The organism is Paenibacillus sp. FSL R7-0272 (assembly GCF_037969905.1).
Lineage (GTDB): Bacteria > Bacillota > Bacilli > Paenibacillales > Paenibacillaceae > Paenibacillus > Paenibacillus polysaccharolyticus.
Map to the genome: position 1 here is coordinate 4669145 of NZ_CP150221.1, position 230686 is coordinate 4899830.

The 230686-nt window shown below is 45.2% G+C and carries 196 protein-coding genes, 2 pseudogenes and 1 riboswitch (2 of these 199 cut by a window edge); of the genes and pseudogenes, 51 read left to right on the forward strand and 147 right to left on the reverse strand.

Annotation, left to right across the window (positions count from 1 at the left end; translation table 11 throughout):
* Positions 1–48 carry the final stretch of a cation-translocating P-type ATPase gene (locus MKY23_RS20675; RefSeq protein ID WP_154983272.1) on the forward strand. Its footprint begins 2604 nt before the window's first position, so 48 of the gene's 2652 nt are visible here — the last part of the coding sequence; the start codon falls outside the window, past its left edge; the stop codon is at positions 46–48.
* Between the two features lie 189 nt (positions 49–237).
* Here the strand turns inward: MKY23_RS20675 and MKY23_RS20680 are convergent, their stop codons facing one another.
* Positions 238–621 carry a VOC family protein gene (locus MKY23_RS20680; protein ID WP_090915109.1) on the reverse strand — a complete coding sequence of 128 codons (384 nt, stop codon included), beginning with the start codon at positions 619–621 and terminating at the stop codon, positions 238–240.
* 198 nt (positions 622–819) lie between these two features.
* Between MKY23_RS20680 and MKY23_RS20685 the strand changes: the two genes are divergently transcribed.
* Positions 820–2169, forward strand: coding sequence for an MFS transporter (locus tag MKY23_RS20685; RefSeq protein ID WP_339831872.1), 1350 nt, complete (start codon positions 820–822; stop codon positions 2167–2169).
* Positions 2170–2294: 125 nt separating this feature from the next.
* Here the strand turns inward: MKY23_RS20685 and MKY23_RS20690 are convergent, their stop codons facing one another.
* Together MKY23_RS20690 and MKY23_RS20695 are read right to left on the reverse strand one after the other, a co-directional pair.
* Positions 2295–2765 (reverse strand): SMI1/KNR4 family protein, encoded by a 471-nt coding sequence (locus MKY23_RS20690; RefSeq protein ID WP_339831874.1) that lies wholly within the window; start codon positions 2763–2765, stop codon positions 2295–2297.
* A gap of 25 nt (positions 2766–2790) precedes the next feature.
* Positions 2791–3450 (reverse strand): DUF2625 family protein, encoded by a 660-nt coding sequence (locus tag MKY23_RS20695; RefSeq protein ID WP_154888596.1) that lies wholly within the window; start codon positions 3448–3450, stop codon positions 2791–2793.
* A 111-nt stretch (positions 3451–3561) separates the two neighbouring features.
* Between MKY23_RS20695 and MKY23_RS20700 the strand changes: the two genes are divergently transcribed.
* Positions 3562–5055, forward strand: coding sequence for a right-handed parallel beta-helix repeat-containing protein (locus tag MKY23_RS20700; protein WP_261769227.1), 1494 nt, complete (start codon positions 3562–3564; stop codon positions 5053–5055).
* Between the two features lie 104 nt (positions 5056–5159).
* On the opposite strand, the gene MKY23_RS20705 is transcribed toward MKY23_RS20700, so the two are convergent.
* A complete protein-coding gene (locus tag MKY23_RS20705; RefSeq protein ID WP_339831878.1) occupies positions 5160–6143 on the reverse strand; it encodes a sensor domain-containing diguanylate cyclase in 984 nt (327 codons plus the stop codon).
* A 23-nt stretch (positions 6144–6166) separates the two neighbouring features.
* Entirely contained in the window at positions 6167–6973 is an 807-nt protein-coding gene (locus tag MKY23_RS20710) for an alpha/beta hydrolase (RefSeq protein WP_339831880.1), read from the reverse strand.
* 211 nt (positions 6974–7184) lie between these two features.
* On the opposite strand from MKY23_RS20710, the gene MKY23_RS20715 reads away from it, so the two are divergent.
* The 3 genes from MKY23_RS20715 to MKY23_RS20725 all read left to right on the forward strand — a co-directional run bounded on the left by MKY23_RS20715 (position 7185) and on the right by MKY23_RS20725 (position 9668).
* On the forward strand, positions 7185–8399 hold the full coding sequence (locus tag MKY23_RS20715; protein WP_339831882.1) for an MFS transporter: 1215 nt from the start codon (positions 7185–7187) through the stop codon (positions 8397–8399).
* Positions 8392–8958 (forward strand): TetR/AcrR family transcriptional regulator, encoded by a 567-nt coding sequence (locus MKY23_RS20720; protein ID WP_154887848.1) that lies wholly within the window; start codon positions 8392–8394, stop codon positions 8956–8958. The genes MKY23_RS20715 and MKY23_RS20720 overlap by 8 nt, the downstream gene beginning before the upstream one ends.
* Before the next feature lie 62 nt (positions 8959–9020).
* Positions 9021–9668, forward strand: a complete 648-nt coding sequence (locus tag MKY23_RS20725; protein ID WP_339831885.1) for a hypothetical protein — start codon at positions 9021–9023, stop codon at positions 9666–9668.
* A gap of 118 nt (positions 9669–9786) precedes the next feature.
* Here MKY23_RS20725 and MKY23_RS20730 read toward each other — a convergent pair whose 3' ends face one another.
* Positions 9787–10155: a VOC family protein gene (locus MKY23_RS20730; protein WP_339831887.1), complete on the reverse strand. Its 369-nt coding sequence runs from the start codon at positions 10153–10155 to the stop codon at positions 9787–9789.
* Positions 10156–10320: 165 nt separating this feature from the next.
* Between MKY23_RS20730 and MKY23_RS20735 the strand changes: the two genes are divergently transcribed.
* A complete protein-coding gene (locus tag MKY23_RS20735; protein ID WP_339831889.1) occupies positions 10321–10878 on the forward strand; it encodes a DUF1697 domain-containing protein in 558 nt (185 codons plus the stop codon).
* 214 nt (positions 10879–11092) lie between these two features.
* On the opposite strand, the gene MKY23_RS20740 is transcribed toward MKY23_RS20735, so the two are convergent.
* The 3 genes from MKY23_RS20740 to MKY23_RS20750 all read right to left on the reverse strand — a co-directional run bounded on the left by MKY23_RS20740 (position 11093) and on the right by MKY23_RS20750 (position 13809).
* Positions 11093–11536, reverse strand: a complete 444-nt coding sequence (locus tag MKY23_RS20740) for an Hsp20/alpha crystallin family protein (RefSeq protein ID WP_154887840.1) — start codon at positions 11534–11536, stop codon at positions 11093–11095.
* A 214-nt stretch (positions 11537–11750) separates the two neighbouring features.
* The gene (locus tag MKY23_RS20745; protein ID WP_339831891.1) at positions 11751–12941 is read right to left on the reverse strand and encodes an MFS transporter; all 1191 of its coding nucleotides are present in this window, start codon (positions 12939–12941) and stop codon (positions 11751–11753) included.
* Positions 12942–12990: 49 nt separating this feature from the next.
* Entirely contained in the window at positions 12991–13809 is an 819-nt protein-coding gene (locus MKY23_RS20750; protein ID WP_339831893.1) for a MerR family transcriptional regulator, read from the reverse strand.
* Between the two features lie 234 nt (positions 13810–14043).
* Between MKY23_RS20750 and MKY23_RS20755 the strand changes: the two genes are divergently transcribed.
* A protein-coding gene (locus MKY23_RS20755; RefSeq protein ID WP_260511209.1) for an IS3 family transposase occupies positions 14044–15371 on the forward strand; the annotation gives its coding sequence in 2 pieces (ribosomal slippage) (positions 14044–14413 and positions 14413–15371; 1329 coding nt in all).
* Positions 15372–15483: 112 nt separating this feature from the next.
* Here MKY23_RS20755 and MKY23_RS20760 read toward each other — a convergent pair.
* Positions 15484–17727 carry a carboxylesterase family protein gene (locus MKY23_RS20760; RefSeq protein ID WP_339831895.1) on the reverse strand — a complete coding sequence of 748 codons (2244 nt, stop codon included), beginning with the start codon at positions 17725–17727 and terminating at the stop codon, positions 15484–15486.
* Positions 17728–18333: 606 nt separating this feature from the next.
* Entirely contained in the window at positions 18334–20250 is a 1917-nt protein-coding gene (locus tag MKY23_RS20765) for a helix-turn-helix domain-containing protein (RefSeq protein WP_339831897.1), read from the reverse strand.
* A 224-nt stretch (positions 20251–20474) separates the two neighbouring features.
* Between MKY23_RS20765 and MKY23_RS20770 the strand changes: the two genes are divergently transcribed.
* On the forward strand, positions 20475–22127 hold the full coding sequence (locus MKY23_RS20770) for an alkaline phosphatase (protein WP_339831899.1): 1653 nt from the start codon (positions 20475–20477) through the stop codon (positions 22125–22127).
* A 145-nt stretch (positions 22128–22272) separates the two neighbouring features.
* Here the strand turns inward: MKY23_RS20770 and MKY23_RS20775 are convergent, their stop codons facing one another.
* Complete coding sequence (locus MKY23_RS20775) at positions 22273–24966, reverse strand: endo-1,4-beta-xylanase (RefSeq protein ID WP_339831902.1); 2694 nt, start codon at positions 24964–24966, stop codon at positions 22273–22275.
* 158 nt (positions 24967–25124) lie between these two features.
* Between MKY23_RS20775 and MKY23_RS20780 the strand changes: the two genes are divergently transcribed.
* Positions 25125–25499 (forward strand): VOC family protein, encoded by a 375-nt coding sequence (locus MKY23_RS20780; protein ID WP_339831904.1) that lies wholly within the window; start codon positions 25125–25127, stop codon positions 25497–25499.
* A gap of 46 nt (positions 25500–25545) precedes the next feature.
* Here the strand turns inward: MKY23_RS20780 and MKY23_RS20785 are convergent, their stop codons facing one another.
* The 11 genes from MKY23_RS20785 to MKY23_RS20835 all read right to left on the reverse strand — a co-directional run bounded on the left by MKY23_RS20785 (position 25546) and on the right by MKY23_RS20835 (position 35034).
* Complete coding sequence (locus MKY23_RS20785; RefSeq protein ID WP_339831906.1) at positions 25546–26715, reverse strand: GNAT family N-acetyltransferase; 1170 nt, start codon at positions 26713–26715, stop codon at positions 25546–25548.
* A complete protein-coding gene (locus MKY23_RS20790) occupies positions 26708–27169 on the reverse strand; it encodes a hypothetical protein (protein ID WP_339831908.1) in 462 nt (153 codons plus the stop codon). The genes MKY23_RS20785 and MKY23_RS20790 overlap by 8 nt, the downstream gene beginning before the upstream one ends.
* 7 nt (positions 27170–27176) lie before the next feature.
* Complete coding sequence (locus MKY23_RS20795) at positions 27177–27875, reverse strand: DUF4274 domain-containing protein (RefSeq protein WP_339831910.1); 699 nt, start codon at positions 27873–27875, stop codon at positions 27177–27179.
* A 180-nt stretch (positions 27876–28055) separates the two neighbouring features.
* Positions 28056–29588: a methyl-accepting chemotaxis protein gene (locus MKY23_RS20800; RefSeq protein WP_339831912.1), complete on the reverse strand. Its 1533-nt coding sequence runs from the start codon at positions 29586–29588 to the stop codon at positions 28056–28058.
* Between the two features lie 322 nt (positions 29589–29910).
* Positions 29911–30939, reverse strand: a complete 1029-nt coding sequence (locus tag MKY23_RS20805) for a pectate lyase (RefSeq protein WP_253499955.1) — start codon at positions 30937–30939, stop codon at positions 29911–29913.
* Positions 30940–31150: 211 nt separating this feature from the next.
* Positions 31151–32329, reverse strand: coding sequence for a DUF4179 domain-containing protein (locus MKY23_RS20810; protein WP_339831914.1), 1179 nt, complete (start codon positions 32327–32329; stop codon positions 31151–31153).
* Complete coding sequence (locus tag MKY23_RS20815; RefSeq protein WP_339831917.1) at positions 32319–32867, reverse strand: sigma-70 family RNA polymerase sigma factor; 549 nt, start codon at positions 32865–32867, stop codon at positions 32319–32321. The genes MKY23_RS20810 and MKY23_RS20815 overlap by 11 nt, the downstream gene beginning before the upstream one ends.
* A 143-nt stretch (positions 32868–33010) precedes the next feature.
* Positions 33011–33415 (reverse strand): hypothetical protein, encoded by a 405-nt coding sequence (locus MKY23_RS20820; protein WP_154957881.1) that lies wholly within the window; start codon positions 33413–33415, stop codon positions 33011–33013.
* Between the two features lie 37 nt (positions 33416–33452).
* Positions 33453–33785, reverse strand: a complete 333-nt coding sequence (locus MKY23_RS20825; RefSeq protein WP_154957882.1) for a hypothetical protein — start codon at positions 33783–33785, stop codon at positions 33453–33455.
* 26 nt (positions 33786–33811) lie between these two features.
* Positions 33812–34504, reverse strand: coding sequence for a hypothetical protein (locus MKY23_RS20830; RefSeq protein ID WP_154957883.1), 693 nt, complete (start codon positions 34502–34504; stop codon positions 33812–33814).
* Between the two features lie 68 nt (positions 34505–34572).
* Positions 34573–35034: a DUF6386 family protein gene (locus MKY23_RS20835; protein WP_154957884.1), complete on the reverse strand. Its 462-nt coding sequence runs from the start codon at positions 35032–35034 to the stop codon at positions 34573–34575.
* A gap of 153 nt (positions 35035–35187) precedes the next feature.
* Here MKY23_RS20835 and MKY23_RS20840 point away from each other — a divergent pair, with 153 nt between their 5' ends.
* Positions 35188–35565, forward strand: coding sequence for a PilZ domain-containing protein (locus MKY23_RS20840; RefSeq protein ID WP_090915162.1), 378 nt, complete (start codon positions 35188–35190; stop codon positions 35563–35565).
* A gap of 150 nt (positions 35566–35715) precedes the next feature.
* Here MKY23_RS20840 and MKY23_RS20845 read toward each other — a convergent pair whose 3' ends face one another.
* The 6 genes from MKY23_RS20845 to MKY23_RS20870 all read right to left on the reverse strand — a co-directional run bounded on the left by MKY23_RS20845 (position 35716) and on the right by MKY23_RS20870 (position 44468).
* Positions 35716–37620 (reverse strand): beta-glucoside-specific PTS transporter subunit IIABC, encoded by a 1905-nt coding sequence (locus tag MKY23_RS20845; protein WP_339831924.1) that lies wholly within the window; start codon positions 37618–37620, stop codon positions 35716–35718.
* 127 nt (positions 37621–37747) lie between these two features.
* The gene (locus MKY23_RS20850) at positions 37748–38599 is read right to left on the reverse strand and encodes a PRD domain-containing protein (protein ID WP_090915167.1); all 852 of its coding nucleotides are present in this window, start codon (positions 38597–38599) and stop codon (positions 37748–37750) included.
* A 224-nt stretch (positions 38600–38823) separates the two neighbouring features.
* Positions 38824–40254 carry a glycoside hydrolase family 1 protein gene (locus MKY23_RS20855; RefSeq protein ID WP_090915169.1) on the reverse strand — a complete coding sequence of 477 codons (1431 nt, stop codon included), beginning with the start codon at positions 40252–40254 and terminating at the stop codon, positions 38824–38826.
* Between the two features lie 248 nt (positions 40255–40502).
* Positions 40503–42182 carry an S-layer homology domain-containing protein gene (locus MKY23_RS20860; protein ID WP_154983287.1) on the reverse strand — a complete coding sequence of 560 codons (1680 nt, stop codon included), beginning with the start codon at positions 42180–42182 and terminating at the stop codon, positions 40503–40505.
* Between the two features lie 179 nt (positions 42183–42361).
* Complete coding sequence (locus tag MKY23_RS20865; RefSeq protein WP_090915671.1) at positions 42362–43819, reverse strand: 6-phospho-beta-glucosidase; 1458 nt, start codon at positions 43817–43819, stop codon at positions 42362–42364.
* Positions 43820–44174: 355 nt separating this feature from the next.
* Positions 44175–44468, reverse strand: coding sequence for an antitoxin Xre/MbcA/ParS toxin-binding domain-containing protein (locus MKY23_RS20870; protein WP_339831929.1), 294 nt, complete (start codon positions 44466–44468; stop codon positions 44175–44177).
* A gap of 147 nt (positions 44469–44615) precedes the next feature.
* On the opposite strand from MKY23_RS20870, the gene MKY23_RS20875 reads away from it, so the two are divergent.
* From MKY23_RS20875 to MKY23_RS20885, 3 genes are all read left to right on the forward strand, one after another.
* The gene (locus MKY23_RS20875; RefSeq protein WP_339831931.1) at positions 44616–45680 is read left to right on the forward strand and encodes a suppressor of fused domain protein; all 1065 of its coding nucleotides are present in this window, start codon (positions 44616–44618) and stop codon (positions 45678–45680) included.
* A gap of 29 nt (positions 45681–45709) precedes the next feature.
* Positions 45710–46471, forward strand: coding sequence for a LuxR C-terminal-related transcriptional regulator (locus MKY23_RS20880; RefSeq protein ID WP_339831933.1), 762 nt, complete (start codon positions 45710–45712; stop codon positions 46469–46471).
* Positions 46472–46574: 103 nt separating this feature from the next.
* The gene (locus MKY23_RS20885) at positions 46575–47354 is read left to right on the forward strand and encodes a hypothetical protein (protein ID WP_154983291.1); all 780 of its coding nucleotides are present in this window, start codon (positions 46575–46577) and stop codon (positions 47352–47354) included.
* Positions 47355–47410: 56 nt separating this feature from the next.
* On the opposite strand, the gene MKY23_RS20890 is transcribed toward MKY23_RS20885, so the two are convergent.
* Positions 47411–49162, reverse strand: a complete 1752-nt coding sequence (locus MKY23_RS20890) for an ABC transporter ATP-binding protein (RefSeq protein ID WP_339839605.1) — start codon at positions 49160–49162, stop codon at positions 47411–47413.
* A gap of 213 nt (positions 49163–49375) precedes the next feature.
* On the opposite strand from MKY23_RS20890, the gene MKY23_RS20895 reads away from it, so the two are divergent.
* The 3 genes from MKY23_RS20895 to MKY23_RS20905 all read left to right on the forward strand — a co-directional run bounded on the left by MKY23_RS20895 (position 49376) and on the right by MKY23_RS20905 (position 54275).
* The gene (locus tag MKY23_RS20895; RefSeq protein WP_154888581.1) at positions 49376–50752 is read left to right on the forward strand and encodes an ABC transporter permease; all 1377 of its coding nucleotides are present in this window, start codon (positions 49376–49378) and stop codon (positions 50750–50752) included.
* Positions 50753–50764: 12 nt separating this feature from the next.
* Positions 50765–52279 (forward strand): ABC transporter permease, encoded by a 1515-nt coding sequence (locus MKY23_RS20900; RefSeq protein ID WP_339831937.1) that lies wholly within the window; start codon positions 50765–50767, stop codon positions 52277–52279.
* 175 nt (positions 52280–52454) lie between these two features.
* Entirely contained in the window at positions 52455–54275 is a 1821-nt protein-coding gene (locus MKY23_RS20905; protein WP_339831940.1) for an ABC transporter substrate-binding protein, read from the forward strand.
* Between the two features lie 69 nt (positions 54276–54344).
* Here MKY23_RS20905 and MKY23_RS20910 read toward each other — a convergent pair whose 3' ends face one another.
* The 5 genes from MKY23_RS20910 to MKY23_RS20930 form a co-directional block, all read right to left on the reverse strand.
* The gene (locus tag MKY23_RS20910) at positions 54345–54983 is read right to left on the reverse strand and encodes a sugar O-acetyltransferase (RefSeq protein ID WP_339831942.1); all 639 of its coding nucleotides are present in this window, start codon (positions 54981–54983) and stop codon (positions 54345–54347) included.
* 23 nt (positions 54984–55006) lie between these two features.
* Positions 55007–55810, reverse strand: coding sequence for an HAD-IIB family hydrolase (locus MKY23_RS20915; protein ID WP_339831944.1), 804 nt, complete (start codon positions 55808–55810; stop codon positions 55007–55009).
* A 182-nt stretch (positions 55811–55992) separates the two neighbouring features.
* The gene (locus MKY23_RS20920) at positions 55993–56979 is read right to left on the reverse strand and encodes an ROK family protein (RefSeq protein WP_339831946.1); all 987 of its coding nucleotides are present in this window, start codon (positions 56977–56979) and stop codon (positions 55993–55995) included.
* A 248-nt stretch (positions 56980–57227) separates the two neighbouring features.
* The gene (locus MKY23_RS20925; protein WP_339831948.1) at positions 57228–58430 is read right to left on the reverse strand and encodes an MFS transporter; all 1203 of its coding nucleotides are present in this window, start codon (positions 58428–58430) and stop codon (positions 57228–57230) included.
* Between the two features lie 151 nt (positions 58431–58581).
* Positions 58582–59070: a hypothetical protein gene (locus MKY23_RS20930; protein WP_339831950.1), complete on the reverse strand. Its 489-nt coding sequence runs from the start codon at positions 59068–59070 to the stop codon at positions 58582–58584.
* Positions 59071–59275: 205 nt separating this feature from the next.
* Here MKY23_RS20930 and MKY23_RS20935 point away from each other — a divergent pair, with 205 nt between their 5' ends.
* On the forward strand, positions 59276–59476 hold the full coding sequence (locus MKY23_RS20935; RefSeq protein WP_154887772.1) for a hypothetical protein: 201 nt from the start codon (positions 59276–59278) through the stop codon (positions 59474–59476).
* 102 nt (positions 59477–59578) lie between these two features.
* Here MKY23_RS20935 and MKY23_RS20940 read toward each other — a convergent pair whose 3' ends face one another.
* Positions 59579–60316, reverse strand: a complete 738-nt coding sequence (locus tag MKY23_RS20940) for a cyclase family protein (protein ID WP_154887770.1) — start codon at positions 60314–60316, stop codon at positions 59579–59581.
* A 169-nt stretch (positions 60317–60485) separates the two neighbouring features.
* Between MKY23_RS20940 and MKY23_RS20945 the strand changes: the two are divergent.
* Positions 60486–61355: pseudogene (locus MKY23_RS20945) on the forward strand (IS3 family transposase); the annotation flags it as partial.
* Positions 61356–61431: 76 nt separating this feature from the next.
* Here MKY23_RS20945 and MKY23_RS20950 read toward each other — a convergent pair.
* Complete coding sequence (locus tag MKY23_RS20950; RefSeq protein WP_090915201.1) at positions 61432–61869, reverse strand: hypothetical protein; 438 nt, start codon at positions 61867–61869, stop codon at positions 61432–61434.
* Between the two features lie 815 nt (positions 61870–62684).
* Positions 62685–63611, reverse strand: coding sequence for an NADP-dependent oxidoreductase (locus tag MKY23_RS20955; protein ID WP_339831955.1), 927 nt, complete (start codon positions 63609–63611; stop codon positions 62685–62687).
* 209 nt (positions 63612–63820) lie between these two features.
* On the opposite strand from MKY23_RS20955, the gene MKY23_RS20960 reads away from it, so the two are divergent.
* Positions 63821–64699: a PhzF family phenazine biosynthesis protein gene (locus MKY23_RS20960; protein ID WP_339831957.1), complete on the forward strand. Its 879-nt coding sequence runs from the start codon at positions 63821–63823 to the stop codon at positions 64697–64699.
* A 91-nt stretch (positions 64700–64790) separates the two neighbouring features.
* Here MKY23_RS20960 and MKY23_RS20965 read toward each other — a convergent pair whose 3' ends face one another.
* The 5 genes from MKY23_RS20965 to MKY23_RS20985 all read right to left on the reverse strand — a co-directional run bounded on the left by MKY23_RS20965 (position 64791) and on the right by MKY23_RS20985 (position 68994).
* The gene (locus MKY23_RS20965) at positions 64791–65657 is read right to left on the reverse strand and encodes an alpha/beta hydrolase (protein ID WP_339831960.1); all 867 of its coding nucleotides are present in this window, start codon (positions 65655–65657) and stop codon (positions 64791–64793) included.
* A gap of 173 nt (positions 65658–65830) precedes the next feature.
* The gene (locus MKY23_RS20970) at positions 65831–66547 is read right to left on the reverse strand and encodes an expansin EXLX1 family cellulose-binding protein (RefSeq protein WP_339831963.1); all 717 of its coding nucleotides are present in this window, start codon (positions 66545–66547) and stop codon (positions 65831–65833) included.
* Positions 66548–66761: 214 nt separating this feature from the next.
* Positions 66762–67967: a cation:proton antiporter gene (locus MKY23_RS20975; protein ID WP_154887760.1), complete on the reverse strand. Its 1206-nt coding sequence runs from the start codon at positions 67965–67967 to the stop codon at positions 66762–66764.
* Between the two features lie 3 nt (positions 67968–67970).
* Positions 67971–68477 (reverse strand): cation:proton antiporter regulatory subunit, encoded by a 507-nt coding sequence (locus MKY23_RS20980; RefSeq protein ID WP_186809605.1) that lies wholly within the window; start codon positions 68475–68477, stop codon positions 67971–67973.
* Entirely contained in the window at positions 68467–68994 is a 528-nt protein-coding gene (locus tag MKY23_RS20985) for a GreA/GreB family elongation factor (RefSeq protein ID WP_090915211.1), read from the reverse strand. Before MKY23_RS20985 ends, MKY23_RS20980 begins: the two co-directional genes overlap by 11 nt.
* A 399-nt stretch (positions 68995–69393) precedes the next feature.
* Between MKY23_RS20985 and gdhA the strand changes: the two genes are divergently transcribed.
* Complete coding sequence (gene gdhA / locus MKY23_RS20990; protein WP_090915680.1) at positions 69394–70773, forward strand: NADP-specific glutamate dehydrogenase; 1380 nt, start codon at positions 69394–69396, stop codon at positions 70771–70773.
* Between the two features lie 116 nt (positions 70774–70889).
* Here gdhA and MKY23_RS20995 read toward each other — a convergent pair whose 3' ends face one another.
* Positions 70890–71351 (reverse strand): GNAT family N-acetyltransferase, encoded by a 462-nt coding sequence (locus MKY23_RS20995; protein ID WP_154983302.1) that lies wholly within the window; start codon positions 71349–71351, stop codon positions 70890–70892.
* Between the two features lie 119 nt (positions 71352–71470).
* On the opposite strand from MKY23_RS20995, the gene MKY23_RS21000 reads away from it, so the two are divergent.
* A complete protein-coding gene (locus MKY23_RS21000) occupies positions 71471–72382 on the forward strand; it encodes a pentapeptide repeat-containing protein (protein ID WP_339831972.1) in 912 nt (303 codons plus the stop codon).
* A gap of 84 nt (positions 72383–72466) precedes the next feature.
* Here the strand turns inward: MKY23_RS21000 and MKY23_RS21005 are convergent, their stop codons facing one another.
* The 4 genes from MKY23_RS21005 to MKY23_RS21020 all read right to left on the reverse strand — a co-directional run bounded on the left by MKY23_RS21005 (position 72467) and on the right by MKY23_RS21020 (position 76041).
* Positions 72467–73444 (reverse strand): diaminopimelate dehydrogenase, encoded by a 978-nt coding sequence (locus tag MKY23_RS21005; RefSeq protein WP_090915217.1) that lies wholly within the window; start codon positions 73442–73444, stop codon positions 72467–72469.
* Between the two features lie 184 nt (positions 73445–73628).
* Positions 73629–74204 (reverse strand): hypothetical protein, encoded by a 576-nt coding sequence (locus tag MKY23_RS21010; RefSeq protein WP_336120754.1) that lies wholly within the window; start codon positions 74202–74204, stop codon positions 73629–73631.
* Positions 74205–74600: 396 nt separating this feature from the next.
* On the reverse strand, positions 74601–75356 hold the full coding sequence (locus tag MKY23_RS21015) for an exodeoxyribonuclease III (RefSeq protein ID WP_336120755.1): 756 nt from the start codon (positions 75354–75356) through the stop codon (positions 74601–74603).
* A 127-nt stretch (positions 75357–75483) separates the two neighbouring features.
* Positions 75484–76041: a GNAT family protein gene (locus MKY23_RS21020; RefSeq protein ID WP_336120756.1), complete on the reverse strand. Its 558-nt coding sequence runs from the start codon at positions 76039–76041 to the stop codon at positions 75484–75486.
* A gap of 127 nt (positions 76042–76168) precedes the next feature.
* On the opposite strand from MKY23_RS21020, the pseudogene MKY23_RS21025 reads away from it, so the two are divergent.
* A pseudogene (locus tag MKY23_RS21025) lies at positions 76169–76516 on the forward strand (HTH domain-containing protein); the annotation flags it as partial.
* Between the two features lie 225 nt (positions 76517–76741).
* Here MKY23_RS21025 and MKY23_RS21030 read toward each other — a convergent pair.
* The 7 genes from MKY23_RS21030 to MKY23_RS21060 all read right to left on the reverse strand — a co-directional run bounded on the left by MKY23_RS21030 (position 76742) and on the right by MKY23_RS21060 (position 88102).
* Positions 76742–77083 (reverse strand): hypothetical protein, encoded by a 342-nt coding sequence (locus MKY23_RS21030; RefSeq protein ID WP_339831977.1) that lies wholly within the window; start codon positions 77081–77083, stop codon positions 76742–76744.
* A 198-nt stretch (positions 77084–77281) separates the two neighbouring features.
* Complete coding sequence (locus MKY23_RS21035) at positions 77282–79126, reverse strand: RICIN domain-containing protein (RefSeq protein ID WP_339831979.1); 1845 nt, start codon at positions 79124–79126, stop codon at positions 77282–77284.
* A 33-nt stretch (positions 79127–79159) separates the two neighbouring features.
* On the reverse strand, positions 79160–80497 hold the full coding sequence (locus MKY23_RS21040; protein ID WP_339831981.1) for a glycoside hydrolase family 43 protein: 1338 nt from the start codon (positions 80495–80497) through the stop codon (positions 79160–79162).
* A 560-nt stretch (positions 80498–81057) separates the two neighbouring features.
* Positions 81058–84036 (reverse strand): beta-galactosidase, encoded by a 2979-nt coding sequence (locus tag MKY23_RS21045; protein WP_339831984.1) that lies wholly within the window; start codon positions 84034–84036, stop codon positions 81058–81060.
* A 293-nt stretch (positions 84037–84329) separates the two neighbouring features.
* The gene (locus MKY23_RS21050) at positions 84330–85922 is read right to left on the reverse strand and encodes a glycoside hydrolase (protein ID WP_339831986.1); all 1593 of its coding nucleotides are present in this window, start codon (positions 85920–85922) and stop codon (positions 84330–84332) included.
* Positions 85923–86050: 128 nt separating this feature from the next.
* Positions 86051–87079, reverse strand: a complete 1029-nt coding sequence (locus tag MKY23_RS21055) for a LacI family DNA-binding transcriptional regulator (protein ID WP_090915238.1) — start codon at positions 87077–87079, stop codon at positions 86051–86053.
* A 90-nt stretch (positions 87080–87169) separates the two neighbouring features.
* The gene (locus MKY23_RS21060) at positions 87170–88102 is read right to left on the reverse strand and encodes a metallophosphoesterase family protein (RefSeq protein WP_221790319.1); all 933 of its coding nucleotides are present in this window, start codon (positions 88100–88102) and stop codon (positions 87170–87172) included.
* 51 nt (positions 88103–88153) lie between these two features.
* On the opposite strand from MKY23_RS21060, the gene MKY23_RS21065 reads away from it, so the two are divergent.
* From MKY23_RS21065 to MKY23_RS21075, 3 genes are all read left to right on the forward strand, one after another.
* Positions 88154–88516 carry an iron-sulfur cluster biosynthesis family protein gene (locus tag MKY23_RS21065; protein ID WP_221790322.1) on the forward strand — a complete coding sequence of 121 codons (363 nt, stop codon included), beginning with the start codon at positions 88154–88156 and terminating at the stop codon, positions 88514–88516.
* A 218-nt stretch (positions 88517–88734) separates the two neighbouring features.
* On the forward strand, positions 88735–89799 hold the full coding sequence (locus tag MKY23_RS21070; protein ID WP_339831991.1) for a hypothetical protein: 1065 nt from the start codon (positions 88735–88737) through the stop codon (positions 89797–89799).
* A gap of 265 nt (positions 89800–90064) precedes the next feature.
* Positions 90065–91060 carry a hypothetical protein gene (locus MKY23_RS21075; protein WP_154983314.1) on the forward strand — a complete coding sequence of 332 codons (996 nt, stop codon included), beginning with the start codon at positions 90065–90067 and terminating at the stop codon, positions 91058–91060.
* 236 nt (positions 91061–91296) lie between these two features.
* On the opposite strand, the gene MKY23_RS21080 is transcribed toward MKY23_RS21075, so the two are convergent.
* The 4 genes from MKY23_RS21080 to MKY23_RS21095 all read right to left on the reverse strand — a co-directional run bounded on the left by MKY23_RS21080 (position 91297) and on the right by MKY23_RS21095 (position 99017).
* Positions 91297–93357 carry a methyl-accepting chemotaxis protein gene (locus MKY23_RS21080; RefSeq protein ID WP_339831996.1) on the reverse strand — a complete coding sequence of 687 codons (2061 nt, stop codon included), beginning with the start codon at positions 93355–93357 and terminating at the stop codon, positions 91297–91299.
* Between the two features lie 210 nt (positions 93358–93567).
* Entirely contained in the window at positions 93568–94611 is a 1044-nt protein-coding gene (locus MKY23_RS21085) for a BtrH N-terminal domain-containing protein (RefSeq protein ID WP_186812236.1), read from the reverse strand.
* 289 nt (positions 94612–94900) lie between these two features.
* Entirely contained in the window at positions 94901–95779 is an 879-nt protein-coding gene (locus MKY23_RS21090; protein ID WP_339832002.1) for a TatD family hydrolase, read from the reverse strand.
* Positions 95766–99017: a GNAT family N-acetyltransferase gene (locus MKY23_RS21095; RefSeq protein WP_221790325.1), complete on the reverse strand. Its 3252-nt coding sequence runs from the start codon at positions 99015–99017 to the stop codon at positions 95766–95768. Before MKY23_RS21095 ends, MKY23_RS21090 begins: the two co-directional genes overlap by 14 nt.
* Positions 99018–99405: 388 nt before the next feature.
* Between MKY23_RS21095 and MKY23_RS21100 the strand changes: the two genes are divergently transcribed.
* Entirely contained in the window at positions 99406–100002 is a 597-nt protein-coding gene (locus tag MKY23_RS21100; RefSeq protein ID WP_339832006.1) for a DedA family protein, read from the forward strand.
* Positions 100003–100071: 69 nt separating this feature from the next.
* Here MKY23_RS21100 and MKY23_RS21105 read toward each other — a convergent pair whose 3' ends face one another.
* From MKY23_RS21105 to MKY23_RS21120, 4 genes are all read right to left on the reverse strand, one after another.
* Positions 100072–101091 (reverse strand): hypothetical protein, encoded by a 1020-nt coding sequence (locus tag MKY23_RS21105; RefSeq protein WP_154983320.1) that lies wholly within the window; start codon positions 101089–101091, stop codon positions 100072–100074.
* 158 nt (positions 101092–101249) lie between these two features.
* On the reverse strand, positions 101250–102449 hold the full coding sequence (locus tag MKY23_RS21110; protein ID WP_154983428.1) for an MFS transporter: 1200 nt from the start codon (positions 102447–102449) through the stop codon (positions 101250–101252).
* 264 nt (positions 102450–102713) lie between these two features.
* Positions 102714–103751, reverse strand: coding sequence for an ROK family protein (locus MKY23_RS21115; RefSeq protein WP_339832008.1), 1038 nt, complete (start codon positions 103749–103751; stop codon positions 102714–102716).
* 223 nt (positions 103752–103974) lie between these two features.
* Positions 103975–104244, reverse strand: coding sequence for a hypothetical protein (locus MKY23_RS21120; protein ID WP_339832010.1), 270 nt, complete (start codon positions 104242–104244; stop codon positions 103975–103977).
* 109 nt (positions 104245–104353) lie between these two features.
* Here MKY23_RS21120 and MKY23_RS21125 point away from each other — a divergent pair, with 109 nt between their 5' ends.
* A complete protein-coding gene (locus MKY23_RS21125) occupies positions 104354–104569 on the forward strand; it encodes a helix-turn-helix transcriptional regulator (protein WP_339832012.1) in 216 nt (71 codons plus the stop codon).
* 31 nt (positions 104570–104600) lie between these two features.
* Here MKY23_RS21125 and MKY23_RS21130 read toward each other — a convergent pair whose 3' ends face one another.
* Entirely contained in the window at positions 104601–108707 is a 4107-nt protein-coding gene (locus MKY23_RS21130; RefSeq protein ID WP_339832014.1) for a hypothetical protein, read from the reverse strand.
* 1239 nt (positions 108708–109946) lie between these two features.
* Between MKY23_RS21130 and MKY23_RS21135 the strand changes: the two genes are divergently transcribed.
* The 3 genes from MKY23_RS21135 to MKY23_RS21145 all read left to right on the forward strand — a co-directional run bounded on the left by MKY23_RS21135 (position 109947) and on the right by MKY23_RS21145 (position 112685).
* Positions 109947–110558 (forward strand): TetR/AcrR family transcriptional regulator, encoded by a 612-nt coding sequence (locus tag MKY23_RS21135; RefSeq protein WP_145413671.1) that lies wholly within the window; start codon positions 109947–109949, stop codon positions 110556–110558.
* Between the two features lie 281 nt (positions 110559–110839).
* On the forward strand, positions 110840–112162 hold the full coding sequence (locus MKY23_RS21140) for an amidohydrolase family protein (protein WP_339832022.1): 1323 nt from the start codon (positions 110840–110842) through the stop codon (positions 112160–112162).
* A gap of 361 nt (positions 112163–112523) precedes the next feature.
* Complete coding sequence (locus MKY23_RS21145; protein ID WP_308722921.1) at positions 112524–112685, forward strand: hypothetical protein; 162 nt, start codon at positions 112524–112526, stop codon at positions 112683–112685.
* A 154-nt stretch (positions 112686–112839) separates the two neighbouring features.
* Here MKY23_RS21145 and MKY23_RS21150 read toward each other — a convergent pair whose 3' ends face one another.
* Positions 112840–113814, reverse strand: coding sequence for a hypothetical protein (locus tag MKY23_RS21150; RefSeq protein ID WP_308722922.1), 975 nt, complete (start codon positions 113812–113814; stop codon positions 112840–112842).
* A gap of 422 nt (positions 113815–114236) precedes the next feature.
* Positions 114237–114488 carry a type II toxin-antitoxin system HicB family antitoxin gene (locus MKY23_RS21155; protein WP_339832027.1) on the reverse strand — a complete coding sequence of 84 codons (252 nt, stop codon included), beginning with the start codon at positions 114486–114488 and terminating at the stop codon, positions 114237–114239.
* A 133-nt stretch (positions 114489–114621) separates the two neighbouring features.
* Here MKY23_RS21155 and MKY23_RS21160 point away from each other — a divergent pair, with 133 nt between their 5' ends.
* Entirely contained in the window at positions 114622–114843 is a 222-nt protein-coding gene (locus MKY23_RS21160) for a hypothetical protein (RefSeq protein WP_339832029.1), read from the forward strand.
* A gap of 154 nt (positions 114844–114997) precedes the next feature.
* A complete protein-coding gene (gene yidD, locus MKY23_RS21165) occupies positions 114998–115366 on the forward strand; it encodes a membrane protein insertion efficiency factor YidD (RefSeq protein WP_339832031.1) in 369 nt (122 codons plus the stop codon).
* A 334-nt stretch (positions 115367–115700) separates the two neighbouring features.
* Here the strand turns inward: yidD and MKY23_RS21170 are convergent, their stop codons facing one another.
* The 5 genes from MKY23_RS21170 to MKY23_RS21190 form a co-directional block, all read right to left on the reverse strand.
* The gene (locus MKY23_RS21170) at positions 115701–116294 is read right to left on the reverse strand and encodes a YdeI family protein (RefSeq protein WP_339832033.1); all 594 of its coding nucleotides are present in this window, start codon (positions 116292–116294) and stop codon (positions 115701–115703) included.
* Between the two features lie 402 nt (positions 116295–116696).
* Positions 116697–117239, reverse strand: coding sequence for a DinB family protein (locus tag MKY23_RS21175; protein ID WP_339832036.1), 543 nt, complete (start codon positions 117237–117239; stop codon positions 116697–116699).
* Between the two features lie 66 nt (positions 117240–117305).
* Complete coding sequence (locus tag MKY23_RS21180; RefSeq protein WP_339832038.1) at positions 117306–118253, reverse strand: YafY family protein; 948 nt, start codon at positions 118251–118253, stop codon at positions 117306–117308.
* A gap of 22 nt (positions 118254–118275) precedes the next feature.
* On the reverse strand, positions 118276–118794 hold the full coding sequence (locus MKY23_RS21185) for a hypothetical protein (RefSeq protein ID WP_154983333.1): 519 nt from the start codon (positions 118792–118794) through the stop codon (positions 118276–118278).
* A 71-nt stretch (positions 118795–118865) separates the two neighbouring features.
* Positions 118866–120446 (reverse strand): leucine-rich repeat domain-containing protein, encoded by a 1581-nt coding sequence (locus tag MKY23_RS21190; protein ID WP_154983334.1) that lies wholly within the window; start codon positions 120444–120446, stop codon positions 118866–118868.
* Between the two features lie 125 nt (positions 120447–120571).
* Between MKY23_RS21190 and MKY23_RS21195 the strand changes: the two genes are divergently transcribed.
* Positions 120572–120922: a hypothetical protein gene (locus MKY23_RS21195; protein ID WP_154983335.1), complete on the forward strand. Its 351-nt coding sequence runs from the start codon at positions 120572–120574 to the stop codon at positions 120920–120922.
* Between the two features lie 64 nt (positions 120923–120986).
* Here MKY23_RS21195 and pstB read toward each other — a convergent pair whose 3' ends face one another.
* The 6 genes from pstB to MKY23_RS21225 form a co-directional block, all read right to left on the reverse strand.
* Positions 120987–121742, reverse strand: coding sequence for a phosphate ABC transporter ATP-binding protein PstB (pstB, locus tag MKY23_RS21200; RefSeq protein WP_276326712.1), 756 nt, complete (start codon positions 121740–121742; stop codon positions 120987–120989).
* A gap of 84 nt (positions 121743–121826) precedes the next feature.
* A complete protein-coding gene (pstA, locus tag MKY23_RS21205; RefSeq protein ID WP_090915329.1) occupies positions 121827–122735 on the reverse strand; it encodes a phosphate ABC transporter permease PstA in 909 nt (302 codons plus the stop codon).
* Positions 122732–123700, reverse strand: a complete 969-nt coding sequence (gene pstC / locus MKY23_RS21210; protein ID WP_154887679.1) for a phosphate ABC transporter permease subunit PstC — start codon at positions 123698–123700, stop codon at positions 122732–122734. Before pstC ends, pstA begins: the two co-directional genes overlap by 4 nt.
* 122 nt (positions 123701–123822) lie before the next feature.
* Positions 123823–124686: a phosphate ABC transporter substrate-binding protein gene (locus MKY23_RS21215; protein ID WP_123062783.1), complete on the reverse strand. Its 864-nt coding sequence runs from the start codon at positions 124684–124686 to the stop codon at positions 123823–123825.
* A 57-nt stretch (positions 124687–124743) separates the two neighbouring features.
* Complete coding sequence (locus MKY23_RS21220; protein ID WP_260511072.1) at positions 124744–126144, reverse strand: stalk domain-containing protein; 1401 nt, start codon at positions 126142–126144, stop codon at positions 124744–124746.
* A gap of 330 nt (positions 126145–126474) precedes the next feature.
* Positions 126475–127302: a sugar phosphate isomerase/epimerase family protein gene (locus MKY23_RS21225; protein ID WP_221790357.1), complete on the reverse strand. Its 828-nt coding sequence runs from the start codon at positions 127300–127302 to the stop codon at positions 126475–126477.
* A gap of 144 nt (positions 127303–127446) precedes the next feature.
* Here MKY23_RS21225 and MKY23_RS21230 point away from each other — a divergent pair, with 144 nt between their 5' ends.
* On the forward strand, positions 127447–128148 hold the full coding sequence (locus MKY23_RS21230; protein ID WP_221790359.1) for a DUF6199 family natural product biosynthesis protein: 702 nt from the start codon (positions 127447–127449) through the stop codon (positions 128146–128148).
* 146 nt (positions 128149–128294) lie between these two features.
* On the opposite strand, the gene MKY23_RS21235 is transcribed toward MKY23_RS21230, so the two are convergent.
* The 26 genes from MKY23_RS21235 to MKY23_RS21360 all read right to left on the reverse strand — a co-directional run bounded on the left by MKY23_RS21235 (position 128295) and on the right by MKY23_RS21360 (position 150627).
* Positions 128295–129113: a purine-nucleoside phosphorylase gene (locus MKY23_RS21235; RefSeq protein WP_336120778.1), complete on the reverse strand. Its 819-nt coding sequence runs from the start codon at positions 129111–129113 to the stop codon at positions 128295–128297.
* Positions 129114–129253: 140 nt separating this feature from the next.
* Positions 129254–129598, reverse strand: coding sequence for a hypothetical protein (locus MKY23_RS21240; protein ID WP_336120779.1), 345 nt, complete (start codon positions 129596–129598; stop codon positions 129254–129256).
* Between the two features lie 74 nt (positions 129599–129672).
* Positions 129673–129843 (reverse strand): hypothetical protein, encoded by a 171-nt coding sequence (locus MKY23_RS21245; RefSeq protein WP_167375614.1) that lies wholly within the window; start codon positions 129841–129843, stop codon positions 129673–129675.
* Positions 129844–130110: 267 nt separating this feature from the next.
* Positions 130111–131013, reverse strand: a complete 903-nt coding sequence (locus MKY23_RS21250; RefSeq protein ID WP_090915344.1) for a carbohydrate ABC transporter permease — start codon at positions 131011–131013, stop codon at positions 130111–130113.
* Between the two features lie 13 nt (positions 131014–131026).
* Positions 131027–131926, reverse strand: a complete 900-nt coding sequence (locus tag MKY23_RS21255) for an ABC transporter permease subunit (protein ID WP_090915693.1) — start codon at positions 131924–131926, stop codon at positions 131027–131029.
* A gap of 185 nt (positions 131927–132111) precedes the next feature.
* On the reverse strand, positions 132112–133770 hold the full coding sequence (locus MKY23_RS21260; protein ID WP_154983343.1) for an ABC transporter substrate-binding protein: 1659 nt from the start codon (positions 133768–133770) through the stop codon (positions 132112–132114).
* A gap of 142 nt (positions 133771–133912) precedes the next feature.
* The gene (locus MKY23_RS21265; RefSeq protein WP_339832047.1) at positions 133913–135466 is read right to left on the reverse strand and encodes a response regulator; all 1554 of its coding nucleotides are present in this window, start codon (positions 135464–135466) and stop codon (positions 133913–133915) included.
* Positions 135467–135491: 25 nt separating this feature from the next.
* Positions 135492–137282, reverse strand: a complete 1791-nt coding sequence (locus MKY23_RS21270; RefSeq protein WP_339832049.1) for a sensor histidine kinase — start codon at positions 137280–137282, stop codon at positions 135492–135494.
* Positions 137242–138360, reverse strand: a complete 1119-nt coding sequence (locus tag MKY23_RS21275) for a response regulator (RefSeq protein WP_090915695.1) — start codon at positions 138358–138360, stop codon at positions 137242–137244. The genes MKY23_RS21270 and MKY23_RS21275 overlap by 41 nt, the downstream gene beginning before the upstream one ends.
* A gap of 241 nt (positions 138361–138601) precedes the next feature.
* Entirely contained in the window at positions 138602–139600 is a 999-nt protein-coding gene (locus tag MKY23_RS21280; protein ID WP_339832051.1) for an endo-1,4-beta-xylanase, read from the reverse strand.
* Between the two features lie 134 nt (positions 139601–139734).
* A complete protein-coding gene (locus MKY23_RS21285; protein ID WP_090915355.1) occupies positions 139735–140082 on the reverse strand; it encodes a hypothetical protein in 348 nt (115 codons plus the stop codon).
* Positions 140083–140226: 144 nt separating this feature from the next.
* Positions 140227–141099 (reverse strand): aminoglycoside phosphotransferase family protein, encoded by an 873-nt coding sequence (locus MKY23_RS21290; RefSeq protein WP_339832055.1) that lies wholly within the window; start codon positions 141097–141099, stop codon positions 140227–140229.
* A gap of 11 nt (positions 141100–141110) precedes the next feature.
* Positions 141111–141605: a DinB family protein gene (locus MKY23_RS21295; protein ID WP_339832057.1), complete on the reverse strand. Its 495-nt coding sequence runs from the start codon at positions 141603–141605 to the stop codon at positions 141111–141113.
* A 67-nt stretch (positions 141606–141672) separates the two neighbouring features.
* Complete coding sequence (locus MKY23_RS21300; protein ID WP_154957947.1) at positions 141673–141963, reverse strand: hypothetical protein; 291 nt, start codon at positions 141961–141963, stop codon at positions 141673–141675.
* Positions 141963–142472, reverse strand: a complete 510-nt coding sequence (locus MKY23_RS21305) for a hypothetical protein (protein ID WP_154957948.1) — start codon at positions 142470–142472, stop codon at positions 141963–141965. The genes MKY23_RS21300 and MKY23_RS21305 overlap by 1 nt, the downstream gene beginning before the upstream one ends.
* A gap of 185 nt (positions 142473–142657) precedes the next feature.
* Entirely contained in the window at positions 142658–143188 is a 531-nt protein-coding gene (locus MKY23_RS21310; RefSeq protein WP_154983347.1) for a DinB family protein, read from the reverse strand.
* Positions 143189–143427: 239 nt separating this feature from the next.
* The gene (locus MKY23_RS21315; RefSeq protein ID WP_154957950.1) at positions 143428–144159 is read right to left on the reverse strand and encodes a metallophosphoesterase family protein; all 732 of its coding nucleotides are present in this window, start codon (positions 144157–144159) and stop codon (positions 143428–143430) included.
* Positions 144156–145100 carry a GNAT family N-acetyltransferase gene (locus MKY23_RS21320; RefSeq protein ID WP_154957951.1) on the reverse strand — a complete coding sequence of 315 codons (945 nt, stop codon included), beginning with the start codon at positions 145098–145100 and terminating at the stop codon, positions 144156–144158. Before MKY23_RS21320 ends, MKY23_RS21315 begins: the two co-directional genes overlap by 4 nt.
* A gap of 12 nt (positions 145101–145112) precedes the next feature.
* Positions 145113–145736 carry a hypothetical protein gene (locus MKY23_RS21325; protein ID WP_154957952.1) on the reverse strand — a complete coding sequence of 208 codons (624 nt, stop codon included), beginning with the start codon at positions 145734–145736 and terminating at the stop codon, positions 145113–145115.
* Entirely contained in the window at positions 145733–146464 is a 732-nt protein-coding gene (locus tag MKY23_RS21330; protein ID WP_154957953.1) for a DUF1361 domain-containing protein, read from the reverse strand. The genes MKY23_RS21325 and MKY23_RS21330 overlap by 4 nt, the downstream gene beginning before the upstream one ends.
* A gap of 33 nt (positions 146465–146497) precedes the next feature.
* Positions 146498–146926 (reverse strand): GNAT family N-acetyltransferase, encoded by a 429-nt coding sequence (locus tag MKY23_RS21335; protein ID WP_154957954.1) that lies wholly within the window; start codon positions 146924–146926, stop codon positions 146498–146500.
* 12 nt (positions 146927–146938) lie between these two features.
* A complete protein-coding gene (locus tag MKY23_RS21340) occupies positions 146939–147409 on the reverse strand; it encodes a GNAT family N-acetyltransferase (protein ID WP_154957955.1) in 471 nt (156 codons plus the stop codon).
* A gap of 3 nt (positions 147410–147412) precedes the next feature.
* Positions 147413–147841, reverse strand: a complete 429-nt coding sequence (locus tag MKY23_RS21345) for a GNAT family N-acetyltransferase (RefSeq protein WP_154983433.1) — start codon at positions 147839–147841, stop codon at positions 147413–147415.
* 207 nt (positions 147842–148048) lie between these two features.
* Entirely contained in the window at positions 148049–149278 is a 1230-nt protein-coding gene (locus MKY23_RS21350) for an amidohydrolase (RefSeq protein WP_154983348.1), read from the reverse strand.
* Positions 149279–149316: 38 nt separating this feature from the next.
* A complete protein-coding gene (locus tag MKY23_RS21355) occupies positions 149317–149871 on the reverse strand; it encodes a methylated-DNA--[protein]-cysteine S-methyltransferase (RefSeq protein WP_154983349.1) in 555 nt (184 codons plus the stop codon).
* Between the two features lie 33 nt (positions 149872–149904).
* Entirely contained in the window at positions 149905–150627 is a 723-nt protein-coding gene (locus MKY23_RS21360) for a DNA alkylation repair protein (RefSeq protein ID WP_154983350.1), read from the reverse strand.
* 162 nt (positions 150628–150789) lie between these two features.
* Between MKY23_RS21360 and mgtE the strand changes: the two genes are divergently transcribed.
* The gene (mgtE, locus tag MKY23_RS21365; protein ID WP_339832065.1) at positions 150790–152160 is read left to right on the forward strand and encodes a magnesium transporter; all 1371 of its coding nucleotides are present in this window, start codon (positions 150790–150792) and stop codon (positions 152158–152160) included.
* A 108-nt stretch (positions 152161–152268) separates the two neighbouring features.
* Here the strand turns inward: mgtE and mmsB are convergent, their stop codons facing one another.
* From mmsB to MKY23_RS21395, 6 genes are all read right to left on the reverse strand, one after another.
* Complete coding sequence (mmsB, locus tag MKY23_RS21370) at positions 152269–153432, reverse strand: multiple monosaccharide ABC transporter permease (protein WP_123062814.1); 1164 nt, start codon at positions 153430–153432, stop codon at positions 152269–152271.
* On the reverse strand, positions 153416–154966 hold the full coding sequence (mmsA, locus tag MKY23_RS21375; protein ID WP_154983351.1) for a multiple monosaccharide ABC transporter ATP-binding protein: 1551 nt from the start codon (positions 154964–154966) through the stop codon (positions 153416–153418). Before mmsA ends, mmsB begins: the two co-directional genes overlap by 17 nt.
* Before the next feature lie 88 nt (positions 154967–155054).
* Positions 155055–156140 carry a multiple monosaccharide ABC transporter substrate-binding protein gene (gene chvE / locus MKY23_RS21380; protein ID WP_090915392.1) on the reverse strand — a complete coding sequence of 362 codons (1086 nt, stop codon included), beginning with the start codon at positions 156138–156140 and terminating at the stop codon, positions 155055–155057.
* A gap of 274 nt (positions 156141–156414) precedes the next feature.
* Positions 156415–157644 (reverse strand): response regulator, encoded by a 1230-nt coding sequence (locus MKY23_RS21385; RefSeq protein ID WP_339839613.1) that lies wholly within the window; start codon positions 157642–157644, stop codon positions 156415–156417.
* Positions 157645–157664: 20 nt separating this feature from the next.
* Positions 157665–159650 (reverse strand): sensor histidine kinase, encoded by a 1986-nt coding sequence (locus tag MKY23_RS21390; protein ID WP_339832073.1) that lies wholly within the window; start codon positions 159648–159650, stop codon positions 157665–157667.
* On the reverse strand, positions 159631–160644 hold the full coding sequence (locus MKY23_RS21395) for a substrate-binding domain-containing protein (RefSeq protein ID WP_154983353.1): 1014 nt from the start codon (positions 160642–160644) through the stop codon (positions 159631–159633). Before MKY23_RS21395 ends, MKY23_RS21390 begins: the two co-directional genes overlap by 20 nt.
* A 184-nt stretch (positions 160645–160828) precedes the next feature.
* On the opposite strand from MKY23_RS21395, the gene MKY23_RS21400 reads away from it, so the two are divergent.
* Together MKY23_RS21400 and MKY23_RS21405 are read left to right on the forward strand one after the other, a co-directional pair.
* Positions 160829–161413, forward strand: a complete 585-nt coding sequence (locus tag MKY23_RS21400; protein ID WP_154957962.1) for a LysE family transporter — start codon at positions 160829–160831, stop codon at positions 161411–161413.
* 30 nt (positions 161414–161443) lie between these two features.
* Positions 161444–162223, forward strand: a complete 780-nt coding sequence (locus MKY23_RS21405) for an AraC family transcriptional regulator (RefSeq protein ID WP_154957963.1) — start codon at positions 161444–161446, stop codon at positions 162221–162223.
* Between the two features lie 244 nt (positions 162224–162467).
* Here MKY23_RS21405 and MKY23_RS21410 read toward each other — a convergent pair whose 3' ends face one another.
* Positions 162468–163040: a hypothetical protein gene (locus MKY23_RS21410; protein ID WP_154983354.1), complete on the reverse strand. Its 573-nt coding sequence runs from the start codon at positions 163038–163040 to the stop codon at positions 162468–162470.
* A gap of 190 nt (positions 163041–163230) precedes the next feature.
* Between MKY23_RS21410 and MKY23_RS21415 the strand changes: the two genes are divergently transcribed.
* Positions 163231–163887, forward strand: coding sequence for a phosphatase PAP2 family protein (locus MKY23_RS21415; protein WP_339832077.1), 657 nt, complete (start codon positions 163231–163233; stop codon positions 163885–163887).
* 84 nt (positions 163888–163971) lie between these two features.
* Here MKY23_RS21415 and MKY23_RS21420 read toward each other — a convergent pair whose 3' ends face one another.
* The gene (locus MKY23_RS21420; RefSeq protein ID WP_339832079.1) at positions 163972–165405 is read right to left on the reverse strand and encodes a glycoside hydrolase family 1 protein; all 1434 of its coding nucleotides are present in this window, start codon (positions 165403–165405) and stop codon (positions 163972–163974) included.
* 143 nt (positions 165406–165548) lie between these two features.
* Between MKY23_RS21420 and MKY23_RS21425 the strand changes: the two genes are divergently transcribed.
* From MKY23_RS21425 to MKY23_RS21435, 3 genes are all read left to right on the forward strand, one after another.
* A complete protein-coding gene (locus tag MKY23_RS21425) occupies positions 165549–166562 on the forward strand; it encodes a YafY family protein (RefSeq protein ID WP_222591816.1) in 1014 nt (337 codons plus the stop codon).
* Positions 166563–166629: 67 nt separating this feature from the next.
* A complete protein-coding gene (locus MKY23_RS21430; RefSeq protein WP_339832083.1) occupies positions 166630–167448 on the forward strand; it encodes a class I SAM-dependent methyltransferase in 819 nt (272 codons plus the stop codon).
* A 68-nt stretch (positions 167449–167516) separates the two neighbouring features.
* A complete protein-coding gene (locus MKY23_RS21435; RefSeq protein WP_339832085.1) occupies positions 167517–168185 on the forward strand; it encodes a hypothetical protein in 669 nt (222 codons plus the stop codon).
* A gap of 179 nt (positions 168186–168364) precedes the next feature.
* Here the strand turns inward: MKY23_RS21435 and MKY23_RS21440 are convergent, their stop codons facing one another.
* The 3 genes from MKY23_RS21440 to MKY23_RS21450 form a co-directional block, all read right to left on the reverse strand.
* A complete protein-coding gene (locus tag MKY23_RS21440; protein WP_090915418.1) occupies positions 168365–169159 on the reverse strand; it encodes a hypothetical protein in 795 nt (264 codons plus the stop codon).
* Between the two features lie 185 nt (positions 169160–169344).
* Complete coding sequence (locus MKY23_RS21445) at positions 169345–169764, reverse strand: hypothetical protein (protein ID WP_186809599.1); 420 nt, start codon at positions 169762–169764, stop codon at positions 169345–169347.
* Positions 169765–170749: 985 nt separating this feature from the next.
* The gene (locus tag MKY23_RS21450; RefSeq protein ID WP_339832092.1) at positions 170750–172033 is read right to left on the reverse strand and encodes an XRE family transcriptional regulator; all 1284 of its coding nucleotides are present in this window, start codon (positions 172031–172033) and stop codon (positions 170750–170752) included.
* A 246-nt stretch (positions 172034–172279) separates the two neighbouring features.
* Here MKY23_RS21450 and fabV point away from each other — a divergent pair, with 246 nt between their 5' ends.
* The gene (gene fabV / locus MKY23_RS21455) at positions 172280–173476 is read left to right on the forward strand and encodes an enoyl-ACP reductase FabV (RefSeq protein ID WP_090915423.1); all 1197 of its coding nucleotides are present in this window, start codon (positions 172280–172282) and stop codon (positions 173474–173476) included.
* Between the two features lie 124 nt (positions 173477–173600).
* Here fabV and MKY23_RS21460 read toward each other — a convergent pair whose 3' ends face one another.
* Positions 173601–173840, reverse strand: a complete 240-nt coding sequence (locus MKY23_RS21460; RefSeq protein ID WP_339832094.1) for a hypothetical protein — start codon at positions 173838–173840, stop codon at positions 173601–173603.
* 448 nt (positions 173841–174288) lie between these two features.
* Here MKY23_RS21460 and MKY23_RS21465 point away from each other — a divergent pair, with 448 nt between their 5' ends.
* Positions 174289–175935, forward strand: a complete 1647-nt coding sequence (locus MKY23_RS21465) for an RNA polymerase sigma factor (protein ID WP_339832096.1) — start codon at positions 174289–174291, stop codon at positions 175933–175935.
* 124 nt (positions 175936–176059) lie between these two features.
* Here the strand turns inward: MKY23_RS21465 and MKY23_RS21470 are convergent, their stop codons facing one another.
* A complete protein-coding gene (locus tag MKY23_RS21470) occupies positions 176060–176650 on the reverse strand; it encodes a restriction endonuclease (protein WP_339832099.1) in 591 nt (196 codons plus the stop codon).
* A gap of 239 nt (positions 176651–176889) precedes the next feature.
* Here MKY23_RS21470 and MKY23_RS21475 point away from each other — a divergent pair, with 239 nt between their 5' ends.
* The gene (locus MKY23_RS21475) at positions 176890–178173 is read left to right on the forward strand and encodes a PQQ-binding-like beta-propeller repeat protein (protein WP_339832100.1); all 1284 of its coding nucleotides are present in this window, start codon (positions 176890–176892) and stop codon (positions 178171–178173) included.
* A 77-nt stretch (positions 178174–178250) separates the two neighbouring features.
* On the opposite strand, the gene msrA is transcribed toward MKY23_RS21475, so the two are convergent.
* The 6 genes from msrA to MKY23_RS21505 all read right to left on the reverse strand — a co-directional run bounded on the left by msrA (position 178251) and on the right by MKY23_RS21505 (position 184349).
* Entirely contained in the window at positions 178251–178766 is a 516-nt protein-coding gene (gene msrA, locus MKY23_RS21480; RefSeq protein ID WP_154887601.1) for a peptide-methionine (S)-S-oxide reductase MsrA, read from the reverse strand.
* Between the two features lie 224 nt (positions 178767–178990).
* On the reverse strand, positions 178991–179248 hold the full coding sequence (locus MKY23_RS21485) for a GlsB/YeaQ/YmgE family stress response membrane protein (protein ID WP_090915436.1): 258 nt from the start codon (positions 179246–179248) through the stop codon (positions 178991–178993).
* 363 nt (positions 179249–179611) lie between these two features.
* Entirely contained in the window at positions 179612–180895 is a 1284-nt protein-coding gene (locus MKY23_RS21490; protein ID WP_154888561.1) for an AAA family ATPase, read from the reverse strand.
* A gap of 29 nt (positions 180896–180924) precedes the next feature.
* Positions 180925–182376 (reverse strand): RtcB family protein, encoded by a 1452-nt coding sequence (locus MKY23_RS21495; protein ID WP_090915704.1) that lies wholly within the window; start codon positions 182374–182376, stop codon positions 180925–180927.
* Positions 182377–182936: 560 nt separating this feature from the next.
* On the reverse strand, positions 182937–183755 hold the full coding sequence (locus tag MKY23_RS21500; RefSeq protein WP_154958091.1) for a TerC family protein: 819 nt from the start codon (positions 183753–183755) through the stop codon (positions 182937–182939).
* A 276-nt stretch (positions 183756–184031) separates the two neighbouring features.
* Entirely contained in the window at positions 184032–184349 is a 318-nt protein-coding gene (locus tag MKY23_RS21505) for a DUF3817 domain-containing protein (RefSeq protein ID WP_253491859.1), read from the reverse strand.
* 206 nt (positions 184350–184555) lie between these two features.
* On the opposite strand from MKY23_RS21505, the gene MKY23_RS21510 reads away from it, so the two are divergent.
* The gene (locus MKY23_RS21510; RefSeq protein WP_339832106.1) at positions 184556–185659 is read left to right on the forward strand and encodes a glycosyltransferase family 4 protein; all 1104 of its coding nucleotides are present in this window, start codon (positions 184556–184558) and stop codon (positions 185657–185659) included.
* A gap of 14 nt (positions 185660–185673) precedes the next feature.
* Here MKY23_RS21510 and MKY23_RS21515 read toward each other — a convergent pair whose 3' ends face one another.
* The 14 genes from MKY23_RS21515 to MKY23_RS21580 all read right to left on the reverse strand — a co-directional run bounded on the left by MKY23_RS21515 (position 185674) and on the right by MKY23_RS21580 (position 208727).
* A complete protein-coding gene (locus MKY23_RS21515; RefSeq protein ID WP_154887597.1) occupies positions 185674–186036 on the reverse strand; it encodes an HIRAN domain-containing protein in 363 nt (120 codons plus the stop codon).
* Between the two features lie 38 nt (positions 186037–186074).
* A complete protein-coding gene (locus MKY23_RS21520) occupies positions 186075–187046 on the reverse strand; it encodes a transcriptional regulator (RefSeq protein ID WP_154887595.1) in 972 nt (323 codons plus the stop codon).
* 289 nt (positions 187047–187335) lie between these two features.
* Positions 187336–187881, reverse strand: coding sequence for a hypothetical protein (locus MKY23_RS21525; protein WP_339832111.1), 546 nt, complete (start codon positions 187879–187881; stop codon positions 187336–187338).
* A 119-nt stretch (positions 187882–188000) separates the two neighbouring features.
* Positions 188001–188633, reverse strand: coding sequence for a 50S ribosomal protein L25 (locus tag MKY23_RS21530; RefSeq protein ID WP_090915447.1), 633 nt, complete (start codon positions 188631–188633; stop codon positions 188001–188003).
* 289 nt (positions 188634–188922) lie between these two features.
* Positions 188923–191799 carry a type I pullulanase gene (gene pulA / locus MKY23_RS21535; protein WP_339832114.1) on the reverse strand — a complete coding sequence of 959 codons (2877 nt, stop codon included), beginning with the start codon at positions 191797–191799 and terminating at the stop codon, positions 188923–188925.
* A 324-nt stretch (positions 191800–192123) separates the two neighbouring features.
* Complete coding sequence (gene pulA, locus MKY23_RS21540) at positions 192124–194265, reverse strand: type I pullulanase (RefSeq protein WP_339832116.1); 2142 nt, start codon at positions 194263–194265, stop codon at positions 192124–192126.
* 220 nt (positions 194266–194485) lie between these two features.
* On the reverse strand, positions 194486–197563 hold the full coding sequence (locus MKY23_RS21545; protein WP_339832118.1) for a DUF5704 domain-containing protein: 3078 nt from the start codon (positions 197561–197563) through the stop codon (positions 194486–194488).
* Between the two features lie 617 nt (positions 197564–198180).
* Positions 198181–199443 (reverse strand): S-layer homology domain-containing protein, encoded by a 1263-nt coding sequence (locus MKY23_RS21550; RefSeq protein ID WP_339839616.1) that lies wholly within the window; start codon positions 199441–199443, stop codon positions 198181–198183.
* 359 nt (positions 199444–199802) lie between these two features.
* Complete coding sequence (locus MKY23_RS21555) at positions 199803–201332, reverse strand: extracellular solute-binding protein (RefSeq protein ID WP_244159182.1); 1530 nt, start codon at positions 201330–201332, stop codon at positions 199803–199805.
* A gap of 122 nt (positions 201333–201454) precedes the next feature.
* Positions 201455–202558 carry a glycoside hydrolase family 88 protein gene (locus tag MKY23_RS21560; protein WP_154887583.1) on the reverse strand — a complete coding sequence of 368 codons (1104 nt, stop codon included), beginning with the start codon at positions 202556–202558 and terminating at the stop codon, positions 201455–201457.
* A gap of 23 nt (positions 202559–202581) precedes the next feature.
* Positions 202582–204081, reverse strand: coding sequence for an extracellular solute-binding protein (locus MKY23_RS21565; RefSeq protein ID WP_090915455.1), 1500 nt, complete (start codon positions 204079–204081; stop codon positions 202582–202584).
* Positions 204082–204224: 143 nt separating this feature from the next.
* Positions 204225–205097 carry a carbohydrate ABC transporter permease gene (locus MKY23_RS21570; protein WP_090915457.1) on the reverse strand — a complete coding sequence of 291 codons (873 nt, stop codon included), beginning with the start codon at positions 205095–205097 and terminating at the stop codon, positions 204225–204227.
* Between the two features lie 45 nt (positions 205098–205142).
* Positions 205143–206096 (reverse strand): ABC transporter permease subunit, encoded by a 954-nt coding sequence (locus tag MKY23_RS21575; RefSeq protein ID WP_090915459.1) that lies wholly within the window; start codon positions 206094–206096, stop codon positions 205143–205145.
* Positions 206097–206390: 294 nt separating this feature from the next.
* Positions 206391–208727: a helix-turn-helix domain-containing protein gene (locus MKY23_RS21580; RefSeq protein ID WP_339832123.1), complete on the reverse strand. Its 2337-nt coding sequence runs from the start codon at positions 208725–208727 to the stop codon at positions 206391–206393.
* 746 nt (positions 208728–209473) lie between these two features.
* Here MKY23_RS21580 and MKY23_RS21585 point away from each other — a divergent pair.
* Both MKY23_RS21585 and MKY23_RS21590 read left to right on the forward strand, forming a co-directional pair.
* Positions 209474–211528: a DNA mismatch repair protein MutS gene (locus tag MKY23_RS21585; protein ID WP_339832126.1), complete on the forward strand. Its 2055-nt coding sequence runs from the start codon at positions 209474–209476 to the stop codon at positions 211526–211528.
* 184 nt (positions 211529–211712) lie between these two features.
* Positions 211713–211943, forward strand: coding sequence for a cysteine-rich CWC family protein (locus MKY23_RS21590; RefSeq protein ID WP_261764472.1), 231 nt, complete (start codon positions 211713–211715; stop codon positions 211941–211943).
* A gap of 291 nt (positions 211944–212234) precedes the next feature.
* Here the strand turns inward: MKY23_RS21590 and MKY23_RS21595 are convergent, their stop codons facing one another.
* The 5 genes from MKY23_RS21595 to gcvH all read right to left on the reverse strand — a co-directional run bounded on the left by MKY23_RS21595 (position 212235) and on the right by gcvH (position 218288).
* On the reverse strand, positions 212235–213380 hold the full coding sequence (locus MKY23_RS21595; protein ID WP_154983371.1) for a mannitol-1-phosphate 5-dehydrogenase: 1146 nt from the start codon (positions 213378–213380) through the stop codon (positions 212235–212237).
* Complete coding sequence (locus MKY23_RS21600) at positions 213377–213811, reverse strand: PTS sugar transporter subunit IIA (protein WP_090915471.1); 435 nt, start codon at positions 213809–213811, stop codon at positions 213377–213379. The genes MKY23_RS21595 and MKY23_RS21600 overlap by 4 nt, the downstream gene beginning before the upstream one ends.
* A gap of 1 nt (position 213812) precedes the next feature.
* Positions 213813–215921 carry a BglG family transcription antiterminator gene (locus MKY23_RS21605; protein WP_154983372.1) on the reverse strand — a complete coding sequence of 703 codons (2109 nt, stop codon included), beginning with the start codon at positions 215919–215921 and terminating at the stop codon, positions 213813–213815.
* A gap of 66 nt (positions 215922–215987) precedes the next feature.
* Positions 215988–217451 carry a PTS mannitol transporter subunit IICB gene (locus MKY23_RS21610; RefSeq protein WP_339832134.1) on the reverse strand — a complete coding sequence of 488 codons (1464 nt, stop codon included), beginning with the start codon at positions 217449–217451 and terminating at the stop codon, positions 215988–215990.
* 444 nt (positions 217452–217895) lie between these two features.
* Positions 217896–218288: a glycine cleavage system protein GcvH gene (gcvH, locus tag MKY23_RS21615; protein WP_154887570.1), complete on the reverse strand. Its 393-nt coding sequence runs from the start codon at positions 218286–218288 to the stop codon at positions 217896–217898.
* Between the two features lie 346 nt (positions 218289–218634).
* Positions 218635–218757: riboswitch (glycine riboswitch) on the forward strand.
* Positions 218758–219090: 333 nt separating this feature from the next.
* On the opposite strand from gcvH, the gene gcvT reads away from it, so the two are divergent.
* The 3 genes from gcvT to gcvPB all read left to right on the forward strand — a co-directional run bounded on the left by gcvT (position 219091) and on the right by gcvPB (position 223180).
* Complete coding sequence (gene gcvT, locus MKY23_RS21620; RefSeq protein ID WP_154957985.1) at positions 219091–220233, forward strand: glycine cleavage system aminomethyltransferase GcvT; 1143 nt, start codon at positions 219091–219093, stop codon at positions 220231–220233.
* The gene (gene gcvPA, locus MKY23_RS21625; RefSeq protein WP_339832138.1) at positions 220230–221585 is read left to right on the forward strand and encodes an aminomethyl-transferring glycine dehydrogenase subunit GcvPA; all 1356 of its coding nucleotides are present in this window, start codon (positions 220230–220232) and stop codon (positions 221583–221585) included. The genes gcvT and gcvPA overlap by 4 nt, the downstream gene beginning before the upstream one ends.
* Positions 221586–221671: 86 nt before the next feature.
* Complete coding sequence (gene gcvPB, locus MKY23_RS21630) at positions 221672–223180, forward strand: aminomethyl-transferring glycine dehydrogenase subunit GcvPB (protein ID WP_339839619.1); 1509 nt, start codon at positions 221672–221674, stop codon at positions 223178–223180.
* A gap of 248 nt (positions 223181–223428) precedes the next feature.
* Here the strand turns inward: gcvPB and ptsP are convergent, their stop codons facing one another.
* From ptsP to MKY23_RS21660, 6 genes are all read right to left on the reverse strand, one after another.
* Entirely contained in the window at positions 223429–225141 is a 1713-nt protein-coding gene (gene ptsP / locus MKY23_RS21635; protein WP_090915483.1) for a phosphoenolpyruvate--protein phosphotransferase, read from the reverse strand.
* A complete protein-coding gene (locus MKY23_RS21640) occupies positions 225134–225409 on the reverse strand; it encodes an HPr family phosphocarrier protein (protein WP_036617010.1) in 276 nt (91 codons plus the stop codon). Before MKY23_RS21640 ends, ptsP begins: the two co-directional genes overlap by 8 nt.
* Before the next feature lie 77 nt (positions 225410–225486).
* Entirely contained in the window at positions 225487–227541 is a 2055-nt protein-coding gene (gene ptsG, locus MKY23_RS21645) for a glucose-specific PTS transporter subunit IIBC (RefSeq protein ID WP_090915485.1), read from the reverse strand.
* Positions 227542–227828: 287 nt separating this feature from the next.
* Positions 227829–228683 (reverse strand): PRD domain-containing protein, encoded by an 855-nt coding sequence (locus tag MKY23_RS21650; protein ID WP_090915486.1) that lies wholly within the window; start codon positions 228681–228683, stop codon positions 227829–227831.
* Positions 228684–228850: 167 nt separating this feature from the next.
* Positions 228851–230404: a flotillin family protein gene (locus MKY23_RS21655; RefSeq protein WP_339832141.1), complete on the reverse strand. Its 1554-nt coding sequence runs from the start codon at positions 230402–230404 to the stop codon at positions 228851–228853.
* An 84-nt stretch (positions 230405–230488) separates the two neighbouring features.
* Positions 230489–230686, reverse strand: partial view of a protease gene (locus tag MKY23_RS21660; RefSeq protein ID WP_145332645.1) — the 3' portion only. 339 nt of this gene lie beyond the right edge of the window; 198 of the gene's 537 nt are visible here — the last part of the coding sequence; its start codon lies beyond the right edge, outside the window; it ends in the stop codon at positions 230489–230491.

The window sequence follows — 230686 nt, forward strand, 5'->3', positions numbered from 1 at the left end:
ATCATCAAATGGATTCGCAATCGCGGCAAACAAACCGCGGCGGCTTAGTTGATACACGATGTACCGATGTACATCGTTGTAAGCTTTTATAGATTGGATAAACAAACAGCGCCCCTTTTTGGAAGGGCGCCTGTTTGTTTATCCGGGTTATTTTTTCATACCATAGATAGATTGTTTGGTGCTTCTTGGATCTTGTTTCTTGCTACTTGCTACTTGCTACTATTCCTGTACCTTCTACTAACCCTGCTTGATGCCAAAGGCAATCCATCGTCCATCGATATCCTCGATCACAAATTCTTTGTTATTATAATCAGAATGATGGCAGGAACGAACAATCGTTACACCCGCATCGATCAACTCTTGTTCGAGCTCTTCCTGCTGTTTCGTAATGAAATAGGCATCGTATCCGTAGCCATACAGTTCTCTATTCGGAATCACCTTTTGTCCATTACTTTGGGTTAAAATAATCTCGGTAGAATCACGGTACAGACAGACATGCGGCTCTGCAACATCCAAGTATTCAACGACACGAAATTTTAATTTTTCTTCATAAAATGCAGCCGTTCTCCTCATATCAAGGGTTGGGAACACACTGTGAGACTCTAATAATTCTGGCTTCATAATACTAATCTCCTTCATCCTAATTGTTCTTAAACCTGATTACGCCTGTTATGTAGTCACTCGAATAACTATGACACTATTGCCATATTAACATTGGAGGTGTAAAATAGAATATTGTTTTGTCTCCATCGTATGTAATACTAATGTCAAAGTCTGTTCATATCATACAATAACTTCATACAAGACAGGAATGGTTACGTGAAAGAAAAAATTGTAATGCCACTCTGGACATGTTGTCTGTTCATCGTGGTCATGAACACAACCATGTTTAATGTTTCGTTGCCTGTCATTATCCGTGATCTTCAGATCACTTCTGACCTGGGCTCCTGGGTTATCTCCAGTTATTCTATCGGATATGCCTTGTCTACCGTAATTTACAGCCGCTTGTCTGACCGAATTCCGGTACGTAAGCTGGTCACCGTTGGGCTCTTGATTCTCGGTTGCTCGTCCGTACTTGGTCTGTTCGCACATAACTTTGCCTTGTTGCTCACGACGCGTATTCTGCAATCCGCAGGGGCAGGGGTTATGGCTGGCCTAGGTCTCGTCATTGCAAGCCGTTACATTCCGGTGGAACGACGCGGTGCAGCTCTGGCTCTCATCTCATCAGGTAGCGCGATGGCTTTTGGTCTTGGCCCCATTGTTGGCGGACTGATCAGCGAGTACATGGGCTGGAACGGATTGTTTGCGATTACGGTGCTAGTGCTACTGGCCCTGCCGGTATTGCTCTATTTTTTACCACGGGAGACCGTGAACAAAGAACAGCCATTTGACCTTACAGGCGCACTACTAACCATTGTTAATGCAACCACCTTGCTGGTAGCCATCACACAGCGGTCATGGATATGGCTTGGCATCGGCATAGTCTCTCTGGCTACTCATATTCTGTATATTCGCAAAGCAAGGTTGCCTTTTGTGAACCCACAGGTATTTAGAACGCCGGGTTTCACTCGGCTTATTCTCATTGGTTTCTGCATACTCGTGGTTAATCTCGGAAACCTGTTCCTTATGCCGTTAGTGCTTGCGGATCTGTACCATCGCTCTGCTCTTGCCATCGGTTTGCTCATTGCCCCCGGAGCGATCATCTCGGCATTTTGTACCCGTTATGTCGGTCGCTGGATAGATCGGTATGGCAATATGCGGTTTATGCTGATTGGGCAGTGTATGCTGGCGGCAGTTCTGGTGTTGTTTATGCTTGGACTTGACCAGTCTGCCCTGATCATTACAGGCGGTTACGTGTTCTTCTCGCCAGCACTATCAGCCTCCATGGCCTCCCTGAATAACGAAGCTTCACGTGTACTGCCTAGAAACCAGATTGGTTCTGGCATGGGCTTGTTGCAGCTGATCCAGTTCTTTGGTGGTTCGGTGTCTGTAGCCGTGTGTGGTTTGCTTCTGCACGCCATACCCGGAGTAACGCTACAAGAAGCTTATCATGTGGTATATGGCTGCCTGCTGGTCGTATGTCTCATTTCGCTTGGACTGACGTTATGGCATAGTAAAGCTACTTCAGTTTCTAATCGTGATTTAACCTCTGTACCCTCGGGTCGCTAATGAAGCGTGCTCCTGTCGTCGGAGTGTACCGCTAAAATTACAAGTTCAACTTATGTAAAAAAGGCTCGCACCTGTTTGCGAGCCTTTTGCTTATTTTGCTTATTTTGCTTTCTCTAATACAAACCCTACGCTTGTGATGACCGTACCTGGAGAAGGGCCGCAAATGACTGGAAATGAGCAGCAAGCAGCTTCACATTTTCCTCCATCAACTGCTGTGCCTCTTCCATCGTCTCGGCTTCACTCTCCGCATCTTCACGCACCATCGCCAGTTCATGTTCCATCACCAGCACGGAGGGCACCTCTTCGTTCTCACGATAATCGAGCAAATAGTTGTTGCCGCTGCTGACACTCCACGCAATCGGAATAATTCGCCGCGGATCAGGATTGACTTCATCCACCAACGCAGCATTATTGGCAATAAACTGATCATCCAGTACATGAAAACGAATGTCCCAATCTTCCGTCTCTGTGCCCTGGATCAGATCAAAGGAAGCATCGCCGTGTAGCTGAATAAAGTCCAGATAGTCCTGTGGAAAAACAATACCATAATGAGACTGAATACGCGTCACACTTGCACGATCATTCTGCTCATTCATCCCTATTCGCCCTCTCTCAGCTTGATCAGTTTTTCGCTTCAAGTGCCGCTTTCCAAGCTTCAGCAATATCAACTGGCGTTTTGCTGCTTTTCTTTCCGCTACCTTCCTTCGTCCAGAGCGGAGGAAAATAAGCAAACACTTGGCCTTTGTTCAGTTGCGCCATCTCTTCCTGCCAGCCTTTCCAGCGAAACGTTTCGTAAAATAATTGCAGATCACCCTCAGCCAGCCAAGTCATAAACTCGGAGTACGAGAGCTCTGTTGATTCCCACTCCAAGGCATCCGGTGCAAAATAATAAATCTGTCCCGAGCCATCGAACTTCCCGGTATCCAGAGCAAAAAAGCCTCCTGCCACATCATAGGCCACGACCATCATGCCCGGCAATGCCTCTACAGCAGGTTCAGCACTCAAGCCATTCCAGCTGGCCAGACTGCCATATACACTCTCACCGCCTGCGCCCAGCAACGTAATCCATCCATAATCCACCACCATGCCCTCCGTCTCATAGGCGACAGCCCCCAGATAGGAACGCGTGCTCACTTGGAGCTGGTGCAGCGTATTCTTGCCCATCTCCGGCTTTGCCGGAACATAGGTATATGTATTCTCCCCCTGATCCATAAGCGCTTTGAGCTCCGGCCAGGCGTGATTTTCCTGATCCATTAATTCATCAGCAGACAGATTATTCATCATTCCACAACTCCTCTCCATTTCATGACTTTTCCAAGCATATCATGGCTTATTCTACCATTCAAATCTGATATAATTAGCTTTCAGATTGTAATTAAAGGAGGAATATCCTTGTTTCGTTTCATCCTGCTCCCTGCTCTAATCCTCACGTTGTTCACATCTTCGGGCTGCCAGGATCGAGCCTTCTCTATTCCTCAACAACCAGATGTCCGAACCGAAACGAATGATCAGACCATCTATTATATTTCACCACAGGGAAACGATAAGAATCCCGGAACCGTCCATTCTCCATGGAAGACGATTCAGTATGCAGCGGATCATGCTTCTCCCGGTAGTACGATCTATCTGCGCCAAGGCGTCTACCCCCAGAAAGTCAAAATAACCCGTAGCGGGCTTTCTTCAGGCAAACCTACGCTAATCTCCAGTTATCCTGGAGAGAAAGCAATTCTCGATGGCAAGAAATTATCTGTACGCGGCGTCGAAGGCATGGTCGAACTGGACAATGTCAGCCATGTTACGATCTCAAATCTGGAGATTCGTGGCTTCTCCACCACTCAGACGGGACAAGTCCCTGTCGGCATTTATGTACATGGAGCAGGGGAGAACGTTCAGCTTCTCGGCAACCAAATTCATGCCATAGCTAGCCGGGCAACGCCAAAAGGCGATGAACTGCAAGGCAGAGATGCACACGGAATCGCCATCTATGGCACAGAGCATCCACAGGCCCTACGCGATATCATCATTAAAGATAACGAATTATATGACCTCGTGTTAGGTTCCAGCGAATCACTTGCGGTTAACGGCAATGTTGACACCTTCGCCATTATAAACAATACCATCCATGATACGGACAACATCGGTATTGATCTGATTGGATATGAGGGCATTTCAGAGGATGACACGTATGATCGGGCGAGAAACGGCATCGTTCGCGGCAACACCATCTACAACATCACATCAACCCGCAATCCATCTTACGGGCTTCCACTTCCGAATAAAAGTAATTCGGCCGGAGCGATCTATGTAGACGGCGGCACCCATCATATCATCGATCGCAACAAAGTATACCGGAATGATATCGGAATCGAGATAGCTTCGGAGCACGCCGGTCGTTCCACCAGCAACATCACCGTTCGTGATAACCTGATCTATGCCAATCGACTAACCGGTATTGCTATAGGAGGTTATGACGAAGAGCGGGGCGCAACGGAAAACAGCCAGATCATGTACAATACACTCGCACACAATGATACGTTAAACGCAGGCAACGGACAGCTCCTGATCCAGTCACATACCCAAAATAACACCTTCACCCGTAATATTGTTGCCGCTGGCAGCTCAGACGTGTTGATCTACAACGAGTACACAAGCAATACAGGCAATGTGTTCGACCACAACCTTTATTACGTTAACGGCGAGGCGCAGGAGGCCCTTTGGGTTTGGAAAAATAAAAGCTATTCCGGTGTTACAGCGTACCAACAAGGAACAGGCAATGACACACATTCACGCTACGTCAATCCAGCGTTTGTGAACAGCTCAAAGGGAGATTATCGCCTGCAAACAGGCTCTCCAGCCAAAGCTTACGGCTATCTGGCCCCGAGATAGACGTTGTCTTCCTTTTCTAACCATCGTCTATACTAATAAACAAACGGATCAAGTAAGCAAAGATTCTCTGCCTGCTGATCCGTTTTTATGATGCTTAGCCCGGCTTAACGCCGGACCAAACTAGCGGCATGGGTTACCCTATTTCGCCCGCCCGTCTTGGATGCATAGAGTGCATCATCTGCCTTTTGAAACACAGACAGCTCCGTATCTGCTGCCGAGATCGTTGCCGCGCCAATGCTCACCGTAACGTGATATTCCCCCCAATCCGCAGAAGCTACTTGTGACCGGTATCGTTCTGCGATGCTGATGGCTTGTTCCTCTCCGCAATTTGCCAGAATGATCACAAACTCCTCACCACCGTAACGTGCCACCACATCGACCTCACGCGAAATGGATAGTAATAGCGTAGCCAAGTTACCCAGTACCAGATCACCGATGGGATGTCCGTAGGTGTCGTTAATGCTTTTAAAGTGGTCAATGTCCATTACAAGCAGTGAAAATTCACGCTGTTCCTCTTGATAGAGCGATAGATGATGAGCCATTTTCTCCTGGAAAAACCGACGGTTTTTGAGACCTGTCAGCAAGTCCGTAGACGCCATCAATTCCAATTGTTCATTGACTTTAATCAGCGCCTGCTCTTTGATTTTGTATTCTTCATGCAGACGCTCCAGCTCTTGGTTCGCCTCTTGTGTTGCCTGATATAACTCCTGCAGCTTGGTCTTGGTATTTAAAATGTCCTTTTCATGCTCAATCCGTTTACGCATAATGACGACTACGCAGTCCACTATATGTTGCCCGTCCCGCATCTGACGCACCCCGTTGAGCAACACCGGGACGTCTTCCTGATCGCGATTGCGAAAGGAAAAGTACATCTCGTCCACATGACCATACAACTGAATATACGGATAGAAATACGTATGAAAAAACACTTTATTGGTGACGGACATCACGGATTCAATATGTTTGCCCATCAATTCATCCCGTTCACGCCCAATCATGTCCAGCAACGTATGATTTACCGACATAATGACGCCCGAATCCGATATTGAAAAATATCCACAAGGTGCAGTATCTAATTGAATGTCCATAAAAACAGCCTTTCCTCTATACGTTATGCACTAGCCAGATAATCTTTAATTAATCGAATCGTCTCGCCGGGTTCACTCAGATGAGGGTAATGTCCTCTGGCATTCATCTGAGTGAGCCTGCTGTTCTTCAGATGGGAATGCAAATAATCTCCCACTTCTACAGGAGCGATACTATCATCTGAGCACTGCAGAATCAAGGTAGGCACCGACACCAGATCCAGTTCGATCCGGCTATCAGACAGGAATGTAACTTCGGCAAATTGCCGGGCGATATGCGGATCACGGGAGCAAAAGCTCTTTTCCAACTCTTCCGTTAAATGCTTGCGTTCCGGGTTCTGCATCACAATGGGGGCCAGATAACTTGCCCAGCCGATAAAGTTTAATTGCATCATCTCCAGCAGTTCATCTATATCCCGCCGCTCAAATCCACCATAATAATGGGGCAGATCATTCAAATAACGCGGAGAAGGCCCCAGCATAACGATATTTTTGAAGAAATGTGGTGCCTGAATGGAGGCAAGCATACCAATCATACTGCTGACGGAATGCCCGACAAAGATGACATCCCGAAGTTCCAGCACTTCCATAATCTCAAGTACATCCTGGGCATAGCCATGAAGATCATTATATTTAAGCGCATCATAATAGTTAATTTGGGACTCCCCGGAGCCTACATAATCAAAGAGAACAACCCGGTACTGTTCAAAAAAAGCAGGCACAATATGTCGCCACATATCCTGATCACACCCAAAGCCGTGCGCAAACATAATCGTCTGACTGCCTGTACCAAGTACATTTACATTGTTGCGTACAAGGACATCAACCGTCATCTCACTCACCTCTCAGAGAGATTATAATTTTAATTTATCAAAGTATTATATCGGAAAATGTTGGAATTAGGGTTAAAAATGTTAATATTTTTACTCTGTTAAACATGAAATAGTTGTTTCAAATTGAAAAAACACCTTTACAACCTGACTATCGTCAGATAAAATCAACCATCATATCGCTTGATATTAGAACATATTTTGGAGGAATATCATGAACACCCTAACATCAGACATATCACCGCAGAAACTTTGGAGAAAATCGTTTATCTTTATCATGCTGGCCAATGCACTTTTGTTTATGGCCTTTGAAATGTTGCTCCCCACCTTACCTTTATTCGTTTCCAGCTTGGGAGGAAATGCTTCAAAGATCGGGCTTGTAACCGGCATTTTTATGTTTTCAGCCATACTAGTTCGACCTTTCACTTCCGTTTTGGCAACAAAGATGGACAAAAAGTACCTCTTGATTATTGGCATCGCCATCTGTGCATTAGCTACTGGCGCATACTACCTCTCGTCAGGTATAGGAATAATTCTTGTACTACGTGTAGTCCACGGATTCGGTTTTGGTCTGGCAACGACTTATTTTGCAACAATTGCTACGGAAAACATTCCGAAAAGCCGACGAGGGGAAGGCATGGGATATTTCGGAGTTGGAGAAACCGTCGCTATATCTGTTGGTCCATTGATTGGAACAAGCCTGCTCCTTCAATACAACTACCAGAGCCTGTTCTTGGGCGGAATGTGTATCTTGTTATTGGCACTTCTGATGACCGTTTTTGTATCCAGAAACTCTCAGAGGGAGTCTGAGGACAAATCTTCCGTTCATCTTGCCACTTCCGTAAAACTTATTGAGAAAAAGGTATTATTTCCTTCATTGCTCATCCTGATGGTTGGCGTTGCGGCCGGTTCGATCATGTCTTTTGTCGCTTTGTTTGCTGCGGAGAAGGGTTTCAGCAATATTGCCTGGTTTTTCTTTATTGTGGCGATTGCCAGCTTTGTCGTCAGACTATTCTCAGGAACTATGTTTGATCGCCTAGGTCCAGGGTCTGTACTTCTTCCTTCGGCACTTTTCGCGATCGCCGGGCTCCTGGTTCTGATCCTCTCACAGAACCAGATCCATTTTCTGATTGCTGGCGCACTGTACGGTTTTGGGTTTGGTGCCATTTTCCCCGCCATCCAAACATGGTGTGTCAATCTCGTGGAAGAACATGAGCATGAGAATGCGATGGCTTCATTCTTTAATTTTTTTGACCTCGGCATCGGCGGCGGCTCTTTGGTTCTGGGTCTGGTGGCATCTGCATTCTCCTACACGGTAGTGTATACTATCTCTATCGCTGTTTTAGTGATATACATCTTGTTATATTCGGTATACGCTCTAAAGCAGAAGCAGTTCGAAGACCGATCACTGGGGGTACACATTGAGTAAAAAACGAATTAAAGAGATTGCGATTCAGCATTTTAATCGTTTTGGTTATGAAGGGACCAAGATGGCACAAATTGCCGAAGAAGCCGGTATCCGTAAACAATCACTGGCTTATCATTATTCTTCCAAAAAGGACTTGTTGCTGGAAGTATATGAGGAAGTTGTGCAAGAGGAGCAACAGTTTGTACAAGATTTCTTGGGAATTTCCACTGCAGGAGATACGCTGGAGCAGCGATTATATGCCTTTTTGCTCGAACATAAAAATCGCTTCCTTACTCAGCCCAATGTAGCCTTTATGTACATTCTGTCCTTTATGGCGCCGCTAGAAGTGAATGATTTTGTTTTGGCTCAATACCGGACATATCTCGGCACCTTAAAAAAAGAAGTAACCGCTTTGTTCGCAAGTCATGAGGGGATTCGTCTGAGCCCGGAAGAAGCAACGCTAGCTTTTGTCACTCTGATGGACGGTCTTGATATACAGCTCGTGTACGAGACAAGGCAATCATACGAGCAAGCGATGGCTATTACCTGGAATGTGTTCTGGTCTGGCATCCAAAGCTAAAGCAGTCCCTCTTCGTAACTATTACATGAGTCATAACAAACTGATTAGGAGGAAGGCATATCATGCAATCACTGAATGCGGCCTTAACCCGTTTCGTAGAACAACAAGACTTATATAATGAAACCTACGGGCTTTTTCAAAATCACGATCTTCGCCCTCGGGTGCTTCCAGTTCAGCCAGAAGTGGACAAGCGTATTTCCCTTTCGCCGGAGCTTGAGTACCTCTACAGTCACTACGAGATGGTAGACGCTCAAGCCGAAGGAACATTGAAAATGAAAAGTGCAGCTGTCGAAATCGGCGATGCCGCTCTGCTCTTTTTCGTCGCTCCCGAGCATCTGCATCGCCAGCAGCTGGGATTTCGCTGGATTGGTATGCAGGAACCTTTCGAAGAATCCGATTCCTGGCCGCCACATCATATTGTCATCGCCAACGTGAACGATGATCCTATTATCGTTGACGCACAAGCTCCCGCTTCTCCTGTCTATGCTGCATTTGAGGGTGGAGAACCAAAACGAGTTGCGGATTCACTAGCCGACTTTTTCAATGCTCTTGCCATCTTGATTGAAAACGCACGTTCATTTTCAGGAGAAGTGAAGGACGAAGAAACTTACGAAACCAAACCTGAATATCTTGTCCAGGTGCAGCCAAAATTAAGGGAACTGCTCGGAGAAGTACATACAAAACACCTTATCGAGTATCTATCTTTATGAGTTATATGAGAATGAGGAAGAGAATTGGGATGGTTTTATAAACAATAAGGGACTAAAAAAACTCCCCTCACAGTAACAGCTTTACAATTTAGCTGTGTTCCACTTGGGGAGTCGTATATCAGGCTTTACTGTGAAGAGTGATTAAATAACCATCTGGGTCAGCAAATGTGAAGGTGCGCCCGAATGGTCCGTCGATTGGCGCGGATGTAATCTCTAAACCTGCTGCGAGAAGCTTGTCGTGGATGGCTTGTGTATCAGGGGCATGCAGCCACAGAGCAATACCAAGCCCAGGCTGCGTGTCTGTACCAAGTTTTACTCCTGGCATAAGATCACGAAGAGCAAACGCGATGGGCTTTGTTTCAAAAACGACTGCATGAGGCGGTCCAGCTTGTGAACGGACCAGACCAAGATGATTTTGATAAAATGTTGCCGAGCTTTCAAGATTGGTCACCTGAAGTGAAATAAAATCGGGTCCAATGACTGACATATGAATAACGTCCTCCTTTATATTGGGTTAATCAAAGATGACTAAAATCTTTTTCATAACCTCTTTCTTGATGTGTATCTTGATTATAAAGACCCTCTCTTGCCAACAGTATGTCAGTAGCGTTTTTCATTTTTTAAAATTTTCAAGTGGTTGGGGGATGTATACATGATCTACGTTGCTTTGCTACGGGGTATTAATGTGGGCGGCAATAACAAAATTGGGATGAAACAGCTGAAAGAAACGTTTGAACAGGCTGGTATGCAAGAGGTAGTGACTTACATCAATTCTGGCAATATCATCTTTGCCGATGATCAGGCGCGAAGCGATGCCCATGCCGAAATATCTGCCATTTTGGAACAGGCCATTGCTGCGGATTTTGGCTTACAGATTAAAGTGCTAGTCCGAGACATGGATGAGATCACATCGGTCATACAGGCACTGCCTTCCGGTTGGACGAATGATGATCAGGCCAAAAGTGATGTTTTCTTTTTGTGGGAGGAAATTAACGATGTTGATATTCTGGAGAAGCTGCCCCTGAAACCCGATGTAGGCGAGCTTATTTATGTACCTGGTGCACTTCTGTATTCGGTTGGTCGAGAGGAAGCAACACGGAGCGGCATGAATAAACTTGCAAGCTCGAAGATCTATTCGTACATGACGGTCAGAAACGTTAATACGACACGTAAAATTTATGCACTTATGCAAGCCGCTGCTGAAAAATAAAACCAGCATTCCTGTTCAGGAACAGACTCCTTTCATGTACTTGCTCCACCAATCGTCTCAAGGGAATTCGTTCCTGCCTGCCTGCGGAACATGAAACATGTATTACATAAAAAAGGACTTAACATCAGTTCTCTGATGTTAAGTCCTTTTGCATTTCATTTTACGTCTTAAATCCTATCTTGCATTCCTATGAATGACTATGCTTATGCCTTCATCAGTCAATCTGAATACGTCTGCGTGTCTGTTCATCATCTGGACGTTTCGGAATATCCAGCTTCAGCACTCCATTTTCCAGCCGTGCCTTGATATTCTCTTCATCAATATGATCCACATAGAAACGGCGGACAAATTCCCCGGCACGACGTTCTTGACGAATCATTCGATTATCGTCGTCCTTTTGCTCAACCAGTTCATTACGTTTGGCGCGAATGACGAGTTCATTGCCTTGCACCTGAATATCGATGTCTTCTTTGGCAAAGCCAGGCAATTCGGCTTCGACCAGATATTTGCCGTTTTCCTCGCGAATGTCGGTACGGAATGGTTGCATACTGCTTCCAAACGAAGAGAGGAATGAAGTGTCAACCATGTCATGGAAGGATTTCAGCATCTGTCCGAACGGGTCATCATTTCTTCTGCGAAATGGAATCAGATCAAACATGAACATCATCTCCTTAAATGTGGTTGGGTTTGTTGTTGCTTACATCTATTATTGTATTCATGATGCTACGATGGTTCAAAGCCGATAAAATGCGATTTAAGGCAATAATCTGCGATTTCGGTTAAATACATTAACATAGATCGTTGTATCATTTATTTTGACCAAATCTGACCTTCTGACTTTGTCTGACCAATTTTTGATACTTCACCGCAACTCACTGCGTATTGATTTCCTGTCCAGAAGTCGCTAATGTTTTCCTTTTGCTGGCACTCCTAAACTGTAGTACTGCTAATAAAACGGCTAATCCTACCGCAACAAAGCCTGCCCAATTCAATGCCAGAACCGATGAACGGCTAATCACAAGCCCGCCCACCCCGGACCCCAGTGCAAAGCCAAATTGAATAAATGACGTATTCAAACTTAGCGCAATGTCCGGACTACGAGGGGCTAACGTTACCAGATATAATTGCTGGGCAGGAGAGATGCTCCATGTAGCCAACATAAATATCATCAGAACCAGGATCAGCAAGATCAGATGTGCACCCGTCACAGCAAATAACAGAAGCGTCAGCCCTTGCAACACTAACCCAACAAAAATGGTGAACTTCGATCCTCTGGCATCTGCCAGTTGTCCGCCCAATTTGGAACCGATAAAACTACAGATCCCTGCCAAAAACAAAATCAGGCTAATTTCGGTCATGGTAAGGGACGAAGTCTTTTGCAAAAACGGCGTAATATACGTGAACAACGTTGCGTAACCGCCCACATATAACAGTGACATCATCAATGCGATTATAATCGATTTGTTTTTCAGCAACGAGAGCTGCATGTTCACGGTTACCTTCTCTTGCTCGCGGATGGAAGGAACCTTTTGATAGATAATCAGAAATGGAACAATACTGAGCAGGCCAATGACAATAAATAACATTTTCCAGCCAAACATTTCACTGAAAAATGTACCGATCGGCACACCAAGCACAAGCGAGCTGCTTAGCCCCATCAGAATAATTCCAATCGCATTACCTCGCTTTTCATTCTCCACAAGCCTTGTCGCTGCCGCCATTGCAACGACCGTTGTCATACCACCGCTTGCTCCCTGAATGATACGTATCCAGATCATCGCCTCATAAGAGAGATCCAACATCATGATGCCATTGCTGGCAATAAATACGCCAAAGGTTAGGAGCAATAGTTTCCTTCGGTCAGCATTAATGGTTACGGCAATCAGAATGGGTGCAACAATAGCTGCTGCAAGGGCAAATACCGTCACAAGCATGCCCGCTTCCGCCGTAGATACGCCAAGATCAGCCGCCATCATCTCAATGATTCCGGTAATAATGTATTCAATGGTGCCGATTAGAAACACAGCCAGTGCCAGAATATAAATCGTGCCTTTATTTTTCAACCCTTCTCACTCCATCTTCTATATGTTCATTTTCACTTAAGCCTTCTAGTTACCTGCACGTGATAGGAATCTGAATCTCGATGTACTGTGCATCCTGTTCAGGGGATAGAGGCAAATAGTATTCTCTGCCCGGCTCATTCTCTTTGATCTGGTAGTTGTTTTTCTCGATCCACCGTGCTAAACGCACACAGGCTGCCCCATCAAATGTGGAATGCGAATGAAACGCCATAGAGGCGACCATCGGTTCCGGCTGGAGATTCCTGATCTGAAACGGCTCAGCAACTGCAGGAGGCTGACCCGTTAAGAAGTAACCGACTTCGTACTCGAATTCATCCTCTTTTCCATCCACCTCTCGCCACAACACAACCTGTGGTCCCTGAATCCATTGGCGCAGGTCTTTGGTTAGCAGTGAATCCAGATGACCCAGCAGTTCCGGAATACGCTCTTCTCCCCCGTTTGCAGTAAAGAACAGGAAGGTCTGAGCAGCCTCGGCTTTAATTCGGATCTCCTGGCCTGTATCCCATTGTCCTTCGCTTTCCATAAGCTGGATGCGTTCTTCAATGCGTACAAGCCTGGCTTGTTCCATATCAATCATTTGCTGAATCTCACTTCGCTTCAGTCTCAACATGCCCTGAATCTGTTCATGCGAAATGTCCTCCTTCACTAGCTGCGTGATCTGCGGCAGCGTAAAGCCCAATTCCTTGTAGATCAGAATCCGGTTAAGTTCGAGCAACTGATCTGCAGAATAATATCGGTAACCCGTGTCCTCGTCTACTTTACGCGGCTTGAGGATACCGATCTGGTCGTAATAGCGCAGCGTTTTTAAAGAAAGCTTGCTGAGCTTGGCAAACGTACTGATTTTGAACAATGTATCATCTCCAATCCATTAACTTAACGTGAGTATACAGTCTCCCGTGCAGGGGAAAGTCAAGGGTAGCATGCTAGAGAACATAAAGTCAGAGTTAGTAATCAATTCTTAAGGCAATATAAAAAGGACAGGAGCATGGATAAAATGTACCCTATAAGATGGACACTTAAAAAAGGTCATCTTGTAGGGTCTTTTTTGTGTACAATGAATAAAAAACGAGCGGTGGTCAAGCAAATGTCAAAAAAACACTTTACAATGCAAGAGCAAGATCAGTTGAGAAGAAATCCCTATGTAAGAAATGTTAGTGCTAAAGCGATTACATACACGGATGCATTCAAAGAACGATTTATTCAACAACATAGTCAAGGTACGCTTCCCAGTGAAATCTTTCAGGAAGCTGGCTTCCCCATTGACGTTTTGGGTGCAACCCGGATTCAAAAGGCTTCCAATCGGTGGCGTACGGCATTTCAGGAACAAGGATCTGCTGGATTAACGGATGGTAGAAAACACGCTTCAGGCCGTCCTCTAAACCGTGAATTAAGTCTTGAAGAAAAATATGCCCGTTTGGAAGCAAAAATGAAATGGCTTGAAGCGGAGAATGAATTCTTAAAAAAGCTCGATCACCTCGAAAGGCAGATGAGAAGAAAAAAATCCAACTCCGTACACGACAAAAATTCGAACTGATTCAACAGATGATGCATACCTGCTCTTTCCAAGGCAAGGTGCATGTTCTTTGTGCTATTGCTGGTGTTTCACGCTCAGGCTACTACCGCTATTGTAGTGAAAGCGCCAGGCTACATCGTCAAAAGCAGGAACAGGACGACCATAAGGTGAAAGCGATCATCCTGAAAGCCTACCATTACCGTAGGAGGAACAAAGGCGCACGTCAAATTAAAATGACGCTCGCACTTGAGTATAACGTCATATACAATCTTAAGCGCATTCGTCGGATCATGCAGAAGTACAACATCGTTTGTCCCATTCGAAAAGCAAATCCAGCACGTCGTATGGCTAAAGCGACGCAAGAGCATCGAACCTGTCCCAACCTGTTAAAGCGAGCCTTTAAGCCAGGAATTGCAGGCAAGGTTCTCTTAACCGACATTACGTACTTAACTTATGGGATAAGCAAACGAGCCTATCTATCAACGATTAAAGATGCCGAGACGAATGAAATATTAGCCTATGAAGTCTCCGCTTCCCTTGGATTGGACATTGCAATGGAGTCGTTGAAACAACTCAAAAAGCATAGGCATCTGACTTCGGATGCCTTGATTCATTCGGATCAAGGATTTCACTATACAAGCCCCAAGTTCCAAAAGCTTGTGAAACAAATGGGGTTCAATCAATCCATGTCACGGCGAGGAAACTGTTGGGACAACGCTCCACAAGAATCCTTCTTTGGGCATTTTAAAGATGAAACCAATTTTAAAACATGCATGACTCTGGAGGAGGTTAAGCAAGAAGTAAAGAGCTACATGATCTACTACAATCATTATCGAGGCCAATGGAACTTAAACAAGCTGCCGCCTGCAAGATACAGACGACAGCTTGAAGCTGCCTAACCTTTTTTAATTTGTCCTTTACAAGGGGTACATTTTAGGATCCCCTGTCCTTCCTTCTCATTTTAAGTTAATTGCTGTCATTTTTCTTAACTTAATTTTTGTGGTTTTTCATTTACTCCCAGAAGAAACGGCCTGCAAGCACTTTTTCGTTCAACAGTTCGTATGTCTCTTCAGGCAACTCTTGCTTCATCTTCGCGTTCACAGCTTCTTTGCCTTGATTGTACTGGGAGGACATGCCGATCTCGGCAGTTGTGTTATTCGCATCCAGGCGCATGATCGGTGCTTTGGCATTTTTCGTCCATGGCGTCCATGCAGCAAGCGTAGACGTTCCGCCCGTACCTGGCTTACCCGTATACAGGAACTGCTTCAGGTAAGCTGCCATCGCAGCAGACAATTGCTCACGTCCCGGCTTGTTGGTATCACTGAAATAACCTTCAGGGAAGTAAGCCGCAATACCTGCTGCTTTTCCTGTATAGAAGTCCATATCGGCGCCATGCGGAGCACCTAAAAGGGTACGCAAACGTTCAGAGATGACGCCAGGCTGGGTTCCCCATGCAAAACGATATGCATATACTGGCGGCTGACTCGCCGCACTGGTTAACTTTTCAGCAACTCGCTCCGCATTAAAGCCTGCGTATGCCTCGCTGCCATATTTGATTGCAGCCGCATATTGATCTGCTTTCGTTTGATCCGTAAACAATGTACCATCATTGATCGATGGAGCAAAGTTCGGATCACCGAAGGCAAAAGCAGAGAATTCCGTTTCCAAGCTACCGAGCAATACAGGCACTTTCGTATATTTGCCACTGTTGATCGCATCAAAACCTTCTTTTGGAATGACCGTACCATCACGGAATAAATGCGGGAATGGCTGCATACGGATGGCCGTTGCGCCAAATACCGTCACTAGTTTATCCGCAGGCAATGCACGTAGGTATGTTTCCAGTTGCGCAGGTGTTTGCTTGCTGATCCAAGCTTTGGCTTCGCCTTCATTTGCAGCTTTGCCTTCTTGCACAAGCAACTTCACGATCGCATCCTCGGATTTCTGCTGTCCTTCTTCAGGTGAAGCCGTCGTCAAACCACCGCTGAACGCGATCGCTTTTTGATACAATCCCTTGCTAAGCGGTGAGATAAGCGTCGCTAGAACATCACGCGCCCCGGCAGATTGACCCGCAAGTGTCACGTTTCCTGTATCGCCGCCAAAACCTGCAATATTATCCTGCACCCAAGCTAATGCACGGAACGCATCCAACAAGCCATAGTTGCCGGAATCATCCAGAGCATTGCCTGTTTTCAGCGCAGCATTCTGGAAGAAACCTAGTGCTCCCAAACGGTAGTTCACCGATATAATGATACTGTTTGTATTGCGTGCAAGCTGTTCTCCCTGGAAGTCCTTGCCTGATCCAGTCATATTACCGCCGCCGTGCAGGAATACCATGACCGGAAGTTTTGTGCTGGTTGTATTCGGACGCCAGATGTTCAAATATAAGGAATCCTCACTACCCACTGTAGTTTTACCGGAAATTTGCAAGCTGTTTGCCGCGAACTCTTTGGCTTCTCTTGTGCCTGTCCAAGCCTTCGGTTCTTGTGGTGCTTTCCAGCGTAGTTCGCCTACCGGAGGCGCCGCATATGGAACGCCAAGCCAGCCAAGCGTGCCGTATTGATCATAGGCTTTACCATCAATGGCACCGTATTTTGTTTGTTGCAGCGTTTGAGGTTTAAACGCTCCCGCCTGTTTATGTTTGGACCAGATTTGTTCGAGCGTACCTGTACCATTTTTGAGCTGAGCCTGCAAAGCCTGTGCCGTGGCTTCAGCCATTAAACGGTTGGTCAGTTGTGTCGTTCCTTTTCCTTGAAGGGATTGGATACCATGGCTTGCCGCGAATGCGGAAGCTTCTCCTGAAGTGTAATCCGTGCCTGCTTCATAACCAAGAGCCTTGAGTAGCAAATCTGCATATTCCTCTGCTGTCAGTGGAGCATTAGGCGCAAAATGTTCCGTATCCGTGACCACACCAGCTAAATAAGGATGCTGCTTCAAGTATCCAACGACGGGTTGCAACACCTTGCCTGCCTGAGCGGCATCCGTATACGTTTCGGTTCCTTGATAGGCCAGAGCCTCTTTTTCCAGACCTGATAAACGCAAGTAAAGCACCGCGGCTTGAATACGTGTGGCATGTTTACTCAGGTAAGCCGCGTTCACGCCTTGCCCATTCCCGCGAATAAGCTCGGCTTTTACCAGTTTGTCCATAGCCGGGGACAAGGATGGAGCTGTATTCCCTGCTGCATAAGCGGGTAGACCCGATACACACATGCTCAGAATCGCTGCTACTGCAATAGAACGTTTCATTTTTTTCATTGGTTATTCTCCTCGCTGTCTAGTCGTGTATGATGGAAAAATAGTTTCGAAATATTGCACCGCTCGGTACAGTATTCCAAGGTTTGGATCATTCTATTTCTTGGTCTTGGAAGAACGGAAGATCGGCCCTCCTTTCTGCTGACATGAACTGTTGCAACCCTTCGGTTATGACATTCAGGCGGATCATATATAAAAAAAACCTGAATCAAAGGCACACAGACGTTGGATCACATCGTCTATTGCCCTCAATTCAGGTTTTGCCTGCAATACGTAACAACCCTGAGAATAATGAGGTGTGTTATTGAATTAGTTTACTATAGTAAAAACGCAATCAATCGTCTGATCAATCATCCAACGAATGAACTGGAACAGGTCTTGCCCTGAGATCGGTTACAATCCTGTTATTACCGTGATATTAGCACAGAATGAAAGCGCTAGCAATATATTTTTAAAAAAGTATCACTGCTTACATTTCTCGGCTCATGCTATAAAAAAAACCATGAACAAATCCGGATGGATACATTCATGGTGTTACGTGCATGGTACTCTGTTACGATCAGGCAGTATTAGCTAATCTCTCAGTTATTGCTAGTACAGCGATTATAGCTATTGGAGCTTTTTCACTTGTTCAATCAAACTGTCCAGACCCTTATCCGCCAGATACGGCCCATAGTTCCAGTAATTCCTGGACACGTTGATAATTCGATTATGTTTGATCGCGGGAATGCTCTGATATACCGGTTCCTCGAACAGTTCCATCATCTGATCCATCTCTTCATCTTCCATCTGAGTGAAGAAGTAGTCGGCAGGCTTGTCTGCCAGTTTTTCCAAGGACAGCACTGTGCCGCCATCCGAATAGATTTTATACTGCTCAGGCATGGAGAAACCAAAATCCTCATAGATCAGCTTGCCCAACGTACCGCCCTCGCCGCCAAGCAATACCTCTTTATTGTAGATCACAAACGACATGGCTGTTGTGCCCGGATTAATATTAATGTTCAGTTCACTGCGAATGCTCTTCAGTTTCGCTTCAAACTTCGCAATCCATTGCTCGGCTTCATCCTTACGATCCATAATATCCCCCATCGTTCTCAGGGTATTAATGACATCTGGATCACCGCCCCAGGCCACCGTAATCGTTGGTGCGATTTTGGCATACGTATCTACAATTTCCTTGCTTGTGTAGTCCGGTACAATGATCACATCCGGTTCCAGACCTGAGATCATTTCAACGTTGCCGTTGCCTGATCCGATATCCGGTACACCAGCCATTTCTTCTGGATACAGTTCAAGTGTCTCCGTATTGACTCCAGCCGGTTTCACACCCAAAGGTAATAAATATCCACCATATGTAATGACCACAGGTTTGGAAGGCTGCGCCGGAATCTCAACCTTTCTTCCTGTAGCATCTGTATACGTTCGAGTAGATTCCTGTACCGGTTCTGCACTCGTTGCAGGCTGTGACTGTTCAGTTCCCGCCCCGCATGCTGCGAGCAGCAGCGATAAACTAAATAATAAACTAACCGCCAATGTTGGCTTAAAACGAAGGTTCAACTCGTCCACGCTCCATGTGTTGTATTGATAATGATTATCGTTATTACCAATATAACTATCGATGATCCTGTCATCAATGAACGATTCAGACTTCTTATTCGTACGATTTGAACCTTTGATTCGATGACTGTGCATTTTATACTGTGCTGGCGTCTCACCTGTTATACGTTTGAAAATACGGCTAAAGTAGTACAAATCCTTGTAACCAACACTTTCAGCCACCTCCCGGATCTGTGCTTCCGTCTCGGTCAGCAAACGTTTCGCTCGCTTGATTCGAGTCTGAATGACATAGTCCATGGGACTGCATCCGTACTTGCGTTTGAATACCCTGGCCAGATAATGCGTGCTGTAATGAAAATGCGTAGCCATATTTTCCATGGAGATAGAATGAGCGTAGTGCTCCTGAATGTAGGCTTCGATCTGCTCCGCCAGCTCCAGCGATTCGACCTGCCGCTGACGCGCCATCTTCCACTGGCGAAAGTGCTCATACACCAATTGATAGAACAATCCTGTCACCTGTAACCGATCCAGTTCATCACTAGAAGTCCAAGACTCCGCCATTTTTTCCACAATCGTAAGAAGCGTTAATGGGTATGATGCTGCAAAATAATAGGGTTCTCCTCCCTGAAACGCATTCACGCCTCGTATACTTCCATCTTCCGATGATTCAAGAGGTAACGGGGCTGATTGCGGTTTATATAGCAGTAAATAATAATCTAACGGTTGCTTCATACAACGAATCCGCAATGACGTACCTTTTTCACCATGCAGAATGAGTGTTTGATCCGATGTAAATCGGTTTATCCCGAATTGAATGTCTGCTTCGCCTTTACTTAGGATCAAAAAAGCCGGAGCCGGTAAAATGGTTGTCGATAACTCTTGTTCTGAATGCAATACGTTATGGCGGATATCGATCAGTTTCACTTGATTGTTATTCCACCACCGAATGGCTTCTGACCATTCTTTCATGTTGAACCACCTCAAAATGATCATTGGACTTTGGTTCCTGCATGTCCGATTTCATCCTTACCATACTAGAGTGCTCAACGTTTTGTCCAGTTCGTCTATTATGTAAGCTTTGACTTATAATCGTAATTTTTACAATTAATTAACCTAAAGCTAACGCTCGTTTAGCAATTGCCCTATACACTGGGTTCTGGGACTAACTATACATATTTATTAGGAGGATGTTCATGTTAAATCGCTTCAATACCCGTGCAGTCAAAATGATGCTCGCGGTCACCACCATTGTTACAGCTACGCTGGGAGGCAGTAGTGCAGCTTGGGCTGCGGAAGACGGTACTGCAACAACTTCTGCATCACCTATCAAAAATGTAATCATTCTTATTCCTGACGGTATGGCTAATGATGCTACTGCACTGGCTCGTTGGTATAAAGGTTCATCTCTGACCATTGATACCATGGCAAGCGGTATGGTTCGTACACACTCTGCGGATGCGCCGATTGCGGACTCGGCTCCTGCAGGAACAGCCTTTGCAACAGGATATAAATCTCATACCGGTTTTGTCGGTGTTTTGCCGGACAAGGCTACCATGCCTGGAGAAAAACCGATTGCAAAAGGCGACGAAAGAAAACCAGTGGCTTCCGTATTAGAAGCTTCCAAACTTGCGGGTAAATCAACGGGTATTGTAGCTACCTCCGAAATTATGCATGCAACACCGGCAGACTTCTCTGCCCATTATCCTGATCGTAAAAACTACGATGCACTCAGCAAACAACAAGTCTTCAATGGCATCGATGTTGTACTGGGCGGCGGCAGTAAATATCTGGAACCGGCTGGACGCAAAGACGGTAACAATCTCGTTGCCTCCATCAAAGCACTCGGCTACGATTATGTAACTACACCTGCGGCGATGAAAGCATCAACTTCCAACAAACTGTGGGGTATGTTCTCTCCTGCAGGCATGTCATACAACATGGATCGTGATCCAGCCAAGCAACCAAGTCTGGCGCAGATGACATCCAAAGCAATTGAAGTTCTCTCCAAAAACGAGGACGGTTTCTTCCTGATGGTCGAAGGCAGTAAGGTAGACTGGGCTGCTCATGCCAATGATCCGATTGGGATTATCAGTGACGTGCTCGCTTTTGATGATGCTGTAAAAGTAGCGATGGACTTCGCCAAAGCCGATGGGCAAACTGCTGTTGTAGCCGTATCTGACCATCAGAACGGTGGACTTACGATTGGTAATGCATCTACAACAGGCACGTATGACAAAGAGCCGTTGTCCACTTTTATCGGACCTTTGAAAAAGGCTAAATTGACAGGTGAAGGTGTAGAAGCGAAACTGGATGCGAAACGCACCAACATCAAAGCAGTCATGAAACAATACTATGGCATTTCCGATCTGACTTCCGAAGAGGTTGCTGCCATTAAAGCCGCCGAGCCAGGTAGCCTGAACTATGTCGTAGGCCCAATGATCAGCAAACGTGCCGGTATCGGCTGGACAACTGGCGGACACACGGGCGGAGACGTTGTACTGTACACGTATGCTCCAAATAATGATCGTCCATTTGGTGTCATTGATAATACAGATGTAGCCAAATACATGGCACGTGTCCTCAATCTGGATCTGGACAGTGTAAGCAAGCAACTGTTCTTACCTGCCAAACAGGCGTTTACAGCCAAAGGGGCCACATACAAACTGGATCTGACGGATGTCAAAAATCCGAAGATTCTCGTAACAAAAGACAACACCAAACTGGAGTTGCAAATCTACAAAAACATTGCACTCGTGAATGGCAAAAAGACAGCTCTTGAAGGTGTGATCGTGTATAACGGTGTAGAAGCTTTTGTACCGCAGGGCGCTGTAGATCTGATCCAATAATAACGACATAGCGAATAAACAAACCCCCGAACACTGACGAGACGAACTTGTCAGGCTTGGGGGTTTGTTCTGATGATTGGATGATAGATAGAATGACTGAATGTGCGACTCTTCTTGCTTACTTATTCATAGTCAGTCAAACGATTTATTTTGAAAACGTCAGAATGCCATACTGGGAAGTGTTCTTCCAGCTGTCATTGGTGAGATCATTCCATTTTGCCGTACTTTTGTTATTGTTTCCTTGATTATCATTAATTTGAAGTTCAAATCCCATGACTTGGCCTTCCTTCGGCAGGAGGGACTGTAATCTGATCTTAGCCTCCACCTGATACCCCTTGGACGTTTTCTTCACAGCACTTTGGAGCCTTCCCGGAGAGGCACTGCCAGCAAACGTACCTACATTATCTGCACTGATCCGGAACTGGGCATCATCGTATTGATAGAACGGTGTACGCTGATGATTTTCATCCAGGAAAATCTCAACCGAATCCTGATCCCATGGATCATTAGCGTTGGTTATAATTTGTGGATCAGTGACATCAATGAACAGATATAAATCCTGACCAGACCACATCGCACGGGCCTCAGCGGATGCTCCTCCGCTCTGATTCAGTGGTGTAATATGGAATGGCGTAACCTTATTCCATTTTGCATCCTTCTCACCATCTATCGTTACTGTTCCTTGCAAGGCTTTCGCAGACTTAGGCATACTCGCAAACTGAATAACGCCATATTTGCTGGTGTCTTGATCCTGGGATAGTGTGCGGTCATTCCAGTACAGAACCTGCTGTCCTCCTGAACTGTTGTTTCCACCATCCGTCACCCGTACATCCAGGCCAACTTCACGTGCAAGTGCCCCTTGTGCATTAGTCAATGGTATGGATAATTCAACCTGATAACCGTCCGCCGCTTCACGAACGCGATACGTATTTGGCTTAGCTCCTGTCACTTTGCCTTCACGGCTTATGGTGATATGTCGATCATCTGCCTCATACACAGGAGTTTTGCCATTGTTCAGATCAACGAACAGCTCCACTTTATCTTTGGCATGTTTGGTCGTATCCTTTACGTCAACCAGAACATACATATTATTTTTATCCCACAACGTACGGAACGCCGCTGAACCCGAATTGCCTTTCAAAGCTGTGGAAACAGCCTTGTTCCAGAGTGGATCTTGTTTGGCTGCCTTCGTATTTGGTGTACCAGACAACGTAACCGCCCGGTTCGTCAAAATAGGCAGGCTTGATTCATCTGCCAACCCCCAATAGGCCGGTTTGGATTGCAAAGCACTATCGAATAAAAAGGCTTGATTGTTATACGATTTTTCATCCTGTAATCCCCATAAGGTCACCGATGAGATGACGTCACTATGTTTTTGATACAGGTCAAACAGCTCTTTATATCGGTAAGCCTGCTTCACTGCAACATCCTGAGGTAATGTCTCACCATAAGGAATTCCGCTATCGACATCCAGTTCTGTGATTTGGATATCCAGTCCAAGACCAGCAAACAGATTGATTGTTTTCTCAATCTCGTCAATCGGCGGAGATTCAAGATTATAGTGGGATTGCAGACCCACGCCATCAATCAGCCCTTTTTCTTTCAACTTTTTCACCAGTTGATACATATGCTCTCTTTTTTCAGGAATTTCGGTGAAATACTCGTTGTAGTATAATTTCGCATCCGGGTCGGCGGCACGTGCAAACTCAAACGTTTTCTCAACATAATCCGGACCAATCAGCTCGTAGAACGGGCTTTTGCGCATTCCGTTTGCATCCCCGTTACTATCTGCAATCGCTTCATTCACAACGTCCCAGGCGTAAATTTTGCCTTTATATCGTTTCATGACCGTATCTACGTAATTCTGAACCCGACTGAGTAGCAGCTCCCTGCTCGCAGGGTTGCCCTGGTCATCCTTGAACATCCACTCTGCGGCATCAATATGCCAGAGCAAGGCATGTCCACGTAAACCCATTTGATTTTTCTGTGCAAAGTCCACATATTCATCCGAGGCTTGGAAGTCATACACGCCTTTGGAAGGGGACACAAACTTCGGTTTCATCTCATACGTTGCGGTCAAACTGTTAAAGTGTTTGGTTAACAATTGACCGTAAGCTCCTTCAAGCTGCCAGCGATATACCGCGGCTCCAATCGGAAATTCAGTCTGGTACAGATCTTGCAAGGAAGGAATATCGGTCTCAATAGCGAGTGGTGCGGCTTCCTCAATTGTGAAATCATCCACATAAAATGACAATGTATCTACCGTGTCGTCGGAAACATAAGGTGTTTCAATAAAGAAATTCAACTCCTCGGGATTATCGCTGTATTGGTACGTGGCCGTAACCTTATGCCATTGCTGCCAGTCGTCTTTGGGAATCGTGACCTTGTCCAGCATGTTCCAGCTCTCTGCCCCATTCTTCTTGTACGCCGTTAGCTGAATCGTCTGATCTGAAGCTGGTTTCTCCGTAAGCCTGACATAGAATGAAATGTTATAAGTAGAATTCGGCTTCAACAGACCTTTCATTTTCAGCATCGGCCCATGAAAGGAGCGCTGACGGTTCGAGACAAGCATACTCCGAGTACCTCGATGCGCTGCCTGCTCTGAAACGGTCAAACTTTCGCTGCCAACACGCTGAAGCCAGCCTTGAAGTGTCCCATCCTCGAACTCGGTTTGAAGCACCTTTAGGTTCTGCCCAGAAACCGCCGCAGCCCCAGAACTTGCTCCCTGTTCAATCTGTTGTTCTTGCGCAAAAGCAGCCTGCTGAAAAGGAAGCGTCGTCATCACCAGCATCGTTGCCAGCAGGGTTGAACTCATTTTTTTAAACACCTTCGTCTTCATTTCATTCCTCCTCTCAATATTAACTTGTATTATACACTTTGAAATAACGCTTACATATATATTTTTGTAAATTTTTTCAATAAATTCAGATGAACTGCCTTTCTTCTTGTATAATAAACAAGAACCGACACTACGCAACTCCGAAGGAGAGAACCAACATGTTAATCAAACTCAACTGGATTACACTACGTGTGCGTAATCTGGAAGCATCGATTCACTTCTATCACAATTTACTAGGACTTACCGTTCAGCGCAGATTTGAAAGCCGTGGGCGTCAGATTGCCATGCTTGGTCTGGGTAAGACGAGTGAGACCTCACTAGAGTTAATTGAAGGTAGTGAGCAGGTATTGAAGCCGGATGCTGGCATCTCAATCGGTTACGAAGTAACGTCACTGGATGAAACCATGAAGCATCTTGAAAACATGCAAATCCCTATTCTGCGCGGACCTGTAGAGCCGAACCCACGTCTACGTTTTATCTACATTGCAGACCCGGATGGGTTCGAGGTACAGCTGGCCGAGCACCTGAAATAGGGCATACATATGAGCTCACTCAAATGACTGGAGCAGCACAGCTTGCTTATAGCTTCATGCGGCGCATCAACGGCACACCTATGCTGTTCAACAATCGGTCTAGTAATGCCCAGCACCATCGTCTGCTGAATGAGAGATGCCGGTCGTATACTGCGGAATATTCAAAATCCGCTATCGCGCCGCGATTACGTTTAAACTGCGCTGCACCAGCACTCTCATGTAGTAACACTCTGTTGTTTTGGGCTTGTCCAATGAGACAAGCGGACAACATGCGGTACAAACCGGCAGATTGGGGAATGGTGGTATCATAGCCGAACAGTGGCGTGGTCATCACACCGTTGCGGGAAAAATAACCCATCACTGCATCCAAGCGCCCTTCCTTACGCAAGCCGTGTAGACTCAATGTTCCGTTCGCTCTGGCTGTAGCAATAAAGCGCTCGTTGAACTGCGGGTTGTCATAGGAGTACTTTTCCAAATAAAGCATCCGGTATAGTTCCACAATTCGCGGGATATCTGATTCCGCAATATCTGCACCAGAAACCAATTCATAGCCATGTTTGTTCAGCAATGCCTGATCCCGTTTAAGCAACCAGCGCGACTTGGCATTGCCGAAATTCGGATCATGCGCCTGATACAGATAAATCTGCCTGCTCGGTATAGAGCGGCATCCCGCTTCCTGAAGCCCTGTTATCAGGTTCGAGTGCAGTGCGGAACTCAAAGAGCGAAAGATCACCGTATGCCCTGGATAGCGCTCCTTTACCGTCTCAAGCAAATGCGTGGCCTGCTCAGCTGTCATTGCAGGATACAGATTAGTAGATAACAGCCAGTTGTTCACATGTACAACCTTGTTGATCCGGGATTTTTTCATGCCCCAGCCTATTAAACTGAGTAGCATGGAGATTCCTTTTTCCAGCATCGGTTTCTGTAACATGATTAGTTCCTGTTTGGCGTACCGCACATAGTGAGTATACGGGGAACAGACATAAGCATTATCATATTCCTCATCATTCACGGTCACCGGCAGCACAAGATTATCTATCCGGGCAAGGAGCAACGTGGTGTTTACGTTAGTCATGTATTCTGTAGTTCCTTGCATCATCATCGGTTCTAAATACGCCCTTGCGTACCTCGCATCCTCCGTATCGGGCCAATCCATGGTATGAAGCGAATGCCGATCGTATAATCGAACGCGAGTCTCCTCATTAGCTTTACTCATGAACGTTCTCCGATTTGGTCACAAATGTAGCAATCCGTTCTCCCGGTTCCAGATTCGGCCGATCATAGTAATAAACCATGCCGAACTGATAGGTCATCTGCTTCGCCACGATATAAAATCGTTGCTCTTCAAATTCATTTTCCAGGCAGAAGACTGTACCATTCCTTTCAAAACCATACATCACCGAATTTAACTGAACGATCTCTTCTTCCGTGGCCAGTCGAAACCTTTCCACGATAAATATCGTCGCCGGACACAGAATGAACTCTACCTCATGAAAGGTGATCTCCACATTGTGATAATACGAAAAGTCAAAACTGCCTGCCAGCACCAACTGCTGGCTCTGATGCTGCATAGGCTCCGTAATGTAAAAATGCTCGATGTTACCTTCCTTCAGTTCCTGTTGCAACTGCTCTAGCTTTTGGTTCTGCTCATGGAAAGAGTCATGCCCCATTTTTGAATCAACCCTTTCTAGTCAAAAATGCCGCGAGGTGTCGATATGTAGGCCCATCTACTCTTCTGTTCACTTCTTCCAGATCCATCTCCAGCCAGTAATCTGCCTCCATCAATTCAGCCATATCAAACTTTGTGATCTCGGCACATTTGGGATGTTCAGCCGCTACAACCATCGGTCCGGGACTATCATCCCAATTAAAGCCATTCACCACGGCATGTATCAACACTTCTGAGTCCAGCATCCGAATTTTCTCACAGGCTGCATCGGAAGACTCCTCGTAAACAATGTCATCCACAATCTGTTGTTCTTCAGCCGTCAAAATCAAACGTATGGCTCCAGGTGTATCTAGCAGGATCTCCGCCATGTTTGGATTGCGCCCTCTTGCCAGGTTCCAGGCTGTAGCTAGAATGCCGTCCGGAGAATCCAGTCTCGCCCCATGTTCAAGCAATAAACGAATCGCTTCAGGCTGGTTGAACCTTACGGCTTTTTTCAAAGCGGTATCCCCGAGTTTGTCCTCCAATTCCAGTTCAGGATTGGCTTGCAGCAGACAGCGAATGCCCTCAAGAGGCGCACGATTAGTCAAGAAGAGCATAAGGGGTGTTCGTTCGCGTTCATCCCGTTCATTGACATCCAATGAGGATGAAGCTATAACTTCACAAAGATGCTCTATATCTTTGATTTTACTAATATCTGTCCAATTCAAAATGATCTCTCCTTCACTACTTTTCTATTTCTACACCTACTCTATCTAAAAATATAGATCGCTACAAGAGACCTTTGAACGCCAAAAAAGCCCGCAAAGCGAGTAATTACGCATGGACGGGCCTATTGGCATAAACCTAATATGATCGGTTAACCATCTCTTGCAAGACGAAAGTCAGACTTAGGCTGATATCGTAGGGATTGGAACAACCTTTGCCGCAAGGGATGAATCTATCTCGGATTTGTTATCTGGTCTCGAAGCATGATGATCGGACACGAGATCACCTAGATTAACAATAAGCTTCTCCAGTTCGGTGAAGCTTGCCACCATACTTTGTGTCAGATTACGTTGCTCTTCCATACTCGCCAGAATCTCTTCCGTTGCAGCACTGGATTGTTGCGTTACACTGGAAATTTCGGATACTTCATTAACCACCCGAGTCGAGGATTCCTTCATTGTTGCTGAACTTGTTTCAATTTCTGTGGCCTGAGTCAACACATTTTGTGAATTGTTGTTAATGGACTGGAATACCCGCTCCGTTGTCAGAACACTTTCTGCTCCAACTTGCAGCAACTGACGAACCCCTTCAAACCGGCTTGTCAATGCCTGCGTCTGTGTTCTCAGACCAGTGAGGATCGAAGTAATCTCACTCGCCGACTGCCCTGAGCTTTCAGCCAGCTTGCGAACTTCTTCCGAAACGACGGCAAATCCGCGTCCATGCTCACCTGCCCGTGCTGCTTCAATAGCTGCATTCAGCGCAAGCAGATTGGTTTGAGTGGCGATATCCGAGATACTGTTCAGCATTAACGTCATCGATTCACTCTGATCATTGAATTTCTTCATATCATCAGCTGTCGTGTTTATTGTCTCGTACAATTCATGCATCTGTTCGTTCAGGTGACCCATCTGAGCACTACCCGTCTGTGTACTTGAGGCCATACTTGCGGACAGCTCTTTCATCTGCTCAGAATATGACGCTACGTCCTTAATATGACGGTCAGACTGAGATAACGATTCGGAGATTTCGGCAATACTGGTCGCCTGAAACTCGACACCTCTTGCAACTTCGCTGAATCCGACCGTAACTTCGTTGGTGATGGCACCGGTCTCATCCACTTTTTGTTTCAATTGCTCCGTATAGCGGGACAACCCTGCAACAGCTTCTTTCACCCGTTGCAACATGATTTCCACGCGGGTGCGTGACTCTTCCACCTGCGCTCCCCGTGCTTCACTGTCCATGAACAATCGTTTGTTTACCCTTGACACGGTGATCATAATAATTCCGGTTACGATATACATACTGAAATTAATCAAATCGGCAAAGAGTTGCTCGATACTTGCAGATGACACAAGAACCAACTGAACCGTGAAAAAGGCAAGCATCACCGAAAAAGCAGTGTTGTAGTGCTTGCTATTCGGATACAGCAGGAGCGGTGAAACAATTAGAATGCCTTGCACGGCATTCATCGCGTCACGACTTACGTAAATTCCACTGGCGATCACCGCTACGGTCACAAACCATGGAATGATATGTATACCTTTTTTCATGAAATTGCATACAGTAACTGCTAGAGTAACTACAACGGAGAGTAGCGTGGACAGCCATAGATCGGGAACAATAATCGTAATCCCCGCGCTGATGGCCGTTATGGCCCACATCATGTAACTTACTAGTTTGTTTCTCTGCCAAGTGATCTCATCAATACGATTCATGCTTACCCCGTCCTTTATGTAAGTTAAAAAAATTAACACATGTAGGCCACTGTAAGTTTATTCTCAGTCCATAGTCCCGCTTATACGTAGTTCCGTAACTCCTGCGCCTTTAGCATAGTACATATTAACTTCATAAACGTGCAGTCAGCGCCACTTTATGTATATCGGCAATTTATGTCTAAAATTAATATGTCTTAATAACAAAATAAAATTCCCTGAATGTGCACCAAAAAAAAGAGCCTGCTCATGCGTAGGTACGCATAAAAGCAGACTCTTTACTCCATCTTTATCTTTTATAGTGATCTCATATGCCTTCCGGCTGTTACTTGCCAAATACCAATGTTGTATTTGATGATCCGGCATATTTCGTAACAAACTCACGTGCATAGGCCGCGCTTTCAACCTGATAGCTGTAGTTATTGCTTGGTCTCCAGTTGGTTTTTGGAGAAACCGGGCTGTTCAGAGCAGGGGTGCTACCTGTATCCGTAAATTCTCCTTTACCTTTGTCGTCCAGAATGCCGCCTTTTTCAGCTCCTGCACCAAAGTAGTTGTTTTCGGAATAAATACGGGCTTTTTCTCCGATCGTGATCGCTTGATTGAAGTTATTGGCGTAATTGTTTTTGATGTGGAAGAAACCATAACGCATAAGTCCAGGGCCACGTACATACAAGTTTTCGAAATAGTTATTGGACATGGTCACATGTGGCACACCATTATAACTGCTATTACCGTCATTCGGGTGTCCTAGAATGATGCCATATTTGTGATTCGCAAATTTGGAGTTACTGATCGTGATATAGTCTGCGCGGTCACCGATATACAAAAGCTTATCCAGGTCACTGCCGCCAGAACTGTAGTTATGACCCGAGAATGTAACATGGTCGATCCAATAGTTGGAGCCGGAAGTGATGTACATCTGAATATCATCGTTGGCATTGATGTTCGCAGAGTGATTAAACGTCAGATTTTGAAAGATCACATTGCTTGATCCCGAAGTGGATCTGAAGTGAATGTTCGTTAATGTATGTCTGTCAAAAGAACCTACCAATGTTTTGTTGGAACCAAATTCAACTTTTTGCAAGCTGGATGAAGAAATATTCTGTTCCACAACGACAATCTTAGCTGTAGAGCCTGCCATGTGTGTTCTCAGATCATTCAGATTACTGACATACACGACCTGACCGTTCCTGCCTCCTGTCGTCGCCGCCTTGGATACACCGTTCTCATTCTTCGCATTACCTGCAAAACCAGTCAAACCATTTGTGCCCGTGTTGGGAAAGTTAGCCGCACCATATGTAGCAGGGGCTGTTGAAACCGTTAACAACAATAAAGTGACTGCGAGTAAAAGCAATGAAAACTTCTTCAAAATATCACCATCCTTTGTAATTTGTCCCTTAAACAACTCGATTATAGCTTGTAACCTGCATTGTGACAATACCATTATTGCAAAAAGACAATTATTTTATCTTTTTTGCAACAGCAGGTCAGATATAGTGAAAAAACAGAAAGATGAGAACATGTCACATATACAACATGAACTCATCCCGTCTCTTCTAATGCATCTATTTAATTTTGATTTCGAATTGATCTTTCGCGACATCTTGTAAATTGTCATAGACCTTTCCTGGCTTTCCTTGCACCTTCAATATAATCGATTGAGGTTCATCAAGAAAATTACTGGCGAACGAATACGTCATGCCATTCCCCGTTCCTCTACCTCCATTCCTAGATAAGGTTGTTTTCTCCCCTTTTTTGGAGATCGTAACAATCTCAAACGGCTGAACGATATCGCTAATGAACGACTCCTTCTCATAGTCAAGCTTTTGTTTGGGATCATATTCAAAATGTACCCGTGTAACCAGCGGCGAAATTTCCACGTTCGAGATCAATACGTCGTACTCCCCAAACTTGAACGTTTTATTGACAGGAATAATCTCCGTTTTAGGAATAGAAAATTTCGGGTCTAATGCAACCATAACGTTCATTTTTTTAGAAAATTCGTACTTACGTTCCTGCGAATTCTCCCTCTGCTTCTCCCGTTCTATTCCATTTCCCTCGCCCTTGTCATCATCAAGGCGATCAGGAACGACAGAGGAAAGCTGAAATTCAAAATTTAATTTTTCCGGAAGCGCCGTGCTGCGACTTCGGTCAAATGTGGTACGACCTCGGAGGACATTATTCTGATCTGAGAAATGAATGCTGCTAATGCTGCCGTTATCAATCACATGTCCTGTCGAGGCATCCGTCAATTTTGTGTTCGCCATGGAATATACACCACTCGGAGTATCCGTCCTTGCTGAGTATAAGAGGATAACTCGATTCTCATCCGCCATCAACGCATCCAGCGTAAACTTGTATTTTCCCATCGTCACCGTCTGATCAACACGTTGAACATAATTATGGTTAAGAGCTGAGGTAAGGGTAGCACTCTCCTGATCTGTGCGCAGCAATCCACGAAAAGGCTCCAATCCCCCCCAATGAACTTCAGGTTCGGAAGAGGTCAACCGTTGTTGACCGAGGTCTCCAAGTGATGCGAACATAATACCCGCCACAGCAAGTGATACAGCGCATAACACTGCGATCCATTGTCCTCGTCTTCTTTTACTCGATCTACTCGTTCTGGCTTCCGCCAAGCCGCGTTGTATGGCAGCAGCCGTATTCGCCGAATCTAATTCTCTACGCTCTTTGTTAACCTCATATGCATCTGCCAGCAATGCTTTTTCCTCCGGGCTAGTGGTCATGCCAATCCCTCCTATTCTTCATCAGCTTCCGTAATTGTTCAAGACCCTTATGCTGCCATGTCTTAATCGTGCCTTCCGGTTTGCCAAGAATTGAAGCAATATCTGTAAGTGTCATATCGTTGTAGTACTTGAGCAATATTACATGCCGATACTTCGGTTTTAGTTTCAGCAAAAAGGACTGCATGGCTATACGATTATCTTGGGCACTAATCATCCACGAAGCCGGGATATTATTCTCCATGCTCTCATCCGGCTGAGGTATAGTTCGCTTGCGGCGACGTTGCTCATCAATACAGACATAAATTAAAATTCGAATGATCCATGATTTAAATGCCTTCTCGTTTTTTAGCGTACGACGTTTAATCCAGGCTCTGCAGGTCATCTCTTGTATAGCTTCCAGTGAATCCTGCCGATTCCTTAAATAGCTATAGGCAATGGATAATAACGTATCCTGATGCTCCGTAACGGAATTAATAAACGCTGATTCATCGTGCACATGTATCCAGTTCATCTGCTTCATCCCTGTCTCGCTATCCATCCTGTTCCCCTCCTTCTCTCTCTCTCTGTGGTATAAGACGGACGAACCGACCAAACCGTTTTCATTATTTTCCATACGAAAAAAAGCTCCCCATCCATAGATAGGAGCTGCTATTCCTGCACTCGTAATCGAATTACATCTACTTACAGATTACCCGTAACTTCAATCCCGTCAGCTGAAGCCAGCACGTTCCGAATCCAGGTTGTCAACGAATCCAGGAACACCCGCAGTTCCGGTTCAACAACTTCCACCTGATCCAACTCAGCTAAAATGCCCGGCCATACCTCTTTCACCATCGGATTATCCCAACAGGGATCAAACGCCTGCAGCTCTTCTCCACTTTGCGGGTCCGTTAAAGGGAAAACACGATGGATTGCCGGACGAATATGCTTGAAATCCTCATCATAGATAAACAGTCTATCCTCTTGTCTTATCTCGCGTACATCTTCGTTCAGGTATAGGGGAGATAAGGTAAACCCTATGTTCCTCTCCGGGCCTTCATACTGATAAAGGAGCACCGGAATTTTACTTTTGGCTTGTCTTTGCACAACATTCACTCCTTTCCCGGAACACCACTTCAGGCACTCACAATTCGAACCATTCAAATACTTCTGGATACTGATTCGTCACACCCTCCATCTGCTCCTTCCAGGTTTGTCCTTCCTCCCCCCAGATGTGGAACAGGCAGTAGATGTATTTTTCACCCTCCGCTACTTCATCCAAATTGTTCGCTTCCTCCAGCCATACTTCCAAAGCTTTGGGCCAGGATGCATCGTCACGCAAAAGAACAAAACCATCCATATGTTGTTCTACGCTGTACATCCTGTTATGTGTCAGCGAAGCCGCCAGTCGCGTCAAGATCTCAGTCAACCTGCCGTGCTCCTGCTCCTTCGTTCTGATCCCATACTCCCAACCCATAACGTGATTCCTCCCTCAAACATCGTTTACCGGGCTTCACTTCGCTGCACTGCGTATCCAGATTGCTGTAGTTCATCCATTGCAACGAACACATCACGCTTTGGATTCAATTCTCGGATCAGGTCAGCACTAATCGGTGCATCGTTATATATTTCAGTCACAGCAGTCAAAGACATATCCTGTATATCGTAGTAATCTTTTGCCCAATCGATGTATGATTCCGGTGTTTCCTCGATATAACCAAGCAGAAATGCTACCCCACCCTCAGCATCCGATTCGTCCTCCTGAGCCATAGCAAGTCCAATCCAACTGCCTACTTTCCACTCAGGACTGTGCCCTTCCTGCCAAATACAGAAGGTCACATCCTCTCGAGCCAGCGTTTCCTCGTGTTGATCTAACAGACGTATGAACTCCTCCGGTACCTCATCGTACATTCCCGGATAAGTTGCATCATCCTCTCGGTTATGCGGACTAAGCGGGGATTCATGATCAAACCCTTTGAGTAACGTGCCCGTATTCGTAAACAGAGCATGCAGATGGTCCCCTGCCCCGTTATCTACACTGCCCCATGCACTATCTGGCTGAAGAATGTTATGGTGATAACGATGGACACGGAGCCATTCCTCCTCTGACAGAATGATATCAAGTGCCGCAAGCGCTCTTATCCGCTGGTGCAAAATAGAAGCATTCATGATCGGTGTCCCGCTCCAATGATGCATATCCATCTCTCCTAAAAATGACTTATATAAGTATGTAGTGTAATTAAATTAATCCATGCAAGACCATGCTATAGTCGGATCAAATCCTGTACCTTGTTCTTCCCTTGGTCACTAGGTTGGATCGTAACCGATATCTGATATTCCCTTTTAAACACAGTGCAAGCATAGTTTCCAGACTTTAGTTGTAAGAAAACCCCTTGGGATAATTCATCCGGCTCCAGTTCACCGCCACTGACATCATCTGCTGCCCCTAAGTAAACTGTGCCCGAAGGAACCTGAAAATAATATACCTGTCTCGGCTCCGCTTCACTCCCGTTTTCCAAAATCGTTTCTTGCACATTCCAGTGCACTTCATACGTTCCGTCCTCACCCAGATTCAGGAACAGACAATGACCTGCGTTGACCTCCTCCAGTTCATCATCCGGGATCGACCACCAGTCAGGTGTATCCTGGAGACGATGCTCTAATGACGCCAGATCATAACAACATAATGTGGCTGTATCCGTATCCATCTGAAATGTTCCTTGCATGTTCATCCTCTCCTTCATTTTTTTATTATAACAAGCCAGCCCCACACATAAAATCGAACTCCCGAACCATCTCTGTAACGTTACTCTTCATTTCTGGTTAACAACTGACGATATATCCATAACGGAATTTTTTTGAACTTGATGGAGGAATCTATGCCAATTAATAATAGGAAAGAACCTTTTCGTTATACTCTGAAAGAACCTATGCACTTCGAAATCTATATCCTGAGCATTAATGGCATGGACGGTCCTTCCAAGCCTATTCAGGCCGAATTACGTGATATCAGTCGTTCGGGCTGTCAGCTTGCTTTTCCACTGTCCCTCCCTGTAGAAGATAACGATATTCGCATCGGCATCAACTTGAAGCTGTTTGAAGACTTATTATATATAGAGGGCACACTTCGCTGGGGGATGGAATATAACATGGTATGGCGTTACGGTGTGCAACTTGAAATCGCAGTTGAAGATCAGGATCGCCTGTCCCGGGAAATGCGCATGCTCGCAGGACAAGGTAAAATTATCGTCAAATAACCATCTAACTATGTTTCCTTTAAAATAAAACTGATTCAGATTGCACAGGCCTCTCTACAATGTACATAGAGAAATCTGCATAATTAAAATGAAAAAAGCAGTTGCTTCTCTGGATATATTCCAGGAAGCAACTGCTTTTGTTATATTGAATTATGCTTTTGCCGTGAACAACAGTTCTTGTTCCTTAACGGTTATACGACCAGCAGACTCAATAGAAGCATATTGATGCATATTGGTTATGATTACCGGTGTAATCGTTGTATAACCCGCTTTTTCAATCTCTTCCCGGTCGAATTCCATCAAGACATCACCCACAGAAACCTTGGTGCCTGCCTGAACTTTAGGAGAGAAGAACTGGCCTTTCAACTTCACCGTATCAATCCCGATGTGAATCAGCATTTCCGCACCTGTATCACTTACGAGACCAATGGCATGTCCGCTCTTCGATAATGAGAATACCGTTCCGTTGATTGGAGAAACAACGCGGCCTTCTGTCGGTTGAATTGCAAAACCTTTACCCATAATTTCTTCAGAAAACGCAGGGTCAGGAACTTCACTAAGCGGTTTCACTTCACCCGTGATCGGGCTAAATACTTGCTCATCTTGTGCTTGTGTTTCTTCCGTTACTGCTGGAGCAGTCGTTGTTGCTGACGTTACAGTTTCTGTAGAAGCTGAAGTTGCAGCTGCTTGCGGAGCATTATTTTCCTGGAATCCCAAGATGTACGTAATCAATGCTGCAGAGACAATCGCAATGACACCGCCCAGTATACCATAAATCAATGTACTGATGGACGGACTGATAAATGCTGCAAGTCCTGGCAAACCTACAAGACCTGTTAGTACAAATGCTTTTACCTTGACAATACCCATAAAGCCACCGCCAATTGCCCCACCGATGAGCGCAGCAATAAACGGTTTTTTGTATCTCATATTAACACCATACATCGCTGGTTCAGTAATCCCCATAAATGCTGTCAGACCTGTGGAATAAGCCATAGATTTCGTTTGTCCATTTTTGGAACGGAGTCCTACACCAATCGCTCCACCCGCTTGAGCCCAGTTCGCTGCAAGCATCAAAGGAATAATAAAGTCATAACCTAATGTTGTCATGGAACCAACAACGATCGGTAGCAACGCATAGTGCATTCCTGTAATAATTAGCAGTGACATTGTACCACCAATCAGAATACTTGCGAGGATAGACGCATTATCGAACAACCAAGCAATACCGCCAGACATACCATTACCGATAATGGAACCCAGTGGTCCAATCGCAATCAATGTAAGTGGAACCATGATCAGCAAGGTAACCGTTGGTACGACGATGAGTTTTACTGATGAATGGGTAATGCGGTCAACCGCTTTTTCCAAGTAAGAAGCAATCCAGATCGCAATAACAATCGGAATAACCGTTGAAGAATAGGTTGCTGCGACGACTTTAATCCCCGCGAACGATGAGTTTCCTTCTGCCAGCAAAGCTGTTATGGTTGGATGCATAATTCCGGCTGCAAGCGCTGCACCGATATACATATTACTTCCCAATTTCTTAGCAGCACTGATGGCAAGAATGATTGGCAAGAAGTAGAAAGCACCGTCACCAATCGCAGATAAGATAACATAAGTTGAACTCTTATCGGACAGCCAGCCAAACGCTACAAGGATCGCCACGATCCCTTTGATCATACCTGCGCCGGTAATCGCCGGGAGGATTGGAGTAAATACGCCTGAGATGAAGTCAAACAGGGCACTTATTGGATTTCTCTTTTGTTTCGGGCCTGTAGAAGCCGTAGAAGATCCGGCATTTGCACCTTTGGACATGTTGCCTACCAGCGCGTTGTATACCTTCGGTACATCGTTACCGATGATGACCTGGAACTGTCCGCCATTCTCCATAACACCCATAACTCCAGGTGTGTTCTTTAATGTTTCTTTGTCAGCTTTTTTGTTGTCATTCAAGTTAAATCTGAGTCTTGTCATACAGTGGGTCACTTGATCCACGTTTTCTTCGCCACCAACAAGCTTCAGAATATCTTTGGACAATTGTTGTTTATCCATTGTGTTTTGCTCCTTTTATGTGTATTGAAGGTTTAAAAAAAACCTAAACACCGATCCATGACAAAGCATAACAGCTTATCATGTTTCAACGTTTAGGTTTTGCCTTTTTTGCAGTAACAATCCCAAATTATTCGATTGTTTGTTCATTTCGGACAATACGTTCGATGTGGATCGTGAGATACAACACTTCTTCCTTCGACAAGACCCGATTATAGATTTTACGTGTATAATCGTTAATCTTGACTGCACAAGCATGTGCTTCCGGATATTGTTTACTCACCAGATCATGAAGCGGATTATCCTCTTCCTTGTCTTCAATCGCTGTACCTTGCAGTACCCGTTGAGCGAAGAACTTCAAATGGGTCAGGAATCGGTAATAACTTAGTGAATCTTCGTCGAGCTCGATCACGAAACTGCGCCGAACGATGTTGAGAATATCCTTCACGATATTCGTAATGCTGATCGTTTCTCTCATCTCACCATTCATCTGGGCGTTAACCAGATGCATCGCGATGAATGCACATTCGTCCTCGGGAAGAAGAACACCTAGCGTTTCTTCAATAATCTGCAATGCCTTGAGACCGATCGCATATTCCTTCCGGTACATACGCTTGATTTCCCAAAATAATGCATTGCGGATCTGCAATCCTTGACGATGTCGGTCAATAGCAAAATGAATATGATCCGTCAGTGAAATGTAGATGCTTTCATGAAGCTTCTCACCCAGTACCGTCTCAGCGTAACGAATAATCTCATCCGAGCATTCCACATATTCCACCGGAATATCAGACAGAAGCGTCTTCAATTTCTGAGATACTTCTTTACTTTCGAGCGAAAATATTTTTTCGACGAGACTCTCGTCGATGAATTCACCAGTATGCTTTTTGAAGGCAATTCCACGCCCCATAACGACCAGTTCGTTACCTCCCGGATCAATTACAGTGACTACATTGTTGTTGAGCACCTTCTCAATTTTCATTTCTTCACATCACCTTGCACCGTCAAAGTAGTAAAAGGCAAAACCAAAACAGGTCATGAAGTATGCCTGCCTCTGGTTTTGCCTGATTGAACAGTAACAATCCAGTATTCTTTAGCCTTGGGCCTATCTTACCATATTAAATCGCATGTGACAACGTTTTTCTGAAAGCGGTTAATGTGCGTTAATGCGACATAAAAGGCACTCATACAACAATGACTTTGGAATTATGCTTTTGCATTATTATCAACAAGACTTGCGCCATTTGTACTAATAACTTCTTTGTACCAGTGGAACGATTTTTTCTTATAACGGTCCAGTGTACCAGAACCATCATTATTACGGTCTACATAAATGAAACCATAACGTTTCTTCATCTCTGCTGTAGATGCACTTACCAAGTCAATGCAGCCCCATGACGTGTATCCCATGACTTCGACACCATCTTCAAGCGCTTCTCCAACTTGCACCAGATGATCATTCAAGTATTGAATGCGGTAGTCATCATGGACTGTTTTATTGCCGTTCTCATCCGTAATCAATTCATCGACGGCACCCAAACCATTTTCGACAATAAACAATGGTTTCTGATAACGGTCCCAGTATTTATTGAGGGTTACACGCAAGCCCTGAGGATCAATCTGCCATCCCCATTCGCTTGCTTTCAAGTAAGGGTTCTGAACTCCTGCAAACAGGTTTCCTTTGCCCTCTTTACGTTTCTCCGGATCACCGGTCTCACAGATACTTACATAATAGCTGAAGGAGATGAAATCTACGGTGTGCTTAAGAATTTCCGCATCCCCGTCTTCGAACTTAATGTTGATGTTATTCGCTTTGAAATAACGATTAATGTATTTCGGATAATAACCACGTGCATGGATATCGGCGAAAATATCATTACGTTGCTCTGCGTGCATCGCTGCAACAACGTCGTCTGGATTCGGTGTGAGCGGATATGTCGGCATGCTCAGCACCATGCACCCGATTTTCGCTTCCGGCATAATCTCATGGCCCAGTTTGACAGCAAGCGCACTGGCTACCAATTCATGATGGATCGCTTGGTACAGATCCTGCTTGGACAATTCGGATTTCGGTGTATAGATACCACCACTCATGAATGGTTCTTCCAGAATGGAGTTGATCTCATTAAACGTCAACCAGTATTTCACTTTGCCTTTGAAACGGTTAAACAGCACAGTGACATAACGTTCGTAAAACTCGATCATTTTACGGTTAACCCATCCATCATAGGTTTTAGACAAATGTAGCGGCGTCTCGTAGTGAGAGATCGTTACGAGCGGTTCAATGCCATATTTGTGACACTCATCGAACAGGTCATCATAGAATTGCAGACCTTTCTCGTTCGGCTCCAGTTCGTCCCCTTTTGGAAAAATGCGAGACCACGCAATGGATGTACGGAACACCTTAAAGCCCATCTCAGCAAACAGTTTGACATCCTCTTTGTAGCGATTGTAGAAATCAATACCGATCAATTTCAAGTTATCTTCGGTAGGGCCTTCGGTTCTTGGAGTTGTAATACCATGCGGCATAACGTCCTGTACAGACAGACCTTTGCCATCCGCATTATAAGCTCCCTCAAGCTGGTTGGCCGCTACCGCGCCGCCCCACAGAAAATCCTTCGGAAATGGTGTAGTCATTTGCGTTCATCCTCTCAACATTGAATGTCTATATAAATTGAACTAAAGATTTTACACAATCCACTCCGATGACAGAATAACCTTCTAATCGCTGTTACCCCCAGATTTTTTCGATTCCCTTTTCCAAAGGGGAAAATCCGGTGATAAAGGCGACCGCTCCGCTTTTCCAGGTTTTTTCTGTCCTCTCCGTTCAAGTGTAAATAAATAGTTCAACTTATATAAAATTTATTTTATATCCGTTCCAAACTTTATTTTGTGCCCACTTGCTCAAGTCGCTGCATGATTTGCTTAAGCTGTGCACCTGTTACGATTTGCTTCATATCAAACTTGCCTTTGCTCACACCCGTCATTACACCAGCACGAGCACTATTCTGAATCGCCGCATATGCCCAATGCTTACTGTCGACATCGCCAAACATCAGCTCCACTGAATCTGTAGCAGGCTTCCAATCCTTATTAGTCAGGATCTGGTCTACAATAACTGCCATCTGCGCTCGTGTTACTTCGCTCTCTGGAGCAAACATTTGATTGCCAATGCCTTTCATCAGTCCCGCCTTAGTCACCTTCGTAATGGCTTGAGTAGCCCAGTCCGGAGCGCTGTCCATATAAGGATAATCCTCAGTTGCTGCTGGAAGTTTTAGAGCATCAGCTAAAACGACTGCGATTTGCGCACGAGTTACAGGTTCCGTAGGTTGTACATCATGCTCTGATGAACCTCCGGTCTGCTCTCCAGCTGTACCTTTATGAAGTTTGAACAGACTCGCGATAACCTCTTTATTGTTGAAAGCAGGTACCCATGACCAATGTTTCAAACCTCCATAGAATCTGTGACTATTCATGTATGCATCATCGTATAAAGTTAAATGCACCTGTTTAGCACCCATTTCCGTCAATGCCTGATAAGCAAGTGAACTAGTACGACTATCTGTTGTTGGATCATTTTGAGCGTGCATAATCCACATCGGCACATCCACAATGCCTTTCAGTTCTTGCTTGAATGCATCAACGGAACCCGTATAGTCCGCAACGGTATCTTTGGCAGCAACGATAATTGCTCCAGCAAACAGGTCAGGATACTGCATCAGGAAGCGGAATGCACCTCCACCGCCACTGGATACACCAGACAGATAGATCCGGTCAGGGTCTACTTCACCTTCGGTAACAAGCTTTTGAATCAACTCAACCTGAGCTTCAAAATATGCCTTCATTATTGGTAGTTGCTCTGCATTGTTGTAAATTTTGAAGCTGTAATTCTCAGGATATTGCACCGCCAGTACAGAAGTATCATACCCTGATTCCGTCCAGACTACTGCACCGCGATTAGCGGTTAAATGATTGCGTCCGTCCGTTCCAACTTCACCACCGCCGTGAAGCCATACCATAAGCGGCTTCGCTTCCTTGGAAGGACTGCGTTTCAGGTTATAAGATAGCGTTACACCATTGCTAGCTGTGAATTGTGCTTTTTCAAACTCATCCACGGTACGTGTTTTCACCTGAGTAACACTTTTTTTATCAAAAGAAAGTTCTGGATACGTTTTGCTGGTTACCGCAAACTCGGATTTCAGGCCTCCAGGATATTTGAAAGGTTTCACGGTCATGTGGATCGTATGATCCTTCATGGATAACGTAATGCCATCATCTTCATAGTTGTCTTGCACAATTTCTCCTGCAGCATTTAACGGATAACCGTCATAATTCCCTGTAATATCAAAGTCCGATGCCTTCAGATTTTTGTATTTTTCCACGTCTGAAACCGTAATGTCGAAAGATTCGACCATCTCACCCGGATCACCAACAAACGTATTCGCCTGAATTTGCGTCACTTGTGCGCTTGCTGCACCTGTTGTCCCAGGCCAGATCACATTTAGACTCAGCGTTAGTGCTAACATACAGGAAACGTGTTTGATGCCTTTGTTCCACTTCTTCAAAAGAACCCCTCCAGCTCATGTGATGTTTGATTGCAAAGTAAAAAGCGGACAAGCGCCAACCAAAAGGGTTGTATGAAGCGAAAGCTCATATCACACTTTTAAGTCAGGTTTTGCCCGCCCCTGTGCGGTAACAATCCTAAGAATGTCATCGCTGAATATCAGATCTTTGTTTCAGGTGTTTACAGTTGCTCACCATTGCTGGCAATCACATTTTTGTACCAATCAAATGAATCTTTTTTGGAGCGTGCAAGTGTTCCGTTACCTTCATCATCGAGATCCACGTAGATAAAGCCATAACGTTTGGACATCTCGGATGTCGACATACTCACGAGGTCAATCGGGCCCCATGCCGTAAAACCAATCAGCTCAACGCCATCTTTGATGGCCTCTTTCATCTGTTCGATGTGCTTTTTGAGGTAGTCGACGCGGTACGAGTCATGGATAGATCCATCCTCTTCCACTTTGTCATACGCACCCAGACCATTCTCTACGATAAAGAGTGGCTTTTGATAACGATCCCAGAAGTTGTTCAACGTTACGCGCAGACCGATCGGGTCGATCTCCCAGCCCCAGTCTGATGCTTCCAGATAAGGGTTTTTCACGCCGCCTGTCAGGTTACCTGCTGTCTCAGCCGCATCCGCAGAAGCCGACTTGGTCACAGACATGTAATAACTGAAGGAGATGAAATCTACCGTGTTGTTCAGCAAAATCTCATCATCGCCTGCTTCTTTTTGAATGACAATGTTATTCTCATCAAAATAACGCGCCATGTAGTTCGGGTATTTACCACGAGCGTGCATGTCCGTGAAGAAGAGGTTAAGCTGATTCTCATGCTGAGCCAGTTGAACATCTACCGGATTACAAGTCGCTGGATAAGTTTCCATACGTGCAAGCATACAGCCCACTTGGGAGCCAGGGATAATCTCATGTGCAAGCTTCGTCACCATAGCACTTGCTACAAATTGATGATGCAATGCTTGATACGTTGTTTGCAGCTTATTGTCCACTTTATCAATTAGAATACCGCCGCCAGTGTACGGACTGAACACCATCACATTGATCTCGTTAAATGTCAGCCAGTATTTCACTTTGTTTTTATAACGGTTGAATACCGTTTCAGCGTAACGAACATAATGTCCGATCACTTCACGGCTTGCCCAGCCATTGTATTTTTGCGTCAAACCAAGCGGAGTCTCATAGTGAGACAGTGTTACGAGCGGTTCAATGCCGTATTTATGCAATTCATCAAATACTTCATCATAGAATTTCAAACCTGCTTCATTTGGCTCTTGGTCATAACCGTTCGGGAAAATACGTGCCCAGTGAATGGACAAACGGAATACTTTGAAGCCCATTTCTGCGAATAGTGCGATATCTTCTCTAAAACGGTGGTAGAAATCAATACCGAAACGTTTCGGGAAACGTTCTTCAATTTTGCCAGCAAGAATCTCTTCGATTCGGGAAGAGGAAATTTCCATGGCATGTCCACCCGTGCGCTTTTCTTTTGGCACATGAGCGATCATGTCCGCTGTGGAGAGACCTTTTCCGTCCTTATCGAATGCGCCTTCCAGTTGGTTCGCAGCTGTAGCGCCGCCCCACAGGAAGTTTTCAGGGAATCCTTTTTTTGCCGTGGTCATCATAACAACCTCTTTTCGAAATAATTTTTGGTTTTCCATACGTAAGAGCAACTCCAAAACAGAGCAGAAAACAAGAAAAACCTAAACTCAGGGTAAAATAGCACCAAAAAAAGGGGCTTTCATTTCACCATCAGTTTAGGTTTTGCCTGTCTGCACAGTTACAATCCATCAAAAGATGTTATAACGTATTCTGTTGTTTTGCTCTTGTGATGTAAGCGTAACATATTTATTTTGTAAAATCAAATTCACCAAAACTATGCGACCTTCGGCCACAATAAGATCACCTAACAACGTATTTATAATAATTTTTATCTTATTTCTAACATCATTTCTGACATCATTTCTAAAACTATTTCTAACGTGGCATTCGCAAAATTGCTGCCCGTAGGGCATTGGTTCCTTCCTCCGTTTCCAAATAACTTGCAGGACTTTGGTCCCCCAGAGCTGGAACCTTTTTATCTATCCATTTCAATGCGGAATCTTTCATTTCACATAAAAGTACCCGGCTTATATCTTCTGGAATTCCTTTTACTCTTGCCTCTACTTTCCATTCAGTGGGTAATGTAGCGTACCATTCATCAAATAGTTCAACGAAGGTATCCCAATGCTCCTGTTTAAATGCGGACAAATACATATCTTGCATACTCATGTAACATTTCTCCTTCTCATTAAGATATGTAACCCCCTGGTCCTATCTCAGAGAATTCATCCTTAAGCCGCTTGTAGTCGCTGTTATAACTAGTAGACTTAATTTTAAATGATTTTCAGGGAGAGAACAATCAAGGAGGAACACATCATGACCGAAGAAGAAAACACATCGGGCTGGGACGCCATCGACCACGCTATACAGCAATTGTACGGAGAACAGGAACCTAAACATTATGGCACAGCCATTCCATATATGCTTGGCGGACCCGACCCACTGGACGGAATAAGTGCCTATGCGGTAGATACACCGATGCCTCATTGGCATTTTGTAACTTATGGTTTCTCGGAGCTCTACGGCAAAGAGGGCGATGATGCATCGAGAAGTGGATATGGTTTTGAACTTACTTTTCGCCTTACACGCTGTGAAAATGAATCAGAACCGCCGGCCTGGGCACTCAATCTACTCCAAAATATGGGGCGATATGTCTTCAACAGCGGTAACCTGTTTCAGCCCGGAGATTATCTGGATGCCAACGGCCCGATCTGCCTGAACTCCGATACACTCTTGACTGCACTTGCATTCATAGAAGATCCAGATTTACCTGAACTGAATACACCGAATGGTTCTGTTCAATTTATCCAAATGGTCGGTATGACCTGCCGTGAACTGGAGATGATTCAGAGCTGGAATACCCACGGTTTCCTGGCTGCCTGTGAAAGCTACATGCCTAAATGTGTAACGGATCTGATGAGGAATTCCTACGCAGATATCCCTTCGGTTATCCAAGCTACGGAGCGTGGCATTGAGGAAGACGGATCAAGCACCGCCTTTTTGTTCATCCAACAATTGAGCTGGGAGTCACCACGCAAAAAACTGTTACAGAAAAACATCCCTGCCAAGCTTCAGCTAGGTGCCCAACAGGCAACTCTTCTGGGCAGCATCCTGAGGAGCCGAATCGCCAAAAAAGCAACGTTGTCCCTGATCGGGCCGGATATCAACATTGTCTTTGAAGCTGGGGATCTTCCCTCTCTGATGGAAACGGAGCGAGAGGTCAGATTGACTGTGAATCAGCAAGCACTGAACGAAATTGTAGAGCAACTTCGTCCACAAGCCAGCTCCTTTCAGGTCCCTTCACTGGACAAGCTCCTTATTGAGATTGTGCCCACGCAGATTAAAGATCAGGAAGGGAATGTGATCAAAACGATCGGCTAATCAACGCAATTGCATCAAGGAGGAATGACATGTCTGCTCATACATCGGTCTCAAGCCCATTGGAATACGGTACGGGAGTTCATACTGGAACTCCTGCTTCCTTTCACTATTTAGCTCAAAGCGGAATAGACCGACTATGCAAAATCAATCATTTTCTAATTCAAGCGTTCCGCCGCAGTATTTTGGATATCAAAGAGAATTTGACAGGTACTTATCTGTTCCTGCTAACAGATGTTAACGGCGTGCTGCTGTCCATGGATTACAGCTCTAATTTGGAACCGCACGTAAAGCAATCTCCTATTCGACCGGGACTGAGTTTTTCAGCCCAGAGCTGTGGCGTTAATGCCATCTCCAGAACGATGGAGGATAATGCGCCCGTATTTTTGCTACCAGAGCAGCATGAAAGTCCATTTTTTCAAAGCTGGCACTGTTATGCCGTTCCTCTATACATGGGGTCACAGCATTTCGGTTATCTCGATGTGTCTACAATAAACGCGGATATGCAGCGTGAACTCATGGCCATAGCCAAGTTGATCCCGGCAAATATGCAGAACCGTTACCAGAGCCAAAGCATGGCACATCAGGAGAAACAGCTCCAAGTCGAATTCACAGAGCGGCAACTAACGATTCTAGAGATGATATCCCGCGGATGGACTGTGAAGGCGATTGCATTGCAACTTAAGATCAAGGAATGTACGGTCAATTATCATAAAAAAGTCATTTTTAACAAGTTAGGCGTTCAATCCAGCACAGAAGCTGTTTCAATGGCGAGTCAATTGTCTTATTTATAGGAGACCCCTATAGTTTCCTATAGGTGGAAACAGAGAACACATGTGCTACAATTTTAGTAAGCACAACAAAGAGAGAATAACTCACACATCTCAGGAGGGTATTATGTCTATTACGAAAAAAACATCTTTATTCGCTATGCTCATCATGATGATGATCGTAGTCGCTGCTTGCGGAGACAAAGCAGATAACAATGCGAAATCAAACGATCCTGCCGCAACCAAAACAACTACAGGCGCAGATGCCGGCACAGCCAAAACAGACGATACCGACAAATCAGGAGCGTCCAGCGAAGATAACAAAGAATCTGACAACTCATCCAAAGTAGAACTGGGGACAACGCAAAAGGGTTCTTACACTAATGACTATTTTGGCGTATCCCTGAAATTCCCTGAAGCATGGGAATATCAGGATGCCGAGGGCATGAACCAACTGACGAGTGCTTCCTCTGAAGCCATTGCCGGTGACGATGAAAAGAAGAAAAAACAGATGGAACTATCTCAAACCAAGACATTGAACCTGCTCATGGCATCCCAATATCCGCTTGATGGCGGCCAGATCGGCCCTTCTGCAATGGCCATTGCCGAGAAGGTTAGCTTGCTGCAAGGCATTCGTACAGGAGAGGACTATCTGAAAGCTACCAAGAAGTTCATGGAAGACAGCAACTTCCCTTATGAATACAAGGACTTCACAAAAGAAACCATCGGTGGCAAAGAAATGGACCTAATGCAGATCACGACGGATGCAGGGGACGGAAGCAAAATCACTCAGGAATACTACAGCACGATTATTGAAGGTTATGCGTTCAACTTCATCTTCACATATCTCGATGATCAAACCAAAGCCGAGATCGACAATATTAAGAAGTCCGTTCAATTCAAATAAAACCAAAACCCCGGCAGCGATCTGAACAGATCATGCCGGGGTTCTTTGTTCTTTTTTTAACCAGACAAAGCGACCCAATGTCCTTCTTTCACTTCGACCCAGCGCGAATGCTCCAGATTATATCGGTCTCCTGTGCCACTGGTTTCCTTCTCCTGATCTACCAAAGCGATACGTGGCTTATTCCTCTCCACCGCTGGATCAGGAACAGGAATTGCCGATAGTAATGCTTTCGTATACGGGTGCTGCGGATTCGCATACAGTTCTTCACTCTCGGCCAGCTCCACAATTTTGCCGTTATACATGACAGCGACCCGATCACTTATATGTTTGACCATCGACAGATCATGTGCGATGAACAAATACGTCAGACCCAAGCGTTGTTGCAGCTCTTCAAGCAACTGCACAATTTGCGCCTGAATAGAGACATCGAGTGCCGACAACGGCTCATCACAAACGATAAACTCCGGCTCTACCGCCAGCGCTCTTGCAATACCTATTCGCTGACGTTGCCCACCCGAGAACTCATGTGGATATCGCTGTGCATGTGATGAATCAAGTCCCACCATCTCCAGCAGTTCTTCCACTCGCTTCTGTCGCTTAGCCGCATTACCTGCCAGCTGATGGATATCAAGCGCCTCGCCAATAATGTCCATAATTCTCATTTTGGGATTCAGTGAAGCATATGGATCTTGGAAAATGATCTGCATATGTCGTCGCATCGTTTTCATCTCACCAGGCGAGAGTCGTTGCAACGGAATGCCCTTGAACAGCACATCTCCTCCCGTTGGCTCGTGCAGACGCAGAATCGCTCGTCCCGTGGTAGATTTCCCGCTACCTGACTCACCCACAACGCCGAGTGTCTCCCCCTGACGGATATGAAAACTGATATCATTCACCGCTTTTAACGTATTGCCCTTGCCGAGGTTAAAATACTGTTTGAGAGATTTGACTTCCAGTAATGGCTGATCGTCCTTCAGGTCTTTGGGTACCTGAGAGAGCAATTTCGGTTTCTTCTTCTCATCCAGTCGAGGTAACGCGTTCAACAGACGGACGGTATACGGATGTTTTGGACTCTCGAAAATTTCCTCTGTAGTACCCGTCTCCACGATCTCTCCCTCTTTCATTACAACCACCCGGTCACACATGCCGGCAACCACACCCAAGTCATGTGTAATAAGAATAATCGACGTACCCATCTGCTCCTGCATATCCTTCATCAAGTTCAATATCTGTGCCTGAATCGTTACATCCAAAGCCGTAGTCGGCTCATCGGCGATTAATAGTTCAGGACGGCAAGCAAGGGCGATACCAATCATCACCCGCTGACGCATGCCACCGGAAAATTCATGTGGATACTGATTATAACGGATAGCGCTTTGTTTGATACCTACTCGTTCCATCATGGCGATGGCTTGTTTTTTCGCTTCCCTTTTCGATAACTTCTGATGTTTGATCAAACTTTCCGAGATTTGTTGGCCAATCTTGATCGTTGGATTAAGCGAGCTCATGGGATCTTGGAAGATCATCCCGATATCCCGGCCGCGAATGTGTTCCATCTCTTTTTGTGATTTCCCGGCGAGATCCACACCTTTAAATAGAAGCTCACCCGATTTCATCTGTGAAGGGGGAGAAGCAAGCAATCTCATAATGGAGCGTGCGGTTACGCTCTTACCACTGCCTGATTCTCCAACAATGCCCAGCGTTTCCCCTTTCCGCAGTTCAAAGCTAACCTGCTTGACCGCCTGAAACTCACTATCACCCGTGTAAAAAGAGACGGACAAATCATTTACTCTCAGCAAAGGTTCCACGACGTGCACCATTCCTTTCATATCTGCTCTATCTTCTCATATGTAATCAATTCCATACCTTGACAATTAAACATACCCTACATAATATATACTATATTGATCGGAATAATGCAATTTATACTTCAGTGAAAGGAGGGTTACCGTTTGACAGCTGAAGCGGAAAGTCATCACACCTCCCGTCTGGTGAATCATCTACGTTTCATTTATGGTAAAATGCTGCTTCATCCCGTCTATCGCTATGTATTGATCGTTCTCGGATTACCGATCAACCTGATCGTTTATATGGTCTGGCGTTCCAAGCGTAAACAAGATGACTGGTCAGCTGTAAAACAACAGGCTGAACAGGAGATGCATACCTCATCCTACCGTGACACCAAACGATTGGAACTGGAAGAACAACTGAGGCGCAAGCATCGCTTCTTCAAGCAAGAGGTCAGCGAGGCAGCATTCAGACAAGAGGCTGAGAGCTGGCTTGAGGAAACTTTTCAGAAGGAACTGCTGGAACGAACGTCCCACAAGTTAGAACAAAAGGGAAAACATCGTCTCGGAATTCAGGATACATTCGGTATCTTACTAGCGAAACCTTGGTTTCTAGCCTTATCGATCATCCCGGGCTGTCTAATGTATCTGACTCTTCTGGTATATGGTAATGCTTATCTAAAGTACATATTTGAAAGACTACTCATGACCATCTTTGTCATTCTGGGTGTAGCAACGCTAGTATTTACGATTTTGTACTTGTCTCCGTTCAACCCGGCGGCCAACATTCTCGGCGTAACCGCAACACAAGAACAGATTGCAGCCTTTAATCATGTGTACGGCCTGGATCAGCCTTATCTGACACAGCTTTGGAACAATATCAAGGGTGTTGCCATGTTTGATCTTGGCAAGTCGTTTGCAGGAAACGAGATCGTGACGGATACAATCGCTCGAAAGTTTCCCATTACGCTAACCCTTGCCGTGATTTCCCTGCTGTTAGCTATTGTCATTGCTTTACCTATTGGCATTATCTCGGCGCTCAAGCCTAACTCCTGGTTTGACTACACATTTATGTTCATCGCTCTCATTGGACTGTCTATTCCGAACTTCTGGCAAGGTCTGATCTTCATTCTGAATTTCTCGATCAAAATGCAGTGGCTTCCCGCTACCTTTAATCCTCAGAACTGGCTGTCCATGATTATGCCGGTCATCGTGCTGGGGACAGGACTTACGGCTGCGGTTGCACGGATGACCCGTTCATCCACACTGGAGGTCATTCACGAGGATTATGTCATGACTGCCCGGGCCAAGGGGCTAAGTGAGCGACAAGTGATGCTGAAGCACGCGGTGCGTAACGCGCTGATTCCTATCATTACTGTCGTGGGTCTTCAATTCGGAGCTATGCTTGGCGGGGCCGCTGTAACAGAGAAGGTATTTAATATCAGCGGACTGGGAAGTTACATCGTGGATAAGCAATTCATACCCGATATTCCGAGTATTATGGGCGGAGTAATCTACACAGCTATCACGATTTCCATTGTGAATGTTGTGGTTGATCTGTTTTACGCCTTTATCGATCCAAGGGTTCGCTCCAAAATGAAACAATATTAAAGCAGGTGTACTATGACAAAATCAAGCTCCCTTACACAGGAAATGCGTTTCCGGCTCAAGTCTTCACAAGAATACAGTCAAGCCAGCTTCGCATGGATCACTTCGGTTCTGCTGACTCTGTTATTGTTGTTGAACAGTTATGACTGGAGCGGGCAGGCGTTCAAGCCATTTATAGCTGGAGTGGCCGGCATTTATCTGTTCTTCACCCTCATTCAGAGTCTGCTTCTTATTCGGATCAGACAGGATTTAATACAGCGCGGGGTTATACGTGTTCTGACACGCAGACTCGCATGGGTACAGTTGCTGGCTGCTTTGACAGGTAATATTTTCATTGTAACGGCTGCTTTCCACCTGATTCGAAAACGAAAAAGTATTGAATATACATTTGCTGTATACGCACTGTTAACCCAGTTATTTGTGTTCGGTGTATCGGCTCTGAATCTGTTCAAGCCTTATGTTGCGGATACCTTTTTGCCTTCGATGGCGGCGCTGTTATGTATTCTCGTCATTGATTTGATCGTATTGATCATTGTATCAAGGTATGATGCGACCTCTCCTCTGCCTCGCTGGATGATGGTTGTAGGTGCAGTGATGATCGTTAGCGTGATTACGGGCAACGTTTTCGCGTTGCTGCTGGGGATCTCGATCCTTCGCCGGCTCCGCAGACAAGGGAAACATGGAACGAATTTCTGGAATGACCTGTGGGAGCGTCTTGCTCCCAATATGACCGCGATGTCCGGACTCTTTTTCATCATCTTCCTGTTCTCGATCTCCATCTGCAGTTTCTTCACCTTCGACTACAGCATGGCGGTAGAAAATAACTATTCGGCCCTGCTTCAGTCACCTTCTCTGGCCTATCCGCTAGGAACGGATGATTTCGGTCGATGTCTATTTTCCCGAATCGTGTTTGGTGCACGGATTTCCTTGATCGTCGGTTTGATGTCAACCCTGATTCCGGTTGTGATTGGCGGTGTGCTGGGTGCCTTCTCGGGTTTCTACGGAAGACATACGGATAACATCATCATGCGACTGCTGGATATTCTGTACGCCATTCCGGGGATCTTGCTCGCCATCGCGATTATCGCGGCTTTCGGTGCTAACACGGTAAATCTGATCATCGCATTAAGCCTGGGCTCCATTCCAACGTATGCTCGAACAATGCGGGCCAGTGTAATCTATGTATCGACCTTTGAGTTTGTTGAAGCGGCGCGTGCCTTGGGATATACCAATCGTACAATTATTTTCAAACACATCATTCCCAACTCGCTCGCACCGATGATTATCAAATCCACGCTGACGATTGGTGGAGCTGTCATTGCAACCAGCAGTTTGAGTTATCTTGGGCTGGGTGTAGAACCGCATATTCCGGAATGGGGCAACATTCTGAAGCTGGGAAGCACCTATCTGGAAACTCATTCGTATCTAGCGATTTATCCGGGACTGGCGATTATTCTACTTGTTCTTTCGTTCAACTTTCTCGGTGACGGACTGCGGGATGCGCTTGATCCCAAGCTTGAGAAGGCGTGACGATGGATTTATTAAGTTGAACTAAAAGAGGTTTACACGAAGCACTCCGATGACAGAATAACCTTGCAATCGCCGTTTTTCCAGGTTTTTTCTGTCCTCTCCGTTTTTGTGTAAATGAAATAGTTCAAAAAAAAAAATCATATATCACATCTATTAATACATTGGAGGTATTCTCATGAAAAAACGTACACTTGTCGCCTTGCTGCTGATTCTCGTGCTGGTGATCTCCGGCTGCAATGTGAAAACCAAAACCGAATCGCAGGAGCAGAACCAACCTTCCGATACAACAGAGACCGCACCAAAAGCGGTTGACATTGAATTGCTCGCCATGAGCTCTTCCGAGAATGATGTCAACATTATCCGTGATCAGCTGACCAAAAACGGCTTCAATGTGAAGCTGAACCTGCAACCGGATTACGGCAGCTTTAAGTCCCAGCAGGACGCAGGCAACTATGATATCGCATTGTCCAGCTGGACAACGGTAACGGGCAATCCCGACTATGCCGTTCGCTCTCTTTTCAAAACAGGCGGGGATTACAGTATTCTGGCGGATCAAGAGATCGATAAACTAATCGATCAGGCCGCTACGCAGACACCTGATGAGTACAAAGAAACGTATAAAAAGTTGGAAGACCGTTTGGTTACAGATCAGGCGTACATCGCTCCGCTGTATATTTCTCTGAAAAGTCAGGCGGTGAACAAGGACATTCTGAATGTCGATACCGTTCGTCTGTCCAAATCCCGTGCCATGGCGTGGGAACCGATTGAGTTCAAGGACAGCTCCAAAAACAGTAAAGATCCGTTGATTCTGACACAAGCAGCATCTGTACTGACTTCCCTCGATCCAATCAAAGGAAACGACGGTTCCATCAACCAACTCAATACCAATATGTACGTGCGTTTGGTGAATCTGACGGATGACGATCAACTGACAGCGGATGGATCGCTCTCACGTAATTTCACGATTGCAGATGGCAATTCCGAATACTATTTCGTACTTCGTGACGATATCAATTTTGCTAAAATCGAAAACAAAAAGGCTGTCGATACCGGAGAACGTGTAGGCGCAGATGACGTTATCTTCTCCCTCGACCGTGCCAAAAATAAAGATTCCGTTCCGGATCACCGCACGTACAGTCTGCATGAACATATCAAACAAGCGGAACTCGTTACAGACCTGAGCGCACTGGAGTCAGTGAAACAGTCCGGGGGTAGCGGAACCGTGCTGGAAGCTCTGAATCAAGGACTCGACAGCGATATCAAGGAACTGGTTAGCGACAAAAAACAGGCTAATAACGGTGCAGGCAAATACCAAGTAGTTAAAGTGACTACAACTGAACCGTTCCCGCAAGTGCTGAACTATCTGGCGCACCAATCGGCTGGTATCGTATCCAAGAAACAAGTCGAAAGCATCAATACGTATGATGTCGCGTCCTTCGATGTGAACAAGGATATTCCTTATGGCGATCAGAACACCGTGACCGAGGGTGCCAACTATAACAACACACTTTATACAAGCGGTCCTTATATCCTCTCTTATAAAAATGACTACGAAGGCGTGTTCCTGAAAAACCCGGGATACCGCAAAGGTTCCGACTTCGCAGGCAAGATTGATCAGGTAAACGTACGCTTCATTGCCGATGCTGACAGTGCTCTCTCTGCGCTTCGTAGCAGCGAAATCCACCTGTATTACGGTGTACCTGAGACGAAATACGACATTATCCAGAATGACAGCAAATTGCACTTGCAAAGCATTCCAAGTAATGCCGTATCCTATCTGCTGTTTAACACAGCCAATCGTGAAGTGGCCAAGAGCAGTGATCTGAGAAAAGCAGTGCTGTACTCCATCAATCAGGATGAGATTCTGCAATTCTACAAAAACAACAAACTGAAAGCTTACTCCACCGTAAGCCCACTTGTACAAACCGGGAATGAACTTAAGGCTGATCCAGCCAAAGTGAAAGAATTCGTGAGCAAGTATAACGCGTCAAAATAAACCGCCTGAACACAAAAGGCTGTCACCAGGATCATGCAGATCCATCGGTGACAGCCTTTTTCCTATCCATCATTCCGGTACTTGGCAATCTGCCAAAATGTCGGGATAATGTCTCATGCTATCCGCTTCTGTAATGCTGCGGATCACTCTACACGGTACACCTGCTGCAAGCGAATGCGGTGGAATGTCACGTGTAACCACGCTCCCTGCCCCAATGACACATCCGTCTCCAATCGTGACGCCGCCGCATACTGTCACATTCGCGGACAACCACACATCATTACCGATGGTAACTGGTTTGGCATAACAGAGTGATTTCAGCTCACCATGTTGATTCAGCATCTGCCTCCGTTCACTCGCAATCAAGGGGTGAACAGGCGTAACGATAGTAACATTGGGACCAAAGCTGGTGTAGTCTCCAATCGTCACTTGTGCATCATCCTGTATGGTCAGATTGTAATTCGCAAAAAAGTGATGGCCGATCCGGGTGTGCACCCCATAGTGAAAGAAAATCGGACCCTGCATAAATCCGCCATCCCCTATTTTCCCCAGTAACTGTTGTACGATTTGCTGTCTTTCCTCCGTTTGTTCTTCAAAGGTTTGGCTATAACGCTGACTGAGATGATGAGCTTTTCTTTTGATGTCCCTCAGTTCCGGATCAGCCGGACTGAATAACATGCCCTTCATAATTCTCTCTTCTTCACGCATCGCGATTCCCCCTCATCTATAGATTATTCCTGCAAATCCATGATCGCCTCAATCGTTCGCAATACACCATTTTCATCATTGGATTTCGTAATGAATTGCGCGGCACGTTTGGTATTCTCGCATGCATTGCTCACAGCAAAGCTGTATTCGGCAATAGCCATCAGTTCCACATCATTTTCTCCATCACCGAAGGACATCGTTTCACGTGAAGTTACGCCCAGCATCTCCTGCAATTTTTTGACCGTTTCACCTTTGTGTGTGTGCAGTGCCGTAATATCAAGCCACCTTGGCTCAGAATCAACAATATAGATTTGTCCTTCCATCGTGTGCTCCACATGTTTTCGTAATGCTGTGCAACGACCTTGGGTATCGAATACCGTAATTTTAATAAAAGAAGTGCTGATGCCTGCAAAAGAGTCCGTTTTGATGACCTGTTCATACGAGCCTTTCACAACGTCATACATCTCATCCGAAATCGAAGTATGCACATAAGCGGCATCACTTGCACAAACGATGATGGTCATTTGGGGATCAAATGATTGAATTTCCTGAATAGCTTGCAATGCTAGTGCAGGCTCCATGCTAAACTCCCGAACCACCTGCCCATCCTTCTTGATTCTGGCCGCACTGTCTCCAAGTATCCAAACTCCCTTGCCGTGCTCACCAAATAACTTTTCAACACGCTCGCACTGCTTTCCGGTACATGCTACAAAAGTAATGCCTTTACGTTTCATCCCCTCATGAACTTCGTTGAATAACTCCATATCAAATGATCCTTTACTGTTTAGAAAAGTTCCGTCTAAATCGGTTACAACCAGTTTAATCATGATGTGTCCCTCCAGTTGATTGATAAGAGATGTTTATAAACAATATTTATAAAGTGTGCAGAAAATTCTCTTTGCCGTAATTGAATCGTATCCCGTGTAACTGGTTCCATGTCAACAAGAAATTTCGGAAGAAATTCCTGGACTCATGTCAGCAAAAAAATCCACAGAACTCGTCCTGCGGATCATAACACTTCAGATAATATGGAGGATTTCAATGCTTGAAGAACCACACCTCTCAACCCCGCATCAAAGTCATCCTGGAACGAGTTCTGGTATACAATCTCAGGCAGTGTCGGCATCATATGCTCCTTTACATATTGTCTCCACGCCGCGTCGAGCACCTCTGTCTCCACTCGCTCCTGATAGATGACAATCTGATGAGGGGCAACAACCGCATTAACCGTTTGTAGAATCCGGCACACATGAGCCGTATAGTCTTCGTTGCTCATTTCCTGTTTCCAGTCGGGTGAGTACGGAAGATACTTGATCTCACCAAACATCCCGTTTTTGCCACGAATGATTTGTCCGTTCAGCACCATGCCCATACCAGGCGGGTAACGATTTGGAAAATAAATGCCCGCTACATCCTGCCCCTTAGTATGCATATGTTGTGTGTAGTAGCCGCTAACCGCTGCATTGACATCATTCTCTACAATTACAGGTAACTGGAATTCACGCTCAATCTCCCGAATCAGATGGGAATGAATAAGCTCATCATGGCTACTTACCGTGATATCCCCGTCGACAGCCTGACCCGGGATACCTATTCCGATCATATGGATGGAAGGATGTGCCGCAATGAAACGTGCTATAAGTTGCAGCACATGCTGTTTATCAAAAACAGGTAGAATGTTCTCTTCCTTCAGTACAATCTCATTCTCGAGATTGATTACCGTGGCCGAGATTAACCCCTGACCTTTCATTTCTTTCATGGACAAAACCAGCGCACGTCTATAATTATAATTGTATCGGTATGCTTGAGCAGGGCGACCACCGTTCGAGGGAACGATTTGATCTTGAATCAGCTCTCCGCCATCACATAACTCCTGAATTAGTGCGTTAATGGTAACTACACTAAGATTCGTTAATGAAGCAAGCTGCGGTTTCGTTGCGGTTTCCTGTTGCTGCATGACTTCACGCACATTATTCATATTGATGTGTTTCATCATTGTAGCGTTTGCCTTTTTCATAACCCTCTCGTTTCCACTCTGGTTCAAAAGACCAAAGCAATCGTATTCATGTTATCGTACTCCATATCATAACATTATACATTGCTTTGCACATAATGCTCATTCAAACAGATCATCTATAGATCGTACAGGTTGTACGTCCATCGACTGTTTGGACAAAGCCATATTTGCGTAAACACCTGCCCAGATGATAATAGCCATGATTAAGTAAGCCATCTCTCTCCTCCTTAATTCTTGTGTAATTGTTGTGGTCTCACGACTAATCGATTGACAATTTCTGCACAAACCAGCATAAGAACAAGTAGTACAAGCACAGCAATCGGAAAAGAAGCCGTTCCTGCTTTCGATGCCAGCAATCCAAAAAGCGGCGGAAGCAATGTGGTGCCTGTATAAGCAACTGCCATCTGATAACCCATCAGTCTCGCTGCACTTCCTTTACCGAAACGGGTGGGGGTTTCATGCAAAAGTCCAGGATAGATTGGAGCCAATCCGAGGCCGATCAGTACCAAACCGCCAGCAGCAAACCCGGAAGGCAAGGGCATCAATAGGACAATTCCACCGATAATGGTGGTCCATTGACCGTAGCGGATGAGCAGCAGGTTAGATACCTTTAAGGTAATAAAGCCTGTAATGAGCCTTCCGAATGTGATCCCCGCATAATAGAGCGAAACCCATCCTGCAGCCACTTCTGCCGAAACATTTCTTGTACCGACAAGATAACTAGCCCCCCAGAGTCCAACAGTCATTTCAACCCCACAATAGAACAGAAAAGCCAAAAGTGTAGGTTTAACCCCTTTTATATTCAGGAGCTTTGTCGTTAAGGTCTCGTCCGCTTCATCCACCGCTTTGCTGTCCAGCAGATTCGGAGTCTGGCGGGTCGCCGCCACTCGTTTCCACAATGGCAAAGTAAGTAGGAGCACAATGACCAGACTAAATTGAATAGCGGCAACGGCTGCGTACCCACCTCTCCAGGAGTGCTGACCTGCAATAGAAGCAGCCATGATGAACGGTCCCGTTGTTGCACCTACACCCCAGAAGCAATGCAGCCAGTTCATATGGTGAGCCCCGTAATGTTCTGCCACATAATGATTCAACGCCGCATCTACCGCACCCGCACCCAGTCCCAGCGGAATAGCCAGCATAATAAACCAGACCAGGGAGGGAGCCATGGAAAATCCAAGCAGAGAAACGGCAGTGAGCAAACAACTAAGTAATGTAATGTTGCCTGTACCCAGCTTGCGGATCATCCAACCGCTTGCGAGACTGGAGACGATCGTTCCAGCTGCAACAATCATGGATACAAGACCTGCTGCTCCAACCGAAGAGCCAATCTCAGGCCATACGACCGGCCACGCCGAACCGAGTAAAGAATCCGGGAGTCCCAAACTGATAAATGCCAAATAGATGATCAATAAAAACCAGGTTGCCAACGGCATTGCTCCTCTCAAGATGCGAATACTTTTCATAACTTAATAAATATACTTTATAAAGTGTATATTGTAAGTATGCAGACATCACATCTCCTTGTCAATATGAAAAATAAACCTCATCATTTAGACAAAGCACCGCCTTATCCTCTGATTATATGCTGTATCTTCGTTGTATGTCAGGCAGTAAAGTAACCATCTGAATACCCAGTCCCCAGGCAAAATAGAACAAATGAATGAGGGAAACAGTTTGAATAATGTACAGTTGCACGATGATCCAGATGAGCAGAGCATAACTCGTATACAAGGAAAACGTCCACGCCCAGTAGCGTTTAGGGTAAAGATTTAGCTTTTCCACTAATGTCCAATGAATTCTTCTCAGGAGAGCAATGCAAATAACGATAGGGAATAAACCAAGGACCAGTAACAAGATCATTCCAAGAATTAAAAAATCGGAAAAAGGAGAGCGTTCCAGTAGAGAAACAGGCATATTCAACATTTTCCCCGACGGATCTAAGATCAGCATGAACCCCCCAATCACTGCTCCAAGCCCCAGCAAGCCATGCATCGCTGCAAGAAGATATGATTTATCTGAGTTGTTTGAGTTTCCTGAATTTCCTGAGTTTTCTGATCGATCTGTCATTGCGAACCGCTCCCTTCGTATTCTCAATTTGCACAGGCCACTGAAATAAATGGACTTACTGTGCCATCTTCTCACAAATAGACGAATAAACCTGTGCTTATTTTCACGGGTAGGGTTAATGCAATTCATTATATGGTAAAACTTGATAAAAGAACGTATGTTCGGTATAATGGTTTTATACACTGAATGAGCGAGGCATAATACGATGGACGACAAATTTATCAAGGAATTACGTAAGATCAGCCGCGACGACAGACGCCGCTCCGAGTTCATGATTCAGGGCATGAAGGAAACATTACAGGAACGCAAAGAGGAAGGTTTGGTCAAGCGATGGATGCGCCGGCGAAAGACGAAGAAAAACATCTCTGAGCGATTTAGCTCTGATACCTCTTCAAGTCATAAATAGATAGAATTCAACCAAAGAAGGAGGCTTGTTAAGCCTCCTTTGATTCACTACATATTTTTCAATGTTATAGCAGCTTGCACTTACGTTTTGGTCTGTAGAACTTTAAGGCAGAATAGCAAACGAGCGCACCGGGAATCCTGATGCTTTCTCCGCTTTCGGAACGATATTGAAGATGACAGCTCCTGTAGCGGGAACCTGATCGAGGTTCGTTAACAGTTCGACCTGGTATGTATCCTGTGCAAGCACATAATACTCTGCTAATAGGGCACCATTTTTCTGATAATCTACCGCTGCATCTGTATCAAACGTCTCGTGACCGATCGCTTTAATGTTCCGTTCTTCGAACAGGAATTTCAGTGCAGCAACAGACCATCCGGGTGCGTGGCTGTTCCCATCGGCATCCTTGTTATCAAAGTCTTCATGGTTCGGCCAGCGTTTGCTCCAATCGGTTCGCAGAGCTACGAAGCTGCCGGCTTCAATCTTGCCATGCTCCCGCTCGAATTCGAGGATATGCTCCACTTCCAAGGTGAAATCGGGATTGTTCTTCACTTCAACAGACTGATCGATTACAACGAGCGGTAACACTAGTTCTTTAAGTCCTAGTTCATCCAAGTAACGTGTATCACGAACAAAATGAATCGGTGCATCCAGATGGGTGCCGTACTGGCCCGGGAACTTGAAGCTTTGAGCGAAGAAACCTTGATCGTGGTTAAATAGGGTATCAAACTCCGCAGCATCAAAGGCAGAAAAATGCGGCGATGCCGGACCGAAGGTATGGGTTAGATCTACCCATTTCTTTTCTTTCAACAGCTGAATGGCTTGAATAAGTTCGTTGGTCATCCGTTTCACCTCATATGCAGAATGGAATAAATTTCCCCTATTATATCTCAACGCTGCACATTGGTGAAGAAGCTGATTTAATTTGTTAGAAGGTACAATTGTCGCAAGATCAACGGTACAATATTGATTACATCTTTGCAGCGATTATTCAAGACAATTTCTCCTGCACAAGTTCACCAAACAAGACAAAGCTCAAGTAGTCTATGAACTAAGGAATGAATTTTCAGTGAAAGCATTTCTACAGCTAGCAGATATCCCTCGTAGCACGTATTATTACGTCATAAAAGCGTTTGGTACGGTAGACAAGGATTTAGAGCTAAAAGACATGATACAAGCGATTTATAAGGAGCATTAGGGGCGCTATGGTTATCGTCGTATTCGCGATGAGTTAACCAATCGTGGACACCGTGTGAATCATAAAAAGGTACAGCGTTTGATGAAAGTATTGGGATTAAAATGTTTGGTACGTGTGAAGAAATATCGTTCGTATAAAGGGACAATTGGCAAGATTGCCCAGAACCTATTAGAACGCAATTTCTACGCTGAGAGGCCAAACGAGAAGTGGGTTACGGACATTACAGAGTTTAAATTGTTCGGAGGAAAACTATATTTATCTCCCATACTTGATCTGTATAACGGAGAAATTATTACATATACGATGGGTTCAAGACCGGTCTACTCGCTTATTTCCACGATGTTAGATCAAGCATTTTGCAGTTTAACAAAAGAAGATAAACTCCTTATCCATTCAGATCAAGGCTGGCACTACCAGATGAGACCTTATCGTCATGCCCTTGAAAAACGTGGCATTACGCTAAGTATATCTCGTAAAGGGAACTGCTGCGATAACGCCGTCATGGAGAACTTCTTTGGCATCATGAAATCCGAGTTTTTGTATTTAAAGCCATTTGAAAATATCTCGCATTTTAAACAAGAACTATCCAAATAAATCGATTATTACAACAACAAACGCATTAAGGCAAAACTAAAAGGCATGAGTCCGGTACGGTACGGGATTCATGCCCAACAAGTTGCTTAAAAATGTAATCTGTCTAACTTTACGGGATCACTTCATTATAAAACGGTTGAATCTGAACCATGATCGTCTCAAACCTTTATCTAGGCTGAGATACTCGCTCTGAATCTTTAGCTATAACCATGACACTATAAGAATTATACGAATACATATGCTTAAGCATGGTCTGCTTCTGCGGAGGTGAGAGTGACAAATATGTAGGGCAGGCTTTAAATGAGCGGTGTTCATCAAAGTATTGAATGACAGCATTAGTTTCTTCAGTTGTAACATCACCTGTTTCTCGTCTTCTCTTCGCATCGCTTTTCGCGAATAAAGAATCAACCCACGCTCGATATTTACGCTCATTGTTAGGATTATCAAAATACTTATTGATTGGCCATAGTATAAGGCCAGCTACACCGCATAAAAGAAGCATAATAGGAATACTCAATAGGAGTAAAGAACCAAAACCATAGGCGATAAATATACCTAGAGTTGGTGCAAAAAAAAGAAATAATAGAATGACAATAACTAACATGATTCCTATCTCCTTCAAATTTGAGATTTAAACACATCATTAATCTTATTACATAGCTTCGTTGATAAGCAATATAGAAAAATTGCTGCATAAGATCTAATTGTGGGTGACATCCCTCTCACCCCTACTAATTATCTATTTACGACTAAAATATAGCACTTTATTAAAGATGATATCCCTTGGATTCATGATCTAAAGTTAGAAAACCATATCTTACAAAGAGGATTAACAAAAAAACTTCAAGCCTCAAGCTCAGTACCATTATTAAGAAGAAAGGGTTCAATTTCCGTCTCCTAATGGCATCGCCTTTTAATCACATCTCAGAACAATATTAAGGGGTTGAGCCGCTCTGGCTTAAGACAATCATTCGCCCTCTCGTCCCAATCCTCATAGATGTCGTCATATTAGCTCAATGTAACTCTCAGTTCTACGAGCAGCTCTGGTCTCGATCTCATTTTTGTGACCACATGCCGTGTGCAAATACCATTGTTACCTAACCAATTTTATCAAACAATTCATTTGGCATGATTAATACAGCCTGTTTTTTCAGAAATACTCTTATTCACAGTCCGAGTGTCCATCTTCGCTGAAGAATATTTACCCACCATATTACATTGATCTTTGTCAAACTCCGCAAACTGCATATAACCAAACAAGAAAGACAAAAAAGCCGCTCTCCTTTTTGGAGAACGGCGTTTAATTTTCTGATTGAATTTTAGGGTAGGTCAACAAAAGTCATTCATTAAATCGATTGATTTGTTCAATCAATCGGGCCCACATCCTCGACCTCTCAAGTTACAATCACCCTTTCCAGACTAATCCGCAATAATCACCAGTTTGCCCCGTGTATGGTGAGATTCACTTTTTTCGTGAGCATCACGTAAACCCTGCTCAGTGAGCGGATAGGTTTCATCAATAATCGACTTCAGTTTCCCGGAAGCCGCAAGTTCGGCCAACTGTTCCAGTTGATCTCCCTTCGGCTCCATCATGAACACGTTACCCGTCACGCCAGCTTCCTTCGCCAGTTGTTCATTCGGCTGTTGTACAAGAGATACGAGACGTCCTCCAGATTTTAACACCTTGAAGCTGTCTCGCTGGATGTCACCGCCCATCGTATCCAGGACAACATCGTAGTCTGAGAGGATCTGTGAGAAATCCTGTTCTTTATAATTAATGAAATGATCCACACCCAATGAGCGCAGCAGTTCTTCGTTTGCTGCACTCGCCGTGGAAGCCACTTCAGCGCCCAACGATTTGGCAATTTGAATGGCATATGTGCCTACTCCACCGGCACCGGCATGTATGAGCACCTTTTGTCCTTTGCCCAAACGACCATGATCAACAAGTGCTTGCCAAGCTGTCATCGCGGCAAGCGGAATCGCTGCTGCTTCCTCAAAGCTGAGTTGCTCAGGAATGCGGGCCACGATATCTGCATCTACAGCAACATATTCCGCATAGGTTCCGAATTGACGTGGGCGGGCGAATACCCGATCACCTTCTCTGAACCGCGTGACATTCGGACCTACTTCAGCCACTGTTCCTGCCACGTCACCGCCCAAAATCATCGGCAGCTGATCCGCTGCTTCCTTCAGATAACCTTGTCTGATTTTGAAATCCACCGGATTGACCGACGTGGCATGCGTTCGGATAAGCACCTGATTGACTCCACAGGATGGCTTGGCTACTTCTTGTTCCTTCAATTGTTCCGCTCCACCAAATTCCTCAATCACAATTGCTTTCATTAAAAATCCCAGCCTTTTCGTTAGATTATCATTATGCTATCTCTCCCTTCATTACCCCTTCCCATTGGTCACTTGACCTATTCATTCAAAAATTCATAACAATCCGGGATTCCTATACAGTTCAACAATCGTGATATAATGTCGATTATCGATTATGTTAAACTTTAGTCCATTACTTAATCCAAAAATTGAAGAAGCGAGGTAACCATATGGAGGTTGAAGTGAATACATTACATGCATTTTCTGACAAAGCTCTTGGTGGAAACCCCGCAGGGGTTGTTTTACAAGCAGCGCATTTGTCTGAATCCCAGATGCAGGAGGTTGCCAGACAAGTCGGATTTTCCGAGACTGCGTTTGTTATGCCATCGGATCAGGCTGATTTCAAAGTGCGTTTCTTCACTCCAAGTGACGAAGTTGATCTCTGCGGGCATGCCACGATTGCTTTATTTTATCTAATGAAGACACAGCATCTCGTTGATGTTGGTACATATACACTGGAGACACTAGCCGGAATTCTTAGAGTCGTTATTGAAGTCAATGGAGAAGTCTATCTGTCTCAGACGTTGCCGGAGTTTGGGGAGATTGTCGATCGACAGCAGATTGCCGATTCGTTACGTATTTCTACAGAAGAATTGCATTCTGAACTGCCTGTACAGATTGTGTCCACCGGACTACCAGATATCATGATAGCCGTTAAAGATATTGATGTTCTAACCAAAATTGATCCTGACTTCCAGCGTATCACAGAAATAAGCAGGGCTCATCATGCCATCGGTTATCACGTATTTACACTCGAATCAAATGTTATGGACGTTTTGACAGAATGTCGTAATTTTGCACCACTGTATGATATACCGGAAGAGAGCGCAACGGGCACATCCAATGGCGCCATGCTCTGTTATTTGTATCTTTACAACCAGCTCACAGCTCCTCTTCATCACACGTACACAATTAGACAGGGGTACACTATGAACTGTCCCTCCGAGATCCGAGCCAGATTAACTTTGGACAGCTTCAATAAAATTACTCAGATTCAGGTTGGCGGTAGCGCAATTCATATCAAAAACATTATCATTCACCTCCCTTAAAGGGAGGTGTTATCCGTAATAAGCATAGTGAACTATGTATTTCATGCAATATCATATCCTTCATTCCATAAATCAGGGCACGTTATGAAAGCTAATGAATTTTTCGCAAAAATCTTAAAACCGCTTCTTCCAATTGCCTCAAACCCGGTTGCTCTATCGGAAAATGACCTGCTCCCTCCAAAATGACACACTCCTTCTCCACGGTCAGACGATCAAAAAAAGATTGACTGAAATGTAACGGAGTCATCGGGTCTATCTCAGGATGAACCAGCAAAACCGGGCACTGACTGAATTGATCCGGGCTCACTTCTGGTGTTTTATTCAGGAAAGTTCTTAATAATTCCAAAGGAACAGACGTAGCCGCCGCCTGTGGATCATTCATAATGAGACGGGTCAGGTCCTTGTTGTTCGTAATCAGATCCATTCGAGAAACCCGTTTAACCGAGATTCGTGCAGCATCTAATACACCAGGGAAAAGATCCATCATACGTTTACCTACACGACTGACGAACTGATTCGGAGCAATCTGATCCCGCATATGTGGATCACTCGTATCTACAAATGTTGTTGCGATTAATCCCTTCACATGTTTGTTCCTTACACTGGCATGATAAGCCAACATGCCTCCAATGCTGCTGCCCAACACAACGAAAGGCTTTCCGTCTTTCTTGTATTCCATCTCCATAAGGGCATCTAGCAGTGTAATCCATAACTCATAGTTCATCCGCGTGCCGTGCATTGCGTAGCTTAGACCGTACGGCGGCAGATCAGGTGATATCACCTCGTATCCATGTTGCTGTAGCATTCGTGCATAGGGGGCGAGTAACCTGCCATTCCCCCCGGCACCATGAATAAACAGTATTTTGATAGGGGATTCTGGCACGGGTAAACGATCAATATGAAGATGGATTCCATGGCTTTCCCACCACTCCTCCTCCGGGGAGTTGTTTTCATCCAATCTTACTTCTTCAGGAAAAAATGACTGATACTGCTTCCAATATAAATGTGTTGTTCTATAAGAAGGCAAGCTTTTTCGCATATGTACGCTCCTTTTTCTACATCAAAAAAGCCGTACGATGTACGACTTTATGACTCATCCATGATCATACTTATTTTGATGCCACATTTCATTTAATCCGGGAACTGCACATTACCCGGTACGATATATGCACCGCCAGATCCATCATTCGGTAGAGCTGGAATGGTGTCATACACCACTTTACCACGAATATCGGTGATCCGAATACTTAATTGTTCCTTACCTAATCCCGTGCCAAGGAAATGGTTATAATCCTGTTTTTCGAGATTAAGCCATGAGCCGTTCTTCTGCTTCACTTCAAACTTCAGCACAGGATATTTATGATGACGAACTTGAATGGCTGCCCACCACTGACTGCTACCTTCCTTGATGCGATAAGATACGTTCCCCTCAATCGGCGCTTTGACTACCTTCCAGCTGATATTGATCTTCCCTGCTTTGGGATCTCCAATCTGATTGAACGCATTCGGTGAGAGATCCAGAGCACCACTGGCTCCTTCCGGATATAAATCGGTTACATATACCACGGTTTTCCCTTTAGGCCCCTGTACTTCCAGATAGGCTCCAGCTAAAGCAGCTTTGACACCATTATAATTAAGCTGGTATGGATTGAGCGCGGTAATCTTCATGTCTGCTGGAATCGGATCCAGCAATACAGCACCGCCCGAGTATCCCGAGCCCGTGTATGTTGCATACCCTTGATATGTATCATTCCAAGCAGCAGATGCAGGTAAAGCAAACAAAACAAGACAGAGCAGTATACCTGTGGCAGACCTTCTGAAACGCTGGAATCTACTTTTCTTGCTCATTGTGTTATTCCCTCCCTATCATTTTGACTGTGATTCTAAAATATAACTCTTCATTGTCACAGACAACGAATAACATTATTTTACATAATTTTTAAAATATTTAAATATATTTTCGAAAAATCACATCTAAAGTCCTGCTTTATATCGCATAAAAAAGCGCCGCACTTGGGAGAACATTCATTCTCCAGCAACGTGCGACGCGCTTCTCTAACCCTTATCCAGTTTCCTTGCGTTTCTCCCGATTTCGGAATCGTTCATACCTCGCATAGAGGCGAGGAGATTCTTTCGTCAGAATAGGCCCAAGGACAGCCAGAATCAACACGTATAACACAGCGAAGGATTGAATGGATGCCATCAGACCTCCAGCCTTGCCGATGTTAGCCATGATGATCGAGAACTCGCCCCGAGATACCAGGGTGAAGCCCACATTTAACGAGGCCTTGTTCGATACTCCAGCCATTTTTCCTGCAATCATACCTGCACCGAAGTTACTCAGAATCGTCAGAACGACGGCAATCAGTGTCATCCCTACAGCTCCACCGAGGGAGGATGGCTCAATGGTCAGGCCAAAGCTGAAGAAAAACAGGGCACCAAAAAAGTCTTTGAACGGCATAATCTGCTGCTCAATTCGGCTAACATGTCTGGATTCCCCAAGCACAAGGCCGATCATCAACGCACCGATAGCCTCAGCCACATGTAAGGTTTCCGAGAATCCTGCTACGAGGAAGAGCAATGTCATAATCGTAAGCAGGAATAACTCCGAGGACTTAATGTTCAATGCTTTATCGATATATTTAATACTCTTCCTGCCAATAATCAGGAATAGTACAATAAACAGCAAAGCCGATAGAGATACCAGCAGGACACTTCCGAATGAAGTAGCTCCGCTAAGCACAAGTCCAGTCAGAATGGAAATATGAATGGCAATAAACAAGTCATCAAACATAATCATGCCCATAATAATTTCTGTCTCTGGATTCGCGGTACGTTTCAAATCCACGAGCACTTTGGCAACGATAGCCGTCGATGAACTCGTCATGATCCCGCATACGACCATCGTTTCCTGTAGTGGCAGATTCATGAACCAGCCCAGTAGCAAACCTGAGACAAAATTGAGAGCCACATAGAATATGCCACCGGTGAGGATGGCTTTCCCTGATTTTAATAACCGTGAGACCGAAAATTCCAATCCCAGATAAAACAATAAAAATAAAATACCCAGCCTGCCCATAAATTCAATAAAAGACGAGCTTTCGATAAATCGTAAATCCACAATGCCAAACTGTGGTGCATGCGGTCCAACGGCCATACCGACCAGAATGTAAAATGGAATAACCGAAAATCGTAGTCGTGCAGATATTAATCCCGTAAGTGTAATCAGCGCAATGGCAACCCCCACTTCAAATATGAGCATATCCATACGCTACATCCGCCCATCGGTCAACCATTGTTTGAGCTGCTTAAGCTGGTCACGTTCACCAGCAACAACAATTGTCGCCCCACTGGTGAACACATACTCTGGCCCGGGGTTGAATTGTTTCTGTTTCTCTTTGTCAACCGCCGCCAGGATCGCCACACCGGTAACCTGACGGATGTTCATCTCTCCAATCGTCTTCCCGATGCACGCCGCATGGGGTTCGATGCGTAGCCACTCAATCAGCAGCCCTTCCAGCATAACTTCCCGTTCGTTCTGGAACTGAGGTTTATACGTCATGCCACCGACTATAGCAGCTACGGCTCTTGCCTCATCATCGTCAAGGGTTACAAGAGAGACCATATCTCCGAGATCTTCCGCTTGATCTCCAGATTCCATATGGAACAAATCACGCCGCTCATCATTATGAACCACGATGACAAGATGCTCCCCGCTGCGAGTATGCAGCCAGTATTTACGTCCAATGCCTGGCAGATCCGTTTCTTTAAAGTGCATGATTTGCACCTCCCTGAGTCAAGCCTTGCAGCGGATTTGGTTTCGCCTCATCAGCCTGCTCAAGCTCCTGCACCAGCTCTGAGCTTTGTTCAAAAGCCCATTGAATGTCTGCTATACGTATTTTCATGTCACCCGAAGGGGTAGAGATGGCTCTCATTTCGCCTTTGTTCCCTAGAAGCAGTTGACGTCCCACAGGAGAAAGGAATGAAATCTGTCCTTCGTCCGGGTCTGCTTCCTCTGGCATAACAATCGTTAACTTATCCGATGTATGAAAATCAACATATTCCAGTTCAATCTGACTACCAATCAGCACAACGGAACTTAACAGCTCATCCGGACCAGCAAGTAATCGCTCTACTCGGTCTGTGTAGGCTGTTAATTGTTTATCCAGCAGTATACGCTCGGGATTACGCACGTCAAAATAAGCGTCAAGAAAAGTTCTTTTCTCTTCGCCCAGGGTCAACAGCTGACTCACCAGCATTTCTCTGCAATTGTCAAGTGGAGTCCTACGGTTCATAGTAGATCTCACCTCCTATACATGCCTTGTTCTCCACGTTGATTCGCTTGTTGTTACCCATCATCATCCTGTTGTCCTCCTTCTTATAATAAAAGAGCCCGAATTACGAGCCCTTCTTACCATCTTACCAAAATGAAATTATTAATCCAATCAATTCCGCTAACTTGGATTTTAATTCTATACTTTGGGTATATTATCCAACATTTCACGATATTCTTTACATTTAATGATAGATCTATAGAACATTTTAATTGCCTCATAAAAAACATTTTATGGATTTTTGTCTCGTATTTTTATTTCCTTTCCTGTATATTTAACTACAAACTTTTATGCAAATTGTACAAATAGGTATCTACAGACTTTAACACGATAAAGGAGTGCATTGAAAAAGTGTCCACGATTACTAAAGAAAGTTCAACGTCATCTCAAGTTACTACTGCCGCAGCATATGTTCATTCCGTCTATGAATCAGTTATCGCAAGAAACCCGAACGAGAATGAATTCCATCAGGCTGTTAAGGAAATCCTGGATTCACTGATCCCCGTCATCGAAGCACATCCCAAATACAGAAACCACAGTCTGCTAGAGCAACTTGTTGAGCCGGAACGGGTTATCACGTTCCGTGTGCCTTGGGTCGATGATCAAGGTAAAGTTCAGGTGAATCGCGGTTTCCGTGTACAATTCAACAGCGCGATTGGCCCCTACAAAGGCGGACTTCGTTTCCACCCATCGGTATACTCGGGCATCATCAAATTTTTGGGCTTTGAGCAAATTTTCAAAAATGCACTGACTGGCCTGCCAATCGGTGGCGGTAAAGGCGGTTCTGACTTTGATCCAAAAGGAAAATCGGATCAGGAAATCATGCGTTTCACGCAAAGTTTTATGACAGAGCTGTACAAATACATCGGTCCGGACGCTGACGTACCTGCGGGTGATATTGGTGTAGGCGCTCGGGAGATCGGTTACATGTTTGGTCAGTACAAACGAATTCGTGGCGGACATGAAGCAGGTGTACTGACTGGCAAAGGTCTGTTGTACGGTGGAAGTCTCGCACGTAAAGAAGCAACGGGTTATGGCTGCGTATACTTCGTTAATGAAATGCTTGCATCCAAAGGGCTTAGCTTCAAGGACAGCACCGTTGTTGTCTCCGGTTCCGGCAATGTATCCATCTATGCTATCGAGAAGGCGCAGGAGCTTGGTGCTCGCGTTGTAGCATGCAGCGATTCCGGCGGTTACATACATGATCCGCAAGGCATTAACCTGGATACGGTAAAACGTCTGAAAGAGGTTGAGCGTCTGCGGATCAGCGAATACGTCAAAGAACACCCGCATGCGACGTACACCGAAGGTTTTGAGGGTATCTGGTCTATTCCGTGTGATATCGCGCTGCCGTGTGCAACACAGAACGAAATCGACGAGCAAGCGGCAAACCTTCTGGTTCAAGGCGGTGTCAAAGCCATTGGTGAAGGAGCGAATATGCCGTCCACTCTGGCTGCCATTGATGTATTCCTTGGTGCTAACGTGCTGTTTGGCCCTGCAAAAGCTGCGAACGCCGGCGGTGTAGCCGTGTCCGCTCTTGAAATGTCACAGAACAGCATGAGGTTGTCCTGGACATTTGAAGAAGTCGATGCCAAACTGCATGACATTATGAAAAATATTTATAAAAGCTGCGTAGAAGCAGCTGAAGAATACGGCTGCGAAGGCAACTTGCTTGCTGGAGCAAACATTGCTGGTTTCCTCAAAGTAGCCGATTCGATGATTGCCCAAGGCGTCGTGTAATTCTTTTTTTACCGCATTCTTAAATGATTCATACAAAAAGAAGCCTTACCTTCTCATGCCATGGTCGCCTAGCGCCATTGTAGAGAAGAGGCTTCTTTTTTTATCGTGCAATATACTCAACTATTAGAGATCCCGATCCCTTGATAATCTCTAGACATGAACACATCTACTTCATCTTCATCATCCACCGCAAACCCAAATCGTTCGTATAAACGCTTCGCCGGACTTCCTTGCAACACGTTTAACGTCACACGTCTGCCCTTGACTGATTCCTGTTCGAGCAACATGTTAAGCACCTTTGTGCCTAGTTTCCTGCCCTGATAGTCCGGATCAATGTAGAAGTGCTCCAGCAAAAACTCTCCATCTCCCGGTTTTAATGACACGCATCCAATTAAAGTATCTTCCAGCTCCAACACTTGTGTATGTTCCGGCTGGAACGTATTGCGGAAACGCTCCCTCACCCGAATCTCATCATAGCGCCCTAAACGCGTCAAATCATCATACAGCACCAAGGCCCGTAAATTAGCCAGCTGCTCCTGATCTTCCCGGGTAGCTTGACGTATCTTGAATTCATCCATGTTCTGCTACCTCCATTCGTGGTCAATCCCATGTTCTCTTACTCATAATACTCTTTTCATATTTTAACATAATGCATTTCATTGAAGTGACTTCCTTACAATGGTAAAGTGAAAATGACATGATTTTATCGTTACAATTGAGATCAGCAGGTTCTTATTATGATAAGGAAGTGTGTATGTTGTCTAACCATTCTTTAAACCACATTGAACATCCTCATCTGCAAGCAGACTGCGAGCAGTGTTACGGATTATGTTGCGTGGCCTTGCCTTATGGCAAATCCTCTGACTTTGCTTTTGACAAGTCCAGCGGTACACCTTGTCCCAATCTGCGGGAGGACTACCGATGTGGTATCCACACCCAGCTCCGACAGAAGGGCTTCAAAGGTTGCACCGTGTATGACTGTTTTGGTGCAGGTCAGAAGCTATCACAAGTGACGTATGCGGACAGAAGCTGGCGTACCCATCCCGAAACGGCACGTGAAATGTATGATTGCCTGCCTGTACTACGTCAAATTCATGAGCTGATCAGTTATATGAGAGAGGTTATGATGCGGCCCGATACGTCTTCGCTGCATGCCTCACTGGAAAAAGCCTATCCTGATGTAGCGCGTCTGAGTGATCTCGAACCGGCAGCTCTGCTACAGTTGGACATCACGAGCCATCGAGCAAATGTGAATACCCTGCTGATTCAGGCTAGTGAGATCGTACGTAGCAGTGCTCCAGTAACAACAAAAGCAAAAGGAAAACCCAAAGGCAAGAAACGCAGTGGAATGGATTTTCTGGGGGCTAACTTGCAAGGAACAGACCTGAGAGGTACAAGCTTCCGGGGCGCGCTTATGATTGCGGCGAACCTGCGTAACGCCGATGTACGAAACGCCGATTGGATTGGTGCAGACTTGCGGGATACAGATCTTGGGGGAGCCGATCTACGCGGCGGAATTTTCCTGACACAGTCTCAGCTGAACGCTGCTATGGGAAGTGCGGATACCTTGCTACCTGACCATTTGAGTAAACCCTCCCATTGGCGCTAAAAAACGCGCACAATGAAAAATAGCTATTCCTTCCACCGAAGGACTAGCTATTTTTCTAAGACTATTTTACCGAACTAACTAAGATTACAGCAGATCACGACGGAGATCCGCAGCGGATTTTGGAGAAAGGTGACCCAGCGGGATATCAAATACCGTCTTCGCGCCTTTGTGTCCTTCCTTGCTCAAACGCTGCGCCGCACGTGCATATGCCACAAGTACACTTGCGGTGAACTCTGGATTGCTGTCGAGCTTCAGACCAAATTCGATAATTTGTTTTTGTCCGTTACCTGTAATTCCACTGCGAATAACGAAGCCACCATGTGGCATACCTGCATGCTCGGATTTCAATTCTTCTTCACTGATGAAGGTAACTGTCGTATCGTAGTCCGAGAAATAGTTAGGCATATTCACAATTGTTTCACGAATCTCATCCTGGTTCGCACCCTCTTCTGCTACCACATAACACTGACGCAGATGTTTCTCACGTGTGGACAATTCTGGTGTTTCACCTGAACGAATGCGGTCAATCACTTCTTCTACAGGAACCGTATACTGCACGCCCGCTTTCACGCCAGGTACACGACGAATAGCATCGGAGTGACCCTGACTAACCCCTTTGCCCCAGAATGTATACTCTTTCCCTTCCGGCAGAATAGATTGCGCGAGAAGACGATTCATCGAGAACAAGCCTGGGTCCCAGCCTGTTGAGATCACGCTTACATGTCCACCTTGCTCAGCCGCCGCATTCACAGCTTCAAAGAACTCAGGAATCTTTGCGTGGGTATCAAAGCTATCTACCGTATTAAACAGCTTAGCGATTACAGGTGTCTGCTCCGGCAAATCCGTCGCAGAACCACCGCACAAGATCATGACATCGATTTTGCCTATGTACTGCTCAGCCGCAGAGATATGCTCAAAGCGAACTTCTGTACCTTCAGCCACCATTTGCTCTGGATTACGACGTGTAAATACAGCAACCAGCTCTAGATCATCATTCTGGGTAATTGCTTTCTCGACACCTTTACCCAAGTTACCGTAACCTACGATACCAACTTTAATCATGTTTAATCCTCTCCCTGTCTGAATCTTTTGTCTATAAGTCTATCTAAGGATATAACATAACATGTAACTTGTCAGGTTTCCAGATGTAAATCAAAAATACCTTGCAGAGGGACAGCTTTAACGCTGTACCACCACAAGGTGTGGGTAAATAAACAAGTTCATGTATAAAGATTCTATTTTGATTTTACGACTCAGACCAGGTTAACGTGAGTTCAACGACACCTTCCTGACTCGCCAGTGCTCCACCGATCATAGACCATTCCTGCTTCGTATCCGGATCAGTCCCTTGAATAACAATATTTTTTTCATCAATCAGCTGTCCGGAGTCTGTCAGTTTCTTCTCTGTAAAATAATCCTTGTACAGCTTCGATACCGTCTTCATGTCCTGTTCCGTAGTAAAAATCATCATTGCCGATTTCTTCCCTTCAGTCTCTCCGGAAGTCGCTGTTGTAATCTTAGCATCGTCTGGTAGTGGAAAATCTTTAGGCAAGTATTCCGGCATGCCTTCCGCCGCACTACTTTCACCTTTAATTGCGGAGGATTCCGAAGTGGCCGGTGTGGATGCGGCTTCTGTGCCTGTACCTGTTGCTGCTTCGCTTGTATTTTCTGTGACAGCTGGCTCAGCGGTTCCAGATGTTGCTTCACTATTTACCTTCTCAGATTCACCTTTGGGCTCGTCAGCAGCACTGCTACACGCACTTAAAGCCACCATCATAGCCAGCGCAGCGCAGGCCAGCAAAACTTTTTTCTTTTTCACCATTAAAAATCACTCCTTCGTTTAGTCGAACTCCATTGTCTGCTGAATAATGTGTACGCATCTACGATATGTCAATCCAGATGACTGACAACGATAACACCGTCAAAGATATCAGACAGCTTATTGCAAGGATCGATAGGAATCGGGTGATGACTTTGAACTTTTTCATACAACCCTCCTCCTTCTGTATCATTGAACAATTCAATTTATAATATATGTATGATTCAATCGTACCCAAGAAATGGCGGGATTGAAACAATCCGGAGTCCAGTCCTTTCCCCAACCAAAGTCCAGTTCCTCTCCCCTACCTCTGAGGCGCAGGATAACGTAAAAAAACCGCCTGCATCCCTTTATCGGGATACAAACGGTTGTCAGGTTCTGTTTGCTAAGTGTGTGTTCTCACAGTTTCAGCTTAACGCCTACCGGGCAATGATCACTGCCCATAACATGACAGTCGATATAGGCTTCGGCTACACTTGGTGCAAGCTGATTGGACACAAGAAAATAATCAATGCGCCAGCCCACGTTCCGCTCTCTGACCTTAGGCATATACGACCACCAGCTGTACACATCGGTTTGATCTGGATGCAGATGACGGAAACTGTCCACATATCCTGATGCAAGCAGGTCGGTCATCCTGCCGCGCTCCTCATCCGTAAATCCCGAGTTACCCATGTTTGGCTTCGGGTTCTTCAAGTCAATCTCTTGATGAGCCACGTTCAGATCCCCACAGATGATTACAGGTTTCGTCTGCTCCAGTTGCAGGACATAGGACCGGAAGCGGTCTTCCCACTCCAGACGGTAAGGCAGCCGGGTCAGATCACGTTTGGCATTGGGAGTATAGACATTAATCAGATAAAAGGCATCATACTCCAGCGTAATCATCCGGCCTTCCGGCTCGCAGTCCTCTTCCATACCGTAATACACAGACAATGGCTTGATGCGGCTGAATACAGCCGTGCCGGAGTATCCTTTTTTGATCGCATAATTCCAGTACTGATAGACGTCTTCGCCCAGATCCATCTCGATCTGTCCAGCCTGTAATTTCGTCTCCTGAAGGCAGAAAATATCGGCCTCGCTTTGTTGATAATAATGCATAAATCCTTTATTCACACACGCTCGAAGTCCATTCACATTCCAGGACACCAGCTTCATATTCTCATCCCCTCACATCTCTCCAATATAACATGAGCCTGATTCACGGGACAAGACATCACATTATGGTGACAAGGACTGAGATGGGAGTTGAGTATGTGATGGACATGGAAATGGAAGACAGGGGCTAGTTGTCACTCTGTAGCTTCGAGAAAACAGCGAGATCAACGTATCTGCCCTTCTCAAACTCATGCTGCCGCAACAGACCTTCCTGCCGGAACCCCAGCTTATGCAGTAGACGAATGGACGCCTCATTTCCCGGGTCCACCTTCGCTTCAATTTTGTTCAATTGCATCTGGTTGAATCCAAATTCCAGCACAGCTCGAGCAACCTCAGTCATCACCCCTTTGCCCCAGCACGATGAAAGCAGATCATAACCAATCTCTGCGCGATGATGTTGCTCTTCATACTCCAGATATCCGCACGTTCCAATGACTTGATGAGACTGCTTATCTTCGATCATCCAGCGTAAACCCGTCTGTTGATTGAAAATCTTCTTATACCAGCTCATCTCATCCAGCGCATCCTGTTCGGATTCGAATGGCGTGAAGGGCATATATTCGACGACAGTCTCATCTGAGTACAGTGCCAGCAGATCTCCACTGTCACGATCTGTTGCTGCTCGGAGCATAAATCGCTCTGTCTCTATTTGCGGAAACGTGTCAAATGTAAATAATGTATTCATACGTAATCTCCTTTACATGCGAAATCTCTTCCATTTATGTATGTTATAGTCCCTGTGTTATTTTACTACGTCAACTAGATCTAACCAAGTCATATAATAGAATGATCACAAATTTTAGGGAGTATATATGCACAAAGCACAAAGGCTTGTTCAGTTAATTATGTTAGTGAATGAACGCAGAACGTTTACCGTACAAGAACTAGCTGATGAATGCGGAGTATCACGTCGAACCATGATTCGAGATTTGGCGGAATTAAGCGGACTGGGCATCCCCCTTTATTCCGAAGTGGGTCCTCATGGTGGTTATCGTGTTTTAGGAGAAAAGGTGCTCCCACCCATCAGTTTTTCCGAGCATGAAGCTATGGCTTTGTTTTTTGCCGCTCAATCGTTACAGAACTATAAATCTCTACCTTTTAACAATGAAGTACAAAGTGCGTTACGCAAGTTTTTCCATTATTTATCCAGTGACCTCAAACTAAGCTACACCCCTTGGGTGGTCGGTTTCTTTCTTGGCTTGGGAACAGATGCCCATGTGACGCATCCCCCGCAGGTCCGTGATCAAATTCGCTCCAAGTTACAAGCCATGGCTGCACAGTATGGGGATTAGGGTTACATTATAGAAAAAAAGAGCAGCTTGCACGTGGTCATAGCCCGGTTAAGTAGACATCAAAAGGCAGATGTATCCACTATAACTATAACTTCATTTCACCTGATCTATTTTGGTAGCTACCCCTCGACTAGGGTAACTATCCTCATACTGACCTGTTGTCCAAACCCGCACTACGTCACCAACCTGAGCACTATAATCTACTCCTGTCGTTCCCAATATGTATTGTTGTTCCGTACTTTTAGTAGGTGATACGGTTATCGTTGATTCATTTTTCTCCAGAACTATAGCTTCGAAATTGGGTTCCTCATGTACTTTTTGTTGGACAGATTCATTTGAAATCCCTGCATCACCGGTAGTCATGACTTCACGGTCACCTTCAGTCTCACATCCGATGAGAATAAGGGTCGTTACTAACAGAGTTGTTACTAACATAACTGGCATCTTACTTAATATGAATTTATGCTTCATTTGTATCCCCCCAGTAAAAATGGTATATCCTTTGTAACGTAAGGGAGATTCATTTTGTTGCAATCCCGAATTGCTAAGCCAGTAGATCCTCTCAAATGAAAAACAGCCTGCTATAAGCAAGCTGTTCCTCGTGCATCATGCCACTACCGAAGAGATTGTACTCTAGTTCACCTTAACCAGACTCCATTGTTGATTCGCTCCGCCGTTATCCTCCCATTGAATCGTAGAAGCACCCGCACTCATCGATCCTTGATTAATATCGACAGTAAGGCCGCTGTTACGATTAGCCAAAACAATATATCCGCCTACATCAATCGGCAACCACTGCTGGTTATAACCTCCGTTAGCCTGCCACTGAATTAGCGATGCTCCGCCCTGTGTGGAACCGGAATTGACATCAAGCAACAATCCGCTGCCAACGTTCCGGATGGTGTAATATCCGTTGCCTGCCGGCTCCAACTTCCATTGCTGATTGGCTGCTCCGTTATCATTCCATTGAATAATGGTCGCGCCTCCGGCTGAGGAAGCACCATTCACATCCAGTACAAGGCCGCTGTTACGGTTAACAAGCTTGTAAATAGCCCCTGCTTCATACCCTGTGCTGCCACTGTAGGCTGCGCCAGAGATCACATAAGTAGTTACCGAATTCGCTTTAGACGTCGTTGTAAACTTTTTGTTTTGGACCGGTATGTTCGTAAGCTGTTGTAATTTCTCCGTTGCCGAAGTTCGGTACACTTGTACGGACGAACCTACACTTGAGAAGCGACTCAAATCATAGGTTACCGAAGTATCGGTAGATTCCGAGTTTGTTGTAACGAGTACCACTTTGCCGGATGCCGCATCATACGCCGCAAGCGTATTCGCATCACTCATACCAATGATCTTGTAACCTGGACGAATAAATTTGCTGTAATTCCCCATAACATAGTATTTCTGATTAACCGTATAGCTGGTCGTTTTTGTATTGTTCAGCACGTTTTTGAAAAATCCCCAGCCTTCCGCACTATCTACGGCCTGCCAGTACACCCAAGCCGTAGCCCCCATGTTACGCATATCCTTCAGAATGATACGTGACATGGTAAGGCCACTTGCATCCCCATCTCCGTATTCGGATGTCCATAAGTGTTTGCCCGCAGATGCTGCCGTATTACGCATTGCTGTCCGGTTGCTACCATTATACGTATGTGTGTTAATCTGGCTGATCGCTGATTGAACGGCAGTGCTGTAGCTTTTATAGGAGGTGTTGGTATCATCCAGATTGTTTTCTTCCGGTGCACTCAGCTTGGTGGTTAGTCCTTTGGCAATCAAAGATGCCTGAACCTGACTTAGAATCGCATTCTGCTCAGCAAGGCCGAAGTGCATGCCCTCCTGATCATTCCCTTGTTTCCACCAATTCGAGATTGGTTCATTCAGTGGGGTCACCGTATCAAATGTAATGCCCCAATGATCCCGGAAATGCTTCACAACCTCCGTCAAATAATCAGCAAAATCATCATAATAATCCGGCTTGAGGTTATTACCGCCATTCGGTGCTCCTGAGACACCGCCACTGATCGTCATCCAGTAAGGTGCCGAGTTAGCAAAAGCTTCAATGATGTTGACTCCCTGTGCCTTGGCAGCTTGCAACATGTAACGCTGATTTGCATCGGCAGTCCAATCGTACACACCTGGAGAAGGTTGAAAACCAGGAACCGCTTTACGGTATTCAAGGACATTGGATGAAGGGTCATCCCCGCCTCCGATGTTATATCTCAGAATGTTCATGCCAATTCCTGTCGCTGGATTAAACATTTTCTCCACATATTCATCCCGATTTGAATATTCACCAACGACCTTGCCCCACCAAGCCAGCGATGTTCCCCAACCTTCCACCGTCTGATATTGTTTCGATGGATCAGCCACAGCCGTATAAGCTCCAGCAGCCGATACTTCGGACCCTGAACCCAAGCTTCCAACCAGCAGTGTTCCACTTAATAGCACCGCACTCATTCTTTTCAACCACTTCATCTCATCACTCCTTAGACATTTTAGTTAAGCCATTCACTGAGCAATTTCCCGGAAAGTTGCATCGGATTTATCCAGAGCCGTGACAACAGGTTGCAAACGTAACACTTGATCATAATGTCTCAGATACAGATTCGGATTGTTAAATAAGGTATACGAAGTCCAGTTTGCATTTGCCAGCCCGTTAACCCGTTTGAACGTCGCATCATTGCGGAACGTAGCACTGCCGTCATTTTTCACCAGCACAACATTGCCATTATTATTGCGCAGGAAATAACCAGGATAATTCATCGCTTCAAACGAGATGCCCATCGCATTCGCCAAACCAGGAACGATCCGAAACTGAGCATCCTCTGCTGGACTCACGCTGGCATCAATCCGAGCTTGATAGTTATAGTGACGAATGAAACTGCCTGGTACGTTAAACGATTCAAGCTTGCGAATATCACCCGGCTGACCGGATTCTTTCAGTACGGTCATATGGCGTACCATGCCGGACAGACCCGCGATTTCCTGTTTGCCACTCCAACTCTGAAAGTTGTCCGCCGAGTCGCTGTAATAATATTTGTGATCTGCATACCCATCAAAATAAATTCGCCAAGAACCATTATCGAGTTGGATCAACGCCGGTCCTTCTACCCAGGAACCCCAGCCCGCCCAATTACCTGTGCCTTTAAACGTGTATGGCCCTTTCAGCGAGTTGGACGTGGCATATTCAATGTATTTAGTCGTTTCGTTCTTCGTAAACGCGTGATAGGTCGAGCCTGTCTTTACTACAAAAGTGTCAATATAATTGGAAGCAAGACCTGTAAGCACCGCAGGTGCAGACCACGTTGTGGATGCCAGATTGCTTCCTGATGCGGTGATGACATGTGGCTTGAAGTTCTCATAGTTGCCAGGAGAGAGAGAGACGATGATGTTCACACTACCATTCGTGTCTTTGAACCATTCCGGTGCCCAGGTATGGGCAATCGGGGTTGTAGTAGACAACGTAATATTGCGGACAAACGTCCAATTCATCTTGTCCGGGCTGGACGCGATACCAACCGTATTGCCTGACCAGTTGGTGGTGTACACCACATAATACAAACCATCGGTGTGTTTCATGATGCTGGGATCGCGAATTAAGTCCGCCGCAGGTGGGGTATATGCTGGACCTTTCAGCAAACCGTAGTGTTTCGCGTTATATGACTCATAGATATACATGTTGGACTCGCTTGTGTTCGTAAAAGCCGTCATCGTATACACACTGGTTGTTGCTTTCACCGTAATCGGGAATGTGATCGTGAATATCATCAACAATCCTAACGTGAGTAGGAGTACAGCTCTATGTTTGCCCCATCGCTGTGCCCTGCGTTTCCTTTTGGTTAACATGAACCCAGCTCCTTATCCTGCATAAGAATCATATTGGACTACCTTCTGACTGAACGAAGTGTGTGCATAAACATACTTCCTTTTGCCAAGAAGCTGTTACGGTATCTGCTCCCGTCCCATTTACATGAAACATCACCCCCTTTACAGGAATACACGCTTTATGTATACGCTTACAAAATATAATCTTTGTCTCCCTCTCTTGAACATAGAGATGAAGCACTGCTACTTTTCTTTCTTTATGAATTCGCTTAACCCCCCTCATTCTCATATAAATCAGTTTGAACCAAGAGTCGCTATCTATACCAAATTCTCCTATGATTTAGATTTATATATAAGAATGAGGGGCAATTTCCTACAGTCTAAGGCTATTGCTAACACCTAGGGCTATCGTTATCCAATATTATTTATACTTGCTCTATTGCATACATCTTAGATGCATGGCTCTTAAAAGATTTCTAATTTCTAGTTCTATTCTTACTTATATTCTTACTTCTATTTTCAATTCTATTTTAAATTCTGTATTTCCCTTCTATTTTACATGCTATTTTTAGTTGCTATTTCTATTGTCCCACTGTACTCCACGGATATCGTGACATCTCATCCAGCAGCAATCTTACCCGTTCGGGTGTTCTGCCTTCCTCGTCAAAAATGAGCAGTTCATTCTCTTCCCTCAGCCACGCAACAGGAATTTTGTAGTCCTCCTGCGGCCCAATCTGCCAGTATCGGCCCAAATGGTGTCCGTTGACATGAATCGTTCCTTTGCTCATGCCCGTCAAGCGAAGCATCAAGTTTACTTTGTGATGCCCGGCTGTGACAGGTTTGGCAAAACGCCAGCGATACCATACCGGCTGACCGTATGAAGCGCCCGGTGTAGTCACTCCTGGTGTATCCTCTGAGAGATTACATGACTCCCATGACGCAGGAAGTAACGCATCCGTACCAGCCATTCGCCAATCCTGAAGCTCACCCTCATGAAGATAAGTAATCAGCTCAAGTCGATTGAGTGGTGACCGACTATATGGCATCTCAAGCGTATTTACAACGCCAGGCTTCACGTAGCCGGATATATCCAGCGTCTGGAACGCAAACCAGTCCTGATAAGCAGGCATCGGAATTTCAATGCCGTTAATACGCAAACCTTTGCTCGGAGCACCCACAAGTACAGCCCGATCCATACCATCCAGCGTAAAACTTTGACGAAGCACCGTTCTTCCCCGAATGGAGTTCACTTCATCCAAATGTATAGTTCCTATTTCTGTTCCTGTACTCGTATCTGTCTCTGACTCCATCTGCCAATCGCGGCGAATATCCTGTACTTGCCCACCAAGGTACACCGCTCCTGTCACACCCTTGTGTTCCCCAAGATAAGGAGAAAAGTTTAGTCGGCCCATATGCTGTACAAGCATTTGCAACGTATTCTGCCCCTGAGTTACCTGAATGGGAACAGCCGCCGCACCAACCTGGCGCACTAGCGCTTGCTCAGCACCGTTAACGATAATTCTCGCGGTATCTTGTATGTTAGGCAGCACGAGATTCATCATTCCATCCACCGTACTATCAAAATCGCATTCATACAACAGATAGCCAAAGTCCTGACCGTACTTGGAAAAATCGATAGGATGCCCGCTCGCAGAGCGTTGCTTTGCCGTTAATGTAACACGGGAGAACTCAGGAGATTTGCACAACACCGGAGCCAGAGGCGCTGCAGGAATCACCCAAGCAGGCTGATGTTCAACTGCAATAGATGCTGATTCAGGCTGTGTCTCCACTTCTTGAGTAAAAAACTCACGTCCAGTCCGTGTCTGTTCGCCATCTTGCCAGTCGCCCAGCAACATCGTTGTACGCTCGGGATCAGAGATCATGCCTTTCACTTGCCCGGACGCCGTGACATCCACATCGTCAAAACCGATGGCATAACGCAAGCTTTTGCCATCAGCAGATTCCATTCGCCATGTGCGATTCATCGCGTCACGATCCAGAATGATGAACCGAATGGCGATGCCACTCGCTTCAAAACGCATTATTCCCGGCTCCTGAAAATGGAATAGGTCAAAACGATATGCATTTCTCCCCGCATCCTGTTCAATCAGTACTTGCATCGTGCTTTCTTTCAGGATCAATCCTCCTGCCATCGCGTCCTGTTTTGCACCCAGTTCCAATTCAACCACCGAGCGTTGTCCACGGTCAGCTGTGATGAACAACGTCAGTTCTCCATTAATCATCTCATTACCGGTTATTAAAGCTCCTGCGGTAAGGTACACCTGTTCAGCAATTTGCACACGATCCAGCAATGGAACAATCTGTCCCGGATGAATCGATATCGGCAACGTACGGCCTTCCTCAAGCGTAACGCTCACTGTCTCACGTTCATCCTTGTGACTCTCCACGAACCAGATTTTTTCTTCCTCCGCCTGCCTCCCTCGTACGGAAATGCCGCCCGGATGCCGAACCTGAATCTTTTCAGCTACGATCTCCTCAGATTCCATCAGCAGTGATCCAAACGCACGCACAAAATAAGACAGGTTTTTCGTCACTGCATATTTCGGCGTCACGCGTCCATATTCACTCAGCGGAGCATCGTAATCATACGATGTGATCATGAATATATCGCTGTCACCCAGCGTTCTTCCACCATATCCACCGAAATTAGTGCCCCCGTAGAACATGTAATAACTGATCCCCGTATATCCGGCTCGCAGAATTTCCATGATTCTTCGGTCCAGCAGAGAAGGCGTCTTCTGGATTGCCGAAGGTCCTCCCCAATTTTCAAACCAGCCGGTCCAGAATTCAGTAACAATCTTTGGTGTATCTGGCTGTTTCGAACGTAAATTAGCATAATGTCCATCCGCACCAGACCAGAAGTTCGCTCCCTCAATCGTTCCTTCCGCTCCGCCAACACATGTAATCAGCGGGACGTCTATCCCTCGTTCCAGTATCCCATCTCTAAGTGTGGTCATATGTGTGCTTGCCGCATCATCATCCATCAGATAACCGTACTCGTTTTCGACCTGGACGAGGATTACCGTACCTCCGGCAGACAATTGACGCTTACGAATAACAGGGATGATCTGATCAAAGTAGAGCTGCACATAATGAAGGTACGTTTCATTATTTTCACGGAATTTTACATTCTCTTTCGTTCCCAACCAGTACGGAAATCCACCAAAATCCCATTCCGCGCAAATAAACGGACCCGGTCGTGCAATAACCCACATACCTAGCTCTGCACACAGATCAAGAAATGCACCGCAGTCGTTATCGCCTTCGAAGGACCATTGTCCCTCTTCCGGTTCGTGCACGTTCCATGCGAAATAGGTATCAATGCAGTTCATTCCTGCCAGCTTGGCCTTCATTAAGACATCACGCCATTCTTCCTTAGGCATACGGAAATAATGAATGGTCGCACTGTTCAGGAAGATACGTTCACCGTTTAGATAAAAGCTGCGCGCATCATATGTCAGCTCCGTATGAACATCATTCTTGCTGCTGAGCTTGTTATTCTCTTGTTCTTGAAACAAAAGTGATGTTGGTTCTGTCAACGCGATCCCCTCCTTCTCTTTTTTATAGATAAAGAACGCTCTCAATTGAAGTACATATTTACACGGAACACTCCGATGCCAGAATAACTTGCAGATCGCTGTTATCCCCAGATTTTTTTGATTCCCTTATTCAAGGGAAAAATCCGGTGATAAATGCGAACGCTCCGCTTCCTCCAGTTATTTCTGCCCTCTCCGTTAATGTGTAAATTATTCATTCAAACCAGATCGTTCAACTTCATACGCCGCACTTCAATGACACAGAACAACTTGCAGATCGGGACTGTTCTCCGCTATTACTCTGCAGATGGCAAAACACCTTCAAGCACGACAGTAGTGATGGAGTTATCTGCGGTTGGCACTTCAATGCCGTTAGTGTACACCGGGATATCCTCCAGCTTCTGCATATTGAGCTCCGGTGATGTCTGGTACACCTGGGCGGAGCCTGTTTTGGCAACATCCCAGCCGGTCAGGTCAAATGCTTTGTTTTCCGCTGACAACTCATTCCGAATCACCAGTACAAGCCGCTGTGCCTTGGCATCATAAGCTGCAAGTGTTCTGCCTTCATCCGTCGGAATAATAACCGCGCCTGGACGAATGTACTTCGTGAACTGGGCCATACCATAATATTGTTTGGTCATCTCATATTGTTCATCTCCGTTAAAATTCGCATGAATGAAACCCCAGTTGTTATTCGCTCCTTCGTCTTCAACAGCCTGCCAGTATACCCAGGCGGAAGGCTGCATGATTTTGAGATCAAACATGATACGGTCTGCCAGCTCCTGTACCGAGGTCATGTCCTCATGGTTATGCGGCTCGGTACCGCCGGTGCCATATTCAGACATCCACAGCTTTTTGCCGAGTTTATCAGCCAGAGCACGCAGTTCTTCCATTTTGCTGCCGTTATACGAATGGGTATTCATCTGCTTCACCGCATCGATCGTATCCTGGTCATACAGGCTGAAATTAAATACGGTCTCATCGATGCTATTATCGTCCGCAGCACTGATTACCGTGCCATCCAGTCCTTTGCTTTGGAGAGAAGCGGCCGTTTTCTTAATAATCTCGGCCTGTTTCTCAGTACTGAAATGACTGCCCTCCTGCTGATTCCCCTTTTTCCACCAGTTAGCCGAAGGTTCATTCAGCGGATCAAGGGTGCGAAATGTAATGCCCCACGTATCCCGATAATGCTTCACCACTTCCGTCAAATAGTCGGCGAACGCATCATACTGATCTTCACGCAGATTATTACCGCCATCCTCGGCACCAGTGACCGAGCCACTAATCGTCATCCAATACGGTGGTGAGTTGGAGAAGGCCTCCGTGATGTTGACTCCGCGTTTGATCGCACCCTGCATTACGGAACGCTGACCCGCATCCGCTTCCCAATCCCACTTGCCCGGCTCAGGCTGAAAACCTGGAACGTCACCACCTGGACGAAGCGCGTTCATTTCCGGGTTCTCTTCACCGCCTATATTGTAACGAACGATGTTAAGTCCCAAGCCCTTGGCCGGATCAAATATCAGATCCATAACCTCATCCACCTTCGCCTGATCCTTCCAGCCACCGAGATCATTCGCCCACCAAGCCAGCGACGTACCCCAGCCTTCAAAATGATCATACGACTGCTCCAGCTTGAGACGCACCGGATCTTCCTGGAATACAAGTGCCTTGGGAGTTGAATTCATATAATGATTGATAGCCATTCCTCCTACCGCTACCAAGGCCAGCAAAGCTGTACCTGCGAATACCAAACCTCGTCTGCCCCTGAAACGCTGTTCATGATGTGCCATCGTGACTCCTTCTTTCGTGATCCATAGATCTTCTAAGTTGATGTAGTTCATTTTGTGAAGTTGCTCGTGTTGTGTACATTTTGAAACCCATTTCATGAAATCGGTTTCATTAAGTTGAAAATTAAAACCCGTTCCACAGTATGAAAAGGGTCTCATTTACGCCCTCATTATATTTCACGCTTCAAATAAATGTCAACGCTTTCTTTTTTGGAGAAGCAGACCTACTACCGGGCGGCAGGTCCTGTACTTTGGCGGATAATCAGCCTAGGTTCCAATACATTCTGTTTCTTCGGTTTGCCTTGATTGATCAGATCATGTAACATATCCACGGCCTGTTTGCCCAATTGATACGTATTCTGGGATATCGTTGTCAGTTCAGGGATCACGGCACTCGCTAGCGGTGTATCATCAAAACCGATGATCGAAATATCTTTCGGGATCGACAAACCATACTCAATGGTCGATTTAATCGCGCCAATCGCATTATTGTCGTTGACACAGATCACTGCCGTTGGCGGATTGTCCTGCTGCAGAAGTTTGGACATCTCCCGCTTGCCGTCGTCAATCGAGAAACCACCTAACAGCTGGCGTTCTTTTGGTATTTCAATCCCATGTTCACGTAGTTTCTTCTGTACCGCTTTCACCTTGACCATCGTGGTAGATAGCTCCTTCATTCCCCCGACAAAAGCAATCTCCCGATGCCCCAGCTCAAGTAGATGCTCTGCAGCCATAGCCGCACCGGCTCCCTCGTCTGTGTATACCCGGTGAAGTCCGCTCTTGGCAATGTTACCATTGACCAGCACAATAGGCATATGCCTGCTCATATCCATCAATTCCTGTGCCATGTTATCAGGGCAGACCTGTAAATTGATACGTCCACCGAGAAAGATAATGCCATCCACCCGTTTCTCACGCAAAATAGAGAGATATTCAGACTCACGATTAGAGTCCCCTGCTGTGTTACATAAGAAGAACGTATACCCGAGTCCACGTGCTTCATTCTCTGCCCCCCAGAACACTTCAGGGAAAAAGGGGTTGGTGATATCCGGCAAAATGATGGCGATGGTGCCCGTCTCTTTCTTGATCAGGCTGCGTGCCTGAGCGTTCGGTTGAAACTGATGTTTCTCGATAATCGACATTATCTTCTCTCGCGTGCTGGCACGAACCGGAGCCGTATCATTCAACACCCGGGAGACGGTCGATACAGATACGTTTGCTTCTTTCGCAATATCATATATGGTGATCGATGTCATAGGGGGGAAACCTTCCTTTTTTCTCTATTTACCTGCTTATCATACCAGATAAGATATCACGAATGAAATGCATTTCATTCTACAAGATGCCTAGCGTGTGAAAATAAACAGCTTGCTGTCGGCATTCACTACTTGTGTGCCGTTGCTCAGTTGAACCAAAGGCATATCCCAATGGGTATGCCCGCTGAACACCAGCGTCTCCGGCCCGGCCTCCAAGGCCTGCCGGATGAGCGGTTCACCCCTAAGCCCAAGCTCGGCGATGCCCGGGCTTTGGTGCAAAAGCAAGCAATCCGGTTGCTGCTTCAGCAACTTGAGCACGGATTGCAGGTACGGCTCTGCCGGCAGCCGGTTCGGCTTGTCAGGCCTGCCGATGATGCCGCCAAGGCCCGCGATGCGTAGCTGACGCGCCTTGGCGGCGTGGGGCGCAAGGCCATCCGGTGGGTGGCCAGCGCTAATGATTGCAGCTGGTCCATCCATGCAATGGATGCCCTCGCTGTGGTGTAACCGATGAGCGTCTGCATCATCGGTTATATCGTGGTTGCCGTGGACGCCGGCAACCCAGCCGAAGGCTGCCCTGAAGGCAAGCCAGACGGGAACCGGATTGCCGCTCGCTCCCCTTTTCCCGCGCAGGGCATACATATCTCCACATAACAGCACACCCGTCTTCTGCGGATCGAGCTCAGGCCACTCCACCTCCATCAGCAGACGAATATAGGCAGGCAACATCTCACCCAAAAGCTTATCCGTAGCCCATGTGTCAGAAGCGGCATCAGATTCCTTCTCCATCACAGGTTCAATTCCCTGCAAATCCGAAGTGACAATCAGTGCATCGATACCTTTAGGCAAGCCATCTAATGTACCGTGATAGATCGGAAGCTGAGCCTGAATGACCTCGCCGCCAGGAATCGCATTCAAATACGCATAATGTTCAATGGGATCATGATTCAGTTGCTGTATTTTCAACTTACCTCTCCCCCTTTCCTTATATATTATTTTACATTCTAATCGGCAATTATGGTCCATATATTAAATTGTAAGCGAATTCATTGGGAAACAAAGGAGTGTGACGACGCCATGATCATTCAAGTGAGTCCGCAGGCAGAAGAAAGACTGGTTGAACAACTGGGCGACCAGCCGGGCTTTTTCAAGTTATTTTATGATACTGATGGTTGCAGTTCTGATGGAATTGCGGTACTTCTGATCTTAAATGAACGAGACAGTGATGACGTGCCTATTGAGGCAGGTTCGCTTCCGTTTGTGATTAATAAAAAGCAAAAAATTCACTTTGAAGCCTGTTTACGTCTGCAATCCGAAAATAACTTCCCTTCCTTCCGTCTCAGCAGTGATTCAATGATTTACGGAAGTAACGTAAAGGTGCATGATCTGCGGGATGTAGCTAACGTAACGTCTGAATCTACGGATTGGTCTATTAAATAATCACTTTGCATGGATGAAGATTAGAAACAGAACCTCCCTCTCCCACAATGTTGCGGAAAGAGAGGTTTTGTTGGTATATCTACTTTATTAACCAAATTCCAGAGCAAGCAATTTCTTTATATTATTATGTTGATTGATAACCAAACCCTTCTACGACTTGTAACGTTTATTTTACAAGCGCCCTAAACACAGTAACACTCAAGAAAAGAGGACTACCGATGAGAAACTTCCATATCCTGTACCAAGCTATTCCCGTACTCATAATCTCACTCATATTTATTTCAGGATGCAGTAGCGGTGAAAGTAGCACTAAAGCCCCTCCACCAACAATTAAGCCTGGCGAAGCACAGAATCGCGAATACCTTTCCATTACGAACACCGAATACGTCAATGGGACAGATTCCGCGGATGGAATGAAAATGAATGTGTATACATACGACTTAGAGTCCAAAGCTCTCAATAAAATGACTGACTTGCCATATAACTCACAATATCCCTTGACCGTAGTTTCGTTGGCAGAAGACACCACGTATTATTCGGGTGAGGGCAAAAATAAAGGGGATGAGCTATTCGCTTATGATATGAGAACACAGCAAGTGCAGCAATTAAGTTCTAATTTATTTGCGATAAATGCAATAATCCCGGATGTCACTGAGAATACACTAATGATGGCTGCTGTGCAAAAAGGAGAACGCCCTGTAAAGGTCATGTTTCTGGATAAAGCAACACAAAAAATCTCGATATTAAATGAGCAAGATTCAGATACGACCACATGGGACATCGCATATGATCCAGAAACAGAAAAAGCATACGCCATCCAATACTCTGAGGAAGAACAATATGAGCAGATGGAGAAATCAAATCAGACCCAAAAACCGATGGTTCCACCAAGTCATACCATTATCGAAATTGATCCCGTAACGAGTCAAACTCGTGCAATCATCAAACTCAAAGATGAACAGATTCTCACTTTATCCGCAAGAGGAAACCAGCTTCTCATCGCAACGGCAAAACACATTAACAAAATGCCCATCGGATATAGTCTTGTGGATCTGAAGACAGGACAACGAAAGGAACTTCATCTTCCGATCAAGGCCAGTAGTGAATTATTTCTGGACAAAGACGGTAACGGATTTTATTTTCTTGGGGAAAAAGGAAATGGAAGTACTGAGCGAGGCATTTATTATTATGATATGAAAACGAACGAGATTAAGACTGTTTTTTTGCAAAAAGAAGGATTCATCAATAACTTCACGCTGGTATCGGAGTTTGTCGAAAAATGAGATTTGATCCCTTGGTATTCTCGCCTGAAGGCGGATTGTGTGTACCGCACCGAGAACCTCCTCCTTATCGAGTTAGTAGATTCAACTTGGGAGACAATGGCGTTCTTGGAGAAGTTCTTAACCCCTGTTTCATTCAGATCATAAAAAACACGTCTATCTTTTTCTTAATTTTGAATCATTATTCCAAATGTTGACAAATGAACGAGATTGAAATAATGTTATAATATTACATTTATTCATTATAAATCAAAGGGGAGTTTTAACGATGTCAATTAATATACTACCTCTTGGAAAACCAATTGTGGCTCCGTGGTCTTATAATGGGCATATTTTTTCAATCCTATCCGCAGGCTCTCAAAATTACATACCTTGGTTAAATTCTAATTTTTTAACTTTGGAACTAGCTCAAGGTTTGAATGGGGATGATACTATCATTACCTTTAAGTATATTTCTTGCCCATTCATCTCAGATCAGAAAATAAACAGAAAATCAATAACATACTGGCATAAAGATATTATAGAATTCTTCAAAGAATGTATAGATCTAAATTACTATATCTATTTATTTGTTGATCAGTTCTTCATTTCTTGTTATCCCAACTATAATAAAAACCATGTTGCCCATGATCCGATGATTTCTGGTTATGACGATTTGAAGGGAGTTTTTTTTCTTTCTGACTTTACCTTAGCAGAGGATAGTTCTTTGAGGTATCAAACAACTGAAATACCTTATAATGAAGTAGAGCAAGCCTATTTAAACCTGCCAACTGAATGGGATCACAGCAATGGAATTACACTTTTCCAATACTGCAATAATGTAAATGAACCATTTAATAAGGAGCTTGTAAAAGTTGAACTCAAAGATTATCTAAATTCCCGTTTCTCGTATAAACCATACCTTTCTCTATCACTTTCACACAATGTTAAATCTAAGTATGGATTAGAAATATACGATTCAATTATAAATAGTTCAATTTCAATGGAAGAGATGGACTTCAGATTTTTTCATGTTATTGAGATCCATAAATCACTAATGTTTAATAAAATTAAATTCTTGATAGAAAATGGTTATATATCCGATAAACATCACGAAAATTTTAAGAAAATAAAACTAAAGTCTGAACTTATCAGAAATATTTCATTGAAAAATTCCATAAAACCTCGTGATTCAATATCATCAAAAATAAGAAATTTATTGAGTGATATACAAGAAATAGAAAAAGAATCATTAAGGAAAGTGCTATTGGAGTTAGAACGTTAATTGGGAAAGGTAACCTCCTCGTTTGGACTGAAAAATTGCCACAACGACATATTGGTAAAACAAAAGCTGCCACCTGTAAAATACAGATAGCAGCTTCAACAAGTGGTCTAGTTTTTCATAATGTCCTATACAAAGAGTACGTCTTAAAATTGACCGGAGTTTATGTTTTCATACAAAGCATACATAGAATGTCGAGCTATGTCATCCCACAGCCTTATTCTTGAAATAAATCCTTACTAGCTCGTTTTAAACCGTGCCGATTCCTCAGCGAGCTGTTTGGTCAAAGCATCGATGGTCTGCACCAGCTCCGCCAAATGCTCGGTCATTCCGGACTGCTCCTCCATGGTGGCGGTGACTTCTTCAATGGATGCGGATACTTCCTCACCCGAAGCGGACAAGTTCTGAGCGGCGCCAAGGACTTCGTCCTTATCCCGTTCAATGGACTCGATCTCGGAGGCGATCGCCTGCACCTGATTCATCATATTTTGCATATTTCGCGTTGCAAAATTAAAGGTTTCCTTGGTTTGCATCACGCTGCTCTTATGCTGCTCGGCGATGGCCTCAATGGCCTGTACACTCTGGTTATTCTGCTCCACATGTTCAATTGTCTGCATAACGATGCGATGAATATCTTCGGATTGCGCGGTTGTCTGTTCTGCCAGCTTGCGTATTTCGGAGGCCACCACGGCAAAACCACGGCCCTGTTCTCCCGCTCGCGCTGCTTCAATGGACGCATTCAGCGCAAGCAGTTTAGTCTGATTCGCAATTTCGGCAATGGTGCTTGTAATCTGTTGAATACCGGATGAACTCTCTGCAAGTTGAACAGTAATCTTTGAAATGTTACTTACCTCTGCTTCATTCCGATCATTAACGGCGATAAGGGCATCGATCACTTCATGATTATCTCGGAATGCATCGGTAATTTCATCCGCTTTAGCCATGACAGACTGGGACATCTCGTTGACATGTACAATCTTGCCGCCCACACTCATAAATTGATCCACGATCGCCTCTGTATCGTTAGCCTGCGACTCCATTGCACGGGATATTTCAAGTGCAGTGGCTGTGGTATCGGTAATCGATGTAGATGTCTGCTGTGCAGACTGATCCAGTTCCGCCGTACTTTTATTCAAAACACCAATAGAAGCGTTCATACTGGCAATCAGTTGTCTGTTTCCTTCAGCCATCGTATTAAAGCTATCCGCGAGTTCGCCGAACTCCCCACTGTATTTCTCCTTCGCCTGTACCGTCAAGTCTCCCCCGGCAAGCTGTTTAAACAGTGTGGTAATGGATGTAACCGGTCTTGTCATCACCCGTGAGAGTAGAATACCTACAATTATTGAGAAGGCTATGGAACTGAATAGAACAATATACATTTTATTCGCCATGCTCGTTAATGGTTGATTGACGTCTATATAAGAATCCTCAACAATAATCGTCCAATCCGATTGTGGAATTTTGGAATAAAACACCACTTTCTCGTCCGTGCTTACCTCGCCCTGTTGTAATTTATCACTTGGAGCCAAATCCACAAGAGACTTGTATTCCCCGCTTTCTAACGGTTTCCCTGCCATATCTGCATCTGCCGAGTGATACATCACCTTACCCACCCGATCCAGAACAATCACTTTACCTTCGTCGTTAATCTTGACGTTCTGCAATTGGTTCACAAAAAATGAAGTGGATATCGTAGCAATAAGAACCCCGTTGACTTGCTGATTCTCATCATACATCGGGGAGGCAAAGACTGTGCCAAGTGTACCCAGCGTTTTGGAAATGATACCTTCACTGATCACTTGACGTCCTTGAATTGTTTCCTTAAAATAAACCCGATCTGCCCGATCTCCGCCCACGGCCTTAGGGTCGTTCGCTGCGACTACCGTGCCATTCTTATCAATCAGCATGAGCACAACAGCGCCCTCAATACCTTCTAAACTTTGAGCTAATATATCATTGGATTCACTAATTAAGCTCTGATTTTCCTCGAAAAAGACATTTGCCTCTTGCCCTTGATTCGCACTCCGAATCGCCAGCAATTGTTCAAAATCCTTATGTTTGGTCATTAGAAATGCGGCTTGCTTGGATAACTGAAGGGAGGTGAACAGCCCTGCTCCAATTCGATCCGAATTGGCATGAATCTCATCTTTACTCTTTTTCTGTGTAATGCCTTCAGCTACCTTATAACACAGCACAGCCGTTACGGTCAGTACGATACACACGAGAAGACTGATCATTAATGGTAATTTGACCCGAAAAGACATATTCCTTAGTCGCTGTCCTGCTTTTGCAAAAAACATAAATACTTCCACCATCCATCCCGATTTTGTATGAACCCATATAATGTTTGATATTTTAATATCGGTATGGATCAGACAATTTGTAAGTCAGTGGAGGGTTTGTATCAAGAAATTTCTTAGCTTAAATGAGCTACGAATGATTACAACGAAAACACAATAAAATGACGCTGGTAAATACCGATGTCATCTTTGATTTTAGGTGCACAACTCTTATTCGTCTAAACGACAAACGCGAGTACCTTGGTCTAATTTTATATTTTCAAGATCTAAAATTATTTTCTGTATTGCTATCCTTTCCTTCATCTCAATCTGGCTTATCAAACGAATAACATGTTGTATATCCTGCTTACTCTCTGAGAACATATATTTTAGACAGAGATTTCTTAGAATCAAGCACTGCTTCTTAATATCTCTGTATGCTTCAGAATGTAATTCATAATCGGTAATATAGTTTAGATTATTTAGATATTCTAGCCCTCTTAAGATGACTTCTTTATGGTCATATAACAAATGTACGGATCTAACAAGACTGAAAACAAACTCTTTACTCCCTCTAACGTGATTGATAAGAAAAGAATAAACGCCGATCCCCCAGCTATCTGAGTCTTTGCCTGGTTCTTCAATTAACTTATAGTCGACAGAGGATTTAGTCTTGTATAGATATTCTTTTAATTGTTTTATTAGATATTCAAGATCAAGCTTAAACTCTCTTTTATGATCTTTAAGCTTCAAAAGTTGTACACCTTTAAACCACTCTCCTTCGGAATAAGGACTAAGAAACGCCTTGTTAACGCTTTCAAAATTAGCTTCCTCGAAAGAATAAATAGTTCTGAAAAAATCAGCTATATAAAAAACTTGTCTTTGTTGGTCATATCCATAAATTAGCATATCATGTGCTCCATGCCTCTTACCAAAACTTTCATAGGATGAAATGTAGTATTGATCAATACTCAAATATACGTAATGCCCCTCATTTATTGCATCAATAATAAATTGTTCTATATTATCACACCATTTAGACAAAACCCTTTTTTCGTAATGATGCATCTTAAACAATCTATAGTACTCTCGAAAAACAGGTGTATAGAATTGTATGTATACTTCTGGAGTCTCCCATGCCACGAGTTGAATATGACTATGAATAAACCACGGGTAATAATCCTCATAATTGACCAGTATAGCGTTTGTGTTAGCGAACACGGGAAGAGACGTAATCCAAGGATACTTCATAGGCAATATTTTTTTAGATGCCACATGTTATCTTCCTTTCTTTAGCTATCATGTGTTGTAAAGAATCTATGAGAATAAAGCGGTTATATCCATCTGCCATGTGGTATATTATTCCAAAATAGATACAAGAAGTTTTACTCTATAAAAGGCTTCGTAGTTTAGTCCAGCTCGTTCCAACTAGTCTAATGTTGGAAGTCACTTAGACGTCCGAAGCCTGTCAGGAGATCAATGTGCACCCTATATTATCTTTAAGCACATCGTGAGTATCGCTTATTGGTTGCTGTCACTTAACCATTTAAGATATTTTCAAATATCACCCTAGCTCTGTAATACGCTTACTAATACGTGGAAACAGGCTGAATGCGTTCTCGTAAAACACCTTCTCATGATGCTGCTCTGGCACAAGCCTGCGGACAAATTCAGCATACAGATCGATAGGTGCAAGCGGCCAATCGGTTCCAAACAGCATCTTCTCATAATGATCCGAGTAAACCAAAGCCCTGCGGAAATGATCCATAAACAGCGGTTCGTTCATAAAGCGTTCGAAGTGAGGACGATCCCCCACCACAAGCCCAGATAAATCTGCGTACACGTTAGGGTTCTTAGCAACCACCTCAGCAGCATCCATGACCCAGGGATCACCGAGATGACAAATCATGAAGTTTACACCGCGCTGTTGCAAGGCAAGCTCGTCCACCGTTAGCGGATGCGAATATTTGAGCAGCCCGTTCATAGAGTAGGTGTCTCCAGTATGGATGACCACAGGCAGATTGTATTTTGCAGCCAGCTCATAGACCGGGGTATAGATTTTGTCATACACATAGTGGTGATAATATCCGGCGTACAGCTTGATTCCCGCAACTTCGGGCGATTGCAATCTGGCTTCGATCCGGTCCAGCTCGTCTTGAGCTTGTTTGCCGTCCAGTCGGTTAGGGTTAATGCCTACACATTCCATCAGAAACGATGGAACCTGTTCTTCCAGATCCAGCCCCATCGGGTTAGGGGAACTGGAATCCGGGAAAGCCCCCTTCGTTTGCTCGCTCACCCCCATGCCAATGCCAAGAATAACATCATTGCGATCAAATTCTGCCTTGAGACCCGCCGCGCTGTAGTCTACTTTGGACAGATCAATCGCAGTACGGTGAAAGCTGTCGATATCGGATAGATGAATGTGAATATCAATGATGGGCATCGGTGGCCTCCTCTTCGCTTGTTGATGTTACAAAGTTCAGTTTTAACAAATCATGCACATCTGCCGTATTGAGCGAGATCGGCCCCAGAACAAGATAGGTCGGCTCTGTCCAGACGGTTTCGCCATCTTGTATCGTAAGCTCATGTGCTACGTTATGTCCTGTTACCAGGTTGTTCGCAAACGCCCAGGCATTCTGGTTCGGGTAACGATTCACCGCGTGTAGCATGTTTTGACGTGAAAGGGAGCCTATTCGGAATATGTGCTTCAAAGGAAGCCCAATGTCTACTTTGCCGAGCGGAAAACGATCTTGACCCGGTTGCTCGATCCAGCCTTCTGTATATACTTCCGAAGGTTTGAAGAAACGACCTTCTGTAAGAGCATAATTTGCTCGTGTCAGACCAGACTTGTTGGTCACCGCAAGTAAGGTGCAAAGTACGGGAACGCCAGGCAGCATCAGATAATGCTGATGAACGGTCATTCCCCGGTTCGCTTCATGTTTCTCGATACGAGTGGTCACCTTCAAGCCTTTCCACACGTTACCGAATTGATCCTTCTGCTCCGACCACGATAGACTCGTTTGCTCCAATTGACGGCTAAAGCCGTTCATGCCTGGAATATCAACAGCCATCCCGCCATACCACGGATTCCACCACGAACGAGCGGCAGGTTCAGGATATGAACTGTCTAGCCATTCCTCGCCTTGAACTTTCAGAGAGTGTACAATCCCCCCGAATGCCGGATCAGCCGTAATAGATAACACACCATTGTTGACGGTATATAACGTCTCTGAACCATCTACTCCCTTTTCAATCCGTTGTAGCACTTCAGACCGTGTCTGCGGGAACCAAAGAGAGATTCGTTCCTGAATCCGATCTTCTCCACGATACACGCCCCGTACTTTCCATATATTCAGTTGCTCATATGGGTTGGTACTGTCGGGGGTGTCAGACCCTTGCAGGTCAAGGCGGTCCGCTGTCGTTACCTTCGGCGCTCCCACTACCGTTTCCTCAGGCGAAAACTCCAGCTTATCCGAGTTCAACTGCTCCGTCGCATCGAACTCGATCGTACGAGCTTTAATCTCGGGTTCCTTACCTTGCTGTACGTACAGCTCCAGCGTACCAGCAAGCTGAACAAGCTTACGCTCAACCAATTCAGCCTGTAGTACGTCCGCAGCAAATGGATTGCCATCATTCAACATCACATCCAGATGACTGTCCAGCATCGGAATAACTCCATTAGGTTGTTTACGGGCGAATGCGCGGAAATCCGTCCACTTGGCAAACGTGTTAAGCGCAAATACCGTTTCCTTCGTGGCTACCGAGGCCCCGGCCTCCAAACGTCCCAGCTCATGCTGTAATGCCAGCGTATATTCGGGTTTGATCAGCTTCAGCGAAGGGTCCCAATAGATGCCGCACGCTCCGTACTCTTCCTTGCAAAATAGCCAGTTCTCCGTAATCTGTCCCGTATCCCAATGGTTTGGATCCCCGGCATAATCATCCCCCATATCTACAAAACGACCCTGATAGGGCAGAATGAGCCGATTGCCGAAGAAACCGAAGTGATCCATCAGGAACAGTTCTTCTTCCCATGCTGTATCACGTGTATTCACAACCTCATGGGAGAACGTAGCGATTCCGTTAGCGGACAGTTTGGCAACCGTCTTCAGCAGTAATCCCGGGAAATTTTCCAATTCATAGGCCGCTTCCATAACCTGATGATTCCCTTCAGCAACAATCCGTACTTCTTTGGCTTCTTTCAGGGACAACTCCTCCGAGTACGGTTTCCCCAGCTTCGGATAATTCCACCAGAAGGAGTGACGCGACCCAGGATATTCGATCCACATGACATTATCATGTTTGTTCATATGGAGAGAGAACGCACCGTTCACTGCAATCCACTGGCCATTCGCCTCACCGCCATACCTGCCTTCAATGCCCTTCATCAGCACTGAGAGTTTTCTTCTAAAAGAAATCTCCAATCCCCCCGCCGGAACAGCGGTAATCTCTACATCCTGTGCATAGATGCCATATGAATGCAGTGTAAACGGAACGGACACGGAGCGTTTGCCCTTCGCAGGTACTGTGAATCGCAGTGTGCGCTCTGTCCAGTCTAGAAATGCTTCTTCTGGCAGTTCCATAACAAATTCTGTTTCCGCATCCACATTGTTTTCCACGTTCAGGATTAACTCTGCCGGAATACCCGGATATAGTTCCTTCACGGGGAGAACTGGTGTAATCTTCGCAGGGAATTTAGGTTGAAGGCCAATACGGAACTGAGCTTTCCTGCCGCCAATAAGCCAAGTACTGCTAATGACCGGATGCGTTTTATTCTTGTTTTGTTCTTCGGTCACCGGATCGAGGTAAAACTCCCCCTCTACCGTGATGGTTTCGTCTGGTTGCAACGTTCGCACAACATCCATAGCAAAACGGATATTTTTGTCGTCCTGTCCTTTGATCTCGAACTCAAGATCGAGGTTGGATTTATTTTGGATATGATAACGCACGGGATAACTCGAACCAAACACCAGATCATGATGATCTACTTCGGTGTGAATGCTGTAATCCGGCGTTTCGAGAGCGGCCAAGCCGCGGCCTGTTTTTTCAAAAGATGCCCGCAGGGAGAGGTCCTCTTTTTGCCACGTATAATCCAAAAAATCGAATCCACGCTCCTGCCGTCCATCCGGCTCGATCACCAGTTCACGGGTGCTGTCAGCGTACCAGTCTAATGTTTCAAAGTAAGGTGCTAGCGCCTCGGTCTGCAATACGGTCGGGATAAAGTTCATGAGATGTACGCTATCATCTTTTTTCTCCCAAAAGAAACCACATTTCTTGTACATTGGCACCGCCTTCGTATTGCCCGGCCATGTGAACAGATCCAGACGCGGCCATCCGGCCTCAACCGTTTTCTCCACTGCCTTTAAGATCAGATTGCGACCAATCTTGTACCCATGGTAGTCCGGGCGTACGTTAAGCAGCGGTACATATAGTGCATTCTCGTCAAAACGGTAATGGGCAAAGCTGCAAAAACCGACGACCTCTACATCATGAACCGCCAGAAAAACATGCAGATTGGAGGAGTTCTCCATCTCCTGACGAATCGTTTCCTCTGTCCGCTGCCTCGTGCCGCCTCCCCAGCTCTCATTACTTTGGTTCCACATATCTGCCAAGCTGGCGGCATAAGAAGCGTTGTATTCAACAATACGAATCTGATCGATGATCATTTGTGATTGTACACTCATGTTCGGTTCTCCTTCTCTATATGTATAGGATGGTCTTCGTGAACACTATACTAGCCTTCGTCTGATCGCTTCAGAACTAATTCAGGCTCTGTGTGGCAAATCTAGCGATAGTCTTATCATACTATATTTGGAAACATTTTCAGAGTGTCTTCATCACCTAGATTCATATTGGCTCTAGAACGATTATAAGTAAATAAGAAACCTTAAACCGTGAACGTTCGTATCTATATAGGGGCTGTCTTAGACTTATGTATAGGCTAACATATACGGTGGTGATAAGGATAAATTGCCTTAACTGTGAGTTTTGACAAGCGCTGTTCGCCCTTGGTACTCTGAAGAGAGCAGTGTCTACTTATATCAAAAATAGATAGATTCATGGAGGGAAAGCATGACGGAGTGGATCACGCAATTCATACTGTTCTTTAAAGATTTGTCCTATGCAGGTCTTGTTATTGCCCTATCGTTTGAATTTGTCCCCGCTGAACTTGTTCTGCCCATGGCGGGATATTGGGTATATCTCGGGGATATGAAGCTATGGTTGGCTATTCTGGCAGGAACCGTTGGCGGCACATTTGGCCCATTAACGTTATATGCACTCGGACGCTACGGTGGCAGACCGATGGTGGAGAAATACGGGAAATACTTCCTCATTCGCCCCCACCATGTCGATGCTTCCGATAAATTTTTTGAAAAATACGGCAGCGGGGTCGCTTTCTATGGCCGCTTCGTACCCGGCATTCGAACGGTCATCTCCATCCCTTGCGGTATGGCAAAGATGAACGTTTTCAAATTCAGCATCTTTACCTTTCTCGCCATGCTTCCGATCACATCCATCTACGTGTACCTCGGTTACAAACTGGGAGCACAATGGGAAAACGTCGGTGAAGTGGTTAAACCGTATGTCATCCCGGCAGGCATGATCTTCCTGATTGGTTTTGGACTGTACATGCTGTTGAAACGTTGGAAAAAAAGGAGTTCGCAATAAGCGAACTCCTTTTTCAACTGTTAAAGATATAAAGTCTTGATGGACTTTAGTTATGTGCTCATAAGGGAACTATGTAACAGCTAAATATAAATCATTCATTAAACGTTCTTCAAAAGACTGTATTTCCTTAAGTTTTGTTATTATTGATAAAAAGCTTTTATTATTAGCAGTAAAGGAATATTTAATAGATAAATTTTTCAGCAAAAGAAACTCATTGCATAAATGCATAGATTGCTTAGATAAATTCTCATAATGGTTAGCATCTAGGTATCCTTTTGATTTCAGATAATCGATTCTTCTATTCATCACGTTTTTATGCTCCCATTGTAATCTAAACAATCTAATATCCTTGCTTAGTTTTATGTCATCAGAGAATCGGAGTAATAACTCATCATATATAGCTAGTCCAAAAACAGAACTCTTAGTCCCTTTGTGTGAAAGGAATGAGTTTCTGGAATTCAGGTAGTCCTCTAGATATATTCTGAAAATATTCAAATCAAACTCTAAATCTTCATGATAAACATACCTAGTAGTATCACTTAACAATTCAGGAATAAAATTCCTAATAAATTTAATTGTTGATTCAGAATGTTTCGTAAAGGATAATACAAACTCTGTAAAAGAGACAGAATACTGCCCAAATACCATTTCTTTATTGTAACCAAGATAATACAGTACCTTTTCTTTTTTATTATAGCCATATATTAAATTATCATGATGAAAATGTTTTAACATATAACTGGATTTGGTAGACCAGTAATATTCATCTATACCAACTTCTATGTAATAATTCAAGTCAATGTTTGCTATTATGATGTCCAATATATTTTCATTAAAGGTATTCACCGTGTTCATATTCAAGTTTGAGTATTCTAAGAAAGGGATATTTGGATACTTTCCATTATGGGAGTAGAAATCTATTTTAAAGTCACCTGTTGGATTTTTTCTATTGTTAAATGTATAAAGTTGAGTATAGTTCGTAAAAAACCAACCTTGAAAGGCTTCTTCTTTCTCTAATATCGCGAGTGGGTAGGCATGATTTAAAAAAGTCTGAATTGAGGGAGTATTAATCTCTAGTTTTTTCTCCATGTGTTCACTCTCCTTTTATTTAACATACCTTATCATGCATCCCTAAATGAGTGTTTGTCAATTTTTCTATAACAAAATATACACTGCATTATTTATAAAAAATAGCCCTTCTTCTCTTTACAAAAAGAAGGACTAACCACCTGATAAACATCGGTTACCTAAATCAGTTCCCGTCTTCTTTTCAAATACACATACAACACCACGCCAGATGCCGCACAGATAACGGCACATAAGCCAATAAATCCATATCCCGCCTGAAGTCCGCGCAGCAAGCCGAGCTGCGTGGTGGCACCGTACATGTTTTTCACACCTTCAATGACCCAGCCTATTACATAGTTGCCGATGACACTGCCCACCCCCATGAGCGTTACCGTAAACGTAATTGCCGTATCACTGCCGTTCGGATATCTACGTGCGATAAAGGCCATTACTGTGGGATAGATCATCGCAATGCCTGCGCCCGATATCGCAAAGAAAATCGCCAGACTCTCTCCCCCTGCAAGCGCGACAAATGTACATACCGCTGAGAAAGCCGAGAATAAGATCAACGAAAGTACGAACCCGATGCGATCCGTCAACGGCCCAAGCAGCAAACGTCCAAGTGAGAACGTAAGGAAAAATGCCGACAATAGACCAGAGGCTTTGACCGTGTCCCACGTGTAGGCTTTCTCCAGGAAGTTAACAAGCCAGCCTCCAACCGCCAGTTCCGATACCACGCCAAAAGAAAGAATAAGCACCATCAGCCACAGGGCCGGATCACGTGTTAACGTCTTAAGCGAGGTGCGATCTTCATGGGCAAGATCATCCCCGGGGAATTTACTGCGCAGTGCCGCAATGATTGGCAGCAGGCACAGCGACAGCATAACCAGATACATGCCACGCCAGTCTAGCAGGTGCCCAAATACCGTCAGCGACATCACGCCTGTCGCCAGCAATGGCGCCACCGTCGAACTCAGTCCATAGAAGAAATGGGACAGGTTCATCATCGTGCCTGTATTTTTCACAAAAATCCGCGCCCCGAGTATCGCCAGCGCAATCTCCAGCATCCCGTTGCCGATATACATGAAGAAGTAGGATGACGCAAAGAGCGGATACGTATGCGATACATAGATGAACACACCCGACAGAATCATCGAGGCAAATGAAATGATGCTGACCGCCTTAATGCCCCATTTGCGAACCAGTATAGCCGTGAACGAGCAGGCGATCAGATATCCCAGAGCGTTCAGGGACAATAACGTCCCAAGCTGTTTCTCATCCAGATTGAAGTCAAATTGAATTCGCGGAATGGCTGGGCCTTTAATATTTTCCGAGATGCCAAATACGATAAATCCAAGAAAGATCGTTGCCAACTGCATGGCGTACAGCTTATTAAACTTTCGTTTGTTGCCTTGTGTACTTGCTTGCTGATTCAAAATAAGTTCCTCCATTGTGTCCAGAAAAATGGTTACACGCTGTACCTGCGATTGCAGTGCCATCTTCCGCCCGCTGTTATCCCTGTATTTTTTTGAATTTCTTTCTAAAGGTGAAAATACAGTGATAAAGGCGTTCTCCAGATTGGCTCTGCCCTCTCCGCTCTCGTGTGAAAATTTTGCTTAACTTCACTTCATAATAAGTCGTTCCTACCACTGCTTCTCAACTACCTGAATGCGGTAGGTCAGGCTTTCGAGTGTTACGGCTACCAGTCCGGTAACATACTCACGCCGGGTGTCGCGGCGAATCGTGAGTTCAGGCATATGCTCCTGTGGAATATGGTGATCCCGGCAGCCTTGGATCAGGCCATCCCGCATCGCTGGGTCCATCGTATCGCCCGTCACCACAATGGACGCCGGGTTGATGATGGCAATAATGGAGACCAGCGTCTGTACGACGAGTTCCTGCAATCCGTCTGTCGTTTTCAACATACGCAGCTGTTCTTCCCGTGACACGCCAAATGGCAAAAAGGACACCTCTCCCCCAAATTGCGTATTCCCGGTGAGTGGCCGACCATCGATAATAAAACCTGCCCCCGGAAAATGATTTTCAGGGAACGTCACCACCGCAAAGTTCTTCTCTTGCTCAAATTGCTGTTCATTGTACAGTCCGTACACCGTCAGATTCATATCGTTGCCAATGACCACTTCGATGTCTTCGTATTGCTCTTTGAGCCTTAAACCGAGCGGCTGATTAGCCAACTCTGGTACGTCACAGATACCGATCACACCATTGTGCGCCACCCCTGGTATCCCGATTCCGATGGACTGCACATTGTGATGCTGCTCGATCAGCCCAGCAATGAGTTTCTCCACCACCGTGACATTAATCTCATCTAAAACAAGTGTCTGTTCGTCCGCCATCTCTCCGTTCAGGTTGGCATATGTATGTGTGATCGAATGGATGCCGCCTTCGGTACGAATAATCAGACATAGCACACTCGCGTAGTTCGCATTAAACTGATACCGACTCGCCGGTCTGCCCCCACTCGACTCATCCGGGCCCAGATCAATGATCTCTCCCGTCTGGAGCAGTTCATTTAGTATTGTTCCGCATGTCGCCACGCTGAGTTTGGTCAGGTTTGCAATGGAAGCCTTCGTGCCTACACCCATCGACCGGAGTGTATTTTTTACAATTTCAACGTTAATGCGTTTGACCTGTTGGGTGTTGTGGGAAGTGGGTAACATCGTTTGTTGTGTGCCTCCTTTCGTTTGTATGTTGAAGGATGATCGCATATTCGAGAAAGTAGTGAAAGGGGTTTTTAAAAGTGTTTTAATAATTGAAGTTTAGGGGGATTGGTGTGGAAAGTCAATGCTTATTTGGAAATGGAAAGTGGTCGGATGAACAGAGAAAAAGGACAGGGCATGATCATCTTTGGAATGATCTTGTACTATCCTTTGGTTCAAACGGTTATGTAGACTGGCTCATATGATGTGCCAAGATGCTCTTCTCCAGCCTGACTTCAAATAACTTGCGGTTCAAATCCTGTTCCATCGCATGAAGGTGATACGCCGCTTGTTTCACCGTATCCATGTGCAGCACCCCTGCCCGCTTCGAGATTATGTCCATGGCATCCAGGATGAGTTTGTTACACGTGACCAGTTGATCGACGTAATCATCTTCTTGTTTTACAAGTTGTGCGTACTGCGAAGCCAGATCTTCGCCGTGGGTACTTGTCATGTCACCACTCCTAAAATTGGTACGCATAAGAGTACCAGATATACAAAAAGTATATGGTACGCTCATGCGTAACGTCAAGACCATATGGAAATTTTAGGAGTGATTTAAGATGACGAAAAAGGTAGTTATCAATATTCACAAACTCACAGAGAAACATAATATCTCACTGCGAGAACTAGCACGTTTGGCCGATATCCGCCACGCTGCCTTAAGTGAGTTACAGTCCGGGAAACGTGAGAATATTAACTTTGCTCATATTGAGCGGATTGCTGAAGCGTTGGATATTGATGATATAAGGGAAATTATTGAGATTCGGGATGAGTGATCGATAAATTTTTCTGATATTCCCTTGGTAGCTATATAATCGATGATAATGTAGATGATTCTATAACACTTCTAGCTTGATTCCCTCTAATCATGTGTTTCTGTAAAAGCATCATACTAACAATAATCGGATCAATAATTTTTTCAAAGTCTACCACCGTTTTGAGTTCAGATAAAGTTTCGTGAATTCCTCCCATTTCTTCTAAACCTTTCTGAATAATTCCAACCAGTTCAACTACTTCTGTATCTACTACTAACTCAAGAAGTTTCAAAGAAGGCTTCATATTATTTATAAATTCAGTTAACATCTGAGAAAATTGAGTACTGAAAAATATTAAATAATTCTCTATTCCTTCTCTGTACAATTTGTTTGAAGCCATTGCCGTTTCAATTACGTCATTGTATTGAGTAAGCAACATCCTAATAAGACTTATATTACCCGTGGCTAACCTCCATTGTTCTAATTCTACGAAGTCAAGATTCAAATGTGAAAAAAAATCATTTGGTAAATCAATTGGAAACAATGGTTTTGAGACTAATTCTTCTGGCACATCAAGTAGCCGATAATGCGGTATTAAAAAACCATTTGACAGTGGCGCACCTCTATAAATAGGCACAAATATCAAATTCAATAATCTTGTTTCCAATATCCATCTATAACTGTTATAGGGTATCGCTGATTTGAAGACCTCACGTAATGTAAGAACTATTTTTGAATATTCATCCTCTATAACGCTAGAATTGCTCAAATCCTCAATAGTACTAATAACATATGAATCTTGATTAATGGATACCATTTCCCCTCCAACTCTTCCAACTGCTACTTCAAAAGCTCTCTCAATCCTTTCATTCGATTTTTTATACATTTCTCTAGCTGCATATGCTATGGAAACGCCTTTAATCGGATTGTTAATAACATGTATCCACATATTTAATAAAACGAGCATTTCTTCAGTTTCCTCACTTAGAAAAACTGTGTCGATTGTGCTGTATTCTTTAAACAATAATTCATACTCTTTTTGCATTATTCTTAACGATTTCACAGAATCATACAGATTTAAAATCGCCAATCGTGAGTTCTTAATTTGATCTAAACGCTCTCCTTTTAGTCTCGCAATTATTGTTTCTGCAATTTGCTCATAAAAGTAACCTAATTTTCTGTACGTTCCAGAAAATTCTTTTTCAAACCTCATGTACTGATGAATTGTGGTTTCCAAAGATCCTGAGGCAATGCCTAATTTGTTTAAAATATCAATATTTCCAGTATTGAAATCATCGTTCATTTTCTCTCTAATGAGACAATAAGGATCGACTGCAGATTTTGGCAATAAAAATTCCCTTTTTATTGAATTTTTAAAATCTTGTTCATTCTTTATTACCCTTTCCCAACGTACACTGTCATGCCGTTTCTTTTTATAAATAAAATCAATATAGTCAATAGTACAATAAATAAGTTCCTTTGAAATTTTTCGTATATGGTCAATCCGCTCTACATATAGTGTCCATGAATCCGGTCGATCTAAATACTCGATCCGCGTCTGCTCCCAAGCATTAAGTTCCATAACCCATCGATCAGGACGATTTTTTTTGTTGATTTTTGATTCATTATCGTATACCTCAATGCCTATATCACGTAATAAATCAGTTCCTATCAACTTAACCTCTATATTCTCCTTATAAGGAAAAATTTGATCAAGTATATCTGTCATTTTTTTTCTCCAAAAGAAGTTAAAATTTGTTTCAATTGATTTAGAATGTCCTACCTGCGTATCATTAAATACAGGAGGTACAAAATAGCACTGTATATCTGATTCTAAAATATCCAGGTGTATAATACAGTAATCTTTTATCATTCTTGCAGACAACACATTCCTTGCTGAAGTATACAGTTCCTCATTAATTATCTCATAAAGTCCTCTCAAAGCATCCGCCTTTGAACTAATATCGCCATTTAACATTTCTTCGTTCATTTTATCAATTAAGAAAGGGAGACTTATCTTTCTACCACGCTTTGCCATCCAGAACAAAGAATATCCTAATAGTGACCACTCTTTATCATGTTTTGGCATTTCTGAAGGGATTTCAAAATTAAAGATTAATGAATCTGTAGCTTCATAGTCAATCTGTAGGGAACTCAGTGAGTTCTTTATTTTTTCAACCTGCTCTCTTGACTTCTCTCCATTGAGTCGTTCAATGATGAATTCGTTAGGTCGTATATATCCCGAAATATCAAAAGGTACATATGATAGCCAACCTATTCCGTATTCACTTCTAATGTCTTGAATCACTTCTATATTAGATTCTACATAGCGTTTAACATCTAGCCATAACATAGTTTTAATTAAACCTGCACATGCCATCCAATCCTTTGTGCCTTTAGAAGAAATTAGAGTAACCATCTCATGAGAATAAGAATGCTTGGTGAAGAAATCCATTAGAATGTATTGATAATACTTACTATCTATGCAATCCAAAGATGACAATAGAAGCCCACAAGAATCCTCTCCAATAGTTTCATTGAGAATATCCGAAATTATGAGTGCTCTCTGTGGGTGAAGAGGCTCCAAAAGCAATCCATCATCTGATGATTTCATCAAGTATTCATTGCTGAATCGTTGAATTGCAGAGAATACATTATCAATCCCAACAGCACCTTTAGCTTGTTCCAGAGAAAGAGAACAACCAATTTTCCCTGCAAAACTAACAAGTTGTAATAATAAAAACCATGAATCTGGATAACCTTCTTTTAAAAGATTTTCGATTTGAGCTCTCAAACGTTGTTTTAACGTTTGATTATTTGTAAGTAAGTACATAAATTCTATTAATGGACCATTACCACCAAATCTTGCCCAAGCTTCTTCAAAACTCCGAAAATAATCGTTTGGTGAAGAATCTATAATTGTCTGATAAATTGATATCGCTTCTTGCTTAGTTAAATCTAAATCAATAATTTCAATCTCAACAGAACTTAAGTCAATACGAGTCATTCTAAAGTCCTCTTCACGAATAGAGACTAATACAGGAACATTTATTCCACGCGCCTGTAACTCCTCTATTAGTATTATCCACTGTTGTTCCCCAGGATGAACATCAACGTAAATTATTAGATTTTTAGTGTGTTTAGTAATTCCTTTCAATGCAGCAGCTAAATTCTCCGCTTGCCTTACAGAAGAGATGGAACGAATGCAAAAAACTAATTGCTCGGGATAATGATCAATTAGATAACGATAACAAAGAGTCGATTTCCCTTGTCCCGACACCCCTCTTATGACTATAGCTTTGTTAGCACTAATCTTATCATTAATCTTGTCAATCCAAGCTCGTCTAGCTAAATCGAGACCATTACGAACATGGGATGGATGTGCCGATATGCCTTGGTCATATTCATTCTGAAGCTGTTTATAGCTTTTTACTGTAGCAATATCGCATAGTCTTATCAAGGAATTATTATATTCCTTATAGTAACCATCCATTGCTGAAATATCGCTTCCAATTTGATAAATTTGTTCTTCCCACAACTTGAAACTGGTGCTTCCTTTCGTATTGGAAAGATCAGAAACGTATTGTATAAGCAAAGAATATGCGAGATCAGGCGCAGCCATTATAGGTACATAGTCTTTTAACTGTACTAATATCTGTTTTTGAAGATCTTCTAAATTTACTTTTTCAAAAACTAAAGATGAGAGCAACCATTCAGCAGATTCAAGTGTAAGATCATGGTTGTGAGTTAATTTTTTCAGTACTGATTCTACACAACTTATTTCTCCATCTAATAACCCTTTCAATTCCTCTCCTAAATTATTAAAATACACGACTCTTACTTTTGAAAATGAACTGTCTTCTGAGTGTATACTACACACTCTTTTATAAAATCCTTCACCTGCCAAGGAAGATTTGGCTGTAGCTAAAGATGAGAGAGTTAAGTCTGATGAGATATTTTTAATCTGTATTGCCTCTATAATTTTCCCATCATGCTTTATTACTAAGTCTTCAATATCTTCAGGGAAAAATTCATGATTTTGGGTATCGGACATTAAACGTGAAGCAATGTATAATGTCTGTGAAGAAAATCCTTTCCAAGCCGCCTGGGCTCCCATATCTGATTTGGAAAATTTTGAGTTTAACTCATTCCCTCTCATATCACAATCTCCGTTCTAATTAGGTTTGAAAATTATCATAAACATACTTTTAAGTTCAACTTCACCAGTGAAATATTTTCTGCAAATGCTTGATCATTCTATTCTCTTTCACCATACAACTAGTCTCCTCCCCTTTATGCTAATTTAGAAAGCTGTTTTATGTAGTAATCCAAAGAGGAAATGACATTCATCAACTATTGTTTAAGAACTGAAACAGATTGGATATTTTCATTATCGCCCCCATAATAATTATCCTTTTTAAAAATTATAGAAAAAAATAAGATTAATTCTTTTCTCTCCTTAGAACCAAAGCGGATTCTTACTTCTACCTTTCTGGTAATGAGACCTCTAGCCAATACACAAATTTCTTATTTACTATTTACTATTTACTATTTAAGATATTAATCAATGACGCAAAGCTTCTAACAGCCACAAACGAATTATGAATTATCCATTTTATCCAATAAATTACTTTAGATGGTTCTGTTTTAGTTCAGAGATAGTTCTCCAGCAACAATTAAAGAAATTCCCTCTTATTTCGACTGATCAATTACCGAGTTCAAAATAATAATCTTTTTCCCTATAGATTATAGAAATGATGAAACAATTCGTTTCTATACTGACAAATATAATTGGGTAGATAATAATTATTTACCATCTTCTAACCCTATAGGTCATTTAGAAAAAGTATACTTCACTTCTGTATAATTAAAAGGCAAAAATCTAATTATTCAAACAAAAAGTTCTAGTGGCCAATCAGACATTTAGAACTGGCCGTATTGGTGACTATATGAGCCCAAAGCTAATCGATTCTATAGGCTTAATCCCAGAACGGCGTACCCAGGCTGGTCATCTAATATTTGGAACAAGATAACACAACAAAAAATATCCATTGGAATGAATACACAACAAGCTCGTTTATCATGGGGGGAACCAGAACGAATAAACACTTATAACACAAGTAACTTAAGAATTGAACAATGGGTTTATGGAAGAACATACCTATACTTCTACAATGGAAAACTAGAATCTTGGACAGATTAATTCATATTTCTATCATCTTCACTTATTTGGAAAGTATAACTTACTCTTGGTCCGCTCAAACTTTGGAGCGGACTTTCATTATCACTTTTTCAGGAAGAATTAATTTGGTTTCTATAAATCCCTCATTTGACACCCCCTCCAAAAAGGTCTATCCTAATAACGAATCATCCATTCACTATTAAGGAGTCGTTCCCGATGGTGCAGGCCAAGAAAGATGAAGTCAGGAAAGAAATTGAATATGCGGCGCTTAAGGTCTTTTTTGAGAAGGGTTATGCGGATGCCAAGATGAACGATATTGCGAATGAGATCAATATATCGGTCGGCAATATCTATACCTATTTCAAGAATAAGAAGGAGCTTTTCTACGCCGTTGTACCGCCGGATTTGGTGGATTATTTGAAAAAGGTACTGGTGGAGACGATTCATTTTGATAACCAGAACGCGTTTGAGGAAACGAACAGTGAGCAGCGATCCGTCCTCATGCAAGAACAAATAGATGTGCTGCGGAAGTATCGGAATCAGATCGTTATTATTTTTGAAAAGAACAAAGGCACCATCTACACCAACGCCAAGAACGAGCTGGTTGAGCTGATGATCGAAACGAAGAAAGCCTATCTCAAAAATCAATACAAACACTATGAGATCGGCACCGAGGAGAACCTGATTCTGCTGAACATTCTGGCACATAACGTCATTGACATGAATCTGGACTTATTGAAACGGGACATGAGCGAGGACAGCCGCAAGCAAATCTTTGAAGCGTTGTATGTATACCGACTGTACGGCATGAAAAGCTTGAACGAATAAGGAATAGTGCTTGGTCGCCAGCCAATCCAAACCCCACTTTCTATCATAGATCACTACGCGTCGCACAGCGTGCAGATCAGTTGTACTTTCCCTGATTTGCACGCAAAAAATAAGCATAAGCAAGCCAATCTATTTTTTTAACCCAAAAATGAATTATAAATTCACTTTTAGAACACCAGAATACTTTGCACAGAGAAACCAAATAACACAGAACCGTATCACTCGACTGATTCAACAAGTAACATCATGTAACACCACCCACACCCAAGGAGGAACACACCATGAACACCGCTTACGCTTTGAAAAATGTCAATCTGATCCACGGCGACGCAAGCCGCCATCTGCAGCCAAACATGACCCTTCTCGTCAACGAACAAGGGCGTATCGAGAACATCGCTCCAGATCAGGAGCTGAACATCCCCAGTCACTACACAATAATCGACCTTACCGGGAAATACGTGATGCCAGGGCTAATCAACGCACATGTGCATCTGTTTGCCGATGGTAAACCGCTCACCCTCTCCGTCAGTGAAGGATTGCTGAATTTTGCTTATCATCGGATTTTGAATACCCGATTCGGTCGAAATATTTTGAAGAAACGCATGAAACGCAACGCTCTTACCGCACTCCATGCGGGTGTAACAAGCATGCGCAGTGTGGGCGAATTCTTTTATACCGATGTGCGGCTGCGAGATGAGATTAACCGCGGGGAGTGGGTCGGTCCGAATCTGCTTGTTTCGGGATTCTTCCTGAGTGTGACAGGTGGACACGGGGCTCCCTACTTGGCACTGGAGGGTGACTCGCCTTGGGAAATGCGCAAAAATACACGGATTAATGTGAAGAACGGTGTGGACTGGATCAAAATCTGTGTGACAGGCGGTGTAACGGATGCCAAAATGGTTGGAGAAGCTGGGCGTCTGCAAATGACGGTGGAAGAGGTCGCGGCGGTCTGCGATGAAGCCCATAAGATTGGATTGAAGGTTGCCGCTCATGTGGAGAGCACGGAAGGTGTGCGCGTTGCGCTGCAAGGGGGCGTGGATACGATTGAGCATGGGGCCGAGATGGATGACGAGATTATTCATTTGTATAAAAAGAACCCCAAGGCCCTTCATGGTTACACCGCATTGATCCCTACCCTGCAAGCTGCTTATCCATCCGCTTCGCTCGATCCAAGTGTGACCAAGTTAAGTCCGACGGTAAAAGAAAACGCTAGACTGGTCTACGACTCCATGCTCAAAGGGGTGAAACAGGCGGTCGACAACGGCATCACTATTGGAATTGGAAACGATGCAGCCATGTCCTACGTCACCCACTATGATATGTGGAGAGAGATAGATCATTACATGAGACAGACCAAACTGACCAATAAAAAGGTCATCGACATGGTCACTCGCAACAATGCTAAAATCCTAGGGATTGACGACGTGACGGGTACTCTGGATATCGGCAAACAGGCCGACTTGATTGTAGTGGATCACAATCCGCTAGAGCAGATCGAAGCTTTATCCAACATATCGATGGTCATGGTCAAAGGTAATCTGATCCAGAACCCATCCGTCACACACATCAAAGAGGTAGATGAGGTTCTTAATCTCGTGTGGTGAGCAAAGAATTGAGTAAATTTTCTTCTTTAACTGCAAAACATATACTCTCACTGAATTAGTCATTTCTTTTATATTGACTATTCTTTATTGATTCTTTTAGCAGTTATTGGTAGCTTCAGACACGCTGCATCGATTAAAACATTTAACAACTTCTAAGTGGAATATTATTTATAAATATCTTCTAACACTGAAGTTTAGGTTTGCACCGATTCAATGATATCAAAGACTTATATATATAAATTTGTATTATGTTATAATTAGCTATACAAAGAGGAAATTCAAAACATTATTTTAAAGAAAGGAAAATTATATGCCATTAATTGTACGAGGTGTACCCGAGCTCTTTATTTTTCTAATAATAATGGCCGCCAACTATCTAATCATGTATCTTGTTGTTAGCTCTGTTCTTAATAATTCAGGTTTAAAATCAAAAATTGATAATTTAGAAAATGAAGTTTTGGATTTAAAAAAAACTTTGAATGAGAGCAAAAAAAACAAACCTGATGATACTAACAAAAATTAATTAGAACACAAATACTAAAATTGCTAAGTTATTACTTAATCAGCCATAGCAAAATCCCCCAAAGTACTTCAACCACTATTTATATAGATGGAGTACTTTGAGGGAAGCTACGATTCAGTCCAGTATTGTTCTTTTTAAGTTAAAACTTTATGTGTTACTTACTATCAATTGTAAAGGTAACATCCCAATCCCACTCACTCCCTATAAAATTAGAAAAATTAAGAGAAATAGGTCCCACAGTAACGCTAGGAGTTAAAAGAGTATAAGGATGAGCGTATTTTGCAATATGTTTTCCTGTTAACCCTTTATAGGAAACAGGTATAGTAACCGTTTCTTTAAGAACTAAATTTTTATAGAGATAAAGACCAGCGTGATCAAACTTTACAGATGAACCATTTATCCCCTCTATTGTGACCTGTTGTTTACTTTCATTGCCTAACTGTGGTGTTAACCATGTTGTTAATGTTGCTTCTCTACCTACACTGGTAGCAAATGATTGCCAAGAATTTGCTAATTTATCAATGTACTTATAGTAAGGGGGCTCCGCCCATGATGCCGTGTTGTAGTAGTCATATATAAACTCTTTGGCGTTCGACGTTTTTCCTCTATATATGACATAACCAGTTCCGGTAAACGGATACTCCTCACGAACATCTGACATCATTCCAATGTTTGATGATTGACCTGCAGGTTTATTAATAACCCCTGTTTCTTTTTGACTTAGCGCTTCAATTTCTTTTCTGTTTTCGTTTGTTACAAGATATTTTTTACCGTCAGATGAATTATAGTATTGCTTTATTGTAGTTTGAGTATCAACTTTTTTTCCACCATTCAAAGAGATTTCCTGAATTATTGCTGGACTCATTTTTTCAATTTCTTTCTCAGAAAACCCCATTTCTTCTAAAACTGATCTTTGTTGAGATACTGTAAGAGAATTATCTGAATTTCTCATTTGAAGATAAACCCTTCCGTCAGTTTTCTTATCCAAACTAAGATTAGAGTCTATGATAATATTATCGATCGATATATCCTCTTCGTTAACAGCATTTTCTTGTGCACTTACAGTAACCGGGACTAAGAAAAGCAAAGCAACAGAAATAGTTAGTAGGAACTTGGATAATTTTTTCATTTTATCGTTCACCTCTCATTTATAAACCTACATTCTCAGAAATACACTTACCCCCTTTATAGTTAAATTAAGGTTTTTTTAATTATACACTTATATTATATTTATGTAAATATATTGTAATAAATAGAGTATATATATTATTCTAATAAACATCTCAAGCCTCAAAGAATGTTATTTTGTAACAAAATTTTGTTATATACGAAACAGCAAATAGATTGCAATGAGTGTTTTTAAGAATGGCTTCATTTACTTCAAACTAAGCCCCTTATCTCATTTGTCCATTGTTATGGTCAAAGGTAATTCCATCCGTCACATGCATCAAAGAAGTAGACGAGATTCTTTACGCCGTGTGGTGAGGTCAGAGTTAGAGTAGAATAGGCGAAAATCATGCTCTTCCCTTGCGTCCTGTGCAGTCCATGTCTTTAATAATGAATATTTACTTCAATTAAATATGCTTTATCATTTGGGTTGGATAACTGAGGCATGGTCTGAGAAGTCGGGAGTTCTTCCACTGGTTCTCCGTCCAGATATAGTCCTAGCGCATCTTTTGCCATGATTAATGCGTCTTCAAGGGTATGACCATAGGTAAGGCAACCTGGCAGATCAGGGAACGAAACGTTTATTCCGTCGTCGGCAAAGTTAAAAATGGCGTAATATTTGTAGATCCGAATCATATGGAAATATCTCCTTTTTTCAACAGTCAGCTATGACAGGATGAATAAGTTCCAATCGACAGTTCACCTGCATTTATAGTAAAATAATGGAATGCCCAATGTTACATTTCACATTAGAAAAGGATGAATTCAGATGAGAGAGTACACTGTCGTTCCAGGCCCCAAAAATGTTCAAGTGAATCGAGGGGATACCCAAGCCGCTGTCAATTTATTGGCGGATATCATTAATCACAAAGCGGAGTCAGGATGGATCTATCAATCCATGGAGTCCCTTGCGGTTACCGAAAAACCAGGTTGTCTCCAGCAGCCCGTAACCACACACCATTACATGCTAATATTCTACAGAGAAGTATAATAAGCGTGCAAGATTCATGAAAAGCCCAGAATCTGAAGAACCTATTTACAATACCATGCCATCCGAAGAAGAACTAATAAAGCTCTTACATACCCATCATGAGAAAAATGATCCTCGAAGCCATTTTTATGTTAGAACTCATGTAATCCCGGAAGTGAATTGGTTAAATGCTATTGGCAAGGTTACCCTATCATTATGTATTTCTTTACTGGTATCGTTAATCTTTTTCTATAGCTCCAAGCCGTTCATTCCGGCGTATGCTTCAATGAGTGTCCCATTGGTTTTCGCAGCAAGCATGTTCTTCATCGTTCTGATTCGAGCTAAAGCCATTCTAGTCTGGATTATCCGCATCTATCAACGATTTGCTCCTCTAGAGTTGCGGGACAAATGTCGTTATGAGCCCAGCTGTTCGATGTATATGATTCAAGCCATTGAAAAGTATGGAGCGGTCAAGGGCCTTTCACTGGGTATTCGGCGTCTTCGGAGATGTAATATCACAGGCGGGGGATATGATTATCCTTAACAAGGTGTAGTTTGTAGAACCTGTAAAATAATCATGTGTTTCTATCAAAAGTATCCACAAAACACCAAAAGGCTATTCCTACACGTCATGCAGACGACAGGAGATAGCCTTTTGGTGTTTCAAAAATTCTAACGATCACAGAAGAGCCTATTTGCCCCGTTTCGGGCAGTTTTAAAATCTAACGATCCGTACGGACGTTATTTTGACGAAATTCAGCCTTTTTCAGGATTTGAAGCCTAGTTTGGCTTAAATAGCGTTCCTGAGGATCGTTAGAATTTTACGACGCCAGAAAACCACCAAATAAGCTCTGTGGAGATCGTTAGCGCTTGGGGCATCAGTCATTCAACCCTTTTCCCTCCATAATAGGCTGTATACATTTTTCAATGCGGGATGTCTTGGTTTTGGATTGTTTTGGCTGTGAAAAGTGATACAGATACGCCCGCTGACGACCAGGGGTTAGTGCTTCGAATGCCTCCTTGAAGGCAGGATTGGCATCGAATTGTTGTTGCAGTTCCTCGGGAACCGCGAATTGCTCTACTTCCTTTTTTTCTATTTTTAGACCCGCTTGTTCCACTTCGATCGCTTCACGAATGTAAGCTTTCAGAATCTCTTCCTGTTCGATAATCTGCTCCAGGTTAGTGAAACGAATCTGGCGACCTCCCTGCACATTATTCGTTTGCTGAATCAGGATACCATGCGGGTCTTTAAGCAGAGAGCCTTTGAGAAACATGATTGCACAGTATTCCTTGAAGCCATGAATCAGTACGACGTTTTTCCCGTTTAACGTGTAGCACGGATGCATCCATTTGTAATCTTCAGTCAGATCACAGTCCAGGATGATCTCTCTCAGCTTCACCGATTCTTCCTTCCACGTTTTGATTTTGCTTAGATATGCATCTACTTTGGGATTGGTATTGTGCGTAGTCATAGGAATCTTCCTCTCAACCAATTTAGTTATGTTTTATTCAATACAATCTAATTTATCTCATCTTGTACTGACACCTTTTATTTACCTTTATTTATCGGTTTGTTTGTGCGGTTATTCAAGAGATTATAGAGCACTACTTCAGAAGCACTTATCCAACATGTATTAGCTTCTCCCCTTCAATTTAAACCTAGAGGGTTAACCTGGACAGTCCTTCCCAAAAATAGGTTATAACTAGTGCAACCTTTTATTGTTCATACGAAAAGAAGAACCTATAAACGGTCTATAGGCTCTGTATTACGTTCATTTGTTTATTGAATTTTCAACTCTTCTTGTCTCGGAAGATTACTACGTGTTGTGTGGCATATATCTCATTCGTAGATGTGTAAGCGTCAGGTACGTTAATCACTTTCCCATATTCATTTTCAACCGATCCAGCTGTAAAAAATGATGTTTGTAGTGCATTTCGATCAAGTGGAACCACTCCTGAGCATTTAACGCTCCAAGACGAGGGTGAGGCACTTTAGAACCTGTGGCCGCTTCCTCTAGAACAAGTACAGTTGCTGTACTCCTCATCCGATCCACAACCTGCTGAAGCCCCTGGGCAATTTGTTCCTTACTTTCGGGTTGCAATGGTGTATATTGCGGAGAAGCCGGTACTTTAACCCGAACAGGAGGGAATTGTTCTGCCTCGAATACCTGACTGCCCAGCTCTGTTTTCACCTCATCTGAATGTACGGTGTGCTCATTATTAGCCAAACAATGGTCAATGTTACGCAGCTGCATGAACAGCGCCGATTGAATCAAATGCATGTACATTTGCCCGATCGACCATTCTTCTTCATTCTCTTTTTGTAGTAATTCATCCATATTCAAAAGATTTAATTCTGCTACATACCTCTCTACTGTAGTCTCGAAAGAATTTAATATTTCATTTGTGCTTTTCATCCTGCAAACATCTCCTCTTCATCTTGAATAATTCCAGTATAAAAAAGCACTACTGACAAGGGTATGTCAGTAGTGCTTCAAGATATTTGTCGCCACCTCCCGCATAAGGGCACGCAGAGACCCCGGCTCCATCACTTCGATATCTCCACCTAGACCAAGTAGATGATGCAAAATTTCCTCAGGATAGCGGACACGAAAGCGGAAATGAATCCCGTCCTCCTGTTCCTCCACTTGATCGATATAAAAATGAAGGATCTCCATCATTTTGTCAGCAACTTCTGATTTTGCTCGAACAAGAACATGTTCGTTACGATCATCCGGCGGCTGATACCGATTCAGATCAAAATCTGGCGGCAGACGAAATTTCTCTTCCAGAACAGAAAGCTCCGACATGCGGGACAAACGAAAATGACGAACATCCTGCCGCAGATCACATCTGCCGATCAACACCCAATTTTCCCGCACCAAGGTAAGCCCATATGGCGACACGATACGCTGATTCGAGCGTTTCCCGTCCGAGCCCGGCATTTTTTTCAGATACATCAAGCTGATTTTACGTTGCTCCAGAATCGCGTTACGTATATCGTTAAGGTAAGTTCTCACCATGCCAGTTGTATCAGGTCCCATCGGATGAAGCACGCGCATCGTTTCTTGTACACGCGAGGACTGCTTACGAATGGCTTCTGGTAAAATGGCTTCAATCTTGCGCTGTGCAGATTTTGCTTGAATACCATAGGCGGTATCCCATCTCTGTTCGATAAACTTCGCTCCCATGAGCAGCGACACGGCTTCCTCCGCAGTAAAACTAACCGGGGGCAGAAAGTACCCTTCCATGAGAGAATACCCATGACCCGGAGCACCTGCAATGGGCACGCCAGCCTCGCTTAAAGCTTGGATATCGCGATATATTGTACGAACACTGGTCTCAAACTGAGCGGCCAGATCCTCCGCCCTTATCAGTTTTGTTCGTTGTAGTTCCAACGTAATAGCGAGCTGTCGCTCCGTTTTATTCATGTTTCATTCAGTCCCCTATGGTTTACTTCCATGCTTGCGGTACATGTTTAATCATATCATGGATGAAACCGTCGTTGCCGTAAACAGCTACAACAAGGTGTTCCTTTTGCAAGGGAATTGGAATAATGAGTGCTTGTTTTCCATTAAAATAATAGCGGTCTTTCCTCTCAACCATGTTATCGTCTGTATAGATAATATTAACAAAATCCATCTTATGACTAAGTGCTTTGTCATGGATAGCGATGCATAGATATCCTCCCAACTGTTCCACAGAGACGCCTTCCTCATCTTCTTTCCACACATACTCATTAGGCCGCAACACAAGTGTATTCTTTGATGATTTAGTAAGTATAGAAGCCCTGGCATGTTCTCCCTTTACACTAACCAGAAGTGCTGAACGATCATTCACAATTTTAACATCTGCATATTTCAATTGATGTAATGTAAGATAGGCTTGGATATCCTCTCGGGTTATCGGCTCACCAGTAGAACCATTCGTTAACATGAGCATAGATAACATTAATTCAAATAAAAACTTCATTTCATACACTCCTTGTACAAATCTTTAAAAGAGAAAAAGAGACTCTCTAAAATCTAGCAGAAATTTCACTTCTATTTCTTCCTGTTATACCACCTGCTACCTCCACCAACTAATTCCCATACAACCTCAAACTTCTTACTTTTGATAACCGCTCTCATACTTTTACGTGAAACCTCTGACATGCCACTCTCTGTGATCCACACACTCTCCAGTTTAGGAAATTGTGTGAGCAAAAATCCCCAGTCTTCCGTAAGTACTCCCTCAATACGTAATCTGCGGAGCTCTGGTAATGCCAACAAATGAATATTTTGGATTGGGTTGTAGCCCAACATCAACTTACGTAATTTCTTGAGCTGATTAAGTGGCGTGATGTCTTCTATCTGGTTGTAATCAGCTCTAATCCAGTCCAATTGAGGAAACGTCAACAATGGGGAAAGGTCTATTAAATTATTATTCTCAATGTGAATGGTTTCCAGATTAGAAAGATGAGTTAACCTGGTCAATTCCGATATACTTTTTAATTTCATATTGTTGACACATAATGTTTCGACACTCTCAGGCAGATAACAGAGCTCTGCAAGATCAAAATCAGGATTTTCTTCCACGCTGTAACTTCGCAAATTTTTGGCATACTGAATACCATCCAGATGATACACTGGTCCTTTGAAGTAATAGCTGATGATATCTTTCAATTCCAGCAGGTTCATATCCGTCAAATCTTCTTTAAACACTTGAAGCTTCGACCGAATAGCTTGTTCCAGGTGTTCGTCCTTAAAGAAGACCTTGTTACCCCTAGGTCCGTTAACCTTGTAAGAAAGTTCTGCAAAATACTCCTGCTTCACTCTCTCCAGCTCAGTAGCCTCATACACGTACCATGGCCACACTAAATAAATCGGAGGGATATACGTTGGAATTATCCACTGAATCGATTCATTATCCAATATCTTACCATTCAGAAACTGGCCGTTCCTCTGTATTAAGATGTGATCATCATGACGACAAATGGTCCCTGTTTCAACGATGCTCCTTGCCGTTTCATAAGTCACCTGCTGTCTTGCAGCAATGTCTGCATAATATGTATCATAAACCTTTAGACGTTCTTTCCGCATCTCTTCTGTGTTTTCTGTATCCCATAGCTCAATAAATTCAAAAGTCTTTAATTTATTCTCTTCCACCACTTGTTTAAATGTATCTGTCGCAAAAAAACGAAGGTGATGATGTTGCGGTAGACAAAACAAGTGTGCATCTGTATCAATACGCTCCGGCAGAATATGTACGTATTCTGAGAAAAAACCGTATCCCGTCTTTCGCTCAACAGGATTACTCATATCAATAAAATCCTGTATCCGGTTCACCTTAACAGCGAACATCTCTTGTTCAGCGTGGATTAATGGGAGAAATTCGACATCCTTTCCGATTAACGGTGTGAGAACATCTTTTGCTTTTTTTGAGAAAACCAGAAAGGTAATCATATATTCAATGCAATCACTTTTGTTACCTTTTCGCTGCGTTACAAATATTGGCGGCTCCCAATGCTCACTCTCCCCGTCGAAATAAGCCTCCATTCTGTCACTATCTCGATCAAAAGATTCAAGTTTGATTTCCATTGCCTTATGTGAAGGCACAACCATCCAAATTTTAATGATCTTCAACCCCCAACGGAAGTATTATAATTCTTGTTTATATATCGGTTGGTTTTATCTACGAGCTAAGTGTTCAACAAGTATTTAGCTCAAACAAATTTTTAAATTCGAAAATGATACTGGAGGTCTGCAAAATGAAGAAAAAACGTTGGATTACGAGTGCAATTCTTACGATTTCCATCAGCATACTACTCTTGAGCGAATTCATGATGTTATCTTCCCAGAAAGTTGGCTTGATCAATACATCCTACCGATTCATCTCAGGTGCACCTCATATCAGCACGCAGGGGCAGACCTTGTCTTATCAAGGAAAAATGCAGGCAGAGGACTTTCAGGACAACATAGAACCATATTTAACAAGTGATGACGGAACAACTTTATACAAAGCGTTCGGCACCCCCGTCCCACCTCCATGGATTTATGTTAAACATGAGAACAACACCGTTTTTCGTTACAAATACCCTCGTCTCCCCTGGAAAATGTAAATCACAAAAGAGCCTTTCAGACCACATCTGAAAGGCTCTCGTCTACTGCTTAAGCAGCACCATCTCAACCAAATCGGCCGCTGATATAATCCTGTGTGCGCACATCGACAGGTTCGGAGAACATGCTCTTCGTAGGCGAATACTCTACAACTTCGCCGTTCAGGAAAAACACGGTCTGCTGGGAGACACGCGCGGCTTGCTGCATGTTGTGGGTGACCATCACGATGGTGTAACGTTCCTTCAGCTCATGTGTCAATTCCTCAATCTTGAAGGTGGAGACCGGATCAAGAGAGGCTGTCGCTTCATCCATGAGTAGAATATCCGGTTCCACGGCCAGAGCACGAGCGATGCACAGACGTTGCTGTTGTCCACCTGACAAACTAAGCGCTGAGCGCTTCAGGTTGTCTTTGACTTCGTCCCAGAGAGCGGCGGAACGCAGACTGCGTTCGACGATCTCATCGAGCTTTTTTTTGCCATGAATCCCGTGCTGTCTTGGTCCGAATGCAATGTTGTCATAGATGGATTTCGGAAAAGGATTCGGTGACTGGAAGACCATACCGATCTTCTTGCGCAGTGTCTCCACATGCACGTCACCACTGTAAATATCCGTTCCACCAACAGCCACCGTTCCCTCAATTCGTGTGCCAGGTATCCGGTCATTCATACGATTCAGGGTGCGTAGCAAGGTAGATTTGCCACAGCCGGATGGACCGATAAATGCCGTAATGGCGCGCTCTGGAATTTCAATGGATACTTCTTTCAGCGCCTGAAAGGTACCGTAAAATAAGTTCAGCTTATTCGTTTCAATAATCGATTGCACCATGTGCCCTCCTGGCGATGAATTGGAATATACTATTTTTATAACAGACATAACAGGTTTGCCCGCATAGACTTTGGCTCTACGTTACATTTGATTTTTACGAGAATTAAACCACAGCGGCACACGGAATAAAATATTGATAAGCAGCACGACAAAAATCAGTACGGCTGTGGATTTCTGGGCAATCTGCTCCGCATCCGGCACAATGGCTTCGGACTGGATATACCACAGATGCACCGCCAGCGTTCCGCCTGGTGATAACAGATTGAAATCCCACATCTCGCCGGACGTGGATACACCCGCGGTCAGAATAATAACGGCACTTTCGCCAAAAGCACGGCCTGCGGTCAGACAGATACCTGTCATGATTCCGTTCAGCGCAACAGGAAGAACCACTTGCCGAATCGTCTGCAGATGCGTTGCACCCAGTGCAAACGAACCGTTACGAAGTTCGGTCGGGACAGCACGAACCGCTTCCTCTGTCACCCGGGTCAACACAGGCAAGTTCAGGAAGGCAAGGCTGACCGCAGCTCCAAGAATTGTCAGACCGATCTCGAAATACTCGACAAATAGTGCAATCCCAAACAAACCAAATATAATCGATGGCACGGACGACAGCCCTTCCACGCATATACGCACAACCTCGATCAGCTTGTTGTTTGGTGCAAATTCAGCAAGATAAATACCTGCTGCAAGCCCGATCGGAATCGAGATGAGAAGAGACAGAATCAGCACATAGAAAGAGTTGAACAGCGCAGGGCCAATGCCTCCGCCTTCTTCAATCTCACTCGGTACACCGTACAGGAAATCCCAGCTGAGCATCGGCAACCCTTTTTGCAACAACAGAAACAACAATCCCACAATAAATAAAATAACGATGATACCTACGCCCCACACTGTCCCCGTAAACAGCCGATCCATCCATGCCGAGGACGATCGCCGTTTGCCGAAGGAATACGCAGTAGCCGGATTAACCTCTCTTTTCACACTCACAGGTGGCGTCCCCCTCTCTTCTGCAGCATTCTCACGGCAACGATCATCAGGATGGAAATCGCCAGCAAAATAAAGCCCATCATATACAAGCCATGATTCCAGATCGAATCGAATTCTACACTGGAGATTTGCATCACAATGTTACTGGTCAGCACGGCAGTTGGCGTAAACAGACTGGTCGGCAGCTGCGCCGTGTTACCAATAACCATAACCACTGCCATCGTCTCACCAATGGCACGTGTCATACCCAGAATGACCGCATACATAATACCGCCTCTTGCCGCCGGAAGCACGACCCGGGTAATCGTTTGAAACCGATTCGTACCGAGTGCATACGCCGCATCCCGGTATTTGTTCGGCACGGCGGAGATCGCATCATCACTAATCCGGCTAATCGTCGGCAGTACCATGATGGTCAGTACAATAGATGCTGCTAGCAGACCATCTGCCAGATCACGTCCGCTCAAGTCCCGAAGCCATGGAATTAGAACCGTCAAACCAAGATAACCGTACACGACGGACGGGATACCCACCAGCAGATCCAGCACCGGACGCAGCAGGCGACGAAGCCATTTTGGTGTCATTTCCGCCAGAAATACAGCAATGATGACGGAGAGAGGAATCGCCATCAGCATCGTCAGCCCAGTGAGAGCAAACGTGCCCAGAATAAATGTCAGTGCACCGTAGTGCTCATTTTCCGGGTCCCAGTTCGTGGAGAAAAAGAATTCTTTCAGCGAGACGTCTGCAAAAGTAAGGACACCTGTGCGAAGCATAAGCACCAGAATACAGAACAGAACGAGGCAGACAAAGGCTGCACTGCTAATGCAGAGGATGCGAAACATGCGGTTAGACCACCGGAGCCGGGCTTTACGGTCAAAACGTCGTCTCTTCTCGGGCGCTTTGCCAAGGCTTGAACCCAGCTCATTCGGAGCCGGGCTGTTCGCCGGTGGATTCATTTCCATCATAGAGGACTCTTCCTTTCACATAGAGAAGCCAGCTTGGCGACCACGCGCGGAAGCTGGCTATCCCTTTCTTATGAAATGCAGGTGCAGGATGTTGAAGTCTGATTCAGATCAGACTGAACGTTTTACTTAACGGCTGCGAGCGGAATGAATTTCAGCTTTTTCAGGGAACCGTTTTGGAATTTGTTGCTTTGGATGTACTCGATGAATGCCTTCGTTGCACCCGTTGGTTGACCTTTCGTCATGTAGTATCCGATACCCCATACTTTGTATGTTTTGTTCAGCACGTTTTTCTCTGTTGGTGCTACGCCATTGATGGATACAGCTTTCATTTTGCTTGTTACGTACGGCAGGTCGATATAACCAATTGCGTTAGGTGTCGTTTCGATCGTCGTTTTCATGTCACCGCTCGAACCTACTTCTTTGTAGTTGTCCCCTTTGCTCATGAAGTCTTTACCATCGAGTGCTTTTTGTTGGAAGTTAACACGTGTACCTGATCCGAACTTACGGTTAACCACAACGATTTTACCGTCTGAACCGCCAACTTCTTTCCAGTTGGTTACTTTGCCGGAGAAGATGTCTTGCAATTGTTTTGTAGTCAGATTCGTTACACCCACGTTTGTATTTACTACCGCAGTAAACACAGTTACAGCTACCGGATGAGCGACCTGTCCGTCGAATTTTTTGAAGCCAGGAACATCTTTGGATGCATCCCAGTCTACCGCACCGATATCTGCAATGCCTTTGCGAACAGATTGTGGGCCAGTTACGGAACCCGCAGCAGATGCGGAGATTTTAACTTTTGGATTGTCTTTCTTGAATTCACTTGCAGCTTGAAGCGTCAATGGAAGGAGTGCAGAAGAACCATTGATGACAATTTTGCCTTTCTCCGTGCTTTTGGCAGCCGATGCTGTCATTGCACCACCAAGTCCACCAACCAGGGATACTGCCATCAACATGGCCGTGAAAGGTTTGATCCATTTTTTCATTGTAAAAAGCTCCTCTCGAATTTTGCGTTAAATTTTAATTTTCAGTACATTTTAGTTTTACTTCGTTACAGCTTTCCAGCTGCCGTCCGTTTGCACCAGTACTCGTCCGTTCTCAACAACTGCGAGCTGCGAACCCTTCACAACGATGGATGATACGTCAGAGGATACCGTGTAGAGCTTGGATTGTTGACCGGTCACCGTATCGATCGACAGAATCACGCTGTTCTTTTCATCCTGCGCAGCAAGTACGTATAAGGTACCGCCTGACAAAACTGCTTGTTCTACATCATGTTCGCTATACACCGTAACTGGTTTCTGGGATGCATCTACGGACATGAGGGAGGCATTACCATCCTCAGACGGTACACTCACGTAGTAGGCTTTCTGACCATCTGCGGAATAGATAAATACTTTATCATCCGTTGAAGTGGTTAACTTCACCGCAGCTGGTTTTTCAGAAGCGTTGTTATACGAAAATAATTGCTGTTGATTCGCCGAGAAATCAATATCCACATTGTCTGCATCTACATTCGTCGAATCTGCGGTTACTTTACCCAGAGTAGTTACGGTATAGACGAATCGTTTGCCGCTCAGTGACACATTCAGGTTTTCTTTGTAATCGACTTTATCTTCCACCAGTTTCTTGATGGTACCGTCCGCCAGATTCAAGTTCGCGATCACCGATCCTTTATCTCCTTGCAGGAAATAGATCGAACTCTCGTCCGCAGCCCAGACCAGTTCCGGTTTGATGCTTGTATCATTCGTAATGAGCTTGGAAGCCTTCGTTTTCAAGTCAATAACGTATACGGCTCCTTCTGCATTCGTATAGGCTGCTTGATTGCCGCTTGGGGATACAACGAGATCTGAACCACCTTCAGTCGTTAACAACAGCTCATATTTTCCAGTAGCCGTATTGATGAGATAATCACTTCTGCCCTCATCGTCATTTTTGGAGACAATTAGCTCATTTGCTCCGGCAAAACGCGGGTTCTCTGTACCTTCAATCAGAGCAATCGTGCTGACTTCAAGCTGACCGTTCTTCAAACCAACGGTACCGCCTACGCCTGCCACGAGCGGACGAAGTGCAACGTAGCTTACTCCTCCAATGATCGTAACCGGCTGATTCAGATTCACCTTAGCCCCGTCCACGACAAGCTGCTTGGACTTGTTCTGCAAGCTAACCGTGTGACCATTCAATTGAATCACCGTCGCTCCGTTTGCAATTTCAGCTTGTGCACCGATCGCTTGGATTACATCACGAACGGCTACAAGTGTTTCTCCATTTTTCACAATGGAACGTACAATGACACTGTTACCGTTTATGGTAAACGTGGAGTTTTTCACCTGAGCTGCACTCGTACTAGCTACAGATTTTGTTGCAGGAGCAGCCGATACTGCGTGAGCCACAGAGGTTGTTAATACTGTGGCTACCATGGACACTACTAACGTCTTCTTCATTGACATTGGCTTTTGTCACCCTTCTTTTCTCCATATAATCTTGCCTGATATTGCTGTGCCCTGCTTGGTGTGTTTGCATGTATCGTCTATATGAGAGCTAGTTCGCCTCATCCCCCCAAACTATCCACGTTCATAGTAAAAATGACCTATCACGTTTGTAATTATAGGAGGGATTTGTAAACAGGAAATCTTGGAATCGTTAACGCATTGTCAATGTTTTCATATAAACACATTCATATTGTAAAATTTTCATTACAATTCGGCTCGCCCCGTGATTGCAACAACAAATAACCCATACGAATTGCATGGGTCAAAGGTTATCGCATTTTTTTAAAGGGAAGCAAACGCCCGATCAAAGCCTGCCTTTGACTTGGCAAACCGTGTCTCCACATCCAGTTCGGATGCAGGTGCCAGCACTTCCTGAGCCACAACATCGTTATAACCGATGGCCTGCAGATTTTTCAGAAAACCTGTTAGATTAATGGTACCTTCTCCCGGATAAAGCCGTTCTCCGTCCTTCAATTCCTCAATAGGCAGGTCATAAGCATCATTGATGTGTACGTGAACCACCTGCTCCTGCTTTAGCTTCAGTAGCTCATTCATCTCCATCCCATTCGTGTGCCAGTGATACGAATCGACGAGCAGACCCACATTAGGTGCATGTATCGTATCGACCCAGTCCAACGTATCCCCTACACGCCAAAGAAACGGATTCTTCCATTGCGTACGCAAGTGATGACATCCTACAAACTCCAGTCCGAGCCGGATACCATAAGCATCCAGAATATCAGCACAAAGTCTTAGTCGTTTGGTCGCTACAGCCATAAATGTCGCTGCAGGCTGATCGGTAGAGGGGAGAATGTAGGTACAGCATTTGTCTACGTTCAGTGCGGCAGATGCTTCGGCCATCGCGACGAGATTCGGCAGCCCCTCTCGGAATTGTTCATCGTCTGAGCGCCATTCTACTGGAAAATCCGCTGAGCCAATGATAACCTGATTGCTTTCCAGCAGATGCTGGGCTTGTCCTATGCCATACGTCTGTAAGAATGAGAGCGGATTCAAATCAACTGCCCCAAAACCATACCTGGCAGCATACGTGATATATTGTTCATCGGATTCCAGCTTGCCAAGTCCTGCCTTGGTCAATCCCTTAATCATCCCTTCGCCTCCTGTCAGTCCTTTTAGATGCTTATTCCATTGTATACGAAATGCCTACTCCCCAACAGAACAAACGCAACCCTTCACCACACATTGCGTATTAAAAAGAACATTCGTTTACAGGAAAGGATTGGATATTCATCTGTGAATTCTCTATTAAAAAAACATGGGCCTACCCTCATTATGCTAGCTTGTCTTGCTGTTTTATCCATCATTGTCGGGATCAGTTCGAAATCTTATTTTACACAGCCTGTATTCTATATTGATCAACATAAATATGGTTCAGACCATGAGGACGGCACAACAATCACCTATAGAAGCCAAGATGCAGTCCCCATTCAGGTACAAGTCGAACAGCACAAACGTATCGTAACGATTGGCGAGCAGAATTTCACTGTAACTCAAACCGCTTCCAAGCCTATTTCAACGTATAATGTATTTTACCCTCAAGGGAACAAATATGAAGTCGAGCAACAACACGGCACTTTATTGAGTTATGATGAAAAAGGTCATATGGCTCCTCCGCAAAGTGACGTTCTAAACGGGGAACGCATAATTGCAGAGGGCGAGGAACAATATACACCGGTTATGCTCGTAACGGCCGCCTTCCCAGAGTACCACGAGAAACCAGGTATGCCTGCTTTTCTATTCCTCGCCATTGCCGTATTCATTTACGGATGGTGCACGTTTTATTACGAATCATTTCAGCGGGCTCTCTTCTGGATTTCCTTCCAATGGGTATGGGTGAATAATCCCGAGCCAAGTGATTTTTATTATGTTATGTGCAAAATAGGAGGCGTCCTGTGCATGCTCCTTGCCATCTGGACCGCATTTCAGGCATTTTAAAAACTTATAAGTTATAAGTCACACAAGCTGATGCAGGAATATATTCTTGCATCAGCCTCCTCTCTGCAAAAAAACATTGCCCCATCAGAAGTTTCTGATGAGACAATGCCTGCGAATGGATTCTACTAGTATAGCGCGATGCTGTATTACATTTTTTGCAAAATACCTTTAACCAAGCCAATGAACGTTGTTTTCACTTTGGCTGCGACCTCAATCACTTCATCATGGCTGAGAGGTTGATCCAGAATACCACATGCCATGTTTGTCAGACAGGAGATTCCTAATACCTTCATGCCGCCATGAATGGCAACAATTGCTTCTGGTACAGTAGACATTCCTACAGCGTCCGCACCCATCGTGCGAATCATGCGAATCTCAGCAGGTGTTTCATAAGCTGGACCACTCCACCACGCATATACCCCTTGTTGCAGGCTTACATTTTGCTCTTCAGCAATCTGTAGAGCGACACTACGCAATTCACGGTTGTATACTTGAGACACATCCGGGAAGCGCACGCCCAGATCAGCATTGTTTGGTCCAATCAGGGGATTGTTGCCAACCAGATTAATATGATCCGTAATCAGCATGAGCTGGCCTGGTTCGAAACCGGTGTTGACCGCACCACAAGCGTTGGTGACGATCAGTTGTTCAACGCCCAGTGCCTTCATAATGCGAACCGGGAATGTTACTTCATCTAAGGTAAAACCTTCATAGTAGTGAAGGCGGCCTTTCATGGCTACAACGGTCTTCCCCATTAATTCTCCAATCACCAATTCATTAGCGTGTCCAATGGCTTCGGATTGAGCAAAATATGGAATCTCTGTATAAGGAATCACTGTTGCATTCTCAATCTCGTCCGCAAGTGCTCCCAGTCCTGAACCCAGAATCATACCTACCACTGGCTTGGAGTTGATCCGGTTTAATATGTAATCGCGTGCTTCCTGAATGTGTGCTGATTGATGCATAATAACGTCCTCCTGATAATCTGAATTGATATTACATATACCCTATTTATAAGCGTTACTTATCAAGTGTAATGAACAACGGCTCGGATGTAAATGGGTGTCCTCATTCTGTCCTCAATACACAATTCCGACAAGCTTTGTTAGGCTTTAACTCCAGACTGCAACGCGCCGAAGTAAGGCTCCAACATCGTTTCGAAATTTGCGTCTTGTTCTTCAATCTGCTCAACATACGTCCACAATAAACGTTCTTCTGTGTCGATGTTTATTACCTCAAACTCCATCTGCCGAGAGGCCCATATCGTGACCTGCCCCATAGCTCTCTCCGATTCATGAACATATCCAATGAAAGGATCGGGAGTACACTCCTTCTCATTTTCAGGATTTCCTTTTCTCTCTTCCGTAGAGATCTGGAGCACCTGCAGTTGTTCCTGTTTACGTTGCATCCAGCATCGGAATGAATCCAGCGAAAACGGTCGTGACAGCAATCCAGCACCTCCTCTCCAAAATTGTACACCAAATAGCCAATCCTCTGCCGGGACCGGCTCCATGGTACCATATACTAATTCAGCGTATGACTCCCTCTACGTTTATACCAGTCTATCCCCATCATCAAGATAAACATCCAGAACGCAAATATTAGAGGTTTACCGATCCGTCCCTCTCCGAAAATAAAATAGGCCATTGCGAAATTTCCGATAAACGTTAACGCATTATTACGGATACTTTCCATCTTATTCAACTCCATCTTGAATTCAATTTATAACTCTTCAAGATATGTCGTTTCGGCTCGATCTTCATTCCATTGAACCGCTGACTCACAAGACTACTCTATATTATTGAAAATTATAACATATACAGCAAATGATTAGATGTCATTTTCTTTTCATTTTGCTTATACATGCGTATACCAAAAAAAGCCGGCCTCACTCGGCCGACTTCTTTAGATCCTACTATAATTCGTTTCCTAACGATGATAACTCATCATTGCTGCTTCTTACTATTCCTTCACACTACCCAGTTGCAATCCGTGTACAAAGTACTTTTGCAAGAACGGATACACGACCAGGATTGGCAATGCTGCAACAATAGTGATCGCTGCCCGGATTGATATCGGCGTAACCATGTTACGCGCTTGCCCCATATCTGCCCCGCTGGATACCGCAGCACTGCTGTTGGTGTTCATAGAAGAGGACAGCAGTTTCATCAACTCGTACTGCAACGTGCTCAGGTTTTGCTTGGATGAAGCGTACAGGAACGTATCAAACCAAGAGTTCCATTGCCCTACCGCAATGAACAACGCGACCGTTGCAAGTACTGGCTGACACAGCGGTAAAATGATCGACATAAACGTTCTGAAATCACCCGCACCATCAATCTTGGCTGACTCAATCAGTCCTTCAGGCAACGTCTGGATATACGTCCGAATAACGATCATATTAAACGCACTGATCAGACCCGGAATGATGTATACCAGGAAGTTGTTAAGCAAATGCAAATCTTTGATCAGGAAGTATGTTGGAATGAGACCTGCACTGAAATACATGGTCAATACAACGATAATCGTGATCGGTTTGCGCAGAATATAGTCTTTTCGGCTCAGCGTATATGCCAGCATGGAAGTGAGGAACAAGCTGAGAACAGTACCTAGTACAGTTCTGGCAACCGAGACCCCAAAAGCCGCGAATATGGTGCCACCCGCAAATACAGCTTTGTAGTTTTGGGTAGTCCACTCCCTCGGCAACAGATAGATTCCGCCCCGAATCGTATCGTTACCCGCATTAAAAGAAATAGCCAGTGTGTTCAAAAATGGATATAAGGTCACTACTGCAATAAAGATCATCAGCAAGCCGTTAAATGTGTGGAAGACAATCGGCTCAACTCGAGATTTGTTTATTCCCATCGATGTGTCCTCCTCATATTAATCGGTCTTCGCCGAATCGTTTGGATATTGAGTTAGCTGCAAATATCAGGGTAATACTTACGACGGTTTTGAATATACCGGCTGCGGTAGCAAGTGAATAGTTACCGATCTGTAGCCCGTATTTCAAGACAAAGATGTCAATGGTCTGAGACCAGTCAACAACGACACCATTTCCAAGCAAGTACTGGACTTCGAATCCGGCTTCCAGAATCCATCCCATGTTCATAATCAACAAGATAATGACGATTGACTTGATGCCAGGCAACGTAACATACAACATTTTTTTATAACGGTTAGCTCCATCAATCTCAGCCGCTTCATAGAGTGAAGGGTCAATGGAAGTGATCGCAGCCAGATAGATGATTGCATTCCAGCCGACTTCTTTCCACACGTGTGATGCACCGACAATACCCCAGAAATACTCTGGAACGCTGAGCCACATAATCGGTTCTTTAATGAAACCGAGCTTCATCAGCACCACGTTCACAATCCCGCCATCAACCGATAACGAGCTGGCTACAATGCCCGTAACGATGATCCATGACAGGAAGTGAGGCAGATACGAGATCGTTTGAATCGTGCGCTTGTACAGCTTGTGTTTGATTTCATTCAGCAAAATCGCAAAAACAATGGCTGTTACAAAGCCAAGAATCATGTTAATTAAACTCATCGCGATCGTATTGCGAAGCACGTTCAGAAACGCGTCGTCCGTAAGCAGAAACTTGAAGTGCTTAAGTCCGACCCACTCCTGTTGCGAGAATTTCTTCGCTGGACTGTAATTCTGGAACGCCATAACCCAGCCCCAGATCGGATAATACGAGAAAACCAAAATATAAGCGACGATGGGCAGAGACATAAACATCAGTTGTTTTTGACTGCGCAGGCGCTTCATCAGAGGCGTCTTGGTCACAACGGTTGGAGCAGATTTTTCCTGTATGGCTCCCGGCGTATTCGCCATCTTTCACTCCTCCTATCAACGTACAGCGGATTTTAGGGATGAATTGCTCGGAAGGCACAAGGCATGATTTACATCCATGCACCTGACACCTTCCGAGCTAATCCAACAGCCGCTTTTATTTATTTCACGGTCCAGTTCTGAATCCGCCATTGTAATTGCTCATTGATTCGGTCTTCATACGCTTTCACGTTGATTTTCTTGTAAGCGTCCACATACTCGCTCCAGATCGAATCAAATTGATCTGAATTGGACATGATCGCTCTAGGCAAGTACTTCAGCGATGTATCGGTCATTTGTTTATTGGCTACCGAAGCATCTGAACCTTCTTTCAAGTCTACTTGCCATGCTGGATAATACACTGGGTTTTCAGGTGCAGGAGAGAAGAAATCACTCCATGTTTTGAAACCGTACGCATCCAGCAATTCTTTATCCTCTTTCTTCAAGCCATCATAGAATTCTTCAGGCTGATTGGTTGCACCAATCGCGTTGCCATCCGAGAAAGTACCTTCCATTTTCGGTGCTGCACCGTAGAAACCTTCTGCTTTGTTAGCCAGTTTCCATGCCGGGTCTTCCTGCTGAAGACGTTGTTCAGGTGTACGATAGAATCTGCCTTTATCGTTAACCATGTAGTCTACGCCCTCTTCACCCCAAGACAGCAACTTTTGATACTTCTCATCCATCAACTTATCCAGGAATTCCAGGATTGCAACAGGATCTTTAGCATCTTTACTGATACCAAAACCGTTGTTCAAGTTGATAACTGGACGATCCAGGTAGTGATCCTTAATGCTTGTGTCATATACAAGTGGGAAACCAACATACGTTTCACCAATTTTGTTCTGAGCTACGAGCGGATCTTCACCTTGCTGGAAGTTCCAGTGTTGGTCAAACATACCGACAACACGTCCAGATGAGATTTTAGCCAGATACTGGTCATAGTTCTGAACGAAAGCTTCTTTATCAAGCAGTCCTTCATTATAGAGACTGTTCAGCTCTTTATAATATCTTTTCGAAATATCTTTATCCGCGAATACGCTTGCAACACCTTTATCATCAACCACAACCCCGCCATCATTCGGATGACCTGTCAAATGCTCTGGCGGATTGAGCAGTGGAAAGGTTCTCCAGTCGGAAGCCAAAGTTGTGAAACCAATCGTTGGCTGTCCATCCGCTGTTGTTGGATGTTTTGCAGTATAATCACGAATCAGTTTCATATACTCATCAAGTGTTTTCGGTGTTGGATATCCGGCTTCTTTCAGTACCTGCTTTTGAATCCAGAACGCAGGACCGGAATAGTAGTTACTGATGAACTCACCCGTGTATACACCGTAGTTTGGCAACCAGTAGATATGTCCATCACTGGAATCTTTCATCCGTTCCCAGTCTTTTGCGTAATGCTTTTTGAGATTTGGAGCATGTTGCTCGATCAGATCCTCCAGTGGAATAACCGCGCCGGCCGCAACCAGTTTGGTATCTGCTGTAATCAGATCCGGGTATTCTCCACCCGCAACCATAACACCTAGCTTCTGTTGCAAGTCACCGACCAGAAACTCCATGTTTAGTTTGACACCCAGCTCATCTTCAATCTTTTTGTAGATGCGGTTATCCGCTGCCGGTGCCTGATTTGGTGTACCAATAAATGCCGAGATGTTTAATACTTCCTTACCATCGGGTGTCGTCGTTTTGGCCTCTTCTCCACTGCATCCTGCCAGTGCCAGAGTTAGTGCCAGAACAAGAGAAACGGAACCCCAAAGTTTCTTTTTCTTCAATCCCCCCATGTATTGCGCCTCCTTGGAAGTGGTTTGCCTTACTGATTTCATTATGAGGAAATGTATGCGGTTTCAAAATAAACAGATTTAAGCATCTCCCCCCCTTAATTGCAGGAGGTCTTGAACCGGATCATACCTCCTTATATGTGCTCTACTTAGCATGCTTAAGGCGATACTCAGCCGGTTTCAGCCCTGTTCTCCGCTCGAACTGTTTCAGGAAATGCTGGTAACTCTTATAACCAACCTGCTCTGCAATCGCACATGAAGCATCGTCTGAATCTCTGAGCAGTCTCATCGCTTCCTCTATCCTAAGATCATGTACCATGTCCAGAACACCCTTGCCATATTTGCGCATAAAAGATTGGCCCAGATGCACAGGATGCATGAAGAATCGCTCGGCAAGCTCCTTAATGGTAAAGGTCTCTCTAAAATGCGCTTGCAAGTATTCAGCTACCATCGCCTGTGTTCCACCAAGCTGTTTTTGACGTAGAGATGATGCCACAGCTTGACACTTCAAGCAAAACTTTTCCATCATACTCGCTGATTTTTCGATGTTCCAGTGATACCGGTCATCGGAATGAAAGGCTGTATCCAGCAACAGATCCTTCGTTTCTCCTCCAAGCTCCTTGCATAGAGAAAAACCGCGGAATAAAATATGGGTCATGAATATGTGCACAAATTCAGGTGCAGTCTTGTTCATTACAAATTGATGGAATGCTTCTCTAATCGACAGACTTAATTGTTCTGGCGAACCGTTTTCCAGATGCTCCATAATGAGATCCACTTCACGGAGAGATTCGGGATTAAATCTTAGACGTTGTTCCTGAAGATCTTCGGCGAATAGCAAATTCCCTTGGTGCAGAAACAAAAAACGCTCCGTCTCGATAGCCATACTTCTGGAAAGAGATAAGGCTTCCGGTTGCTGCACAGGCAAACCTACGGCAAACTGAACTCCGTCTGGAACAACTTCATTTAAGTCAGACAACAACCTTTCCGCAAAATCCCGATGATCTCTTCCTTGCCATGTTTCTAACTCTGAGGACACTTCACCCCAGACAATACCGCAGGTATCCTGTTCATTTTCCACCACATAACAGCACGGTTCACGGCTTACGGTCTCATGAATCATCGAGCGAATCTGACCAGAATCAGCACGCTGAAATCTCACTTTCACATACGTCCACTTCTGAGCTCGCTCATACAAATGAGCGATATCGTGAGCCATCTGTTCTGCATCCTCAACTTCCTGTCCGGTAACCAGTGTAGCCAAAACATGCCGGGTTTCCTGTACTTTGGCCTGTTCACGAACAACTTCGCGCTCTTGCTTCTCCTTCAACTCCTGCGCCAGTCGCTCCAGCATATCGTCCGCTTCCATCGTATCCACAGGTTTGGTTAAGTAATTGCTGACGCCAAGACGAATAGCCTGCCTCGCGTAATTAAAATCGCTGTAGCCACTTGTAATGACAAACATTGTGGAATCGTGCCCCAGACGGCGTGCCTCTTCAATCAATTCCAGTCCGTTCATCGCTGGCATATGAATATCCGTGACAACCAGATCAGGTTTACTCGTACGGATCGCTTCGACTGCCTCTTCTCCATTCGTGCACACACCGTTAATTTCAAAACCGAATTTTCGCCAATCAATTAACAACTGCAGGCCTTCAATCGCAAACGGCTCATCATCCACCAATAGTACTTTATACATCTTGCTGTCCCCCTTTGTTCATCAGTCACAGTCTATCTGTCGGAATATGAAATCCGGCTTCCGTACCGCTGCCCTTCTCACTGCGAATCGTGAACGTTGCATCCCCTTCATAAAATAATTCCAGGCGGCGATAGACATTACGAATGCCCACATGTGAACCGTCCTTCGCCTGATCCGAGCGTACGTCCTGTATTAATTGCCGCAGTTTATCCTGCTCCATCCCGATCCCGTTATCGATAACACGAATAACCAGTCCGGATTCACCTAGCTTTGCGGTAATATGAATTAATCGCCCATTTTTGCGTGCTTGCAATCCATGTTTGCACGCATTCTCCACCAGCGGCTGAATACTCATACGCGGAATACGTTTGCCCGCAGCCTTTGGATCAATATCCAGAGTATAATCAAACAACTCTCCGAATCTGAACTTCTCAATTTGAAGATAAAGTGTTGTGAATTGTAACTCCTCTTCGAGTGGGATCAAGTTGTCTGATCTGCTGAGCAACTGTCTCATGAGTAAAGATAAGCTTTTAATAATCTCAGATACTTCGGTATAGCCGTTTTTAGTGCTTACGACGAGTAATGCGTTCAGTGTATTAAACAGAAAATGTGGATTCATCTGGCTCTGGAGCATAGATAACTCCGTTCGGACTTGATCCAGTTCCAGATCCTTGTGCCTGATCTCCAGTTTGTACACGTCGTTAATCAGGGAATGGATTTTGCTGATCATCATATTAAACGTGCGAATTAACCCGCCAATCTCGTCCCGACCTTCCTGGATCTCGATCAGGTCAAAACGTTCATTCCGCACTTTCTCCATATGCCGTGACAATTTACGGATACGGTAGTGGTACGAACGCAAAATAAAGTAAATGAGCACCGAGGGTACGATGACACTGATAATCGCCAGCCACAAAATGGAATTACGCGCTTCGTCCAACAACTGATCCACATGCCGCGTATCCGCAACACCGATCAGCTTCCAGCCGTCCAGATAAGCCAGATTACCAAGTGACTTCTCCATGATATATTCGGACTTCGCATCGGAAGACCATCCCTCTGCCGGGAAGCGTGCACTGGAAACGACCGGACGGCTATTTCCGTCCACAAGTCTGAGCTGCAGGCTGTTTGTCTCCCGATTAAGGATGCTGTAAATGCGATTCACTTCGAGATCAATTTTGGAATACTTCGCGTAGGTAGCATATGAAGTAAATGTCTTCATTTTCCCAATAACACTAATTCGCTTCCCGCGGCTAAATCCAGACTGTTCTTCGTAATCAATAACTAAAATATCGCCGTTTGCTTGATTTAACTGCTCCATGCCCGGCAACGATGTCGTTTTGTCCTTCATGACAATGTAGTGACTACCGGTCTGAATGGTATCGTTATCCGTATAAATTCGGACTTCCAAAATATTGGCCGACATATACCGTGTCAATTTGTCACGCAGGAAAACATGATATTCGTTGTAATAATCCACAGGTGACGCGTAGGTACGATCCAGAGCTTCATATAAGGAATCATCGGCGGCAATCATACGGCTTAGCGCCACGCTCTCATCAATCATACCAACCAATTCTCCTGCGGCTCTATCAATCGATTTGCGCAGATTTTCCTGTTCCCGTACTTTGATATCTGCAGATGTTCGTTGATAGAAAAACAGATTAATCGCAATAATCGGTAGCAGAATACTGACCACATAGATCAGCAGAAATTTATATCGAAGGGGGATGTCGTTTACCGTATGAAAAGTCCTCTTCTTCTTATGCACATAATCACCCTTGGTTGTTGTTTTTATATAGAGATGGAAGTTCACCTGTAAGCGCTTTAAATTTTTCCGTAAAATACTCCGCATCATGATAGCCCAATTCAAATGCAATATCTGAGATTTTCATATTGGTTCGGCGGAGCATCCTGCGTGCCTCTTCAATACGAAGACGATGAACATATTCACTGAAGCTGACTCCCATCTCACGCTTGAACTGCTGACCTAGATAAGCCGAGTTGACATGAATGTGATTAGCGAGCTGCTGCAGTTTGATTTTGGTACGATAATGCTCCTTCAGATACTGGACAGCCTCTGCCACCAGACCACTGGAACCCGGATCAGCCTGAGCCATTGAAGCAAACGTTTCCGTAATCCGAATAAACAATTTCTTCAAGTCCCCCATGAACCAACTCTCTGTATGATGCCAGGTTCGCACTTGGAGAAGAGTCTGATCTGCTCCGATCATGCTATATCTGCGTAGTAGTTCTCCATGGATGTATCTGACTGCGCTTTGAGCCCAGATCATCGCGGCCCGAGATTCTTGTATCTCCTGTAGCATATCATCAACAATGCGAGCAACGCCTGTTACATCTCCTGCCTCGATTAACGCGATAAACTGCCGTGCCCGCGATGCCATTTTCTCCAGATCCGCCTCATCCAGCATGCCGTCGTCATCCGTAGTTGAGTCCAGCATCTCCATGGCGTGATATTGCTCTTCCGCAAGCTTGATCTCTATTTCCTGCCGTTGGGTATCCAGCGGTACGATCAGGTTCCGTAATAACTCGTGAATTTCTTCTGGCACCAAAGGTTTGAGCACATATTCATTCACCCGATATCGTATCGCCTGCTGTGCATAACCAAACTCGGAATACCCTGTTACGATCACGATCTGGGAATCATATTTTAACTCTTCACGCATGGTTCGGATCAACCCCAGTCCATCAAGCACAGGCATCTGGATATCGGTTACCACCAAATCCGGATTTACATGATTGATCAGTTCCAGCGCTTCTTCTCCATCGGTCGCAGTTCCACACAACTCATATCCGCAGCCTTGCCAATCGATCATCGTTTTCCAGCCTTCCAGCATAAACGGCTCATCATCTGCTACAATGACCTTGTACATTGGATTCACCTGCCATTTCCCCTTTTTTTCTCCAGTATGGCATCGTACCGTCCATGTGACAATGCTATTATTCGAATAAATCTGCTCTATATATAAGATACTTCAAAAAAGCCTTACAGGCTTAACCCTTTTTATGGGGTCCGCATGTAAGGCTGTAATTCCAAAACACTCAGCTGCGCGCTGTATGCTTAGCTTAAACGTATATCTAAATTGAGCCTGAAATTTTGCCTTAGCTTTCTTCTTACTTTCGTCCGAGAATGCGCCAAAATGAATCCTTCGGTTGCTGCTTGGTATCGAACACAAATGGCCAGTTTTTGCGGCCACGTACCGGGAAATGATCCAACCACGTATAATGATCAGCCGCACCCCAGAATGTTACAGAAGTAATATTGGATTGATACTCCCGGAACAGCTTGAAAATCTCCTCATACCGTTTCTCCTGAAGCTCCATCATCTCAGACGTTGGCTCTGTCAGATCAGTGCGCGTATCATCATGTTGAAACACAGATATATCCAATTCAGTGACGTGAAGCTGCACATCCAGTGAAGCATAACGTTCAATGGCTTCACGGATCTCTTCTATGGACGGTCCATGAATATTCCAGTGACCCTGCATTCCAATACCATGAACCGGAACCCCTTGATCCAGCAGTGATTTTACTAGATTGTATATTTTCTCCCGTTTGACCGGATTAGTCTCGTTGTAATCGTTGTAAAACAGCAATGCATCAGGATCAGCTTCATGAGCCATATGGAATGCCTGTGCCAGGTAATCTTCTCCCAGCAATCGCAACCATTTTGTATCTCGCATGATCACGTCAGTCTTGTCTTCGATCGCCTCGTTTACCACATCCCATGCGTAGATCTGTCCTTTGTAACGGCCAACAACGGTATCGATATGCTGCTTCAAGCGGGACAACATCAGTTCCCTCGAAGCCGGTCCGCCGGAAGCATCCTCAAACACCCATGCCGGCGTCTGGTTGTGCCATACCAACGTGTGACCACGTACACCTATCGCACGGCCCACTGCAAAATCAACGATCTCATCTGCTGCATCAAACGTATATTCATGTTCTCGCGGATGAACTTCTTCAAACTTCATCTGATTCTCCGCAGTAACACTATTGTAGTGCTTCGCAATAAATTCCCCTTCGGATTGTAGCATTCTCGTATGTACTGCTGCACCTATCTTGAACGCATTGGCATAAGCAGCATGTAGGGACGGAATTTCGGTAGACATCCTGGTTCCTCCTCGCAGATTTATTTCTTCATCATAACGGATAATGAATGCGCTTTCCCTGAACAAAATAAACCTTCTCCCCCCTGAAATTCTACCAATTTCAGCACAAAAAGAAGAAATGCAGGCAATATACGTTATAACTTGTCTATCTGTAGCAAAGTCACTTGCTTCACTGTACATGCCGGGCTGACTTGTTCTTCAGAGAGTACATTAAGCTTGATCAGGCTTTTCAGCTTATGGCTGTCCACCTTGGACAGCAGCCTCCAGATCTCTGGGTCAGGCAACGATGCGTACAGCTTCTGATCGTCATATTCCTTGCGGTGCTGGAGCACCGTTTTCACCTTATATCCGCCTACTTCGGTCTCATATACGCCTTGCTGCGCACAGTATGCCACAATCTCATCTCTCAATACAGATAACTGTTGTTCGATCTCTTTCTGCTGCTGTTTCAGTTCAAAGTAAGTCTGTACCTTCTGTTCCATTACTCATCACGCTCCTCTACTACCATAGGTATGCAGAAAATGCGAGTTTAGGACAGGCTTGTAGGCCACCTTAAAAAGATATTTCGAATACCAAATCGTATTTTTGGAACTTAAAGGAAATGCCCTATAGAGGGGATGTTTCATTTACAACAAGTCTGCTTGGAGGTAAGGGTTATGAGTAGCTATATCTGAGATGCGCCGCATGACTTCTGCATTTCTCGGAACATCGCCTTCGCGCGAGAGTAACACCCAGCGTAACCAGGCCAATGCTTCAAAACCCTCCTCCTCATCCAGCGTACCGCCGGCAACCGCTCGTAATTCGGCCTGATAAAACATTCCCAACTCTCTTCCGTTATAGATGGTGATTAGAAAAACAGACCATGCCGCATCATATCTCGGGTCTCCGTACTGTCCGTTGGTCCAGTCTATAACGGTGTATTTTCCATCCATCTCTACGATATTTCCTAGGTTGTAGTCACCATGAATGAAGTGATCCTGTCTGACCTTTATACGTTTCATCAAGTCATGAACAATGTGATGGATATCTCGGTGCTTAGCCAGCTGAGGAAAAAAATATTCGACGAATTTGTAATGAGGAATGTAATCTTGTTTTGCTTCTTTCCTTTGTGGCTCTTTAACACGGACTGGATGCTGGTGAATATCATTCAAAATCTGAGCAAGCCGTCTTAATATCCCTTGATCTAGCCGGGTAACCGGCACACCATCGTAACTTGTGAGCAGCACTTGATTCTGATGTTCATCTGTTCCCCAGCCATATGGCTTGGAAACCTGAATCCCGCTTTGTGTGAGACTATGCAACAACTGATATTGTTTTCTAATATCCGGGCGTGAGTCCTTATTCCAGATTTTCAGTACATACAGCTGATCATGAAGTTCAACACGCATAACATCCGCTTCCAATCCAGGCTTAAGCGGGATCATCCGATGCTCCTGACCTATTTCCTGCCGAATCGCTTCATCCAGTTGAACCCAGCGAATACTGCTAAGTTGTATCACTTGTACTCACCTCACGGCCCTTTACCATGGTTAGGTTCAATCAATCCTTTGCCTATAACATTAGCAGATACGGGCTCTCGGCCAAGTTCTCTTGCCCATACAGATAACTGCCCTATATGATGAATTTCATGTGCAATTACATGACGCATAACTTCGCCCCAAGCATCGATATGCACGTGTCCGTCGGTTCGGCGGTCGATGTAAGTTCTCTTTTCCATGCTCGGCTCCCACAATAAAACAAATGCTTCTACATCTTGATGTAGCTTGCGGTCCAGCTCACGAACAGTTTCGAGCGTCTGGTAGTTTGCAAAATCCTCCGCAGTATCCGGTTTTCCTTGTAGCAGTTGAAGCCAGCTCCACTCGACATCAATGATATGAAAAAAAGTCTTCAGGATACTTCCCACACCACCTGTACGCGGTCGAAGCAATTCTTCTGGCGGCAGGTCTGCACACCACACATACCACTGTTCACGGACGATCCAGTTGTATCGAAAAAAGGTTTCCATACCTTAGCCTCCTATGTTGCTGTACTTAGGTCATTATAGCTTCTTGATCAATTCAATAGATTATTATTCACTCCACTGATTTCTTAGTTAATCTTTTTTTGATATAGACAATCACATGTATTCCAGCATAAATAAATAGAACATTCACGAAATATACCAGTAAATTAATATGCATATTGGATATAAACCAGATTGATCCGTTTGAATTCGAGACATGATAATCCGTCAAAAAACGAAGCGGGAATCCATACTCGGTTCTTAAAGGTTCGTTATCATTATTCAGCGTTCCCGGAATAAAAAAGACAGCCAATACAGCAAGCCAGGCCGAAAGATTGAATATTTTTTTGTGTATCTTCATTACGTCTCCTCCTGTTCCTCCTTAGCCAGATCTCCTCCGTAATAGGTTCCCTCCAGCTTTTGATCCAGGTAACTCTCCAACGCCTGATGGTGCAGTGCGTACCTCGAAATTTTGCTAAAACGGCCAATCTTCGTAACATAAATCTGTTTGCCGTTGTATTGTATCATGACCTGATTGTTATGCTTCAATCTCAGAGCGATGCCCATATGAATGCTGCCCTCAATGCGATCTACAGCCGTCTTCGCTGAGGCTGGAGCTTCATTCAACCAATCAACAACTCTGCTTGTTTCTGCTTCATTTAAAACAGCCTCATCAAAACGGATCTGTACTCCGCTGCCACCCTTGGTATATATCGCTTTGCTCGTATCTGCATGGACAATCTCCGCGCTAGATAAAGGGGTTTCAATATCCACAAACCGGTTGTTCATAAAAAAGAAGTACAGGGCTAGCGCTGCTACCACAGTGCCCATAACCAACCAAAATCGTTTGATATTTCGTGTGTTATTCATTCTTCATCACCTCGTAATGTGTGCCATGTCCACCACATGAGCAAACATGCTCAACACCGAATTATGATTTTCAATAATCTTCTGTTCCACGTTTCCACGGGCTCCCACTATTCTTATAATAAAAACAACCTGAATTGAACTTTAGTTACAACCTATTTTATCATTTATTCATTTGCGCCCTCCCTTCATCGATCAGATGTATGAGTGTGGAACCATTTCCGCAACTGATTTATATGCGCCTGATGATAACGATTGTGGTCAGCCATGTGCCAAAGTCCCCAGCGAACAGAAGCTTGCTTTTCATTCGTATGCCCGAAAGTAACTACGATATCCATATCCGCATCCGTAAGAATTGTGCATGTTTCCTGTAGCATGTTCATGATCAACTGATGTTGAGAAATAAGTGTGTCTCTGGATATCCCCGCTATGAAAGGAAGTTTGTTATTTTCATCAATCATGGGACCGTATTGCTCCAACATATCGTAAGGTAACGTTTTTCCTTTGATGCGATACACCCAGTTCAGGTCAACGAACGTGATATGTCTCAGTAACTGAGCTGTACTGTTATATAGGTTGCCAGGTCCTCTGTAATCGACCTCATCCTGTGACATGGAATCCGTGATGGATTTCAGACGATCACTGTTCTCTTTAACCGCGGCGAAAAGCATCCCCGTGACAGAAGGCATATTTCCCTCCCCTTTTAAATCATGAATCATACCCTCACCTCTTCATTAAGCTATCGTTACTGTCTCTCTTTCAATAAAGACTTAATTTCCTTTAACTCTTCCAAAATCTCTTTCGTATACTGAGTATTTTTGGATGTATCAATGGCTGTTTTGATGACATATTGACCTAGAATTAAAAGTACAAGTAAACAAATAATCACAAAAAATATAATGATCTTCTCCTCTTTTTTCGGAAATAAAGAGGGCGATCTCGTTAGACCGCCCGCCCTCTACAACATTTCTTTTTCGAGTTGATTTCCATGGAACGCTTTCAAAATAAAATCCTTATCTGGAACGTTCAGGTGCTCATACGCTTGAAGATACTGCCTGTTGTCATAGGGAACCGCTGTAAATCTCAGATCCAGACGTTCCTTCTGAAAATCCACAATTCCGTATCTTGCCACCGCAAGATCATTGCATCCCAATGCTCCAGGATTCATGTAAACCCGCTGCTCTGTTCTGAAATAATGCAGTATGTGATAATGTCCAAAACAGATCAAGTCATAAGGTGTTCCTTTATATTTTACATCCCATTTCACGCCTGAGGGTTCCCGGTCAATCGTATCCAGCTTGTTATCATTCATATGATAATGAGTCAAAAGTATATGATGTCCTTCGACTTCTTTTTCGATTGATTGGGGCAGGTTCTGTATTCTCTTGATCGATTCCTGACTCAGCTGACCGCCAACCCACTCATGATGCTCCTTCATTCCTTTGTGTCCTTCTAGTGGCCCTCTGCCTTGAAGCAAATGAAGCACAGCGGCTTCGTGATTCCCTGCAATGGCTGTCATATGTTCGCGGCTATACAACATTTCGATGACTTCATTCGAATAAGGACCAATACCAATCATATCCCCTAAACAAAATATTTGTTCAATGTCCCCCTGTTGATCGATATCATTTAGCACAGCTTGAAGCGCAGGAATATTTCCATGAATATCGGTTAAAATGGCCGCCTTCATTCCGCTTCCTCCTCTGGTATATACATCGTCTGAATCTCCTGAACACCCTGTACAAAACCCAGATTCAGATATGCCGACTCGGCATCATTGCCTTCCATCACATACAGTCGTAAAAATGGATAGTGCCCCTTGAGCATCGTTAATGCTCTTTGTAACATTTGGGTAGCAATTCCTCTGCCTCTGTACGAGGGGATTACGCCTATACTGTATACCGCAGCCTGATTGTCCTGTAGACATAAGCGGCAGTTGGCGACCAGTTGACCTGATGCTTGATCGTATACCAATGTAGATGCCTGAGTCAGGATTTCATTGGTATAATTAGGATCTTCGTCAGGTGTAAAATCTTCAAGAGAGCTCTGCTTTCTGCGCGTTGCTTCTAGACTTCCACCGAAACTTTCCAGATCACACTGGGCGATTTCCTCTTCGTTTACATATTTGAAACCGCCTGATGCTTTTCCAATAATCTCTGGGCTCTTAACAGTCACCCTGCTGTCCCAATCCACCTCGAAATGATCCGTAGGACGCTGCATCCAGCGGCATCTGAATTCGGCCGGCCAGAATCCCGCTCTCGCAAACCAGTCCACTTGACCTGGTAGAATCTCAAATGTCAGAATTCGTTTACTCCGATCCGACCACTGCATTAATTTCTGTTTCAGCAGCTTGACGATCTCAAAGCCTTGCTGGAATGGCGGAATGAGAAACAAATGATACATCTTGTTAGGCTCCATTCGCACACCACCTATTTTACTTTCCCCGCGATAGATCCAGTACGCACTGCATCTTGAGGAACTGAATTCTTCTTCCCTAAAAAATCCGACGTATCCCATATCATAATAGATGGTACAAAATAATCCCCACTCCGTAACATCCGCAAGGCGAATCGAGTATTCATCCGACAGATCATATTGAAGTGTACCTGCAGACCATTCTGTTAAATGCATATGTCCTTCCTCCTAAGCCGGGTATCCGATTTCTGCAATGTCCTCTTCCAACTCATCTAACTCGATCTCCGGGTTTAATGCCTGTAACAGTTGTTCGTTTAACGGTTTCATGTCAAAAACATGCCAGATCGGCTCTAGATCAAGTTCAATCTCGTAGTAATTCTGGGCCCATGCATGGTAGTGCTCCGCACCGCCCACAAGAACTTGAAGTAGAGCATAGGCTTCATCCGCGAGCTGTTGACTCGAAATCCATTCATTATTTCCCTTTTCATTCCAGATGCAGAAGCTGGTCAAATCCATCATAAAAGCAGGCTCGTCCAGAAACGTTGTTTTGAAATCTGCCGGCACACCCTTCAATACATCACCAAGTTGATCTTTATGTAGGGAAGCATAAGCTTTGTCGTAACCTTTGATGATTAAACGGTTGCTCGAATCAAATAACGCGAAATAGTGATCTCCCTCCCCATCTCTCATCGAAGCCATCTGTTCGTTCGCATCCCACTGCGCATTGTACGAATAATACCTGTACTCCCATTCTGGCATTAGAATTGCATCCAGCATCGCTACTGCCTTGAAGATTCGCTGACATTCAGAAATGCTGGGCAATTGATGGATAAAATCAGAAGTATTGCTCATTTTCTTACCTCCCGAGTAATCGAACTACCTATCAATGAAATAATGACATATGCAAATGCCTGGATCACAAACATCAGCGTAACAAACGCCACCGGAAGACCGCTTTCTGAACTAAAATCATTCATCAAATCGATAACAACCTGCCGGGGTCTGGACACGATATCCCATGAATTCCAGCGATTAAATCTCCCGATATATACGCCCAGACCACTTAGAAGTAAAATGAATCCGACAATAACCCAGCAAACGAACCTGTGTACGAACAATTGCAGCACATGTTCTATTTGCCTTATAGAACATGTGGAGAGCATCAACCCTAAAATAGCTACACCAAACGTAAGGGCCAGACTGTACCAGAAATCCATCTCGAACCAAAAAGCACTCTCAGGCTGAGCAATAAAATACCGGAATGCATGCAACATTTCTGTAAACAGATAGGCCGCATTAGGCAAAAAGAACAGCCAGATCATTCCGAGCAAACCTGTCAACAACATACCCATCCATCCGGGTCTCACAGCCTTACGTCGAAAGATAAGAGCAATCATCGTTGAAATGAGAAACGGAACCCATGCCAGAAACATATCCCAGTCTAGGAAGGCATACATATTCGATCCTGACTTTGCACGCAGATACACCGCAATGCCAAGACAGCATAACGTCATAAGCAGCAATGTGAACGCTAAGGCAATAAATCTATTGTTCAAAATTCGATCATGTTTATCTATCATCTTGTTGGATTAGTCCTTCTTCTGGAAATAAATTTATAGATATTTTTTAAAGGCTTTGCTGGACTCGCCATCGTATCCTAGCTTTTGATAAAATTGATGGGCCCCTTGCCTAGAAGCCCCGCTAGCGAGGAGGATCTTGGATGCATTCATCTGCAAACATACCTGTTCCACATGTTCCATTAATTCTGTTCCGTATCCGTTGCCCTGCATCTCGCTAGACATAACGACCCTTTCAACCAAACCAAACGGCCGATTTCCTGCCAGAGCGTCTAGGCAGATATGTAAATGTGCCGTACCTACCACCTGCTCCCGGACTTCGTACACAAAAAGGAAGCTGTGTTCGTGAAGCCGGATCTCTTCAATTCGTTCAGCCAGCACCTCAGTATGCGCGTGGTTAGGCAACAGCTCCCTGTACAATTTGTCAATAGTTGCTGCATCCCTGGCTTCGGCTTCTCTGATCATTTTTTGCCACCTCTACTCTCTAACTTGATAACCTAAAATAATATCGCCGTTATCCTCCAACTCACCTGTTTCCTGGAACCCACTACGCTTGTATAGTGCATTAGCCGCAACATTATGCGGAATATGAGATACCCTGATTTGCCGACAATCCCTTCGCTCCTGCAACATGTGAATAACTTCTTGGATGGCACGTTTCCCATAACCCTGCCCCTGATGTTTCCCATCAATCATAAAACGAAGAATCCAATAATGCCCATCTGTATAGATCTCGTTATCAAATAAAATAAACCCGACCATCTCATTCCCTGCATAGATCCCGTAAGGTCTTGAAGTTACTTCCTTGGTCGCATGGATTAAGGAATCCGCATTGCTCGCTACCAGTGTGAGCTGATCTTCCCTCGGTTGCAGAAGGATACACTCACTTTCATTTTCCTGTGTAATCGGTTGCAAAGTGACTTGTTTCTCTATCATGTTATCACGCATATCTCATTCTCCTTCAACTATGACTCCTTCAATTTTCTTCATCAGTATAATTTCTAATGGCTGTGTATCTAACAGTAAAGCTCCTGCATCCACATATCCAATTCCACGATAGAAATGTTGAGCACTCTCATCAGACTGCGTAGAAGTCATAACCGTATCAAAGCCCTTCTTTTTCATTTCATTTTCCCAATACTGTACGACACGTTGTCCTGATCCACGGCCACGAAACGGCTCATCGATCCAAATCATGTTCATAAAAGGCGTGTTGTCCCAAAAGTATCCATATCTCATCCAGCCAATCCTTGCCTCGTCTTCCCAGAGGATATATATTTCCTTCTCTTTTATTTTCGTCTCAACAAGTGTGGGATGGATATGCCGATCTTTTTCAACGATATATGCATGGTCTGCCTTTGAAGCATATGTAATGTTCATAGGATTAACTCCTTCAATAGTAAAATCATAATCTATCATAACCCAGAATGTGGGTTATGCGTATAATTTCTTCCTCTATATGGGCTATATATGTTGAGCTAAAATAGTTCCACACGACTCATGCCTATTCATGCAAAAAAAGCTACGGCATCCGTAGCTTAATCTTTAACCTTCATTCTGTTTTATTACATCTTAAAGCGATGCCTGTTACGCTAGCGATCCGCTTACCAATTGTCCCTGATACCACACAGTCAGCCTTCCAGATCGCCTTGCCACCGCTTCGGCTGCACAACTCGCCTGCACCAGAACAAAGCTTGCTACATCGCCTGCCTTTGGCCATACGCTCTCCCCTGCTGCATTCAGCGAAGTCACTCCGCCCGTAATCGTAGCTATTGACTGGGACAACGATAACTCGTCGCTATATCCATACAGCTCGGCGAAGCGTCCAGCCTTTTCAAGCATATCTCCACTACCAAAAGGAGACCAGTGATCCGTCAGACTGTCTGTCGCCAGTTTCACGTTTACACCCACACGTTGCAACATCGGAAGTGGCATCATCGTTCTGCCCATCGGCACGGTTGAAGCCACACTCATTCCCAGCGATGCCATGCGGCTCGCCATCTCCTCGGCTTCCTGTTTCTCCGCTCCTGCAAACCAGAACGCGTGGCTAACCGTCACCTGACCCTGAAGCCCTGCTTCTTCAGTCAACCTTACAAGTTCCAGTAACGTTTGCTTGCCAGCTTCGCCACCATCATGCAGATGCATATCGATCCCTGCCTGATGTTTGACTGCCAGTTCCACCATGGTATGCAGCGATTTTTCGATGTTCTCATCTACAGTATACGGATCAAGTCCGCCTACATGTGTTGCACCCTCTGTCATGGCTTGTCCCATGAGTTCGACCGAGCTGGATCGTAACAGCCCATGCTGAGGGAACGCGACAATCTCTGAAGATATTTTACCCGTGTAACTCTCCAGGGCTTGCTTGGTTGCTTCCAAACGTTTTAATCCACTGACTGGCTCAATATTGCAGTGCGCGCGAACGTGTGTAGAACCGTAACCCTGTATTCGTGCAAGGATGCTTTCCGCCTGCCGTTTTGCATCGGGTAACAATTTGGGGAGTAATACCTTCTCCTCTTCAATACGATCAAAGATGCTGGAGCTGCGTCTGACCGCTTTCCATGGCCCGTCATAATAGGTTTTGTCCAGATGAATATGTGCTTCTTCAAACGAAGGCAACAATAACAAACCTTTGCCATCCACTCGCGGCAATTCTTCTGTCAATTGCGCCTTTGCGTCCACAATGGCAGCAATAACTCCGTTCTCAATCCGCAGATGAGCAAGACCCGTTTGTGTGCCCGTCACCTCTGCGCCTTCACGAATATATCCTTGTTCCAATCTTACATTGGTCAGCCAGAATGCCTGTTGCTGTTGCATTGTCTTTCCCTCATTTCTCTCTTCTCTTTTCTCTTTAATTAAAAATTAAACCGTGCATGTCCGCCATCTGTCACGCCCTCAATTTGTTCAATATCGAGTAATCTGCGCTTCATCTCGAGACCACCACGAAAACCCGTCAGCTTGCGATTGGCACCAATAATCCGGTGGCATGGCAGTAACACTGGAATGGGGTTCGCCCCGTTCGCCGCACCTACAGCCCGCACAGCCGAAGGTCGTCCGATCACGTCAGCGATATCGCCATAGGTACGTGTCTCACCGTATGGCACACGCCCGAGCGCTTTCCATACCTGTTGCTGAAATTCGGTACCGATCAGGTCCAGCGGGATGTCCTCTGTGTAAGCTGTCTTTTCCCCTGCAAAATAGGACTCCAGCCAGTCCATCATGCCCGTCTGTCTTAATGCCTGCTCATTCTCTTCAAGTTTAACACCCGGGGCAATTTTACTAATCCAGCCGTGCCAGTCTTCCAGCGTTTCGTTCGGCATAACGATCCGGCACAGTCCCTTTTCGGTCGCAAGCAGACTCCAGGGACGACCGTCCAGCAACATCGTGGCATACATCATCTTTTGTCTCATTTCATATTCGACCTTTCTTTATATATATCTGAGTCAGGAGCTTGTCTGTTTTGGGGCACTTGTCTGTTTGTTCACCTTGCGTTTCATGCTGCGGATCACTTGTTTGTCCTCCGATGTCACGCGGTACGATTCCGTAATCTTCTGGAGTGCTTTGTTGTACGTAAAATCGTCAAGCGTATTGTTTTGCAAATACGGCTTGGTCACCTCAGGTTGCTTCACATACGCGATCGAGATCGCCCAGGCCACCGCCATTTTCACATAATAGGCCTCATGTTTAATCTGATCAAGTAACGGCAACACCTGATGAATATAAGGCGGCTCCAGATAAAAGTTCAACAGCATGACCACGCCAAACCGGATTTCATATTCCTGATCCGACTTGATATAAGGCTGAATGAAGTTCCACATCGCATCCATATGCACTTTCGTATATTTCAGTCCGGCACAGAAGCTGTCACATACCGACCAGTTATCCATTTTGGGTACAAAAGCCGCAATACGTTTTAACAATTCGTCCAGATCTGCTTGAACGTGACCAATGACCATTGCTTGCAGCATCACTTCTTCAAAATAGTCATCCTGCGCCGTATCCAGGTACGTACGCCAGTCTGCAACGGCAATCTGTTTGGCTATTTTGCGGATCGTCGGCAAGCGCACACCCATCACGTTTGAAATATTCGGTATAAGGGAAGCGGCGAATTTCTGGTATTCCGGCTCAGCCAGGCTGAGCAGTTGTGTTCGAATATCGGTTTCCAAGGGCACTGGACCTCCTCGTTGATTACTGTAAAACAAGTATATCCTGAGTGCTTTCTTTTGTAAGCCCATCTCGAATGTTTGAGCAAGATTTCAATATTGTTTAACAACGAATGCATTCCGTTTAAAAATATGAAGCGCACCATTCAGGAAAGGAGTGTCATTATGAACGGTTCTCAAACCAATAAAGAGCTCTCCGTTGAGGAGATCACCCAGCAACTGACACAGTATGTACAATCCCAGAATCTGCCGGAATTCTATAAACTGGTGAAGGAACTGCGTCCCTATGATCTTTCACTCATCTATAAAAAATTCCCTGAAGACGAAAAGAATCGTTTTCTTCTTCTATTTAAACCGGATACACTTGCCGATCTGGCCGAAAACCTAAAGCTGCACGAGCAGGCTGAACTGTTTGAACGACTCGGACCAGAGCGTACGCTGGAAGTCATGCAGCAGATGGACAAAAGTGACCTCATTCGCTTCATGCACGACCTGCCCGCAAAACGCAGGGAAGAATTGTTATCCAGCATGAATCTGGATCACTCAGCCATCATTCGCTCTGTACTCAGCTATCCACCAGAAACTGCCGGGCGGATCATGACCGACCGCTATCGTACATTGTCCACCCACGACACAGCAAAGGAAGCACTGAAGCAATCACAAGGTACGCTGCACCTCTCCCCGTCCAGTTACCTTTATGTCATTGACGATGAGGGTAAGCTAGCTGGTGTCGTTAGTTACCGCTCGCTTGCTCTGGCCGATGACAAAACCAAGGTTGAACAACTGATGACCAGACGTGTCATTCATGCCACCGTAGATATGGATCAGGAAGAGGCTGCCCAGTTGCTCCAGCGTTACGAATTCATCGCCGTTCCGGTCGTCGATGAGAATAATAGGCTGTGCGGGATCATCCAGATGGATGACGTCATTGACATCATTATGGATGAGGCCAGCGAAGACCTCGCCAAAATGGGCGGTGGTGGTAAAGATATTGATTTTGATACCAAACCGCTCGTTGCGGTCAAACGCAGGTTGCCTTGGCTTATTTTGCTGTTATTGATCGGCTTGATCTCGGGAAGCATTGTGGATTTTTTTGAAGATACACTGAATCAGGTTGTGGCTCTTGCGTTTTTCATGCCTATGATTGCGGGTATGACGGGAAATACAGGGACGCAATCCCTTGCTGTCGTCGTACGCGGACTTATTGGACGCAAGCTGGACAAGTCAACGGTACTCGCTCTGATTGGACGAGAGATTAAAGTCGGTACGATGATCGGTCTTGTCTGTGGTCTGCTGATTACGGTCATTGCTTATTTCTGGCAAGGAGACTGGTTGCTCGGGATGATTATCGGTGTATCCCTGTTTCTCACGCTAATCATCGGTACACTGACAGGCACATGCATCCCGCTCCTGCTCAGCCGTTTCAAGGTTGATCCCGCAGTGGCATCCGGCCCGTTAATTACAACGCTAAATGATATCTTGTCCCTGTTTATCTACTTTGGGATTGCTACACGTTTTATAGGCGCACTGATGTAGCTTCTTGTGCAGTATAACGGACGGCATATGGTGGACGACTTATGGTTCTTATGCACCAAAAGGACCCTGATCATTAGATCAGGGTCCTTTCTTTAGCTCTCACTACTCTTAAGCAGCTCGTTTATTTTTGTTATAGATATCAAATGCCACTGCCAGCAGCAACACCAATCCTTTGATTCCTTGCTGCCAGTCAATACCCAGGCCGATCAGGGACATCCCGTTGTTCAGCACACCCATAACCAGACCACCGATGATCGCACCGAATACGGTGCCGATTCCGCCCGAAGCTGACGCTCCGCCGATGAAGCAGGCTGCAATGGCATCCAGCTCAAAGTTCGTACCCGCTCTTGGCGTAGCCGCATTCAGACGTGCGGCGAAGATCAGACCCGATACAGCCGCAAGTGTACCCATGTTCACGAATACCCAGAACGTCACTTTTTTCGTTTTGACCCCGGATAGCCCTGCCGCCTTCTCATTGCCGCCGAGTGCGTACACATGACGTCCCATCACGGTACGATTCATGACAAAGGAATACACCACGATCAGAACAAACAGAAGCACCAGAATGTTCGGAATACCCGCATAACTTGCCAGTACAAAGGTGAAGAGGTTCGTTACCGCTGCCACTACAATCAGCTTAAGCAGGAACAGCCCTTGCGATACCACCTCAAAGCCATACTTGCGCTGGGAAGCACGTTCCCGCAGTTCATTCACAATGTACCAGATCGTGAGCGCAATCCCCACAATGATAGATACCAGACCCAGACCAGAGAATTGAACATCCGGCAGGAAACCGGAGCTGATTTTCTGGAATCCAGCAGGGAAAGGAGATATCGACTGCCCTTCCAGTACAATCATCGTCAGACCACGGAAGAGCAACATGCCGGCAAGCGTAACAATGAAGGCGGGAATCCGCACATACGCAATCCAGAAGCCCTGCCATGCACCAATGAGTGCACCGACCAGCAGGGAAGCAATGACTGCGAGCCAAGCTGGCAACTGCCAATCCACCATCATAATGGCGGCTACAGCACCGACAAAGGCCGCAATGGAACCGACGGACAAGTCGATATGCCCTGTGATAATGACCAGCACCATACCAATGGCCAGGACTAGAATGTAGCTATTTTGCAAAATCAGGTTCGTAATATTAATTGGTTTGAGCAACAGCCCACTAGTTAACACCTCAAATAGAAGCATAATGACAACAAGGGCAATGATCATGCCATATTGACGTATATTATTTTTGAACAGTTTAGTTACCGTTTCCATGCTTACCGCCTCCAGACTTGGTCATATATCTCATCAGTGTTTCCTGCGATGCCTGCTCCCTGCTGACTTCACCCGTAATTTGTCCGGCATTCATCACATAGATCCGGTCACACAGACCCAGCACTTCCGGCAGCTCCGATGAAATCACCAGCACACCCTTACCTTCGGCAGCAAGCCGGTGGATAATCGTATAAATTTCAAACTTGGCACCTACGTCGATCCCGCGTGTCGGCTCATCCAGAATGAGAATATCCGGCCCGGCAAAAATCCATTTGCTCAGTACCACCTTCTGCTGGTTACCTCCGCTCAGATTCCCGGTTTTCTGCAGGATGTTTGGTGCCTTGATGTTCATGCTTTTCTTCATCTCTTCCGCAACCAGCACTTCCTCCTGCTCGTTCACAACGGCGTTACGGGTCAGTTTACCAAGTCCGGTGAGGGAAATATTGCGTTTGATATCATCCATCAAAATAAGGCCATATTCCTTGCGATCCTCCGTCACATAAGCAAAACCATTCTGAATCGCCTCGGTCACACTGTTATTCTGAATCGGCTTGCCATCCTTGATCAGCTGCCCCGAGATGTTACGGCCATATGATTTGCCGAAAATACTCATTGCAAGCTCTGTACGTCCTGCGCCCATCAGTCCCGCGATCCCTACGATCTCGCCACGTCTGATGTTCATGTTGATCTGATCCAGCACCTTGCGCTCGGCCTGATGCTCGTGGTACACCGTCCAGTCTTTCACTTCCAGCACCACGTCACCAATCGTGGCATGACGTTCAGGGTAGCGGCTCGTCAGGTCCCGTCCAACCATGCCGCTGATGATGCGATCCTCGGTGACGTTATCCTTTTTCATATCGAGCGTTTCAATCGTCTTGCCATCCCTCAGGATCGTCACCGCATCCGAGACCTTGGACACCTCGTTCAGCTTGTGAGAGATGAGGATACACGCGATGCCCTGCTTTTTGAATTCCAGCATCAGTTGCAGCAGATTTTCACTGTCATCTTCATTCAACGCTGCGGTAGGCTCATCCAGAATAAGCAGACGTACTTTTTTGGAGAGCGCTTTCGCAATTTCAACCAGTTGTTGCTTACCTACCCCGATGCTGGATACCAGCGTGTTCGGGTTTTCATTCAGACCTACTTTGCCAAGTAGTTCACGTGTCCCGATAAAGGTTTCCTTCCAATTCACGATGCCTCTGCTTGCACGCTCATTGCCCAGATATATATTTTCCGCAATGGAGAGATACGGGATCAGCGCGAGCTCCTGATGAATAATGACAATGCCCAGATCCTCGCTCTGTTTGATATCTTTGAACTCACACGTCTTACCGCGGAACAAAATGTCCCCTTCATAGCTTCCATGCGGGTATACTCCGCTAAGCACCTTCATCAGCGTAGACTTGCCTGCGCCATTCTCGCCGCAGATGGAATGAATCTCGCCTTCCCGAATTTTCAGGTTGACGTTCTCTAGCGCTTTGACGCCCGGAAACGTTTTGGTAATGTTCTTCATTTCAAGAATAATGTCCGTCATGGCATGTGCTCCTTTCCTTGGATGATGCGTTATGGCACACCGATCTTTTGCATCGCATTTATGAGCGCCCTACCTATTTCATCACACTTTACGGTAGGCCTATTTCTTCTTTGGTGTAATACTTGCTGCCTACAATATCTTTTTCCACATTGGTACGATCTACAGAGATCGGGTCGAGCAGATACGCAGGAACAACCATTAATCCGTTGTTATATGACTTTGTGTCATTCACCTCTGCTTGTTTTCCTTGCAAAATGCTGTTAGCCATCTCCACCGTTTTCTCGGCGAGCTTACGTGTATCCTTGAAGACCGTTTGGGTCTGCTCTCCGGCCACAATGGACTTGATCGATGCAAGTTCCGCATCCTGCCCTGTAATAACGGGAAGCGGTTTGTTCGGCTTGCCGTAGCCAATGCCTTTCAGAGATGAGATAATCCCGATACTGATTCCGTCATACGGAGATAATACCGCATCCAGATTATCGCCTGAATAGTAAGCACTCAGCAGGTTATCCATCCTTGATTGGGCCAAAGCCCCATCCCAGCGCAGTGTGGCAATTTGCGCCATCGTCATCTGTTTGCTGCGGACGACCAGTTTGCCAGAGTCGATATAGGGCTTGAGCACGGACATTGCACCGTCGAAGAAAAAGTATGCATTGTTGTCATCCGGTGATCCACCAAACAATTCAATGTTAAACGGCCCCTTGCCATCCTTAAGCCCCAGCTTCTGTTCAATATAGGAGGCTTGCAGCACCCCGACTTTAAAGTTGTCAAACGTAGCATAGTAAGTCAGATATGGCGTGTTACGAATAAGCCGGTCATACGAGATGACCTGAATGCCTTCATCATGTGCCTTCTTGATGACATCGGTTAGCGTGTTGCCATCAACAGATGCAATGACCATGACATCAACGCCTTTGGTAATCATGTTCTCAATCTGGGAGATTTGATTCTCAACCACGTCTTCGGCGTACTGAAGATCTGTTTTGTAACCTTGCTCCTGAAACAGACGAACCATATTCTCTCCGTCTCCCACCCAGCGTTCCGATGATTTGGTAGGCATGGATATGCCGACATATCCTTTCTCCTTGCTTCCCACATCACTTTCAGCCAGATTACAGGCTGAGAGCATGACGGACATTACCAGAAGCCAGATGAGTATTACTCCTTTTTTCATATGAAGTTCCCCTTTCCTCACGTCATCGCGTTCAGTTGGAATCTCAAGATAACGCTTACATCTCATAGAGTATCGTCTAACTTATTGTCCCTCTCTGTATCTCATGGTAGCATTTCGCAGCGAGCAAGGTCTTTGCAGGTTTTGAACCTTTTTTATAAAAATTTAACTTTTGATGGAAAAGGGCAAACGAAAAACCCACCACAGGTGGTTAACCTGTAACGGTGGGTTTGTTTGTAGCCTATTGATATCCATACTTCCGATGAAGCTTCGAAATCTACACAGAGCCTGCGCTGGAACTGTCTGTTCCGCCATTTTTACGATATTGGGCAGGCGAGATACCCATCGTTTTTTTGAACGCTGTGCTGAAATAATGCTGTGTATCATACCCTACCCGTTCAGCGATGGTATGGATCGGGAGCGACGTGGAGTCCAGTAGCTGTGCGGCTTTACGAATACGAGTATGAGTGACAAGAGTAACGAACGAGTCGTTCAACTCTTTTTTCAACACACGACTGAGATATACTGCCGACACCTGCAAACGGGATGCGAGTGATTCCAGCGTCAACTCCCGTTCTGCGTACTCCTCCTGAATCAGCTGCCTTGCCCTGCGAACGAGCGGAGAGAGCTTCACTTCTTCATATACCTGTTCACGGCAATGCCGATACGTACCCGGCACCTCTTCCAGCGTCCCCCTATGAGGTTCAACATGGGCATGAACAGCGATGTTCAGGCAAGCACTAATCTGCTGCTCCAGCAGGAGTGCAATCTCCTCAGGGGTCTCCTGCCACAGGCAGATCCCGATAACACTACTAGCATCACGAAAGAGCACGTGCGGATGATCTCCGAGCAGTTCTGCTATGATATTTTCCATGGCATACAGAAACAGCTGACGATCATTCTCCCTCAGTATGGTCTGACGCGCCTCGGCAGCAGGCCAACGCACCACTCCAACTTGTACAGGCGATACAGACGGCAGATGTAGAAAAGCAAGTTGCTCCATCAGACTATTACCATCTACCTGTCCTTTCATCCACTCCTGACAAAATCGCTGACGAAGGAGCGGAATATTGCGTTCAATCTGCTCTGCCGCCTGTCTGACATAGGCTGTCCGCTGATGCTCCTCATCCAGACGCTGACGTAACCGCTCCAGTGCAGCTCTCAATTGGTCTGCTTGTACAGGCTTCAGGATGTAATCCTCCACCCCGAGACGAACCGCTTCTTGGGCATAAGCGAATTCATCGTGCCCCGATATGATCAGATACCGAACCCCGGGGCACTGTTCCTGTAAAGCACGAATCAGTTCAATCCCATTCAGGAACGGCATATTCATATCGACTAGCACGACATGTACATTCAGCTCAACTGCCCGTTCAAGTGCTTCTTCACCGTCCTCAGCTTCACCGACAACCTCCATGCCAAGCATAGCCCAATCCATAGCCTCTCGGATTCCTTCTCGAATAATCGGTTCATCGTCGGCAATCAGCACACGATACAGGTTATCCATTGCATTGGCATTGACGGGTGTCACTGTATAATCCACAGCCTTCTCCACTCCTTCTCTTGTCGATCTTGGTTATCTTGGGGCTCAACCCGGGGAGGTATTGTTACAGGCATATCCCGCATCAGTGGATGAATAATCGTAACGCGGGTTCCCTCACCCTGCCTGCTGTCCAGCCAAATCCCATAGTCACTGCCAAATGATAATCTTAATCGTGCCTGTACATTCAGCATCCCGTAACTTTTACCCGTCCACTCCGGCGAGGTTGATTCCAGACTCTCCATGGGCATATCCAGCAGCTGCAGCATCTCCGCCAGTCGTTCTTCGCTCATTCCGGCTCCGTCGTCCTTAATTGTCAGATGTAGCCGCCCCTGCTCCACATTCCCTTCTATGACAATGTGGCCTGGGCCTCGTCTGCCCTTGATCCCATGGTATATCGCATTTTCTACCAAAGGCTGGAGTAACAGCTTAAGTACATACAAGTTCTGCAATTCTTCCGGGACATGGATGGTGTATCCAAGACGATCCCGATATCTGGTCTGCTGAATCTGCAGATAACTGCTGATATGTTCCAGCTCGGAGTGTAGGGGAATATAATCCTGTCCTTTGCTGAGTCCGATTCGGAACAAACGGGACAGTGCCCCAACCATATTAGACACACCGTCAGCGCCTTCTTTTCGAGCCATCCAGTGAATCGTATCCAGCGTATTATATAAAAAATGAGGCTTGATATGCTCCTGCAAACTGCGCATCTCGGCATCCCGTTTCTGCCGTTCCCTCAGTTCATTCAGCGTAATCAGCTGACGAATCTGGCTCAGCATTCGGTTAAAACTATTTCCCAGCATACCGATCTCATCGGCACGATCACTCCACCGGCCTGCGTTGAGATTGCCCGTTTCGGCTCTGCGCATATAAGACATCAACCGGAAGATCGGCTGCGCAATGGAGCGGGAAAACCACAAGGATGCACTCAAACCAAACAAACACACGACAAAGACAAAACTAACCACATAGAACTGAATCTGTCGCACCTCGGAGATCGACTCTTTGGTTGGAAACACCCCCACCGTTCTCCAGCCCGTAAAGGTAGATGACTGATACATGAATAATAACGCTTCGCCATCCACATCTTTCGTAAACGTTCCGCCCTCTCCCGAAGCAAACCAGCTCGCCGGAATATGTTCAATGAGCGGATGTTCGGGTCTGTATACACTTTGTCCTTCGGCATCGGTGACCATGACATACCCGGATTTGCCAAGGGTTACATTACGAGCCGCCTGTGAAACGGACCTCAGCTTGAGATCAATTAGTACAGCTCCCTTCACGAGCCCGGTCGTTTCATCCGTGACAGAGCGGGCGACCGATACAATCTCATCATCCTTATACCGGACATGGGTGGTCATGTTGCGCTCCCGCGGCTGACCCAGTACCGTGAAAATCCCTGGTTGCATTGCAGCCTTCCGATACCACTCTTCCTCGGTCAGACGTTGCTCCGTTCGAGGATACATCTCATTGCTTATATAGTCACCGTTGCCGTTCACAAGCACGATGCCCGCAATTTCCGGGTACAACGTGGTGAATCCTTGCAACGTCTGTTTGATGCCATACAAACGGTTCTGTTCAGATTCCGTATACGCTTGGCTGGCTTGTCTTTCGACGCGTTCATGTTCACGTGTGTTCCCGTCTCCACCGATCTTCTCGTCCATGAAAGCATTGACGTCTGGTTCGAATGCAATCAGGTAGGTCATATTTTGCAAATTCTCCATCTTGGTATTCAACGCTTCATTGACCTTGCCAATCAGCTGCATCGTATGTCCCTCTACCTGTCGCTCCACGACTCGTTCTACCGTCCAATTCACGAGCAGACCCAAACCGACGGATGGCACGATGGCAAAAAGCAGAAATAAAAGCATCAATTGGTATCGTAATGGCATGTTACGCAGACGCAGGCGGCGTACACCGTTCACAAGCTCAGAGCGCCATGTTCTCTGTTTATTTGGCATAATAATCATCCACATTTGAACGTGTCACGACCGAGATCCCCGTATCTACCGTTACAGGCAGCGGTGCATTTTCCCCTGAAGGCGAAGGCGCAGGCACGGTCAAGTGATGGTGCAGATGGAACAGATATTGGAGTGACCAGTACCCCATGTTCCAGGTCCCTTGTGCAATCGTAGCCGATATCGTACCATTTTGGATCAGATCAAGTGTCGCTTTATTTGTGTCAAACGAGATGATGTGCAGCTTCTGGCCATTGCCTGGATCTGTATTTTGCACCGCTTCTCCAGCTCCGGCGCCTCCCGTTGCTTCGGTGACAAATATACCCGCCAGCTTCGGATGTGCCTTCATCATCCGGATCGTTTCATCCCGGGATTTCAACGTATCTCCATGTCCATCCGCAATTTCGACGACCTGCATATTGGGGTATCGCTGCTGAATCGTTTCGCGGAATCCGTTGGTACGTTCCTCATGATTCTGCTGTCCCGGCAACGTTAATACAGCGACTTCTCCTTCACGACCGAGTAGCTCGGCCATTTTATCCGCTGCCGTTACGCCTGCCTTGTAATTATCCGTCCCCAAAAAAGAATACGCCTGACTCCCCGGTGCATCGGCATCGAACAGGATTACAGGAATATCCGCTTCCACTGCTTTATTGATCGCTGGAATTAACGATTTTGGATCAATTGCGGATATAGCAATGCCTGCAGGTTTGCGCGCAATGGCCTGCTCAATCACCGTGATCTGCTCTTTGGCATCATACCGTGTAGCCCCGCGATATTCGACGGTCACGCCCAGCGCATCCGCGGCATCCTCAAAACCTTTCAGCGGGCTCTTCCAATATTCCAGCCCGGACTGAAACGTAATCATCATGTACGTCTCACCCAGATCACCGCGAAGTCCGCGGTTTTCCCACGAGCTGTTCACCTGACTGGTATATTCAAATCTCAATACATACAATGCAAACGCCGCAATCAGCACAATATAGATCAGCAGCATTTTTTTCATTTTTGTTCACTTCCTCAAGTGGTCTATGTCAGTCTGTACACCCTCACTCCGTTATCGATTGTAAACGCAATCATTCAAAAAGGGAACCTTTCTGCAATAATGTACTATGGCTCTGGTCTGCTCCGCCGTATGATTACGACAATAAACGTGAAATTTGAATCTATCATCGAAGAAGGAGCTTAACATGAATATACTAACCTTTTTAATCTACTGCATCGTTGTCACTTTCACACCTGGTCCCAGCAATATTGTCATTCTCTCCTCCACACAAAAAGTAGGCGCACGCCGCACCATGCCTTATGTCTGGGGAGCTACCTTAGCTTTCGGTTTGTTGCTGACCGCGTCTGCTTTGTTAAATCAGCTTCTCGCTGACATCTTGCCAGGCATCTTGCAAGTCATGCAGATCATCGGCGGCATTTACATGTTATACCTCGCTTATCAGGTCTATCGAATGGGCTCTACTGAAGCCGCTCCCCAGGCTATATTAGGCTTTTGGAACGGTGTAATGATGCAATTCGTGAATCCCAAGGTGGTGCTGTTTACCTTCACCGTCATTCCAGCTTATGTACTTCCTTACGTCGCTGCAGAATCATGGTCTGCGTTCTTCTATGTTATGCTGATTACATGTATTGGTTTTCTGGCTTACTCCAGCTGGGTGGTGTTCGGCACGATCTTTCGATCCTTGCTGAATCGTTACCAGCGAACATGTAGTATGCTTATGGCTCTTTTTTTGATATACTCAGCCATTATTGTGTCAGGTCTAATCTAACGACTTACTTCATCTGAGGAGGTGTGCGGTATGGAACAGTTTAGCTACAAAAGATCAGAAGACGTGCTGGCTCTATCCGCTAGCTTCACCGATTTTACTTATAAAAAGCATTGCCATGAGGAATATGCCGTAGGTGTAACGCTGCGCGGTATTCAGCAATATCATCTGGAAGGTCACTATCAGGCCTCACATCCGAACGGCGTCATGTTGTTTAACCGCGAGCAATTACATGATGGAAGTTCCTATGATAAAGAGGGTATTGATTATGTGATGCTTTACCTGAAGCCTGAATTAGTTGAAGAAATTATGAGTAAAAAAGAACTTCGCTTCTCCACTCCCATCGTCTATGATCCGAAGCTTGCCCGAAGCATTCTCATGCTGAACGATGCCGTGCAGCACAGACAGGACGAAGCCGAGTGTAGCACCCGGTTGTTTGAACTCGTGCATATGCTCGCTCAGGAGGAACAGCCTGCAAGGCTCTGGAAACCTCAGGACAGTCTTGTTCGCAAAGCAAAAGAGATTATGTTTTGCAGCACCGCAGACGTGCTGAAACTGGAAGATCTATCAGCTGAATTCGGCCTGTCCAAGTTTCAATTTATCCGAGAATTCAAAGCCCATACTGGCTTTTCACCCTATCAATTTTTCCTGAACTGCAAGGTCGAACATGCCCGTCAATCGCTTGAGAAACATAGAGACATCTATACCGCCGTGGCTGACTGCGGCTTTGTCGATCTGACCCATCTGAACAGACATTTCAAACGGGTCTTCGGTGTGACTGCGCATGATTATATGGTACAGCTCCAGCGTTAGTATGGAGTTGCATCATCCCGAATAGGATGGTCATCACCCACCGAAATCAAAAACACAGCTGAAAAATCAACATCCCCTTACGGAGCGTATATAGGTCCATAAGGGGATGTTTAGTCAGGTAAATTCCACTGCACGCTGCGTTCACTGCAGCTCTTGTCCTTCATATGGCTGCTCTCATACAAACCTTCTATATATCACATACAACTCTTCTATGATAACAATACAGATGCTTCAACTATAAATATTATGCTCTCCGCTGTTTCTTTCTCCACAGCGAGCCACCTACCAGCGCAAGTATGACAACTGCACCCCCAGCATATAGCGAAATCATCCACGGATTGCGATATCCACTGCTGCTGTCCGTGAAATCATCAGAGCTTACAGGAGTGCCTTTGCCCAACATATTAATTGCCTCTCTAGCCTGTTCAATCTGAAGATTACCGCTACATAGGCTGCTGTATAATTTGCCATCCTTATCATCCTGATTAGCAAAAATTAGATAAGACTGATCTTTTGCCAATGTTATTCCACAGGCACCTTCGCCCATATTATTAATCAATATGGTTGTCTTTTTTGTATCTACGCCTTTCCAGGTCGTGTCTACATCCAGCGTATATTTCTTATATTCCCTACTACTGATTATGGAGTCGCCTCCGATCTCGACTACTTTCCCCGTAAATACAGCGCTATACGTTTCCAACTTCTCCTTGACACTGGATTCGACACAACTGCACGCGTATGCCCGCTCCCCTGGCCAAATCATCACATTTGCTACAAAAAACAACAGAACTAAAACGGCCGCTCCCACTCTCCTCATCCTTACATTCTCCCCCTTTGAGTTATCTTGAAGCCTCTCTTATCTTATTAACGTCTCCATTTTCGTTTTTGTTTGATTTATTGTAGAATGTTAACACTATGTTTCGAGCGAACAATACTTTCGTTCAACAACGATAACTATAATCAAAAACATCATGGATGACGGAGGAACTTAACATTTGAAGCCCAATTTGACGAAAAAAATCTCCATTCCGCTGCTCGTTGCAGCGTTATGCCTGTCCGCTTTTATGAGCATTGCGCTGTCCATTAGCGATAACCAGATTCATCGCTTTGATGCTGTACTCATCGACTTGATCCAAGGCATGGAGTCGCCTGGCATGACTCAATTTATGCAATTTTTCACCTGGATCGGCAGCGAACTTCAGGTCGTTGTCATTACGGTCATTGTCATGCTGATCCTCTATGTTTTCCTACGCCACAAACGCGAACTGCTCTTTCTTGCCATCGTGCTTGCAGGCTCTACGCTATTGAATGCCGTGATCAAACTGCTGTTTCAACGAGCTCGCCCAACTATTAACCGCATTATCGAAGTAAGCGGGTACAGCTTCCCCAGCGGACATTCCATGGCGGCGTTCAGCCTTTATGGTGGACTTGCTTTTCTGATCTGGAAGCATATCCCGACCTTTACCGGGCGTGTATGTATGATTGCAGCCAGTGCTGCCTTTATCCTGATGATCGGCATTAGCCGGATTTATCTGGGCGTACATTATCCTAGTGACGTCGTTGGCGGTTACTTTCTGAGCGGGTGCTGGTTATTCACCTGTATCTGGTTCTACAGACGTCATTTGCAGCGGCTGTCCGAATTACAAACCAGAAGCTTCGCCTAGTCGCATGTTACATGCTTCATCGTAAAAACCCCAACGACCGAAAGATCGTTGGGGTTTTGTTATCTTTTGATTACAGCTGTTGAATTACAATTTTTCTCCATTAGAAGCAATTACATCTTTGTACCAGTAGAAGCTTTTCTTCGGTGTACGGCTCAAGTCGCCATTGCCATCATTATCTTTGTTGACATGAATGAAACCATAACGTTTCTTCATCTCACCAGTCGATGCACTTACAAGGTCAATACAGCCCCACATTGTATAAGCAATGAGGTCAACACCGTCTGCAACCGCTTCTTTCATCTGCTCAATGTGACCTTTCAGATAATCAATCCGGTAGTCGTCCTGAATGGAGCCGTCTTCTTCAATTACATCAACCGCACCCAGACCATTCTCCACAACCATTAATGGCACCTGATAACGATCATAGAGGTGGTTCAGCGTATAGCGTAGTCCTTTCGGATCGATCTGCCAGCCCCAATCGGAGGCCTCAAGATATGGGTTTTTGATACCACCCAGTAGATTTCCTTCCGCTCGATCCAGCGATGGATCTGCACTCTCCACGAGAGACATGTAATAACTGAAGGAATAGAAATCTACACAGCCTTCGCGCAGCGTTTGCTCATCTTCCGGTTGCATTTGAATTTCGATGCCTTCTTCTGCGAAGAAACGTTTGGCAAATCCCGGATACGCTCCCCGAACCTGTACATCGCCACAGATCATGTTGGACAGTTGATCTTTCTTCTGTGCAAGCAAAATATCGTCAGGATTACACGTGTTCGGATACGTTGTCATGAAAGCAACCATACAGCCGATTTTGAAATCCGGGTTGATCTCGTGTCCCAGCTTCACCGCTTTGGCACTGGCCACGAATTGATGATGCAACGCCTGGAACCGAGTCTGTGGCTGATCTACGCCGTCCGTCAATGTTTCTTTACCTTCAAACAACAATCCACCTGCCATATATGCACCAAGCGGCATTGTCAGACAGTTAATTTCGTTAAAGGTTAGCCAATATTTTACCTGATCCTTATAACGATTAAAGAGGGTTGTACAATAACGGATGTAAAACTCGATCACTTCACGAGAAGCCCAGCCGTTATATTTTTGTGTCAGGCCAAAAGGTGTCTCGTAGTGGGAGATCGTCACCAATGGCTCGATATTGTGTTTTTTCAACTCGGCAAAGACGTTATCATAGAACTTCAAACCCTCTTCGTTTGGCTCCAGATCGTCACCGTTCGGGTAGATGCGAGACCAGTTGATCGACATGCGGAACATTTTGAAACCCATCTCGGCCATCATCGCAATGTCTTCTTTATAATGTCCATAAAAATCAACCGCTTCATGGCTCGGATAATAGGTGCCCTCTTCAAGAACAGGTGTAATTCGGCGCGGCGTGGTATGCGTTCCGCCTGTCATCATATCCGATGTGCTTGGCCCTTTGCCATCCTTATTCCATCCGCCTTCAAACTGATTGGCAGCCGTCGCGCCGCCCCAAAAGAATCCATCTTTCATTTTCATGATGCGTTTCCTCCTCTAAATGTTGACGGCTACTAGAGCACGTCTGTGATCTTCAACCCACTGAAATACGCTGAGAACTATAACGTTATAGTCCAAGTGTAGCACCCATACCCTGACAAGGGTTGTCATGATATAATTTGGTCATGGAACATAACCGATTATTCCGAATGTTGTTGCTGTTGCTGGAAAAAAAGAAAACGACTGCCCCGGAGCTTGCGCGCCTGTTCGAAATATCGGTTCGCACCGTATACCGGGACATTGACCGCCTGAGTGCTGCAGGCATCCCCGTCTATACAACAACGGGCAAGCACGGCGGCATTCATCTGATGGATCACTATGTCATGGACAAGTCGTTGCTGAGCGAGGATGAACAGAATGAAATTTTGCTCGGCTTGTACAGCGTCAGCGCCATTCCTCATCTGAACAGCGCCCGAATGCTGGGCAGGTTAACGACCCTTTTTGATCATAAACTGGACTGGATTGAATTTGAGTATTCTCCGTGGGGCAGTATTCCCGAGCAAGAGATGCAACTGTTTAATCAGGTGAAACAGGCGATATTCGCAAGTCAGTTGCTCGCATTTCACTATATCGATTCCAATGGAGAAGCGAGTGAGGAGACGGCGTTGCCGGTGAAGCTTATTTTTAAAAACAATACATGGTACTTCAAGGGTTTAAAACAAGCCCCCCCTGTGACATCCAATTCGCCCGACACCTTCGTCACGTACAAAATCAAACGGATCACGAAACTTCGCTTTGTGCCCGGCGCATATGAGCATACTCGGCCATCGACAGAGGAGGGAGATAGAGTCAAAGAAGAACCTTATCACGGAGAAAACCAAGACATCAAGATACAGTCTAACCAGCCGTCTGAGAAACAGACTCTGATCGAACTTCTGTTTGAACAAACAATCGCTTATCGTGTTTACGATCTGCTGGATCCCGCCATTATTCAGCAAGAAGCGGATGGGAAACTAAGGGTTTCTATTCCAATTGATGAGGGTGAACAGCTTTATTCATTCTTACTCTCCTTTGGCTCAAAAATAAAGGTGATCTCACCTTTGACGGTGCGCAAAGAGTTACTTCGCAGACATCAAGAGGCCGTCGCGCTTTTACTGGAAGATGATGGGCACAAAACCGAGGATGATGGTACAATATAGTATGCATATATACCATTTCATTTTAAATTAGGATCGACAGGAATTTAGCGATGTTGGGAGGACATACATGAATCAGCAGATCAGACACAATAACGTAGAACGCTTTAAAGGATTTGGCACACTGTATGATCAAAACAGACCCGCTGCTCCCCGCGAAGTCGTCGATATTTTGACTCATTATCTGGGCAAAAGGCCACGCTTCGTGGCTGATGTCGGTTGTGGTACAGGTTTATCCACCTGGATCTGGCTGGATTATGCCGAGCGAGTAATCGGCGTGGAACCTAGCGAGGATATGCGCTCCGTTGGCATTGCGAAATGGGAATCTGCAGGCAAACCGGATCAGCTTCGCTTTGCGGCGGGAATGTCTCATGACCTCGGCCTTCCTGATGATAGTGTAGATATTTTGACCTGCTCCCAGTCGTTTCACTGGATGGAGCCGGAATCCACCTTACGCGAGTTCGCACGGGTACTGCGTCCAGGCGGTATTTTTGCTGCCTACGACTGTGACTGGCCGCCTGTATTAGACTGGCAACTTGAAGTAGCATACCGGCAACTGGTGAGTACAGCGGATGAACTCGCCTCACGTCTATCGAGTACAGAGCAACAAGCACATAAATGGAGCAAAGAAGGCCATTTACAGCAGATCCAGCAATCCGGGCTGTTCCGTTACAGCCGGGAAATTATGTTCCATCATCAGGAGCCATTCACAGCTGAGCGTTATGCCAACCTGGCTCTTAGCCAAGGCGGACTCCAGACAGCTTTGAAGCTGGGCGCCACAGAATTGAATGACATGGCGGACGATTTCAGACGCCGGGCAGAGCTTGTTTTTGACGGAAAATCAAAAGAAGTGCTGTTCTCCTATCGCATGCGAATCGGTATCGTTTAAAATAAAAGCATACGAGGATATAAGAATAAGAAGATAAAAAATATAAGGATTATGAATCTTGAAGGGTTGTGACCACTCTGATTAACAAAGAGGTGCTGGAACGAGATCGACTTTTCATCAAAAGCTGGCTTGACACATATTTTGATTCTCCTCACCGGGATATACTCATGTCTCATCCGGCCAAAATGGAAGAAGAGGACTATGGCGTGCCTTCGGATATGCAGGATGGTGAGGTTGATGAAGAAGAATGGGTTCGCTGGAGAATGCTGGATTCGGAGGTTACAGTAGATCAGATTAACGAATTAGTTGCTAATTATGTTAATCCTGGTTCGGGTACGTATAGCTCATCTTTCTCTCTGCCGCCGCTCTATACGGCCTATCTGAGTAGCCGATATGTTCTGAATGTGTATCTTCGCTATGAAGGATTTACGATCGAATTACCGAATCTACCTTCTGACTACCCTCTGCGGGAATTACGTAACCTCTGGTCATCATCGGAATTACTGATTAAGGGGGGATATATTCCATTTGCCTCCTATGAAGATCATGCGGGGCCTGTCTGCTGGGATTCGAGTAAACCAAATGATGACAATGATTATGCTGTCGTGTGGTTCGATCACGATATATTAACAGAAGAGGGACAGCCCAGCCGGGAGCAGCTTGAACACTACGCACAGCCTCTTTTTCACTCTTTCCGGGAAATGCTGATGCACTCTTCTTCAAGCACTCGTTCTTAATTTAATTGTAAAGATATAAATAAAGAGCGCCGTTCCCGTTCATCGTCCGCTTTGACTTGGGGAGGGCGCTCGAATATTATAACTTTAATTTCCTGAAATGAACCGCGAGAATGCTACAGTTCCATTTTGTACAGCTTTTTTAAAGTGATGCTAAGGATAAGCAGATCAAGATGAGAATATTAAGACGAGAAAAGATGATTCAACTGTTGTTCCTGCACTTGAAGAGCAAGGGCCACTTTGGAAGGGTCCTGCGGCGAATAAAATACGTTAATGATATGTCCCTGCTGAACCTGTGACATGGCAGAGGGCAGGATTTCTTTTTGCGTAATCACCTCAAAGGTTTCACCATTTGGCTTCGTAATACTAAGTTTAAGCTGTAACTTGATGTTGCCATTCTGTCCACTTCCCATAGGGGTAACGTCCAGAATTTTAGCCAACCCCTTCTCTCCTGTACGTGCGATATCTACCATTTCCGGTGCTATACCTTGTTGCATCATCTTTTCATTCAACAGTTGCTGCATATGCTCTTGCGACACGGTTCCATGCTGATCCAGCCCGACTTTGCGCTCATCTTTCTCGGAAACGACAATCGGAATGATAGCTCCCGGCTGAAACTGAGACAGCGAAGTCAGAGGAACAATGGTTCTTAATTCTGTATCATATGTTTCCCGACCTTGACGAGACACCTTCAGCATCATTTTCACTTCCGGCTGCTCATTAATATAGGTACCCGTCTGCTGAATGCTTTGGATCACACCCACTGCCGGCAATCCTGATTTGATCTTGCGCTGACCCAAACTTGTACCGAATATAGACGAAATGACCAGTAAGCCAATTCCTCCAAAAAGTATCGGTTTAAACCACCACGCCTGCATGACCATAAACGGATCATCCCACAGCCACTGAGCTATGAACGGGGAAAATCCTGTCCCAAATACCATCAGTAAGCCAATTACTCTAAAAAAACGACTCATCTCTATCACCCTATCTATCTAATTTATGCTGTATAAATCTTTTTACTTTTACTATTTGATATCTTTTGTTATATCTTCGGTGCGTATGTTTCCTTTGCGTTGTTATCTGTAACACGTAAACTAACAATTCAAATTTTTTCCTATATTCGGAATAGTCGCATTAATATCTATCGCTATGAATCCACCTAAACCGAAAGAAGTCCCATATAGATCAGTTCAGAAGGATTCGCCGGATGCTGTCCCAAACCGACACGATCACCCACACGCGGAATCTGCAGCTTGGATACAAGTGTTTCCATTGTGCGTTGATACGTGTGACCACCCGTTTCAGTAACTTCAAGTACAAGCACCACAATGGGATCAAAATTAATTAATTTTCCCGTATCCGTTACACTGATCACGGTTCCAGTTGCTGTCAGAGGCAACGATCCGCTTGCAGCGAGTTGTGCCTGCTTAGCCGAGTCCAAACTCTGGTTGATGGCATCCCGATGTTCCTTTGGTACAAATCCTTTCATCATCATGCCCGTAAGCCCTTTGTTCATTACACGATCCGCTTTGGCAACCGCATCTTCCTGTTTGTTTTTACGTGTAAACCATCCCATCATATCGAACACCTCATTTGTTTTTTATTGGGTATGATTAATTATAAACACAACATAGCCCGTATGAATACCGATCTGGACACATACAAAAGAATCGAAGAAATGTCCTGCTGGAGACGACTTTCCATCAATTTATTTGTAGCTATGCTTGCTTTTTCCCAATAAAAACGTTGTTCTAACCGATTCAATGAGGATTAAGCCATTTATTTTTGTGAATTTGTCCGTTACTTGGCTCTGATTACAGTTACTCAGAGTAGTCAAATTCCTATTTTTAGACGAATGCACACTCATGATGCACTTACAGCGTACAACTCCATTTAAGACACGCTTATAGCAAACATTCAGCAATAAAGACAAACTTACAGCATACATCTACCATCTACCGCACAAAATTCACACATATATATCTTCAAGATTTAAAATATTCTACTGAGAAGTTGAAGCTTTGCAACCCATTTATTTATTCTAACGATCTCAGATAAGCTTATTTGAGCAAAATAGGCCTTTCTGAAATTGTAACGATCACCAGAGAGCTTATTTCACTGAAAAACAAAGAAAAAGTCCAATTTGGCACTGATTTTCCTAAAATAAGCTCCACTGTGATCGTTAGGATACCAAACGCCTGAAATTCGCAGAAATAGCGTCGCTGGTGATCGTTAGAAAATAAACCTCCTTGTATTGTCCTATCCTGGCTTGTCTTAATCTACTCTACTCTTAATTCACCTTTTGCTTGTCCTGTCTCATTGCCTTACCTTACCCTGCTACAATCTATATCCCTTTACATTACTGCATCTAGCCAAGCGGTCCGATACTTACGATACACAATACGTTCCAGACCTACTCTATCTGTTCTATCTTATCCCTCTACTTCCTAATTTCCCTTAACCGATCACCTTATGCCTGCACTGCTTTCCCTTCCTCCAAACTTCAATCGATTTACCTTACCTACCTTACCTTACCTGCCCCAACCGGCCTTAAAACTTAACCTTTACTTCGTTCTCCGTAGCAAATACACCAGCTTGCGATAATAACCTGCAGCCTCTTTGTACCGCCGCTGATCCTCACTCACCACAGCCAATCCTTCATATAGGGATTCCAGGCGTAGCGGTTGCTGCACAGACTCAAAATACGACAGACAAGCCAGGGCTTGAGTTATAAAGGTGTCCTGTTCCCCGTGTGCGAGCGCCAGCTGACTTTGATAAAAAACCGCGTTCATTCGCTGATCCTCTGTGACAGCACAACTTAACAGTTGATCCACACTTTGCGCCAGCATGCCCCAGCTTTTCCTAGCGGAGGCAACCTCGCAGCGATACACCAAAAGCAAAGGCTTCATCGCCTGTTGCGTCTCATTCGTTTCTCCCTGAAGCAAGCTTTCGAAACGCTCAATCTCAGCCTGTGCCTGATCTAACTCCCCTGACATCGTCAACATGACGATTCGATTGTTCGCAATGGCCGTCACCAAGTCTCCCTGATTTCCGGCGTAAACCAGATTCGCCTCAGCCATCGACAATGCGGACAAAGCTTCCTGCAACAGTCCCATCGTAAAGCAATACCCGCTGTATGCCACATACAGACCAGACAAACGATGAAACAACCGCTGGTCATACACATGTTTCATCGTCTGCTCAAATGTGCGCTTCGCATCCTCATACTGCCGGGTATGAATGTATGCCTCTATCTGAATATTTTGGATCGACAGCCATAGCTCGCTTCCTGGCTCCGTCAGGGCGCTCAGTCTTGTCACATGAGTGAGCACGTCCACATACGCATGCTTGGATCGGTAATATTGGATTTTGTAAAATAACAAAGCCTTCGTAAGCGGCCTAGGTAGCTGCACGTCATCCGGGCGGCCATACTTCTCCAAATAAAAATTCAGATACGAGGTATGTATATATTCATGCGCGGCGGCGTCATTTAACTGCTGGTAATACACTGCCTTCATTAGAGCAGTCGTCAGTTCCACCGTAAACGAATCATCCCGATCCTCCAGAGCATGTACCGTTTCCTCCGGGATCGCCGAAGCTGGCGCCGACATCTGTACAAAGATCGCTTCTGCTCGTGCCAATGTCTGTTCATCCTGCACTGCTGTCCGCAAAAGATAGGAGGAGCTTACACCCAAGCGCTCAGCAATACTCTCGGCCAAATCCTCAGGCAGTGGATAACGCTCTGCCAGGATGTTTGCAAAATGCGCCTGCGTAACCAGACCTTCTACGAGGTCCTTACGTGAGATTTGTTTTCGTTTGCTCAAAAACTCGATCCGTTCTTTCAGCATAACAGGTCTATCCTTTCATTATGACAGTCTACTCTTTCTCTATAGCGAGTCTACCATCTCATCATCCCAAAATGAAAGCCGAATTGCCACCCCCGTGCTATCCTTCCAGTAAAATTGACAAAACGGTTTCCGTTTCGAACGTAATTGTTTTACAATAGGGAGGATGTATACGTACAATGTACGAAAAAAGCATGATGAATCAATCCAATGTTACACATGAATTGAACACGAAAGGGTGCCACAACAATGATTATTAAACCAAGAACACGTGGTTTTATTTGTACAACTTCTCATCCTGTCGGCTGTGCGGCACAAGTGCAGGAGCAGATTAATTATGTAAAATCCAAGCCAGAGATTCAAGGCCCCCGCAATGTGCTCGTCATCGGCGCGTCCACAGGTTACGGACTGGCTTCGCGCATCGTCTCCGCTTTTGGAGCAGGCGCTAATACAATTGGTATTTACCGTCCCTCCAGCTCTACGGATAAACGAACAGCTTCTGCTGGATGGTATAACTCTGCGGCATTTGAGAAGGCTGCGGATGCCGCAGGTCTTAAATCCTACAGCATCACCGGTGATGCTTTTGCTAATGAAACCCGTGATAAAGCTGTTGAACTGATTCGCAGCGAATTGGGTCAAGTGGATCTGGTCGTATACAGCGTTGCTTCGGCACGCCGTACCGATCCAAATACAGGCGAAGTGTCCAACTCCGTGCTGAAGCCGATCGGACAAGCGTACACCAACAAAACCGTCAATTTCCATACAGGTGAGATCACTTCAGTGACTCTCGAAACAGCGACAGAAGAAGAGATTCGTCAGACGGTTAACGTTATGGGCGGAGAAGACTGGGAACTGTGGATGGATGCACTGAAGCAAGGCGGCGTACTCGCAGACAATGCAACAACGATTGCCTTCTCTTACATCGGCCCTGAGCTGACACAAGCCATTTATCGTGAAGGCTCCATCGGTCAAGCGAAAGATCATCTGGAAGCAACGGCGCGCAAAATGCATGAGCAACTGAGCGCAAAAGGCGGACGTGCCTACGTTACCGTAGCCAAAGCACTGGTTACACAGTCCAGCTCGGCTATTCCAGTTGTGCCACTATATATTTCCGCATTGTACAAAGTGATGAAGGAAAAAGGACTGCATGAAGGATGCATCGAACAGTTACAACGGCTGTTTGCGGATCGTCTGTACGCTGGCGGTGAAGTACCAACAGATGAGCAAGGACGCATTCGGATCGATGATTGGGAGATGAGAGCAGACGTACAGGAGGAAGTGGCGAAGATCTGGAACGATCTTACGAGCGAGAATATCTATGACCTGTCCGATCTTGAAGGTTACCGCCGCGAGTTCTTCCAGCTGTTTGGTTTCGAAACTGATGGCGTCGATTATGAGGCCGATGTGGATCCAAACGTGGAAGTACTTCATCTCGTTCAGTCATAAGTTTAATGTATATTGCATCCAGGGAGGAGCTTCCATGCTTCTCCTTTTTTTATTTCCATACGTCATCCATTCGTTCGTTCATTCATCATCTTTTATCATTATCCTTTCGTTTTCTTTTGTTCATTCATCCAGGCTTTTTTCCTGACCTACTCGGCTCGAAGATAAAATAAAAAGAAGCACCACCATCCTGGATGATTTGCTTCTTGTGTTTGACCTTTTGCAATTTTTCGTGCTTGGTAGGTGTCAAGCGAACATGTTGCGATAATGCGCCATAATCTCCATTCACTCTGCGGCTTTGCTCTGGGGTCCATTGTCCGGACCGCTCTGCTTTGCGTAGTGCCTTTTGTGTCTGTGTACGTGCCATAATGATGAACACACTCCTTCAGTTGAACTACGTTCAATATATCATGTGTAACGTTGCAAGTGAAGGTGCAACCAGCCCAAACTCATATTTATCCGTATACAATCGAGACCACTCCTCGTTAACCAAGGAACGAAGGAGTATTCAAAGTACTCAAAGAAAAACTTGGGCTCCTGCTCCTAGTTTGTAACCTCCCATAGTTGAACGGAAAAGAACTATCTTTATATACTAAAAGTGAGGCCTTTACATCTAAAGTAATCTTAAACTTGATTAACAAAAAGTCATAACGTCTCTTTAACCATTGAAGTGACCTACTTATGATGTTTGTAAATACATATGGATGAGTAATCCAGTAGGACGTCCAATTTTATAAAAAAATAATCCCAACCTTTAATTCTCCTGGCACACTATATAATTGTCAGGAATTACAGATGCAAATATGGAGGAAAAAATGGATTCAATCAGTAATAACGGAAAAGAAGCCGCGGAAGCGATTCGGAGCTATGTCAAACCGATTTTCGGTTATGCGTTAAACCGGGTCAAGCACCGGGCCGAGGCGGAGGATCTGGCTCAGGAGATTATGCTGCAGTTGTTGAAATCCTTCTCTGGGGTGCGAGACATTAGAAGCCTTGACGCTTACGTCTGGACGGTTGCTCGATACACTTGGGTGAATTGGTTGAAAAAGCGCGAGCACGCTCCCCAAGCGATTGAAATCAACGGTATGTCTGAATTGTCTGCTGCCCCTTCCCGGGAGCCGCTTGACCGGCTACTGGCAACCGAAGCTTCACGGGAGCTGCGCCGAGAAGTCGCGTTTCTGTCCGACATCCATCGCCGGATCGTGGTCATGCACTACTACGATGAGCTTAAAATCGGCGATATCGCGATTGCTCTGAACATTCCTGAAGGCACGGTGAAGTGGCATTTGAGCGAGGCTAAAAAGAAGTTACGGAAAGGGATGAAACGTATGCGTACAACAGGAACTTTAAGTGTCAATCCGGTCAGCATGGGGGAAATGGGCCATTCGGGTTCGGCCGGCAGACTGGGCGAAACCAACGATTTTCTTGGACGCGCCTTGGCGCAAAATATCATTTATGCGGCTTATCACAAGGCGCGTACCGTACATCAAATCGCGGAGGAACTGGGAATGCCGCCGTCTTTGTTGGAAGGCGAAGTACGGTACCTGGCTGATTACAATTTTCTCATCCAAACCTCTCCCGGCAAATACCAAAGCAATACCATCGTCTGGGACCTCTTCGAGTTGGCCGTAGCCGGTCATGCATTTTGGCAAGATTGCGCTGCCGAAGTGGCCGATGTTCATTTTGACGCGTTAATGGAAGTTCGCCATCAAGTCGAGGATAGCGGAGTGTACGTTCCGGACGGCGACTATAACTTCCTGCTCTGGACCTTGCTGCCCAAAAACATCGAGGAGCAATCCTGGCGGAGCATGCCAGCGGGCGAAAACTTCGATGCGGTCGCACCAATGCGAAAAGACGGAGGTCAATATATTGCCTATGCGGCGTTAGATCGAAGCCACTATCCCGATCCGGGTTTTGATATGGGTAGTTACGTCACCTTCGGTCCGTCGCTCCGCTACGTCGAAGACACTCCTTTATACTTATGGCAATTCAATACTTACTGGAGCGACCGCGAGATCGATTGGCGTTTCCTGGAATACCGGAATGTCGAGATTTGTCATGCGTTCCAACAAGGGGAACTGCCCGACAACGAAGAGAACGCCGAGCAGTATTCGTTCCTGCTGGAGAAAGGATACATCCGCAAGACGAAGGAGGGGTACAAGTTCAATGCGGTTTGGTTTGACTCTCCGCAAACGTTGGCTCGGTTGAACAAGGCAATGCCGGATTTGTCCGCTCTGTATGCGCCTGCTGTCGGCAAGCTCTATGACAAAATGCTCAACCTGTTCCTGCAAAATCAGCCGAAACATTTGGAGCCGCAGCTTGCTTACATGGTGAGAGGCAACACCGGCGGAGGCCGGCTGGTCGCTTATATTTTGAAGCATTTGATCGATAACGGGAAGCTGAAACCGCCGTTGCCGCACCAGCAGAAGACGATCTCAACCTGGATGGGACCAGTCAAGTAAGCCGGTTCGGAATGTATATGAAGAACGTATGAAAATGATTGAAAACTACCCATGACGCATGTGCGTCATGGGTAGTTTTCAATCGCAATTATATATGCCGGATTTCTCCTTTACCTTACTGACATCAGGATCGCTTGCGCCGAGACTGCCACGTCTCAATGGGTTCGTGGTCATGCTCTTCGATCAGTTCCATCGCTTCGTCCAGCCTGCGCGACTTAAACAGGGCAATTAGCTCGATCAAGTCCTCGCGATCCAGCAGTTTTACCTCATTCACCGCAGCCAGCGTGCGGCAAGCCTCCGTGTACCGGGCAGAAGTCAGTACAATGGATCGATCCGCCTCATAATAACGAATGGAGGTATAAATCTCTTGCACCGCGCTAAGACCAACAGGATGATTGGCACCGTAGCGTTTGGCCTGTACCACCGTGCGTCTGCCCAGCCTGTCCACAAACACGAGGTCTGCACCGAAATCCCGGCTGCTCGTCGTTTTGTGAACCTCTTCATAACCGAGGCGCTTGAACAGATTGAAGAGATATAATTCAAACTCTGATCCATCCTCCATTTTATCGATATCCTTTATCGTGATTTTCTGGGGATTCGCCTCACTTCTTATGCGTTGCCCACGATAAATGATCCGCCGAGTCATCCAGGTTAACAGCAACAACAGGACAATGCCTGCGATAACCCATAAGATGATGTTTTCACTCCAATTCATGCCGCTTCTCCTCGTCATCGTTACTTCGTATTTCTCTTGTTACAGCCCTAAATATATCAAACTTTAAAGGTCTTCTAAAGAAGATGAATTCCCTGTAACTGTTTCACCTCTTTTAACATTGCATTATCACATCCGTGGTGTAAAAAGGTTACAGCGTGTTCGGTTGAATTACACTAGAAATCAATGGTAGAATTCTACAATCGGTGTTATTTTACCGAAGACGAAAGGTGGTTTATCACTTGCATACTACTTATACGAATCGCAAACGCAAATCCACAACTTGGGCCGTTCTTTTGCTCAGTGGCATGCTGCTCTTGAACATGAATACAACTACAGGATACGCGGCGGCGTCCACAGAATCCTTGTCTAAACCGGCATGGACCTCCTCCTCCCTCATGTTAAATGAGGCTAATACGGAGAAAGACGTCATGATCAAGAACATTTACGCTGTACCTGCTAAAAATCTGGTATATGTACACACTTCTCAGCCCGTAACCAAAACCAGTAGCAAAACAACGCTGGACTGGCAGCTCGATTCGCTTCAGGCACTGGATGCCAAAACAGGACAGCTCAAGTGGAGCACTATTTTCCATGAGAAAAGTGGCCCTTATACAACCTACTCCAATTCTGTATATGCAAGCAACGGTACGGCCTACGTATATATGGAGTATTCGGATAAAAGCAAGAAATTATATTCGTTTAATACGTCCGGCAAGACCAACTGGGTGAAAACCGTGAATTCGTCAGCTAACATCTCGCTCATGGATAACGATAATCTACTGGTCGCTACAAGTCAGGGCGTACAATCCAATGGCTCTGTGCGTTCTACCCTTTCTCTTTATGACCAAAAAGGTAAGCTGTTGACCGAAAAAACAATTGCAGGCACTGTACTCAAAGCAGCTCAGGGCAGGATTGTTGTCGATGCGAGCAAACAGGTCAAGTCGGGAAACTTCTGGCAACCGGTTGCCAATCCCAAAATTGAAATCTATGACACCTCATTAAACCGTCTGTCCTTCTATCAATTCCCGGCTGATGCCAATACACAAGGAGATGGCGGCGGTGAAGCTCTGGCAATTCTGGATGATGGTTCCGTCCTGATGCGTGCTAACTTCGAAACCACCGGCAATCGGTTGATGGGATTTGGTTCGGATGGCAAGCTTGCATGGGGGCGTGCAATCGCCGGGGATGCGTATATTCAAACAGCGGGTAATGGGTACACCGTGCTCACTGGCTCAAAGCTTGAGCTATACACGATGAAAGGCAAAGTGACGGAGCGTATGTTCAAGGATGCTCAGCCTGTGCTCATGCATGTGGACCGAACACAAGACGGGCAATACCAGCTTGATTTTGCTAAAACAGGATATATTCTGGACCCGCAGACATTGGAAGACGTGCATGTGTACACCGTTAGCACTGCTGTTCCTTCATTAGAAAGTATCTCCACTTATATGAATGATGTGATCTATTCGATGAAGGGTGAAGCTCTTTCTAAGTATGCACTCAAGTCGTCGTCGGCTAAATAATGAATGTTGCTCTTACCTGACATAGCTTTAGTCAAGAAAAAGCCGGAACAGCTCCTCGCGGTGCTCTCCGGCTTCTCTTATTTCCAATTCTCGTTAATGAATTCGTCCCTACCGGACAGTGCCCGGTCTTCCTTGTAATGCTTCTCGTTTTTCTTGTGATAGTCCTGGTGGTAATCCTCTGCCGGGTAAAAAGTAACAGCATCCCGAATCTCGGTCACGATGGGCTGATTGAACCGCCCACTGGCCGCGAGTTCCTGTTTGGATTGCTCGGCAAGCTGCCGCTGGCGTTCATTGTGTACAAAGATGGCGGTACGATACTGCGATCCTCGATCCTGAAACTGTCCTCCATCATCCGTAGGGTCAATCTGAGGCCAGTATAATTCTAATAAGCGCTCGTAAGGGAATACATCTGGATCAAATGTAATCTCCACGACTTCCACGTGCCCTGTTTCCCCAGTCTTCACCTGCTCATAGGTCGGATTTTCGACATGGCCACCTGTATAACCTGATACGATACCGTGGATGCCTGGTTGTTCCTCAAACGGGGTAACCATACACCAGAAACATCCGCCAGCAAACGTTGCTTTTTCCATTCCATTCAACTCCTCTGGTTCAAAACAATATCATGAAAGCATTAGCTCAGACACGCATTCATATTCCTACATTGTAAAACAACAAGAGGTTGATGGAAAGCCACCGCAATGGCTCTTCATCAACCTCTTCATTCAGCTTCGCATGGAAGCATTCATATCGATATGGTTCATACAGCTTTCAGCTGCACCATAACTTCTTAATCAGGAACATCGCTCGCTCTAGTTTACCCGCGGCTGCGTCCCATCGAACGGAAGATCAAGCTGACAATCGCTACAAGCACAATCGCACCAATCAATGCCGGTACAATGTGGAATCCGCCCATCTCAGGACCCATGTCTCCAAGAATGACTCCACCTAACCATCCACCGATAAAACCAGCAACGATATTACCAATAATACCGCCTGGGATGTCACGACCAACAATCAGACCTGCGAGCCAACCAATGATACCACCGATAATTAATGACCATAACCAACCCATATCATTCACCTCTATTTTATAATTTTTGTTGCGTCTGACTACTATTAACCGCTCCGAAGGCATTTAAACAACTGGCATAAAAATTGTTGCATATTACCATTGTCCAAAATGCTTCTTTCTCTGCTAACAGGTGCTCTGCGAGGGCATGACAACAGGCCGTGTCAGTTTCCGGCATCTCATCAGCACATGGCTGCGATATGTACCTCCCGAGAGTCATTGTATGTTATCAAAGACAAGGTTAGTATACCCAGTAAAGGTGAATTTATATTTATGGCTCAGAACCATTTATACTCCAAACTTTATAGTCCATCAGAATGGCATCAGTCAACGTATTAGATCAGAAAACAAGACTCATATAACAGATCAATAAAATCCAGCCCGACCCTTGCCCGGTTGTGCAAGCCAATTATGTTTATGACTTTTGTCCAGTTCTCCCCGCATGGACTGAATGACCTGAACAATATCGGTTCGCCCGTTTTGATGCCACTCCAGCGCAACGCTGACATACAATTCGCCGAGTTGGGCAAGCGAGAACGTATCTGTCAAGCGGGCCGCTTCGATCGTCCCTTCTTCACCTGCAAACACGCTAAACCCACGCTGCCGCAAATATTGCAAGCGTAAAGCTTCATCAGGCAGTGGAATCTCATAGGCCCGGTCGAATCGTCCGGCACGGTTCATGAGACCTGGATCGATTTTTTCCGGATAGTTTGTCGTACCGATCAAGAAAATCCCTTCTTTCGACGTCGCACCATCCAGTGTATTCAGGAAAAAGGAACGAACTTCATCCGGCATCGAGTCGATATCTTCAATGATCAGCACCATCGGTGCCAGTCGTTTGGCTGCATCAAACACTTCACGCACAGACTCGCTGTTGGTGTACTCCGTAATTTGCCAATAAGCTGCCGGTCCAGGAATACTGCCTGCTATCGATTTCACCAGCGTTGTTTTTCCGTTCCCTGGATGCCCATAGAGCAGAATACCGCGTTTGTAAGGGATGTCATAGTCCCGGTAAAAGGAACGATCCGCTTCAAAAAACTGATCCAGCGAGCGGAAAATATCCTGTTTGATCTGTGCGGAGAGAACTACATCTTCTCGGCTCACCGAACGAGTTATGGACTCTACATGACGGTCACTGCCATTGCGGGCATCCGTGTAAACCGTTACTTTTTTCATATTTTGCTGACGTTCGCGTTCCCTTACACTTCCCAGGAAATGCTTCATCTCTTCATCCCCTACAGCGAACACAAAGTCTTCACTATAGATCCCGTTCTCTCGGAAAAAAGGTACCCGTACCAAAGCTACGCCCCATTTGGGATAAGCAAATACGTTGTTGCGGATGGAATAATGCACACCGTATGTTGGCACATCTCCATCATCATCGTAATGCAACGTTTGGAGCTCCAGATCCTCAAAGATACGAGCAACAAGCTCGACCTCGTCACTTCCGTTCTGCAAGTCTTCCCGCAACAGTTCCCAATATTCGTTGTTTGGATCAGAACTTGAATACAACTTGTATTCAACGCCGTAACGCTTTAGAAGTGCCTCACCAATTCCCCGAATCAGTCTCGAATAGACCGCGTATCCTTCAACCCGGATACGTGTATCATGCTGTTCGTCGTAGGAATAGATGGCTTTTGTTTCGTTCATTGGATTCATCTGTTTATCGTTATCGTTCATCATTTCGCTCCCTTTACCGCAGCAAGCGGTTTACATTTGGCTACCACTTGAGCCAGTCCGGCGCCGGTAACACTATCTATAATTTCATCAACGTTTTTATACGCCTGAGGTGATTCATCAATAATGGATTCCAAGGATCGCTGGTTCACAACGATCTCGTCCGCCGTTCCTACGCCAAGAGCTGTAGCAAAATCTTCAACCGTCACCAAACGTTTCGTTGCGGTACGCGACCGTACACGGCCCGCACCATGACATATCGAATAATAGTTGTCTGAGCCTTCTGGCTGACCGACCATGATATACGAGGCCGTCCCCATCGAGCCAGGAATCAGAGCCGGATGGCCTGTAGCCATGTAAGGTTTTGGATTATCCTGGTGGCCTGCAGGCAATGCCCGTGTTGCCCCTTTCCTGTGTACAAACACCGAACCACGCTCTGCATGGGATTCCTCCCAAGCATAGTTATGCATCAGGTCGTACAGTGTACGAAATTCGCATTTTGACCCGAATACATCCCGGAATGCTTCCCGGATTGCATAAGCGATGAGATGGCGATTCACTACGGCATAATTCAATGCAGAATACATCATGTTGACGTAATGGCGGCCTTCCGCATGCTCCAGCGGGGCAAATACCAATCGGGGATCGGAAGTTCCAAGGCCCAGCCGCTGCATGACTTTGGCAATCGCTGTCGAACTTGTCTGGCTAACATATCCGCCCCAAGCGCGGGAACCAGAGTGAATCATAACAGCAATCTGTCCATCATAAAGCCCCCAAGCCTCAGCTACTTCGCGATTTTCCTCAGCAATCTCAATCGCCTGAATCTCGGCAAAATGGTTCCCGCCCCCCAGCGTCCCCAGTTGACGATGCGAACGGTGCCAGGTCATATCCGGAACAAGATTCAGTACATTCTCGTCATACGTAAACTTACTGCTCTCCACATGCGTCAGTGAAGTCGACTTTTTCGGTGTATAGCTATCCGGAATATATTTTTTCGGCAGTCCGTGTAGTCCTTTTTTCACAATATGCTCTAATCTTATATCGGAAAAATGGCCTCGCTGGCTGGCTTCCATCGGTAACACTTTTTCGATCGCTTTAACCAATTTGCGGCGCAGCTTTACATCTTTCAGATCATCCTTATGCAGATTGGTCAGATGAACTCGCATGCCACAGCCGATATCACTACCCACGATGGAAGGTGATACATATCCACTCTGTGCCTCCCATACCGCCGTCGTCCCAATACATGTTCCTACACCGACATGCACGTCCGGAGTATAACCCATATAAGAGATATCCGGAATCTGCAAATTATTGTTAGCCATCTCGAATACTTTGTAGTCCAGAGAAGAAAATAATTGCTGTGCCGCATATACGGTAAGTTCTCCCGCTGGTAATTTCACTTGATGGCGATAACCCTCAGTCATGTTGCTAAAATTTCCAACATTGTTCATTTCGTTATTCATAAATGATTGTAATTCCTTCCTGTTCCGTTCAGCAAATGTAGTTTGCCGCGTGTTGTTTTGTAAAAAATACATAAAAAAGCCATGGACTGATCGTCCATGGCTTCTACTACATGACAATAACGGATAACAGCACAAATGAGTTTGCACCTGTTATCCATCGCTGGATACCGCGAAGAACACACATTGCCTATAGCGCTACACGCTGTATTCTATAAACAATATGCCCGTTCTTTATGTCGACCGTATGAGGCCAAAAAGACGATGAGCCGGATATACAATTGTGTCGATGCTTCTGTGTCCTAGATTCAATTCATAACCTAACGTCATGTCTCTCGGCCTCCCTTCATCATTGATATGTATATATTAATAGCACATCTTTTCAAATGTCAACCCTTTTCTTGGAAATTAATGCATTCTTATATTCTAACGAATGATGAAAAAGAGGAGGTTGTCCGGGGACATCCTCCTCTTTTTCATCAGTTTATTAGGTTATTCACCGCTGTTTCTGTCATATTCATCAGGCAAACAACATTCTCATGATCATGACCTTAGAGTTTAGCCTGTTCTTGCAATTCTTCCACAGGATTCTCATCTTCCTTCTCAGGTACTTTGGATGAAAGGAACCATCCACATACCGCAATCGTGATCAGTACAACATAAAAACCGATTTTCCATATTTTATTTTCCGGGAAATGCTCATCCAGTACGCCTAAGGAAGGGTGCGCCAATGTAATTACTGACAGCTTAACCCCTACCCAACCTACGATTACAAAAGCAGCAACTTCTAGACCCGGACGCGAATGAAGCAATTTCACGAAAAACGATGCTGCAAAACGCATGATAACGAGCCCGATAAAACCGCCGAGGAAGATGACAATGAACTGTCCACCATCCAAGCCGCCAATTGGCGGCAATCCGCTTGGTGGCAACGCAACCGCCAAAGCAACAGCTGCTAAGATTGAATCTACTGCAAAAGCAATATCTGCGACTTCAACCTTAAATACAGTCATCCAGAATCCAGATTGTTTCTTTGGTTTTTTTGGTGTATCGTCAGCTGCCTCGTCTGTTTTATTTCGACCACTCAATATCTTTTTGACGATATGGTTTATCGAAATGTACAGAAGGTATAATGCCCCAATCGCTTGAACCTGCCACACATCCACAAGGAATGAGATAAGGAATAACGACCCGAGACGGAAAACAAAAGCCCCCATCAAACCATAAAACAATGCTTTTTTACGCTTTTCCTCAGGTAAATGTTTTACCATAATTGCGAGTACCAGGGCATTATCTGCTGCCAGTAATCCTTCAAGGACAACAAGGACTAAAAGTACCCACCCATATTCTAATAACAGTGCTGCATCCAACATTGACTCCTCCTTAATATGCTTATGATGTACAAAAAAAAGGATCTTTACCATCGCTGGTAAAGATCCTTTTATAACCACAAAAAGAGACCTTTACCGAGCATAAAAACTTGGTAAAGGTCTCGCTAACAACAAAATGCTGCCAATAAAGCCGGGGATGTGATCCCGAATTGACGACTTTACTGTAAAAGCTACTCCCCTTTAACAGGAATATGTAGTTTTAGTTGAAACCGGTGAATAACCTGTATACATCATATTTCATAACATAAAATAAAGTCAAGCTTTATTTTCAGTGTTAAGGGCCAATTTTCGAAAAACAAAAAAATCATAAATCATATTGCCCAGCGGTACAAACGAAATGAAGAATAACGCAATGGGACGGCGCAAACGCCACTTCTGAGTTGTGTATAAAGATACCATAAACAAGAGATGCATCAGAAACAAAAAACCATACAAGTTTCCGAACCAAGTCACCGCTTGAGGCATAACTCCTGCATCCCGAAGGGGAAACGCAACGAACAACAGTAAAATATATGAAATCCCCTGTAACCATAACATTAGCCGGAAACGACCCAGCATTGAACGTAACATCATCTTCCTCCTGCTTCTATGCAATACACGCTAGTTGAACCCTGTACAGTATATCACAAAAGCAGTGTCGATTTGCATCCAGCCAGGCTGTATTATATTCCATGTCATTTGCATGATCCAATATACGTCTCACAGGAGCCAAATATCCACCTCTAACATACAATGCATGAAATGTGTCATGAACATGTCGGACAAGGAGGAGTGGATTCATGAAGATCGTTCTGGTTGCACCAGAGAAGTTACCACTGCCTGGCAATGGTTCCGTGGAAATCTGTATATTAGGTATCGCACACGAACTTGCCCGCCGTCATCAGGTAACCGTTGTAAGCCGTCAAATTAAAGGCCTGCCGGCACTTCAACAGATCGGACAGATAACGATTCAGCGAATCTTTGCATCCAGTATTGTAGATTATACCCGGTCAGTTATTCGTTTGCTTCGTACACTCGATGTTGATGTTATTCAAGTGGATAACAGACCTCACAGTATGGCTACCATTAAACAAGCCTTTCCGCGAACACCTGTTATCCTCTATCTCCACTCACTTACATTTGTTCAACCCGGACCTCGGAAACTGTCTAGTCTGAAAAAAGCGGATTGTATTGCCGTGAACAGCCAATCATTGAAGCGTAGACTCAGCCGCCGTTTCCCTCCTGTAACGAAACGGTTAAATGTCGTTCCGCTAGGTACTGATCTTGACCGTTTCCGACCCGTTGCCAGCAATGAAGAACGGCTTCACTTGCGAGAGAAGTTTGGAATTACTGAACGTTTCACAGTCCTGTATGCAGGCAGAGTCATCCCTGGCAAAGGGGTCGATATTCTAATTCGTGCTATTGCTTTAGCACAAAAGCAAGTACCTGTCCAGCTGGTCATTGCAGGCAAGGGCCCTCCAAAGTATGTACGCTCATTACGTAAACTGACACAAAAACATAACGTTCATGCCGCCTTTTTAGGGCAGATGAATCATGAACAGATTGATCAGCTCTATCGAAGTGTAGACTGCCTGGTCTGTCCTTCACAGAACCACGAGGCCTTTGGCTTGGTGAATGTAGAAGCTATGGCCTCCGGCATTCCTGTCATCGCTTCGGATAATGGGGGTATAAGGGAGATTATCCATTCGGGAATGAACGGATACTTGATATCAGAGTATAAGCACCCTCAGCAGTTTGCTTCATCCTTGCGTCAATTGGCCACACGACCTGATCTTGTGCAATCCATGGGAAGAAGTGGACGCGAAACAGCAAGTTCTCATTTCAGTTGGTCAAGAACCGCTCTCTACTTGGAGGCAGCTTACACAAGGCTCATCCGTTCATGAGCCTTTTTTCTTGATCAGGCTTTCTCACGGAACTGCCATTCCGTAATAATAGAGTCCATCTGAGATACAGGTACATGCATGATTTCGATCAGTTCAATAATTACCATATCCTTCATCATAAATCTTACTTTTGCACAAGTTTGTTGGTAGAAGGCATCGTAGAATCCCGCACCAGTCCAGCATCCATGAGGTACCATAGCAGCATGGTTTACGATATACCCCACCTCCCCTATTGGGGGGATAACCACTTTAATGGCTTGATGATCCAAGCGATTATCCGGGTCCTTTACAAGATACAGTGTATCCCCCACATGCAGAGCTTGTGCTCCATGATAGTTTTCCATGCCCATCAAAGCGGCAAAAATTTTGTTACTCATACGAATGCTCCTTTTTACAGATATTCCTTGGCTTATGGCTATAAAGCCTCTTCATCTTTATAGTGCTCCAACCATTCCAAAAGTTGTTTGCGAATCTCTCTCCGATACTCGCGAGGTTCAAGTACCTCAGCCTCAGCACCGAACTGATATAACCATTGCAAAAATTCACGACTGCTATTCAGTGTTACTTCGAATAACAAACCACCATCCATAAGATCTGTCATTCGTGGACGAACAAACATCTCTTCTTCTTTTATGTAAGGGGCCACCTTTTCGGAGAATCTTACCTTAAAATGAATATGCTCGTCCCCTCGGTCAACAGACCAAGTATTCTTCATATACTGAGTGATATTGAAGTCACCCATATCAAATGCAGCATTGGTTCGTGTTACATCCAGGAAGCGGCTAATGCGAAACAACCGAACTTTCTGCTGTAAATGACAGTACCCAATCAGATAGAAACGTTGATCACGCGGTACGAGATAATAAGGGTCTATTTGTCTAACCGTAATCTCGTTATTCGTGAGCGTATGATATTGCGCTTGAATCGTCCGTCCATCTAAAATCGCTTCGATAATGGGAATTAACAAGTTTGGATCCTTTCCTTCTTCTCGGTAAGCAGGTATCCCCATCCGAATAATTCCTGCAATATTTTCCACAATTTCACTGTTCCTTGTTTTTTGTTTAGTATGTGCCGATATAACCTTATCATATGCTGAGTCAAATTCAGCAGGTAATTTAGATGTATCGACTAAGGCCGGAAGCATACAGAATAGCATGGCTTCCTGTTCGGTAAAATCTAAAGGATACATGGCAAACTCACCGATAAATCGATAACCCTTTCCATATCCTTCGTTCATTATGGGAGCAACCCTGTCCAAAATCCGGAGATCGCGGTAGATTGTGCGCACCGTTGTACCACATTTCAGCGCCAATTCCTTTGCAGAGATTCCGGGATTAGCTTGTATAGCCTGAAGTATACGCAGCAGACGAATTAATTTCTCTGTCATGTAGTTTCTCCCCTTCGATATTTTATCGGCAAGGAAAACTAGTTCCTTTAGTTCATATATAAATCTTTAGTCCCAAATAATTTTTCGCAATTTCACCATTTATTTATAGTCCAATTGCACTTTTCCCCTCTCTAAATATACATTCTCTTACTTGCTTGCGTAAATTAATAACCCAAAATCTGATTTTCCTAAGCCTGAAAGCCTATACAAATATCTAAAAAAAATACAAAAAAAGCCCTGATCTCCAAACGAGACAAGGCTTCAAAAAGTTCTATTTGTCATATTTTTATTAGTTTATTTCTCTCAATTTGTTCAGCACATGAACCATGCAATCACATAACAATGGGATATCATGCATTTGATCCTCATTCACATGCCTTCCGAAATATATATTGGAAGAAACGTTAAATGATACCGGAGCTTCTCCAAAAAGGTAGTGGATATGCTGAACTATCCGCTGATCGGGCCAATTTTCCTGCATAATCGACTGGACATCGTGACAACGTGGCTCCAGTTCTTTAGTTACCCACGCAAAGCGAAGCTCTAGTTCACAGCCGGGGTGGCTGCCTGGAGTCTCCAGAATCTCTGCGGCTATGGCCTGCAACGAACTTTTCAATACCACTTCCGCGGTCACAGCAGTATGATCTCTCAGGCAGAACCGCAAGGTGAATTCCCGGGACATGCTTGCCATTTCTAATTGATCCCTGCGATGGGTAATGTGAATGCTCTCATCCAGATTGTCCAGGTCATAGAGGTAATTCTCGAAGGCTACTTTTAAATTATCGTATATCGTGGGGTCAAACATAGGGCAAACCTGCTTTCTTTTCGATTTCATCTATCTTCACGTTGTACCACAAATACGCTCCTTAAATCCATATGAAAAAGCCCAGCCCACAAGAAGTGGACTGAGCTTGGACCTGATTTACGCAGAATTTTTGAAATTCCAGCGTTCGCCTATTCTTCTGCAGATTGACCTTCTTCTGCTTCTGGAGCCGCTTCATCAGCAGAAGCGGTTGGTTCCTCTTCAACAGCTTGCGGCGGCATAACCGAAGCCACGATAGAATCTGGTGATGTCACGAGCGTCAAACCTTTATCCAGTTTAATATCGCCTGCTGTCAAGCGGTCACCAATTTCCAGACCACTGACGTCGACTTCGATCGAAGTTGGCAGATCTGCTGGCAAACCTTCAACCTCCAGTTGCGTTTCTTGCGTCTGGAAGACACCGCCTGCTTTGGAACCAGCAGCAGTACCTTGGAAATCAATCGATACACTAACGCTAATCGGTTTATTTTTCGAAATTTGTAAAAAGTCAACGTGTAGCAGACGTCCATTACGCTCCTGCTGATCCTTGATCAGTACAGGAACGGTTTTTCCGCCCTCTACATTAAGGTTAAACATCTCTGAGCGGCCTGTACGAGCCATTTTCAGCATTTCTTTTTCATCCACATGTATGGCGGCACCTTCTTGTCCCGGTCCGTATACTACGGCAGGAACTCGTCCACCTTGTCTTAACAGGCGCAATGCTGCACCTTTCTTTTCAGTTCTTGGCGTTGCTGTAAGTTGAGCCATTTTTCCGTTGGATTTCATGGTTGAACATCCTCCTTCAAGGGATCCCTACTTTGGTTTTGTTGGCAAGCTCTACGGCTTCTCTCATAGACCAAAACGGTCTTTTTTCTGAGGCCATATGTTGGGCCATATCTATATTTACCCCAATGATCCGGCATCTAAAACATAAACCCGGAGTTTTTTATCCTTTTTTTGTAATTATATGTGTTTTGGAGCATAAGAAAACAGCCGGAATTCCTTCCGACTGTAAGATTAGTGCTTGGAGTGATGAAACGAATTACCTGTTCAAAACATTACAGAGAAGCACACATCATGCACTATTCAGATCATCCTTTTCAGGATTTTCTCGCACAATCTGCATTTCATCTGACCCACTTTGTACCCTAATCTGCAGATCACCATCCTCAGGCATGATATCCACATAGCGATCTCCACAAGTGTCCTTGGCCTCCCACTCATTCAGCCTGATGACAAAACCCAGATGATGCAGACCGGGAGCTACGCGGAACCGTGCTTTCGCAACATGGCCTGCCCGCTCCAAGCGAATGGCTCCATCCTCCATACCCGTTCCCCATACCCAAACATCCCAGCCGTCATAACAGCCATCAGCGCGTTCGTAACAGATGGTCACGGTTCGTGACAGGTATCTGTGAACCGTAACCGCATATGCCGCACGAACGGAGCCTATTTCTGCGATGATCATGGACTTCCCCGAAGTCAGCGCCCTCACGATTCCCGCTTGGCTTACAGCAGCTACATCCGAATGAGCAGAACTCCAGCGAATATGAGCATCTGTAAGTGGCTGCCCATATTGATCCAGCACCAACGCACGGAAACGACTAACTCGAGTTGTATATAGCACTGGTTCACCTATGATCTCGATTCGCTCAGCGTAGCGGATATCAACCTGAACGGTACAAGACGCTGTGATCGAACCGACGCTTGCCGTAATTGACACTACACCACGACTCAATGTACGAATAGTGCCATCTTTTTCTATACGAACCATGTCTGGATCAGAAGAGTTCCATACCACAGGTACATTTTCCAATACATTGCCGATATGATCCCTCACCGTTGCTCGTAGCTGAGAAGTTTCCTGCGGAGCAAATACCCTGCGCGGAAGAGCGATTTGCAGTGCAGCCGGTTCTGACTGGGGCGTGAGCTCCTTGTCGTACAGAACCATAAGCGACCAACGTTCCACCTGAACCTCCCCCGTAACCGTCTCGATCACGTCGGTTCCAGCGGTATGATGATTCACAACAACCTTCCACTCACCCTCATCCAGGTGTATGGTCTGAGATTCCTCCGAGCCGTTATAGATAATCATAATCCGATGCCATGAATCTTCGTTCGCTCCATGTTCAAGCATATAGGCAACAACGTTTCCATCCATCCGAATGAAGCGGAGATGTCTGCGAATCTGTTCTGCCTCCATCATACGGAACGCCGGATGGGTGCGCCGCAAGTGGATCAGCCCACGATAATAGTCAAATACAGGCCTGAATCGGGCTTTATTGGCCCAAGTGATCGTATTTACCGCATCACCGCTTCGATAACTGTTATGATCTCCAGCCTTGGATCTTAACATCTCATCACCGGCATGTAGAAACGGTATTCCCTGTGAAGTAAGCAGGATGCCAGATGCAAGAATGGAACGGCGAACCATTTCATTATGCAATACATCTGCTTCATCGACATATCGATACGGATCTGCCGCCTTAACCGCCGACTCGGCACTGCCTCCCTCCACAGGCTGTCCGTCTTTCCATACAGGAAAGCCCAGATCATGTCGAAGATGGAGCGAGGTAGCCATTTTATCCCAGAGATTCAGGTTATCATGGGCGGTCACATAATTAACGGTTTCGGCGGGGGATGAGGTGAAGTCATCCAGTGCTCCCGCAACACCTTTGCCTATTTCATATTCCAAGCCGCCGGCACCTGTGATGAATCCTCTACTGCTACCGTCACTGTCTCCTTTAATCGCACCGCGAAAATGATCATTGAATACAGCAAATCCTTTGCCTCTCTGTGTTCCCTTGAGGGTTTGACGCCCCAGCGGAGAGTCGCCTCCCATCCACGGCTCTCCATAGATCAGAAAGGTAGGGTCTATCTTTTCTTTTAACTGACGGGTAAGCTCACTCATCGTGTCCAGATCAATCAGTGCCATTAGATCAAACCGGAATCCGTCAATATGATATTCTTCTGCCCAATAGCGTAAGGAATCCAGAATATATTTTCGTACCATAGGACGTTCTGTTGCCAGTTCATTCCCTACACCTGAACCGTTGCTGAGTGTACCATCTTCATAATAACGATAGAAGTAACCTGGCACGATTCGCTCAAAAGGGCCTTTTTCCACACTGTACGTATGGTTGTACACGACATCAAGCACAACACGGATCCCTTGCTGGTGCAAGGACTGAATCATCGCTTTGAACTCCCGAATACGAACAGCAGGATCTCGGGGATTCGTCGAATAGGAACCCTCAGGTACATTATAGTGTTGCGGATCATAGCCCCAGTTATAGGGTACTTTGGCCGTTGGATCGGTGTTCGCTACTGCGAGTTCATTTACCGTCTGGTAATCGGCCACAGGCAGCAGATGTACATGGGTAATCCCCAGTTCAACCAAATGATCGACGCCAATTCGGCTGCCTGTCTCATCGGTAAGCCCGGTAGCCGTAAAAGCCATATACTTTCCTTTGTACGGAAGTTCGGCCTGAGGATCGGAAGAGAAGTCTCTTACGTGCAGTTCATAGATGATCGCATCAACCGAGCTTACAAAGGCGGGCTTTACATCTTGATCCCATCCCTCTGGATGAGTCATATTCAGATCAATGATCGCCGTCCGTTGCCCATTGGCTGTAACTGCTCTGGCGTAAGGGTCCGCTACTATTTCTACCCATTGATCATGATGAACGATGCGATACATATAAAAGTGTCCTGCCCAATCGCCCGAAAGAGTCCGTTGCCAGATCCCGTCCGGGTCATGTGTCATCTCAAATGCCTGACCATCCTCATGATGGGACACTTCGCCTAGATCGTTATACTCTCCCTCATTTTCGAAAACTAATATATTGACCAGCTGTGCTGTAGGCGCCCATACTTTGAACGTACTCGCAGCACTGGTATAAGTTAAGCCAAGATCGTTGCCTTCATAACAAAAAGAAGTCCATTCCGGCATCGTTCTCACCGCCTTTATATCCTTTAATTTCGTATTGTCCCGATGTTACGAAGTGGGACGCCTTTTGTCAACCCGGGGTTGTCTGTACTCAACATATCGGTTAGATCGAAACAATTGATGAGCAATCGCTTTCATCTATCATATGTAAACAAGCGCAGCGGTTGACAACGTATGTACCTATGGAATCAAAAAAACACCCTCTTTTGATATCAAAGAGAGTGTTCTACTGTGTGACTTTTAAACTGAAATACATCGTTATGACTTACTGCCCTGTTGTTAGATAAAAGCGGACATTTTGTCATCCTTGTACAAGCCTGACTCTCTTCAAGAAGACTGCGAAAACAATACGGTCATGGATAACATGTTGACCTGTACTTGATTGTTGTTAGTCTCTTGATTGTCTGAGCTGCTCTTGGTGCTCTTTTTGCTATGCTGAGTGTTCTGATCGTGGATGGTACGAAGCGTATTTACACCAGCCTGTCCTTCTTCAACAACCACTCTCCATGTGCCTGAAGGGATAGAGATCCGACGAGATTCTTTGGTCGCATTGTAGATCACGATAATCCGTTGCCATGCATCATTCACATCTGCACCCTGCAACTCGAATGCTAAAAGTCCTTTATCTTTTTGCAAAAGTCGAACATGCTTCTCAATCGCTTCGCGTGTACGCAGGCGAAAAACAGGATGCTCCCGCCGCAGGCGAATCAGGCCACGGTAATAGTCGAATACGGGCTTAAATCGTTGCTTCTGATCCCAATGAATAGCGTTGACCACGTCTCCACTCTCATGGCTGTTGGCATCTCCGTACTTACTTCGCAGCAACTCATCTCCTGCCGCAACCAGCGGAACACCTTGTGAGGTAAGTACAATACCGTTTGCAAGAAGGCAGCGTCTCACGGTTTCGTTTCCGAGCACATGCGCTGGATCGATCTGAAGATAAGGATCAGCCTGTCGCACAGCCTCTTCCACATTGTCGAACCCCCGGATACTCCCATCCTCATCATACGTCAGAAAGCCCAGCTTATCTTGTAACCCTTGCGTACGGGCCACCTTATCCCACAGATTAAGATTGTCATGTACAGTTACATAATTAATAGTCTCAGATGGACCTTCCGTAAAATCATGAATAGACCCTTGCACGCCTGTCCATAACTCCGCTTCTTTCCCGTCTTCACCCGTCGCAAAACCTTTGCCGTCCCCATCACTGTCTCCTTTAATGACACCACGGAAATTATCATTAAACACGGCAAAGCCTGATCCGCGCTGTGTTCCTTTCAAGGTCATTTCATCACCCAAAGGTGATTCCATTGCTCCCCAAGGTTCGCCGTATAACAAGATGGAGGGAGATACCTCAGTATGAAGCTCGGATGCGAGCTGTTTCATCGTCGTAACATCCATCAGCCCCATCAGATCAAAACGAAAACCGTCCACATGATATTCCTCTGCCCAGAAACGCACCGAATCGATAATAAATTTACGAACCATAGCTCGTTCTGTTGCCACTTCATTGCCTGTGCCTGAACCGTTACTGTACGTTCCGTCGGCATGCTGACGATAATAATATCCGGGAACGAGCTTCTCAAATGAACTCTCCGCTGTATCAAACGTGTGGTTGTACACGACATCCATAATGACACCTATCCCTTTACGATGAAGTGCAAGCACCATGGACTTGAATTCACGAATTCGCGTTACGGGTTCATCTGCGCGTGATGCATAAGATCCTTCCGGAACATTGTAATGCAGCGGATCGTAACCCCAATTATAGTTAGAGGCATCCTTAGGATCATCATCTACCTTCGCCTCGTCTACCGTAGCAAAATCAAATACAGGCAACAGGTGTACATGTGTAATGCCTAGTTCAACCAAATGATCGATTCCAAGCGTATTACCTGTTGTATCTTGAAGCCCAGTCTCGGTGAAAGCCAGATACTTTCCTTTGTTCGCAATCCCGGAAGAAGCATGAATGGAGAAATCCCGGACATGTAGCTCATACAGGACAGCATCCGTGGGATGACTCAATTCGGGACGTTCATCCTGTTGCCAACCCTCAGGGTGAGTCTCCTGCATGTCCACAATAACACCCATTTCACCGTTCATGGTTACGGCTCGCGCGTAAGGATCAACCGTGATCGTTGAAGTTCCATCGGCAAAAGTTGGCTTGAACATATAGCGATAACCTCGTAAATCCCCTTCCACTTCTAAAACCCACACATCCTGTTCACCGGAATGCATTGGGATGTTACTCTGCTTCAACGCGTTCGGGATGTCATCGGGACTTCCACCTGTGAGGGGTGGGTACAGAAGCAGTTCCATTTGAATTGCAATGGGAGACCAAACTTTGAAAGAACAAACAGCCGGTTGAAGGGTAACCCCCAGATCCCCCCCTTTATATGTACTCGTGATCGAAGCTATATCTGTTTTCCGGGCAATCTGCTGTTGCTGTTGTTGAACTTCGTCAATCATATCAATTCCCCTCTCGGTGAGCGTCGTATGTTATTCATGTAAAACGGAATGTAGAGCGTGGTGCCAAGTGAGTATCAGGAAAGTGCTCCTTACCCTTTATACCCGTTCAACGGATCAAGCATAATCTGTTTATACAAAAAAGAAGTAGCCGTGACGCAGACTCACATCACAGCTACTTCGTATATAAAGCTTCTACTTTTATTTCAAACCCGTCGTTTCGCTAATGAGGTACCTGCGCTTGAAAATCATCACGGCTGGATTGATCTGCATGATACCACACCACATCTCCATCTCTCGTCTGCCATCTTATCCCCTGTTCATCCGCTGGACTTCCATTAAAACCTTCCAGTTTCCATTGATTCATTAATGGGGCGTGCATATATTGCAGATGAGGCGCGAGTGTATTGCCATTTTGTAACGTTTCCAGATTAAAGTTCACTACGATGTATCCATCTTGCAGGAATACAGGAGCCTTGTCATCTAGCAAAGTTTCTCGGGCCAGACGCTCCAGATTCGTGCCTTTGGGAACAGCATATACATCGGCTGGCAGGCTATATTCTCCGTACCAGCGCTGTATGGCGGCATTCGCCCGATCTATATCCACCCCGGAAGGAAGGTCTGTTTTTGGACCTATGAGTGTACGAATCTGTGACGGGAGAATCATCCAATCGTACCTGCCTGTCCAAGTTTGACGATATGACGTCTGGGTCACAAACCGAACCATCGCCTGTTCCAGCGTATACAACTGCCGATCTTCTGATGTCCATTCATGGGTGTACTGATAGCGTGCTGTATCGCTGAGTTCCATTCCAGGCACGTTTCGTAGCCTTGCGTTCAGCACTACATAACGCTTCTCAACATCCTGTGCAGATCCAATACGGATAAGTTGCTGCTGCCCTCGATGGTAGTACAAATCCACTTCCTGCCTCTTGGTTCCGTCTTTGGGGATATAAAAGAAAGTTGGAGTTATTCGGATACCATCCTGTTTGCCAAACATGTTCCCCTTGGTCTTCACATCAAACTTAAAGTGATAACCTGTCTTCACAGCGACATTGCGGTATCCCTGCACAGGGTGGCTACCTGGGCGGATTGGCAAAACATACGGAGCCAGGTTGCCCCTCGGATCTCCATCAATTTCATTTGTTCCTGTCCAGTAGTTAACACCCGTAGGCTCGGGACTTCCTGGTCTTTGACGAAACACCCTCTCCCAATGATAGTCCGCGATATCTGTGATTCGAAAATCATACAATCGCCCAATGACCTCCACAGCTACCGTATCCGTTGCGACATGATGTGCCAGATCCGTATTAGCATCAGGTTGTGCCGTAAACTGCATGGGTGCATTCTCTGCGATGTTGCGGAACTCAATCTGATAGGCGCCTTCATCAATCCAGACAGGAAGCACAAAGGTAGTATCCATTTGATTGACGGGAATATCAACCCAGGTTTGGGCTGGGATAAAGCTACTTTTGCCATCCGTGTAAACATCGAACGGGAAACGCACCTGTTTACTGCGAAAATACTTTCCGTAATCGCGATTTCCGTAACCTGGATAACGTACTTCATCTAGATGTTGTCCTGACGTGGGGATACGAACCAGGAATGGACGCTCCAGAATTAACGCCGCCCGCACAGGATCTGGCTTTGTTTTCTGGTTATGCGGCTGGTCATCCGAAACCCAAGCATAGTTGACCACTGGTGTATGTACCGTGACCGGATTGATACCGGGAATTGAAAACCGCTGATTTTGTCCACCGTTTACGTTTTCAGGGAGTAGTCCGTAGAATATGTCACCCGTGCTCGGCTGATCTGCTCTGTTCATCAGTGTGTTCTGAATGGTTAATCTGTTCTGATATAACACATCATCCCCGATCATATGAGGCTGCGGAATCATTCCAGGTCTGGGGGCTTCCTTCTGGGCTGGGGTATTATTCATAATAGTCGTACCATTAAAGACCACTTTGTCATTGTTAACCGCATTCTCCTGAACCACCGCTTCTGCTTCTGCTTGAAAAAGTGAAGTTTCCATCGGCGTAGGCGGCTCAGTGGAACCTCCAGGGACAGTCTGGGTACCCAGATCAATCTCACGACATGGCGAAGGTTTAACATGGCTCTGCACAGCAGTATCCGTCATAGATTGTAGAGTTGGAGGTATGTAGGAATTTGGTGTCAGCGTAACTACACCTCCGTAACCACCAAGCGCATAGTTAGACACCTTGGCTTCATTTAATTTGTAGACCTCTAAGTTATCAATATGCCAATAACTATATCCCCTTGTTACTCGCATCGATCGATCACCTGGCACATCACGTTCTTTGGGCTCTGGTTGTGTGCCTGGATCCCCCTCACCGCGGGAAGGTCGGCCTGGTATTGTCCACGTTTTGTGGTACGTCTTCTTGACTTTAACATCATAGGTCACTGTGCCCGTCATGTTCACCCATCGGTGCTGAAACAAATATCCTTTGGCGAGAACATTTGCATATAAATCTTCCGACGTTGGGATTCCTCGTGTAACATCAAATTTCTCGGCACCCCGAATGTCTGCTCTGAGCACCCCTTGAACCGAAGGATCCATCACTTTAGCTTCAAGTACTGCGCCTCGACTTGGTGGACTGATGCTCACCGGACAGGCATTCGCAGGATCGTTTCCTGGATCTTCACCGCCCGTGTCTCCTCCACCTCCGCCATTAGAGCATTCCTTGACCTCAAGCTCTTGTTCAGCCTGTTCATCTATACGCTGGGCGGTATCCAGGAAATGAGCTTTGATGATCGTAGTACCCACAATACCCTTTGTTGTAATTTTGCCATCAGCACCGATTGTCGCCACAGAAGCATTCGAACTGCTCCACATCAATTTGGGATGCACCGTTAATTTATGGCTACTTCGATCTGATTTGGTAAGGACTGCTTCCGCCTGCAATGGTGTTGTCGTAGATTTACACGCATTAGGCAGGTTCACAACCAGTCCCGGTTCGGACGTCACGGTAACGGTGGCTGTATCCGAAATGAGATATGTACCATTGTTCCAAATTGCACGTACCGTAACCGTTCCAGGGCTTTCCGCTTTTAACATACCTGTCTTTAGTTCAATGCTTGCCACCGCTTCGTCCGAAGAAAACCATTTAATCTCCGCCTCCCTGCCAGATACATCGACCCCCTCACTCCACGTTGTGGAACCATAGCCTTTGGTCTTTACTTTGGCTACCATCTGTTTGGTCTGGCCAATGGTTAGGGTAGTATCAGGTGTAACGTCAATTTCTTTTTCTTCCTCCAGATCACCTTCCCAAATGATGTCCATAGGGGTGAAGTAAGCTACGTTATACTTCGGACAGCCAGCAGTTGTTCTACCACCATTATCAAATAGCTTATGTTCCGTTGGTACATGATATCCTCCAGTAATTGTCCTGATCGCTACAACAGTTGATAAGAACGGAGGTCTAATATCTCCTATACCAGTATACGAATTTTGATCTGCTCTTCCTTGATATTTAACATCATGAATACGTATGTTTTTAACTTTATTAGTATCAATTCTTGTAGAATTGTAATCAGGCCAGTCTGTTGGTGGCCAATTACTAAAATCTACACTATCGGGAACCTCTGTAGCTGCAGGAAATGGATTTGAGCAACTCCCTGCATTATTTGCATAGGTCGGTCCTCCTGAATGATCAGCTCTAAATTTCCCATTATTCTCTTGGTACCAATACACTCCCGGATTTCCCACCCTAGGGTTCGCTAGTGTGGTAACATACTGAGGGCTCTTCATTCTTTTAGGGCCATACTCACTTGTAACAGCGTTTACTATGTTTGACGTCAATATTAACTCTGTGAGTTGTAATATCAACACTCCAAATAATATAGCTACACAAGAATATATTACTTTTCTCATTACAACCTACTCACCATCCTACTGAACTACCTTTGAATTCTAAATTCACCTATTTCATCTGTTTTCAGAGAATAAGACCACGATGTGTTTCTCAGAGTTGAAGTAACCCAAAATCTTTTTTGAATACCCTTCTTTAATAATTGTCCCGAGTCCATAGGTATTGTATTAATACCTTGTTTCTTAGCCACATCCAAATTGAGACGATTAAACTGTATTAGTGAATCAGATAACCCCCTATTGAATGTGATCAAATTAGAACTTTCTAAATTAGACTTGAAGGAAATATCTACAAAAGTCCTATACGAACCACTTGCATACTTTTCAGGCATAAAAAGCTTAGCATAAATTCCTTCTGGTTTACTTTGAGTCGCATCCACAACGATAAAACGATGAATTTGTAATACTCCAGACTTGTTACTAAGGCTAATATCAGCTTCTGATAGATCTGAAATCATGACAGAACCAGAGCTATACTTATAATTACTAATCGTCGTTAAATTCGTACCTGTCGTGCCCACTTCCCGCATCTCGTTCAGGTCGCTGTACTTGGAAGCATCTGTTCCCTCCACGTCCATGTAGCGAAGCAGAATAGCAGAAACCTCTGCACGAGTCGTCGTATCTGCTGGTTTTAACGTACCATCTTGAAATCCACCGACAATGCCTGTTCCGCGCACTACAGCGAGGTACGGAATCTGCTCATCACGGATCGTTCCGCGATTTACTTCGGGTGTGGGCAGTAGAGTGTTTTTTGTATCATTAAAAGCATTCTGAAAACTTATGTCCGACTTGATCAGTCCGTTTGCAATCCACTTCATCATTTCATATCGTGTCAGTTCCGTATTGGGCTTAAAGCCGCCTGCATAATCACCAGCGTCAATAAAGCCTTGTCCCACCAACTTGCGAACAGCCGTTTCAGACCAATGTCCTTGAAGATCAGATAAAGAAGACTGCTCCTGCCCCTGAGCATTCTCGATTCTGGTCGCGCGAGCTAGTATTGCTGCATATTCCCCGCGTGTGATCTTACCATTCGGGCGGAAAGTGCCATCCTGATAGCCGGAAATCAATTTTTTCTCATATGCTTTTGCAATCGTTGCCTGAGCCCAGTGTCCTTTGATATCGCTGAACCGACTCCCTACGCTGTCGCTCACTCCCGCAGCACTAACCACTGTCGTCCACTGCCCAGACCCCATTCCAAAAGAAAAACTTGTACCTGCCATCATGACTGCTGTTAACAGTCCTATCATATAAACAAATCTTCTTTTCTTCTTCCCTTGAACCACTCGCTTCATCTTCAATCTGTTCACGCTCCTATGTACCTTAGTATGGGGATGCTTCATTTGCTCAAACGGATGACTTGCTTATCAAACAAAATCAAAAACCTAAATTTGGAATTATAATCAATATTCTACCATGTATAACTGGTATTTTGGTATCATTTTCATACCTCCCCATGATTCTAAGGTGACCATCTCCCCCTCCTTGAGACCTACTCTTTATCCTAAAAAAACAAAAAAAGGCCATGAATCCGTAGATTCATAGCCTTATGCTTTAAGGTGTGGTCTCACTTATTAAATTATGGAATTTATCCTCTTTTATAGAATAAACTTATTCCTTGCATGAAATCAACCTTTTTTTATGGCAGTCTCATTTATTTTCCGTTCAGTTCTTTATACGAAGCTTCCAGTTCTGTGATCAGCTGGTCACCGCCTGCTTTTCTCCAGTTGGCAACTTCCTGTTCCCAGCCAGCATCATCGATCTTGCCCATAATGTATTTGGTCTGCGCATCCCAGATCATCTGATCCAGTTCCTGACCGCGCTCTGTATAGATCACCGAGGAAAGCGTAAGTGCAGGATTAGCAATTGCATACTGTTCATTTTCTCGAGCCATCTTCGTGCCTTTCATACCAATAGGAACATCGACCAGTTCAGGCACATTGTATCCTTCCACACTTAGCAGATTATCACGATATGGTTTGACCTCACGCTGATATGCATCGAAGTCTTTCAGTTCCGTTTTACCGTCAGCGGTCTTGCTGTAGTGCACATCGAGTAAACCACGCAATTGCAGCGTGCTGAGTTCCTCGTCCATCAGCTGATCCAGGAAGGTGAGTACCTTTTTGAGTTGCGCTTCATCCGTTACAGATGCTTTCGGAATGACAAGCATACCGTAGTTTCCAGGCTCACCGGCAATGCGAATGCCATCTGGCCCTTGAAACGGCGCTACATCAATGACACCATCCGGTGCATTAGGCGTGAGCCGTTGCTGGGATGATTTTCCGTTCTGAGCGACTCCGTTCAGTTTCATAGCAACGAGACCTGAATCCATTTTTTTGTCCGCATCTGATGGGTCCAGTGCAGGGAAATCACTATTAATCAGCCCTTCATTAAACAATCGCTTGAACAGCTTCATCGTATCCACATATTCAGGAGTCAGGAACTCTGGTGTTAATTTACCAGCGTCGTCTACACCCCATTTGTTGACTCCACCAATACTTACAGCAATCCGGGTCAGCGGTGAAGATACACCCTCGTTATACTTTTTAAACAACAACGCACCATACGTATCTTCCTTGCCATTACCATCTGGATCATCCTTGCGGACAGAACGCATAACCTCATACCAATCATCCAGATTTTTCGGGATATCCAGTTTCAGCTTATCAAACCAGTCTTTCCGATATACGATCGCCGTTCGTCCGATATCCCGGAAATTCGGGATGCCGTAGATTTTACCTTCGATTTTGATGTTATTAAAATGAGCCTCCGACTGGGCAGACAAGTTTTTGTAATCTTTCAGGTAAGGCCCGAGTTCCCAGAACAATCCTGTCTTTGCCGCATTAAAAGTTGTAGGTACATAATTGACACGCATAATCGTTGGCATCTCCCCTGATGCCACCATGACATTGACTTTGTCGTCGAACGCTGATTGCGGAATCCACTGCACGTTTACATCGGTATTCGTGTATTCCTCAATCTTCTTCTCGATTGCATTTTCCTTAGCGGGCACATCACCCACCTGCATCAATGAAATGGAAATGGGCATTTTGCCTTCCCCGGCGGCTGGAGCTTTTTCTCCCCCACATCCAGCCAGCAAACCGGCAGACATGGCGCCAACAATAACGAAGCTTCCTACGCGAAACATTGGACTCTTTGAACGTTTTGGACTTTTTGGACTCATAAACCATCTCTCCTTTTGGATAAACCTATTGTTCAGTGGACTTGCCCTCATTCCTCAATCATAGATGCCTTCAATCTCGTAATGTATGCGCTATCATAATACTTTGGAGAAAAGAACCGGCATTACGCCAGTTCCATCTCTACTCCTGCCAAAATAAATGGAGCAACCGATTTCGGATCATTAATACGAATCGATTCAGTTACATAATACTCATAGGAGCCGTCACGATACGGAGTTCCTCCAAGACCCGCTCCCCCGTTGCACTGTGTCAGGGAAAGCACACCCTCCTGGTCTGTTTGCAACAGATGTTGCAACAGGCCTTGATATCCTTTTTCCGCAATCGCTTTGAACTTCCCGCTCAAGTATCCTTTGCGCACACCCTTGGCAAGGGCATATACAAACATCGAAGTGCCCGAAGCCTCCAGATAATTCCGCTCGCGTCCTGGCTGATCGAGCAGATGCGGCCACAATCCTGTCTCCTGATCCTGTACATGGATAAGCGCATTTGCGAGTCGCTCAAAAATACCGATAATCTGTCCACGTTGCTCATGATCAACTGGCAGATAATCTAGCGTATCTACAACCGCCATCACGTACCAGCCCACTGCCCGGCTCCAGACATGTGGCGAACATCCCGTATCTCCGGAGCTCCAGCGTTGCTCTTTGCTCTCGTCCCAAGCGTGGTAGAGCAGACCACTGCGTGGATCACGAGTTTGTGCTTCCACCAAAAGCAATTGCAAAGCAGCCTTGTCAAACCACTTCTCTTCACCAGTCACGGCTCCATATTGAGTCAGATAAGGTGTCGCCATATACAATCCATCCAGCCACATTTGGAACGGATAGATTTTCTTGTGCCAGAAACCGCCCCCACTTGTGCGCGGTTGCCCTTTCAGTTGCGTCATCAGCAACTCAGAAGCTTTGCGATACTTTTCCTGACCTGTTTTCTCCAGCAGGAAAAATAGTGATTTTCCCTGGTTGATCTGATCCAGATTATATTCCTCAATCGTATAGGACCGAATCGATCCGTCTTCCTGAATGAAGTGATCCATAAGTTCCTGAATATAGTCAAAATATCTCTGTTCACCTGTACGAGCGTAGAGTTCTTCCAGTGCTTTGAGCAGACAACCGTTCTCATAATGCCAAGTCGCATACAGCTCATGGCTGCGATAACTCTCCATAAACTGGTCGGCCATGCGCATCGGTGTATGTTGTAACGTTTCCTTCATGATCAAACCTCCGGTTTCGCTCCTTATTGAGCCTGTTTTTTGTAATCCTCGGCATATTCCTCGCGGATTTTGGTACCGCCTGCATTAGCCCAATTCTCAATTTCTTTTTCCCAGCCGCTTTGATCGATCTTGCCCATAATGTATTTGGTTTGCGCGTCGGCAATCATCTGATCCAGATCTGCTCCGCGGTCACCATATGTTGGAGAATACAACGTCAATGCAGGGTTTGGTACTGCATGTTCTGCCAGTTCCTTCACCAAAGCTGTTCCTTTTTCTCCAAGCTCGGTGTCCTTCAGTTTAGGTACATTGTAACCATCAACATAAGGGAAATTATCCCGATATGGCTTCACTTCACGTTGGAAAGCATCGAAATCACTCATTTCCACTTCGTTGTCTCCGACTTTGGTGTAATGTTTGCCTTCCAGACCACGCATTAGCAGCGTTGCCATCTCTGGATCCATCAATTTATCCAGGAAGGAGAGCAAGTTTTTCAGTTCCTCTTCCGATTTTACCGTTGCTTTCGGGAAAGCCAGAATACCCGAGTTACCTGTCTGTCCAGCTACACGGTCACCATTTGGCCCTAACAGACCGGCAATATCTACAACACCGTCCGGATTATTTTTCGACAGACGTTCCTGCTGGCTCTTACCATTCTGTGCCACACCTACACGCATGCCGACAACGCCAGAATCATACTTTTTCTCCGCTTCCGTTGAATCAAATACAGCGAAGTCCTGGTTCAACAATTTCTCTTCATACAAACGTTTCAACAAATCCATCACTTGCATATATTCCGGTGTCATGAATTCTGGTGTAAAGCTACCATCACTCTCAACCTTCCATTTGTTCGGTGCGCCAAAGCTCACACCAAGACGAGTCGTAAAAGAATACTGATCTTCGTTATACTTTTTGAACAACATCAATCCAAACGTATTCGCCTGTCCATCGCCATCCGGGTCGGAAGTAGACAACGTCTTGATCGTTTCATACCATTCATCCGGTGTTGTTGGTACTTTCAGATTCAACTTGTCGAACCAATCCTTGCGGTAAATAACAGTTGCCCGTGCAATATCGGAGAATACCGGCACACCATAAATTTTTCCTTCAACCTTGATGTTGTCAAAGAAACGTCCGTTTTGGGCAGAAAGGTTTTTGTAATCATTAAGTAAAGGTCCAACTTCCCAAAACACGTCATTTCGCATCGCATTGGTCACCGTCGGGTTATATTGCACCTTTACGATTTTCGGCATGTCGCTGGAGGCGATCATGACATTAATTTTGTCATTGTACGCAGATGCCGGAATCCACTGGATGTCCAGTTTGGTTTTGGTATATTCCTCAATTTTTTTCTGTACATCGTTGCCCTTGCTCGGCACATCACCCACCTGTGCAATAGCGATAGATACATTCTGTACGCCGCCTTCGGCAGCCTGACCTTCATCTGATCCGCATCCTGCCAGTAAACCGGTCACCAGAGCCAGTGTACTCAGAACAGCTACGGCTTTCTTTTTTGTTGCCTTCATTCATGAAAACCTCCCTTTTTGATATACAGTCACAGCCTTAAAGCTTTAAAATCTAACAACCTTATAACTTTCCAGTTCTCCAATTTCAGCCATGGACTGATTTTTACAATTCAGTAATACGCTTCACACCAAACGCGCACTAATCAGCCTTTTACCGAACCGAGCATCACTCCCTTGGCAAAATGCTTTTGCAGGAATGGGTAGACCAGCATAATCGGAATGGTCGAGAATACAATAACAGCCATGCGAATCGTAAGCGGCTGGATTTCGGTTTCCTCAATGCTCGTATCTCCGATTCGACTCTGTGCCAAAATGACAATTTCACGGAGCCAGACTTGTACAGGCCACTTCTCACTGTCGTTGATATAGATGACGGCACTGAAGAAACTGTTCCAGTGTGCCACGGCATAAAAGAGTGAAAAGGTAGCCATGGCTGGCATCGAGAGTGGAAGCACAATGCGGAACAAAACGCTGACATCGTTACAGCCATCGATTTTGGCCGCATCTTCCAGCTCATCCGGGATGGCTTGGAAGAAGTTTTTGAGTACGATCAGGTTGAACGCGCTGATAGCCGTTGGCAACATCAAAGACCAGAGTGTATCGGTAAGATGCAAGGATTTAACGACGAAATACGTTGGAATCATACCGCCACTGAACAGCATCGTGAACAGTACTCCCAGCAGAATCGGCTGGCGTCCGCGCAAATACTTTCTGGATAGCGGGTAAGCCATAAGCGATGTAAACAGCAAGTTGATTAGCGTACCCACAACGGTGATATAGATCGATACACCGAGACTTCGAATCAATGTATCCGTAGAAAAAATGTAACGGTAAGCTGCCAAGGAGAACTCTTTCGGAAAAAGAATAAATCCTCCTTTGGCCACTTCATGCGGGCTGGTAAACGACACAGCCAAAATATAAATGAACGGGATTACGGTCACAATACCAATCAAAAGCAGCAAGCCATGATTCACAAAATCGAAGATCCGGTTGCTCCATGTTTTGTCCTGTTGCATCTAATGTTCACTCCTGTCTGATGAAGAGCGTCTGCCAATATTGCATTAATAGACGCCTTCCTCCCCGAATTTTTTGGCTAACGTGTTGGCACCAAGCACTAGCGCCAGTCCGACAACCGACTTAAACAATCCGACAGCAGCACTATAACTGTACTGTGCCTGGGTAAGCCCCTTCGTGTATACGTAGGTATCAAATACCTCGCCCACGTCACGGTTAGTAGGTGTCAGCATCAGGAAGATTTGTTCAAAGCCTGTATCCAGGAAGTGACCCAGACGCAAAATGAGCAAAATGATGATGGTACTCCGAATCGCTGGCAACGTAATGTGCCAGGTCTGACGCCAGCGGTTAGCACCGTCAATCCGAGCAGCCTCATAAAGCTGCGTATCTACGCCAGAGAGTGCCGCCAGGAAGATGATTGTGCCCCAGCCTACTTCTTTCCAAATGGATTGTCCTACAATCATCGTACGGAACCATCCTGGTTCAAGCAGAAAGGCAATTTTTTGTCCCGTCAGGTTGTAGAGCAGTTCATTGATTGCACCGCCTTCAGTCGTGAACAGCATGTAGAAAACACCAACCACAACAACCCAGGAAACAAAGTGTGGAACGTAAACCAATGTCTGCACGAAGCGTTTAAACCGCTCCCGCCGAACCTCATTCATCATGAGCGCAAGCACAATAGGTAATGGAAAAAAGAAAACCAGATTATAAATCGCAAGCAAAAACGTGTTTCTAAATAAGGTCCAGAACTGCGGTTCTCCAAAAAAACGCTGGAAGTGTTTGAATCCTACCCAATCACTTCCCAGGATGCCTTTGTACGGCGTGTAATCCTGAAAAGCCATCGTAATCCCATACATCGGTATGTATTTAAAGATAACAAAGTAAAGCACTCCCGGAATCAGCATAATGTACAGCCACCGGTTTTTGATGACGTCCCTCCAGAGCAGGTTTTTGTCACTGCGGGTAGCGGGCCTTGTTCGAGCAGCCGTTTCGGCTTTCATAGTGTCTTCCTCCCCACGTTGGAAACGATTACAAAAGATCACTTCCTGAATTCATGTCTCCATTGTGGCGGATAATCGAATCACTGGCTATCATCTCGTTTTAGCCTCTTGTTTTTCCTTATGTATCAAGGGTTTCAACCACTTAAGAATGGCTGGCGATACTTGAAATGAACTGCTTTCAACCTGCATGTTCCTGGTTTAACTATGGCTTATAAGCTGCGAATGGGCTTAAAAAGAAAGTTAAATTGAACGACAAAAGCCTGCCTGCCATGGGGGCAGAGCAGGCCATGTTCTCTAGCGTTGCTGCTCCCGGTACTTGCCGGGAGTTGTTCCTGTTATTTTGCGAAATGTACGGATAAAAGCTGTCGGGTTCGTGTAATTTAATTTTTCGGCGATTTCCGATATTTTCAGATCTGTCGTCTGTAGCCACGTTTTGGCTTTTTCCATGCGGTACTCTGCTAGATATTCGGTAAAATTAACACCCGCTTCCTTCTTGAAGACCCGGCTTAGATAGACAGGATGAAAGTTCAACTCTTCGGCACAAGCCTCCAGCGATAAATCCCGATCATACCGTTCCTCGATCAGTCGAATCATCCGGCGGGCGATATTCATATATTGTGACTCCTCTTGTTCCTTCCAGTAACGAATCACAGGCAGAAATAAACGCTTACGGAACCAACCCGTCATCTCGTCCAGTGTAGATAATTTCAGCAAGTATGCCATGGAAGCTTTCTCACCAAGCACTTCTGCCACATCCCCGCCCTGCTCTTGCACAAGTTGATATACCCGTGACAATAACTGCACCATGATAACTGGATACTCGCTGAAATGCAGCTTTTTATCCGCCAGTAATCCTAAATATTGTGTAAAATACATATCTGTTTTCTCTTCGTCTCCCTGTTTGATCGCTGAAGCCAACTGATCTTCGATCATTCGTAACTGCGTATACAGTGCAGCTTCCATCTGACCTCTTGGTTGGATGTCCTCATAATGTAAAATAATACGGCTACCCAAGCTGACTCTGCCTTGCAACGCTTCTTTGCTCTCTTGATAGGCTCTAGGCGTATCTCCAATGCTGGAATAAGCCCGGCTAATACCTATGCTTACTGGCAGATTCAGATAGGTTACAACCCGTTCACGAATCCAATCGGCCTGTGTGTGCATCCATTCCTTCAGCTGCATCTCATCACTCAGTTCAGAAGCAAGCACGGTAACCTGCGCATCATCTAGCATGACAGGTGTGAACCGAATCTCGGAAGGAATCAACTCACCTACCATATTATTGACCGCAAATAGCAATAGATCCCGATCCTGCTCCTCATATCTCGTGCCTTCAAGCGTATCAATCTGAAGCATCAGTACGCCCAGATGTGACCATCCGGTCGGGAAATCATACAATTCGCCCTGATATCTGAAATCTTCTTCCGATATTTTACCTGTCAGCAGCTTGGTCATGAAAAACTCCTGAAGATGCACATGTTGCCCCTTCATCTGCTCACGCATCGTTCTCTCCGAACTGAACAGGGTAGACAAGCGTTCCTCAATATAAATAAACTCATCCTGACGGCGTCCAGCTGGAGGGAGCGGAGAATCTAACCCTTTTGTAAACTGCAACAGTCTAGAGATTGGTGAGTACATACGCCGGCTACCGTAGATGGACACAAGCCCTGTCACCAATAACATGATTAACGTCGCCACACCGGTCACCACTGCGATTTTTTGCGACTGGGCTGTAATCTGTCCAAGCGAAACAACCGATACGTATAACCAGCCGTTTAGCGGAGACTGCCTGTAGCTGACGGCTACGGGTTTGCCCTCCACTTCTGCGCTGTAAAAACCTTGTGCTTCCCCCGTTGTCTGAACCTTCTCCTGAATGTCTTGGTTGAGCAGATCGTATTTATTTCCATAATTCGTGTCATTCAGAAAGTATTTCTGGTCTTTATCCAGAACGTACAAATCACCCGAATTCGGATTCCGGCTCAAAAAGCTGCTCAGTTCTGCATCCGCAATATCAATGACAAGGAACCCTTTTGGTTTCACATTTGTGGGCACCATCGGAATTTTAAAAACCATGCTGACTACATTATCAGAAGAGATCAAGGTAGGAGCCTGTTCCGTTAAAGCCTCACCCATGCCAGCAGATACAGGCACGCTCTCTTTGGATGAACTTTTATTCTGAGTCACCCAGAACAAACTGTTGGTGTATGTAAGATAAGTACCGATTCGGTCTCGAATGCTGAAATCATTGATTTTACCAAATGAACGCATCGATACGACCCAGTCCTGTTCCAGATTTACAAGGTAAGCCTGATCAATACTTGTGACCGCCTGAAGATTGTTAAAACCGGATGTCAAATCACGAATTTCTTGGAATTCGCTACTATTCAGCGGTTGCTTCATTGCACGAAGCACCAAAGGTGAATTGACATACTGGATTGAGGACAGTTGTAAACTTCGTAATACTTGTTCCACTCGCATCTGAGTCTGATGTAGTATCTGAAGATTACTCTCGCGCACTTTCTGTTCGATATCACGCGAGGCAATCGTATACGAGACGGAACCAATCACAATGACTGGCAATGCCCCAAGAATCATCGTAAAGCAGAGCAGACGCAGTAGATATTTAGGCAAGAAGAGCATCTCCCTTTTATAAAAAATCGCTTACATTGGATTAAATTACTATTGTTATTTTAAAACCCAATCATAATCAAGTCCACATCTTTATTCAGAATTGTTGACTTGAAGTGATTTCCAGTTTATATTACATGTATATTCCTCAGGTCGAAGGAGAGATTTTGATGTCGGTGAGCGTTCTTAACTAATCAAGTTTCATATTCAGGAGTTTGGCTTTTCATGACACTTTTGCCGTCAAGGCATACGTGTGTTTCATGATGCGTCAGATCCCTGTACTTAGTTAAGAACAGCGGAAATCAACATCGCCTCCGGGATTGCCTATGTCCGGGTCTATTTCCGCGCTGTGTTCAGCGCGGATTTTTTTTGTATAGACCCTCTTTATGGACTCTGCTTTCCCATACGTTCAGGGCGGAGAATGACGTTTGTTCATTCTCCGCCCTTTTTGTGTTTTCCATGAGAAATATTTTTGACTATATAAATTGAACTAAAGATTATTCACACATGCACTCCGATGACAGAATAACCTTCCAATCGCTGTTATCCCCAGATTTTCTTGATTCCCTTTTAGAAAGGATAAAATCTGGTGCTCAGCGTATGCTTCCGATGCAGCTTTCTTGCAGAAAGCTTTTAGGCGAACGCTTCGCTTCTCCAGGTCTTTTCTGTCCTCTTCGTTTCCGTGTAAATGAATAGCTCAATTTATATAAGCACAACAAAAACATTTTACATGAAGGAGAGATTTACACATGAACAACAATACCAACAATAATGAGGCTAGCAAGACGGCAAATATCAAGAGTTCAAACGAACAAACCCTAACCACTCTTGGCTTCCATCATATTCAAAAAAACATTGCTGACTGCGCCCTTTCCTATCTGGGGAAACGTTATGCCCGTGAACTCAAACCGATGACCGATGTGCATCTGATTCAGATGCGTCTGGACGAAGCTGCGGAGGCCACAGCTCTTGTCCGTTTTGGGGCGAGCGTGCCCATCCCTTCGCTGGAGGGGATGGAAACGATTATCAACCTGCTTGGCACGGGATATCTATTCAGTGAACGCGACTTCAGTCATCTCGCGCAATTTCTACACAGCTGCACACAACTGATGAAGTATATGGAGAGTAAATCCGGCATCGCTCCCATCGTAAGTCGTTATGCATCATCTATGATGCTTATAGAACCCTTACGAAGTGAAATCGAACGCTGTATCCACAACGGTCGAATTCAGGATCAAGCGAGCAAGGAACTCTTACGGATTCGAAAGAAAATGACCGTGCATGAGGAACGCATGAAGCGCAAGCTGGATTCACTGGTTAGCAAGCACCGTTCGATCATGCAGGAGCAGGTCGTGAGCCAGCGAAATGGAAAAACCGTACTGCCCATTAAAAAAGAGTTCCGTAAACAGGTTAAAGGCAGTGTACTCGACGAATCGGGTAGCGGCCAAACCGTATATATCGAACCAGCCGAGCTGTCAGGACTGCAGATAGAACTCTCTTCACTGCAAGCCGAGGAGTCCAGGGAAGAGATGAAAATCCTTGGAGACTTGACTTCCCTGGCCGAATCGTACAACCGGGAAATTGCACTGAATACAGAAACCGTTGGCGTGCTTGACTTCCTGTTTGCCAAAGCAAAATATGCGGCGGCTATAGATGGTCGATCCGTACGCGTTAATAGCAACGGTAAAGTTAAACTGCAACGAGCGAGACACCCCTTGATGGGGCCGTCCATGGTCCCGCTTGATTTTTCCATCGGATACACTTACTCGTCCCTTATCATTACAGGCCCGAACACAGGCGGTAAAACCGTTGCTCTCAAAACATTGGGGTTGCTCACTCTCATGGTGCAATCTGGGCTGCTTGTTCCTGTGGATGAAAGAGGTGAAATGGCCGTGTATGAACAGATCGCAGTGGATATTGGCGATGGACAGAGTCTTGAGCAGGCACTCAGCACATTCTCAGCGCATATTCGGAATATGATTACCATTCTGGAGCAGGCGAATCCTTCCACACTTGTACTGATTGACGAGATGGCATCAGGTACAGATCCAGGAGAAGGTGTAGGACTTTCCATTGCTATGCTAGAGGAATTGCATTACCGCGGAGCAACCGTGGTAGCTACAACACACTTTGGGGAAATTAAGCATTTTGCCTCAGCCACATCTGGATTTGAAAATGCACGCATGGAGTTTGACACCGTATCTCTCCAACCTCTGTATCGACTTCGGATCGGAGAAGCCGGTGAAAGCTATGCATATTCTATCGCGCTGAAGCTGGGCATGCCCCAGCATATCATCGCTCGTTCCAAATCTGTTGTGGATGAAGCTCTCACGAAGAACATGATGCAAGATGTTGCAAAAGAATCGCGATCACAAACAGATAGTGAACATCACACTACCTTGCCTGTCTCTATGGAACACACTGATTCTATAGAGCAAAATGCACATACGACCGTCCCAAATAAGACTATATCTCCAAACGGTGCGCCTCCCGTCTCCGATCCGGCACCAGCACCAATACGTGCCTTTCGTAAAGGAGACCGCGTCTACGTTGCCTATCTGGATCAGGCAGGTATAGTAAGTGAAGAAGAGGATAACCGTGGGCAGATCGGGGTCATGATTCGGGGCCGCAAACTAAAAATTCATAAGAAACGTCTGCGTTTGCACATCTCTGCTGACGAGTTGTATCCAGCCGATTATGATCTCGACATTGTGCTGGAAAGCAAAGAAAACCGCAAAAAACGCAAACTTATGGGGCGTAAACATGTAGAGGGATTACAAATTGAGCTACCACCGGAAGAATGAAGGCACGCCTATGCCTTTAAAAAATTTACTGTGCATACGTTATCCTCATACGAGTACTTGCGGTGTAGATGGAGTAAGTCACGATTATAAAAGTTGGGAGCAAAACCAATGTATTTGTTATACTGAAATCAACAAAAGGTCACTGCCCGGAATGCAAAACAATGAAAAAGGAGGGAGAGAGGCCATGTCTGATCAACAGGACAGCACTCCTGGCAAAATGCTCAATGCGCTGATATGTCCACTTTGCGGGGAAAGAAATGCTTGTGCCTATGCTGAAGGTAAACCACATTCGGAATGTTGGTGCGGCCATGTTTCCTTCCCCGAAGGTGTGTTTGAACGCATTCCAGCCGAGAAACGCGGCAAGTCATGCATTTGTCAGCAATGTTTGGAGAACTATGTACGTGAGCATGAGTAACTATTTTGCTATAACCAGCTCTTATTCGCTAAAAGCGATATGAAGAGCCTATTGTTAACTAGGATCGAAAATAAAAGAAACCATTCCCTCTCAAATGGAACTGTATCATGAATTTGAAGGGATGGTTTCTTTATATTCCAGACTTAAGTTCGTTATTACGTTTGGTATCTCTATTTCATCTATATTTCTGTATAAACAGATAGATAGACTTGCTAACGTCCCAGCCTTAGTGGATCCACGCTGAGCTTTCAATACACTATGCCAGACTTCGATTACCGTTATACAAACCGATTACATCTGTTTGTACTGCTTCACTGCCTCCACCAGTACCGGATGATTCTCATCCATACCAGTATAGTGCGATAATGCGGCTTCAACGCCTTTTTCGCGGATCATGCTTTGTAGCTCCACAGCTTCGGGATCATCAGACACATCAAACTTGCAGGCAGCGGCCATTCCCATGGCGAGATGTGTCACTGGCATGTCTTCTTCATACGCCAGAAGCGCAGGGCGAACGAGACGATCATTCGGGGAAAGCTTGCGCAGTGGCGAGCGCCCTACACGTGTTACCTCGTCGGTCAGATAAGGATTAACAAACCGCCCCAAAATTTTCACAATATACTGCTCATGTTCTTCCGGGTTGAAACCAAAGCGTTTCACCAGCACCTGACCCGTTTCCTGCAATGCTCCATATACCAAAGATTTCACCTTTTCATCGGCAATAGCCTTCTGAATGGTATCATATCCGTGCACATAGCCGATATATGCCGCAACGCAATGTCCCGTATTCACAGTAAACAGCTTACGCTCAATGTATGGTTCCAGATCGTGCACATAAACGACACCATCCATTGGTTTGAATGCAGGTGCCATTTGCGAGCGATCCACTACCCACTCGTAAAAAGGCTCCACCTGAACATGCAACATGTCTTCATGATTCTGGATGGGTACAATCCGGTCTACGGCCGAATTGGGAAAGTAAACATATTCATCAGCAAACCCGCGAGCCTGCTCATCCAGCAAAGCATACACATGCTCTTTCAGCTGAGCGCTTCCACCGATGGCATTTTCACAAGCGATAATATGCAACGGCTGTTGTACAGAACCTGCACGTCTTCTTTGCTCCAGACCTTCTGCAATTCCTGGTGCAATATGCTTTAGTATGCCTACACCAACTGCGGTTGTAACCAGATCAGCTTCTGCCACGGCCTTAGCAACTGTCTGCAACTCCCGTCCATCAATGGCTGTTACTCCGGTTACGGTCTCCTGATCTTTGCTTTCATTGGCAAGCTCTACGGTGTACTCCCCGCGCCTCCGAAGAGCATTCACTAATTCCTGATTTACATCCGAGAACGTCACTTCATATCCTGCACGGGACAGAATCAAACCAATAAATCCGCGTCCGATGTTACCTGCGCCAAAGTGGAGGGCCTTCATAGCTCCATTTCACTTTCTAGAATGGTGATTACTTCCTCAGCAGTTTTCGCATAACGCAGTGCTTCCATATTCTCTTCTTCGGCACAGATTACTGCAATGCTCGTCAGAATCTCCATATGTTCGCCGCCTTGTGCAGCGATGCCAATGACCATATAAGCTTTTTCCTCTCCAAAATCAACCCCCTGCGGGAACTGAATTACCGAGATACCGGTTGAGAGAATGAACGTTTTGGATTCTTTTGTACCATGCGGAATAGCCAGTCCATTGCCGACATAAGTGGATACAATCTCTTCACGCTCAATCATTTTGTCAATGTAATCTGCAGTGATATGGCCTGCATCCTTCAAAATCTGTCCTGCCATACGAATCGCTTCATATTTATCTTGAGCCGTCGCGTTCATGATGACTTTGTCTTTTGTTAACATACTCATGTTAAATACCTCCAATTTCATTTTTACTGCGATAGAACCCAACCAGTTCACGGGAAAGGTAATGGATGATTTCATCCCTGTTTCCTTTGCCCAGCAGTGTAATCATCTCTTCTTGCAGAAGCAGTGCACTAATCTCGCTGAGCACCTCCAAACTTTCTTTGGACAACTCCTTTGGCCCCAGCATTAGTAATACATGACTGACACCTTCCGGGTCCTCCACTGTTCGAAGCAGAGGTTCCTCTAGTTGAAAAAGACTGATGGACGGCTTGTAGATACTCTCACTCCGTGTATGGAAAAGGGCCAGCTGTGTCCCGGGAATCTTCTGACTTCCCATCGACTCGCGAACCTCAAGCAACTTGGCAACCTCGCCCGGGTCTTTCAATATGCCTGAGCGATGTGCAACCTTACACATCCCAAGCACACTTTGAGCAAAATCAAGATGCGCATTATCCATTGCATGTACCTGAAACTTACCGATAATGCGTACAATTTCAAGCAGCGTTGCTTCCATTCCGTCCGCATCGGAGATCCTACGAGTGGGTGTCTCCTTGCCCATGTCGCGGGATTTGCGATGTTGCCGCTGTAACGTTGTAGTTTTGATAAAATGTCGCAAGCTCTCGCTTTCTTCGGCTGTCAATAGCGGACTGACCTTGTAATACTGATCTTCCTCCATCGGTAAATCGACTGTAGACAACACCAGATCATACTCATCGGTTGGCATTCGTGCGGCTTCGTACCAAGAGACACTGTCTATAATCTGGATCTCCGGAAATTCCTTCGACAACCGGCTGGATAACATGCGCGAGGAGCCAATGCCACTGTTGCATACAACGATGGCCCGAATTTCCTGCTTCAATGCTCGTAGCCGTTCAATGGATGCACCAAAGTGCATGACTAGAAAACCGATCTCCTCATCCGGCACTTCTGCTCCCGGCCATGCATGCAACACGGACCTTTTCACCTGTTCAAAAAGGGTGTCATAATCCTTGCGAATTTGTTGCAGCAGTGGATTACGTATCATCTGATGCCCTTCAAGTCGCTCCATTACCGGTACCATATGTGCAATTAAACCTTCACGTAGCAAGCGGTCTTCATGAAACGCATAACCTGTTCTTTGTTGCATCTGGTCCGTAAGCGAATGCACCCTGTCCATCAGAATCAGATCATCGATCGGGAGCAGTCGTGAAGAATGGATCTGTTGCTCTGTCTCCGTAAGCAATTGGTGAAAATAAGCTTGCTCTTCATCCGAGAAGCCGACTCCAAGCTGTGAGGATAGAACACTGCAAAGGCGCGAAGCCATGAAAACTGGCACTCTCTCTTCATGTTGCTCTGCCACGGTTCCAGTGCCTGCAATCGTTCTTATCCCTAAGGAAGAACGTTCTATGTTAAAACCTTTACGTATCCGAACCACAGCAGCCGATAACTGAATGAGCAATTTCATGTATTGCCGCTCAGGTATCTTTTCAAGCCATTCGATATCCGGCTGCCACAATGCATTTTCAATGGTAAGTACATCGCTGTGACCGATCATGCTGAGCAATTTTTGATTAACGATTGAGCCTCCTTGCTCAGGCTGTCTACCAAAGAGATCCGACTCATCCAGCACTTCCAAAGCAAGCGCTGCAATGGCTCTGCGATGAATCGCTTCACTTCCGGTAATTTTGACACCATAGCCCCGCCTTCGAACAAGCTTCAGACCCGCCTGCCGAATGCGTGACTCCAGATCATCCAGATCGGTGGTGACCGTCGAAACAGTCACTTTCAGATCCGAAGCGAGAGCAAGCAGTTTGACCGGCTCAGCTTCATCCAGCAGGATGCAAAGCATGAAGAGCTTACGCTCTTCCGGCGTAAACTCTACATATTCATTACCCTCCAGTTTCTGGCGTAATGCACTGAGGTCATCTGAACCGGAATCAATGCGTATTCCGGTTCCCGACTTTTTTTCGAGGCGCATACCGAGTGGTTCAAGCCACTGTTCAATCATCAGCAGCTCACGATGCACGGTACGTGTACTCACTTTTACTTCAACGGCAATTTCACCCGCCGTGACTTCATGGGGATGTTCCAACAGGAATTCCACGATTTCACGTTGTCTTTTGGTAATACTCATATCTCAGCCTCCGGCTCTGGGAAAACGGCTGCCCTTGTTTGAAGCTGGTTCGCAGTCTGCTCCCTTTTACTTCAAACGTTCAACAAGCGCATCGTATTCCGGGCTTTTTAGGAAGTTGTCAATGGATATATGCTCTGCATTAGGTGCTACCGAACGTGCACGATCCGTTAGTGTTTTTTGCGTAATAACAACGTCTGCGTCTTGCGGAATTTCACTGATCGCTGTGTTAGTTACAGCAACGTCAATTCCTTCGGTTTTCATTTTTTTGCGCAGAATCGAAGCACCCATTGCACTCGACCCCATACCTGCATCGCAGGAGAAAACAATCTTTTTCACATCTGCTTTTGCCTTGGATGCAACGGAAGTTGCGATATCCGCTGCTCTGTTCGCTTCATGGTTATCCGCTGTGATGGTTGCGTTTGCTGTATTGCCTTGGCTCTTCATATCTTTCATTCGACTGGAGGCTTCTTCCAGATCCTCTTCCTTCTGTTTACCCGTTTTGAGTAGCAGAGAGGCAATCAGGAAGGAAACTACAGCTGCCACGATAACTCCTGCAAGCATGGGGATATATCCACCTTTTGGTGTTAGCAGGAAATAGGCAATGATACTACCCGGTGACGGTGCCGAAACAAGTCCTGCGCCAGTTAGCATGAACGTTAACGTACCCGCTACACCGCCGGCAATGGCTGCCAGAATCAAAATAGGTCTCATCAGGATGTACGGGAAGTAAATCTCATGAATCCCGCCGAAGAAATGAATGACCACCGCACCAGGTGCAGAAGATCTCGCCATTCCACGACCGAAGAAACAGTAAGCGAGCAAAATACCTAGTCCTGGTCCCGGGTTAGACTCAAGCATGTAAAGAACGGATTTACCTAATTCTCTTGCCTGATCTGTTGCAATTGGTGTTAAGATCCCGTGGTTAATGGCATTGTTCAGGAACAATACTTTACCCGGTTCAATAATCAGATTGACGAGTGGTAGCAAGCCCAGGTTCATCAAACCTTGTACGCCAGCAGACAACACTTTGCTAATGGCTTCTACTGCCGGCCCAATACCGAGCAAAGCAAAGATCGCCAAAATACCGCCGATAATTCCTGCCGAGAAATTGTTGACCAGCATCTCAAAACCGGCTCTGATCTTGCCCTCAATGGATTTATCGAACTTCTTGATCACCCATGCACCGAAAGGCCCCGCAATCATGGCCCCGAGGAACATTGGAATATCCGTTCCGACAATGACACCGATGGTCATAATCGCCCCGACGACACCACCACGCGTGCCATGCACCATCGTACCCCCGGTGTAACCGATCAGTATCGGCAGCAAATAAGTAATCATCGGCCCTACAAGCTGCTCTATTGTCGCATTCGGAAACCATCCTGTTTTAATAAACATCGCTGTAATTAATCCCCAAGCAATAAATGCTCCCATATTGGGCATGACCATACCGCTCAGAAATCGTCCGAAGCGTTGCACACCAACACGTAACCCACCTTTGGAATTGGATGTTTGATCCAAATTACTCATTGGTTTATCCTCCTTGAATCAAGTCATTATTCTTATGAAAGGGGGTATCATTTATCCCCTGCTGTAATCCTAAGCGAGAAACCCTTCCTGTTCAATCAAATGAAAGCGTACTTTCGTCATGAACAATGATGACAACATTGGATTATGTAATCGCTTTTAATTAGGAATATATGCTCAATCCGTTGATACATAAGGTTTTTATTGCCTATGACTTTATTCATATACAACATGCAAAGCGATAGAATAGCTTGGTCCGTTTGAAATTTTTTTATTCATGATTTTAAGTTACTCCTACTTAAATTCCTCCAATATGTAGAAAAAAGCAGCAAAAAAACCTGCATAAGCTTCATAGCTCACGCAGGTTTAAAGAACAAGATTTTTATATTCAAGTGAGATTATATATATGTCAATAAGTACAAATCAACTCGACAATCCAGTCGAATTCTATTCCTCAGTATGTTTAAGATAAGCATCCGCCTTCAGCAATGTGGATAATGCAGCTGTTACATCTCCATCGACACGGATTTCGATCATCCAACCTTCTTCGTAAGGAGAGCTATTCACCAGTTCTGGCGAGTCTTGCAAAGCTTCATTCACTGCAACAATGGTGCCGCTGACAGGTGAGAACAGATCAGATACCGTTTTGACGGATTCAATCGTACCGATGCTGTCTTCTGCTTTTACACCGGCTTCAAGATCAGGCAATTCTACAAACACAATGTCACCCAGCTGATGCTGCGCGAACTCGGTAATGCCAATACGTACGGTATCCTCCCCTACGGTTTGCACCCATTCGTGCTCTTTACTGTACAGGAAATCATTTCTCAATTCGCTCATCGATATCCGCCTCGCTTTTCATTAATGAGTGCATGCGTTCTTTGACCTTCACCTTTTTCCCAAACAATAGCGTATGATATTTCAGATTCAAATGTCAAGTTAGCTCACAGTTTATTTAAATTTCGACACCTCACCGTGTGTAACCTCACACTACTCTTTCTGCATATAATGGTGAATATTAGAATAGTAAGCGCACTCTTTTAAAATAACCGAACATTAATATAGTATAAACATTAAATATTCGTATTTTACACAATTTCAATGATATCGTTCTTGACATCAGGACTGTATTCACGTTTTAATGAGAAGAGCAACTGAAGTAAATTGGACTACGTATGAACCGCGGATGAATGTAAAGGGAGAGATTGCCCGTACACCCGGTTTGGGGATGTGCATGAGGCGGCGCCGAAGGAGTAAACCACCGACAAGCGGGGGTGAATCTCTCAGGCAAAAGGACTTTTACAGGACGCAACTCTGGAGAGCATCTAATCGTCCTATACGGACGTTATGATCACCCAAGGGGAAACCTGTCTGAATAAACGGCGGGGTAACTCTCAGGTACAAGGGACAGAGCCTAAGAATACAGCGTGCTACTCGGCATGCCGGTTCTTTGGCCTGTCCTTTTCCTTTTTCCCAAAAAATGAATTGCAGGTTCTATAATCGTACTGAACATAACCAATGAAAAAATGTAAAACAGGCGGCTGTTAACTCTCGATTACTAAAATTACTTAAGCATTAATGATCTGGCTCACAGAACGTGTTTTCATACTTGGCCTACTACGGCCCATGACGAGGTGATTGGATGTCTGATTTATTAAGAACACCACTCTTCCCCCTATACGCGCAATATGAAGGTGTACGTTGCATTGATTTTGGCGGTTGGGAGTTGCCCGTGCAGTTTAGCGGTATTCAAAAAGAGCATGAAGCCGTGCGCGAGCGTGCCGGGCTGTTTGATGTATCCCATATGGGCGAATTCACCGTAACGGGTGAACAGGCAGAAGCCTTTTTGCAAAATATGACAACCAACGACGTGACCGCAACTGTACCAGGTCAGGCACAATACACGCTGATGTGTTATCCTGATGGCGGTGTGGTGGATGACCTGCTCATCTATAAACTCGCGGAGCAACACTACATGCTGGTCGTCAATGCCTCCAATATCGACAAAGACTGGGCATGGTTGCAGGAGCACATTATACCAGGGGTGAACATGACCAATGATTCCGAGCAAACGGCGTTGCTTGCGCTACAAGGCCCTTTAGCGGTCGATATTCTCTCGAAGGTTACAGGTTCAGAGATAGATGCAAGCTCCATCGAACCGTTCCGCTTCGTGCAGCATGCCGAGGTATGCGGAGTAAAGCTGCTGCTATCACGAACCGGTTACACCGGAGAAGATGGCTTTGAACTGTATGTTGCAGCTGATCAGGCAGCTCTTGTATGGAACGGACTGATGGAAGCCGGTGCTGATGTAGGTCTCGTTCCAGCAGGACTTGGTGCACGTGATACATTGCGATTCGAAGCCAAGTTGCCTTTGTACGGTCAGGAATTATCACCAACCATCTCTCCACTGGAGGCAGGGCTGGGCATGTTTGTGAAACTGAACGCCGGGTCTTTTATCGGACACGAAGCTTTGTTGCAACAAAAAAATGACGGCCCTGCCCGCAAGCTGATCGGTATCGAAGTGCTGGAGCGTGGCATACCGCGGCCCCATTACCCGATCTATGCGGATGGCGTTCAGATTGGTGAAGTGACAACCGGTACACAGTCGCCGACCTTGAAACGTAATCTGGGGCTTGCCCTGATTGACAGCAAATATACTGCACTGGGTACACCACTGGAGATTGAGATTCGTGGCAAAAAGCTAAAAGCCGAGGTCGTCAAGGCCCCTTTTCATAAACGGACACGTACGTCAAAGACACCTACCCAAGGAGCTGAGCAAGCATGAGCAAGCACCGCTACATCCCCATGACAGAACAAGACCAGAGCGCTATGCTGGCCACGATCGGCGTGGATACACTTGAAGATTTGTTCAAAGATATCCCGCAGGAAATTCGTTACCAAGGCGAGTTGCCTGTGTCCTCCAAACTGGATGAATATGCCTTAACTCGCCATATGTCAAAGCAAGCTGGCTCCAATGCCAACTTTGAAACACACGCCAGCTTCCTCGGCGCAGGCATCTATGACCACCACATCCCTTCAGTCATCAACCATGTCATTTCCCGTTCGGAGTTCTATACAGCCTACACTCCTTATCAGCCGGAGATCAGCCAAGGAGAATTGCAGGCTATCTTTGAATTTCAGTCGTATATTTGTGAACTGACAGGTATGGCGGTAGCCAACGCGAGTATGTATGACGGAGCAACGGCCTTTGCAGAAGCTGGTAATCTTGCCGCCGCAGCTACCCGTCGCAAACAGCTTATCGTATCTCGCACCGTGCACCCTGAAGCCCGTCAAGTATTGCAGGCATACGCACATGGCCTGAGTCTGGAGATTGTAGAGATTGGTTATAAAGATGGAGTTACCGATTGGGATGCCCTGCAAGCGACCATTTCGGAAGATACTGCGGCGGTTATGATTCAAAGCCCGAACTTCTTTGGTGCCGTGGAAAATGTAAAACAGGCTGCCGACCTTGTGCACACGCACAAAGGACTGCTCGTGGTAAGCGCCAACCCGATGTCGCTCGGTCTGCTGGAAGCCCCAGGCAAGCTGGGCGCCGACATCGTTGTAGGCGATGCGCAGCCCCTCGGAATCGCCGCTTCGCTCGGCGGACCCACTTGCGGATACTTCGCCGTGTCCCAGGCTCACATGCGCCGGATTCCTGGTCGAATCGTCGGCCAGACGACCGATCGCAACGGCAAACGCGGTTTCGTGCTTACGTTGCAAGCACGTGAACAGCACATTCGCCGCGAAAAAGCGACATCTAACATCTGCTCAAATCAGGCGTTATTAGCGCTTAGTGCTTCTGTCTATATGTCTACCATGGGAAGACAAGGCATGATTGATGTTGCTGATCTGAATTTGCAAAAGAGTCACTATGCACGAAATACGTTAACAGCTATTCCCGGAGTGAGACTTACTTTTACTGCTCCTACGTTTAACGAGTTCGTCATCCAGCTCCCTGAAAAAACCGATGTGGATGCTCTTCAGCTGAAACTGCTGGATGCAGGCTTCATCGGCGGTTATGAACTCGGACGTGAATATTCGGAACTGGCAGGACATATGCTCATTGCGGTCACCGAACGACGCAGCAAAGAAGAGATCGATGAATTCGCACGTGTATTGGAGGGATCGCTGTGACTCAGGAAACGACCACAAAAGTAACCATTGCGGGAGCTTCATCGGAAACATCTAACCTACATCAGTCAGTCAATGTGCAGACTGGAATGGACTCGCAAGCATTAGGAAATTCGACCAGTCCGCAAGTCGCACCATCCGTTGCTCCCGAACAAACTCTAATTTTTGAACTGAGCAGTCCCGGACGTGTGGCCTATTCCTTGCCGGAATGTGATGTTCCCCGTCAGGATGCTGATACGTTGATTCCCCGGGAAATGCTGCGCTCGGAAGCGGCCGCGTTGCCGGAAGTATTCGAGGTTGATGTTATTCGTCATTATACGGCATTGTCCCGCCGCAACTTCGGGGTAGATAACGGCTTTTATCCACTTGGTTCATGTACAATGAAATACAATCCAAAGATCAACGAAGATGTAGCACGTTACAACGGCTTTGCCAAGATCCATCCCTATCAGCATGAATCCAGTCTTCAAGGTGCTCTCGAACTGCTCCATACTTTACAAAATGATCTTGCAGGTCTGACCGGTATGGATGCCGTAACCCTGCAACCTGCTGCCGGTGCACACGGGGAATGGACCGGACTTATGATGATTCGAGCTTATCACGAAAGCCGTGGCGAACTGCGTACCAAGGTTATCGTACCCGATTCATCTCATGGCACGAACCCGGCCAGCGCAACCGTAGCTGGATTCGAAACGGTGACAATCCCGTCGCGTACGGACGGTTTGGTCGATCTTGATGCTCTCCGTGCAGCAGTCGGTTCAGATACCGCAGCACTCATGCTAACGAATCCGAATACGCTCGGTTTGTTTGAAAAGGATATTCAAGAGATTGCGTCCATCGTACACGAAGCTGGCGGATTATTGTATTATGACGGAGCTAACTCCAATGCCATCATGGGCATTACACGTCCGGGAGATATGGGCTTTGATGTGGTGCATCTGAATTTGCACAAAACGATGAGCACACCTCACGGTGGTGGTGGACCTGGTGCCGGACCTGTCGGTGTGAAGAGCCGCCTGATCCCGTTCTTACCTAAACCGATGGTTGTTCAAAATGATCAAGGCATGTACGCTCTGGATTACGAAGGAGATCAATCGATCGGTCGGGTCAAAGCCTATTATGGCAACTTCGGTATTCTTGTTCGTGCTTATGCTTATATCCGCACTTATGGACCAGAAGGTCTTCGCCGTGTCTCCGAATGTGCTGTGCTGAACGCCAATTATATGATGGCTCGCCTGGCACCTCATTACGAGATTCCTTATCCTGGCGTGTGCAAACATGAATTTGTCATGTCAGGCCGTGGCCTGAAGCAGTATGGTGTACGCACACTGGATGTAGCCAAACGCCTGCTGGACTTTGGCTATCACCCGCCAACCATTTACTTCCCGCTTAATGTCGAGGAGTGCATTATGATTGAGCCAACGGAAACCGAGAGCAAAGAAACGCTCGACGGATTTATCGATACAATGATCCGTATTGCGAAAGAAGCCGAAGAAACACCGGGATTGGTGCTCAACGCTCCGTACGGCACGCCGGTAACTCGTCTGGATGAAACGACCGCAGCACGCAAACCTGTATTAAACTGTGCTTGTAGCTAAATAAGTTAAACTAATTTTTTATACAGTCTATTTCGGTGACAGAATCCCCTGTGCGTGATGAGATATTCTCTCACTCCCATAAGGGGATTTTATTTTATTCACTTGTAAGAGTAGCTATCCTGTCACTACGATAAAAAAGCAAAAAAAGCCGGCCCCACTACTACGTGGAAACCGGCAATATTGCTGCACTAAGGCAGCCCTTTATCGGAAAAAGAAAGACCTCAAATCCGGAGGAAACTCCGGCAAAATTACGCTTGAATGCTTTGAACCAGTTCAACCACTTGTTCAGCGGTTTGCATTTCCAACGCTTTGGCAGCGAGTTCCTGCATGTCCGCACGGGACAATTTGGTGATTTGGCTACGCGCTGGCAGAATGGAAGTTGCGCTCATGCTGAACTCATCCAGTCCAAGACCAAGCAGCAATGGAATTGCTGTTTCGTCTCCTGCCATCTCACCGCACATGCCAGCCCATTTACCTTCACGATGCGCTGCATCGATAACCATTTTGACCAAACGCAAAATAGCTGGGTTGTATGGTTGATACAGATAAGATACACGCTCATTCATCCGGTCAGCAGCCATCGTGTACTGAATCAGATCGTTAGTACCGATACTGAAGAAGTCCACTTCTTTGGCGAATTGATCTGCCATTACAGCTGTTGATGGAATTTCGACCATGATTCCGAGTTGAATGCTGTCAGAAACAGCGATACCTTCAGCAACCAGCTTTTCCTTCTCTTCGAGCAGGACAGCTTTGGCTTCACGGAATTCACCCAGTGTTGCGATCATAGGGAACATGACACGCAAGTTTCCGTGTACACTTGCACGCAGCAACGCACGCAATTGAGTACGGAAGATATCCAGACGGTCCAGACACAGACGAACTGCGCGGAAGCCGAGGAATGGATTCATTTCTTTTGGCAGATCCAGATAAGGAAGCTCTTTGTCTCCACCGATGTCAAGTGTACGAACTACAACAGGTTTGCCTTCCATTTTTTCGAGTACCGCTTTATAAGCATTGTACTGAATGTCTTCGGAAGGAAGCTTGTCTCTGCCCATGTACAAGAACTCGGTACGATACAAGCCTACCGCCTCGCCGCCGTTTTCCAATACACCTGTTACATCGTTCGGCGTACCGATATTTGCAGCCAGTTCCACATGAACGTTGTCCACCGTAACCGTTGGTTCGTCACGCAGTTTTCTCCACTCCGCACGCTGTGCATCATACTGTTCCTGTTTGGCACGGTATTCAGCAACGACGTCATCTGTAGGGTTAACCAGAACTTGACCGTCCAGACCGTCAACAATGATCAAGTCCCCTTGTTTCGCTTGAGCCAAGATGTCTTTCGTTCCAACCACAGCCGGAATCTCAAGCGAACGAGCCATGATAGCGGAGTGAGAAGTACGTCCACCGATGTTGGTTGCAAAACCTTTTACGTATTGGCGGTTCAATTGAGCTGTATCAGAAGGTGTTAAATCCTCTGCAAGCACAATCACTTCTTCACTGATTTCAGCCGGACTCATGAAGTCGATACCGAGCAAGTGATTTAGCACACGCTTCGTAACGTCACGCATATCCGCAGCACGTTCTTGCAGGTATGCACTCTTCATGTTTTCAAACATCGAGATGAACTGGGAAGCTGTTTCATTCAGTGCAAATTCTGCATTGATCATGTCATCAGCGATCTTCGCTTTCACCGGATCAATCAGTTCCGGGTCATCCAGGATGAGCAAATGCGATGCAAAAATCTCCGCTTTTTTCTCGCCAAGCTCTTGTAAAGTACGCTCTTTGATTGCCTCAAGCTCAGCGCGGGATTTACCCAGCGCCGAGTCAAGTTTAGCAATCTCTGCGTCAACGTCGTTAATCTGGCGTTTTTCTACAGAGTAGTCAGGATGCTCCAAGATAAACGCCTTGGCGATAGCAATACCCGCCGAAGCCGCGATCCCGGAAACATTAAGCATTAATTTCGCCCAACCCTTCGTTAACCATAACGTCTGTCAGAGCTTGAAGAGCTTCAGCTTCGCCTTCACCTTCAACGATGATGCTGATGGTGTCACCTTGCTCCAGACCGAGGGAAAGAACGCCCAGAATGGATTTCAATGTTACTTTTTTGCCGTTAGCTTCTGCGAAGGATTCAGCACCTTTGAATTTGTTTGCTGTATTAACCAGGGCAGTTGCCGGACGTGCGTGGATACCATCTTCGTCTGTAATTCTGAATGTTTGTTGCATTACAATCATCTCGCTTTCAGTAGTTTAGTTTAGGCATTGCATATATTTACACTTGCTTGCCATCGTTGGAACAGTTCTTATTTTATCTCAATGATCGGCTGATCGCCAACTTTGAGCACGCCACTCTTCTTCAAAGTGACGGTAGAACCTTCTGGCAGGTTGGTGAATATCACCGGAGAAATGATCGAAGGAGCGTTCGCTTTGACATACTCCAGATCCACTTCCATAATCGGTTGTCCTGCAGATACCAGGTCACCTTCCTGTACCAGTACGTTGAAACCTTGGCCTTTCAGTTTCACCGTATTGACACCTATGTGTACAAGCACTTCCTTACCGCCGTCGGACATGATACCTACGGCATGTTTGCTTGGAAATACATTAAATACTTTACCATACACAGGAGAAGTAATCGTTCCGTCATGTGGCAAAATGGCGAACCCGTCACCTGTCATTTTCTCAGCAAAGACTGGATCAGGTACATTGGTAATATCCATCAGCTCACCATTGACTGGCATCACGATATCCTCTGTGACAATGCGTTCACCTTGTTCTCCTTGTGCTTTCTCCTCTTCAGGAGTTGGTTTAACTTCAGCAACTGGAGTTGGTGCAGGTGTACGCCCTGCAATGATATCTTGCATTTGGGACTTGATCGTATCGGAACGTGTTCCGAAGATGGCTTGAACATTATTACCCACTTCAAGCACACCAGATGCACCCAATTGTTTCAAACGATCTTTTTGTACATTGGATTTCTCATTCACTTCAATCCGCAAACGAGTAATACATGCATCCAGATGTTTAATGTTTTCCTTCCCGCCAAAGGCTTCGAGGATATTGTGAGGCAGATCGTCCGTGGAGCCTGAAGAACCGCCGGATGCAGTTTCCGCGGATGCCTCTTCACGTCCAGGTGTTTTGAGATTGAACTTGCGAATGATCAATCGGAATCCGAAGTAATAGATCACGGCAAGGATCAAACCGACGATAATAACATCCCACCATGGTGTGCGGTTTGGAATGATACCAAAGATCAGGAAGTCAATGAAACCGCCTGAGAAGGTCATCCCGATCTTGACATCGAGCAATTGCATCGTCATGAAAGACAAACCTGCAAAGATACAGTGTACTGCAAACAAAATCGGTGCTACGAACAGGAATGAGAACTCGAGTGGTTCTGTGATCCCTGTCAGGAATGATGTCAGCGCAGCTGAACCCATGATCCCTGCAACATATTTTTTATGCTCAGGTCTTGCTTCATGGTACATCGCAAGTGCCGCTGCTGGCAAACCGAACATCATGAACGGGAATTTACCAACTTGGAACGTTCCCGCAGTCAATTCAACGCCATCGCGCAACTGGCTGAAGAAAATCTTTTGGTCCCCGCGAATAACATCGCCGGCTTTGTTCACATATTCACCGAACTCAAACCAGAATGGGGAGTAGAAAATGTGATGCAGACCAAACGGAATCAGTGACCGTTCTACAACACCGAAGATAAAGGCCGACAAAGTCGGGCTGGTATCTACCATGAAGTGAGAAATGGCATTTAATCCGTTCTGGATTGGTGGCCAGATGACCACGAGCAGTAACCCTAACAACAGGGAAACTACTGAAGTGACAATAGGAACAAATCGTTTACCCGCAAAGAATCCAAGGTAAGACGGCAGTTCAATTTTGAAGAACCGATTGTAACACAGCGCTGCAGCGATACCAATAATGATACCTCCAAAAACCCCTGTGCTTAGTGTAGGAATACCCAAGATACTTGCATAACCAGGTACTTTTCCAATCATGGCAGGCGTAACACCTACTGCAGAACCCAGAGTTACATTCATCACCAGGTAACCGATGATGGCTGCAAGCCCTGCTACACCTTCACCGCCAGCGAGTCCAACAGCTACCCCGACAGCAAACAGCAATGCCAGATTATCAAATACGATCTGACCTGCGTTCATCATTATAGTTGCAATCGAGTTTACCCACGGAGTATCGAGCGCAGTCACATATTGCAGGAAATCCGGATTCACCAGCATGTTACCAATTCCGAGCAGTAAACCTGCGGCTGGCAAGATCGCTACAGGCAACATGAGAGCTTTACCTACTCTTTGCAATACACCAAAAAGCTTTTTAAACATCGCGTCGTATTCTTCCTTTCGTCTAAGTCTGTATGTCGTGATGCAAGCAATGGAACACAAAAAAGGCATGAACTAATAAAAGTGAACTGCGCCTACCTTGGGGTATAGCATACCCTTAAAAAGGTAGAACAATCACACTCTAATTAACTCATGCCTGATCGAGTCAGTAACACGTCGCTTATGTTTATTCAGTTGCTTGATTACGGTCACCATTGTAGCACCACTTCGAACGCATTGCAAGCCTTTACAGGAAAAAACGTGATTTCGCTAAAATTTCTGACATGATTTCACTTATTCTCTTCTTCTTTCCGTTGATTCAGTCGCTGTAAATGTATCGTTAGATACCCAACTTCTGCCGGATACACAGGCAATTTTAGTCGTTTCTCCATCACCTTCGTGAGTTTCCATGCAAGCGAGTACATTTCGGGGTATTCTAATTTAAGCAAGGAATCCAGCTTATGCAGTTCCTCCACCTTATCTCCACGGCGTACACGTTCCAGGGCAAACCGAAGGTGAGTTAACAGACGGGAATAATCCAAAGACTGCGTTTCAAATGAATAGTCGAGTTGGTCTGCAACCAGGTTTACTAGATCCGTAATTAATTGAGAATGCTCTCGTACTTGGGATATGTTCTGGTTCGTCATCGCGCTATAGATATGCAGAGCCACAAAACCAATCTCATCTTGGCCGAGATCCACGCCCATCTTTTCCTTAATTAAACGAACGGCATATTCCCCCATCCGATACTCATCTGGATAGATCTCTCTTGTCTCATATAAAAAAGGATTTTGGATGATTATTCCCTGCTCCTTGCGTTTAAGGGCAAAAGAAATATGATCTGTTAACGCAATATGAATATGTTCATTAAGCGGAACGTCCGTACGCTCTGCGATATACGTGATGACTTCGTTAATAATCTCAATTAAAGCCTCATCCACCTGCGGAAGAAGTTGCTTGTACTGCTCCTGCTCCTGCTGGTTTTTCAAAATAAACATCTTCTCCACAGCCGTCAGTGGGATGTCATCACTCGGCTTCCGGTTAAAGCCGATGCCCTTGCCGATGACCACAACTTCGCCGTGTTCAGGATGCTGTGCAATAATTACATTATTATTTAGTGCTTTATCTACATGCAGGCTGCTCATTTTTGCACCTCTTTTTTTCACACCATCTTGGATGTGTCTGACACATCTTCAAACCAAATCAAAAAAAACATCCGGAGCGGGCAAACCGCGCCGGACGTCTCGCTTAAAAAGTAACAAAAATTCGCCATAAGGTCAATAGACCAGCCATGTAATTAAGCTGCCATTTCTTACTCTTTACTATCGCTACGCTCTACAATGCTCTCGATAATAGGTGACGTCTGTTTTACTGATTCACTCGATTGCACAGCCACTGGTGTAGATGTTTTCGATTTGGTCAATCCTTTGATCAGTTGTTCCACGTCGATGCCTGACACACTTTTCAACATCTCAGGTGCAGTAGCCATCAGTTCCGTGACGTAGTTGCTGACACGTGCAGCACCCTCGCCCTTACCTGTATCTACTACCGTCAACTTGTCAATCGAGGAGATTGGCTCAGCGATTTTACCAGCCAGTTCAGGCAACATTTTGACAATGATATCGAGTACCGCAGCTTCGCCAAACTTCTGGAACGCCTCAGCCAATTTTTCTTTGGCTTCCGCTTCGGCAAGACCACGCAGACGAATAACTTCTGCATCGGCTGTACCTTTTGCACGCTCTGCATCCGCAATGGCCTGACCTTCAAGTCGTTTCTGCTCAGCTGTTGCTTTGGCTTGGGTTTCGATGGAGTACTGCACTGCATCAGCTTCACGCATCCGTTTTGCTTTGTCCGCTTCCGCAGCCTGCTCAACAGCATAACGATCTGCTTCCGCTTTTTTCTTCACTTCCGCATCGTATTGTTTCTCACGCACCGTAATTTCTTTTTCCTGTAGATCAATCTCACGTTCTTTACGTACGAGTTCTACTTTCATCTGCTCTTCAACAACCGTCTGTCTTGCACGCGCTTCATGGATATGATAAGCCTGATCCGCTTCCGCCTTGGCTGTATCCTGATCACGTTTAAAGGCTGCTACTTTCAATTCTTTCTCTTTGGCTGCCTCAGCAATGTTGGTATCACGCAGCAACTCGGCCTTCTGCCCTTGTTCTTCAGCATTTGCCTTCTGAATCCTTGCATCCCGCATCGCTTCCGCTTCGGCAATTTCTGCATCCCGTTTTACGGCTGCAATTCTTGGTTTACCGAGTGCGTCCAAATATCCCTGTTTATCGCGGACATCCTTAATGGTAAAGGAAACGATCTGCAGCCCCATCTTTTTCAGATCCCGTGCGGCCACGCCTTGAACCTCTTGAGCAAAACGATCTCTGTTCCGATATACCTCTTCCACCGTCATCGTACCGAGAATGGCCCGTAAATGCCCCTCCAGCACTTCCTGGGCTTCTCCCCTCAGCGCGTCAACCGGTTTGCCGATAAATTGCTCCGCAGCCGTTGCAACGTCTTCTACAGCGCTTCCGACCTTGATGATCGCCACCCCGTCAGCAATAACAGGAACACCCTGCTCTGTATAGACCTCAGGCGTGGATACATCGAGCTTGTGTGAAAGCAATGAAATAAATTCAGACTGCTGGAACACAGGCAGGATGAACGCACCGCCGCCGCGCACGATTTTGATTTTACGTCCTGACTCATCTTCCGAAATATTTTTGCTACCCAGGAATGAACCGGTTACAATCATAGCTTCGTCGGGACCGACCGTTTTGTATCTCGCCCAGAAAGCTAAACCCAGAATCAAAATTACACCAACAACCACAACAGGAATTAACAATACATCCCAATCCAGATTACCCATTCACATCTCTCCCCTTGTCTCGTAAGTATTAAAAATCATTCCGCTACCGTCAGTTCCCCCGCATTATTAGGAAATTTCACTGACCTAGACATCCTTAAGTACATCTTCTTCCCACTCGGATACGCGCAATACTCCGTCCACCACATCAATGACAACCACTCGTGCCCCCGCCGCAATGGGTAGCTGTTCGAAGCTGGACGCTGTCTGAATGGTGTTACCAGATGCAAAACGAATCATGACTTCACCAAATCCGTTTGCCGGTATCGGAATCGTGATTTCACC

Excerpts from the sequence above, each read along its gene's own strand:
- MKY23_RS21430 (WP_339832083.1), top strand. The coding sequence starts at position 166,630 with ATGAATCAGCAGATCAGACACAATAACGTAGAACGCTTTAAAGGATTT.
- MKY23_RS21225 (WP_221790357.1), bottom strand. The coding sequence starts at position 127,302 with ATGATTAAGGGATTGACCAAGGCAGGACTTGGCAAGCTGGAATCCGAT.
- MKY23_RS21655 (WP_339832141.1), bottom strand. The coding sequence starts at position 230,404 with ATGGGTAATCTGGATTGGGATGTATTGTTAATTCCTGTTGTGGTTGTT.
- gcvT (WP_154957985.1), top strand. The coding sequence starts at position 219,091 with ATGTCTGATTTATTAAGAACACCACTCTTCCCCCTATACGCGCAATAT.
- fabV (WP_090915423.1), top strand. The coding sequence starts at position 172,280 with ATGATTATTAAACCAAGAACACGTGGTTTTATTTGTACAACTTCTCAT.
- MKY23_RS20740 (WP_154887840.1), bottom strand. The coding sequence starts at position 11,536 with ATGTTTGATCTGATTCCATTTCGCAGAAGAAATGATGACCCGTTCGGA.
- MKY23_RS21440 (WP_090915418.1), bottom strand. The coding sequence starts at position 169,159 with ATGAGTCGTTTTTTTAGAGTAATTGGCTTACTGATGGTATTTGGGACA.
- MKY23_RS21235 (WP_336120778.1), bottom strand. The coding sequence starts at position 129,113 with ATGCATCAATCAGCACACATTCAGGAAGCACGCGATTACATATTAAAC.
- gcvH (WP_154887570.1), bottom strand. The coding sequence starts at position 218,288 with ATGAGCGAATTGAGAAATGATTTCCTGTACAGTAAAGAGCACGAATGG.
- MKY23_RS20790 (WP_339831908.1), bottom strand. The coding sequence starts at position 27,169 with ATGGGGCATGACTCTTTCCATGAGCAGAACCAAAAGCTAGAGCAGTTG.
- MKY23_RS21525 (WP_339832111.1), bottom strand. The coding sequence starts at position 187,881 with ATGAAATCGAAAAGAAAGCAGGTTTGCCCTATGTTTGACCCCACGATA.
- MKY23_RS21095 (WP_221790325.1), bottom strand. The coding sequence starts at position 99,017 with ATGAGTGTACAATCACAAATGATCATCGATCAGATTCGTATTGTTGAA.
- MKY23_RS21040 (WP_339831981.1), bottom strand. The coding sequence starts at position 80,497 with ATGTTAACCAAAAGGAAACGCAGGGCACAGCGATGGGGCAAACATAGA.
- MKY23_RS20705 (WP_339831878.1), bottom strand. The coding sequence starts at position 6,143 with ATGGACATTCAATTAGATACTGCACCTTGTGGATATTTTTCAATATCG.
- MKY23_RS21495 (WP_090915704.1), bottom strand. The coding sequence starts at position 182,376 with ATGAACAATGTTGGAAATTTTAGCAACATGACTGAGGGTTATCGCCAT.
- MKY23_RS20830 (WP_154957883.1), bottom strand. The coding sequence starts at position 34,504 with ATGCATCATTGGAGCGGGACACCGATCATGAATGCTTCTATTTTGCAC.
- MKY23_RS20785 (WP_339831906.1), bottom strand. The coding sequence starts at position 26,715 with ATGAGTAAAGCTAATGAGGAGACTCGCGTTCGATTATACGATCGGCAT.
- pulA (WP_339832114.1), bottom strand. The coding sequence starts at position 191,799 with ATGCCGGAATGGACTTCTTTTTGTTATGAAGGCAACGATCTTGGCTTA.
- MKY23_RS20920 (WP_339831946.1), bottom strand. The coding sequence starts at position 56,979 with ATGATGAAACACATCAATATGAATAATGTGCGTGAAGTCATGCAGCAA.
- MKY23_RS21170 (WP_339832033.1), bottom strand. The coding sequence starts at position 116,294 with ATGACTACGCACAATACCAATCCCAAAGTAGATGCATATCTAAGCAAA.
- MKY23_RS21265 (WP_339832047.1), bottom strand. The coding sequence starts at position 135,466 with ATGTATAAAGTACTATTGGTGGATGATGAGCCGTTTGCGATTGAAGGC.
- MKY23_RS21545 (WP_339832118.1), bottom strand. The coding sequence starts at position 197,563 with ATGGACATCATTTGGGAAGGTGATCTGGAGGAAGAAAAAGAAATTGAC.
- MKY23_RS21035 (WP_339831979.1), bottom strand. The coding sequence starts at position 79,126 with ATGAAGTGGTTGAAAAGAATGAGTGCGGTGCTATTAAGTGGAACACTG.
- MKY23_RS21000 (WP_339831972.1), top strand. The coding sequence starts at position 71,471 with ATGATTTTATCGTTACAATTGAGATCAGCAGGTTCTTATTATGATAAG.
- MKY23_RS21410 (WP_154983354.1), bottom strand. The coding sequence starts at position 163,040 with ATGAGGAGAGTGGGAGCGGCCGTTTTAGTTCTGTTGTTTTTTGTAGCA.
- MKY23_RS20935 (WP_154887772.1), top strand. The coding sequence starts at position 59,276 with ATGGACGACAAATTTATCAAGGAATTACGTAAGATCAGCCGCGACGAC.
- MKY23_RS20770 (WP_339831899.1), top strand. The coding sequence starts at position 20,475 with ATGTTAAATCGCTTCAATACCCGTGCAGTCAAAATGATGCTCGCGGTC.
- MKY23_RS20985 (WP_090915211.1), bottom strand. The coding sequence starts at position 68,994 with ATGAACCGTAGGACTCCACTTGACAATTGCAGAGAAATGCTGGTGAGT.
- MKY23_RS21260 (WP_154983343.1), bottom strand. The coding sequence starts at position 133,770 with ATGGGGGGATTGAAGAAAAAGAAACTTTGGGGTTCCGTTTCTCTTGTT.
- MKY23_RS21425 (WP_222591816.1), top strand. The coding sequence starts at position 165,549 with ATGGAACATAACCGATTATTCCGAATGTTGTTGCTGTTGCTGGAAAAA.
- MKY23_RS20950 (WP_090915201.1), bottom strand. The coding sequence starts at position 61,869 with ATGTTAGTTATTGTCATTCTATTATTTCTTTTTTTTGCACCAACTCTA.
- MKY23_RS21560 (WP_154887583.1), bottom strand. The coding sequence starts at position 202,558 with ATGAAGGAAACGTTACAACATACACCGATGCGCATGGCCGACCAGTTT.
- MKY23_RS21160 (WP_339832029.1), top strand. The coding sequence starts at position 114,622 with ATGAGAGAGTACACTGTCGTTCCAGGCCCCAAAAATGTTCAAGTGAAT.
- MKY23_RS21395 (WP_154983353.1), bottom strand. The coding sequence starts at position 160,644 with ATGAAAAAAATGCTGCTGATCTATATTGTGCTGATTGCGGCGTTTGCA.
- MKY23_RS21600 (WP_090915471.1), bottom strand. The coding sequence starts at position 213,811 with ATGAGTATGTTAACAAAAGACAAAGTCATCATGAACGCGACGGCTCAA.
- MKY23_RS20715 (WP_339831882.1), top strand. The coding sequence starts at position 7,185 with ATGAACACCCTAACATCAGACATATCACCGCAGAAACTTTGGAGAAAA.
- MKY23_RS20955 (WP_339831955.1), bottom strand. The coding sequence starts at position 63,611 with ATGAAAGCAATTGTGATTGAGGAATTTGGTGGAGCGGAACAATTGAAG.
- MKY23_RS21010 (WP_336120754.1), bottom strand. The coding sequence starts at position 74,204 with ATGGTGAAAAAGAAAAAAGTTTTGCTGGCCTGCGCTGCGCTGGCTATG.
- MKY23_RS21420 (WP_339832079.1), bottom strand. The coding sequence starts at position 165,405 with ATGAAAATGAAAGATGGATTCTTTTGGGGCGGCGCGACGGCTGCCAAT.
- mmsA (WP_154983351.1), bottom strand. The coding sequence starts at position 154,966 with ATGACGGACATTATTCTTGAAATGAAGAACATTACCAAAACGTTTCCG.
- MKY23_RS21650 (WP_090915486.1), bottom strand. The coding sequence starts at position 228,683 with ATGAGCAGCCTGCATGTAGATAAAGCACTAAATAATAATGTAATTATT.
- MKY23_RS21180 (WP_339832038.1), bottom strand. The coding sequence starts at position 118,253 with ATGAATAAAACGGAGCGACAGCTCGCTATTACGTTGGAACTACAACGA.
- MKY23_RS20980 (WP_186809605.1), bottom strand. The coding sequence starts at position 68,477 with ATGCACTTTAAAGAAACGGATCTGCCAGGCATTGGACGTAAATACTGG.
- MKY23_RS21390 (WP_339832073.1), bottom strand. The coding sequence starts at position 159,650 with ATGATTATTATGCCAAATAAACAGAGAACATGGCGCTCTGAGCTTGTG.
- MKY23_RS20905 (WP_339831940.1), top strand. The coding sequence starts at position 52,455 with ATGAAAAAACGTACACTTGTCGCCTTGCTGCTGATTCTCGTGCTGGTG.
- MKY23_RS21590 (WP_261764472.1), top strand. The coding sequence starts at position 211,713 with ATGTCTGATCAACAGGACAGCACTCCTGGCAAAATGCTCAATGCGCTG.
- MKY23_RS21080 (WP_339831996.1), bottom strand. The coding sequence starts at position 93,357 with ATGTTTTTTGCAAAAGCAGGACAGCGACTAAGGAATATGTCTTTTCGG.
- MKY23_RS20760 (WP_339831895.1), bottom strand. The coding sequence starts at position 17,727 with ATGAAAAAAATGAAACGTTCTATTGCAGTAGCAGCGATTCTGAGCATG.
- MKY23_RS21065 (WP_221790322.1), top strand. The coding sequence starts at position 88,154 with ATGATCATTCAAGTGAGTCCGCAGGCAGAAGAAAGACTGGTTGAACAA.
- MKY23_RS20725 (WP_339831885.1), top strand. The coding sequence starts at position 9,021 with ATGCAATCACTGAATGCGGCCTTAACCCGTTTCGTAGAACAACAAGAC.
- MKY23_RS21460 (WP_339832094.1), bottom strand. The coding sequence starts at position 173,840 with ATGGCACGTACACAGACACAAAAGGCACTACGCAAAGCAGAGCGGTCC.
- MKY23_RS21445 (WP_186809599.1), bottom strand. The coding sequence starts at position 169,764 with ATGATGGGATGGTTTACACGTAAAAACAAACAGGAAGATGCGGTTGCC.
- MKY23_RS20865 (WP_090915671.1), bottom strand. The coding sequence starts at position 43,819 with ATGACCACGGCAAAAAAAGGATTCCCTGAAAACTTCCTGTGGGGCGGC.
- MKY23_RS20915 (WP_339831944.1), bottom strand. The coding sequence starts at position 55,810 with ATGATTAAACTGGTTGTAACCGATTTAGACGGAACTTTTCTAAACAGT.
- MKY23_RS21135 (WP_145413671.1), top strand. The coding sequence starts at position 109,947 with ATGGTGCAGGCCAAGAAAGATGAAGTCAGGAAAGAAATTGAATATGCG.
- ptsG (WP_090915485.1), bottom strand. The coding sequence starts at position 227,541 with ATGTTTAAAAAGCTTTTTGGTGTATTGCAAAGAGTAGGTAAAGCTCTC.
- ptsP (WP_090915483.1), bottom strand. The coding sequence starts at position 225,141 with ATGCTTAATGTTTCCGGGATCGCGGCTTCGGCGGGTATTGCTATCGCC.
- msrA (WP_154887601.1), bottom strand. The coding sequence starts at position 178,766 with ATGGAAAAAGCAACGTTTGCTGGCGGATGTTTCTGGTGTATGGTTACC.
- MKY23_RS21530 (WP_090915447.1), bottom strand. The coding sequence starts at position 188,633 with ATGAAATCCAACGGAAAAATGGCTCAACTTACAGCAACGCCAAGAACT.
- chvE (WP_090915392.1), bottom strand. The coding sequence starts at position 156,140 with ATGAAAAAAGGAGTAATACTCATCTGGCTTCTGGTAATGTCCGTCATG.
- MKY23_RS21195 (WP_154983335.1), top strand. The coding sequence starts at position 120,572 with ATGAAGAAAAAACGTTGGATTACGAGTGCAATTCTTACGATTTCCATC.
- MKY23_RS21505 (WP_253491859.1), bottom strand. The coding sequence starts at position 184,349 with ATGATGTTACGTTCAATGCTGGGTCGTTTCCGGCTAATGTTATGGTTA.
- MKY23_RS21280 (WP_339832051.1), bottom strand. The coding sequence starts at position 139,600 with ATGTCTACCGAAATTCCGTCCCTACATGCTGCTTATGCCAATGCGTTC.
- gcvPB (WP_339839619.1), top strand. The coding sequence starts at position 221,672 with ATGGACTCGCAAGCATTAGGAAATTCGACCAGTCCGCAAGTCGCACCA.
- MKY23_RS21005 (WP_090915217.1), bottom strand. The coding sequence starts at position 73,444 with ATGATTAAAGTTGGTATCGTAGGTTACGGTAACTTGGGTAAAGGTGTC.
- MKY23_RS21575 (WP_090915459.1), bottom strand. The coding sequence starts at position 206,096 with ATGAAAGCCGAAACGGCTGCTCGAACAAGGCCCGCTACCCGCAGTGAC.
- MKY23_RS21585 (WP_339832126.1), top strand. The coding sequence starts at position 209,474 with ATGAACAACAATACCAACAATAATGAGGCTAGCAAGACGGCAAATATC.
- MKY23_RS21355 (WP_154983349.1), bottom strand. The coding sequence starts at position 149,871 with ATGAGACAAAAGATGATGTATGCCACGATGTTGCTGGACGGTCGTCCC.
- MKY23_RS21255 (WP_090915693.1), bottom strand. The coding sequence starts at position 131,926 with ATGAAGCGCCTGCGCAGTCAAAAACAACTGATGTTTATGTCTCTGCCC.
- MKY23_RS20960 (WP_339831957.1), top strand. The coding sequence starts at position 63,821 with ATGGAGGTTGAAGTGAATACATTACATGCATTTTCTGACAAAGCTCTT.
- MKY23_RS21345 (WP_154983433.1), bottom strand. The coding sequence starts at position 147,841 with ATGAACATTACATATGCTTCAAAGGCAGACCATGCATATATCGTTGAA.
- MKY23_RS21385 (WP_339839613.1), bottom strand. The coding sequence starts at position 157,644 with ATGGATAACCTGTATCGTGTGCTGATTGCCGACGATGAACCGATTATT.
- MKY23_RS21325 (WP_154957952.1), bottom strand. The coding sequence starts at position 145,736 with ATGAGCAATACTTCTGATTTTATCCATCAATTGCCCAGCATTTCTGAA.
- MKY23_RS21555 (WP_244159182.1), bottom strand. The coding sequence starts at position 201,332 with ATGAGTCCAAAAAGTCCAAAACGTTCAAAGAGTCCAATGTTTCGCGTA.
- MKY23_RS20765 (WP_339831897.1), bottom strand. The coding sequence starts at position 20,250 with ATGAAAGAATGGTCAGAAGCCATTCGGTGGTGGAATAACAATCAAGTG.
- MKY23_RS21405 (WP_154957963.1), top strand. The coding sequence starts at position 161,444 with ATGGAACAGTTTAGCTACAAAAGATCAGAAGACGTGCTGGCTCTATCC.
- MKY23_RS21030 (WP_339831977.1), bottom strand. The coding sequence starts at position 77,083 with ATGTTAGTAACAACTCTGTTAGTAACGACCCTTATTCTCATCGGATGT.
- mmsB (WP_123062814.1), bottom strand. The coding sequence starts at position 153,432 with ATGGAAACGGTAACTAAACTGTTCAAAAATAATATACGTCAATATGGC.
- MKY23_RS21175 (WP_339832036.1), bottom strand. The coding sequence starts at position 117,239 with ATGAAAAGCACAAATGAAATATTAAATTCTTTCGAGACTACAGTAGAG.
- MKY23_RS20710 (WP_339831880.1), bottom strand. The coding sequence starts at position 6,973 with ATGACGGTTGATGTCCTTGTACGCAACAATGTAAATGTACTTGGTACA.
- MKY23_RS21310 (WP_154983347.1), bottom strand. The coding sequence starts at position 143,188 with ATGATTCATGATTTAAAAGGGGAGGGAAATATGCCTTCTGTCACGGGG.
- MKY23_RS21605 (WP_154983372.1), bottom strand. The coding sequence starts at position 215,921 with ATGAGTATTACCAAAAGACAACGTGAAATCGTGGAATTCCTGTTGGAA.
- MKY23_RS21340 (WP_154957955.1), bottom strand. The coding sequence starts at position 147,409 with ATGCGTGATAACATGATAGAGAAACAAGTCACTTTGCAACCGATTACA.
- MKY23_RS21115 (WP_339832008.1), bottom strand. The coding sequence starts at position 103,751 with ATGTTACCCACTTCCCACAACACCCAACAGGTCAAACGCATTAACGTT.
- MKY23_RS20780 (WP_339831904.1), top strand. The coding sequence starts at position 25,125 with ATGTTAATCAAACTCAACTGGATTACACTACGTGTGCGTAATCTGGAA.
- MKY23_RS21295 (WP_339832057.1), bottom strand. The coding sequence starts at position 141,605 with ATGGAAACCTTTTTTCGATACAACTGGATCGTCCGTGAACAGTGGTAT.
- MKY23_RS21075 (WP_154983314.1), top strand. The coding sequence starts at position 90,065 with ATGTCAATTAATATACTACCTCTTGGAAAACCAATTGTGGCTCCGTGG.
- MKY23_RS20800 (WP_339831912.1), bottom strand. The coding sequence starts at position 29,588 with ATGAATCGTATTGATGAGATCACTTGGCAGAGAAACAAACTAGTAAGT.
- gcvPA (WP_339832138.1), top strand. The coding sequence starts at position 220,230 with ATGAGCAAGCACCGCTACATCCCCATGACAGAACAAGACCAGAGCGCT.
- MKY23_RS21130 (WP_339832014.1), bottom strand. The coding sequence starts at position 108,707 with ATGAGAGGGAATGAGTTAAACTCAAAATTTTCCAAATCAGATATGGGA.
- MKY23_RS21320 (WP_154957951.1), bottom strand. The coding sequence starts at position 145,100 with ATGCATTTAACAGAATGGTCTGCAGGTACACTTCAATATGATCTGTCG.
- MKY23_RS21490 (WP_154888561.1), bottom strand. The coding sequence starts at position 180,895 with ATGAACGAAACAAAAGCCATCTATTCCTACGACGAACAGCATGATACA.
- MKY23_RS21120 (WP_339832010.1), bottom strand. The coding sequence starts at position 104,244 with ATGACAAGTACCCACGGCGAAGATCTGGCTTCGCAGTACGCACAACTT.
- MKY23_RS20940 (WP_154887770.1), bottom strand. The coding sequence starts at position 60,316 with ATGACCAACGAACTTATTCAAGCCATTCAGCTGTTGAAAGAAAAGAAA.
- MKY23_RS21450 (WP_339832092.1), bottom strand. The coding sequence starts at position 172,033 with ATGCTGAAAGAACGGATCGAGTTTTTGAGCAAACGAAAACAAATCTCA.
- MKY23_RS21070 (WP_339831991.1), top strand. The coding sequence starts at position 88,735 with ATGAGAAACTTCCATATCCTGTACCAAGCTATTCCCGTACTCATAATC.
- MKY23_RS21110 (WP_154983428.1), bottom strand. The coding sequence starts at position 102,449 with ATGCAGTTGGCAACGATCTTTCTTGGATTTATCGTATTTGGCATCTCG.
- MKY23_RS21485 (WP_090915436.1), bottom strand. The coding sequence starts at position 179,248 with ATGGGTTGGTTATGGTCATTAATTATCGGTGGTATCATTGGTTGGCTC.
- MKY23_RS20875 (WP_339831931.1), top strand. The coding sequence starts at position 44,616 with ATGACCGAAGAAGAAAACACATCGGGCTGGGACGCCATCGACCACGCT.
- MKY23_RS21465 (WP_339832096.1), top strand. The coding sequence starts at position 174,289 with ATGGATTCAATCAGTAATAACGGAAAAGAAGCCGCGGAAGCGATTCGG.
- MKY23_RS20975 (WP_154887760.1), bottom strand. The coding sequence starts at position 67,967 with ATGGATATGCTCATATTTGAAGTGGGGGTTGCCATTGCGCTGATTACA.
- MKY23_RS21520 (WP_154887595.1), bottom strand. The coding sequence starts at position 187,046 with ATGACAGAGAAATTAATTCGTCTGCTGCGTATACTTCAGGCTATACAA.
- MKY23_RS20825 (WP_154957882.1), bottom strand. The coding sequence starts at position 33,785 with ATGGGTTGGGAGTATGGGATCAGAACGAAGGAGCAGGAGCACGGCAGG.
- MKY23_RS20880 (WP_339831933.1), top strand. The coding sequence starts at position 45,710 with ATGTCTGCTCATACATCGGTCTCAAGCCCATTGGAATACGGTACGGGA.
- MKY23_RS20810 (WP_339831914.1), bottom strand. The coding sequence starts at position 32,329 with ATGACCACTAGCCCGGAGGAAAAAGCATTGCTGGCAGATGCATATGAG.
- MKY23_RS21640 (WP_036617010.1), bottom strand. The coding sequence starts at position 225,409 with ATGCAACAAACATTCAGAATTACAGACGAAGATGGTATCCACGCACGT.
- MKY23_RS21285 (WP_090915355.1), bottom strand. The coding sequence starts at position 140,082 with ATGGAACAGAAGGTACAGACTTACTTTGAACTGAAACAGCAGCAGAAA.
- MKY23_RS21330 (WP_154957953.1), bottom strand. The coding sequence starts at position 146,464 with ATGATAGATAAACATGATCGAATTTTGAACAATAGATTTATTGCCTTA.
- MKY23_RS20885 (WP_154983291.1), top strand. The coding sequence starts at position 46,575 with ATGTCTATTACGAAAAAAACATCTTTATTCGCTATGCTCATCATGATG.
- MKY23_RS21155 (WP_339832027.1), bottom strand. The coding sequence starts at position 114,488 with ATGATTCGGATCTACAAATATTACGCCATTTTTAACTTTGCCGACGAC.
- MKY23_RS20850 (WP_090915167.1), bottom strand. The coding sequence starts at position 38,599 with ATGAAAATTGAGAAGGTGCTCAACAACAATGTAGTCACTGTAATTGAT.
- MKY23_RS21350 (WP_154983348.1), bottom strand. The coding sequence starts at position 149,278 with ATGCAACAGCAACAGGCATTCTGGCTGACCAATGTAAGATTGGAACAA.
- MKY23_RS21105 (WP_154983320.1), bottom strand. The coding sequence starts at position 101,091 with ATGGAGAAAAAACTAGAGATTAATACTCCCTCAATTCAGACTTTTTTA.
- MKY23_RS21315 (WP_154957950.1), bottom strand. The coding sequence starts at position 144,159 with ATGAAGGCGGCCATTTTAACCGATATTCATGGAAATATTCCTGCGCTT.
- MKY23_RS21055 (WP_090915238.1), bottom strand. The coding sequence starts at position 87,079 with ATGACATCGATCACCATATATGATATTGCGAAAGAAGCAAACGTATCT.
- MKY23_RS21300 (WP_154957947.1), bottom strand. The coding sequence starts at position 141,963 with ATGAAGATACACAAAAAAATATTCAATCTTTCGGCCTGGCTTGCTGTA.
- MKY23_RS20695 (WP_154888596.1), bottom strand. The coding sequence starts at position 3,450 with ATGAATAATCTGTCTGCTGATGAATTAATGGATCAGGAAAATCACGCC.
- MKY23_RS20895 (WP_154888581.1), top strand. The coding sequence starts at position 49,376 with ATGCTGCTTCATCCCGTCTATCGCTATGTATTGATCGTTCTCGGATTA.
- MKY23_RS21245 (WP_167375614.1), bottom strand. The coding sequence starts at position 129,843 with ATGGAAAGTATCCGTAATAATGCGTTAACGTTTATCGGAAATTTCGCA.
- MKY23_RS21090 (WP_339832002.1), bottom strand. The coding sequence starts at position 95,779 with ATGCCCATCATTGATATTCACATTCATCTATCCGATATCGACAGCTTT.
- MKY23_RS21470 (WP_339832099.1), bottom strand. The coding sequence starts at position 176,650 with ATGAATTGGAGTGAAAACATCATCTTATGGGTTATCGCAGGCATTGTC.
- mgtE (WP_339832065.1), top strand. The coding sequence starts at position 150,790 with ATGAACGGTTCTCAAACCAATAAAGAGCTCTCCGTTGAGGAGATCACC.
- MKY23_RS21215 (WP_123062783.1), bottom strand. The coding sequence starts at position 124,686 with ATGAAAAAATGGATCAAACCTTTCACGGCCATGTTGATGGCAGTATCC.
- MKY23_RS21050 (WP_339831986.1), bottom strand. The coding sequence starts at position 85,922 with ATGAAATGGGTTTCAAAATGTACACAACACGAGCAACTTCACAAAATG.
- pulA (WP_339832116.1), bottom strand. The coding sequence starts at position 194,265 with ATGATTGACGAAGTTCAACAACAGCAACAGCAGATTGCCCGGAAAACA.
- MKY23_RS20835 (WP_154957884.1), bottom strand. The coding sequence starts at position 35,034 with ATGCAAGGAACATTTCAGATGGATACGGATACAGCCACATTATGTTGT.
- pstC (WP_154887679.1), bottom strand. The coding sequence starts at position 123,700 with ATGATGGAAATGAATCCACCGGCGAACAGCCCGGCTCCGAATGAGCTG.
- MKY23_RS21140 (WP_339832022.1), top strand. The coding sequence starts at position 110,840 with ATGAACACCGCTTACGCTTTGAAAAATGTCAATCTGATCCACGGCGAC.
- MKY23_RS21550 (WP_339839616.1), bottom strand. The coding sequence starts at position 199,443 with ATGAAGCGAGTGGTTCAAGGGAAGAAGAAAAGAAGATTTGTTTATATG.
- MKY23_RS21565 (WP_090915455.1), bottom strand. The coding sequence starts at position 204,081 with ATGAAGGCAACAAAAAAGAAAGCCGTAGCTGTTCTGAGTACACTGGCT.
- MKY23_RS20900 (WP_339831937.1), top strand. The coding sequence starts at position 50,765 with ATGACAAAATCAAGCTCCCTTACACAGGAAATGCGTTTCCGGCTCAAG.
- MKY23_RS20730 (WP_339831887.1), bottom strand. The coding sequence starts at position 10,155 with ATGTCAGTCATTGGACCCGATTTTATTTCACTTCAGGTGACCAATCTT.
- MKY23_RS21335 (WP_154957954.1), bottom strand. The coding sequence starts at position 146,926 with ATGATCAGAGAAGCCGAAGCCAGGGATGCAGCAACTATTGACAAATTG.
- MKY23_RS20930 (WP_339831950.1), bottom strand. The coding sequence starts at position 59,070 with ATGACAGATCGATCAGAAAACTCAGGAAATTCAGGAAACTCAAACAAC.
- MKY23_RS21145 (WP_308722921.1), top strand. The coding sequence starts at position 112,524 with ATGGCCGCCAACTATCTAATCATGTATCTTGTTGTTAGCTCTGTTCTT.
- MKY23_RS21610 (WP_339832134.1), bottom strand. The coding sequence starts at position 217,451 with ATGAGTAATTTGGATCAAACATCCAATTCCAAAGGTGGGTTACGTGTT.
- MKY23_RS21220 (WP_260511072.1), bottom strand. The coding sequence starts at position 126,144 with ATGAAGAAGACGTTAGTAGTGTCCATGGTAGCCACAGTATTAACAACC.
- MKY23_RS21275 (WP_090915695.1), bottom strand. The coding sequence starts at position 138,360 with ATGTACAAGGTCATTGTAGCAGATGATGAGCCGTTTATGCTGGAAGGC.
- MKY23_RS21570 (WP_090915457.1), bottom strand. The coding sequence starts at position 205,097 with ATGCAACAGGACAAAACATGGAGCAACCGGATCTTCGATTTTGTGAAT.
- MKY23_RS21400 (WP_154957962.1), top strand. The coding sequence starts at position 160,829 with ATGAATATACTAACCTTTTTAATCTACTGCATCGTTGTCACTTTCACA.
- MKY23_RS21020 (WP_336120756.1), bottom strand. The coding sequence starts at position 76,041 with ATGAATACATTATTTACATTTGACACGTTTCCGCAAATAGAGACAGAG.
- MKY23_RS21125 (WP_339832012.1), top strand. The coding sequence starts at position 104,354 with ATGACGAAAAAGGTAGTTATCAATATTCACAAACTCACAGAGAAACAT.
- MKY23_RS21185 (WP_154983333.1), bottom strand. The coding sequence starts at position 118,794 with ATGAAGTTTTTATTTGAATTAATGTTATCTATGCTCATGTTAACGAAT.
- MKY23_RS20840 (WP_090915162.1), top strand. The coding sequence starts at position 35,188 with ATGCCAATTAATAATAGGAAAGAACCTTTTCGTTATACTCTGAAAGAA.
- MKY23_RS20970 (WP_339831963.1), bottom strand. The coding sequence starts at position 66,547 with ATGAGCAAGAAAAGTAGATTCCAGCGTTTCAGAAGGTCTGCCACAGGT.
- MKY23_RS21250 (WP_090915344.1), bottom strand. The coding sequence starts at position 131,013 with ATGGGAATAAACAAATCTCGAGTTGAGCCGATTGTCTTCCACACATTT.
- MKY23_RS20815 (WP_339831917.1), bottom strand. The coding sequence starts at position 32,867 with ATGGATAGCGAGACAGGGATGAAGCAGATGAACTGGATACATGTGCAC.
- MKY23_RS21510 (WP_339832106.1), top strand. The coding sequence starts at position 184,556 with ATGAAGATCGTTCTGGTTGCACCAGAGAAGTTACCACTGCCTGGCAAT.
- MKY23_RS21305 (WP_154957948.1), bottom strand. The coding sequence starts at position 142,472 with ATGAATAACACACGAAATATCAAACGATTTTGGTTGGTTATGGGCACT.
- MKY23_RS21015 (WP_336120755.1), bottom strand. The coding sequence starts at position 75,356 with ATGAAGCTGGTGTCCTGGAATGTGAATGGACTTCGAGCGTGTGTGAAT.
- MKY23_RS20690 (WP_339831874.1), bottom strand. The coding sequence starts at position 2,765 with ATGAATGAGCAGAATGATCGTGCAAGTGTGACGCGTATTCAGTCTCAT.
- MKY23_RS20775 (WP_339831902.1), bottom strand. The coding sequence starts at position 24,966 with ATGAAGACGAAGGTGTTTAAAAAAATGAGTTCAACCCTGCTGGCAACG.
- MKY23_RS21515 (WP_154887597.1), bottom strand. The coding sequence starts at position 186,036 with ATGAGTAACAAAATTTTTGCCGCTTTGATGGGCATGGAAAACTATCAT.
- MKY23_RS21150 (WP_308722922.1), bottom strand. The coding sequence starts at position 113,814 with ATGAAAAAATTATCCAAGTTCCTACTAACTATTTCTGTTGCTTTGCTT.
- MKY23_RS20855 (WP_090915169.1), bottom strand. The coding sequence starts at position 40,254 with ATGACTACACCATTTCCGAAGGATTTTCTGTGGGGCGGCGCGGTAGCG.
- MKY23_RS20845 (WP_339831924.1), bottom strand. The coding sequence starts at position 37,620 with ATGGATAAACAACAATTGTCCAAAGATATTCTGAAGCTTGTTGGTGGC.
- MKY23_RS20870 (WP_339831929.1), bottom strand. The coding sequence starts at position 44,468 with ATGAGTATGCAAGATATGTATTTGTCCGCATTTAAACAGGAGCATTGG.
- MKY23_RS20910 (WP_339831942.1), bottom strand. The coding sequence starts at position 54,983 with ATGCGTGAAGAAGAGAGAATTATGAAGGGCATGTTATTCAGTCCGGCT.
- MKY23_RS21060 (WP_221790319.1), bottom strand. The coding sequence starts at position 88,102 with ATGGACCATAATTGCCGATTAGAATGTAAAATAATATATAAGGAAAGG.
- MKY23_RS21595 (WP_154983371.1), bottom strand. The coding sequence starts at position 213,380 with ATGAAGGCCCTCCACTTTGGCGCAGGTAACATCGGACGCGGATTTATT.
- MKY23_RS20680 (WP_090915109.1), bottom strand. The coding sequence starts at position 621 with ATGAAGCCAGAATTATTAGAGTCTCACAGTGTGTTCCCAACCCTTGAT.
- MKY23_RS20735 (WP_339831889.1), top strand. The coding sequence starts at position 10,321 with ATGATCTACGTTGCTTTGCTACGGGGTATTAATGTGGGCGGCAATAAC.
- MKY23_RS20995 (WP_154983302.1), bottom strand. The coding sequence starts at position 71,351 with ATGGATGAATTCAAGATACGTCAAGCTACCCGGGAAGATCAGGAGCAG.
- MKY23_RS21100 (WP_339832006.1), top strand. The coding sequence starts at position 99,406 with ATGACGGAGTGGATCACGCAATTCATACTGTTCTTTAAAGATTTGTCC.